This window comes from Duffyella sp. Ts4, assembly GCF_051851875.1.
Lineage (GTDB): Bacteria > Pseudomonadota > Gammaproteobacteria > Enterobacterales > Enterobacteriaceae > Duffyella > Duffyella gerundensis.
The window spans coordinates 57,672-279,265 of the sequence record NZ_JBLYPN010000005.1 but is presented as its reverse complement, the minus strand read 5'-3'; the positions used below and the strand labels follow the sequence as shown (position 1 = coordinate 279,265).

At 55.6% G+C, this 221,594-nt stretch carries 191 protein-coding genes, 4 tRNA genes, 1 pseudogene and 1 other annotated feature (1 of these 197 only partly in view); of the genes and pseudogenes, 101 read left to right on the top strand and 95 right to left on the bottom strand.

Annotated features, from left to right (window positions below; genetic code table 11):
• Window positions 1-494 precede the first annotated feature (494 nt).
• From ACJY2L_RS11085 to pepA, 4 genes are all read right to left on the bottom strand, one after another.
• Complete coding sequence (locus ACJY2L_RS11085) at window positions 495-998, bottom strand: GNAT family N-acetyltransferase (protein WP_439213698.1); 504 nt, start codon at window positions 996-998, stop codon at window positions 495-497.
• A gap of 79 nt (window positions 999-1,077) precedes the next feature.
• Window positions 1,078-3,933, bottom strand: a complete 2,856-nt coding sequence (locus ACJY2L_RS11080; protein WP_067427709.1) for a valine--tRNA ligase — start codon at window positions 3,931-3,933, stop codon at window positions 1,078-1,080.
• Window positions 3,934-3,938: 5 nt separating this feature from the next.
• The gene (locus ACJY2L_RS11075) at window positions 3,939-4,397 is read right to left on the bottom strand and encodes a DNA polymerase III subunit chi (protein ID WP_067427711.1); all 459 of its coding nucleotides are present in this window, start codon (window positions 4,395-4,397) and stop codon (window positions 3,939-3,941) included.
• A gap of 95 nt (window positions 4,398-4,492) precedes the next feature.
• Window positions 4,493-6,004 carry a leucyl aminopeptidase gene (gene pepA, locus ACJY2L_RS11070; protein ID WP_067427713.1) on the bottom strand — a complete coding sequence of 504 codons (1,512 nt, stop codon included), beginning with the start codon at window positions 6,002-6,004 and terminating at the stop codon, window positions 4,493-4,495.
• Between the two features lie 267 nt (window positions 6,005-6,271).
• Here pepA and lptF point away from each other — a divergent pair, with 267 nt between their 5' ends.
• Window positions 6,272-7,372, top strand: a complete 1,101-nt coding sequence (gene lptF / locus ACJY2L_RS11065) for an LPS export ABC transporter permease LptF (RefSeq protein WP_067435101.1) — start codon at window positions 6,272-6,274, stop codon at window positions 7,370-7,372.
• The gene (gene lptG, locus ACJY2L_RS11060; protein ID WP_439213696.1) at window positions 7,372-8,448 is read left to right on the top strand and encodes an LPS export ABC transporter permease LptG; all 1,077 of its coding nucleotides are present in this window, start codon (window positions 7,372-7,374) and stop codon (window positions 8,446-8,448) included. The genes lptF and lptG overlap by 1 nt, the downstream gene beginning before the upstream one ends.
• Window positions 8,449-9,091: 643 nt before the next feature.
• Here the strand turns inward: lptG and ACJY2L_RS11055 are convergent.
• Window positions 9,092-10,363: a DUF445 domain-containing protein gene (locus ACJY2L_RS11055; protein WP_439213695.1), complete on the bottom strand. Its 1,272-nt coding sequence runs from the start codon at window positions 10,361-10,363 to the stop codon at window positions 9,092-9,094.
• Window positions 10,364-11,008: 645 nt separating this feature from the next.
• Between ACJY2L_RS11055 and ACJY2L_RS11050 the strand changes: the two genes are divergently transcribed.
• From ACJY2L_RS11050 to ACJY2L_RS11040, 3 genes are read left to right on the top strand one after another with little or no spacing between them, the layout of a single operon-like run.
• On the top strand, window positions 11,009-11,737 hold the full coding sequence (locus tag ACJY2L_RS11050) for a gluconate 2-dehydrogenase subunit 3 family protein (protein ID WP_439213693.1): 729 nt from the start codon (window positions 11,009-11,011) through the stop codon (window positions 11,735-11,737).
• A gap of 46 nt (window positions 11,738-11,783) precedes the next feature.
• On the top strand, window positions 11,784-13,553 hold the full coding sequence (locus tag ACJY2L_RS11045; protein WP_439213692.1) for a GMC family oxidoreductase: 1,770 nt from the start codon (window positions 11,784-11,786) through the stop codon (window positions 13,551-13,553).
• Between the two features lie 4 nt (window positions 13,554-13,557).
• Window positions 13,558-14,823, top strand: coding sequence for a c-type cytochrome (locus tag ACJY2L_RS11040; RefSeq protein ID WP_439213691.1), 1,266 nt, complete (start codon window positions 13,558-13,560; stop codon window positions 14,821-14,823).
• Window positions 14,824-14,892: 69 nt separating this feature from the next.
• On the opposite strand, the gene ACJY2L_RS11035 is transcribed toward ACJY2L_RS11040, so the two are convergent.
• Complete coding sequence (locus ACJY2L_RS11035) at window positions 14,893-15,408, bottom strand: DUF2501 domain-containing protein (protein WP_439213690.1); 516 nt, start codon at window positions 15,406-15,408, stop codon at window positions 14,893-14,895.
• Between the two features lie 557 nt (window positions 15,409-15,965).
• On the opposite strand from ACJY2L_RS11035, the gene ACJY2L_RS11030 reads away from it, so the two are divergent.
• The 3 genes from ACJY2L_RS11030 (at window position 15,966) to ACJY2L_RS11020 (ending at window position 17,844) form a co-directional block, all read left to right on the top strand.
• Window positions 15,966-16,394 carry a DUF2382 domain-containing protein gene (locus tag ACJY2L_RS11030; protein ID WP_439213689.1) on the top strand — a complete coding sequence of 143 codons (429 nt, stop codon included), beginning with the start codon at window positions 15,966-15,968 and terminating at the stop codon, window positions 16,392-16,394.
• 28 nt (window positions 16,395-16,422) lie between these two features.
• Window positions 16,423-17,448, top strand: a complete 1,026-nt coding sequence (locus ACJY2L_RS11025) for a YsnF/AvaK domain-containing protein (protein WP_439213688.1) — start codon at window positions 16,423-16,425, stop codon at window positions 17,446-17,448.
• A gap of 311 nt (window positions 17,449-17,759) precedes the next feature.
• Window positions 17,760-17,844: transfer RNA gene (locus ACJY2L_RS11020), tRNA-Leu, on the top strand.
• Window positions 17,845-18,040: 196 nt separating this feature from the next.
• Here ACJY2L_RS11020 and ACJY2L_RS11015 read toward each other — a convergent pair.
• From ACJY2L_RS11015 to ACJY2L_RS10995, 5 genes are read right to left on the bottom strand one after another with little or no spacing between them, the layout of a single operon-like run.
• A complete protein-coding gene (locus ACJY2L_RS11015; protein ID WP_439213687.1) occupies window positions 18,041-19,000 on the bottom strand; it encodes a LacI family DNA-binding transcriptional regulator in 960 nt (319 codons plus the stop codon).
• A 58-nt stretch (window positions 19,001-19,058) separates the two neighbouring features.
• Complete coding sequence (locus ACJY2L_RS11010) at window positions 19,059-19,991, bottom strand: ROK family protein (protein ID WP_439213686.1); 933 nt, start codon at window positions 19,989-19,991, stop codon at window positions 19,059-19,061.
• Window positions 19,992-20,046: 55 nt separating this feature from the next.
• Entirely contained in the window at window positions 20,047-20,349 is a 303-nt protein-coding gene (locus ACJY2L_RS11005) for a PTS lactose/cellobiose transporter subunit IIA (protein ID WP_067427744.1), read from the bottom strand.
• Between the two features lie 15 nt (window positions 20,350-20,364).
• Window positions 20,365-21,690: a PTS sugar transporter subunit IIC gene (locus tag ACJY2L_RS11000; RefSeq protein WP_439213684.1), complete on the bottom strand. Its 1,326-nt coding sequence runs from the start codon at window positions 21,688-21,690 to the stop codon at window positions 20,365-20,367.
• 10 nt (window positions 21,691-21,700) lie between these two features.
• Window positions 21,701-22,015 (bottom strand): PTS sugar transporter subunit IIB, encoded by a 315-nt coding sequence (locus ACJY2L_RS10995; RefSeq protein ID WP_067427748.1) that lies wholly within the window; start codon window positions 22,013-22,015, stop codon window positions 21,701-21,703.
• 177 nt (window positions 22,016-22,192) lie between these two features.
• Here ACJY2L_RS10995 and ACJY2L_RS10990 point away from each other — a divergent pair, with 177 nt between their 5' ends.
• From ACJY2L_RS10990 to manA, 5 genes are all read left to right on the top strand, one after another.
• A complete protein-coding gene (locus tag ACJY2L_RS10990; RefSeq protein WP_439213682.1) occupies window positions 22,193-23,464 on the top strand; it encodes a PTS sugar transporter subunit IIC in 1,272 nt (423 codons plus the stop codon).
• Window positions 23,465-23,700: 236 nt separating this feature from the next.
• On the top strand, window positions 23,701-25,038 hold the full coding sequence (locus ACJY2L_RS10985) for a carbohydrate porin (RefSeq protein WP_439213680.1): 1,338 nt from the start codon (window positions 23,701-23,703) through the stop codon (window positions 25,036-25,038).
• 11 nt (window positions 25,039-25,049) lie between these two features.
• Window positions 25,050-27,233 carry a CBM35 domain-containing protein gene (locus ACJY2L_RS10980; RefSeq protein ID WP_439213750.1) on the top strand — a complete coding sequence of 728 codons (2,184 nt, stop codon included), beginning with the start codon at window positions 25,050-25,052 and terminating at the stop codon, window positions 27,231-27,233.
• Between the two features lie 40 nt (window positions 27,234-27,273).
• Window positions 27,274-28,683, top strand: coding sequence for a glycoside hydrolase family 1 protein (locus ACJY2L_RS10975; RefSeq protein WP_439213679.1), 1,410 nt, complete (start codon window positions 27,274-27,276; stop codon window positions 28,681-28,683).
• A complete protein-coding gene (manA, locus tag ACJY2L_RS10970; RefSeq protein WP_439213678.1) occupies window positions 28,680-29,849 on the top strand; it encodes a mannose-6-phosphate isomerase, class I in 1,170 nt (389 codons plus the stop codon). The genes ACJY2L_RS10975 and manA overlap by 4 nt, the downstream gene beginning before the upstream one ends.
• Window positions 29,850-29,902: 53 nt before the next feature.
• On the opposite strand, the gene ACJY2L_RS10965 is transcribed toward manA, so the two are convergent.
• The gene (locus ACJY2L_RS10965) at window positions 29,903-31,747 is read right to left on the bottom strand and encodes a 3'-5' exonuclease (RefSeq protein ID WP_439213677.1); all 1,845 of its coding nucleotides are present in this window, start codon (window positions 31,745-31,747) and stop codon (window positions 29,903-29,905) included.
• Between the two features lie 325 nt (window positions 31,748-32,072).
• Here ACJY2L_RS10965 and ACJY2L_RS10960 point away from each other — a divergent pair.
• A pseudogene (locus ACJY2L_RS10960) lies at window positions 32,073-32,795 on the top strand (GNAT family N-acetyltransferase).
• 42 nt (window positions 32,796-32,837) lie between these two features.
• Here the strand turns inward: ACJY2L_RS10960 and opgB are convergent.
• The 3 genes from opgB to ACJY2L_RS10945 form a co-directional block, all read right to left on the bottom strand.
• Entirely contained in the window at window positions 32,838-35,126 is a 2,289-nt protein-coding gene (gene opgB, locus ACJY2L_RS10955) for a phosphatidylglycerol--membrane-oligosaccharide glycerophosphotransferase (protein ID WP_439213676.1), read from the bottom strand.
• 207 nt (window positions 35,127-35,333) lie between these two features.
• On the bottom strand, window positions 35,334-35,756 hold the full coding sequence (locus tag ACJY2L_RS10950; RefSeq protein WP_439213675.1) for a cupin domain-containing protein: 423 nt from the start codon (window positions 35,754-35,756) through the stop codon (window positions 35,334-35,336).
• A gap of 107 nt (window positions 35,757-35,863) precedes the next feature.
• The gene (locus ACJY2L_RS10945; RefSeq protein ID WP_439213674.1) at window positions 35,864-36,253 is read right to left on the bottom strand and encodes a tautomerase family protein; all 390 of its coding nucleotides are present in this window, start codon (window positions 36,251-36,253) and stop codon (window positions 35,864-35,866) included.
• A 105-nt stretch (window positions 36,254-36,358) separates the two neighbouring features.
• Here ACJY2L_RS10945 and ACJY2L_RS10940 point away from each other — a divergent pair, with 105 nt between their 5' ends.
• Window positions 36,359-37,294, top strand: coding sequence for a LysR family transcriptional regulator (locus ACJY2L_RS10940; RefSeq protein WP_439213673.1), 936 nt, complete (start codon window positions 36,359-36,361; stop codon window positions 37,292-37,294).
• Here the strand turns inward: ACJY2L_RS10940 and ACJY2L_RS10935 are convergent.
• Window positions 37,291-37,845, bottom strand: coding sequence for a histidine phosphatase family protein (locus ACJY2L_RS10935; RefSeq protein ID WP_067427771.1), 555 nt, complete (start codon window positions 37,843-37,845; stop codon window positions 37,291-37,293). The two genes, ACJY2L_RS10940 and ACJY2L_RS10935, sit on opposite strands and share 4 nt — an antisense overlap.
• 607 nt (window positions 37,846-38,452) lie before the next feature.
• On the opposite strand from ACJY2L_RS10935, the gene ACJY2L_RS10930 reads away from it, so the two are divergent.
• On the top strand, window positions 38,453-39,514 hold the full coding sequence (locus ACJY2L_RS10930; RefSeq protein ID WP_439213672.1) for a LacI family DNA-binding transcriptional regulator: 1,062 nt from the start codon (window positions 38,453-38,455) through the stop codon (window positions 39,512-39,514).
• Window positions 39,515-39,547: 33 nt separating this feature from the next.
• On the opposite strand, the gene ACJY2L_RS10925 is transcribed toward ACJY2L_RS10930, so the two are convergent.
• The 4 genes from ACJY2L_RS10925 to ACJY2L_RS10910 all read right to left on the bottom strand — a co-directional run bounded on the left by ACJY2L_RS10925 (window position 39,548) and on the right by ACJY2L_RS10910 (window position 43,474).
• Window positions 39,548-40,498 (bottom strand): GT-D fold domain-containing glycosyltransferase, encoded by a 951-nt coding sequence (locus ACJY2L_RS10925; protein WP_439213671.1) that lies wholly within the window; start codon window positions 40,496-40,498, stop codon window positions 39,548-39,550.
• Between the two features lie 402 nt (window positions 40,499-40,900).
• Window positions 40,901-41,359, bottom strand: a complete 459-nt coding sequence (locus tag ACJY2L_RS10920; RefSeq protein ID WP_067427777.1) for a YbaK/EbsC family protein — start codon at window positions 41,357-41,359, stop codon at window positions 40,901-40,903.
• An 80-nt stretch (window positions 41,360-41,439) separates the two neighbouring features.
• On the bottom strand, window positions 41,440-42,234 hold the full coding sequence (gene fhuF, locus ACJY2L_RS10915) for a siderophore-iron reductase FhuF (RefSeq protein WP_439213670.1): 795 nt from the start codon (window positions 42,232-42,234) through the stop codon (window positions 41,440-41,442).
• Window positions 42,235-42,376: 142 nt separating this feature from the next.
• Window positions 42,377-43,474 carry a GGDEF domain-containing protein gene (locus ACJY2L_RS10910; protein ID WP_439213668.1) on the bottom strand — a complete coding sequence of 366 codons (1,098 nt, stop codon included), beginning with the start codon at window positions 43,472-43,474 and terminating at the stop codon, window positions 42,377-42,379.
• 229 nt (window positions 43,475-43,703) lie between these two features.
• Here ACJY2L_RS10910 and ACJY2L_RS10905 point away from each other — a divergent pair, with 229 nt between their 5' ends.
• Window positions 43,704-43,988 carry a DUF1435 domain-containing protein gene (locus ACJY2L_RS10905; protein ID WP_439213667.1) on the top strand — a complete coding sequence of 95 codons (285 nt, stop codon included), beginning with the start codon at window positions 43,704-43,706 and terminating at the stop codon, window positions 43,986-43,988.
• 116 nt (window positions 43,989-44,104) lie between these two features.
• Here ACJY2L_RS10905 and ACJY2L_RS10900 read toward each other — a convergent pair.
• The 4 genes from ACJY2L_RS10900 to rsmC all read right to left on the bottom strand — a co-directional run bounded on the left by ACJY2L_RS10900 (window position 44,105) and on the right by rsmC (window position 45,606).
• Window positions 44,105-44,191: transfer RNA gene (locus ACJY2L_RS10900), tRNA-Leu, on the bottom strand.
• A gap of 29 nt (window positions 44,192-44,220) precedes the next feature.
• Window positions 44,221-44,307, bottom strand: a tRNA-Leu gene (locus tag ACJY2L_RS10895).
• Window positions 44,308-44,336: 29 nt separating this feature from the next.
• Window positions 44,337-44,423: transfer RNA gene (locus ACJY2L_RS10890), tRNA-Leu, on the bottom strand.
• 139 nt (window positions 44,424-44,562) lie between these two features.
• Complete coding sequence (rsmC, locus tag ACJY2L_RS10885; protein ID WP_439213666.1) at window positions 44,563-45,606, bottom strand: 16S rRNA (guanine(1207)-N(2))-methyltransferase RsmC; 1,044 nt, start codon at window positions 45,604-45,606, stop codon at window positions 44,563-44,565.
• 108 nt (window positions 45,607-45,714) lie between these two features.
• Here rsmC and ACJY2L_RS10880 point away from each other — a divergent pair, with 108 nt between their 5' ends.
• From ACJY2L_RS10880 to deoD, 12 genes are all read left to right on the top strand, one after another.
• Window positions 45,715-46,128 (top strand): DNA polymerase III subunit psi, encoded by a 414-nt coding sequence (locus ACJY2L_RS10880; RefSeq protein WP_439213665.1) that lies wholly within the window; start codon window positions 45,715-45,717, stop codon window positions 46,126-46,128.
• Window positions 46,097-46,537: a ribosomal protein S18-alanine N-acetyltransferase gene (gene rimI / locus ACJY2L_RS10875; RefSeq protein ID WP_439213749.1), complete on the top strand. Its 441-nt coding sequence runs from the start codon at window positions 46,097-46,099 to the stop codon at window positions 46,535-46,537. Before ACJY2L_RS10880 ends, rimI begins: the two co-directional genes overlap by 32 nt.
• Window positions 46,538-46,562: 25 nt before the next feature.
• The gene (gene yjjG / locus ACJY2L_RS10870) at window positions 46,563-47,243 is read left to right on the top strand and encodes a pyrimidine 5'-nucleotidase (RefSeq protein ID WP_067427789.1); all 681 of its coding nucleotides are present in this window, start codon (window positions 46,563-46,565) and stop codon (window positions 47,241-47,243) included.
• A gap of 160 nt (window positions 47,244-47,403) precedes the next feature.
• Complete coding sequence (gene prfC / locus ACJY2L_RS10865) at window positions 47,404-48,993, top strand: peptide chain release factor 3 (RefSeq protein WP_067427791.1); 1,590 nt, start codon at window positions 47,404-47,406, stop codon at window positions 48,991-48,993.
• A 285-nt stretch (window positions 48,994-49,278) separates the two neighbouring features.
• On the top strand, window positions 49,279-49,893 hold the full coding sequence (osmY, locus tag ACJY2L_RS10860; protein WP_439213664.1) for a molecular chaperone OsmY: 615 nt from the start codon (window positions 49,279-49,281) through the stop codon (window positions 49,891-49,893).
• Window positions 49,894-50,009: 116 nt separating this feature from the next.
• Window positions 50,010-50,171, top strand: a complete 162-nt coding sequence (locus tag ACJY2L_RS10855; RefSeq protein ID WP_004389381.1) for a DUF1328 domain-containing protein — start codon at window positions 50,010-50,012, stop codon at window positions 50,169-50,171.
• A 34-nt stretch (window positions 50,172-50,205) separates the two neighbouring features.
• Window positions 50,206-50,394: a CsbD family protein gene (locus tag ACJY2L_RS10850; protein WP_067427795.1), complete on the top strand. Its 189-nt coding sequence runs from the start codon at window positions 50,206-50,208 to the stop codon at window positions 50,392-50,394.
• A 177-nt stretch (window positions 50,395-50,571) separates the two neighbouring features.
• The gene (locus ACJY2L_RS10845; RefSeq protein WP_439213663.1) at window positions 50,572-51,348 is read left to right on the top strand and encodes a TatD family hydrolase; all 777 of its coding nucleotides are present in this window, start codon (window positions 50,572-50,574) and stop codon (window positions 51,346-51,348) included.
• A 207-nt stretch (window positions 51,349-51,555) separates the two neighbouring features.
• Complete coding sequence (gene deoC / locus ACJY2L_RS10840; protein ID WP_439213662.1) at window positions 51,556-52,335, top strand: deoxyribose-phosphate aldolase; 780 nt, start codon at window positions 51,556-51,558, stop codon at window positions 52,333-52,335.
• A gap of 30 nt (window positions 52,336-52,365) precedes the next feature.
• Complete coding sequence (deoA, locus tag ACJY2L_RS10835) at window positions 52,366-53,688, top strand: thymidine phosphorylase (RefSeq protein ID WP_439213661.1); 1,323 nt, start codon at window positions 52,366-52,368, stop codon at window positions 53,686-53,688.
• Window positions 53,689-53,746: 58 nt separating this feature from the next.
• On the top strand, window positions 53,747-54,970 hold the full coding sequence (gene deoB / locus ACJY2L_RS10830; protein ID WP_439213660.1) for a phosphopentomutase: 1,224 nt from the start codon (window positions 53,747-53,749) through the stop codon (window positions 54,968-54,970).
• A 61-nt stretch (window positions 54,971-55,031) separates the two neighbouring features.
• Window positions 55,032-55,751, top strand: coding sequence for a purine-nucleoside phosphorylase (gene deoD / locus ACJY2L_RS10825; RefSeq protein ID WP_067427806.1), 720 nt, complete (start codon window positions 55,032-55,034; stop codon window positions 55,749-55,751).
• Between the two features lie 55 nt (window positions 55,752-55,806).
• On the opposite strand, the gene ACJY2L_RS10820 is transcribed toward deoD, so the two are convergent.
• Entirely contained in the window at window positions 55,807-56,466 is a 660-nt protein-coding gene (locus ACJY2L_RS10820; protein WP_067427808.1) for a YtjB family periplasmic protein, read from the bottom strand.
• 120 nt (window positions 56,467-56,586) lie between these two features.
• On the opposite strand from ACJY2L_RS10820, the gene serB reads away from it, so the two are divergent.
• The 3 genes from serB (at window position 56,587) to nadR (ending at window position 60,253) form a co-directional block, all read left to right on the top strand.
• Window positions 56,587-57,564, top strand: coding sequence for a phosphoserine phosphatase (serB, locus tag ACJY2L_RS10815; RefSeq protein ID WP_439213659.1), 978 nt, complete (start codon window positions 56,587-56,589; stop codon window positions 57,562-57,564).
• A 13-nt stretch (window positions 57,565-57,577) separates the two neighbouring features.
• On the top strand, window positions 57,578-58,960 hold the full coding sequence (gene radA / locus ACJY2L_RS10810; protein WP_067427812.1) for a DNA repair protein RadA: 1,383 nt from the start codon (window positions 57,578-57,580) through the stop codon (window positions 58,958-58,960).
• 66 nt (window positions 58,961-59,026) lie between these two features.
• On the top strand, window positions 59,027-60,253 hold the full coding sequence (gene nadR / locus ACJY2L_RS10805; RefSeq protein ID WP_439213658.1) for a multifunctional transcriptional regulator/nicotinamide-nucleotide adenylyltransferase/ribosylnicotinamide kinase NadR: 1,227 nt from the start codon (window positions 59,027-59,029) through the stop codon (window positions 60,251-60,253).
• A 69-nt stretch (window positions 60,254-60,322) separates the two neighbouring features.
• Here nadR and ACJY2L_RS10800 read toward each other — a convergent pair whose 3' ends face one another.
• Window positions 60,323-61,324, bottom strand: a complete 1,002-nt coding sequence (locus ACJY2L_RS10800; protein ID WP_067427814.1) for a zinc-binding alcohol dehydrogenase family protein — start codon at window positions 61,322-61,324, stop codon at window positions 60,323-60,325.
• Window positions 61,325-61,418: 94 nt separating this feature from the next.
• On the opposite strand from ACJY2L_RS10800, the gene ACJY2L_RS10795 reads away from it, so the two are divergent.
• Complete coding sequence (locus ACJY2L_RS10795; RefSeq protein WP_067427816.1) at window positions 61,419-62,312, top strand: LysR family transcriptional regulator; 894 nt, start codon at window positions 61,419-61,421, stop codon at window positions 62,310-62,312.
• Window positions 62,313-62,354: 42 nt separating this feature from the next.
• Here ACJY2L_RS10795 and ettA read toward each other — a convergent pair whose 3' ends face one another.
• Together ettA and deoR are read right to left on the bottom strand one after the other, a co-directional pair.
• Window positions 62,355-64,022, bottom strand: coding sequence for an energy-dependent translational throttle protein EttA (ettA, locus tag ACJY2L_RS10790; RefSeq protein ID WP_439213656.1), 1,668 nt, complete (start codon window positions 64,020-64,022; stop codon window positions 62,355-62,357).
• Window positions 64,023-64,158: 136 nt separating this feature from the next.
• Complete coding sequence (gene deoR / locus ACJY2L_RS10785) at window positions 64,159-64,929, bottom strand: DNA-binding transcriptional repressor DeoR (protein WP_439213654.1); 771 nt, start codon at window positions 64,927-64,929, stop codon at window positions 64,159-64,161.
• Window positions 64,930-65,283: 354 nt separating this feature from the next.
• Between deoR and rbsK the strand changes: the two genes are divergently transcribed.
• The 3 genes from rbsK to ACJY2L_RS10770 are packed head-to-tail and all read left to right on the top strand — an operon-like array spanning window position 65,284 to window position 68,545.
• Window positions 65,284-66,201, top strand: coding sequence for a ribokinase (gene rbsK / locus ACJY2L_RS10780; RefSeq protein WP_067427820.1), 918 nt, complete (start codon window positions 65,284-65,286; stop codon window positions 66,199-66,201).
• 8 nt (window positions 66,202-66,209) lie between these two features.
• Window positions 66,210-67,535, top strand: coding sequence for an L-fucose:H+ symporter permease (gene fucP, locus ACJY2L_RS10775; protein ID WP_439213653.1), 1,326 nt, complete (start codon window positions 66,210-66,212; stop codon window positions 67,533-67,535).
• A complete protein-coding gene (locus tag ACJY2L_RS10770) occupies window positions 67,532-68,545 on the top strand; it encodes an aldose 1-epimerase family protein (protein ID WP_439213651.1) in 1,014 nt (337 codons plus the stop codon). The genes fucP and ACJY2L_RS10770 overlap by 4 nt, the downstream gene beginning before the upstream one ends.
• A gap of 28 nt (window positions 68,546-68,573) precedes the next feature.
• Here ACJY2L_RS10770 and urtE read toward each other — a convergent pair whose 3' ends face one another.
• The 8 genes from urtE to atzF form a co-directional block, all read right to left on the bottom strand.
• The gene (gene urtE / locus ACJY2L_RS10765; RefSeq protein WP_439213650.1) at window positions 68,574-69,272 is read right to left on the bottom strand and encodes an urea ABC transporter ATP-binding subunit UrtE; all 699 of its coding nucleotides are present in this window, start codon (window positions 69,270-69,272) and stop codon (window positions 68,574-68,576) included.
• Between the two features lies 1 nt (window position 69,273).
• Window positions 69,274-70,065, bottom strand: a complete 792-nt coding sequence (gene urtD / locus ACJY2L_RS10760; RefSeq protein ID WP_439213649.1) for an urea ABC transporter ATP-binding protein UrtD — start codon at window positions 70,063-70,065, stop codon at window positions 69,274-69,276.
• Window positions 70,058-71,134 carry an urea ABC transporter permease subunit UrtC gene (gene urtC / locus ACJY2L_RS10755; protein ID WP_439213648.1) on the bottom strand — a complete coding sequence of 359 codons (1,077 nt, stop codon included), beginning with the start codon at window positions 71,132-71,134 and terminating at the stop codon, window positions 70,058-70,060. Before urtC ends, urtD begins: the two co-directional genes overlap by 8 nt.
• Window positions 71,134-72,696, bottom strand: coding sequence for an urea ABC transporter permease subunit UrtB (urtB, locus tag ACJY2L_RS10750; protein ID WP_439213647.1), 1,563 nt, complete (start codon window positions 72,694-72,696; stop codon window positions 71,134-71,136). The genes urtC and urtB overlap by 1 nt, the downstream gene beginning before the upstream one ends.
• Window positions 72,697-72,762: 66 nt before the next feature.
• On the bottom strand, window positions 72,763-74,031 hold the full coding sequence (gene urtA / locus ACJY2L_RS10745) for an urea ABC transporter substrate-binding protein (RefSeq protein WP_439213645.1): 1,269 nt from the start codon (window positions 74,029-74,031) through the stop codon (window positions 72,763-72,765).
• Between the two features lie 23 nt (window positions 74,032-74,054).
• Window positions 74,055-74,762, bottom strand: coding sequence for a GntR family transcriptional regulator (locus ACJY2L_RS10740; protein ID WP_187485830.1), 708 nt, complete (start codon window positions 74,760-74,762; stop codon window positions 74,055-74,057).
• Window positions 74,763-74,764: 2 nt separating this feature from the next.
• On the bottom strand, window positions 74,765-78,382 hold the full coding sequence (gene uca, locus ACJY2L_RS10735; protein WP_439213644.1) for an urea carboxylase: 3,618 nt from the start codon (window positions 78,380-78,382) through the stop codon (window positions 74,765-74,767).
• Entirely contained in the window at window positions 78,382-80,181 is a 1,800-nt protein-coding gene (atzF, locus tag ACJY2L_RS10730) for an allophanate hydrolase (RefSeq protein WP_439213643.1), read from the bottom strand. Before atzF ends, uca begins: the two co-directional genes overlap by 1 nt.
• A gap of 261 nt (window positions 80,182-80,442) precedes the next feature.
• Here atzF and sltY point away from each other — a divergent pair, with 261 nt between their 5' ends.
• On the top strand, window positions 80,443-82,368 hold the full coding sequence (gene sltY, locus ACJY2L_RS10725; protein WP_439213748.1) for a murein transglycosylase: 1,926 nt from the start codon (window positions 80,443-80,445) through the stop codon (window positions 82,366-82,368).
• 44 nt (window positions 82,369-82,412) lie between these two features.
• Window positions 82,413-82,739 (top strand): trp operon repressor, encoded by a 327-nt coding sequence (gene trpR, locus ACJY2L_RS10720; protein WP_067427846.1) that lies wholly within the window; start codon window positions 82,413-82,415, stop codon window positions 82,737-82,739.
• Here the strand turns inward: trpR and yjjX are convergent.
• Entirely contained in the window at window positions 82,725-83,267 is a 543-nt protein-coding gene (gene yjjX / locus ACJY2L_RS10715) for an inosine/xanthosine triphosphatase (protein ID WP_439213642.1), read from the bottom strand. The genes trpR and yjjX overlap by 15 nt on opposite strands.
• Window positions 83,268-83,377: 110 nt before the next feature.
• Between yjjX and gpmB the strand changes: the two genes are divergently transcribed.
• Window positions 83,378-84,025, top strand: a complete 648-nt coding sequence (gpmB, locus tag ACJY2L_RS10710; RefSeq protein ID WP_067427849.1) for a 2,3-diphosphoglycerate-dependent phosphoglycerate mutase GpmB — start codon at window positions 83,378-83,380, stop codon at window positions 84,023-84,025.
• 43 nt (window positions 84,026-84,068) lie between these two features.
• On the opposite strand, the gene robA is transcribed toward gpmB, so the two are convergent.
• Window positions 84,069-84,950 carry an MDR efflux pump AcrAB transcriptional activator RobA gene (robA, locus tag ACJY2L_RS10705; RefSeq protein ID WP_067427850.1) on the bottom strand — a complete coding sequence of 294 codons (882 nt, stop codon included), beginning with the start codon at window positions 84,948-84,950 and terminating at the stop codon, window positions 84,069-84,071.
• Between the two features lie 197 nt (window positions 84,951-85,147).
• Here robA and creA point away from each other — a divergent pair, with 197 nt between their 5' ends.
• On the top strand, window positions 85,148-85,621 hold the full coding sequence (creA, locus tag ACJY2L_RS10700) for a protein CreA (protein WP_067427852.1): 474 nt from the start codon (window positions 85,148-85,150) through the stop codon (window positions 85,619-85,621).
• A 33-nt stretch (window positions 85,622-85,654) separates the two neighbouring features.
• Here the strand turns inward: creA and arcA are convergent, their stop codons facing one another.
• Entirely contained in the window at window positions 85,655-86,371 is a 717-nt protein-coding gene (arcA, locus tag ACJY2L_RS10695) for a two-component system response regulator ArcA (RefSeq protein WP_067427854.1), read from the bottom strand.
• 599 nt (window positions 86,372-86,970) lie between these two features.
• Here arcA and ACJY2L_RS10690 point away from each other — a divergent pair.
• From ACJY2L_RS10690 to thrC, 5 genes are all read left to right on the top strand, one after another.
• On the top strand, window positions 86,971-87,669 hold the full coding sequence (locus ACJY2L_RS10690) for a tRNA/rRNA methyltransferase (RefSeq protein ID WP_439213641.1): 699 nt from the start codon (window positions 86,971-86,973) through the stop codon (window positions 87,667-87,669).
• Window positions 87,670-87,856: 187 nt separating this feature from the next.
• On the top strand, window positions 87,857-87,925 hold the full coding sequence (gene thrL, locus ACJY2L_RS10685) for a thr operon leader peptide (RefSeq protein WP_071852548.1): 69 nt from the start codon (window positions 87,857-87,859) through the stop codon (window positions 87,923-87,925).
• Window positions 87,864-87,983: a sequence feature (Thr leader region), on the top strand. (Overlaps the previous gene by 62 nt.)
• Before the next feature lie 25 nt (window positions 87,984-88,008).
• Window positions 88,009-90,471, top strand: coding sequence for a bifunctional aspartate kinase/homoserine dehydrogenase I (thrA, locus tag ACJY2L_RS10680; protein WP_067427858.1), 2,463 nt, complete (start codon window positions 88,009-88,011; stop codon window positions 90,469-90,471).
• A 2-nt stretch (window positions 90,472-90,473) separates the two neighbouring features.
• A complete protein-coding gene (thrB, locus tag ACJY2L_RS10675; RefSeq protein ID WP_067427861.1) occupies window positions 90,474-91,403 on the top strand; it encodes a homoserine kinase in 930 nt (309 codons plus the stop codon).
• Window positions 91,404-91,406: 3 nt separating this feature from the next.
• Window positions 91,407-92,690, top strand: coding sequence for a threonine synthase (gene thrC / locus ACJY2L_RS10670; RefSeq protein WP_067427863.1), 1,284 nt, complete (start codon window positions 91,407-91,409; stop codon window positions 92,688-92,690).
• 44 nt (window positions 92,691-92,734) lie between these two features.
• Here thrC and yaaA read toward each other — a convergent pair whose 3' ends face one another.
• On the bottom strand, window positions 92,735-93,511 hold the full coding sequence (gene yaaA / locus ACJY2L_RS10665; RefSeq protein ID WP_439213640.1) for a peroxide stress protein YaaA: 777 nt from the start codon (window positions 93,509-93,511) through the stop codon (window positions 92,735-92,737).
• Window positions 93,512-93,714: 203 nt separating this feature from the next.
• On the opposite strand from yaaA, the gene tal reads away from it, so the two are divergent.
• From tal to ACJY2L_RS10635, 6 genes are all read left to right on the top strand, one after another.
• On the top strand, window positions 93,715-94,668 hold the full coding sequence (gene tal, locus ACJY2L_RS10660) for a transaldolase (RefSeq protein WP_067427867.1): 954 nt from the start codon (window positions 93,715-93,717) through the stop codon (window positions 94,666-94,668).
• Window positions 94,669-94,785: 117 nt separating this feature from the next.
• Entirely contained in the window at window positions 94,786-95,373 is a 588-nt protein-coding gene (mog, locus tag ACJY2L_RS10655) for a molybdopterin adenylyltransferase (protein WP_067427869.1), read from the top strand.
• Window positions 95,374-95,495: 122 nt separating this feature from the next.
• Window positions 95,496-96,797, top strand: a complete 1,302-nt coding sequence (locus ACJY2L_RS10650; RefSeq protein WP_439213747.1) for an MFS transporter — start codon at window positions 95,496-95,498, stop codon at window positions 96,795-96,797.
• Window positions 96,798-97,025: 228 nt separating this feature from the next.
• Window positions 97,026-98,945, top strand: a complete 1,920-nt coding sequence (gene dnaK / locus ACJY2L_RS10645; RefSeq protein ID WP_067427872.1) for a molecular chaperone DnaK — start codon at window positions 97,026-97,028, stop codon at window positions 98,943-98,945.
• A 105-nt stretch (window positions 98,946-99,050) separates the two neighbouring features.
• On the top strand, window positions 99,051-100,193 hold the full coding sequence (gene dnaJ, locus ACJY2L_RS10640) for a molecular chaperone DnaJ (RefSeq protein WP_067435119.1): 1,143 nt from the start codon (window positions 99,051-99,053) through the stop codon (window positions 100,191-100,193).
• A 202-nt stretch (window positions 100,194-100,395) separates the two neighbouring features.
• Window positions 100,396-100,686 (top strand): Bor family protein, encoded by a 291-nt coding sequence (locus ACJY2L_RS10635; protein WP_439213638.1) that lies wholly within the window; start codon window positions 100,396-100,398, stop codon window positions 100,684-100,686.
• A 214-nt stretch (window positions 100,687-100,900) separates the two neighbouring features.
• On the opposite strand, the gene rpsT is transcribed toward ACJY2L_RS10635, so the two are convergent.
• Window positions 100,901-101,164, bottom strand: coding sequence for a 30S ribosomal protein S20 (gene rpsT / locus ACJY2L_RS10630; RefSeq protein ID WP_439213637.1), 264 nt, complete (start codon window positions 101,162-101,164; stop codon window positions 100,901-100,903).
• 319 nt (window positions 101,165-101,483) lie between these two features.
• On the opposite strand from rpsT, the gene ribF reads away from it, so the two are divergent.
• From ribF to ACJY2L_RS10580, 10 genes are all read left to right on the top strand, one after another.
• The gene (gene ribF / locus ACJY2L_RS10625; RefSeq protein WP_439213636.1) at window positions 101,484-102,422 is read left to right on the top strand and encodes a bifunctional riboflavin kinase/FAD synthetase; all 939 of its coding nucleotides are present in this window, start codon (window positions 101,484-101,486) and stop codon (window positions 102,420-102,422) included.
• 27 nt (window positions 102,423-102,449) lie between these two features.
• Entirely contained in the window at window positions 102,450-105,266 is a 2,817-nt protein-coding gene (ileS, locus tag ACJY2L_RS10620) for an isoleucine--tRNA ligase (protein WP_439213635.1), read from the top strand.
• On the top strand, window positions 105,266-105,778 hold the full coding sequence (lspA, locus tag ACJY2L_RS10615; RefSeq protein ID WP_067427877.1) for a signal peptidase II: 513 nt from the start codon (window positions 105,266-105,268) through the stop codon (window positions 105,776-105,778). The genes ileS and lspA overlap by 1 nt, the downstream gene beginning before the upstream one ends.
• Entirely contained in the window at window positions 105,775-106,245 is a 471-nt protein-coding gene (gene fkpB, locus ACJY2L_RS10610; protein WP_067427879.1) for an FKBP-type peptidyl-prolyl cis-trans isomerase, read from the top strand. The genes lspA and fkpB overlap by 4 nt, the downstream gene beginning before the upstream one ends.
• The gene (gene ispH / locus ACJY2L_RS10605) at window positions 106,226-107,176 is read left to right on the top strand and encodes a 4-hydroxy-3-methylbut-2-enyl diphosphate reductase (protein ID WP_067427884.1); all 951 of its coding nucleotides are present in this window, start codon (window positions 106,226-106,228) and stop codon (window positions 107,174-107,176) included. Before fkpB ends, ispH begins: the two co-directional genes overlap by 20 nt.
• 268 nt (window positions 107,177-107,444) lie before the next feature.
• A complete protein-coding gene (gene dapB / locus ACJY2L_RS10600) occupies window positions 107,445-108,260 on the top strand; it encodes a 4-hydroxy-tetrahydrodipicolinate reductase (protein ID WP_439213634.1) in 816 nt (271 codons plus the stop codon).
• A 467-nt stretch (window positions 108,261-108,727) separates the two neighbouring features.
• The gene (gene carA, locus ACJY2L_RS10595; RefSeq protein WP_187485845.1) at window positions 108,728-109,891 is read left to right on the top strand and encodes a glutamine-hydrolyzing carbamoyl-phosphate synthase small subunit; all 1,164 of its coding nucleotides are present in this window, start codon (window positions 108,728-108,730) and stop codon (window positions 109,889-109,891) included.
• Window positions 109,891-113,115 (top strand): carbamoyl-phosphate synthase large subunit, encoded by a 3,225-nt coding sequence (carB, locus tag ACJY2L_RS10590; protein ID WP_439213632.1) that lies wholly within the window; start codon window positions 109,891-109,893, stop codon window positions 113,113-113,115. The genes carA and carB overlap by 1 nt, the downstream gene beginning before the upstream one ends.
• Window positions 113,116-113,423: 308 nt before the next feature.
• Window positions 113,424-113,906 carry a type 3 dihydrofolate reductase gene (folA, locus tag ACJY2L_RS10585; protein WP_067435122.1) on the top strand — a complete coding sequence of 161 codons (483 nt, stop codon included), beginning with the start codon at window positions 113,424-113,426 and terminating at the stop codon, window positions 113,904-113,906.
• Between the two features lie 103 nt (window positions 113,907-114,009).
• Window positions 114,010-115,899: a PhoX family protein gene (locus ACJY2L_RS10580; RefSeq protein WP_439213631.1), complete on the top strand. Its 1,890-nt coding sequence runs from the start codon at window positions 114,010-114,012 to the stop codon at window positions 115,897-115,899.
• 34 nt (window positions 115,900-115,933) lie between these two features.
• Here ACJY2L_RS10580 and apaH read toward each other — a convergent pair whose 3' ends face one another.
• Genes apaH through lptD form a run of 6 tightly spaced genes read right to left on the bottom strand, consistent with a single transcriptional unit; the run spans window position 115,934 to window position 122,718 of the window.
• Window positions 115,934-116,764 (bottom strand): bis(5'-nucleosyl)-tetraphosphatase (symmetrical) ApaH, encoded by an 831-nt coding sequence (gene apaH / locus ACJY2L_RS10575; RefSeq protein WP_439213630.1) that lies wholly within the window; start codon window positions 116,762-116,764, stop codon window positions 115,934-115,936.
• A gap of 54 nt (window positions 116,765-116,818) precedes the next feature.
• Window positions 116,819-117,196 carry a Co2+/Mg2+ efflux protein ApaG gene (apaG, locus tag ACJY2L_RS10570; protein ID WP_439213629.1) on the bottom strand — a complete coding sequence of 126 codons (378 nt, stop codon included), beginning with the start codon at window positions 117,194-117,196 and terminating at the stop codon, window positions 116,819-116,821.
• Between the two features lie 3 nt (window positions 117,197-117,199).
• Window positions 117,200-118,027 carry a 16S rRNA (adenine(1518)-N(6)/adenine(1519)-N(6))-dimethyltransferase RsmA gene (rsmA, locus tag ACJY2L_RS10565; RefSeq protein WP_439213628.1) on the bottom strand — a complete coding sequence of 276 codons (828 nt, stop codon included), beginning with the start codon at window positions 118,025-118,027 and terminating at the stop codon, window positions 117,200-117,202.
• Window positions 118,020-119,012 (bottom strand): 4-hydroxythreonine-4-phosphate dehydrogenase PdxA, encoded by a 993-nt coding sequence (gene pdxA / locus ACJY2L_RS10560; protein WP_439213626.1) that lies wholly within the window; start codon window positions 119,010-119,012, stop codon window positions 118,020-118,022. Before pdxA ends, rsmA begins: the two co-directional genes overlap by 8 nt.
• Complete coding sequence (gene surA, locus ACJY2L_RS10555) at window positions 119,002-120,297, bottom strand: peptidylprolyl isomerase SurA (RefSeq protein WP_439213624.1); 1,296 nt, start codon at window positions 120,295-120,297, stop codon at window positions 119,002-119,004. Before surA ends, pdxA begins: the two co-directional genes overlap by 11 nt.
• Window positions 120,298-120,351: 54 nt before the next feature.
• Window positions 120,352-122,718 (bottom strand): LPS assembly protein LptD, encoded by a 2,367-nt coding sequence (gene lptD / locus ACJY2L_RS10550; protein WP_439213622.1) that lies wholly within the window; start codon window positions 122,716-122,718, stop codon window positions 120,352-120,354.
• 181 nt (window positions 122,719-122,899) lie between these two features.
• Here lptD and djlA point away from each other — a divergent pair, with 181 nt between their 5' ends.
• The gene (djlA, locus tag ACJY2L_RS10545) at window positions 122,900-123,721 is read left to right on the top strand and encodes a co-chaperone DjlA (protein WP_187485850.1); all 822 of its coding nucleotides are present in this window, start codon (window positions 122,900-122,902) and stop codon (window positions 123,719-123,721) included.
• A 243-nt stretch (window positions 123,722-123,964) separates the two neighbouring features.
• Here djlA and rluA read toward each other — a convergent pair whose 3' ends face one another.
• The 3 genes from rluA to polB all read right to left on the bottom strand — a co-directional run bounded on the left by rluA (window position 123,965) and on the right by polB (window position 130,170).
• A complete protein-coding gene (gene rluA / locus ACJY2L_RS10540) occupies window positions 123,965-124,618 on the bottom strand; it encodes a bifunctional tRNA pseudouridine(32) synthase/23S rRNA pseudouridine(746) synthase RluA (protein ID WP_439213746.1) in 654 nt (217 codons plus the stop codon).
• A gap of 36 nt (window positions 124,619-124,654) precedes the next feature.
• On the bottom strand, window positions 124,655-127,561 hold the full coding sequence (rapA, locus tag ACJY2L_RS10535; protein ID WP_187485851.1) for an RNA polymerase-associated protein RapA: 2,907 nt from the start codon (window positions 127,559-127,561) through the stop codon (window positions 124,655-124,657).
• Between the two features lie 248 nt (window positions 127,562-127,809).
• Complete coding sequence (polB, locus tag ACJY2L_RS10530) at window positions 127,810-130,170, bottom strand: DNA polymerase II (RefSeq protein WP_439213621.1); 2,361 nt, start codon at window positions 130,168-130,170, stop codon at window positions 127,810-127,812.
• A 188-nt stretch (window positions 130,171-130,358) separates the two neighbouring features.
• On the opposite strand from polB, the gene ACJY2L_RS10525 reads away from it, so the two are divergent.
• On the top strand, window positions 130,359-131,123 hold the full coding sequence (locus tag ACJY2L_RS10525) for a DedA family protein (RefSeq protein ID WP_067427910.1): 765 nt from the start codon (window positions 130,359-130,361) through the stop codon (window positions 131,121-131,123).
• Window positions 131,124-131,127: 4 nt separating this feature from the next.
• On the opposite strand, the gene thiQ is transcribed toward ACJY2L_RS10525, so the two are convergent.
• The 4 genes from thiQ to sgrR all read right to left on the bottom strand — a co-directional run bounded on the left by thiQ (window position 131,128) and on the right by sgrR (window position 136,320).
• Complete coding sequence (gene thiQ, locus ACJY2L_RS10520; protein ID WP_439213620.1) at window positions 131,128-131,829, bottom strand: thiamine ABC transporter ATP-binding protein ThiQ; 702 nt, start codon at window positions 131,827-131,829, stop codon at window positions 131,128-131,130.
• Window positions 131,813-133,417, bottom strand: coding sequence for a thiamine/thiamine pyrophosphate ABC transporter permease ThiP (thiP, locus tag ACJY2L_RS10515; protein WP_439213619.1), 1,605 nt, complete (start codon window positions 133,415-133,417; stop codon window positions 131,813-131,815). Before thiP ends, thiQ begins: the two co-directional genes overlap by 17 nt.
• Complete coding sequence (gene thiB, locus ACJY2L_RS10510; protein WP_439213618.1) at window positions 133,393-134,379, bottom strand: thiamine ABC transporter substrate binding subunit; 987 nt, start codon at window positions 134,377-134,379, stop codon at window positions 133,393-133,395. The genes thiP and thiB overlap by 25 nt, the downstream gene beginning before the upstream one ends.
• 279 nt (window positions 134,380-134,658) lie before the next feature.
• Window positions 134,659-136,320: an HTH-type transcriptional regulator SgrR gene (gene sgrR, locus ACJY2L_RS10505; protein ID WP_439213617.1), complete on the bottom strand. Its 1,662-nt coding sequence runs from the start codon at window positions 136,318-136,320 to the stop codon at window positions 134,659-134,661.
• Window positions 136,321-136,554: 234 nt separating this feature from the next.
• On the opposite strand from sgrR, the gene ACJY2L_RS10500 reads away from it, so the two are divergent.
• A complete protein-coding gene (locus ACJY2L_RS10500) occupies window positions 136,555-137,733 on the top strand; it encodes a sugar efflux transporter (protein ID WP_439213615.1) in 1,179 nt (392 codons plus the stop codon).
• A gap of 54 nt (window positions 137,734-137,787) precedes the next feature.
• Here the strand turns inward: ACJY2L_RS10500 and leuD are convergent, their stop codons facing one another.
• From leuD to leuL, 5 genes are all read right to left on the bottom strand, one after another.
• Entirely contained in the window at window positions 137,788-138,393 is a 606-nt protein-coding gene (gene leuD, locus ACJY2L_RS10495; protein WP_264289528.1) for a 3-isopropylmalate dehydratase small subunit, read from the bottom strand.
• Between the two features lie 10 nt (window positions 138,394-138,403).
• Window positions 138,404-139,801, bottom strand: coding sequence for a 3-isopropylmalate dehydratase large subunit (leuC, locus tag ACJY2L_RS10490; RefSeq protein WP_439213614.1), 1,398 nt, complete (start codon window positions 139,799-139,801; stop codon window positions 138,404-138,406).
• 4 nt (window positions 139,802-139,805) lie between these two features.
• Window positions 139,806-140,897 (bottom strand): 3-isopropylmalate dehydrogenase, encoded by a 1,092-nt coding sequence (gene leuB / locus ACJY2L_RS10485; protein WP_439213613.1) that lies wholly within the window; start codon window positions 140,895-140,897, stop codon window positions 139,806-139,808.
• Between the two features lie 2 nt (window positions 140,898-140,899).
• Window positions 140,900-142,465, bottom strand: a complete 1,566-nt coding sequence (leuA, locus tag ACJY2L_RS10480; RefSeq protein WP_264272532.1) for a 2-isopropylmalate synthase — start codon at window positions 142,463-142,465, stop codon at window positions 140,900-140,902.
• 90 nt (window positions 142,466-142,555) lie between these two features.
• Window positions 142,556-142,639, bottom strand: coding sequence for a leu operon leader peptide (gene leuL, locus ACJY2L_RS10475; protein WP_157883906.1), 84 nt, complete (start codon window positions 142,637-142,639; stop codon window positions 142,556-142,558).
• 716 nt (window positions 142,640-143,355) lie between these two features.
• On the opposite strand from leuL, the gene ilvI reads away from it, so the two are divergent.
• From ilvI to secA, 21 genes are all read left to right on the top strand, one after another.
• Window positions 143,356-145,080 (top strand): acetolactate synthase 3 large subunit, encoded by a 1,725-nt coding sequence (ilvI, locus tag ACJY2L_RS10470; RefSeq protein ID WP_187485859.1) that lies wholly within the window; start codon window positions 143,356-143,358, stop codon window positions 145,078-145,080.
• A gap of 2 nt (window positions 145,081-145,082) precedes the next feature.
• Complete coding sequence (ilvN, locus tag ACJY2L_RS10465; RefSeq protein ID WP_067427939.1) at window positions 145,083-145,574, top strand: acetolactate synthase small subunit; 492 nt, start codon at window positions 145,083-145,085, stop codon at window positions 145,572-145,574.
• A 197-nt stretch (window positions 145,575-145,771) separates the two neighbouring features.
• Entirely contained in the window at window positions 145,772-146,782 is a 1,011-nt protein-coding gene (cra, locus tag ACJY2L_RS10460; RefSeq protein ID WP_187487603.1) for a catabolite repressor/activator, read from the top strand.
• Between the two features lie 487 nt (window positions 146,783-147,269).
• Window positions 147,270-147,728: a division/cell wall cluster transcriptional repressor MraZ gene (gene mraZ, locus ACJY2L_RS10455; protein ID WP_187485861.1), complete on the top strand. Its 459-nt coding sequence runs from the start codon at window positions 147,270-147,272 to the stop codon at window positions 147,726-147,728.
• Window positions 147,729-147,730: 2 nt separating this feature from the next.
• Window positions 147,731-148,672 (top strand): 16S rRNA (cytosine(1402)-N(4))-methyltransferase RsmH, encoded by a 942-nt coding sequence (gene rsmH / locus ACJY2L_RS10450; protein WP_067427945.1) that lies wholly within the window; start codon window positions 147,731-147,733, stop codon window positions 148,670-148,672.
• Window positions 148,669-148,989, top strand: coding sequence for a cell division protein FtsL (gene ftsL, locus ACJY2L_RS10445; RefSeq protein WP_067427946.1), 321 nt, complete (start codon window positions 148,669-148,671; stop codon window positions 148,987-148,989). The genes rsmH and ftsL overlap by 4 nt, the downstream gene beginning before the upstream one ends.
• A gap of 15 nt (window positions 148,990-149,004) precedes the next feature.
• Entirely contained in the window at window positions 149,005-150,771 is a 1,767-nt protein-coding gene (locus ACJY2L_RS10440; RefSeq protein WP_067427948.1) for a peptidoglycan glycosyltransferase FtsI, read from the top strand.
• Window positions 150,758-152,245, top strand: coding sequence for a UDP-N-acetylmuramoyl-L-alanyl-D-glutamate--2,6-diaminopimelate ligase (gene murE / locus ACJY2L_RS10435; protein WP_225700997.1), 1,488 nt, complete (start codon window positions 150,758-150,760; stop codon window positions 152,243-152,245). The genes ACJY2L_RS10440 and murE overlap by 14 nt, the downstream gene beginning before the upstream one ends.
• Entirely contained in the window at window positions 152,242-153,603 is a 1,362-nt protein-coding gene (gene murF, locus ACJY2L_RS10430) for a UDP-N-acetylmuramoyl-tripeptide--D-alanyl-D-alanine ligase (protein ID WP_439213610.1), read from the top strand. Before murE ends, murF begins: the two co-directional genes overlap by 4 nt.
• The gene (gene mraY, locus ACJY2L_RS10425; protein ID WP_067427953.1) at window positions 153,597-154,679 is read left to right on the top strand and encodes a phospho-N-acetylmuramoyl-pentapeptide-transferase; all 1,083 of its coding nucleotides are present in this window, start codon (window positions 153,597-153,599) and stop codon (window positions 154,677-154,679) included. Before murF ends, mraY begins: the two co-directional genes overlap by 7 nt.
• 2 nt (window positions 154,680-154,681) lie before the next feature.
• Window positions 154,682-155,998, top strand: a complete 1,317-nt coding sequence (gene murD / locus ACJY2L_RS10420) for a UDP-N-acetylmuramoyl-L-alanine--D-glutamate ligase (protein ID WP_439213609.1) — start codon at window positions 154,682-154,684, stop codon at window positions 155,996-155,998.
• Window positions 155,998-157,212 (top strand): cell division protein FtsW, encoded by a 1,215-nt coding sequence (gene ftsW / locus ACJY2L_RS10415; protein ID WP_067427957.1) that lies wholly within the window; start codon window positions 155,998-156,000, stop codon window positions 157,210-157,212. The genes murD and ftsW overlap by 1 nt, the downstream gene beginning before the upstream one ends.
• The gene (gene murG / locus ACJY2L_RS10410) at window positions 157,209-158,267 is read left to right on the top strand and encodes an undecaprenyldiphospho-muramoylpentapeptide beta-N-acetylglucosaminyltransferase (RefSeq protein ID WP_439213607.1); all 1,059 of its coding nucleotides are present in this window, start codon (window positions 157,209-157,211) and stop codon (window positions 158,265-158,267) included. Before ftsW ends, murG begins: the two co-directional genes overlap by 4 nt.
• Window positions 158,268-158,329: 62 nt before the next feature.
• Window positions 158,330-159,802 carry a UDP-N-acetylmuramate--L-alanine ligase gene (gene murC, locus ACJY2L_RS10405; RefSeq protein WP_439213606.1) on the top strand — a complete coding sequence of 491 codons (1,473 nt, stop codon included), beginning with the start codon at window positions 158,330-158,332 and terminating at the stop codon, window positions 159,800-159,802.
• Window positions 159,795-160,715, top strand: a complete 921-nt coding sequence (locus ACJY2L_RS10400) for a D-alanine--D-alanine ligase (protein ID WP_439213605.1) — start codon at window positions 159,795-159,797, stop codon at window positions 160,713-160,715. The genes murC and ACJY2L_RS10400 overlap by 8 nt, the downstream gene beginning before the upstream one ends.
• Window position 160,716: 1 nt before the next feature.
• Window positions 160,717-161,559, top strand: a complete 843-nt coding sequence (gene ftsQ / locus ACJY2L_RS10395) for a cell division protein FtsQ (RefSeq protein ID WP_067427963.1) — start codon at window positions 160,717-160,719, stop codon at window positions 161,557-161,559.
• Window positions 161,556-162,812 (top strand): cell division protein FtsA, encoded by a 1,257-nt coding sequence (gene ftsA / locus ACJY2L_RS10390; RefSeq protein ID WP_067427965.1) that lies wholly within the window; start codon window positions 161,556-161,558, stop codon window positions 162,810-162,812. The genes ftsQ and ftsA overlap by 4 nt, the downstream gene beginning before the upstream one ends.
• Window positions 162,813-162,884: 72 nt before the next feature.
• Window positions 162,885-164,039, top strand: a complete 1,155-nt coding sequence (gene ftsZ, locus ACJY2L_RS10385; RefSeq protein WP_067427967.1) for a cell division protein FtsZ — start codon at window positions 162,885-162,887, stop codon at window positions 164,037-164,039.
• A gap of 101 nt (window positions 164,040-164,140) precedes the next feature.
• Entirely contained in the window at window positions 164,141-165,058 is a 918-nt protein-coding gene (lpxC, locus tag ACJY2L_RS10380; protein WP_067427969.1) for a UDP-3-O-acyl-N-acetylglucosamine deacetylase, read from the top strand.
• A gap of 291 nt (window positions 165,059-165,349) precedes the next feature.
• Complete coding sequence (secM, locus tag ACJY2L_RS10375; RefSeq protein WP_187485919.1) at window positions 165,350-165,859, top strand: secA translation cis-regulator SecM; 510 nt, start codon at window positions 165,350-165,352, stop codon at window positions 165,857-165,859.
• 84 nt (window positions 165,860-165,943) lie between these two features.
• The gene (secA, locus tag ACJY2L_RS10370; protein ID WP_439213603.1) at window positions 165,944-168,649 is read left to right on the top strand and encodes a preprotein translocase subunit SecA; all 2,706 of its coding nucleotides are present in this window, start codon (window positions 165,944-165,946) and stop codon (window positions 168,647-168,649) included.
• Window positions 168,650-169,149: 500 nt separating this feature from the next.
• On the opposite strand, the gene ACJY2L_RS10365 is transcribed toward secA, so the two are convergent.
• Window positions 169,150-169,560, bottom strand: a complete 411-nt coding sequence (locus ACJY2L_RS10365; protein WP_157883842.1) for a winged helix-turn-helix domain-containing protein — start codon at window positions 169,558-169,560, stop codon at window positions 169,150-169,152.
• A 196-nt stretch (window positions 169,561-169,756) separates the two neighbouring features.
• Here ACJY2L_RS10365 and mutT point away from each other — a divergent pair, with 196 nt between their 5' ends.
• Window positions 169,757-170,164 carry an 8-oxo-dGTP diphosphatase MutT gene (gene mutT / locus ACJY2L_RS10360; protein WP_439213601.1) on the top strand — a complete coding sequence of 136 codons (408 nt, stop codon included), beginning with the start codon at window positions 169,757-169,759 and terminating at the stop codon, window positions 170,162-170,164.
• Here mutT and yacG read toward each other — a convergent pair.
• The 3 genes from yacG to coaE are packed head-to-tail and all read right to left on the bottom strand — an operon-like array spanning window position 170,161 to window position 171,738.
• A complete protein-coding gene (yacG, locus tag ACJY2L_RS10355; RefSeq protein WP_067427977.1) occupies window positions 170,161-170,370 on the bottom strand; it encodes a DNA gyrase inhibitor YacG in 210 nt (69 codons plus the stop codon). The two genes, mutT and yacG, sit on opposite strands and share 4 nt — an antisense overlap.
• Before the next feature lie 11 nt (window positions 170,371-170,381).
• Window positions 170,382-171,125, bottom strand: a complete 744-nt coding sequence (gene zapD / locus ACJY2L_RS10350) for a cell division protein ZapD (protein WP_264272538.1) — start codon at window positions 171,123-171,125, stop codon at window positions 170,382-170,384.
• The gene (coaE, locus tag ACJY2L_RS10345; protein WP_439213599.1) at window positions 171,103-171,738 is read right to left on the bottom strand and encodes a dephospho-CoA kinase; all 636 of its coding nucleotides are present in this window, start codon (window positions 171,736-171,738) and stop codon (window positions 171,103-171,105) included. The genes zapD and coaE overlap by 23 nt, the downstream gene beginning before the upstream one ends.
• A 191-nt stretch (window positions 171,739-171,929) precedes the next feature.
• Between coaE and ACJY2L_RS10340 the strand changes: the two genes are divergently transcribed.
• On the top strand, window positions 171,930-172,970 hold the full coding sequence (locus ACJY2L_RS10340) for a GMP reductase (protein ID WP_439213597.1): 1,041 nt from the start codon (window positions 171,930-171,932) through the stop codon (window positions 172,968-172,970).
• A gap of 56 nt (window positions 172,971-173,026) precedes the next feature.
• On the opposite strand, the gene hofC is transcribed toward ACJY2L_RS10340, so the two are convergent.
• The 4 genes from hofC to nadC all read right to left on the bottom strand — a co-directional run bounded on the left by hofC (window position 173,027) and on the right by nadC (window position 177,147).
• The gene (gene hofC / locus ACJY2L_RS10335) at window positions 173,027-174,223 is read right to left on the bottom strand and encodes a protein transport protein HofC (RefSeq protein ID WP_439213596.1); all 1,197 of its coding nucleotides are present in this window, start codon (window positions 174,221-174,223) and stop codon (window positions 173,027-173,029) included.
• A complete protein-coding gene (gene gspE, locus ACJY2L_RS10330; protein WP_439213595.1) occupies window positions 174,216-175,610 on the bottom strand; it encodes a type II secretion system protein GspE in 1,395 nt (464 codons plus the stop codon). Before gspE ends, hofC begins: the two co-directional genes overlap by 8 nt.
• Window positions 175,611-175,612: 2 nt before the next feature.
• Window positions 175,613-176,053 (bottom strand): prepilin peptidase-dependent pilin, encoded by a 441-nt coding sequence (gene ppdD, locus ACJY2L_RS10325; RefSeq protein ID WP_439213593.1) that lies wholly within the window; start codon window positions 176,051-176,053, stop codon window positions 175,613-175,615.
• 203 nt (window positions 176,054-176,256) lie between these two features.
• Window positions 176,257-177,147 (bottom strand): carboxylating nicotinate-nucleotide diphosphorylase, encoded by an 891-nt coding sequence (nadC, locus tag ACJY2L_RS10320; RefSeq protein WP_439213592.1) that lies wholly within the window; start codon window positions 177,145-177,147, stop codon window positions 176,257-176,259.
• Window positions 177,148-177,346: 199 nt separating this feature from the next.
• On the opposite strand from nadC, the gene ampD reads away from it, so the two are divergent.
• Both ampD and ampE read left to right on the top strand, forming a co-directional pair.
• Window positions 177,347-177,928, top strand: a complete 582-nt coding sequence (gene ampD, locus ACJY2L_RS10315) for a 1,6-anhydro-N-acetylmuramyl-L-alanine amidase AmpD (protein ID WP_439213591.1) — start codon at window positions 177,347-177,349, stop codon at window positions 177,926-177,928.
• Window positions 177,915-178,769 (top strand): beta-lactamase regulator AmpE, encoded by an 855-nt coding sequence (ampE, locus tag ACJY2L_RS10310; RefSeq protein ID WP_439213590.1) that lies wholly within the window; start codon window positions 177,915-177,917, stop codon window positions 178,767-178,769. Before ampD ends, ampE begins: the two co-directional genes overlap by 14 nt.
• On the opposite strand, the gene ACJY2L_RS10305 is transcribed toward ampE, so the two are convergent.
• The 3 genes from ACJY2L_RS10305 to aroP form a co-directional block, all read right to left on the bottom strand.
• On the bottom strand, window positions 178,766-179,719 hold the full coding sequence (locus ACJY2L_RS10305; protein ID WP_439213589.1) for a glycoside hydrolase family 43 protein: 954 nt from the start codon (window positions 179,717-179,719) through the stop codon (window positions 178,766-178,768). The genes ampE and ACJY2L_RS10305 overlap by 4 nt on opposite strands.
• A complete protein-coding gene (locus ACJY2L_RS10300) occupies window positions 179,716-181,128 on the bottom strand; it encodes a glycoside-pentoside-hexuronide (GPH):cation symporter (protein ID WP_439213588.1) in 1,413 nt (470 codons plus the stop codon). Before ACJY2L_RS10300 ends, ACJY2L_RS10305 begins: the two co-directional genes overlap by 4 nt.
• A 152-nt stretch (window positions 181,129-181,280) precedes the next feature.
• Window positions 181,281-182,636, bottom strand: coding sequence for an aromatic amino acid transporter AroP (gene aroP, locus ACJY2L_RS10295; RefSeq protein ID WP_439213587.1), 1,356 nt, complete (start codon window positions 182,634-182,636; stop codon window positions 181,281-181,283).
• A gap of 518 nt (window positions 182,637-183,154) precedes the next feature.
• Here aroP and pdhR point away from each other — a divergent pair.
• From pdhR to lpdA, 4 genes are all read left to right on the top strand, one after another.
• Window positions 183,155-183,919, top strand: a complete 765-nt coding sequence (pdhR, locus tag ACJY2L_RS10290) for a pyruvate dehydrogenase complex transcriptional repressor PdhR (protein WP_067427998.1) — start codon at window positions 183,155-183,157, stop codon at window positions 183,917-183,919.
• A gap of 102 nt (window positions 183,920-184,021) precedes the next feature.
• The gene (aceE, locus tag ACJY2L_RS10285) at window positions 184,022-186,691 is read left to right on the top strand and encodes a pyruvate dehydrogenase (acetyl-transferring), homodimeric type (RefSeq protein ID WP_067427999.1); all 2,670 of its coding nucleotides are present in this window, start codon (window positions 184,022-184,024) and stop codon (window positions 186,689-186,691) included.
• Between the two features lie 14 nt (window positions 186,692-186,705).
• Window positions 186,706-188,613, top strand: a complete 1,908-nt coding sequence (gene aceF, locus ACJY2L_RS10280) for a pyruvate dehydrogenase complex dihydrolipoyllysine-residue acetyltransferase (RefSeq protein WP_439213585.1) — start codon at window positions 186,706-186,708, stop codon at window positions 188,611-188,613.
• 298 nt (window positions 188,614-188,911) lie between these two features.
• Complete coding sequence (lpdA, locus tag ACJY2L_RS10275) at window positions 188,912-190,336, top strand: dihydrolipoyl dehydrogenase (protein ID WP_067435126.1); 1,425 nt, start codon at window positions 188,912-188,914, stop codon at window positions 190,334-190,336.
• Between the two features lie 45 nt (window positions 190,337-190,381).
• On the opposite strand, the gene ACJY2L_RS10270 is transcribed toward lpdA, so the two are convergent.
• Window positions 190,382-190,909 carry an RNA polymerase sigma factor gene (locus ACJY2L_RS10270; RefSeq protein ID WP_071852480.1) on the bottom strand — a complete coding sequence of 176 codons (528 nt, stop codon included), beginning with the start codon at window positions 190,907-190,909 and terminating at the stop codon, window positions 190,382-190,384.
• A 67-nt stretch (window positions 190,910-190,976) separates the two neighbouring features.
• On the opposite strand from ACJY2L_RS10270, the gene ACJY2L_RS10265 reads away from it, so the two are divergent.
• On the top strand, window positions 190,977-191,135 hold the full coding sequence (locus ACJY2L_RS10265) for a hypothetical protein (RefSeq protein WP_439213584.1): 159 nt from the start codon (window positions 190,977-190,979) through the stop codon (window positions 191,133-191,135).
• A 32-nt stretch (window positions 191,136-191,167) separates the two neighbouring features.
• Here the strand turns inward: ACJY2L_RS10265 and ACJY2L_RS10260 are convergent, their stop codons facing one another.
• Window positions 191,168-192,160, bottom strand: a complete 993-nt coding sequence (locus ACJY2L_RS10260; protein ID WP_439213583.1) for a sigma 54-interacting transcriptional regulator — start codon at window positions 192,158-192,160, stop codon at window positions 191,168-191,170.
• A 552-nt stretch (window positions 192,161-192,712) separates the two neighbouring features.
• On the opposite strand from ACJY2L_RS10260, the gene acnB reads away from it, so the two are divergent.
• Entirely contained in the window at window positions 192,713-195,310 is a 2,598-nt protein-coding gene (gene acnB / locus ACJY2L_RS10255; protein ID WP_071852549.1) for a bifunctional aconitate hydratase 2/2-methylisocitrate dehydratase, read from the top strand.
• A 43-nt stretch (window positions 195,311-195,353) separates the two neighbouring features.
• On the opposite strand, the gene ACJY2L_RS10250 is transcribed toward acnB, so the two are convergent.
• The 8 genes from ACJY2L_RS10250 to ACJY2L_RS10215 all read right to left on the bottom strand — a co-directional run bounded on the left by ACJY2L_RS10250 (window position 195,354) and on the right by ACJY2L_RS10215 (window position 204,401).
• Complete coding sequence (locus ACJY2L_RS10250; RefSeq protein ID WP_439213582.1) at window positions 195,354-196,658, bottom strand: MmgE/PrpD family protein; 1,305 nt, start codon at window positions 196,656-196,658, stop codon at window positions 195,354-195,356.
• A 9-nt stretch (window positions 196,659-196,667) separates the two neighbouring features.
• Entirely contained in the window at window positions 196,668-197,426 is a 759-nt protein-coding gene (locus tag ACJY2L_RS10245) for an ABC transporter ATP-binding protein (RefSeq protein ID WP_157883907.1), read from the bottom strand.
• Window positions 197,426-198,292 (bottom strand): ABC transporter ATP-binding protein, encoded by an 867-nt coding sequence (locus ACJY2L_RS10240; protein ID WP_439213581.1) that lies wholly within the window; start codon window positions 198,290-198,292, stop codon window positions 197,426-197,428. Before ACJY2L_RS10240 ends, ACJY2L_RS10245 begins: the two co-directional genes overlap by 1 nt.
• Window positions 198,285-199,208, bottom strand: a complete 924-nt coding sequence (locus ACJY2L_RS10235; RefSeq protein ID WP_439213579.1) for an ABC transporter permease — start codon at window positions 199,206-199,208, stop codon at window positions 198,285-198,287. The genes ACJY2L_RS10240 and ACJY2L_RS10235 overlap by 8 nt, the downstream gene beginning before the upstream one ends.
• Entirely contained in the window at window positions 199,205-200,275 is a 1,071-nt protein-coding gene (locus ACJY2L_RS10230; protein WP_439213578.1) for an ABC transporter permease, read from the bottom strand. The genes ACJY2L_RS10235 and ACJY2L_RS10230 overlap by 4 nt, the downstream gene beginning before the upstream one ends.
• Window positions 200,276-200,286: 11 nt before the next feature.
• A complete protein-coding gene (locus ACJY2L_RS10225) occupies window positions 200,287-201,870 on the bottom strand; it encodes an ABC transporter substrate-binding protein (RefSeq protein WP_439213577.1) in 1,584 nt (527 codons plus the stop codon).
• A 13-nt stretch (window positions 201,871-201,883) separates the two neighbouring features.
• Window positions 201,884-203,311, bottom strand: a complete 1,428-nt coding sequence (locus tag ACJY2L_RS10220; protein WP_225700986.1) for a M20 family metallopeptidase — start codon at window positions 203,309-203,311, stop codon at window positions 201,884-201,886.
• A gap of 175 nt (window positions 203,312-203,486) precedes the next feature.
• The gene (locus ACJY2L_RS10215; RefSeq protein WP_209500529.1) at window positions 203,487-204,401 is read right to left on the bottom strand and encodes a LysR family transcriptional regulator; all 915 of its coding nucleotides are present in this window, start codon (window positions 204,399-204,401) and stop codon (window positions 203,487-203,489) included.
• Between the two features lie 207 nt (window positions 204,402-204,608).
• Between ACJY2L_RS10215 and yacL the strand changes: the two genes are divergently transcribed.
• A complete protein-coding gene (gene yacL / locus ACJY2L_RS10210) occupies window positions 204,609-204,971 on the top strand; it encodes a protein YacL (protein WP_187485878.1) in 363 nt (120 codons plus the stop codon).
• Window positions 204,972-205,011: 40 nt separating this feature from the next.
• Here yacL and speD read toward each other — a convergent pair whose 3' ends face one another.
• From speD to ACJY2L_RS10190, 4 genes are all read right to left on the bottom strand, one after another.
• Window positions 205,012-205,809: an adenosylmethionine decarboxylase gene (gene speD, locus ACJY2L_RS10205; RefSeq protein WP_067428024.1), complete on the bottom strand. Its 798-nt coding sequence runs from the start codon at window positions 205,807-205,809 to the stop codon at window positions 205,012-205,014.
• Between the two features lie 28 nt (window positions 205,810-205,837).
• On the bottom strand, window positions 205,838-206,701 hold the full coding sequence (gene speE, locus ACJY2L_RS10200) for a polyamine aminopropyltransferase (RefSeq protein ID WP_187485879.1): 864 nt from the start codon (window positions 206,699-206,701) through the stop codon (window positions 205,838-205,840).
• Window positions 206,702-206,813: 112 nt separating this feature from the next.
• Window positions 206,814-207,161: a YacC family pilotin-like protein gene (locus ACJY2L_RS10195; protein ID WP_067428028.1), complete on the bottom strand. Its 348-nt coding sequence runs from the start codon at window positions 207,159-207,161 to the stop codon at window positions 206,814-206,816.
• The gene (locus ACJY2L_RS10190; protein WP_187485880.1) at window positions 207,145-207,306 is read right to left on the bottom strand and encodes a hypothetical protein; all 162 of its coding nucleotides are present in this window, start codon (window positions 207,304-207,306) and stop codon (window positions 207,145-207,147) included. The genes ACJY2L_RS10195 and ACJY2L_RS10190 overlap by 17 nt, the downstream gene beginning before the upstream one ends.
• Window positions 207,307-207,332: 26 nt before the next feature.
• Between ACJY2L_RS10190 and cueO the strand changes: the two genes are divergently transcribed.
• Window positions 207,333-208,940, top strand: a complete 1,608-nt coding sequence (gene cueO / locus ACJY2L_RS10185; RefSeq protein WP_439213576.1) for a multicopper oxidase CueO — start codon at window positions 207,333-207,335, stop codon at window positions 208,938-208,940.
• On the opposite strand, the gene ACJY2L_RS10180 is transcribed toward cueO, so the two are convergent.
• The gene (locus ACJY2L_RS10180; protein WP_439213574.1) at window positions 208,937-210,217 is read right to left on the bottom strand and encodes a cystathionine gamma-synthase family protein; all 1,281 of its coding nucleotides are present in this window, start codon (window positions 210,215-210,217) and stop codon (window positions 208,937-208,939) included. The genes cueO and ACJY2L_RS10180 overlap by 4 nt on opposite strands.
• Window positions 210,218-210,443: 226 nt before the next feature.
• Between ACJY2L_RS10180 and hpt the strand changes: the two genes are divergently transcribed.
• Window positions 210,444-210,980 carry a hypoxanthine phosphoribosyltransferase gene (gene hpt, locus ACJY2L_RS10175; RefSeq protein WP_067428038.1) on the top strand — a complete coding sequence of 179 codons (537 nt, stop codon included), beginning with the start codon at window positions 210,444-210,446 and terminating at the stop codon, window positions 210,978-210,980.
• An 80-nt stretch (window positions 210,981-211,060) separates the two neighbouring features.
• Here the strand turns inward: hpt and can are convergent, their stop codons facing one another.
• Window positions 211,061-211,729, bottom strand: a complete 669-nt coding sequence (gene can, locus ACJY2L_RS10170) for a carbonate dehydratase (protein WP_067428040.1) — start codon at window positions 211,727-211,729, stop codon at window positions 211,061-211,063.
• 104 nt (window positions 211,730-211,833) lie between these two features.
• On the opposite strand from can, the gene ACJY2L_RS10165 reads away from it, so the two are divergent.
• The 3 genes from ACJY2L_RS10165 (at window position 211,834) to ACJY2L_RS10155 (ending at window position 214,838) form a co-directional block, all read left to right on the top strand.
• Window positions 211,834-212,760 carry an ABC transporter ATP-binding protein gene (locus ACJY2L_RS10165; RefSeq protein ID WP_067428042.1) on the top strand — a complete coding sequence of 309 codons (927 nt, stop codon included), beginning with the start codon at window positions 211,834-211,836 and terminating at the stop codon, window positions 212,758-212,760.
• Window positions 212,757-213,527 (top strand): ABC transporter permease, encoded by a 771-nt coding sequence (locus ACJY2L_RS10160; protein WP_067428044.1) that lies wholly within the window; start codon window positions 212,757-212,759, stop codon window positions 213,525-213,527. The genes ACJY2L_RS10165 and ACJY2L_RS10160 overlap by 4 nt, the downstream gene beginning before the upstream one ends.
• Before the next feature lie 279 nt (window positions 213,528-213,806).
• A complete protein-coding gene (locus tag ACJY2L_RS10155; RefSeq protein WP_439213573.1) occupies window positions 213,807-214,838 on the top strand; it encodes an acyltransferase family protein in 1,032 nt (343 codons plus the stop codon).
• Between the two features lie 35 nt (window positions 214,839-214,873).
• On the opposite strand, the gene panD is transcribed toward ACJY2L_RS10155, so the two are convergent.
• From panD to thpR, 9 genes are all read right to left on the bottom strand, one after another.
• Window positions 214,874-215,254: an aspartate 1-decarboxylase gene (gene panD / locus ACJY2L_RS10150; protein WP_067428048.1), complete on the bottom strand. Its 381-nt coding sequence runs from the start codon at window positions 215,252-215,254 to the stop codon at window positions 214,874-214,876.
• A gap of 60 nt (window positions 215,255-215,314) precedes the next feature.
• Window positions 215,315-216,169, bottom strand: a complete 855-nt coding sequence (gene panC / locus ACJY2L_RS10145; protein WP_439213571.1) for a pantoate--beta-alanine ligase — start codon at window positions 216,167-216,169, stop codon at window positions 215,315-215,317.
• 12 nt (window positions 216,170-216,181) lie between these two features.
• Entirely contained in the window at window positions 216,182-216,976 is a 795-nt protein-coding gene (panB, locus tag ACJY2L_RS10140; protein ID WP_067428052.1) for a 3-methyl-2-oxobutanoate hydroxymethyltransferase, read from the bottom strand.
• 85 nt (window positions 216,977-217,061) lie between these two features.
• Entirely contained in the window at window positions 217,062-217,541 is a 480-nt protein-coding gene (gene folK, locus ACJY2L_RS10135) for a 2-amino-4-hydroxy-6-hydroxymethyldihydropteridine diphosphokinase (RefSeq protein WP_067428053.1), read from the bottom strand.
• Window positions 217,538-218,968, bottom strand: a complete 1,431-nt coding sequence (gene pcnB / locus ACJY2L_RS10130) for a polynucleotide adenylyltransferase PcnB (protein WP_264272585.1) — start codon at window positions 218,966-218,968, stop codon at window positions 217,538-217,540. The genes folK and pcnB overlap by 4 nt, the downstream gene beginning before the upstream one ends.
• Before the next feature lie 72 nt (window positions 218,969-219,040).
• Window positions 219,041-219,916 carry a tRNA glutamyl-Q(34) synthetase GluQRS gene (gene gluQRS / locus ACJY2L_RS10125; RefSeq protein ID WP_439213570.1) on the bottom strand — a complete coding sequence of 292 codons (876 nt, stop codon included), beginning with the start codon at window positions 219,914-219,916 and terminating at the stop codon, window positions 219,041-219,043.
• Between the two features lie 51 nt (window positions 219,917-219,967).
• On the bottom strand, window positions 219,968-220,423 hold the full coding sequence (gene dksA / locus ACJY2L_RS10120; RefSeq protein ID WP_067428057.1) for an RNA polymerase-binding protein DksA: 456 nt from the start codon (window positions 220,421-220,423) through the stop codon (window positions 219,968-219,970).
• Window positions 220,424-220,600: 177 nt separating this feature from the next.
• Window positions 220,601-221,308, bottom strand: a complete 708-nt coding sequence (gene sfsA / locus ACJY2L_RS10115) for a DNA/RNA nuclease SfsA (RefSeq protein ID WP_187485886.1) — start codon at window positions 221,306-221,308, stop codon at window positions 220,601-220,603.
• 10 nt (window positions 221,309-221,318) lie between these two features.
• Window positions 221,319-221,594, bottom strand: partial view of an RNA 2',3'-cyclic phosphodiesterase gene (gene thpR / locus ACJY2L_RS10110; protein WP_439213569.1) — the 3' portion only. Its footprint extends 252 nt past the window's final position; the window shows 276 of its 528 coding nt (coding positions 253-528); its start codon lies beyond the right edge, outside the window — the gene reads right to left on this strand; it ends in the stop codon at window positions 221,319-221,321.

Sequence of the window (221,594 nt, the reverse complement as noted above, 5' to 3'; positions counted from 1 at the left end):
GACCTGGTTTTTGACCTGGTTTTTGACCTGGTTTTTGACCTGGTTTTTGACCTGGTTTTTGACCTGGGTTTTGACCTTGAGGAGGCATCACAAACGCCGAGGGAAAAGCGTTTTCCAGGGCGAGTCGCAGGGATGCGGCGAGAGGGCGCGTTGAGCAGGAGCGAATCGCGGCCGGTCCGTCAGGAAAATGCTTTTGCTGAGGGAACCCGCGCAGCGGGCGGTTGTGTTTGCCGGATAGCCGGGGTGCAGGGGCGGGGCGCATGCCGCCCCTGCTCGGGCGGCCCGAAGGGCAGAACGAAATGGCCGTTGACCTGGCCCTTTAAGCAGACTGTCTTCAGGCAGAACGAAATGGCCGTTGACCTTAAAGAGGTTGAACTTGACCTTAATAGCCGCCTGCAGGGCAGAACGAAACGGCCGTTGACCTGGCCTTTAAGAAGCCCGCCTGCGCCAGGGCAAGCCAGGGCAAGCCAGGGCAAGCCAGGGCAAGCCACGCCTCACAGTGCCTTCAGCATCCTCACTTCACAATCAACATGCCCGGTGCAGCCTAGCGGCTGCGTAATATGCTCAAAGCCCAGCTGCTCGTACAAGGCAATCGCGCGCGTCAGGCTGGCGGTGGTTTCGAGGTAACAGCGGCGGAAACCGCGGTCGCGGGCGAAATCCAGCGCCTGAAGGGCCAGACGGCGTGCGAGCCCAAGACCGCGCAGCTGCGGCAGGAAATACATCTTTTGCAGCTCGCAAATATCGGGTGCGCTGCACAGGAGGGGCGCTATGCCGCCGCCGCCGACAACCTCGCCATCCATCTCCACCACCCAATAGGCGCTGTTGGCTTCGCTGTAAAGCCCAAACAGCCGGTCAAGATTGGGATCGGCGACGGTATAGCCTTTATCGGCGGTCAGGCCAAATTCAGCGGAAACGGTGCGAATCACCCGGGCAACAGAAGGATTGTCGCTGGCGACCATCGGGCGCAAATGCAGATTGAGAAGGGGTTCAGCTGTCATCGTGCAGGCTCACTGGCAGAAATAAAAAAGGCCGGGTCACATTGCCCGGCCAGTAAAAATTAACGCGTCATGCCGCAAATTACAATGCGGCAATCACCGCCTGCTGCTCGATCATTTTCGCTTTAGCCTGTTCGAACTCAGCCATGCGCTCACGCTCTTTAGCAACCACCGCTTCCGGGGCGCGTGACACAAATCCTTCGTTCGCCAGCTTGGCTTCGATTTTACCAATCTCTACCTCAAGCTTGCTGACCTCTTTCGCCAGGCGATCCAGCTCGGCGGCTTTATCCACCAGGCCGGCCATCGGAATCAGCAGCTCAGCGCCGTCGATGATTTTGGTCACCGACACCGGGCCTTTGTCGTCCGCTGGCAGCAGCGTCAGGCTGTCGAGTCGCGCCAGTTTCTGCAGGAAACTGCGGTTCTCTTCCACGCGACGTTGCGCGTCAGCACTGGCACCGCGCAGCAGCACATCCAGCGGTTTACCCGGTGAAATGTTCATTTCTGCACGGATATTACGCACGGCAACGATCGCCTGCTTCAGCCATTCGGTATCGGCCAGCGCGGCGTTATCAACCTGATCGGCGTGATATTCCGGCATCGGCTGCAGCATGATGGTATCGGCAGTAATGCCTTTGAGCACCTTCACGCGCTGCCAGATGGTCTCGGTGATAAATGGAATGATGGGATGCGCGAGGCGCAGCAAAGCTTCCAGTACCGTTACCAGCGTATGACGCGTGCCGCGCAGTTCAGCGTCGCTGCCGCTGGTCATGACCGGTTTGGTCAGCTCCAGATACCAGTCGCAGAACTGGTTCCAGGTGAACTCATAAAGGATGTTCGCCGCGAGGTCGAAACGGTAGTTATCCAGTGATTCGCGATACGCTTTCACCGTATTGTTGAACTCAGCCAGAATCCAGCGATCGGCCAGCGACAGCACTTTTTCGCCGCCGTTCATGCCGCAATCCTGATCTTCTGTGTTCATCAGCACAAAACGGCTGGCGTTCCACAGCTTGTTACAGAAGTTGCGGTAGCCTTCAAGACGCTTCATATCCCAGTTGATATCGCGGCCGGTCGAGGCCAGCGCCGCCAGCGTGAAGCGCAGAGCGTCGGTGCCGGTTGGCTCAATGCCATTCGGGAACTGTTTTTCGGTGCGCTTGCGAATTTTATCTGCCAGCTGAGGCTGCATCATGTTGCCGGTGCGTTTTTCCAGCAGCGCCTCCAGCGAAATGCCATCCACCATATCCAGCGGGTCAATCACGTTGCCCTTGGATTTGGACATCTTCTGGCCTTCTTCATCGCGAATCAAACCGGTCATATAGACGGTTTTGAACGGCACCTGCGGTTTGCCGTCTTCATCTTTGATGAAATGCATGGTCAGCATGATCATGCGTGCAATCCAGAAGAAGATGATGTCGAAGCCGCTGACCAGCACGCTGGTCGGATGGAAGGTGCGCAGCGCCTCGGTGTTTTCTGGCCAGCCCAGCGTGGAGAAAGTCCACAGCCCGGAGGAGAACCAGGTATCCAACACGTCATCATCCTGACGCAGCGCGATGTCGGCGCCGAGGTTGTTTTCCGCGCGCACTTCCGCTTCGTTACGACCCACAAACACGTTGCCCTGATCGTCATACCAGGCCGGAATGCGGTGGCCCCACCACAGCTGGCGGGAAATACACCAATCCTGAATATCGCGCATCCAGGAGAAGTACATGTTTTCGTACTGCTTCGGCACGAACTGGATGTCGCCGTTTTCCACCGCTTCCACCGCGACTTTCGCCAGCGGTGCAGTGCGCACATACCACTGATCGGTCAGCATCGGTTCAATCACCACGCCGCCGCGATCGCCATAAGGCACGGTTAAATCGTGTGGTTTGACTTCCTGCAGCAGGCCCAGCGCATCCACCGCCGCGACAATCGCTTTACGCGCGGCGAAACGCTCCATCTTCTGGAATTCCGCGGGCAGCGCGTCGGCGTAAACCGTGCTCTCTTCGCCATTGGTATCGCACACCTGCGCGCTTTCGCGGATATCACCGTCCAGCGTCAGAATGTTGATCATCGGCAATTGATGGCGACGGCCTACTTCGTAGTCGTTGAAATCGTGCGCCGGGGTGATCTTCACGCAGCCGGTGCCTTTTTCCATGTCCGCATGCTCATCGCCCACGATCGGGATGCGGCGGTTGACCAGCGGCAGCATCACCGACTTACCGATCAGATCTTTATAACGCGGATCTTCCGGATTGACCGCCACGCCGGTATCGCCCAGCAGCGTTTCCGGACGAGTAGTTGCGACCACCAGATAATCTTTGCCGTCGGCGGTTTTCGCACCGTCAGCCAGCGGATAGCGGATATGCCACATCGAGCCTTTTGACTCGCGGTTTTCCACTTCGAGGTCAGAAATCGCCGTGCGCAGCTTGGGATCCCAGTTCACCAGGCGCTTGCCACGGTAAATCAGGTTCTCTTTATGCAAACGAACAAACACTTCGTTTACCGCGTGGGACAGCCCGTCGTCCATGGTAAAGCGCTCGCGCTCCCAGTCGACCGAGTTACCCAGACGGCGCATCTGACGGGTAATGGTGCCGCCCGATTCCGCCTTCCACTGCCAGATTTTTTCGATAAAGGCATCACGGCCGTAATCCTGGCGGGTTTTGCCCTCTTCGGCGGCGATTTTACGTTCCACCACCATTTGCGTGGCGATGCCCGCATGGTCGGTGCCCGCCTGCCACAGGGTATTTTTCCCCTGCATGCGCTGATAGCGGATCATTGTGTCCATGATGGTTTGCTGGAAGGCGTGACCCATGTGCAAGCTGCCGGTCACATTCGGCGGCGGGATCATGATGCAGAAGCTTTCCTGGCTGGTATCACCATTGGGTTTAAAGTAGCCCTGCTTTTCCCAGTGCTCGTAAAGCGGCTGTTCGATCTCTTGCGGGTTATATGTCTTTTCCATGTCTGCTATGTCGTTTGCGGCGGGGGTGGCGTCGCCGTATTCAAGTGGAAGCCCACGCTGCGATACGCTTTGTAGCGATCGCGCGCCAGCTGTTTTTGCGATTCTTCGTGAGGAACGAAGTCTATCACTTCATAGAAAGCTGTAGCAAAATCTGCGAAGGTCGGCAGCAGGCTGATCAGCAGGTCACGCGGCGCGTTGCCGCGGCGCTGCGGCCAGGCCAGCTCAACCGGTGCGCCATATTTTGGCCCTTCGCCTGCCAGGTTATGCGGCACAAAGGCGGTGGAAGGGCGCTGCCAGAGCGCTTCATCCAGACGAATCGCCTGCGCTTCATCTGCACAGGCGATCAGCACACGTTTGCCCGCGCGCCAGCGCGCTTCTGCCAGATCGCACACCAGCGTTTCGACGGCGTTCAGGCCATCGATTCCCGTTTCTGTGTCCAGAATGTAGAAGGTCGCGTTTTTCATTAACTACCCGGCTGGCTCATGTTTGACAGAACGGCAGTGCCCTCTGTCGGCAGGAGAAAAAAGTCAGGGCCACACGAGGTTGGCCCTGAGGGTCATTAATCGTCGCCGTTTAATCCGGCGCGGTTTAACAGGAATTGTGACAGCAAGGCGACCGGACGGCCAGTGGCGCCTTTCGCTTTGCCGGAACGCCAGGCGGTGCCAGCGATATCCAGGTGCGCCCAGTTATATTTGCGGGCAAAGCGCGCAAGGAAGCAGGCAGCGGTGATCGCGCCGCCGGGACGGCCGCCAATATTGGCCATGTCGGCAAAGTTTGATTCCAGCTGCTCCTGATACTCATCTGCCATCGGCAAACGCCAGGCGCGATCGCCCGCCTGCTCGGAGGCGCTGATCAGCTCGTGCGCCAGCGGATTGTGGTTGGAGAGCAGTCCGCTGACGTGATGACCCAGTGCAATCACGCAGGCGCCGGTCAACGTGGCGATATCAATCACCACTTCAGGATCGAAGCGCTCAACGTAGGTCAGCGCATCGCACAGCACCAGGCGGCCTTCGGCGTCGGTATTTAACACCTCAACCGTTTGACCGGACATGGTGGTCAGCACGTCGCCCGGGCGCATTGAACGGCCATCCGGCATGTTTTCACAGCCGACCAGCACGCCAACCACGTTCAGCGGCAGTGCCAGTTCGGCCACCATGCGCATCACGCCATACACCGATGCCGCGCCGCACATGTCGTACTTCATCTCATCCATGCTGTCGGCGGGCTTGATCGAGATGCCGCCAGAGTCAAAGGTCAGGCCTTTACCGACCAGCACGATCGGTCTGGCGTCAGCATCCGGGCTGCCTTTGTATTCCATCACCGACATCAGCGATTCATTCTGTGAGCCTGCGCCCACCGCCAGGTAAGCGTGCATCCCCAGCTCTTTCATCTGCTGCTCGCCAATTACGCGCGTGGTGATGTTTTTGCTGTAGGCGTCGGCCAGCTGGCGCGCCTGCGAAGCAAGATAAGCGGGATTACAGATATTTGGCGGCATATTACCAAGGTCTTTCGCCGCCTTCACGCCCGCAGCAACCGCTAAGCCGTGCTGGATAGCGCGTTCGCCGCTGGTCAGTTCACGGCGCGTTGGCACGTTGAACACCAGCTTGCGCAGCGGACGGCGAGGCTCGACTTTATTGCTCTTGAGCTGGTCAAAGTTGTAAAGCGCCTCTTTTGAGGTCTCAACCGCCTGACGCACTTTCCAGTAGGTGTTGCGTCCTTTGACATGCAGTTCGGTGAGGAAGCAGACCGCTTCCATCGAACCGGTGTCGTTCAGCGTATTGATGGTTTTCTGGATAACCTGCTTATACTGACGTTCATCCAGCTCGCGCTCTTTGCCACAGCCAATCAGCAAGATGCGCTCAGAGAGTATATTGGGCACATGATGCAGCAGCAGCGTCTGACCGACTTTCCCCTCAAGTTCGCCGCGGCGCAGCAGGGCGCTGATATAACCGTCGCTGATTTTATCCAGCTGCTCGGCGATAGGTGACAGACGGCGCGGTTCGAAGACTCCGACAACGATGCAAGCGCTCCGCTGTTTTTCCGGGCTACCGCTTTTTACACTGAACTCCATGCACTCTCCTGAATCTTAAAGACAACGGCGTTTGCTCTCGCTAGAATGTAGCGCTTTCGTAACGCGTTTTAATCGTTGCGTAACGACGTTTAGTAAACGGACGTCAGATTGAGTTTCGGTGACAATTTCTTGTTTTTTGGTCACCCAACACGCTTGTGTCATACAATGTTAGCTATGATGTTGGCCATTGATAAAGCAAAATGGCGCATAAGCGTTGAAACTATCGATTTTCCTGCAAAAAGACAAGTTTTCACAGGCGTACTAAGCGTGATTATCATTAGATATCTGGTTCGGGAAACGCTCAAAAGCCAGCTGGCAATACTCTTCATCCTGTTATTGATCTTCTTTTGTCAGAAGCTCGTCAGGATCTTAGGGGCAGCGGTGGATGGCGACATTCCAACAAATTTAGTTCTGACCTTACTCGGTCTTGGCGTGCCGGAAATGGCACAACTTATCCTGCCACTCAGCCTTTTCTTAGGGATTTTGATGACGCTGGGCCGTTTGTACACCGAAAGTGAAATTACGGTGATGCACGCCTGCGGCCTGGGTAAAGGCGTTCTGGTCAAAGCGGCGATGGTGCTGATGCTGTTCACTTCGGTGGTGGCGGCGATCAACGTTGTCTGGCTTGGACCCTGGTCATCGCGCTATCAAAGTCAGGTGACGCAAAACGCCAAGGCGAACCCCGGCGCTGCGGCGCTGGCGGCAGGGCAGTTCCAGCAGTCCAGCGACGGCAATTCGGTGCTGTTTATCGAAGACGTTAAAGGCAACCAGTTTGGCAACGTCTTCCTGGCGCAGCTGCGGCCGAAAGGCAACGCCCGTCCTTCGGTGGTGGTGGCGGACAGCGGCCATATGGAGCAGCGCCGTGACGGCTCACAGGTGGTGACGCTGGATAAAGGCACCCGCTTTGAGGGTACCGCACTGCTGCGCGATTTCCGTATTACCGATTTCCAAAACTATCAGGCCATTGTGGGCTATCAGCAGGCGACGCTGGATCCGGAAGATGCCGAGCAGGCGAGCTTCAGCGCCTTGATGGCCAGCGACACGCTGCCGTTCCGCAGCGAACTGCACTGGCGCTTAACCCTGGTGTTCTCGGTGCTGGTGATGGCGCTGATGGTGGTGCCACTCAGCGTGGTGAACCCGCGTCAGGGTCGCGTGTTGTCGATGTTGCCGGCCATGTTTCTGTACCTGATTTTCTTCCTGCTGCAGAGTTCGCTGAAGTCGAGCGGCGCGAAAGGTCGTATCGATCCGGCGCTGGGCATGTGGGCGGTAAACATCGCCTATCTGCTGCTGGCGATTCTGCTTAACCTGTGGGACACGGTACCGATGCGGCGTATTCGTAGCCGCTTTAAGCACGGAGGTGCCGTCTGATGTTTGGCGTTCTTGACCGCTATATCGGTAAAACGATTTTCAACACCATCATGATGACGCTGTTCATGCTGGTGTCGCTGTCGGGCATTATCAAATTCGTCGATCAGCTGCGTAAAACCGGGCAGGGCGCTTACACCGCGCTGGATGCCGGTTACTACACGCTGTTAAGCGTTCCAAAAGATATTGAGATTTTCTTTCCGATGGCGGCGCTGTTAGGTGCGCTGTTAGGCCTCGGTACGCTGGCACAGCGTAGCGAGCTGGTGGTGATGCAGGCATCGGGTTTTACCCGCATGCAGGTTGCGCTGTCGGTAATGAAAACCGCGATTCCGCTGGTGATCCTGACCATGGCCATTGGTGAATACGTTGCGCCACAGGGCGAGCAGATGGCGCGCAACTTCCGGGCGCAGCAGCTGTTGGGCGGTTCGCTGATGTCGACGCAAAACGGCCTGTGGGCCAAAGACGGCAACAGCTTTATCTACATTGAGCAGCTTAAAGGCAACAGCGAACTGGATGGCATCAGCATCTACAATTTCACTGACGATCGCCGCCTGAAAAGCGTGCGTTACGCCGCCACCGCAACATGGAACGCGGAACGCAAAGTGTGGGTACTGGCGCAGGTCGACGAATCGGACCTCAACGATCCTAAACAGATTAGCGGTAAGCAAACCCTGAGCGGTGAATGGAAAACCAGCCTGACCCCTGACAAGCTCGGCGTAGTGGCGCTGGACCCTGACGCGCTTTCGATTCGTGGTCTTTACAACTACAGTAAATACCTTAAGCAGAGCGGCCAGGAAGCGGGACGTTATCAGTTGAACATGTGGGGCAAAATCTTCCAGCCGCTTTCCGTGGCGGTGATGATGCTGATGGCACTCTCTTTCATCTTCGGCCCGCTGCGCAGCGTATCGATGGGAACCCGTGTCGTTACCGGCATCAGCTTCGGTTTTGTCTTCTACGTACTCGATCAGATATTTGGCCCACTCAGCCTGGTCTATGGCCTGCCACCGATTCTCGGTGCCATCCTGCCCAGCGCCGCGTTCTTCACCATCAGCGTTTTCATGCTCCTCAAACGCCGTTAAATCACAACGGGCGCCCTCCGGCGCCCGTTCATACTCCCTTCCCCAGGCTCAATCTCAACCCACATCGAATGCCATCCTCACAACCCAGCCCTCAAACGCCACCCGCACGCACCAGGCTCACAATTCGCAACTCCCACCCATTTCACACTGCTCCTGAATTACCCCTGAACTAACTCGGCAGGCGTTAAGCTTTTAATGTTTTCAGTCTTTTCAGTCTTTTCAGTCTTTTCAGTCTTTTCAGTCTTTTCAGTCTTTTCAGTCTTTTCAGTGTCTTGAGTGTCTTGAGTGTCTTGAGTGTTTTCAGTGTTTTTGGTTTTGACCTGGTTTTTGACCTTGGGGAGGCATCACAAACGCCGAGGCAAAAGCATTTTCCAGGGCGAGCCGCAGGGATGCGGCGAGAGGGCGCGTTGAGCCTGGAGCGAATCGCGTCCGGTCCGTCAGGAAAACGCTTTTGCTGAGGGAACCCGCTTCAGCGGGCGGTTGTGCTTGCCGGATAGCCGGGGTGCAGGGGCGGGGCGCATGCCGCCCCTGCTCGGTCGGCCCGAAGGGCAGAACGAAACAGCCGTTGACCTAAAGACCTTGACCTAAAGACCTTGACCTAAAGACCTTGACCCTAAAAGCCCGCCTGCAAGGCCAACCCACCTCATCCCGCAATCCATTGCGGCAACTGTGACAGCAAATACAAAATCAGCCCGATCGTGCCGCCGACCAGCGTGCCGTTAATGCGAATAAACTGCAGATCCTTACCGATATTCAGCTCAATCTGGCGTGACATATCGCGCGCATCCCAGCCTTTCACCGTGTCGCTGATATGGCGCGTCAGGAAGTTGGCAAACTCCGGCGCCACGCTGCTGGCGGCCTGCTCCATATGCTGATTCAGCGAGGCGCGCAGGGCGCTGTCATTAACCAGCGTTTCACCGAACCAGCGGGCACCGGCGGCAACCTGCTGGCGCAGCCGCGAATCCTCTTTATCCAGATCGGCCTTTAACCAGCCGCGCACATCCTGCCACAGCTCGCCGATATAGCGATTTAGCGCCTCATCCTCTTTAATCCAGCTCTTCAGCGTCTCTGCCCGTTCAACCATTTCCGGATCGTGCTTCAGCTTCTCAATCAGCCGTTCTACCGCGCGGTTGAAGCCCAGCCGCACTTCGTGACCGCTGTTCTGGCTGACATCATCAAGGATCGAGTTAACCGCATTGGCAACCAGATCGGCGCTGTGCTCGCCCAGCCATTCAGTGGGCAGCATCTTCGCCTTCATCGGATGTTCACGCTTCAGCCAGCGGACAATTTGCCGGGCAATCTGTTCACGCGTACCGGGCCGGTTAAGCAGCGCCAGCAGCTGTTCTACCGCGGCATCCAGCAGCGCCTGATGGCGATTGTTTTTGGTCAGACTTTCCAGAATCATCGCGCCCGACTGGGTTAAATCGACCTTATCGATAGCGGCATGCACCGCCTTGCGCATAAAGCGCTGAATGCGCGCATCGTCAGTGAGATCGAGGAAGCCGCGCATCAGCTGCAACAGGTGATAACCGACCCGTTCGGCATTAGCCGGCACGCTCAGCCAGTTCGCCACAATTTGCGCCGGATCGTGCCGCCGAATCAGCTGTAGCAGCGACGGTGTATCGAGGAATTTCTCCTGCACAAAGCGACCGAGGTTCTCACCAATGCGATCTTTATTACGCGGAATAATCGCCGTATGACGCGAGATAAACGGCACCGGCACGCGCCGAAACAGCGCCACCACCGCAAACCAGTCCGCCAGTGCGCCGACCATCGCCGCTTCGGCCACCGCTTTGATGCCGCTAACCCAGATACCCGGCGGTAAAAACAGGGTCACCACGAACGTTGCCACCGCCAGACAGAGCAGCAGCAGGGCAATGCGCTTAACGCGTTTCAGTTCAGTTTCTTTATCCATAGAGAGAGTTTAGCGCGTCCTGTGATCGGTAGAGGTGTCCGGCTCGTCGTGAAAAGGTGATTGCTGTTTTATCACCCCGCCGTCGGTAGCCATTATTTATTACCTGGCCTGAATAATAACCGCTGGGCAACGGAATATCATTATTTGAGCATAATCGAATATAAGTGATGAAATCGGCGTGAATATCAGCCAGCAAAAATGGGTAAAAACGTTGTAACCGGTTTAAACAATGACGTCTTGCACGCTTTTTATAGTGTTAATCGTATTACGCTAAATTTATATATTTGCGTTTATTTTGTTAATTTAATGTTGATTTTCGGCGTTTCAGCTGTTTAAGGCAATGTGATTTATTTTCATAGGTTTAATGTGGGTATTATTTCTTTCAGGAATCATTTAAGTGCGATTTACCGCTGCGCTGACGGATAAAACCTTCCTCACTTAATTTTCCCACATTTTGTTCTGCCTTTACCGCCGAATCGTTCAATGCGCTAAAAGGCGATCTGCATGCTTTCTTTATGAAAAACACTTTGAATTTTATTATTACAATTTGAAATGTCTGTGTCCCTAAGATTGCCGGGATGTTTACCGATTATAACCCCAATTAACAATTGAATTACTTTCCTGGCATGTGAGAGCCGTGTACTGATGCTTCTACAAAAAGAAACCTCCAGACGTAAATTTCTGATGGGGTCGTTAATGGCATTGCCATTAAGCGGCCTGATTTATAAAGGCCTGACCGCCGCCCAGGCAGCCGAAATGGCTGCACCCGAATTAACCGACTATAAACCTGTCTTTTTCAGCGCCGAAGAGTGGCAGTTTATCCTCGCCGCCTGCGATCGTCTGATTCCCGCCGGTGGGAAAGGCAAAGCACCTGGCGCACTGGAAACCAACGTACCGATCTTTATCGATCAGCAGCTGCATACCGATGACTTTGGTAAAGAGATCTACATGGCCGGGCCGTTTGACCTGAATGCGCCTGCCACCATGGGTTATCAGATCCCTTACTACCCACAGCAGATCTACAAAGCCGGCATCAAGCTGGTGGATCAGTGGAGCCAGAATACTCATCAGCAGCCATTCCATGCGCTGACCCAGCAACAAAAAGATGACGCCCTGACCCAAATACAGAAAAACGGCATCGATTTCGCCGCGCTCGGGGAAAGCAACATGAAGCCGTCACACCTCTTCAGCCAGCTGCTTTCTGATACCAAACACGGCTATCTCTCCGATCCGATGTACGGCGGCAACAAAGGCATGAAGGCCTGGATTGCCATCGGCTTCCCTGGCGCGCGCGCCAGCTACATCGAATGGGTGAAACAGCACAACGTGCCGTATCCGCTCGGTCCGATCAGCGTCAAGGGTGAGCGCGCCTGATTGGCGTGCCGTCTCTCTCCGTTTTTGCATTTTTACAGGGTTTACAATGGCACAGGTAACTAAACCAGAAGTCGACGTCGTAGTCTGCGGCCTCGGCTGGGCGGGCTCGCTGATGAGCATCGAGCTGGCAATGGCAGGACTCACCGTTCGCGCACTGGAGCGCGGCCCCGATCGGGGTTACGACGATTTCGCCTATCCAAAACCGGCTGACGAATACGCCTATAACGTCCGTAATAAAGTGTTCGCCACGCCCGCTGAAGCCGCGGTCACCGTGCGCTACAACGTCGGCGAAACCGCACTGCCGACCCGCAAGTGGGGCGCCTTTGCGCCAGGCACCGGCGTGGGTGGCGCTGGTCTGCACTGGACGGCGGTACTGATCCGTCCAACGCCAACCGACATCAAGCTGAAAACCTACGCCGATCAGGCGTACAAGCCGGGTATTCTGCAGGAAGATATGCGGGTGATGGATTTCCCGTTCAGCTGGGACGAGATCGAGCCGTACTACGACAAATTTGAAAATATTTGCGGTCAGTCGGGCAAAACCGGCAACCTGCGTGGCAAAATCCTGCCGGGCGGCGATCCCTTTGAAGGCCCGCGCTCTAACCCGTATCCGCTGCCTGCGCTGGACGACACGCTGAACAACACCCTGTTCGCCGACGCGGCCACCAAACTGGGCTATCATCCGTTCCCGAACCCGTCAGCCTGTGTATCGCGCGCCTGGACCAACCCTTACGGCAATCAGATCGCACCCTGCAACTACTGCGGCTACTGCAGTAAATATCCGTGCCTGAACTACTCGAAAGCCTCGCCGCAAACCGCGGTCATGGATTCTCTGAAGCGCATGTCCAACTTCTCTTACGAAGTGCACGCGGAAGTGATCAAAGTGGTGCTGCACGACGATAAGAAAACCGCGAAGGGCGTGATCTACATCGACGAAAACGGCGACGAGTGCTTCCAGCCGGCGAAGATTGTTGTGCTCAGCAGCTTCCAGCTCTACAACGTGCGCCTGATGCTGCTCTCCGGCATCGGCAAGCCTTACGATCCGGTTAGTGAAGAGGGTGTGGTGGGGCGCAACTATGCGTTCCTGAGCAACGGCGGCGCGACGCTGTTCTTCAAAGATAAAAACTTCAACCCGTTTGCCACCGCAGGCGCCACCGGCCAGATGTTTAACGACGTTTCGCCAGGCAACTTCGATGGCCCAGGCCTCGGCTTCCTTGGCGGCGCGAAAATTCACAGCTCGCAGGCCACCGGCACGCCAATTTCCACCTCGCTGCCAAAGGGCACACCAAGCTGGGGTACCGGCTGGAAAGAGGGCATGGAAGAGTGGTACGGCCATTCGATGAAGATCAGCATCACCACCACCTGCCAGTCTTATCGCGATATCTATCTGGATCTCGATCCGAACTACAACGATGAGCATGGTAATCCGCTGCTGCGTATGACCTTTAACTGGAAACAGAACGAGCTGAAACTGCAGCAGTATCTGAAAGGTGTGGTCGGCAACATCGCCAAAGAGCTTAACCCGGACAGCATGAGCATGAGCTTCCTGCCGATGGAAGCGAACTTTGACCTGACCAAATATGTCTCGACGCACAACGTCGGCGGCGCGGTGATGGGCGACAACCCGCGTACCTCGGCGCTGAACAAGTATCTGCAAAGCTGGGATGTGCATAACGTATTTGTGCCGGGCGGCAACGCCTTCCCGCAGAACTTCCAGGCGAACCCGACCGACACCATCGGCGCGATTACCCTGATGGCGGCGCAGGCGATCAAAGATCAGTATCTGAAAAACCCCGGTCCACTGGTACAGGCATAAGCGAATGAAATTGTTGAACCTTAAAACCTTTTTTCTCGCCAACGCCATGCTGCTGGGTGCGGTTTCCGTGCAGGCACAGGCGGAAGATGAGGCGCAGCTAATCAAGCAGGGCGAATACCTTTCCCGGCTCGGCGACTGCATGGCTTGCCACTCGGTCGCGGGCAAGCCAGCCTATTCCGGCGGTCTGGCGATCGATTCCAATCTGGGACGGATTTACTCCACCAACATCACGCCAGATAAAGAACACGGCATCGGTAACTACAGCGAACAACAGTTCAATGATGCGGTGCGTAAAGGCGTGCTGCCGGACGGCACCGGCCTCTATCCGGCAATGCCGTACCCTGATTACGCCAAAATCAGCGACGCGGACATGCACGCGCTCTACACCTACTTTATGAAAGGTGTGCAGCCCAGCGCCGAACAGCCGCCGGAAACCAGCCTGAGCTTTCCGTTCAGCCAGCGCTGGGGCATGCGCTTCTGGAACTGGGCATTTACCAGCGACAAGGCGTTCAAACCTATCGGCGGTGCTTCGGCTGAGATCAACCGCGGTGCCTACATCGTTGAAAGCCTGGGCCACTGCGGCAGCTGCCACACGCCGCGCGGGCTTGGCATGAATGAGAAGGCGCTGGACAGCGGCGACGGTGATTTCCTCGCCGGTGGCAACCTCAACGGTTGGGAAGTGCCATCGTTACGCGGTTTACCACGCTGGAACGAGAAAGAGATCGTCGATTACCTGCAAACTGGTCGCAACGATAAAGCGGCGGTGGGCGGTGAGATGACGTCAGTGGTTGAGCACAGCAGCTCGCACATGACCGACGCCGATCTGCAGGCGATTGCCGCTTACCTCAAGTTCCTTGGCGGTAACCCACCGCTACAGGATGGCGATGCTCACGCGGCGCAGGCCACCGAAGCGAAACTTACCGCAGCGAAAAACCTCAGCGAAGGCGAGCGTCTCTATCTGGATAACTGTGGCGCCTGCCATTTTGTTACCGGCAAAGGCGCACCGGGCATCTTCCCGGAGCTGGATCAGGCAACGCTGGTTAACGCAGGCGATCCTACCGGTTTGATTCACACCATCCTGGTCGGTGCGCAGCAGCCATCTACCGAGAAGGCGCCATCAACGCTGGCGATGCCGGGCTTTGGCAATCGTCTGAACGATGATGAAGTGGCGAAGCTGGCGACCTTTGTGCGTCAGGGCTGGAGCAACAAAGCACCGGCAGTGACCAAAGAGCAGGTAGCAGAAGTGCGCAAATCGTTGCATCACGAGTAATCGGGCATGCAATAAACAAAAGGGACGCCGAGGCGTCCCTTTTTTATTCACGATGATCGGGTAAAGCGATCAGGAGATGAAGTTCTTGCCCTGCTTCAATACCACGTTACAGGCTTTGGTTTTTAACTTCTCACCCATCTGCGTATTGCCGAGGCTTTGCAGGTTAAGCTGCTGACCGTTGCCGGTATTCAACAGGCCAGCGATGCCCTGTTGATAATCGGTTTTCTGCTCCTGCGCGGCAGGTGCGCTCAGGCCGAGCTTGCTCAGCACCTGATCTTTCACCGACTGCACGTTGTTCTTCACGACGTTGTGCTCAACGCAGTACTGCATGATGCCTGCGGCGTTGGTCATGCTGTTAGAGGCCACGGTTTTATCGCCGCCATTAAGCAGGCTGCTCAGTGATGACAGCGACAGGCCACCATTCTGTGCCGCTGTGGTGCTGCCGGTATTGCTGGTGTTGTTCTGCTGGCTCAATTGCGTGGCGGCGCTGCTGAGCTGATCCTGCCAGCTTGCTGCGGAAGCGCTGCCTGCAACCAATAGCGCGGCCGCTGCCAGACTTGTTAATGTGCGTTGTGCGTATTTCATATCAACCTCAATGGACGTATCAGCGCAGGAACGGCGCGCTCAGAAATGCTGAGACGACATCATACGTGAGAAGTTCATTCAAAAATGCCCGCGACGGCGGTTTTAAGACGCGTCCTGGAATGGAATAAAGGCGCATTGCAGAATTATTAACGTTAAGTGTTTTCCTTCACGCTTAAATAATGCACGGCTACCTGCTGTGATATTTAAGCGATAGTCTAATTCGGGCGCTTAATATCACCAGGAATGCTCCTGGTATGCGTGGTAAAAAACGTTGTTTCGGCCTGGAATAATCAATAATTCATCACTGTCACTTCAGTGCTTTATTTTATTTTAGTTATTGATAATCAATTGCTTAGGTTATGTCCATGCCGCTTCTCTTGCTATATTTATGACTAATTGTGTCTGTTTTTGGCAAAATGTTTTTGCATTTATTTACTTGGCAATAGCCAATCTTTGTCTAGCCTTAATATCAACGCAGCGAATGTTGCAGCGATATTAATATCATCGTGACGTAAGAAGCGATTTATTTAACTGAGTAATGACCAACGGGAGAATATATGACCAGGCAGCCTGAAGAACCACAGCGGCAGCCTGATATTCACGACGCCGAAGAAGTTGTGCTGAATCGCGTTGAAGAACAGGTTGAGCTGACTAAACAGCGAATAGTGGATAGTCATGTTTCAGTAACCCGTTCGACTATCGAGCAGCAGGAAGTCGTTAAGACATTACTGAACAAGGATCGTGTTGAAGTCAGGCATGTACCGAAAATGCAGTACGTCGATGAGATGCCCGCCATCAGGGAAGAAAACGGCGTAGTGATTGTGCCGGTAGTAGAAGAAGAGATTCAAATCATCAGGAAGCTGGTGCTGAAAGAGGAGTTACATATTCACAAGGTGCAGGAAGCGGTGCCTTTTGAAGAGGTGGTAACGCTTCGTAAACAGCAGGTTCAGGTAGAAAAAACCAAAGCGAAAGAAAACGATCGGTAATAACAGCCTAACAAGAGAGGAATTTATCATGGCACACGAAAAAATCGTCACTCTGTTTGATACAGCAACTCAGGCAGAAGCCGCGAAAAAAAATCTCATCAAAGCAGGTTTCCCCGATCGGGATATCAGTTTAATCAGCGGTGAGCGTTTGCAGTCTGAAGGTAAAGCGATTCGCCATCCAAGCATTTGGCAGCGTCTGTTTGGTGACACCGTTGACCGCGAATACGCTGACGTGTACAGCGAAGCGATGGATAAAGGCGGCGTGATTGTCTCATTGCGTGCAGCAGAAGAGGATGTCGCTAAAGCGATGACCATCCTGTATTCCCACGATTCTGTGGATGTCCCTTCTCGTGCACGTCGTGATGTTGTGGCTGACAGCACCAGCCAGAACCGTGAGTTTGCCGGTGAAACCAATGACCATGCGGCACGCACGTCATTGACCGGTGACGAGAGCGAAGAAGAGATTCTGCGTCTCGCCCAGGAAAAACTTGAAGTCGGCAAGCGCCTGATCAGTGAAGGTTCAACCCGCGTGCGACGCTATGTGGTCACCGATCAGGTATCAGAAGATATTTCGTTGCATGAGCAGCATGCCGATATCTTCCGCCGCAGCGTTGATGAACCTGCGCTCCACGGCGATATCGACTGGTCAGAAAAAACGGTAGAGATTGCTGAAAGTCATGAGCAGCCGGTAGTCAGCAAAACCGCCCGGGTTAAAGAAGAAGTTGTGGTGCGTAAAGATACCCGCGATCACGTGGAGACCATTAACGACACCGTGCGCCGTCAGGAAATCGATATCGATAAAACCGGCACGCCGGGCGCCGCTAACGTTACCGACCCAACCGGCACCGCAACGGCGAACACCCTGAACCACACCGGTACCGCCAATGCCAGAGCGACCACCGCCAACGCAGCGAACCTGACCGGCAATGCCGATGCTACTGGCGCAGGCCAGCATAGCCACAAGCCGGGCTTCGCGGAAAAAGTCAGCGAGAAGGTGAGTGAAGCGAAGGACAAAGTGGAAGATAAACTTGGTCATCACGATCATAAACACTAAGCCGGTGTGAAAAGTGCGTCATCTCTTTGACAACATGTAGTGCTTTTCACCGCATCAGCACCCTCGATAAAGCCAGCCGCAAGGCTGGCTTTATTGTATTTGATGGGCATCTGAAATGAGGTTGAGTTGGGTTTGAGCTGAGTTTGAGTCGCTTCTGCGCTAGTGCAGATGGGCAGCCACAGTTGTGCTGTCGCCGAAACAAAATCGCTTAAGGTGATTTTTTCAGCACTTGGCGCACTGGCCGATGGTTTACACTTGCGCAGTTGGCGGGTAACGGTATAATCCCCAACGTTTTCCGCATAACTCTTCGTGCCGAAGTGGCGAAATCGGTAGACGCAGTTGATTCAAAATCAACCATCGAAAGATGTGCCGGTTCGAGTCCGGCCTTCGGCACCACGGAAAGCAAATAAGTCACCCAAGGGTGGCTTTTTTTGTGCCTGAAAATCCTGTTTTACTTTTTCATTGGCTATGCGGCTGAAGCGGGCTGTCGCCGCTAATCTGATCTATCACTACTAACGTCCATCCTTCTTTGAACGTGTAACCTTTCAGGCCAATGCATGCTCAGCATGGCCTGTAACATAAGGGCGTTACGTTAGCTCATTTCAGATACGGAAGCGCGGGCAACCAGACGGCCGGTAAAAGTACGGCTTTCCGTTTCAAATAGCGTGCGACCGTCAATCAGCGCGCGGATTCGTTGCACACAGCGTTCAAGTAGCTGATCGGTGGGATAGGCGATGCAGGTCAGCGGCGGATAGAGCAGGGAAGCCAGCGGAGAATCTTCGAGGCTGACCAGTGACACTTCCTGTGGCACCGCGATATTAAATTCACGTAATAAGCGCATCGCCTCTGCGGCTTGGCAGTCGCGTCTGGCAATAATCGCCGTATATTGCGTAAAGCTGTTGATAAGCGTCAGCAGAGCTTGCTCAATATTGTTATTGGCTTTGACCATAAGCTGCCGGTTGAAAGGCAGAGAATAGTTTTGTAGCACACTGCGATAGCCTTCCACCATCTGCTGGCTGGCCAGATCGTCTTCGCCGTCAATCAGCAGCGCGATGCTGCGATGCCCTTTACCCAGCAAATAGCGGCAGGCACTTTCGGTGGCGAAGGCGTAGTTATAACCGCCCGCCTGTTCAGTCGCTGAAAACTCATCAAAAACGATAACGTTGCTGGCCATATCGGCGGAGTGCTGTCCCAGCGTGACGACTGCAACACATTGATGCTGCAGATCTTCAATAGCTGATTGATAATCAGCTTCCGCGTTAACATACCGAATAAGAAGAGATTTATTCAGCGACTGCATGGCCAGCGAAAACTGGGGCAACAAGGTTGCGCTCAGCGCGGTTTCATTAGCAGGCAACACCATGCCGACGTAGCTTGAGCTATTACTCGCCAGATTTTGTGCGGCAAAACTCGGGCGATAGTTCAATTCCTCTACCGCGCGTAATACCGCTTCCCGACTTTCGTCGCGTACGCCGCGTGTTCCGGTCAGCACACGCGAAACGGTGGCCCGGGAAACATTGGCTAATCTTGAAACATCATCAATGGTAGGCATGGTGTCGTCTGAATTGCGATTTTGTCCTTATAGTAACATAAACACGCACAGGAATTGCTCAGCCAGACTGCGCCTCGGCGCGCTTTTTGGAAAGCGTTGGCAGCCATGCTGCGCCGCGTACGCCACTGGAATCACCATATTTTGCTTTGACGATGGCAGTTCGGCATTCCGCTGAAAAAAGATATTTTTCAATGGCTGTTGGCAGGTCGCTATACAGACTTTCGACGTTAGACAAACCGCCGCCCAGAACAATGACATGCGGATCGAGAATGTTAATAACGCTCGCCAGGCTGCGGGCAAAAGCATCGATAAAATGTTGATAGTGCGCCAGCGCAGCGGCGTCATGATCGGCGGCCGCAGCGAGAATCGCCTGGGCATCCAGTTCGGCATGCTGTGTCAGGTTGAAACGCTGACTGAATCCGGTGCCGGAGATAAAACGCTCAATACAGTTTTCACGGCCGCAATAACAAGGTTGCGCGGGGCCGTCTGTAGCCGAATCCCACGCCGGTAACGGATTATGCCCCCATTCACCTGCGATGGCGTTCGGGCCACTGAGCAGTTGTCCATTGACGACCACGCCGCCACCGCAGCCGGTACCCACAATGACGCCGAACACCGTGGGATAGCCAGCACCTGCGCCGTCTATCGCTTCGGAGAGCGCAAAACAGTCAGCATCATTGGCAAGGAATATCGGCTGGCCTGTGCGCTGCGCCAGCGTGGCCTGCAGATTTTCGCCGTTTAATACCAGGCAATTGCAGTTTTTGATCAGCCCGCTACGGGGATCGATCGCCCCCGGCAAGCCGATGCCAAGCGTAAACCCGTCTGGCGCAGAGGGGCGGATGCCATCGATCATCGACACCAGGTTATCGATAAATTCCTGATAGCTCGCTTTGTTGGTGGGACGACGTTCGCGCAGGCGTACACGACCCGCATCGTCAAGCAGCACCGCTTCCATTTTTGTGCCGCCAATATCAAGGCCAAGGTGAAGCATAATTATCCTCATAAAAAAGAGAGGCGGGCATCGCCTCTCAAAACAGGCACAACGGTTAATGGCGGCGATACAGGTCGATCAGTTCTGTCACCAGTTCTTTCGCCAGTATCGACGTCATCAGGTGATCCTGCGCATGGACCATGATGAGCGTCATCTTCGTTTTGCCTTCGCCTTCGTCGGCTTCAATCAGCTGAGTTTGCACAAGATGCGCCTCACGAGCGTAATGCTGTGCTTCATGCATTTTTGCATCGGCCTCACTGAAATCACCTGCTTTAGCGCTGCGCAGCGCTTCATAACAAAGGCTGCGCGACTGACCAGCATTAATAATGATGCCCATCACTTGTTCTTCTAAATCCATAATTTCCTCTGACTGTCATGCGGTTTCAGACTGGCCAACCACGGCGGGTGCCGAAGCGTCGCTGCTCTCCTGAGCCAGCAACTGTTTTTCAAAAGCTTTGAAGAAGGGGTAATACATGATGATGGCGGTGCCCATACAGATCAGGCACATGATCACCGGGCTGAATGCCCAGTTTGCTGCCCAGGAGGCACCAATCGGTGCGGGTGTGGTCCAGGGTGTCAGCGACACCACGCGCGCAACCCAGCCTAAATCGAGTGCAAACCAGGCCAGCGTTGCATTGAGCATCGGTACCAGCACGAACGGAATAAAAAACAGCGGGTTCATGATCACCGGGGCGCCAAACAGAATCGGTTCATTGATATTGAACAAGCCCGGCACCACGCCCATTCGACCAATGGTGCGCAGGTGAACCGCTTTGCTTCGCATCAGCAGCAGCGCCAGCGGCAGCGTGGAACCCACACCGCCAATCAGCAGATAGTGATCCCAGAAACCCTGCACATAAATATGTGGAATGACGCTTCCCGCGGCCATGGCCGCCTGATTCACCGACAGGTTCGCCATCCAGAAAGGATTCATAATGCCGGTGACAATCAGTGCACCGTGAATGCCGGCAAACCATAAAATTTGGCATACCAATACAGACAGCAGAATGGCTGGCAGGGTATCGGAGGCGGCGACCAGTGGTTTGACCAGCGACATGATCGCCTCCGGAATAATCATGCCAAGCTGCGATTCAATGAACAGGTTCAACGGATGGAGCGTCAGAACCACCGCCAGCACCGGGATCAAAATTTCAAACGAGCGTGCCACGCCAGTCGGCACTTCCGGCGGCAGACGAATGGTGATGTTGTGGCGGCGGAAAAAGGCATAAAGCTCAGTGGTATAAATTGCCACCAGCAGCGCAGTAAAGATGCCCTGACCAGAAAAGTAGGCCACGGAGATGTGGTCATCTTTCAATGGCGCCGCGATGAGCAGAAAACCCATCAACGACAGCATGCCGGAGGTCAGCGGGTCGAGTGCGTGATGCCGCGCCAGGCTGGCCGCTACGCCGACAGAAATAAATATGGTCATGATGCCCATGCTGAAGTTATAGGGCAGCATCAGGCTTTCACGGTGATCAAGCGAAAACTGCAGCCATGCGCGTGCAAATCCCCAATGCGTATCGGGCGCAAAGGGAGGAAAGATAAACACCAGCATAAAAGAGCCGACGATCATAAATGGCAGGGCCAGAATAAAGCCGTCACGAATAGAAGTGACATATTTTTGCTGGCCAACGGCACCGGCGAGCGGCGTGATGTGGTTTTCAATCACGCTCATGAGTTTCAGGTACAGAGAGCTCATGGTTTATCCCTTATTGATTATTTTCAATGAGTGAGAGGGCAAAATCCAACACCGCCGCGCCTTTTTGCATGCCGTAATCCATCATATTGATCGGCTCAACCCGTATGCCGTAAGCGTCGGCTTTGCTCTGTAAATCCTTCTGCATGTACTTAACCTGCGGCCCAAGCAGCACTACCTGATACTGACCCACCTGCTGTTCAAATTCGGCAACGCCAAACGCTTTAATTTCAACCTCAAGACCGCGTTTCGCTGCCTCGTCGAGCATTTTTTTCACCAGCAGGCTGGTGGACATTCCTGCGGAACAGCACAACATGATTTTTTTCATCGGAAACTCCAGTCTGAGAAAGAATACTCCGCGGACTATAGTCAGATGGATTTAAAACGGAAAGCGCTTTCCATCGCTGGATATACTAATTGTGAGAGCGATCACCTGCAGCAGGCTTTTACTTTGCGTAAATGTGGGGGATGATCGCTGCACATCACTGTCCTTTATAGGTTTCACATGAACATTCAGTTTATGAATGTTGCCGTTACGCTGATTGAACAGCGGGTAACGCCTCTGGCAAATCTGCTTACCCGTAATCAGCACATTACCGCGATGCGCGACAGCTTTGGGCTGGCGATGCCTTTTGTGATCATTGGCAGCCTGATGGTGCCGCTGATTTTCCCGCCGTTCTCGCTTGAACCAACGGCCTGGTACAGCGCGCTCTATCTGGCAATCCGCCCGATGCTGTTGCCAACCTTTAACATTACGGTGGGTTTAGTGGCGTTGATTATCGCTTTTGGTGCCAGCGCCAGCCTTGCCAAACAGTATCGGCTACCGGAGCGCCTTTCCGGCCTGACCGGATGCCTGGCATTCCTGCTGTTTATCGGCTTTAAAGAGAGCAGCGGAACTAATCTTTTTCTTGGCGGAATGGGTATCTTCAGCGCGCTGATATCCAGCTTTTTTACCATTGAAGTGATCCGGCTGTTTTACCACAGAGGGTGGTGCATTCGCCTGCCGGATGAGGTGCCAGTGATGACCCGCAACGGCTTTCAGCTGCTGGTGCCGCTGCTGGCAATTATGCTGTCGATAACGTTGATCAATGCGGCGGTGAAAAGCAGCACCGGGCTGATTCTTCCTGATTTAATCAGCGAAGCGCTACGGCCATTGATCGTTGCTTCAGATACGCTGACCGCGCTGCTTATTTCATTGCTGCTTTGCCATCTGCTCTGGTTTATCGGTATTCATGGCGCGCTGATTATCACCGGCATCATGAACCCGTTCTGGATGACTTACCTGTTTGAAAATCAGCAGGCGCTGGCGCAAAACAGTGCGCCGCCGCATATTTATCTACAGGGATTCTGGGATTTTTATCTGCTTATCGGCGGTATTGGCTCGACCTTACCGCTGGTTTTTATGGCGTTACGCAGTCGTTCGCGTCAGCTGAAAAGTGTCGGTAAAATTGGCCTGGTACCGTCACTCTTCAACATCAATGAACCGCTGCTGTTTGGCTTCCCGATTATTCTTAACCCTTTGTTCCTGGTGCCGTTTATTGCTGTCCCTGCGATCAATGCTTGCATCGCCTGGTATTTGACACACCTCGGTATTCTCGATCGCGTGGTGGCGATGCTGCCCTGGTCAATGCCCGCGCCGCTGGGAGCAGCCTGGTCAGCTAACGGCAGCTGGAAAAATATGTTTATGTCTCTGTTCGCCTTTTTCAATGCCTGGATGATTTACCGTCCGTTCTTTCGGGTCTATGAACTTCAGCTCATCGAGCGGGAAAAAAATTAGCGTTTTATCATCTCTCCTGCACCGCCAGCGTCATTCCTCCGCTGGCGCATGACCTTTAGCCCTTTCAGAAAGCGATCCCGATCACGATTACGCATGCAGAATTTATTATTTTGTGATTCAATCCGGTAATTATGGAAAGCGCTTTCCATCAATGGATGTACATTTCCATTTTTCAACCGTAAATTTCCCTCGCGCCCTACAGACGCTCTTCGCTTATGACAATAAAAAGGGAAAACATGAAACGCGTTCATCCAGCTTTACCTCTGACTTTACTGCTCGCCTCTGCCACCAGTGGCGTTACCCATGCCGAAAAATATGATTTCACCCTGCACGGCTATATGCGTTCCGGCATCCTGGCAAACAGTGACGGCAATCGCGTCAATTCCGTGGGGTTGATGCCTGACGGAAAATTCCGTCTGGGCAATGAAGATGACACCAAGATCGAACTGATTCCTCAGGTGATGCTGACGTCTGATTCCGGCGTAGTGGCAAAAATTCAGGCCAATATCACTCATCAAAGCAAATGCACCTCTGACTGGAACTGCCTTGATGACGATGACAAGCCAGTACAGTTTCGCGAAGGCTATGTCGAACTGAGCAACCTTGATTTTGCACCGGATGTCACCTTCTGGGGCGGCAAGCGCTATAGCAGTTCAAACACCTCAAGCCATCAGTTTGACTGGGAATATATTCAATACAACGGTACAGGGGGTGGCTTTGACAAGCTCGATCTTGGCTTCGCACAGCTTGATGCCGGTGTTTATGCGTTCACTCCAACCGATGAAACCAAAGCCTATCCCGTAGATCGTGGCGATCAGGGCTATCCGGATGACTATTCGCTCAATGTCTGGCTGAAAAAGATTGCCGGTTCACCCGTCGACCTGCAGCTCATTGCCCATCACATGAATAACAGTGAACTCCACGCCGACGCCGCCGAGAAAGGCTATGGCCTCACCGGCGTTTATAACTTCGATGGCTTTTATGGCGTTTTGGGCGGCTCCTCCCGGTTTGTTGTGCAGTATGGGCGAGGCCTGGCTGCGGGCGATTCATTGGGTAAGAACGGTTGGGGATGGGCCAATCTGGATGATACGCAGTCCTGGAGACTCATTCTGGATGGGCTTGCCGCGCTGGATAACGGCTGGGAAGTCTCAACTTTCGCCTATTACCAGCAGGATAAAAATTACCGTTGGTGGAGCAGCGACAGCGAAGGATGGGGCCGCACCAGTTGGGTGGCGGGCGTACGCCCGTATCAGCAGATTACCAAAAACTTCGCCATGCAATATGAGGTGGGCTACGAGTACCTCGATGACAAAAACTACAAAGGTGTGGAGGGAAAAGGCAAGGGCGGACTGACTAAAGTTACCGTGGCACCGACGCTGACATTTGACTCCGGCTACTGGAGCCGCCCGCAGCTTCGTCTCTATGCCACCTGGGCAAAATGGGATAAAGGCGTCTCTGATGCGCTGGACGGCAACTATGACTGGAGCACCAACACTATCGGCTCGGGTGGTTATAGCCGCAGTGGCAAAAGCGACACCCTTAACGTTGGCATCCAGGGCGAAGTCTGGTTCTGAGGAGAGGCATGATGAATATATTCGCGAAAAACACGCTGCTTCTGGTACTGATGAATATGCTAAGCGGCAGCGTTGCTCAGGCAGCTGAACCCTCCCATTTTGCGCACTTCATTACGCGCCAGGGGGCACAACTCATGGATGGGTCACAGCTTTTCCGCTTTGCCGGTATCCATGCGCCGGAATTACATCGTATTGAAGATGATGCGCGTGGCGTCTGTAAAGCCGACCCACGCGGCTGGGGACAATATTTTGCCTGGCCAACGGCAGAGGAGCAGGCGAACTGGATCAGCGCTCAGGTACAAACCGGCGCCAAAGCGCAACGCGTCTACGTTTTCTCCGTGCAGCAGGAGAATGATGCGGCCTGCGGACGAGAGACGCATATTCTGACACCGGCAACCCCGGACGGCATGCCGCGCCTGAACGAAAAGGCGATGAAAATCTATGACAACATGATTGCCGAGGCGGATAAACAAGGCCTGCGCCTGATTGTGCCTTTTATCGATCACTGGGCATGGTGGGGAGGTCGCGAACAGCTGGCGGCGTTCTACCACGAGCAGCCAGACGACTTTTATCGCGTACAGAGCAAAACCTATCACGCTTATCAGCAGCTGATTCGCCAGATTATTACCCGTACGAATACGCTCACCGGGCGGCGTTATGCGGATGAAAAAGCCATTATGGCCTGGGAGACAGGCAATGAGCTGGAGGAGACCAATGCTGAGTTTCTTCAGCAGACCGCCGCGTTAATCAAGCAACTGGCACCGCATCAGCTGGTGATAGACGGCACCTATAAGAAAATTAACGCTTTTGCACTGGCGGATCCCAATGTTGATATCGTCAGCAACCATTACTACACCAACGCCGGAAATAATGATCCCGACCAGGTTAAAAAGGATTTGCAGGCGATTGGCGGCAAAAAGGTCTATCTGGTCGGCGAGTTTGGCCTGCTTGATAGCCGCGCGCTGAATAGCATCATGCAGGCCCTTGTGCATACCGATGTTAACGGGGCGAAAGCCGCGGGCGGTTTGGTTTGGGGATTCCGCGGTCATCGTCACAACGGCGGTTTTTACTGGCATAAGGAATATACCGGCCATTACAGCTACCACTTACCAGGATTTCCGGTAGAGGGCGACGCTAATCAGGAGATGGCGGTGGTGGAGTTGGTCCGCCACGCCGCGGCCCAAATGGATGGCAAAGATAAGGTGCCCGCGCTGCCAGTGCCGGAAGCGCCATTACTGCGACAAGCCTCATCACCCTTTGCTCTTAACTGGATGGGCGCTGCGGTGGGCCGACGCTACGACGTTGAACGTGCTGCCGCGCCAGAAGGCCCCTGGCAAACGGTGGGGCGTGATATTTCAGACGGCGTTCAGGCGTGGGATCCCGCCACGATGAACCTGTTCAGCGACGATTACACCTCACTGAAGTTAGGGCAAACCTATTACTACCGTGTGCTGGCAAAAAATGAATCCGGTATCTCGCCTCCTTCGAACGTTATTCACGTCACCCACACTCAGCGTAATCAGGCACCGCAGGTTACGTTAGCCGATCGCGCCGCCGTTGCGCAGAACCGCGGATTGAGCCTGGCGGCCAGCTGGCAGGATGACCATTTACCCACTCGTCAGGTGACAGGTACCTGGAGCAATGGCGGCAACCAACATGTGCATTTTTGTCAGGCGAACAACGCCGATACCCGCGTCTGGTTTACCCAACCCGGCTCCTATCAACTGACGTTCACCGCCGATGATGGCCTGCTGCAAAGCAGTAAAAATATTGCTGTTACCGTCACACCGGCTAACGCACCGCCACCCGCTGACTTCTGCCATTTCGACAGCGGCGTGCTGGGTGTGCAGCAGGGAACGGTGACGCCATCTGCAGGCGCAGAAACGCCGCTGGCGATAACAGAGGATGGTTTTCTCGGGCCTTTTGCTAACGCAGGCGATCGGGTTAGCTGGCAGATTGAGGCGCCGTGGGAAGGTGAGTTTTTGCTGCATCTGCACGTGAATGGTAAATGGGGCAGCAAGAAAAATTCATTGCAGATCAATGGGGATAAACCGTTGCAGATTGAGTTTCCCGGAAGCAACGAGCAGATGACGCTGCGTGTCTCTCTCAGGCAGGGGAAAAACAGCATCACCCTTGGCAACTATGCCGGTGACTGGGGATTCATTTTCATTAAATCGATGCGGGTTACCGCCTGATGGCGGTACGCATCACTTTTTTCACGCTTCAGGAGGTTCTATGACCACATATGCATTTCCGGACCACTTTTTTTGGGGAGCAGCGGCTTCCGGACCCCAGACCGAAGGCGCCGATGGCAAACCGCATGCATCAATCTGGGATAGCTGGTATGCCAGCCAACCCGATCGCTTTTTTGAGCAGATCGGCCCGGAGAAAGTGTGCGAAACGCTGCACAAATATAAAGAAGATGTCGCGCTGATGAAAAACATCGGCCTGAACTCGTTTCGTACGTCAATCCAGTGGTCACGGCTGATTGACGATCTGGAAACCGGCGAGCCCAATCAGGATGCGGTGCGTTTCTATCACGCCTATTTTGATGAGATGATCGCTAACGGCATTGAGCCGATGATCAATCTTTATCACTTTGATATGCCCGACGAGCTGCAACAGCGTTATGGCGGTTTTGAGTCAGTGCATGTTACCGATCTTTTTGCCCGTTTTGCCGCTACCGCGTTTCGCCTCTTCGGCCACAAAATCAAATACTGGACCACCTTCAATGAACCGATCGTGCCGGTTGAAGGCGGCTATCTTTATGACTTTCACTATCCCTGCAAGAAAGATGGCAAGCTGGCGGCTCAGGTGGCCTTCAATATTATGCTGGCGCATGCCAAAGCCATTGAATGTTATCGTGAAATGCAATGTGGCGGTGAGATCGGTATTGTACTCAACCTGACGCCAACCTATACGCGCAGTGCATCAGCAGAAGATAAAAAAGCGGCCTGGTATGCCGACTTATTCTTTAACCGTAGCTTCCTTGATCCGCTGGTAAAGCATCAGTTTCCCGCGGAGCTTTGTTCGCTGCTGGCAGAGCATCACTGCCTGCCTGAGGTCAACCCGGCCGATGTGAAACGGATAACCGATTCGCGCATTGATTTCCTTGGCGTGAATTATTACGTCCCGCGGCGAGTCAAAGCGCGTGAAACGCCTTATACGCTGGATTACTTCTCACCGGATGTTTATTTCGAAAACTATGTCGATCCTGACGGACGGTTTAATCCCTACCGCGATAACAACGAAATTCTGCCACAGGCCATTTACGACATTGCGGCTAATATTCGCGACAATTACGGCAATATAAAGTGGTATCTCGCTGAGATCGGCATTGCGATGGATCTGGCATCGGAAGGGCCGGTACAGGCAGACGGCATCATCGATGACGGTTTTCGCATCGGCTTGATGGAAGAACATCTGGTGCAGTTACATCGGGCGATTGCCGAGGGTGCCAACTGTTTTGGCGTACATCAGTGGACGTTTATCGACAACTGGTCGTGGATCAACTCCTTCAAGCGCCGCTACGGCTTTTACCGTCTCGATTTAACCACCGGAGAACGCCAGATCAAACGCAACGGCCTGTGGTTCAAGGCGCTTGCCGAAAACAATCAGTTTAGCTGTGAGGGGCGTTTCGCGTGAGCCATCACTTTTTTTATCCTTTGTCCAATGAGGTGAAGCCTTATCCCTGGGGAAGCCGCAGCGTGTTGCATCAGCGCTTTCATGTGCCTAATCCCGATGCACAACCGCAGGCGGAACTGTGGATGGGCGTACATCCTGCTGGCATGTCGCAGGTAATGGATAACGGCACGCCGCTGGCGCTTTCTGAACTGATTGCCCGCGACAGAAAGGGGATGCTCGGTGCTGAGACTGCCGCTCGCTTTGGCGATCTGCCCTATTTAATGAAAATTCTCGCTGCCGATCGGGCGTTGTCAATTCAGGTGCATCCGCAGAAAGCGCAGGCGGAAGCGGGCTATGCACGTGCCTTGCGGGCTAATGAGGATATACCGGATTACAACGACGCCAACCATAAGCCTGAACTGGTCTACGCCATCACACCGTTTATCGCCATGAATGGCTTTCGCGACATCGCAGATATTGTGAAGAATTTTCGCCTGCTGGCTGTGACTGCGTTAAGCCCTGCTGTGGATGCGCTGGCGCAGCAGCCTGATGCTGTCGGACTGAAGGTGTTTTTTAGTACGCTAATGCAACTCTCCGCGGACGCTAAAGCTGCGGCGCTTAAGCGGGTCGTCAGCGCCCCGTTTGATGACGCGCTCATGGCGGTGATCCAGCAGCTTTATCAACATTATCCACATGATGCAGGGGTTCTGGCACCGCTCTATCTTCACTGCATAACGTTACAGCCGGGCGAAGCGATGTTTCTTTATCCGGGGACGCTGCATGCTTATGTGCAGGGTACCGCCGTTGAGATCATGGCCAGCTCTGATAATGTGCTGCGCGCCGGGCTCACCGATAAGAAAATCAATGTTGAGGAGCTGATTGCCTGCACCACGTTTTCACCCATCAGCCACACGTCGCTGCTGATGGCACCAGAGTGGCAGGAAGGGCAGGCGCATTATCCCATCCCGGTAGACGATTTTCATTTCACCGTCTTAAACGCCAATGAGGCGCTGCCGATGCAGACCCGCAGCGCCGAAATCGTGTTGGTGATGACCGGGAGCGCGACGCTGACCCATCCCGCAGGTGAAACGCTGACGCTACAAACCGGTCAGTCCGCTTTTATTCCTGCTGCCACCCAAAACTGGACATTAACCAACACCGGCACGCTGTGTCGGGCTTACAGTTAACGACCATTCTCAACAATAAATAAGCCGCGCGTAGCGGCTTATTTATCATAGGGCTATTTTGCCGTAATCAGATCGGCTAGCGCATTGTCCTGATGCAATGTCACCAAAAGCTGATGCGTGGCGCGCGTGAAAGCGACATATAGTTTTTTTGCTGCTTCATTAATATCGCTTTTCACATAGTCCATTTCACTGCTGTTAACTACCGCGACGGAATGAAACTCCAGTCCTTTACTGCTCGGAATAACAAATAAGGGTAGCCGGTCATCCTGGGGATCATACAATCTCTTATCTTCGGGTTTTTCATAAAAGAAATAGGGGATATCCCGGCTTTTCAATACGCTGCAAAAGTATTTTCCCGTTTTAGCCAGGGGACAGAGAATAGCGATATCCTTCCAGCGCAATCCCTGATTACGTTGATGATCAAGCCACTCCAGTACCTGTCTGGCTTCTGCTGCCAGTTTATCAACCCGCTGGATTTCCGGTTCAGGACCATACGTACCCGCTGACTCAGGTTGCAAAACTTCAGTTTTATGCTGGCTGGTTGAATCGAATGCTCTCTGCAAAAAGTTTCGCGAGAAATGTAATATTTGCTGAGAGTTGCGGTAATTAAGTTTAAGAATTGTGGTGCGACCCTGCGCCTGAATACCGACGCTGGCTAATGAAAAGCCAAGGTTTTCTCTCTTATTATAAATAGATTGGGCATCATCATACATAAATAGCAAAGAGCCGCTGCGTTCATTGGTCATTTTAGTTAGTACGTTCAGCCATTCTGCGCGTAAATCGTGACCCTCATCAATCAATACCGCGCCATATTGCTCAGAGGCAATCTTCTCTTCGTTAATATAGTGTTCTACAGAGCGGAAGAGGTCATCATACGTATTTTCTGATGTGTTCAGTTTTGAAAGAGTATGTTTTCTGAGCTGGTATGAACACCATGAATGAAAGTTGTATACCTGTACCTTCTCCTCCAGCCCATGCTGCTTAATACGGCTTTTAAGGATTGCCGCAAGCGAGATGTTATAGCAGATAACCAACACAGGTTGCGTGAGGACTTCGGCCAGGTGAATGCAGCGGTAAATCAGAATCAGCGTTTTTCCCGAACCGGCTACGCCATGAATTACACGATGGCCTTCACCTAAACTCCTTGCCAGAATTTCCTGCTGAGGATCCATGATTTTTAAAATATCAGGCAGTGCCACCGGCAGATCTGATGGCGAGGGCTGGTCATTCTCGGTTGGGAAAAGCGACAACTGCTTGCTGTCTATCCGAATTTCAGGATAAAAATGCCAGCGTATACGGTCAATTTTTTCGCCACTCAGCGGTTCTGCTAACCGATAGCGCAGCATGGCCCACAGTTTATTTTGCAGTGTTTCCGCTGACACGGATTCTTTAATATCATCTTTGCAGATAACTAATTCGGGCGGCAGAATCGCTTTCTGCTCATCGGTAATAAGTACGGCATCAAGTTGTTTGCGGGTAATATTACTGAGAATGACACCATAGCCATAGGGGAAACTCAATTTACCCTGATGGGCGCCATGCTGTTGTTGTAACGCCGCATCCTGTTCCAGTAATTTTAGCGCGGCATAAGCCCCCTGGCGTGCCTGCTCAACGGGATTACAAAATGTCTTTATGCCGGACTCACAGCGATATTCGACTTCTTTATGAGTTAATGCGTGAATATTGTCTATTTTCCAGTCTTTGACCTCAAGAAATAGCAATCCGCGTTCAGGATTTAACACGATGAAGTCGGGATAACGACGCTTCGATCCAACCGCAATGTCATACCAGCACAAACACTGTTCTTCCAGATCCGATTCAAGCCGCCTGGCCACGCGTCGTTCGCCTGCTGTTACGTACGCAGGGAAACTATTTAGCTTAGGTATTAAGATTGCCATGATTGTCCTTTTCTCAGCAGAGCGCATCCATGCAAGGGCGGTAAAATAGAGATCGAAAGCGTTATTTGCTTCCCTGAATGAACTGCGCGAAATAGGGGATTTACGCTATCAGTGGACTACAGAAAATTCCGCAGGTCAATTACGGGAATCATCGCGGATGATGTTATCGCTAACGGTTTATAACCGAAGAAATAGCGGGCGTAGCGTGCTGGCATTGTGATAGCTGGCAGAATCGGTTTATAAAAGAGGCGGAACGTATGGAATATCGCGGCAGGGTAAGCCAGCCTCACTACGGCAATAACGTTAACCATCAACAGGACACCCCATGACGCAACATCTGAATCACTATCAGCAGCCGGTGGGTTTTCCACTGCCGGAATGGCAGCCGCGGGCGCTGCCACAGCGGGTTACGCTTTTGGGCCGCACCTGTCAGCTGGAGCCGTTCAGTGCGGAAGCTCACGGGCGGGCGCTGTATCAGGCGTGGCAGCTGGCGCCCAACGGTGAGGACTGGACGTGGATGTTGACTGGCCCCTTTGCCGACGAGGCGGACTACCTCGCGCATGCGCGCAACATGGAGGCGAGCCGCGATCCGCTGCATTTTACCGTTATCGATCTCAGTAGCGGCCAGCCCACCGGCACGCTGGCGCTGATGCGTATTGATGCGTAGAACGGTGTGGTTGAAGTCGGCCATGTCACGTTTTCCCGGCTGTTACGCCGCAGCACGGCGGCTACTGAAGCGCACTTTCTGCTGATGCAGTACGCCATTGAGCAGCTGGGCTATCGACGTTATGAATGGAAATGCGACAACTGCAACGCGCCATCAAAAGCGGCCGCGCTGCGTCTCGGTTTTCAGCCGGAAGGGGTGTTCCGTCAGGTGGTGGTCTATAAAGGCCGCAATCGTGATACCGCCTGGTTTTCCATTATTGATGGCGAATGGCCACGCGTAAAATCTGCGTTGCAGCGCTGGCTGGCCGCCGACAATTTCAGCGCCGACGGTCAGCAGCGCCAGCGTCTGGAAACCTTGCGTGAGGAAGTGAACAACGCCTGAATAAAAAAAGGCTGCGCGCGGCAGCCTTTTTGTGGGTGACGTTTACGGCGTCGGCGTGATTTTGATCTCCACCATGCCGATGCCGAGCCTGCGTGGATCGAAGCCGGCGATGTTGCCGACGTTCGACAGCTCCGGCTCCGGCGGCGCCAGAATGACGCTGTTGCTGCCGCCAGGATTGGTGAAGTGCAGCGTAGTGGTACTGTTCTCATGGCTAAGCATTAACGTCTGCTGTTGATCGCCCACTTTCACCGGAATCGGCCGGTGCGCGTTAGGGCCGAAAGCCCGCGCGGTAATGGTCAAATCAAAGCGCGCAGGCAGCGGCTCGACATACTCAATCTTCACCTGCGGCGCGAGATTGGCGTTCGACCAGCGCCCCCACGCTTCATGACGCGATACGCCCTCATAGCGACGCACAATATCGGGCGCGCCGGGCACCGCAAACAGGAAGCTGTCCGCGTGATAGCGAATGTCATTATCGGCGATTCGCAGCTGCTCAACGTTCTGCTGATACTGCTTATCGTTAAGCGGCGACGTCCCAAAGCGAATGTTGCCGTCATATTTATCCTGCGGCACGCGCAGCACCTGCGGCTGGCTGCCCATCTGGCCGTTGGCCACGCAGATATCGGTACTCAGCGCCAGCGCCGCATCCCACATCCGCGCCATTTTGTAGCAGCGATCGATCCAGACAAACTTTTGCTCAGGCGTAAATTTCGCCAGCTGATAACGCAGTGGTTCGGCATATTCGCCTTCCGGCAGCGGCTCCACTTTATTCGGCGAAACGCGCAGCAGAATCGGCAGCTTAAAGCGCGAGCCGGAAAAGCTGATGCTGTTATCCGCTTTATCGATGCGGTAAGCATCGATGCTTTTTGGGAAGTTCCACAGCTGAATAATGTCGTGCTTCCAGCTGTTGATTTTGGTTTTCAGGTCCGGGAACTGCGCAGAGAGCGACTGGCTCGACAGGCTGCTGCGGCCAAGGCCGATAAAGTTATCGCCGCCGAGAATATCGAGCAGGGTAGCGCCGTTATCCAGCGTGCTGCGCGGCACGTCGATAACGCGCTGCTCCGGCTTATCACCGCGAATCACAAAGAACAGATCGTGACGCGGCTGCTTCATCAGATAGCGATGCGCGGTGTTGTTCATCGCCAGGTGATCGGAGGTGACGACAATCACCGTGTTTTTAAAACTCGGCGACGCCATGATGCGCTCGATCAGGTGCGCCACGTGCTCCTGACTGCACGCCACGGCGCTGAACGACTGGTTGGGCTTGCCTTCGTAGCTGTAGCTTTTGCGCTGGCAGGTACGGGAGATAAAACCATCGGGATGATGCGTGTCCACCGTTAAGGCGAACAGGGCAAACGGCTTACCGGCGGCAGAGAGCGCCTGATATTTTTCAAACACCTCATTAAGCACGGTATCGTCGTAAAAGCCCCAGGTGTTGCGGTAAGTCGGATCGGCAACCAACGATTTCAGCTCCTGCGCGCCAAACATCTGGTCAAAACCGTGGGACTTCAGGAACACATCTTTGCCGCTGAAACGCAGGTCGGCGCCCTGCATAAAGACGTTTTCATAGCCGGAGGCTTTGAGAATATCGCCGAGGCAGATGTTCTGCGGATAGAAGGTCGACAGCGCGGCAGAAGCGTTGCCATCAAAAGGCGCAAACAGCGGAATGCCGCACTGCGAAGCGACCATGCCCGCAATGGTGTAATCGGTGCCGGGCAGCTGCTCGGTGGCGCTGAAATCAAGGCTCTGATCTTTCAAGCGGCTGAGTTCCGGCGCCAGGCCAGGAAAGGTCTGCGCATTAAAATAGGTGCGTTCGAGGCTCTCTCCGTAGATATAGACCACGTTGAGCTTCGGCCCGGCGAGGGTTTTTTTCGGCACCTGATACCAGGTGCTGAAGTCGGAGTTGCCCTGCCGAATCTGCGAGGCGATCAGCGCACTAACCTGCTGAAAAGCGGGCGTAGTTTTGATCGAGCATGCTGCCAGCAGCACCGCCAGCACGCTGTAACCCCAGCGATGCGGCGCGTGCTTTTTACGGCGCAGGATCCACGACAGCAGGCAGAAGATCAGAAACAGCACCAGAAACAGGCCGATGCCCGGCAGCACATATTTGCTGATGCCCGCGCCGGTCATGCTGTTGGTCAGCGTGTAAATGACCGCGTCGGTAATGCCTTCACCGGTAAAATAGTTGCTGGCGAGCAGGGTGGCGTTCAGCACCACAAACAGGCCCAGAATGATCAGGATGAGAATGAACCAAAAAATGTTTCGCCCGGCTTTGGTGCTGTAAATGACAATCGATGCCATAAAAAGGATGACAGAAATAAACTCAGACAACGTCGATACCTCGTTGAGCGCGCGCTGTAATCGCGCATTGATTCATCCTCAGAAAGGATAGCGGCTAAATCTAGCGCGGCTGTCATGGTGCTGCAACCTATCCCTGTGGCAATTATAACGTTGGTCACGTGGCATGAAGGCGGGCTGCAGAAGGGAATGGCACTACGGGGAAACAGAATGCGCGGACCAACGCCCGCGCAGGATGGGCTATTCGGCGGTGGATAACGGCGCGTCGGCCTGCCCGGCATAGAAAACGATCAGTTCAACCGGCTCAGCACCGCTGTGCCCGCGATGGATCTCACCGACCATTTCAGGCAACACTTCGCCTTTTCTCAGGGTCAGTTTTTTACCATCCGCTTTTTTCTCCACGGTTAATTCGCCGGAGAGCACGTACGCGGCATTGGGCGCTTCATGCTGATGCCAGGGCAACGACGCGTGCGGTGGCAGGGTGATTTTCACCACCGACAGTTCGGGCTGGCCGCTGGGATAGTGCGTATAGCGCGTGCCATCCCATGATTTATCCGCTTTTAACAGCGATTCCAGCCGCACGCTGGCCGGATGTTCATCGGCCAGCGCCCAGGGCGATACCAACAGTAACGACGCAAAAACATAACCGGTAAATCTCATCATTATCTCCTTATTATGACGGGGAGGCGATAATGTGTCCGGTGCGTCGGGCGCTGTCAAATAGCTAACATATTAATAACGTTGTCATTATTAGCTTTATCAGCATGAGCTTACAGGTCGCCGGTAACGTACTGCGCCACACCGTGGGCAAAGCTCCAGTCGCCTTTTTCATTGGTGATAAAGGAGATCATCAGATCTTCTCCGGTGATGTCACAGTTCTCCTGCAACTCGCGCGCCAGCTCTGCCATAAACCGCTGCTTCTGCTCGTCGCTGCGCGGGCTGGTGAACACGCGCACCATCACCAGCCGATCGCTGCGGGAAAATCCCAGCCCGGTATCCAGAAATACCATATTGCTGGCGCGGTTTTCATGAACAATCTGATAACGATCGCGCGGCGGCACCTTAAAGGCGGTCAGCACCGCGCGGTGGGCCGCATCCAGCAACGTTTTAATCTCCGCTTCGCTGCGGCCTTCAATAATATCGAACTGTAATAACGGCATAGTGTGCTCCTGATGGGATAGGCGATGGCGACCATTCTGGCAATGATGGGCGAGGAGAAAAAGCGCTATACTTGAAATCATTATTCACCACAGTGAACAATAACCATGAAAGAGCTTAAGGCGGATGCGCTGTGGTTTCATCTGCATGCGCTGGTGATGCTGGCGGAGCAGGGCAGTTTCACCCGGGCGGCGGAACGGCTGGATATTTCCAAAGCGGCGATGAGCCAGAAAATTCGCGAGCTGGAAGCGGCAGCGGGCGTACCGCTGGTGCAGCGCACCACCCGCAGCGTGCGGCTGACCTCGGCGGGAGAAAAGCTGGTGGACGATCTGCGCGAGCCGTTTGCCCATATCGCGCGCAGCTTTGTCAGCGTGCGCGATGAGGCTGGCCCGCTGCGCGGCGTGATCCGTATTACCGCGCCGGTGGCGTTTGCGCGTCAGCAGCTGGTGAGCCACATCACCGCGTTTCTGGTGCTGCATCCGCAAGTGCGTATTCAGCTTGAGGTGTCCGATCGGCTGGTGTCACTGAGCAGTGAAGGGTTTGATCTGGCGATCCGCCACAGCGAGCAGATCCCGGAGACACACGTCGCCCAGCGGCTGTGCGATACCCGCGCCGTGCTAGTGGCCGCGCCCGCCTATCTGCAACGACAGGGTACGCCACAAACACCAGCCGAGCTGGCGCAGCATCAGTGCCTCTGTTATCCGCGCGGCCATGAATCGCCTCGCTGGCGCTTTATCAGTGCTGACAATCCCGCGGAGAAACTGGCGGTTGACGTCAGCGGGCCGTTCGCCACCAACAACAGTGAGTCAATTCGCGATGCGGCTTTGCAGGGGCTGGGCATTGCGCTGCTGCCCGATTTCAGCGCACAGGCGGCGCTGGAGCAGCAGCAACTGACGCAGCTGTTGCCGACATGGCGGCCGGTGGAGGTGTTTGCCGAACGGCTGTGGATCGTGCGCCCGTGGGCAGCGCAGGTGCCGCGGGCGGTCAGCGAATTTATCTACTGGCTACGCGCCCGGTTCAGCGAGGCGCGGCACGACGCTTAGATAAAAGGCTGATTGTAGATGGCGGTGCTCCAGTGGCGACTGCTGGCGTGTTTCTCCGCCTGCCAGCCGCGGCGGCGCAGTTCACGGGCGATCATCTTATTCATGATGCCGTGGCCGACCAGCAGCACGGTGCCAGAGTGCGATCGTTCAATCAGCCGATCCGCCGCCTGATGCGCGCGCTGGCTGGCGTCACGATAGGATTCCACGCTGCCAGAGACGCCGCAAAACCACAGCGCACGCAGCACCGACAGCCAGAGAAACGGCGGCAGTCGCCAGCGCGGAAAGGCGATAATCGGCAGATCGACCTCAGCAAACAGCGGCGATATTTCCTGCGGCTGCATCTGTAGCTTTTCCAGCGACGATTGCGCTCTGGGCAGGCTGCTGACGATGACATAATCCGCCTGCCGGGCAATCATCTCACTGCGCGCCGGCGGCAGATCGCACACCAGCGACAAATCGTACTGCTCACACCACTCCGCCATGGCCAGCGCCGTCAGTCGGGATGAAGATTGTCGATCCGGCTTGCCGTGACGCATCAGAATAATAGCCATGTCAGTTGTCCTCATATTAACAGGCGGGCAGGGCGGCTAGCATAGCGGGCAAATACGCCGTTGTGACCCGGCAGGATAAAAAGTCTGCGTCGGATATGCGCAAATTTCACACAAAGGTTAAGTACGGTTGCCGATAAAATTCGCTTACACTTTGCCCGATAACAGCAGTGTAGCGCATCACGTTGATAAAACGCTCTATTGCCTCTTCTGTCTGCGGCTGACTGTAAAGAAATCCTTATTATTTATTTTCATCTCTTGAATAATCTACGCGCGTAGATACACTGAGCAAGTGAAGCCATCAGCGCTGGTCCGACCCACGCTGCATGCGTCAGTGATTGTCTGGCATGGCCTTTCGAGTCGCGATTGTGGCTCCGCCAACAGGCAATACACAGAGCCAATACCAGGGGATCCGTTACCGACGGTGCAGCGCTCAGACAAGCAATGCGATGGCTTTCGCATAGAAGGAATGCTTCCCAGGGAAGGGCAGTCGCACCTGCCTTCTTATCCCGCTATTCGCACTACCCGTTATTTTTCTGCCCGCATCGCCGATTATATTGCCTGTACCACATAGCCTGCTCTGCGCCGTTACGTTACGCTGGTGCGACTGATGATATGGACGACAATTTTAAGGATAAAATTTCTCGTGGCAAAACAGCAATCTTCTCAACGTGTCACCCGTGCCGACGTCGCCAGGCTGGCGGGAACGTCGGTCGCCGTGGTGAGCTACGTCATCAATAATGGTCCACGTCCGGTGGCGGAAAAAACGCGCCAACGTGTGCTGGATGCCATTCAGCGCATCGGCTATCGCCCCAACGGCGTGGCGCGTGCGCTGGCCCTCGGCAGCACCAAGACTTTTGGCCTGATAGTGCCCAGTATCGCGAATCCCTTTGTGGCCTCAATGGCGCATGTGCTGTTGCAGGAGTCGCTGAAGGCCGGGCACGTGATGCTGCTGGGTGACGCCGGTGAAGATCGGCAACGCGAAATTGAGGTGATTCACGCGCTGCTTAACCGGCAGGTGGACGGGCTGTTCTATGCCAGCGTCGACAGCGATCCGCAGATCGATCTGGTTAAAGCCAGCGGCACGCCGTTGATCATGCTGGATCGCGCCGATCCGCAGCCTGGCGTCAGCGTGTTGCGCGTCGATGAACGCCGTGCCGCACGCCGGTTAACCGAACATCTGCTTGGGCATGGCTATCGTGAGATTGGCATTCTCTGCGGACCCCCAGAGATGGTGAACGCCCGCGATCGCGTTAACGGCTGGCGCGACGCGATGCAGGCACAGGGATTAACCATCAATGAAAGTTGGATCTGGCCAGCGCGCTATCATCGCGACGATGGCTACGCCGTGATGCGTCAGATATTGCAGCAGGATAATGTGCCGCGCGCGCTGTTTATCAGTAATGAGGCACAGGCGATCGGTTGCCTGCGAGCGCTGGCGGAGCAAAACATTCGCGTGCCGGAACAGTTGGCGCTGGTCTGCTTTAACGGCACCGATCTGGCGGCGTTTCAGCAGCCGAAATTAACCACCGTGCGGCAGCATATTCATGAACTGGCGGAAACGGCGATTGAGATGCTGATTAACTGGAATCATGCGGGAGAAGTGCGGGAAATTTCGTACTACATGGAGATGGGCTCTTCATGTGGCTGTGCGCTGAAAGCCGGGGAGTAAACCTGCCCGTAAAGGGCAGGTTCGCGAGCAGAATCAGGCGGTAGCCGGTGCCACCGCAGGCTTGCTGTTTTCACCCACGTGAAACAGAATCTGCTGCTGGTAAGTCAAATCCTGCACGGCATTATCATCGGTGAGCAGTGAACCCACTTCATTGACGTTTTTGCCTTCCACTTTCACCTTGGTCGTGGCCATCGCGCGCATCCACTCATATTCGATATCAATGTGGCCGGTATCAATACTGCGAATGCCCTGTTTGCTCAAATCGTAGGTCAGCAGGGTGGCGGTTGGGCCCAGTGAAACCAGCACCAGATCGAAGTTCGGCGCGGTCTCAACAATGGCTGCATGCAGCTTGTCATAGACCGAAAACGCGTTGCGGTTCAGCGTGGTAATACGCTTAATCTCTTTGGCGCTGTCCATCAGATCGTTGCCCAGACCCAAACGCGTTCCGCTGCCCTCAACGATCAGCACGCGCTGATCCTTGAACAGCAGTTTGAATTTTTCGAAGATGGTGCGTGACAGCGTTTTATCTTTGTAATCGTGATACGGGCGCGTCACCGACGTATTGCCGTACTGGTAATTCTGATCCAGCAAACTCTGATAGCGTTTGAAATAGAAAGACTTATGGAAGAACCAGAACAGCGCGGCACCTGAACGCATGCTCGACATGTTGCGGAAGGCGTCCGGCATACAGATCAGGCAGTTCGGGTTGTTACGCGCATCGCGCAGCACCATTTTCAGGCGCTCTGAGAGGCGCGCATCAAAGGGCTGAAAGCCGATGTTTTTGTAGTAGGTCATCTCCAGCTCGCCATCGCCATAACGCGCTAACGACACCGTTTTATCATTCAGCAGACGATCGATAGTCTCTTCAATCGACATCACCGAGTATTTTTTCACGCTGGCGTTGGCAGCAGGATACTTAACCGCCGCATGCATGAATTTGAAAGGAAATCTGAATTTCCTGTAAATGGCAAACAAACTGGGCATAGTTGACCTGCAATTAAGCTGAGCTTTGCCGCAACGAGGCGGGTCAAAATCAGGAAGCTGAAAGAGTGTTCTGGTGGTGATTTATATCACATTATTTGCCATTTCAATGCTGCGATTGTTCTTAAAGTATCGCACTCATTCTGCTTTAAATCCTCTGAGAGCGGAATATTATCAGCGCCGGTATGCCGTTTATTAATGGCCTGCACGTAAGTTTATTAAGGGTTATTTTGCGGTGATGAAAGAAGCGTATTAACCGAGCGGTTAATACGGATATTTCTTATTTCAGGAATAAGGTAGAGATGCACGGCGACCGATTCTATTGCTGGAATGATGAATTAATGAATTGCGCTGCCTTGTTCATAAAGCGCGATCGCTTCTGAAAAGGCAGCGGAAAGCCGCGTTTTACTGGCAGACATCTACCCAGCGTGCATCGGTCAGCTCGGCCATGCGCGCCGGCGAAATACGCACCGCGCTGTGGATTGAGCCGGCGGCGGGCAAGACTTCGCTGAACTGTTGCAGCGAAATATCACAGAGAACCTGCAACGGCTGTTCAAGGCCAAACGGGCACACGCCACCCACCGGATGACCGGTATAATTCACCACCTCATCCACGCTGAGCATGCGTGCTTTGGCACCCAGCGCCTGCTTCAGCTTGCGGTTATCGAGCCGCGCGTCGCCACAGGTCACCACCAGGATCACCTCATTCTTCACTTTCAATGACAGGGTTTTGGCGATCTGCGCCGGGGCGACATGGTGCGCGCGTGCGGCCATCTCCACCGTGGCGGTGCTTTCGGCCAGCTCAATAATGTCGATGTCAGGCGCATGTTCGGCGAAAAAGCGCCGTACCGACTCCAGGCTCATGCTGTTCTCCAGGCAAAAAGAAGGCAACAAAGCTGCCATAAGCAGCCTGAAGTGTAAATGTCGTCAGGATGAAATTTTGGTTAGCTGGCGGCGAGTGTACAACTGTTGCACTGCTGCACGTCGGGCAGGCGATAGCGCTGGCAGCAGCTGCGGCGTTCCATGGTGCCGTTGCGTGGAATCACCGTGCGATAAAGCGGGTTGTCGCTGCCGTCGATCAGCTGCTTATTGAAGAACAGTGCGTGTTCCAGCGCCAGACGGGTCAGTTCCGGAATGCTCTCTTTCAGTTCGCCTAAAAACCAGTGCATCAAAAAGCCGGTGTTGTTCCAGATCAGTCGCGCGTTGATGTCGCCGTGGCGGGTGATCGCGTCGACCATCGGGATTAAGGTGTGCTGTACCAGGCGATCGATACGCTGCACCGCATTAAGATAGCGCGCGTCTTCATCTTCCTGCACATCAATCCAGAACGCGGCCGGACGACCAATAGCGTGCGGTTGCAGGCGGATATGCTGTGGCGAGCAGTCAAGCGCGCGCGACTCGAGGATCAGCGCCAGCATCAGCGGCGGTACCAGCAGGCCAAAATACCATTGTGCCCACAGCGACTGCAGCGGCTTGGCTTCGCGGGGCTGGTCGGGATGTTGCTTGTAAACGTCATCGCTATAACGCTGCTGCAGATCCTGCCAGCAGCCGCTGGTGGACCATTCGCCCAGCGTCAGGCTGTCGGCGGGCGCATTGCCGTTGAGGTGCAGCGTATCGATGAAGTAGGCGCGGTGCTCATGCAGCAGCGCGTCGATGGATGTCGCCAGTGGCCGATCGCTTTGCAGAAAGATCAGCGGTGCGCTGCTGAACTGCTGTACCTGACGAGAGAGAGTGGCCATGCGACATCCTGTATAGGGAATCGGGATACGAAAACAAATGATAATCGTTCTTGATTCTATCCATAAAAAACCAGGCTCACAATAGCGGCAAAAAAGATTATGCATAAAAATTGCCCGGCCCGCGGTAGCGAGCCGGAAGGGATTAACGCGCGCTGGCCGTTTGCACAACGCGCGCCGATGAGAGGTTTTCCCACGCGAGAAGGGTGTTGCGACCCTGATGTTTGGCGACGTAAAGCGCCCGATCGGCGTTGGCGAGTGCCGCTTCAAAGCCCGCTTCATTCAGTGGGGCAATCCCGGCGCTGAGCGTGACATGAGTGGCGACCCGATCGTTGAACAGATGCGGTATCTCAAGGTTAAGCACGTACTGACGAATGCGCTCGGCCAGCTTCATGGCGATGGCGGCATTCACGTTGGTTAGCAGCACCAGAAACTCCTCGCCGCCGTAACGCACGACAATATCTCGCGAGCGCACCGCATCGCGAATGGCGACCGAGACGCGCGCCAGTGCCTGATCGCCCATCGCATGACCGTAATTGTCGTTGTATGCCTTGAAATGATCGATATCGAGCAGCAGCACGAAGTGATTGCTGGTGCCATCGCCCGGCAGGTTTGTCAGCCGGTTTTTCAGGCCGCGGCGATTATAAAGGCCGGTCAGCGGATCGAGCATGCTGAGATCGCTGTAGCTCTCTTTCTCCGCATAGAGTTGCTGCACCAGCTGCCGGGTAAAGCGATCGCTGCGGCGGCGCATCATATGCTGCAATGTGAAACCGATCAGCGGCAGGGCGAGGGTAAAGAGGATCAGCAACCGGTGTTCGCCCTGATCCAGCACCAGCACCGCAGACGAGGACGGGGCAATATGCAAACAGAAGGCGAGCAGATGATCGCTCAGCGCGATGGCACTGATAAAAAAAATGGTGATCAGGCTGAACAATAAAAAAACGCCATCAATATACAGGCCGCGTAAATATTTATCGGTGATATGCCATGCCCATAATGCGCCCATAAAAAAGGCGACCAACGTTAATAAGGCTAATTTGCGTTTAGAGAGGAAAAATAACGTGAATAACAGCGAGGCACTGCTGATGGCAATAACTATCGCCGGTATGGTCGGCGTGGTCGGGGTCAGGCTGGTGCCGGGAATACAACAAAACAGCGATGCGGCTAAATTAAGCGCCAAAAATAATAACAACGATAATCGGTATTTGCTGTGAAGTAATTCATCATAACTTTGTAATTTCATTTAAGTACTCGTCATGGCTTTTACATAGTAAAGCGCGATGCGAAAGCAACAACGCCTGCCAGAGGCCGGGTTGTTTTTTTATAAGGATAAGCTGAGTGTGAAGCGGAGCGAATTTAGCATTTTCGTCCCAGGCTGTCATCCGGCGGCGGGAAAGTTTCACCGGCCTGCTGCAAAGTGATAAAAATTATCATATGCTAGTGGTAATCATTATCATCTAAGGGCTAAAAGCATGATCATTGCCATGTTTACCGCATGTGGATTGTGGGGTGTGAGTTGGTTCATGGGCAAACGGCTGGATAGCGCGTGGGGCGTGCTGTTGCCCTGCACGGCGTTGCCGCTGTTGGCAATGATGCAGCTCTCTTACACCGAATGGCGGCTGGTGATGATTATCGCTTTGCTGCTGACCGCGACCATGCTGTTTCATAAAACGCTGCGTCACTATTTGCTGTTGCCCTCCTGTCTGGCTCTGGCGGGCGCACTGGCGGCCATTTCACTGAATTTTACCACGGGATAAACGCCCGCAGGGCGGCGTGAAATAATAGCGTCTGGATGATGAAACAGGATTGATCAGGAAAACGTGCAGAAAACAGCAGGGGAATAATGCAGTCAAGCAGAAGAGAAAAAGACAACTGGTGCGAAGAGAGGGACTTGAACCCTCACGTCCGTTAAGACACTAACACCTGAAGCTAGCGCGTCTACCAATTCCGCCACCTTCGCAATAAGTTGTCCTGAATTATATCACCGCATGGTGCGAAGAGAGGGACTTGAACCCTCACGTCCGTTAAGACACTAACACCTGAAGCTAGCGCGTCTACCAATTCCGCCACCTTCGCAATAAGTTGTCCTGAATTATATCACCGCATGGTGCGAAGAGAGGGACTTGAACCCTCACGTCCGTTAAGACACTAACACCTGAAGCTAGCGCGTCTACCAATTCCGCCACCTTCGCATACCCGCAACACGAAACCGTATTGCCACCACGGAGGCGCATTCTAGAGGTTTTACTCAGGACGTCAACAGATATTTCGCCGCCGTCGGATGATTGCCGCAAAAAGCGTCAGCCGCCGACGGCAACGGACATTTCTCGCTTATTTCGCGCTGCGTAACGCTTTGGCGGCACGACCATAAACCGCACGGTAAACCTTGAAGCGACCGGTCTGCGCCAGCACTTCATGACTGCCAAAGGTTTCGTCCAGCACCTGGGCATACGGCAAAAAGGCGTTAGCCACGATACGCAGCTCGCCGCCGGTGTTCAGATGCTTCGCCGCGCCGCGGATCAGCGTCTGAGCAGCATCAAGGCTGGTTTGCGTGCCTTCATGAAACGGCGGGTTGGAGATGATCATATCGAAACGGCCGGTCACGTCAGAGAAGACGTTGCTCGGGAACACGTCGCCTTCCAGCTGATTGGCCGCCAGCGTCGCTTTACTGGCCGCGACGGCTGCTGCGTTGACGTCGGTCAGGGTCAGACGCACCTTCGGCGAATGGCTGGCCAGTGTGGCAGAAAGTACGCCCGCGCCACAGCCGACATCCAGTACTTTGCCTTTGGTATGCGCGCTCAGCGTAGACAGCAGCAGGCGGCTGCCGGCATCAAGGCCATCACGGCTGAAGACGCCAGGCAAGGTTTTGATGGTCAGGCCATCCACTTCGTAGCTGTGCCAGAAGCTCTCTGCATCAAAGTCAGGACGGGTTTCCAGCTTGCCATGATAGAGGCCACAACGGCGGGCGCTGTCGATTTTATCCAGCTTTGCCCACGCCTCAACCATGCCTTCCGCGCTGCGCACGCCGCTACGGTTTTCACCGATCACAAACAGATCGCAGCCTTCAGGCAGCAGGGAGAGCAGGTTTTGCAGCTGGTACTGCGCTTCTGGCTTGCTCTTTGGCCAGTAGTAAACCAGCGTATCGCAGTCGCTGACGTCATCGGCGGTTGCCACCAGGCTAAAACGCGCGTTCTCTTCCAGGCGCGGGCTAAGCAACTGCCAGTGATGGTATTGCTGAGTAAAGACTTTGCTGAGCTGCGTCTCAAGCTGGGCGGGCAGGTCATCCTGCAGATCGCCGGCAAACAGCACGCGGCGTTCGGTAAATTCATCACTGTGGCGCAGGATTACTTCGCTGGCCGGGGAAAAAGCGGGCATGGTTGGCTCCTTAAAAAACTGAGGGCAGAGTATAGTGGTTTGTTGGCGCATGTTCGATGGGTTTGCTAGCATAGCGCCGCATTCTTGTGGCTAAAACGGGTTAATATTATGGCTTCCAGGCGTGACTGGCTGTTACAGCAGATGGGCATTACGCAGTATCAGCTGCGGCGTCCGCGCGCATTGAAAGGTGAAATAGCCCTGACGGTGGCGCCCGATACGCGGCTGTTAATTGTGGCAATGGTACCGCCGGCGCTCGATGATGCGCTGGTGGCTGATGTGCTGCGCGCGCTGGCGCTCGAGCCGCATCAGGTGATGCCGCTGACGCCCGATCAGGTAGCAATGCTGCCGGAAGAGGGCGAGTACGCCAGCTGGTGCCTTGGCCTGAGCGATCCGCTGACGCGCGCAGGCATTCAACTCGATTCTCCGGCTTTAGATGAGCTTTATTACAACGGCGCGGCGAAACGCGCACTCTGGCGACAAATTTGTGAACATGACGGCCATCTCCTTTCTCACCCCGAATGATTTACCGCAGGCGTTTGCCATTGAGCAGCGCAGCCACGCTTTTCCGTGGACGGAAAAAACCTTTGCCAGCAATCAGGGCGAGCGCTACCTGAATTATCGGCTGACGGTCGATGACACGCTGGCCGCTTTTGCCATCACGCAGGTGGTGCTGGATGAAGCAACGCTGTTTAACATTGCGGTCGATCCGGCATTCCAGCGGCGGGGTTTTGGCCGTCAGCTGCTGCTGCATCTGATTGATGCACTGCTGCAGCGCGATGTGCTGACCCTGTGGCTGGAGGTGCGTGCGTCTAATCAGGCCGCGATTCAACTCTATGAATCCCTGGAATTTAATCAGGTATCGCTGCGCCGCAACTATTATCCCACGGCCACCGGCCGTGAAGATGCGATCATTATGGCGCTGACGCTGTAATCGTCGCCCGACTTGTGAGGAAACGATGTTAGCTAACTGGGACTGGATTCTTTTCGACGCCGACGACACCCTGTTTCACTTTGACGCTTTTGCCGGACTGCAACAGCTGTTCCGTCAGTATGACGTGGCGTTTTCCGCAGGTGATTACGCCGATTATCAGGCGATCAACAAGCCGCTGTGGGTGGAATATCAGAATGGCGCGATTAGCGCGCTGCAACTGCAGCATCAGCGCTTTACGCCGTGGGCGGAGCGGCTGAACGTCACGCCGGATACGCTTAACAGCGGCTTTTTAAACGCCATGGCGGAGATTTGCGTGCCGCTGAAAGGCGCCGTTAATTTGATCGAACGCCTGAAGGGCGAAGTGAAGATGGGCATCATTACCAACGGTTTTACCGCGCTGCAACAGGCGCGGCTACAGCGCACCGGCTTTCTGGGCTTCTTCGATCTGCTGGTGATCTCGGAGCAGGTAGGCGTGGCTAAACCGCATCCCGATATCTTCAATCACGCGCTGGAAAAAATGGGCCATCCGCCGCGCGATCGCGTGCTGATGGTCGGCGATAATCCCGACTCCGACATTTTAGGCGGCATCAACGCCGGGCTGAAAACCTGCTGGCTGAACGCCGACGGGCGCAGCAAGCCAGAGCAGATTACGCCAGACTGGGAAGTGGCCTCGCTGCATGAGCTCGAAACCCTGCTGTTTGCCTGAGGGGTTTCCTCGTCGCCGGCGTGACGCCTCAGCCGCTTTTCTGCATGATTACGCGGCATTGCATTGTTTAACCCTCACAGATCGGCGAAAATGCCGGCCATCGTGAATTCCCGGCCCGGTAGCCAGCGGGCTGCCGGGCGCTGAAACAGAAGACCTATCCATGTCAAATGCACCCTTTATGCAAGAGGTGGCGCGTCGCCGCACTTTTGCCATTATTTCGCACCCCGATGCCGGTAAGACCACCATCACTGAAAAAGTGTTGCTGTTCGGACAGGCGATCCAGACCGCCGGTACGGTAAAAGGCCGCGGCTCCAACCAGCACGCCAAATCGGACTGGATGGAGATGGAAAAGCAGCGTGGTATTTCGATCACGACCTCGGTGATGCAGTTTCCTTACCGTGAAAGCCTGGTCAACCTGCTGGACACGCCGGGACACGAAGACTTCTCGGAAGATACCTACCGTACGCTGACGGCGGTGGACTGCTGCCTGATGGTCATTGACGCGGCAAAAGGCGTTGAGGATCGTACCCGCAAGCTGATGGAAGTGACGCGACTGCGCGATACGCCAATCATCACCTTTATGAACAAGCTGGACCGCGATATTCGCGATCCCATGGAGCTGCTGGATGAGGTGGAGAGCGAACTGAAAATCGCCTGTGCGCCCATCACCTGGCCCATTGGCTGCGGCAAACTGTTTAAAGGCGTGTATCACCTTTATAAAGATGAAACCTACCTTTATCAGTCAGGTAAAGGCAGCACCATTCAGGAAGTGCGCATCGTCAAAGGCTTACACAACCCGGATCTCGATCAGGCGGTAGGTGAAGAGCTGGCCGCGCAGCTGCGTGAGGAGCTGGAGCTGGTGCAGGGCGCGTCGCATGAGTTTGAGCAGGACGCCTTTTTACAGGGCTCGCTGACGCCGGTGTTTTTCGGCACCGCATTAGGCAACTTTGGCGTTGATCACATGCTGGATGGCCTGGTGTCGTGGGCACCGCCACCGATGCCGCGTAAAACCGATGCGCGTGTGGTTGAAGCCCATGAAGACAAGTTCACCGGCTTTGTGTTTAAGATTCAGGCCAACATGGACCCGAAACACCGCGACCGCGTCGCCTTTATGCGCGTGGTGTCCGGTAAGTATGAAAAAGGCATGAAGCTGCGCCAGGTGCGCACCGGCAAAGACGTGGTAATTTCCGATGCGCTGACCTTTATGGCGGGCGATCGTACCCACGTGGAAGAAGCCTGGCCGGGCGATATCATCGGCCTGCATAACCACGGCACCATTCAGATTGGCGATACCTTTACTCAGGGCGAAAACCTGAAGTTCACCGGCATCCCTAACTTTGCGCCAGAGCTGTTCCGTCGTATTCGTCTGCGCGATCCGCTGAAGCAGAAGCAACTGTTGAAAGGGCTGGTTCAGCTGTCGGAAGAGGGCGCAGTGCAGGTCTTCCGTCCGGTGCACAACAACGATTTGATCGTCGGCGCGGTGGGTGTACTGCAGTTTGATGTGGTCGTGGCGCGTCTGAAAAGCGAATACAATGTTGAGGCGATCTACGAAGCGATTAACGTTTCTACCGCCCGCTGGGTGGATTGCCCGGACGTGAAGAAATTCGACGAATTTCAGCGCAAAAACGAAGTCAACCTGGCACTGGATGGCGGTGACAATCTCACCTACATTGCGCCAACCATGGTGAACCTGAATATCACTCAGGAACGCTATCCGGAAGTGGTGTTCCGCAAAACCCGCGAACACTAAGAGCGGAATTGACGTCGGGGCGCATTATAATGTGCGCCCCGGCCCATAAAAATCGCTCACCTCTGCTGTTTTCTCAGCATGCATCGCTACAGACTCCTCTTAAAAAATTCCTTTCCCCTGTTTTCTAACCAAAAAATCAAGCAGAACGGAAATTGCCGTCTATGATTACTTCATCGGGTGCGGTGTTATACGGGTTAATTCCGTACCACCCGTTTCAACAGCAAGCGTAAATTTTGCTGTAAGCCTGCAGATGCAGGTGAATCAACTGATAGAAGGAAGAAATCGATGAACAAGACTAAGATTGCTAAAACTCTGATGGCTGTACTGGTTGGTTCTGCGCTGATGAGTGGTTCTGCTCTGGCAGAAGAAACCATGACCCATAAAGCACAGAACACCGCCGACAGCGCAGGTTCTAAAATCGATAGTTCTATGAAAAAAGTCGATGGTTTTATGGATGACAGCGGTGTTACTGCCAAAGCAAAAGCTGCACTGGTAGATGACGACGCAATTAAAAGCACAGACATTTCCGTTAAAACGCACAACGGCGTGGTCACGCTGAGCGGTTTCGTTACCTCTCAGGATCAGGCAGAAAAAGCCGTCGCGTTGGTTAAAAAAGTTGAAGGCGTGAAATCCGTTAGCGATAAACTACACGTTAAAGACAGCAAAAGTCAGTCAGTTAAAAGTTATGCAGGCGATGCTGCAACAACCAGCGAAATTAAGGCTAAACTGTTAGCAGATGACATCATCCCTTCACGTAAAGTGAAAGTGGAAACCAATGATGGCGTTGTTCTGTTATCAGGAACCGTCGATAACAAAGCGCAGTCAGACCGCGCAGAAGGTATCGCAAAAGCCATTGAAGGCGTGAAAAGCGTTAAAAACGACCTGACCGTTAAATCGTAATGATTTATGCAGCCTGTTCGCAGGCTGCAGTCGGTATATAAAAAGACGATTCGCGGGATACTCCCCTGGATTGGATGCACAAGCAGTTCGATTTCACTATGGTTAAGGAGAGGCTTATGTTTCGTTGGGGTATTATTTTTCTGGTCATTGCACTGATTGCAGCCGCGTTAGGTTTTGGTGGCTTGGCGGGTACCGCAGCATGGGCCGCTAAAGTTGTCTTCGTGGTAGGTATCATCCTGTTCCTGATCAGCCTGTTCACCGGCCGTAAACGCCTCTAGAACAGTTGATCGCCTGTAAGATCGGAGTTCAGTCATGAATGGCGACATCGTCGTTGGCAAATGGAAACAATGGAAAGGCCAGATGTGGCTGGTTTGGGCAGAGTGGTTTGATAATGATGCTGTCTGGACCGCAGGGAATAATGACTGGTTTTCCGGTATCGTACAGGAAGATTACGGCAGAGAACGTCTGAACAACGCCTGCACAGAAAAACGCCCTCGCTGAGGGCGTTTTTTTATGGTGCGGCGGTGGCGCCTTCTGTAAAAAGGCGCCGCCACCGCACAACAGTGACCACTCGCTTTATCCGCGTTTCGACGCCCTCTGTTTTCTTCCTCGTACATCGCTGTTTTTCGTCGCGCCTGCCAAAGGTAAACTGCTTAATCCTGTTCTGAGGTTTATCGGATGAAAGAGATGTTTATCGACACCCACTGCCATTTTGATTTTCCCCCTTTTATCGATCGCGCTGAGGATAGCCTGCGTCTGGCTGCCGCGGCAGGCGTGGAAAACATCATTGTGCCCGCGGTGGACGCCAGCCGGTTTGCCGGCGTGCTGAAGTTGGCCAGCGATCACCCACCGCTGTGGGCCGCGCTGGGTTTGCATCCTGTTGTGATTAATCAGCATCAGGATGCCCATCTGGCACAGCTGGACACGCTGCTCGCCAGCAAGCCGCCTAAGCTGGTGGCAATCGGTGAAATCGGTCTCGATCTCTACATGGAGCAGCCGGACTTTAGCCGACAGCAATGGCTGCTCGATGCGCAGCTTCGGCTGGCGCGCGACCACGATTTGCCGGTGATTCTGCATTCCCGGCGCACGCACGACAAGCTGGCGCTGCACCTGCGCCGCATCGATCTGCCCCGGCGCGGTGTGGTACACGGCTTTGCCGGTAGCCTGCAGCAGGCAGAGGCGTTTATTAAGCTGGGCTATGCGATCGGCGTCGGCGGCACCATTACCTATCCACGCGCCAGCAAGACGCGCAACACCATCGCGCAGCTGCCGCTCTCATCGCTGCTGCTGGAAACCGATGCGCCCGACATGCCGCTGAATGGCTTTCAGGGCGAACCGAATCGGCCAGAGCAGGTGCGGCGTGTCTGGCAGGCGCTGTGCGAACTGCGCAGTGAACCGGCTGAGCAGATCGCCAGCACGATTTACGCTACCACCCGACGCCTGTTCGCATTCTGAGCCCATTGGCGATTTCCAACCCCGGCCGGTTTCATGTTAAAATTATCACATTGAAAGGCCACGGCGAGGCGCGTTATTGCCCATCTGCCCGCTGCTTCACCGTGGTGATGTGATTGTCCGCACGTTTCCGTCGGGTTCAGTCTGTTATTATTTTAACATTGCGCGCTGCACGGCGCGTTTACCTTGTCTGCAAGTTGGAGAATAAACATGAGTGATGTAACCGCCTCTGCGCTGCGCGCGCTGAAATTGATGGATCTGACCACCCTGAACGACGATGACACCGATGCCAAAGTGATCGCGCTATGCCGTCAGGCCAATTCGCCTGCGGGCACTACAGCCGCTATCTGCATCTATCCGCGCTTTATCCCGGTTGCCCGCAAGGCGCTGCGCGAGCAGGGCACGCCAGAGGTGCGCATCGCGACGGTCACCAACTTCCCGCACGGCAATGATGATATCGATATCGCGCTGGCCGAAACCCGCGCGGCAATTGCCTACGGTGCCGATGAAGTTGACGTGGTGTTTCCGTATCGCGCGCTGATGGCAGGCAACCAGGAAGTGGGTTTTGCGCTGGTGAAAGCCTGTAAAGAAGTCTGCGCCGCCGCTAACGTGCTGCTGAAAGTGATCATTGAAACCGGTGAGCTGAAATCAGAAGCGCTGATCCGTCAGGCCTCTGAAATCGCTATCGATGCCGGTGCCGACTTCATCAAAACCTCTACCGGTAAAGTGCCGGTGAACGCCACGCCGGAAGTGGCGCAAATCATGCTCAGCGTCATCCGTGACAAAGGCGTGCAGCAGCAGGTTGGCTTTAAGCCTGCCGGTGGCGTGCGTACCGCTGACGATGCGGCGATCTACCTGAAGCTGGCCGATGACATTCTGGGCAGCGACTGGGCCGATGCGCGTCATTTCCGCTTTGGCGCCTCGAGCTTGTTAACCAGCCTGCTGCAGGCCACGGGCCATCAGGTTGCCGCCAGCACCTCCAGCTACTAACTCTTTACGCTAAAAGATCGGGAGATCGACATGTTTTTGCCACAGGAAATTATTCGCAAAAAGCGTGACGGCAAGGTGCTGAGCGAAGAAGAGATCCGTTTTTTCATTCAGGGCGTCAGTGATAACAGCGTGACGGAAGGGCAGATTGCCGCGCTGGCCATGACCATCTGGTTTAACGATATGGTGCTCTCTGAGCGCGTGGCGCTGACCATGGCGATGCGCGATTCCGGCAGCGTGCTCAACTGGCAGGCGCTGGATCTTGGCGGCCCGGTGGTGGATAAACACTCCACCGGCGGTGTGGGTGACGTGACGTCGCTGATGCTTGGCCCGATGGTGGCGGCCTGTGGCGGCTTCGTGCCGATGATCTCCGGGCGTGGGCTGGGTCACACCGGCGGCACGCTCGATAAGCTTGAGGCGATCCCCGGCTTCGATATCTTCCCAAACGACGAACGCTTTCGGCAGATGATCAAGCAGGTCGGCGTGGCGATTATCGGCCAGACCAACTCGCTGGCACCGGCGGACAAACGCTTCTATGCCACCCGCGATATTACCGCCACCGTGGATTCTATTCCGCTGATCACCGCCTCGATTCTGGCGAAGAAGCTGGCGGAAGGGCTGGATGCGCTGGTCATGGATGTCAAAGTGGGATCCGGCGCCTTTATGCCGACCTTTGAAGCCTCAGAGCAGCTGGCGCAGGCGATCGTCGGCGTGGCGAACGGCGCCGGTTGCAAAACCAGTGCGCTGCTGACTGACATGAATCAGGTGCTCGCCTCCAGCGCCGGTAACGCGCTGGAAGTGCGTGAGGCGGTGGATTTCCTCACCGGCGCCTACCGTAATCCGCGTCTGCTGGAAGTGACGCTGGCGCTGTGCAGCGAAATGCTGCTGTCGGGCGGTCTGGCCAGCGACGACGCCGATGCGCGTCGTCAACTGCAGGCGGTGCTGGACAACGGCGCGGCGGCGGAATGCTTTGGCCGCATGGTGGCGGCACAGGGCGGCCCGGCTGATTTCATCAGTAACATGGATCGCTATCTGCCTGCGGCAACCTTAAGCAAGGCGGTCTACGCCGAACGCCCTGGCGTAATCACGGCGATGGATACGCGTGCCATCGGCATGGCCATCGTCACCATGGGGGGCGGCCGTCGTCGCGTCAGCGATACCATCGATTACAGCGTCGGCCTTAGCGAGATGGCCGCGCTGGGTCAGCGGGTGGATCAGCAGACGCCGCTGGCCGTTGTGCATGCCGCTGACGAGTCGAGCTGGCAGCTGGCCGCGCAGGAGATCCGCGCCGCGGTACAAACTTCGGAGCAGGCGGCAGCAACCACACCGATGGTCTATCGCAGAATCACCCAATAGCCGTATACTACTCTGATCGATTTTTTAAATTTGACGCGCTCACGCGCAGGAGTCGTACATGAAACGTGCGTTTATCATGGTGCTGGATTCTTTTGGAATCGGCTCCAGTAAAGATGCCGACAAGTTCGGCGACCATGGGTCAGATACCCTTGGCCACATTGCCGAGGCGTGCTTTAACGGTGAAGCAGACAAAGGCCGTAAAGGCCCGTTGCATCTGCCGAACCTGAGCGCCCTGGGTTTGGGTAAAGCCGCAGAAGCCTCAACCGGCCGCTTCCCGCCAGGACTGGATGCCAACGCTGAAATCATCGGTGCCTACGCCTACGCCAGCGAGCTCTCCTCCGGTAAAGATACGCCGTCGGGCCACTGGGAAATTGCTGGCGTGCCGGTGCTGTTTGACTGGGGCTACTTCAGCGACAAAGAGAACAGCTTCCCACAGGAACTGCTCGATTTGCTGGTGGAAAAAGCGGACCTGCCGGGCTATCTCGGCAACTGCCATTCATCCGGCACCGTAATTCTGGATCAGCTGGGCGAAGAGCACATGAAAACCGGCAAGCCGATTTTCTACACCTCTGCCGACTCGGTATTCCAGATCGCCTGCCATGAAGAGACCTTTGGTCTGCAACGGCTGTACGACCTGTGCGAAATCGCCCGTGAAGCGCTGACCGAAGGCGGCTATAACATCGGCCGCGTTATCGCTCGTCCTTTTGTTGGCGATAAAGCCGGGCACTTTGAGCGTACCGGCAATCGTCACGATCTGGCCGTTGAGCCGCCGTCGCCTACCATCCTGAAAAAGCTGGTGGATGAGAAGCAGGGCGAAGTGATTTCGGTGGGCAAAATCGCTGACATCTATGCCCACGTCGGCATCACTAAAAAGATCAAAGCCACCGGCCTGGACGCGCTGTTTGACGCCACGGTAGAAGAGATGAAAACCGCGCCGGACAACGCCATCGTGTTCACCAACTTCGTTGATTTTGACTCCACCTGGGGACATCGTCGTGACGTGGCGGGCTACGCTGGCGGACTGGAGCTGTTTGACCGCCGCCTGCCTGAGCTAATGGCGCAGGTGAAAGAGGGCGATATTCTGATCCTTACCGCTGACCACGGCTGCGATCCCACCTGGGAAGGCACCGAACATACGCGCGAGCACATTCCAGTCCTGATTTACGGCCCGGACGTGAAGCCTGGCTTCCTCGGCTATCGCGACACCTTTGCCGACATCGGTCAGACGGTGGCAAAATATTTCGGTCTTTCCGATATGGAATATGGCAAAAGCCTGCTCTAATCGCGGCGAATCATTACAGGCCATCGCTGGTGGCCTGACGTAACACTGAAAAGGAAAAATTATGGCAACGCCTCATATTAATGCAGAAATGGGTGACTTCGCGGACGTGGTATTGATGCCCGGTGACCCGCTGCGTGCGAAACATATCGCCGAGACGTTCCTTGAGGACGCGGTAGAGGTCAACAACGTGCGTGGCATGCTTGGCTATACCGGCACCTATAAAGGCCGTCGTATTTCAGTCATGGGCCACGGCATGGGCATTCCTTCCTGCTCAATCTATGCGAAAGAGCTGATCACCGAGTTTGGCGTGAAGAAAATCATTCGCGTCGGTTCCTGCGGCGCGGTGCGTGCCGATGTGAAACTGCGTGATGTGGTCATCGGCATGGGTGCCAGCACCGATTCCAAAGTTAACCGTATGCGTTTTAAAGATCATGACTTCGCGGCGATTGCTGACTTTGACATGGTGCGTAACGCGGTTGATGCGGCGAAAACGTTGGGCGTTGATGCTCGCGTAGGCAACATCTTCTCCGCCGATCTGTTCTATACGCCAGATCCGCAGATGTTCGACGTGATGGAAAAATATGGCATCCTCGGCGTGGAGATGGAAGCCGCGGGTATCTATGGCGTGGCCGCTGAGTTCGGTGCGAAAGCACTGGCGATCTGTACCGTGTCGGATCATATCCGTTCCGGCGAGCAGACCACCGCCGAAGAGCGTCAGACCACCTTCAGCGACATGATCAAAATCGCGCTGGAATCTGTGCTGTTAGGCGATAAAGCCTGATTGCCTGCCGGGCGAGCTCTCGCCCGGCTTTACTCTGTACTGCTCTGCACTCGCCTTACGACTTCTGCTCCGGCTCTGTCTGCTCGTCGTCACTGTCCTCTTTTACCGGCGTATTGGCGGTTAACAGGAACGGCGACTGCTGCCAGCGTGTGCGCCGATCGCGCAGCAGAGTGCGGGTTAAAATAATGCCAATCGCCAGCGCCAGCAGCATCATCAGCCGTAAGATGTTGGTGGTGTTATCAACCTGTTTGGCTTCGGTCACCAGCACGTGCGTATCCAGCGTAACGCGCAGAAAACCCTGCGGGCCATCGCTGTTTTCCAGCGGTTGCACCAGCTGATGATTGAAATAGCTGCCCGCACGCTGACCGTCGAGCGCCAGGCGATCGCGCACGCGAATGGTTTCACCACTGTGCGCCACCAGTGAGCCGTCATCGGCGTAAACCGAGGCGTCAAGAATGCGGCTCTGATCGGTGAGCTGGTTGAGGATCGCTTCAATTTGCGCCCGGTTGTTGTCGCTGTTGTCCATCAGCGGGTTCAGGCTGAAGGCGACCTGGCGAGTCAGCGCGCGCGCCAGCTCTTCTACCTGCTCAGAACGTGCCATTTGATGGCCGAGACTAAACCAGGACGCACCCTGCATCAGCACCACTAACAGCGTCAGGCAGATCAGCACAATCACCGTGCGATGCAGACGGAATTTCAACTTGGTTTTTGCCATCTCGAACCTTATCTCACTCTGGACAGAAGCCGGGTCGTTTTCGACACTTTATGTTGCCAGAAGCGTCGCTGACAGGGTAGCCTCTTGCGTGGTTTTGTTGTCCCGCCTGGAGAAGCTGTAATGCCAAATCGTTTGACCTGGAGCGACCTGCCCGCCGATCTTTCACTCTGGCCAGGTTTACCCCTTTCTCTCAGCGGTGACGAAGTCATGCCGCTGGATTATCGTGCCGGACGTACCGGCTGGCTGCTGTATGGACGCGGGCTGGATAAAGCACGTCTGACGGCGTTTCAGCATCAGCTTGGTGCCGCCATGGTTATCGTCAGCGCCTGGTGCGTTGATGAATATCAGGTGGTGCGTCTGGCGGGATCGCTCACGCCGCGAGCCACTAAGCTGGCTCATGACGCGGGCTTCGACGTCGCGCCGCTGGGGAAAATTCCCTACCTGAAAGCGCCGGGCCTGCTGGTGATGGACATGGATTCTACCGCCATTGAAATTGAGTGCATCGATGAAATTGCCAAACTGGCTGGCAGCGGCGAGCTGGTGGCGGAAGTCACCGAACGCGCCATGCGCGGAGAACTCGATTTCACCGCCAGCCTGCGCCAGCGCGTGGGCACCCTGAAAGATGCCGACGCCAATATCCTGCTGCAGGTGCGCGATCGGCTACCGCTGATGCCGGGCCTGATTACGCTGGTGCAAAAGCTGCAGGCGCTGGGCTGGCAGGTGGCGATCGCCTCCGGCGGCTTCACCTTCTTCGCCGACTATCTGCGCGACAAGCTGCATCTGGCGGCGGTAGTGGCCAATGAGCTGGAGATCCGCGACGGCAAACTCACCGGTGAGGTGATTGGGCCGATTGTCGATGCGCAATATAAAGCCGACACGCTGCACAAGCTGGCGCAGCGGTTTGGCATCGAAGCGGAACAGACCGTGGCGATTGGCGATGGCGCTAACGACCTGCTGATGATCAAGGCTTCGGCGCTGGGCATCGCCTATCACGCCAAGCCAAAAGTAAATGAACAAACCAACGTGACCATTCGGCATGCCGATCTGATGGGCGTCTTTTGCATCCTCAGCGGCAGCCTGATTCACGAAGAGCGTTAACTGAGGAGTTACTTTGGCCAAAGCGGCAAAACGTGCCTTTGTTTGTAATGAATGCGGCGCAGATTACCCTCGCTGGCAGGGGCAGTGCAGCGCCTGCCAGGCGTGGAATACGATTACCGAAGTGCGGCTTGCCGCCTCGCCGACGGTGGCGCGCAATGAGCGTCTGTCGGGCTACGCGGGCAGCAGCGGCGTCAGCCGCGTGCAAAAGCTTTCGGACATTAGCCTGGAAGAGCTGCCGCGCTTCTCCACCGGCTTTAAAGAGTTTGACCGCGTACTTGGCGGCGGCGTGGTGCCTGGCAGCGCCATTCTGATCGGCGGCAGTCCCGGCGCCGGTAAAAGTACGCTGCTGCTGCAAACGCTGTGCAAGCTGGCAGAGGGCATGAAAACCCTGTACGTCACCGGCGAAGAGTCGCTGCAGCAGGTCGCCATGCGCGCGCACCGTCTGGGTCTGCCGACTCAGGATCTGAACATGCTGTCGGAAACCAGCATCGAACAGATCTGCCTGATCGCCGAGCAGGAGCAGCCGAAGCTGATGGTGATCGACTCAATCCAGGTGATGCACATGGCGGACATTCAGTCGTCGCCAGGCAGCGTGGCGCAGGTGCGTGAAACCGCTGCCTATCTGACGCGCTTCGCCAAAACTCGCGGCGTGGCGATTGTGATGGTCGGCCACGTCACCAAAGATGGATCGCTGGCCGGGCCGAAAGTGCTTGAGCACTGCATTGACTGTTCGGTGATGCTCGACGGCGATGCCGATTCGCGTTTCCGCACGCTGCGCAGCCATAAAAACCGCTTTGGCGCGGTCAACGAGCTGGGCGTGTTTGCCATGACCGAGCAGGGCATGCGCGAAGTCAGCAACCCGTCGGCGATTTTTCTCTCGCGTGGCGATGAGGTGACGCCGGGCAGTTCGGTGATGGTGGTCTGGGAAGGCACGCGCCCGCTGCTGGTGGAGATTCAGGCGCTGGTCGATCAGTCGATGATGGGCAACCCGCGCCGCGTGGCGGTGGGGCTGGAACAGAACCGCCTCGCCATTCTGCTGGCGGTGCTGCACCGTCATGGCGGCCTGCAAATGGCCGATCAGGATGTGTTCGTCAACGTGGTTGGCGGGGTGAAAGTCACCGAAACCAGCGCCGACCTGGCGCTGCTGCTGGCGATGGTCTCCAGTCTGCGCGACCGTCCGCTGCCGCCTGACCTGGTGATTTTTGGCGAAGTCGGCCTGGCTGGCGAAATTCGTCCGGTGCCCAGCGGCCAGGAGCGCATCTCCGAAGCGGCCAAGCACGGCTTTAAGCGCGCCATCGTTCCGGCGGCCAACGTACCGAAACGAATGCCGGAAAACATGCAGGTGTTTGGCGTTAAAAAGCTGGCCGATGCGCTGGCGATTCTGGACGAACTCTGATGCACAGCGGCCCTGCGGGGCCGCTTTTCGCTCAGCCCGGCATACCCTTTACGCAGGAGGCAGATCATGTCGTCATTTGAGTATCTTAAAACGGCTATCCGCCAGCAGGGACATACGCTGCAACAGGTTGCAGACGCCAGCGGCATGACCAAAGGCTATCTCAGCCAGCTGTTAAACGCCAAAATCAAAAGCCCCAGCGCCCAGAAGCTGGAGGCGCTGCACCGTTTTTTAGGGCTGGAGTTTCCGCGTCGTGAGAAAACCATTGGCGTGGTATTCGGCAAGTTTTATCCGCTGCACACCGGGCACATTTATCTGATCCAGCGCGCCTGTAGCCAGGTCGATGAGCTGCATATCGTGATGGGCTATGACGACTCGCGCGATCGCCAGCTGTTTGAAAACAGCGCCATGTCGCAACAGCCGACGGTCAGCGATCGCCTGCGCTGGCTGCTGCAAACCTTCAAATATCAGAAAAATATTCATATTCACGCCTTTAACGAAGAGGGCATGGAGCCTTATCCGCACGGCTGGGATGTCTGGAGCGCCGGTATTCAGGCCTATATGTCCAACGAGGGTATTTTGCCGGACTGCGTCTATACCAGCGAAGAGCAGGATGGCGCGCAGTATCAGGCGCATCTGGGGATCGAGGCGCGGGTAATCGATCCAAAACGATCCTTTATGAACATCAGCGGCGCGCAGATCCGCCAGAATCCTTTTCACTACTGGGAATACATTCCTACCGAAGTGAAGCCGTTCTTTGTACGTACGGTGGCGATTTTAGGCGGCGAATCGAGCGGCAAATCGACGCTGGTTAACAAGCTGGCCAACATCTTCAACACCACCAGCGCCTGGGAATATGGTCGCGATTACGTTTTCTCGCACCTTGGCGGTGACGAAATGGCGCTGCAATATTCCGACTACGACAAGATCGCCCTGGGCCAGGCGCAATATATCGATTTTGCGGTGAAGTACGCTAACAAGGTGGCGTTTATCGACACCGATTTTGTTACTACGCAGGCGTTTTGCAAAAAGTATGAAGGGCGCGAACATCCGTTTGTGCAGGCGCTGATCGATGAATATCGTTTTGATCTGGTGATCCTGCTGGAGAATAATGTGCCCTGGGTGGCCGATGGGCTGCGCAGTCTTGGCAGCTCGGTAGATCGTCGTGAGTTTCAGACGCTGCTGGTATCGATGCTCGATGCGAACCAGGTCGATTATGTGCACGTGGAAGAAGATGATTATGACAGCCGGTTTTTACGCTGCGTCGAATTGGTGCGCGCGCTGGTAAAAGCCTGATCGAAAACGGGCCAGCGAGCATCACGCCCGCTGGCCCGTCACCTGCGCTGGCCGGTCGGCCAGAGGCTATCAGTAAGCGATAACCACTTTGCCACGCATGTGGCCTTCCAGCACTTTGCCGTGTGCCTGCGTCAGCGTATCAACGCTCAGGCCGTGCAGCGTCTCGCTCAGCGTGCCCTGCAGTTTACCTTCATCCAGCAGTGTCGCCACCGCATCCAGAATCTCACCCTGCTGCGCCATATCTGGCGTCTTGAACATGCTGCGCGTATACATCAGTTCAAAGTGCAGCGCGGCGCTTTTTAGCTTCAGCTGATCCATCGACAGCGGATGCTCATTTTCCACGATGGTGCAGATATGGCCTTGCGGCGCAATCAGCTGTGCCATGGTGTTCCAGTGGCCATCGGTATCATTCAGGCAGAAAATATAATCGACCTGCTTCAGGCCATGCTTCTCCAGCTCGCCCGGCATATCTTTGTAGTCAATCACCAGATCGGCGCCGCGTTCCTGACACCATTTCACCGAATCCGGGCGCGATGCGGTGGCAATCACTTTGACCTTGCTACGCAGCTTAGCCAGCGGAATCGCCAGTGAACCCACGCCGCCCGCACCGCCAACGATCAGCAGCGTTTTGTCGGCGCCCGCCTGATCGAGATGGAGACGCTCAAACAGGCCTTCCCACGCGGTCAGTGCGGTTAGCGGAATCGCCGCCGCCGCTGCCCACTCAAGCGAGGTCGGCTTGTGGCCGGTAATACGCGCATCCACCAGCTGATGCGTGCTGTTGCTGCCTGGACGGGTCAGATCGCCAGCGTAATAGACCTCGTCGCCCGCTTTGAAATTCGTAACGCTGCTGCCCACTTCCCGCACCACGCCGCTGGCATCCCAGCCGAGGATGCGCGGCTGCTGCAGGCCATTTTTTTGCGCGCCTTTGTGCACTTTGGTATCGACCGGATTGACCGATACCGCCTTCACTTCCACCAGCAGATCGTATTCGCCCGGCGTCGGCTTCTCTGGCTGAATCTCAATAAACTGCGCGGGGTTCTCAGGGTTGATAGCAATGGCTCGAATATTCACGATGTTCTCCTTGGTTGATGCCTTAAGTGTAGTGGCATCCGACGGCGATGATAATATGGACAATAACTCACACAGCGTTCGTCTCAGGTGAACAATCATGTTTAAGCAACTGCAGGATATGGCGCTGTTTGCGCTGGTGGCGGGCTGCGGCAGTTTCACCGCAGCGGCCCAGCGCGCCGGGCTGCCAAAATCAAGCGTCAGTCAGCGCATCAGCCAGCTGGAACAGCAGCTGGGTCTGCGATTGCTCAATCGCACCACGCGCAAGCTGAGCCTGACCTTTGCCGGTGAACGTTACCTGATCCATTGTCAGGAACTATTGCAGGCCAGTGAACGTGCTGAACAGGCGATCGCACGGCTGCGGGAGAACCCCAGCGGGCGGCTGCGCATTACCAGCCCGGCGGGCATTGGCGCTACGCTGTTGGCGAAATGCAATATTGAGTTTCAGCGGCGCTATCCCGAGGTGACGCTGGAGGTGCTGATCTCCGATGAGCGGCGCGATCTGGTGGAGGAGGGGGTAGATATCGCGCTGCGCACTGGAAAGCCGGAAGATTCGACGCTGATTGGCCGACGCATCGGCTACTGTCAGCGCGATCTGGTGGCGTCGCCCGCCTATCTGGCGCGCTTCCCGGCGATTCATCATCCGCATCAGCTGCCGGAGCACCAGTCGATTGCCCATCGTGCCTGGGCTGAATGGCTGCTGAGCAAGGGTGAAGAGAGCTATCGCTGGCTGCTGCCGCCAACGCACCTGACCGACAATCTGATTTATGCTCGCCAGTGTGCCATTGAAGGCGGCGGCATTACGCTGCTGCCGCGTTTCCTCAGCGATGAGATATCGCAGGCGCAGCTGGTGAAAGTGCTGCCGGAATGGGAAGTCACGGGCAATGAGCTTTGGCTGGTCTATCCGGACAGAAAACTGAATTCGCCGGCGGTGGCGCGCTACATCGATTTTGTCTTGCAGAGTGAGGTGTTGCGGGCGTTTTATCGTTGATCGGCAATAAAAAAGGGAGCCGCTGTGGCTCCCTTAAGATGATTACTTGGTCATCTTCTTGTACTTCATGCGCTTTGGCTCCAGTGCGGCAGCGCCCAGCGTACGTTTTTTGTAATCTTCGTATTCGGTAAAGTTACCTTCGAAGAATTCGATCTTGCCTTCATCCTGGTAGTCGAGGATGTGCGTGGCGATGCGGTCGAGGAACCAACGGTCATGCGAGATCACCATGGCACAGCCAGGGAATTCCAGCAGGGCATTTTCCAGCGCGCGCAGGGTTTCAATGTCGAGGTCGTTGGTTGGCTCATCGAGCAGCAGCATGTTGCCGCCAACCTGCAGCAGCTTCGCCAGATGCAGACGACCGCGCTCACCACCAGACAGCTCACCGACAAACTTGCCCTGATCGGTGCCTTTGAAGTTGAAGCGGCCAACATAGGCGCGGCTTGGCATTTCGGTGCTGCCAATGCGCATAATGTCCTGACCCCCTGAGACTTCTTCCCAAACGGTTTTGCTGCCATCCATCGAGTCACGGAACTGATCCACAGAGGCCAGCTTCACCGTTTCGCCGAGTTCGATGCTGCCCTGATCCGCCTGTTCCTGACCGGAAAGCATGCGGAACAGCGTCGATTTACCGGCGCCGTTCGGTCCGATAATGCCGACAATCGCGCCTTTCGGTACGGAGAAGGTCAGATCGTCGATCAGCACGCGATCGCCATAAGATTTACGCAGGTTGTTCACTTCCACCACTTTGTCGCCCAGACGCGGGCCCGGTGGAATAAACAGTTCGCTGGTTTCATTACGCTTCTGGTATTCCGCGTTGTTCAGCTCTTCAAAGCGTGCCAGACGGGCTTTGCCCTTGGACTGACGGCCTTTCGCGCCCTGACGAACCCACTCCAGCTCTTTCTCAATCGACTTACGACGCGCCGCTTCAGATGAAGCTTCCTGCGCCAGACGCTGATCTTTCTGCTCCAGCCAGGAAGAGTAGTTACCTTCCCACGGAATACCTTCGCCGCGGTCAAGCTCCAGAATCCAGCCTGCTACGTTATCAAGGAAGTAACGGTCGTGGGTAATCGCCACCACGGTGCCTTCGAAGTCGTGCAGGAAGCGCTCCAGCCAGGCAACGGATTCGGCATCAAGGTGGTTGGTTGGTTCGTCGAGCAGCAGCATGTCTGGCTTTTCCAGCAACAGACGGCAGATAGCCACACGACGACGCTCACCACCCGACAGGTTGGCGATTTTCGCATCCCAGTCCGGCAGGCGCAGCGCATCGGCAGCGCGTTCCAGCTGGCTGTTGATGTTATGACCATCGTGCGCCTGGATAATCTCTTCCAGACGGCCCTGTTCAGCGGCCAGCTTGTCGAAGTCAGCGTCCGGCTCAGCGTAGAGCGTATACACCTCGTCGAGGCGCTTCAGCGCGCCAACCACTTCGGATACCGCTTCTTCAATGGACTCACGCACGGTGTGTTCAAGGTTTAGCTGCGGCTCCTGCGGCAGATAGCCAATTTTGATGCCGGGCTGCGGACGCGCTTCACCTTCGATATCTTTATCGATACCGGCCATGATGCGTAACAGCGTTGATTTACCTGCGCCGTTCAGACCCAGTACGCCGATTTTGGCGCCAGGGAAGAAGCTGAGCGAGATGTTCTTCAGGATATGTCGCTTCGGCGGAACCACTTTGCCGACGCGATGCATGCTATAGACGAATTGAGCCACGTTGTATTGAGCCTCTTGGGATCGGTTTTCGGTAACGTTCGATCCCGAAGTTTAGCCTTTTTTAACCGCTATTCACAGCCGATGCGCGCGGATTCTTCCGCAACCGCAGAGGGCAGCGCGAAAACGCCGACGCTGCTCACGCTCCGGGCAGATGCAGTGCCAGCAGCTGCTGCGCCATGCTGGCGGCCAGCGCCTCATCCGGCGCGCTGTCGCTGACCAGCATATCAAAGCGGCGCAGCTCGCCGATGCGTGCCGGCAGCACCTTGCCATATTTACTGCTGTCGGCAATCAGGATCCGCTGACGGGCGCGGCGCATGGCGTGATGTTTCATTGCCAGCTCATTAATGTTGTAGCAGGTAGCGCCCTGATCTTTATCAATGCCCGCAGCCGAGATAAAAGCCAGCGTCGGACAGAGATCGTCAAGAATCGAGTGCGCGCCGATGGGTGTAAACAGCGCATTATCGGCGTGAAATTCACCGCCGCTGAGGATCACGTTACAGGCCGGTTTCTCCTTCAGCGCCAGAAAGGTATTCATCGCGCAGCAGACCGCGGTAAAGCTCAGCGAGTCGGGCAGGGCGTCAATGATGTAAGGCACGGTGGTGCCGCAATCAAAAAACACCGTATCGTTTTCCGCGATCAGTCCGGCGGCGACCTGCGCCAGCCGCTGCTTGCGCGCGGCATTCTGTCCGTGCTGATCGGAGATGAAATAGTGGCCGACGTGATGTTTGGGATCGCTAACGATATAGCCACCCAGCAACACCACCGTGGAGGCGCATTCGCTGAGGTCCCGGCGGATGGTCATTTCAGAGACGCCCAGCAACTGCGCCGCATCTTTCAGATGCAGTTTATCGGTGTGCTTAAGCGCCTGAGTAAGCTTATGAATACGTTCGTCGCGCCGGGTTTCCATAGTGTTTCTCTGAGTGATGACATCGCGGTGGCCGTAGCCGGTAATCAGCACAAATGTGCTTAATTTTAAGGGCTTGTGCGCCTTCAGGCAGCCGGGCTTTTAATCTTACCCGCAAAGCGATCGCCCGGCAAACCACACGCAATCGCTTACGTTGCGCTGACGGAATGAGCCGCCAGATTTTTCCGCCTGCAACAGATTTGTGAAAATAGTAACACGCTGCGTTGCGCTTTATCGCCGGTAATTTGATTTATGCCGCGTTTCAGGGATGTGGTTATTGTCACAAAATTAACGTTAATGAATTGTTATTGTGATTTTAATAACAATTAATGCGTTAATTTTAACCGGGAGAACAACATGGATATTGCGGTCATTGGTTCCAATATGGTGGACCTGATTACCTATACCAACCGCCTGCCAGAGGCGGGGGAAACGCTGGAAGCGCCTGATTTCGCCCTTGGCTGCGGCGGGAAAGGGGCTAATCAGGCGGTGGCGGCGGCAAAGCTCGGCGCCAGCGTGATGATGGTGGGCAAAGTCGGGGACGACCTGTTTGCCCCTGGCACCCTCGCCAATTTACAGCAGCAGGGCGTCGATACGCGCTATGTGACCTCCGCGCCCGGCACCTCCAGCGGCGTGGCGCCCATCTTTGTGGACGATCAGTCGCAAAACCGCATCCTGATTATCAAAGGTGCCAATCAACGGCTGAAGCCGGCTGATATCGACGCCGCGGCTGACGCGTTGCGGGCCTGTCAGTTGATCATCCTGCAGCTGGAAGTGCCGCTGGAAACCGTCTATTACGCCATCGATTTTGCACGCGAGGCGGGCATAAAAGTGATCCTTAATCCCGCGCCCGCCGTGAACGATCTGGATATGGCCTACGCCTGTAAATGCGACTTCTTTATGCCCAATGAAACCGAGCTGGCGATCCTCACCGGCATGCCGGTAGCCAGTGATGAGCAGGTGCGGCTGGCGGGACAATCGCTGCTGCAACAGGGGCTGAAAAACCTGGTGATCACCCTCGGCCAGCGCGGCGCACTGTGGTTACAAGGTGACGAGAGCCATCACGTCCCCTCGCTGACGGTCAACGCCGTTGATACCAGCGGCGCAGGTGACGCCTTTATCGGCTGTTTTGCCCAACGGCTGGTGGCAACCGGCGACGTAGCTGCCGCCATGCAGAGCGCCGTAGCCTATGCCGCCTGTAGCGTCACCGGCCGCGGTACCCAGTCGTCCTATCCCGATGCCGACACCTTCCAGCGTTTTCTCAACGTTCATTGAGGTCCACCATGCAACCGATCACTGCGCAGCAACCCGACGGCTATTTAAACAAAACGCCTTTGTTTCAGTTCATTCTGCTCTCCTGCCTGTTTCCGCTGTGGGGCTGCGCCGCCAGCCTCAATGACATTCTGATTACCCAGTTTAAAAGCGTGTTTGCGCTCAGCGATTTTGCCAGCGCGCTGGTGCAGAGCGCCTTTTACGGCGGCTACTTTTTGATTGCCATTCCCGCGTCGCTGGTGATCCGCAAAGCGAGCTACAAACTGGCGATTTTGATGGGGCTGGCGCTCTATATTGTTGGCTGCGTACTGTTTTACCCGGCGTCGCACATGGCGACTTACACCATGTTTCTGGCGGCGATCTTTGCCATTGCTATCGGCCTCAGCTTTCTGGAGACCGCGGCCAATACCTACAGCTCAATGATTGGCCGGCGTGAACACGCCACGTTGCGGCTCAATATCAGCCAGACGTTTTATCCGGTTGGCGCACTGATGGGCATCGTGCTGGGCAAATATCTGGTGTTTCAGGAGGGCGACAGCCTGCACAGCCAGATGGCCGCCATGAACCCGGAGCAGCTGCATGCCTTCCGTCTGAGCATGCTCGAACACACGCTGGAGCCCTATAAATATCTGGTGATGGTGCTGGTAGTGGTGATGGTGCTGTTTATGTTTACCCGCTATCCGCACTGCAAGCCGGAAAGCAACCGCACCTCGCTGCCGTCGCTGAGCGAGACCTTCCGCTATCTGGCAACAAACCGCCGCTTCAAACGCGGCATCGTGGCGCAGTTTCTCTACGTCGGCATGCAGGTGGCGGTCTGGTCATTCACCATTCGCCTGGCGCTGAATCTCGGTGCGGTTAACGAACGCCACGCCTCTAACTTTATGATTTACAGCTTTATCTGTTTCTTCCTCGGCAAGTTTATCGCTAACTTCCTGATGGCGCGCTTCCGGGCGGAAAAGGTGCTGATCGCCTATTCGGTGCTTGGCGTATTTACCCTGCTCTACGTGATGCTGGTGCCTGACTTCACGGCGGTGTATGCCGCGGTGTTTGTCAGCTGCCTGTTCGGGCCGTGCTGGGCGACCATTTACGCCAATACGCTGGCAACGGTTGAGAACAAATACACCGAGGTGGCGGGCGCCTTTATCGTTATGGCGATTGTGGGCGCAGCGTTTATTCCGGCGCTGCAGGGGCTGGTCTCTGACCATCTGGGATCGATGCAGCTGGCGTTCGGCGTGTCGCTGCTCTGCTTTGTCTGGGTCGGCTGTTATTTCTGGGGTGAGCTACGCCACAACAAACTGCGTCGCGCCAGCGGCCAGCTGGCACAGGAGGCGTTATGAGTACACGCATCCATCTGTGCCGGGAACAATTCCAGGCCACGCCGTTTACCCTGCTGGAGAATGCGGCGTTCAGGGTTGAGCTGTTTCGCTATCCGGCAGGCGTTGAAGCGGTCCGCATCAGCAACCGCCGTGGCTACGCGATCGTGCTGCCTTTTTATGGGCAGATGATCTGGGATGCGGCCTTTGATGATCGTTCGCTGACCATGGGCAACGCCTTTAGCCAACCGCTGCCCGGTAGCAGCATTATCGATACCTACGGCTGCTTTGCCTTTCACTCCGGCCTGCTGGCTAACGGCTGCCCGGCGGCGGAAGAGATCCATCCGCTGCATGGCGAAATGCCGTGTGCCCGCATGGATGCCGCCTGGCTGACGCTGGAGGAGGAGAGCGTATCGCTCTCTGGCGAGTGCGAGTACATCAAGGGATTTGGCCATCATTATCGCGCCACGCCGGCGGTGCGCCTGCAAGCCGACGCACCACGTCTGCAGATTGAGATGTCGGTGACGAACCTGGCGGGCGCACCGATGCCGCTGCAGTACATGTGCCATATCAACGCGGCGTGGGTGGATCAGGGGCGCTTTGTGCAGTCGATTCCGGATACGGCATTTTCCCTGCGCAGCAGCATTCCGGCGCATGTGCGGCCAACGCCCGCCTGGCGCGATTACACCGCGCAGCTGGCCGAGCAGCCGCAGCAGTTTGCCGTGCTGGATCGGCCAGAGCTGTACGATCCGGAAATCGTCTTCTTTGCTGACGATCTGGCGCAGTATGGCGATATGCTGCAGTTTGAGCTGCATTCGCCAGAAGGCTATGCGCTGATGACGCGCTTCTCCAGCCAGCAGTTCAGCCATGCCACACGCTGGATCCTGCATAATGCCGATCAGCAGGTAGCCGCCTTTGTACTGCCGGCCACCTGTCGGCCAGAGGGATTTCGCGCGGCGCAACAGGCGGGTACGCTGCTTAGCCTGGCGCCCGGTGAAACACGGCACTTCTCGGTAGAAACCGGCCTGTTATAAAGGCCCCCAGGGCAGCGATCCCGCTGCCCTAAATCGCTACCAGACCGCGCACGCCCTCTTTTTCCATCTCCGCACCGCGGCCACGCTGCACGATCTCACCACGTGACATCACCAGATAGCTGTCGGCCAGTTCAGCAGCAAAATCATAGAACTGCTCCACCAGTAAAATCGCCATATCACCGCGCTGCGCCAGCTGGCGGATTACCGCACCGATCTCTTTGATCACCGACGGCTGGATGCCTTCAGTAGGCTCATCAAGAATCAGCAGCTGCGGTTTGCAGGCCAGCGCCCGACCAATCGCCAGCTGCTGCTGTTGGCCGCCGGAAAGATCGCCGCCGCGTCGCTGTTTCATGTCGTGCAGCACTGGAAAGAGCTGATAAATTTCTTCGGGCACGGTTTTTCCCTGTGCGCCGGAGAAGCGCGACAGGCCGATCAGCAAATTCTCTTCCACGGTCAGACGCGGAAAGATCTCCCGGCCCTGCGGCACATAGGCGATGCCCGCCTGCACACGCTGATGCGGTTTACGTTGATTGATCACCGACTGCTGCCAGTGAATGGTGCCGGACTTCACTGGCACCACGCCCATCAGGCATTTCAGCAGCGTGGTTTTGCCCACGCCGTTACGCCCCAGCAGGCAGGTAATTTCGCCCGGCGGCGCGCTGAAAGAGAGGCCGCGCAGAATATGGCTGCCGCCATAATATTGATTGAGATCGGTTACGGTTAACATGTTAGCGCCCCAGATAAACGTCGATGACCTGCTCATTGGCCTGCACGTCGCGCAGCGAACCTTCCGCCAGCACCTGGCCCTGATGCAGCACCGTCACGTGATCGGCGATGGTTTCCACAAAACCCATGTCGTGCTCGACCACCATTAGCGAATGCGTGCCCGCCAGATCACGAAACAGTTCGGCGGTCCAGGCGGTTTCGGCATCGGTCATGCCCGCTGCCGGTTCGTCGAGCAGCAGCAGGTGCGGCTCCTGCACCAGCAGCATGCCAATTTCCAGAAACTGTTTTTGGCCGTGCGACAGCAGCCCCGCCAGCCGTGCACGCTCACCGCCGAGCCGCAGCATTTTCAGCACCGCATCGATGCGATCGCGCTGAGCGCTGTCGAGCCGGGCGCGCAGGCTGGTCCACACCGATTTATCGGTTTTCAGGGCGATCTCCAGGTTCTCAAACACCGTCAGCGCCTCAAACACCGTGGGTTTCTGAAACTTGCGGCCGATGCCCGCCCGAGCGATCTCCACCGGCGTCAGGCGAGTCAGATCGCTGTTCTGGTCGTAAAGCACCGTGCCGCTGTCGGGCCGCGTTTTGCCGGTGATCACATCCATCAGGGTGGTTTTACCGGCGCCGTTGGGACCGATAATGCAGCGCAGTTCGCCCACGCCGATCTGCAACGACAGATCGGTCAGCGCACGAAAACCGTCGAAAGAGACATTGATGCGATCCAGCTGCAGCACCGGATCGCTCTGCTGACGCCAGCGGTCCGCCGGATGCGGCTGGGTAAAAAGGGAATCAGTCATCTTTCCTCCGTCGCAGCAGGCCGATCACGCCGCGTGGTAAAAACAGCGTCACCAGGATAAACATCAGGCCGAGAAAGAACAGCCAGAACTCCGGGAAGGCAACGGTGAAATAGCTTTTGGCTCCGTTGACCACCGCCGCGCCCAGCAGTGGGCCGATCAGCGTGCCGCGGCCACCCAGCGCCACCCAGATAGCCGCTTCAATCGAGTTAGTCGGCGACATCTCGCCGGGATTGATAATGCCAACCTGCGGCACATACAGCGCGCCCGCCAGGCCACACAGCACCGCCGAGAGCGTCCAGACAAACAGCTTGAAGCCGCGCGGATCGTAGCCGCAGAACATCAGCCGGTTTTCCGCATCACGCACCGCGGTAAGCACGCGACCAAACTTGCTGCGCGCCAGTGCAAAGCCGATCGCCAGGCTGGCCAACAGCAGCAGCACGGTGGCGATAAACAGGCCGATGCGCGTGCTGATGGCGCTAACCGGGAAGCCGAGCAGGGTGGTAAAGCCGGTAAAGCCGTTGTTGCCGCCGAAGCCGGTTTCATTGCGGAAGAACAGCAGCATCCCGGCGTAGGTCAGCGCCTGGGTCATGATCGAGAAATAGACGCCTTTGATTTTTGAGCGAAAGGCGAAGAAGCCAAACAGCAGCGCCAGCAGGCCAGGCACCAGCATAATCAAGAGAAGCGCCCAGGCAAAATGCTGGGTGCCGACCCAGAACCAGGGTAGCTCGTGCCAGGAGAGAAACGACATAAACGCTGGCAGCCCGTCACCCGCTGTCTGGCGCATCAGGTACATACCCATGGCGTAGCCGCCAAGGGCGAAGAACAGCCCGTGTCCCAGCGACAGCAGTCCGGCGTAACCCCACACCAGATCCAGCGCCACGGCGACAATGGCATAACAGAGAATTTTGCCGGTCAGCGTTAGCGTGTAGGCCGACAGGGCCAGCGGATGATCCGCCGGTAGCAGCGCCAGAAACGGCATCGCCAGCAGCATCGCGGTGATCACTATGCCCAGTGTCAGGGTCAGACGCGGCGCTTTGCGCGCCGCGGTAAGCGTCATCGGTTGTGTCATCAGTCGATCACCCTTCCTTTCATGGCGAACAGCCCCTGCGGCCGTTTCTGGATAAACAGCACGATCAACACCAGAATCAGGATCTTGCCCAGCACCGCGCCGATCTGCGGTTCCAGCACCTTATTGAGAATGCCGAGGCCCAGCGCGGCGACCACCGTACCGGCCAGCTGACCGACGCCGCCGAGCACTACCACCAGAAAGGAGTCGATAATGTAACCCTGACCGAGTTCGGGGCCAACGTTACCCAGCTGCGACAGCGCCACGCCGCCCAGCCCGGCGATACCTGAGCCAAGGCCGAAGGCAAGCATGTCGATGCGTCCGGTGGGCACGCCGCAGCATTCGGCCATGGCGCGGTTTTGCGTCACGGCACGCACGTTCAGGCCAAGGCGAGTTTTGTTCAGCAGCAGCCAGGTGAGGATCAGCACCGCCGCCACAAACAGGATCACCGCGATACGGTTATAAGGCAGCACCAGATTAGGCAGCAGCTGCAGCCCGCCAGAGAGCCAGCCGGGGTTCGCCACCTCCAGGTTTTGCGCACCGAACAGCATGCGCACCAGCTGGATCAGCATCAGGCTGATGCCCCAGGTGGCGAGCAGCGTTTCCAGCGGCCGACCATAAAGGTGACGAATGATGGTGCGTTCCAGCAGCATGCCCATGGCGGCAGTGATAAAAAAAGCCACCGGCAGCGCCAGCAGCGGATAAAAGGCCAGCCATTCCGGGGCCAGACGCTGAAACAGATTCTGCACCAGCCAGGTGGCATAGGCGCCAAGCATCAGCATTTCGCCGTGCGCCATATTAATCACGCCCAGCAGGCCGTAGGTGATCGCCAGCCCCAGCGCCGCCAGCAGCAAAATGGATCCCAGCGATAGGCCGCTAAATGCCTGACCCAGCAGCTCGCCCCACATCAGACGCTTTTCTACCTGATGCAAGCTGGCAACCGCAGCGGCGCGCACCCCGGCATCGGGTTCATTTTCCTGCAGGGTGAGCCGCTGCAGGCTGGATTGCACCTGCGGATCGCCGGTGGTGCCGAGCCGCTGCACCGCCTGCAACCGTACCGCTGCCTGCGCATCGCTGAGCTGCAGGTTGGCAGCTGCCAGCAGCAGCGCGTCGCGCACCGCGGCAACCTGTTCCCGTTTCAGCTGCTGCTCAATCAGCGGCAGCTGCGCGGGCAGGGCATCGCGCTGCAGCGCCATGGCAGCACGCAGACGCGTCTGTTCATCGTCGCTGACCAGCTGATGCGACGCGAGCGCACCGGCAATCAACACGCGTAACCGGTTATTCATAAAAAGCTTTTTGGTGGGGCCGTCGGGCGTGGCGCTGCCTTCCAGCGCCACCAGCTTGCCCGCCTGCTCGCTGAACGGCTGTTTGTGCTGATCCACTACCAGCGTTTCCTGGCGCAGCGCCTGTAACAGCGGCAGGCGTGCTGGATCGGGCTGTGCGGCCCACTGTTGCAGCAGCATGGCCTGCTGCGTACGGCTGGCCGCCGCGAAATCGCCGGCTGGCCCGGCGCTGGCAAACAGTGGCAACAGCAGCAGGCTAAAAAGAAGAGGGCGTATATTCATCACTGACGTCCCGATGAGCGTGGCTGGGAGAAATGTCCCCTTCCGCTTGCGGAAGGGGAAGGCGAACTACTGGCTCGATTTCACCGGATGATTCGGCTTTTTGTCGTTGCCCGCGATGTAGGGGCTCCACGGCTGCGCCCGCACCGGCTGTTCGGTTTGCCAGACCACGCTGAACTGGCCGTTCTCTTCCACTTCGCCGATCATCACCGGCTTGTGCAGATGGTGGTTGGTCTGATCCATGGTCAGCGTAAAACCATCCGGTGCTTTAAACGTTTGTCCCGCCATAGCGGCTCGCACTTTATCCACGTCGGTGGTGCCCGCTTTTTCCACCGCCTGTGCCCACATATGGATGCCGACGTAGGTTGCTTCCATGGGATCGTTGGTCACTACGGTATCGGCATTCGGCAGCTTTTTCGCTTTGGCCCAGGCGCGGTAATCGGCCACAAATTTGGCGTTGGTCGGATTATCCACAGACTGGAAATAGTTCCAGGCGGCGAGCTGCCCTACCAGCGGTTTGGTGTCGATGCCGCGCAGTTCCTCCTCACCTACCGAGAAGGCCACCACCGGAATATCCGTGGCTTTGATACCCTGATTGGCCAGCTCTTTGTAGAACGGCACGTTGGAGTCGCCGTTGATGGTGGAGACCACCGCAGTTTTGCCACCGGCAGCGAATTTTTTAATGTTAGCCACGATGGTTTGGTAATCGCTGTAGCCAAACGGCGTGTAGACCTCTTCGATGTCGCTGTCCCTGACCCCTTTGCTGTGCAGGAAGGCGCGCAAAATTTTGTTAGTGGTGCGTGGATAGACGTAATCGGTACCCAGCAGGAAGAAGCGTTTGGCGTTGCCGCCATCTTCGCTCACCAGGTATTCCACCGCCGGAATGGCCTGCTGGTTTGGCGCGGCGCCGGTGTAAAAGACGTTGGGCGACATCTCTTCGCCCTCATACTGCACCGGATAAAACAGCAGGCCGTTCAGCTCTTCAAATACCGGCAGTACCGATTTGCGCGAAACCGAGGTCCAGCAGCCAAACACCGCCGCCACCTTGTCCTGGCTCAACAGTTGACGCGCTTTTTCTGCAAACAGCGGCCAGTTTGAGGCGGGATCAACCACCACCGGCTCCAGCTTTTTGCCGAGCACGCCGCCTTTGGCGTTGATCTCATCGATAGTCATCAGGGCGACATCTTTCAGCGGCGTTTCGGAGATCGCCATGGTGCCGGAAAGCGAGGACATAATGCCCACCTTGATGGTCTCCGCCGCCTGCGCGCTCCATGACAGACCCATGCCGACTACGGTCGCGGAGAGGGCAAATACCTTAAGCAATGCACGTCTTTTCATCTCTGAACCCTTAAAAGTAGAAGTTAACTGGTGAGTGGATGCCTGGCCTGTTGCAGCATGTGTAATGTGATTTTTCTGACTTCTGCCTTGCTGACCGCGATATGCTCGGTCAGCAAGCGCTGCGCCTCCGCGGTCTGTTGCTGTAAAACCGCCTGTAAAATGGCGGCGTGTTCGCGGTATGTCGCCGCTACGCGATCTTCGCGGGTAAAATCGAGGCGGCGAATAATACGAATCTTCTCGGTAAGTTCGGCGTGGATGCGTGCCATTTCGCCGTTGCCTGCCGCGGCCACCAGCGTCATGTGAAACTGCTCATCCAGCGCAGAGGTGATCGCGCCGGGCTCCGGTAGCGGCTGCGCGGTCCACAGCTGGCACAGTTCCGCCAGCCGTGCGGCACAGGTGGCGGTGGGCAGCAGGCAGAGTCGGCGGATCGCCTCGCACTCCAGCACGATGCGCAGCTCGTAAAGCTCCTCGAACCAGGCGAAATCAAACGGCTTGATCTGCCAGCCGCTGCGGTAAAACACCTCGACGTAGCCTTCGCGTTCCAGCCAGAACAGCGCCTGACGCACCGGCGTGCGGCTGACCGCCATCCGCTCGGCGATCTCACTTTCGGTGAAGCGATCGCCGGGCATCAGCCGGAAGTCGAAAATGTCATTTTTCAGCGTCTGGTAGATGCGCTCGGCCAGTACCGCGGGCTGACCTTTGGCCCGCTTCTGTTGGAAATCCAGCGACATCGTCAGACGTCCAGCCAGAGCAGCGCGTCACCGGGCGTCACTGGGCGGCCCGCCTGACAGGCGATACGTCTCACCTGGCCCGCCTGCGGCGCGGCGATCGCCAGCTCCATTTTCATCGCCTCCACCACGATCAACGTATCGCCTGCGGCTACCCGATCGCCTGGCTTGACCAGCACTTTCCAGATATTGCCGCTGATGTCGGCGCTGACCTGCAGGGCATCCGTCTCGTCGGGCCGTGCCTCGGCAGGTGCGGCGGCGAGCAGCGCTTCCGGCTCCTCTTCTGTCCACAGCTGCACCTCCTCGGCAAAGGCGATCGCCTGGCGCGCGCGGAAGTCGCTGATGTCTGCGGCATGCTCAGCCAGAAAGGCGTTGTGCGCGGCGAAATCAAAGGTGGTTTCTTCAATGCGAATGGCGGCGCGGCCCTCGCGAAAATCGTCGCGCAGCGTCGCCAGCTCCGTTTCGCTGACCGGATAGAAGCGCACCTGATCGAAGAAGCGCAGCAGCCAGGGCTGGTCGGCGCTGAACTGCCCGTTTTTCAGGAAGGTGTTCCAGATGGGCAGCGTGCGGCCCACCAGTTGATAGCCACCGGGGGAATCCATGCCGTAGATGCACATATACATGCCGCCAATGCCCACCGTGCCTTCGGCGGTAAAGGTGCGCGCCGGGCTGTATTTCGAACTGAGCAGACGATGGCGCGGATCGATCGGCACCGCACAAGGTGCGCCGAGGTAGACATCGCCCAGCCCGAGAATCAGATAACTGGCGTCAAACAGGATATCGCGCACCGCATCGCGGCTGGCGAGGCCATTAATACGCTGGATAAAATCGACGTTGTTGGGCAGCCATGGCGCGCTGGCGCGCACCGTTTCCCGGTAGCGTTCAACCGCACCCAGCGTGGCGCTGTCCTCAAATGCCATCGGCATCCAGACAATGCGCGAGGGCACTTTCATTGTGGAGACATCGCCCAGCGTCTGCTCAACGGTCAGCAGCAGCGCGATCAGCGACGGTTGCGCCAGCTGCTGGCTGTCATAGCGGATTTGCAGTGAGCGTACGCCTGGCGCCAGCTCCAGAATCGCCGGATGTGCCCGTTCGTTGAGCGCCTTCATCAGCAGCCAGATGCGCAGCCGCAGCGCCAGGTCGAGTACGTTTTCACCATATTCAATCAGTACATAGCTGTCGCCCGCCTGGCGATAAACCACCGCTGGCGAGGTGGCGGTTGCGGGCAGCGACGCCAACAGGGTAGCCGACCGGCCGTCCTGTGCGCTCAGCGTTGGGGTGGCGAAGGTCGGTACTGGAACTGGCTTAAGCTGTGCAACGATCTGGTTATGAGTCTGCTCCAGCGCCTGTGCCTGCTCAAAACCGATTGGATGAAAGCGTATGCGATCGCCGGGCTTCACTTGGCCGACTTTCCACAGTTCCGCTTTGGCGATGGTGACCGGACAGACAAAGCCGCCGAGGCTTGGGCCATCGCGGGTGAGGATCACCGGAAAATCGCCGGTGAAGTTCACCGCACCAATGGCGTATTCGCAGTCATGCACGTTGGAAGGGTGCAGGCCCGCTTCGCCGCCGTCGGCGCGCGTCCACTGCGGTTTCGGCCCGACCAGCCGCACACCAAGGCGATTGGAGTTGTAGTGCACCTGCCATTCGCTGGCAAAAAAAGTATCGACAGAGGCTTCGGTAAAGAAATCAGGCGCACCGTGCGGCCCATAAAGTACGCCGATTGACCATTCATCGCCGTAATGCGGGATCAGCGCGCTGTCCAGTGGCTGCGGTGCATCGGTGGGCGCGGGGGTGGTGCAGGCGGCCAGTGCAGGCTGTGAGATCGGCAGCATATCTGCCACGCGCAGCGTACGCCCGGCGTGCCCGCCAAATTCGCCCAGCGCAAAGGTGGCGCGGCTGCCGAGATAGAGCGGCACGTCGAAGCCGTTACGCACCGCCAGATAACCCCGGCAGCCGGTTTGCGCACGGCCCAGCTGCAGCGTCTGCCCGGCACGCACGGCGATCGGTTGCCAGAGCGCCACCGGCTCCTCATCCAGCCGGGCGCCGCAGTCAGCGCCGGTCAGGGCGATCAGCGCCTCGCTGTGAAAGCGCAGCGTGGGCCCTTGCAGGGTAAACTCCAGGCCCGCCGCCTCAACGGCGTTGCCGACGATGCGGTTAGCCAGCCGAAAGGCGAAATCATCCATCGGGCCGGAAGGCGGCACGCCGATATCCCAGTAGCCGGTGCGGCCAGGATAATCCTGGATGCTACTCCAGGTACCGGGTTGCAGCACTTCCACCACTGGCGAACGGGCCACAAAACTATCAAGCAGGCGCGTGGAGGCATTGCCCTGCTGAAAGGCGTCGTGGGTGATCACCTGACGCAGATAGTCGAGGTTGGTAGCAATGCCGTGTAACTGCGTGGCGGCCAGCGCCTGCGCCATTTTTGCCAGCGCCGCGGTGCGGTTTTCGCCATGCACTATCAGCTTGGCGATCAACGGGTCGTAAAAAGCCGAGACCGCTGAGCCGGTGTCGATGCCGCTGTCGACGCGCACGTCGGGTGGAAAGCTGACTGCGGTTAATATTCCCGGGCTCGGCTGGAAGTTCTTCAGCGGATCTTCCGCATAAAGCCGCACTTCGATGGCCGCGCCGTGCGGTGCCTGCTGCAGACGTGCCCAGTCGATGGGGTCACCGGCGGCGACGCGCAGCATCTGCTCGACCAAATCGAGGCCGGTTACCGCTTCGGTCACCGGGTGTTCAACCTGCAGTCGGGTGTTAACTTCCAGGAAGAAAAAGGCGTCGTGCAGCGGATCCCAGATATATTCCACCGTGCCCGCGCTGCGATAGCTCACCTGTTCACCGAGCCGCACGGCGGATGCCAGCAGCGCGGCGCGGGTCGCGGCGGATAAGCCAGGCGCAGGTGTCTCTTCTACTACTTTTTGATTACGGCGTTGCAGCGAGCAGTCACGTTCGCCCAGTGCGACCACCTTGCCCTGGCCATCGCCAAAAATCTGTACTTCCACATGGCGGGCATTGTCGATGCAGCGTTCCAGAAATACGCCTGCGTCGCTGAAAAACTGTTCGCCCAGGCGGCGCACGCTCTCCCAGGCAAGGGTCAGCGCCGCGGCATCTTCACAGCGGGTCAGGCCGATACCGCCACCGCCCGCGGTGCTTTTCAGCATCACCGGATAGCCAATCTGTCCGGCGGCAGCAAGCGCCTCCGGCAGCGAATCGAGCAGCGCGGTGCCCGGCGTCATCGGCACGCCCGCTGCCGCCGCCAGCTCACGGGCGCGGTGCTTCAGGCCAAACTCACCAATTTGCTGCGCGGTAGGACCAACAAAGGCGATACCCGCCTGCTCACAGGCATCGGCAAACGCCAGGCTTTCTGACAGAAAACCGTAGCCCGGCCAGATCGCCTCGGCACCGGTCTGGCGGGCGGCATCGAGGATTTTATCGATGCGCAAATAGCTGTCGCTGGCTTTGTCACCGCCGAGCGGCACGGCGATATCCGCCTCTTTAACGTGACGCGCATTGTGATCGACGCTGGAATAAACGGCCACGCTGGTGATTCCGAGGCGCTTCAGCGTACGAATGGCGCGGCAGGCGATCTCACCGCGGTTGGCGATCAATACGGTGCTAAACATCAGTGCGTCTCCCTCTGAGCCAGCCAGTTACGCCAGCCGCCAAAATGTGTGATTTCCGTGGCCTCACTCAGCGCCGCCGGTTCGCAAATAAAGCCTTTTACCTGACGACCATCGGCCAACTGCAGCGTGCCAATGCCGAGAGGTGCCGGGATCTCCTCAACAAATTCACCAAAGCGGGCCAGCGGCATATCCCACAACTCCACGGTAATCGCGCCGCCGGTCTCTGCCCGCATCAGGCCCGGCTTGAGAATCGGACCGCTGGTCAGTGCATACAGGCGATAGCGCGCGGCGGTGGTGGTCTCTTCCACCAGCACGGCGTCGCGGGTGGTGAGCTGGAAATTGAGCGGCATGCCGGTGAGATGCGCACCGACCACCGCCAGCCGCACGTGCTGTGGCGAGGACGGCAGGGCGGCAGGACGCTGTGCAGGCGGCGCCTGGCCGGTGGCGCCCAGCGGCAGCGCCATCTGCTGCTGCCAGCGCAGGCCAAAGTCCGCCAGCGCGCGATCGTGCCAGGCGGGCGCGATTAACGTGATGCCTGCGGGCAGGCCGTCGTCGCGGAAACCGGCCGGTAGCGCCAGCGCCGAGAGATCGGCGAGGTTAGTGAAATTGGTGTAGATGCCAAAATGTGAGTTATAGAGGATCGGCTCCTGCGCCATCTCCGCCAGCGTATGGATGGTCGGCGAGGTGGGCACGATCAGCGCAGCAAACTGCGCCAGCGTTTGCTGAATCTGGCGCGCCAGATCGGCACGCTGATATTCCGCCTGCCAGGCATCGACCGCGCTGTACTGCAGGCCGCTGGCGACAATCGATCGCACCACCGGATCCATCTCTTCCGGCTGCTGCAGCATATGACCCACCGCCGCGGTGCGCTCGGCGACCCACGGGCCAAAATAGAGCTGCTCCGCCAGCTGATGAAAGGCGTGCATATCAATCGGGTGCAGGGTGGCGCCAAGCGCGGTGAGGGCGGTGAGCGCGCGTTCCCAGGCCGCCTGCGCCTGGTTATCGCCAAAAAATTGCGGACTGGCGGGAATGGCAAAGGCTGGACTGGCGGGCAGCGCGGCGGGCGCGGTAGCCGGATCGTGACGTGAATAGCCGTCTGCGCTGTCATAGCCGCCAGCGAGCGTCGCCACCTGCCAGGCATCTTCCACGGTGAGCGCGAAGATGGAGAGCGTATCGTTCAGGCGGCAGGCGGGCACCACGCCACGTGCAGACAGCCAGCCTTTGGTGGGTTTCAGGCCAACGATGTTGTTAAAGCCTGCTGGCACGCGTCCTGAACCTGCCGTGTCAGTTCCCAGCGAAAAGGCGACCAGACCGCGCGCCAGCACCGACGCGGAACCGGAGCTGGATCCACCGCTGACGTACGCCGGGTTGAAGGTGTTTTTCACCGCGCCGAACGGCGAGCGGGTCCCCACCAGTCCGGTGGCAAACTGATCGAGGTTGGTTTTGCCGATCACCACCGCGCCCGCGGCTTTGAGCTGCGCCACGGCAAAGGCGTCGGTCTCGGCGATATAGCGAAAGGCCGGGCAGGCGGCGGTGGTCGGCCAGCCGGCCACATCAATATTGTCTTTCACCGCAAACGGCACGCCAAACAGCGGCAGCGCGTCGGGATCCTGCCGATAGCGCGCGATCAGCGGTGTGAGCTGCGCCTGCAACTGTTCAGGTGTGGCCAGCCAGAGCCAGGCATTATCAGAGGTGGAGAGCGCGGCAAGGTGCGCTTCCAGCGTCGGAATGATGCGTTCCGCATCCTGCTGATAGTGCTGCTGCCAGGCCTGCAGCGTGAAGCCGAATGTCGATGCCATAATCGGGGTTCCATCTGGTATACAAGATGGGATTCAACAGAGCAAAGGCCGTGCCATATTTATAAGCATTTGATTGTTATTGGATACGCATCAGCTATAAGTTTTTGTGATGCTTTTTTGCACAGCAATGGCGCGACGCATGAACGATCGCGGTGCGCTGGGCGTGACAGGTAAATTTTCTTCAGGACATGGCAAGAGGTCAGTCCCCTGGTTAGCATGAAGGGAGCCAGGCATGCAGTCGGGCAGTGCGACAAAGAGGAGATGCAAGTGGAGAAGTGGCATTATTGGATGGCCGGCGTGTGCCTGATGAGCGTAACAGGCAGTGCTTTTGCCGATTCCCTCAATCAACAACGCGAACGTTATCAGCAAATCAAACAGGCCTGGGATAACAAACAGATGGATACCGTGCAGCAGATGTTGCCGGGTCTGCAGGACTATCCGCTTTATCCTTATCTCGAATATCGCCTGCTGTCGCAGAATCTGGACAATGAAACCAGCCTGGCAGTCAGCAACTTTATCCGCCGTTATCCTACGCTGCCGCCGGTGCGCACGCTCTCTTCGCGCTTTGTGAATGAACTGGCGCGCCGCCAGGACTGGAGCGGTTTGTTGGCCTTCAGCCCGACCGAGCCGGAGCCGGTTGCCGCGCGCTGCAACTGGTATTACGCCAAATGGGCCACCGGCCAGCAGCAGGTCGCCTATGATGCGGCTAAGACCATCTGGCTGCGCGGCACCGCCTTGCCCGCCGAGTGTGACAAGCTGTTCAGCGTCTGGCAGGCCACCGGCGATCTCTCGCCTATTACCACGCTGGCGCGTATGCGGCTGGCGATGGAAAAAGGCAACGACAGCCTGGTGATTGCGCTGGCGAAAACCCTGCCTGCGGATTATCAAACCATGGCGGCGGCGTTAACGACGCTGCAAAACGATCCGCAAACCGTCGGCACCTTCGCCACCAGCGTTGGACCAACCGACTTCACGCGCCAGGCCACCAGCATCGCCTTTACCCGCCTGGCGCGCCAGGATGTGGTCAATGCGCAGGCGCTGATCCCGCTGCTGGTGAAGGCGCAGAAGATGAGCGACAGCGATGCGCAGGGGCTGAAAGATGCCGTCGCCTGGCGGCTGATGGACAACGATGTCACGCCTGAGCAGGCGCGCTGGCGTGATAACGTCATCATGAGCAGCGAATCGACTTCGCTGCTAGAACGCCGGGTACGTATGGCGCTGGGCAATAACGATCGGCGCGGCATGAACACCTGGATTGCCCGTCTGCCGGTTGAGGCAAAAGAGAAAGATGAGTGGCAATACTGGCAGGCCGATCTGCTGATCGAGCGCGGCCGCAAAGAGGAAGCGAACGAGATCCTGCGTAAGCTGATGCAGTCACGCGGCTTCTATCCGATGGTCGCCGCGCAACGGCTAGGGGTTGATTATCCGCTGCAGATCAACGAGGCGCCGCGTCCGGACGGTTCGGTCGGGCAGGGCGCAGAGATTGCCCGCGTACGCGAGCTGATGTACTGGGAGATGGACAACCTGGCGCGCAGTGAGTGGGTCCGGCTGATCGCCAGTAAAACGCCGTCCCAGCAGCAGATGCTGGCGCGTTATGCGCTGGAGCGCGGCTGGTGGGATCTCAGCGTGCAGGCGACTATCAGCGGCAAGCTGTGGAATAACCTGCGCGAGCGCTTCCCGCTGGCGTATCAGGATCAGTTTGCCCGTGCGACCGCAGGTAAGCGCGTGCCGCAGAGCTATGCGATGGCAATTGCGCGTCAGGAGAGCGCATGGAACCCGAAGGCGCGTTCACCGGTGGGCGCCAGTGGCCTGATGCAGGTGATGCCCGCCACGGCGACGCATACGGTGAAAATGTTCGATATTCCCGGCTATGTTAACAGCGGCCAGCTGCTGGAGCCGCAGACCGGCATCCAGATTGGCACGCAGTATCTCGATTACGTCTATCAGCAGTTTGATGAGAACCGTATTTTCTCCTCGGCCGCCTACAACGCCGGACCGTCGCGCGTGCGCAGCTGGCTGGGAAAAAGTGCCGGACGGCTGGATGCGGTGGCGTTTATCGAAACCATTCCCTTCTCAGAAACGCGTGGCTATGTAAAAAACGTGCTCGCTTACGATGTCTATTATCGTTATCTGATGGGTCAGCCCGACAAGCTGATTGCTGACCACGAGTGGAATCGCCGTTACTGAGTGTGCTATCCTTCCGTACTCGCTAACGAGTACGGAAGCCCTTCATGATCCCAGCATCTTTATCTGACGACCCACAAAGCAACGACGACTGGCTGCGTTTTATCACGCTGCTGCAGCGCGCGTTTGAGCAGGATTTGCAGCTGCCGCTGTTGCAACTGATGATGACGCCTGACGAGCGCGAGGCGCTGGGCACCCGACTGCGGATTATTGAGGAATTGATGCGCGGTGAGATGAGCCAGCGTGAGCTGAAAAGTGAACTGGGCGCCGGTATCGCAACCATTACCCGTGGCTCAAACAGTTTGAAAACCGCGCCACCCGCGTTGAAAAGCTGGCTGGAGGCGCAGTTGCTGAACGGATCAGATAAGATCTGAGTCGATCGTTTTCATCTGGTAAAGCGGATGATGAAACGGGCTGAGCGCGAGAATCAGCGCCTGATGATAGACGCTGCTGCGACTGAGCAGGTCTTTCGTAAACGCACCGATGGCGCCGCCCTGATGCTTGATGTTGGCGACGCCGGTCAGCCGCGCCATCTCATCGCCCAGTTCACGTCCCTGTGCGATGCCGCTGAGCACCACCGGCGGCAGCACAAAGCTGGCGGAACGCGATTCGCCGCGCTGTTTGTGATCTTCAATCACCATCCAGGCGAATGCAGTATCCTCTTCAATACCGGCCTCAATGGCTACCCAAAAATCGGCTTCCGGGCGCACCTGACGTGCATTCATCACGCGCTGGCGTGCGCCAGTTCTCGTTTCCAGGTTGGTAAGCGGCTGGGCGGCGACGCCGCTATCGACCTCGACGCCTTCAATATGGCAGGATGCCTCGCCGAAAACGTCGTTGAATGCCTGAGCTATTGCACTAATTTTCGCCGGGTTTTTGGTGGCAGCGACAACATGGTACATAATAAGGCAGTTCCTTTTAAGTGATCGTGGTGCTGAAAGTAGCCGGCCAGCAGACGCTGAAACCCGGGGCCGCCTTCAGAAAATTTGACGCAGTATAACGGAAAAAAAGCATGCTACAGGTCTATCTTGTTCGCCACGGAGAAACGGTATGGAATGCGGCTCGCCGTATTCAGGGGCAATCTGACAGCGCGCTCACCGCAAAAGGTGAACATCAGGCGAAGCAGGTTGGTGAACGGGTAAAAACCCTGGGCATTACCCATGTGATTTGCAGCGATCTGGGGCGCACGCAGCGCACCGCGGAGATCATTGCCGACGCCTGCGGCTGTAGCGTGACGCTCGATCCTCGCCTGCGCGAGCTCAATATGGGCGTGCTGGAACAGCGTCCGCTCGATGGCCTGAGCGAAGAGGAAGAGCGCTGGCGTAAAGCGCTGGTGGATGGCACCGAAGGCGGTCGCATTCCACAGGGCGAATCGATGACCGAGCTGGCCACGCGCATGCACGCGGCGCTGAACGCCTGCCTCGATCTGCCTGCGGGCAGCCGTCCGCTGCTGGTGAGCCACGGCATGGCGCTGGGCGCGCTGGTGAGCACTATTCTGGGCCTGCCTGCGCACGCGGAACGCCGGTTGCGACTGCGCAACTGTTCGATTTCACGCGTCGATCATCAGCAAAGTGCCTGGCTGGCAGAGGGATGGATTGTGGAAACGGCGGGCGATGTGTCGCATCTGGATGCACCCGCTCTCGACGAGCTGCAGCGCTAAAAGTGGCAAAGCGGGCCGGGAATCCCGGCCTGTAGTGCCCGCGTCAGGCCGTTTGCGGCTGACGGATTGGAATCAGGTATTCGCAGCGCACGTCGACCGGCGGCTCAGCAAGCTTCTTGCCGCCGTGCGTATAAAAGCGCTCGATATCCTGACCGTAACGACGGGTTAATCCCAGCGTCGGCATCGACGTGCCGTACAGCAGCAGAATGAACTCCTGCAATTCAGTGCGCGGACCTTCGTAGGTAAACTGCACATAATCGCCCGCTTCTAACAGCACCGACTGATTCGACTGCATGCTGTTCGCCAGCTGATCGGCAGGCACCGCAGTGGTGTACAGGATCTCCTGCTCATCATCTTTCTCCTGACTGGCGCGTACCTGATGCAGGCCATAAAGCACCGGTGGCACCCGATCGGTTTCAGTAAGAAATTGCTTCCAGAAGTGCAGGCGCATTTCGTCACGAAAGCGCGAGATCTGCTCCAGCGTGCAGCTGTAACTTTGCGTTTGACCTACCAGCAGGGTTTCCGGCAGGGTGACAAACGTCGGCTCGGGCAGCGTGGAATCATCCAGACGAATCGGCGGGCGAATGCCAAATGAATTCCATTCGGACGCGCGGCGATACCAGGCGGGCGTCTGCGCAAACTGTTTTTTGAAGGCACGTGTGAACGTTTGCTGTGAATCAAAGCGGTATTGCAGGGCAATGTCCAGAATAGGGCGGCTGGTCAGACGAAGCGCAACGGCGGCTTTAGACAGACGACGCGCGCGGATATAAGCGCCAATCGCATGCGTCGTGACATCCTTGAACATTCTTTGCAAATGCCACTTGGAGTAACCTGCTTTCGCTGCCACATTATCCAGTGATAGCGGTTGATCCAGATGGCTCTCCAGCCAGACAAGCAAATCGCGAATGATACCGGCTTGGTCCATATAACTTCCTCATAGTACTCAGTTTGGCGCAGGTAGGACGATCGGACGAATGATAGCACTAAATGCGCAGGGTGATGCGGCAGTTTTGTTTGTTTGATTGTGCTATATCATGGCGAGCTGATTACAGCGCAGGTAAGGCAATGTGAACAGAGCAGACACCTTATAACGGCATTAATTCTTTTGGCAATGGTAACAGTATGAAATTAAAAAATGCACTGGCCCTCTCGCTGCTCGCGCTCTCAGCGTGTGCTGCTCAGGCGGAAGAAGTGGGTTCGGTTGACACGGTATTTAAGATTTTTGGCCCGGACCACAAAATTGTGGTTGAGGCGTTTGACGATCCCGACGTGAAGAACGTGACCTGCTATATCAGCCGGGCAAAAACCGGTGGCATCAAAGGGGGTTTGGGTCTGGCAGAAGATACCGCTGACGCCGCCATTTCCTGTCAGCAGGTTGGACCGGTGACGCTGAGCGATAAGATTGCGCAGGGTAAAGCTGAAGGCGAAGTGGTGTTTAAAAAGCGCACCTCGCTGGTGTTTAAAAAGCTGCAGGTGGTACGCTTTTTTGACCAGAAGCGTCATGCGCTGATCTATCTCAGCTATTCCGACCGTGTGGTAGATGGATCGCCGAAAAATGCGCTCAGCGCAGTGCCGATCATGCCGTGGCGTGAATAACAGCTAAAAAAAAACGCCCCGCGGGGCGTTTTTTTAATCCTGCAGCTCACCGCAGAAGCGGTAACCTTCGCCGTGAATGGTGGCGATGATTTCTGGCGTATCCGGCGTCGATTCAAAATGCTTACGAATGCGGCGGATAGTCACATCAACCGTACGATCGTGCGGCTTCAGGTCGCGGCCGGTCATCTTTTTCAGCAGGTCAGCACGAGTCTGAATCTTGCCTGGATTTTCGCAGAAATGCAGCATGGCGCGGAATTCACTGCGCGGCAGCTTGTACTGTTCGCCCTGCGGGCTGATCAGTGAACGACTGTTAATATCCAGTTCCCAGCCGTTGAATTTATAGCTTTCTACCAGCTTACGCTCTTCGCTGAGCGCGGCGAGGTTCATGGTGCGCGACAGCAGGTTGCGTGCGCGAATGGTTAATTCGCGGGGATTAAACGGCTTGGTAATATAGTCGTCGGCGCCAATTTCCAGACCCAGGATCTTATCGACTTCGTTGTCGCGTCCAGTCAGGAACATCAGGGCGACATTCTGTTGTTCACGTAATTCACGCGCCAGCAACAGACCATTTTTACCTGGCAGGTTAATATCCATGATCACCAGGTTTACGTCATTTTCCGTCAGAACCTGATGCATTTCAGCACCGTCTGTAGCTTCGTAAACCATGTAACCTTCAGCCTCAAAAATACTTTTGAGAGTATTGCGAGTTACTAATTCGTCTTCAACGATAAGTATGTGCGGGGTCTGCATGTTTTCGCTACCTAAAATTGCCAACAAAGGGGGTTTGGACTGACCGGATGGCAGGGTGCTGGAAGATCAGCATACGCTTAGCCGTCATCGGCATACTCATTATGTTTTTGATCCATCGTCCATCAGCGCCAACGATATCTTTCGCGATGCGACCCGTCAGGATGGATTCCGCACCGCAATCGCAATGCCTGAATGGATTATATCCTAACGGTATTAACAGCAACATAACAGCGAAGACTACAACCGCTAAGCATTAAAACAACGCGTCGTTGACGTGTATCAAAGGCAAGTGTAGCACGTTAACACTTCGCTGAAAAACTCTTACCAGAATGCCGGTTTAGGTCACATTTGTCAGCAAATTGGCAACCTTTTTATTACGCCAGACCGACATCGCATTGATTGTAATTTAACAAATGGCAACATACTGAATGACAAGCGTTAATGTGCAGTTAACTCGTTTAATTGTGTGCTGCTGCACGATGAGGCTGACTGAGCCCGTTAGCGGGCACTCTGATTGATAATGTTATCAACCCTGTGCGCCTGGCATGAAGCGGCGCGTGTTAGCATAATGCATGACCTTTACCAGGATTCGGATCGCTATGCTATTTCCTCTTATTCTCGTTTCGCCAGCCAGACCAGAAAATATTGGTGCCGCCGCCCGTGCCATGAAAACCATGGGCTTTACGCAGCTACGCATTGTTGCCAGTGAGGCACAGCACGATCCGGCAACCCGTCGGGTGGCGCACGGTGCGGGCGATATCATTGATAATCTGCAGCACTACGCCACGCTGGCTGATGCGCTGGCCGACATCGATTTTTCGGTGGCAACCACCGCACGCAGCCGGGCAAAATTTCGCTATTACGCGACGCCGCAGCAGGTTGAAAATATTCTGCTGGAGAAGCAGCAGTGGGTGAGCAGCATGGCGCTGGTGTTTGGACGTGAAGATAGCGGGTTAACCAATGAGGAACTGGATCAGGTGGATCTGCTGACCGGCATTCCGATGGCGGCTGATTATCCCTCGCTTAATCTCGGTCAGGCGGTGATGGTTTACTGCTATCAGTTGGCCGCCCTGAATAAAGTGGTGTCGCCAGCAGCCGCACCGGGTGAAGCAGGCCAACTGGCGGCATTGCGTCAGCGCATTGAGCAGCTGCTGGTTCGGCTGAACGTCAGCGACGATGAAAAAATGGCTGACTGGTTACAGCAGCGACTGGGCGTGCTGGAACAGCGCGACAGCGCCATGCTACATCGGCTGTTACACGACATAGAAAAAAACCTTATAGATAAAAATGCTGGATGAACGCAGGAAAATGGGGCGACTTGCTGCGCTGAGGTCAGCCTGCAAAAGAAACGGATTGTCGCATGGCGAAACGAGGATGCAGTCTCTGATTGTGGCCGCAGCACAAAATCAGAATTCCGTTGACTTAAATAGCACTTTGCTTTAATTCTGGAACACAGACAGACATAAAAAGACAGAATAAATCTACATGCGAAACATCAGCCTGAACATCACAATTATTACCACCACCATTACCACAGGTAACGGTGCGGGCTGACGCATACCAGAAAAAGAAAAAACTAAGCCCGCACCTGAACAGTGCGGGCTTTTTTTTCGGCAAAAATCAGGAGAGTGTTAACTATGCGAGTGCTGAAATTCGGCGGAACCTCAGTTGCCAACGCAGAGCGGTTTTTACGCGTTGCCGATATTCTGGAAAGCAACGCCAAACAGGGACAGGTCGCCACCGTGCTCTCTGCGCCAGCAAAAATCACCAATCACCTGGTGGCGATGATCGAAAAAACCATCAGCGGGCAGGATGCTCAGCCGAATATCAGCGATGCGGAGCGCATTTTCTCCGAACTGCTTCAGGGGCTGGCAGAGAGGCAGCCAGGTTTTGAATATGACCGACTTCATACCATCATCGAACTGGAATTCGCCCAGTTAAAACAGATGCTGCATGGAGTCAGCCTGTTGGGGCAATGCCCGGACAGCATCAACGCTGCCATTATTTGCCGCGGTGAAAAACTCTCTATTGCCATTATGGAAGCGCTGCTGCAGGCGCGTGGTCACCAGGTGAGCGTGATCGATCCGGTAGAAAAGCTGCTGGCCGTGGGGCACTATCTGGAATCAACCGTAGATATTGCTGAATCCACCCGTCGCATCGCCGCCAGCCATATTCCCGTCACGAACATGATCCTGATGGCGGGCTTTACCGCCGGAAACGAGCGCGGCGAGCTGGTGGTGTTGGGCCGTAACGGTTCTGACTATTCCGCCGCCGTGCTGGCAGCCTGCCTGCGCGCCGACTGCTGCGAAATCTGGACCGACGTTGATGGCGTTTATACCTGCGATCCGCGCCAGGTGCCCGATGCGCGCCTGCTGAAATCGATGTCCTATCAGGAAGCGATGGAGCTCTCCTATTTTGGTGCCAAGGTGTTGCATCCGCGCACTATCGCGCCTATCGCCCAGTTTCAAATTCCGTGCCTGATCAAGAACACCGCTAATCCACAGGCGCCGGGCACGCTGATCGGCGGCCAGGGCGGCGACACCGAAAATCCGGTGAAGGGCATCACCAACCTGAATAATATGGCGATGTTCAACGTCTCTGGCCCCGGCATGAAAGGCATGGTCGGCATGGCTGCGCGCGTGTTTGCTGCCATGTCGCGCTCCGGCATTTCGGTGGTGCTGATTACCCAATCCTCTTCTGAATACAGCATCAGCTTCTGCGTGCCGCAAAGCGATCTGCTGCGTGCGCGCCGCGTGCTGGATGAGGAGTTTTATCTTGAGCTGAAAGATGGCCTGCTGGATCCGCTGGAAGTGATGGAGCAGCTGGCGATCATCTCGGTGGTCGGCGACGGCATGCGCACGCTACGTGGCATCTCAGCTAAATTCTTTGCGGCGCTGGCGCGCGCCAACATCAACATTGTTGCCATTGCGCAGGGTTCGTCTGAGCGCTCGATTTCGGTGGTGGTCAGCAACGACGACGTCACCACCGGCGTGCGCGTGGTGCACCAGATGCTGTTCAACACCGATCAGGTGATTGAGGTATTTGTGGTTGGCGTTGGCGGCGTTGGTAGTGCGCTGCTCGATCAGCTGCAGCGCCAGCAGGCTTGGCTCAAGCAGAAGCATATCGATCTGCGAGTGTGCGGCATCGCGAATTCAAAAGCGCTGCTGACCAACGTGCACGGCATCGATTTAAGCAACTGGAAAACCGCGCTGCAGAGTGCTAAAGAGCCGTTCAACACCGCGCATCTGACGCGTCTGGTGAAAGAGTATCACCTGCTGAACCCGGTGATTGTTGACTGTACGTCCAGCCAGACGGTGGCCGATCTCTACGCGGATTTTCTCGGCAACGGTTTCCACGTGGTAACGCCGAACAAAAAGGCCAACACCTCAAGCTGGGATTACTACCTGCAAATGCGCGCAGCGGCAGAAAAATCGCGCCGCAAGTTCCTCTATGACACCAACGTCGGTGCCGGCCTGCCGGTGATTGAAAACCTGCAAAACCTGCTTAACGCGGGCGATGAGCTGATCAAGTTCTCCGGCATTCTCTCCGGCTCGCTGTCGTTTATTTTTGGCAAGCTTGATGAGGGCGTTTCACTCTCGGCCGCTACCGCGCTGGCGCGTGAAATGGGCTTTACCGAGCCCGATCCGCGTGACGATCTTTCCGGCATGGATGTGGCGCGCAAGCTGCTGATTCTGGCGCGTGAAGCGGGACACCAGCTGGAGCTCACCGATATTGAAATTGAGCCGATCCTGCCTGCGGAATTGGCCGCGCTGCCGGACGCCGAGAGCTTTATGCAGCGCCTGCCGGAGCTGGATGACGCCTTTGCCAGCCGCGTGGCTCACGCCAGTGCCGAGGGTAAAGTGCTGCGCTTTGTGGGTGTGATTGAAGAGGGCGGCGTTTGCAAAGTGAAGATTGATGCCGTGGACGGTAACGATCCGCTCTATAAAGTCAAAAACGGCGAGAATGCGCTGGCGTTTTACAGCCGCTATTATCAGCCGATTCCACTGGTGCTGCGCGGTTATGGCGCGGGCAACGACGTGACGGCCGCAGGCGTATTTGCCGATCTGCTGCGCACGCTCTCCTGGAAGTTGGGGATTTAATCATGGTTAAGATTTATGCACCCGCTTCAATCGGTAACGTCAGCGTCGGTTTTGACGTACTCGGCGCCGCGGTATCGCCGATAGATGGCACGCTGCTGGGCGATTGCGTCACGGTAGAAGCCGCCGAGCGCTTCAGCCTGAAAAACAGCGGCCGTTTTGTCAGCAAGTTGCCGACCAACGAACAGGAGAATATTGTTTACCAGTGCTGGACGCGTTTTTGCGAGGCGATTGGTAAACAGGTGCCGGTGGCCATGACGCTGGAGAAGAACATGCCGATCGGCTCCGGGCTGGGCTCCAGCGCCTGTTCCGTGGTGGCCGGTTTGATGGCGATGAACGAACATTGCGGTAAGCCGCTGAACGATACCGAACTGCTGAGCCTGATGGGCGAGCTGGAAGGGCGCATCTCCGGCAGCGTGCATTATGATAACGTCGCGCCCTGTTTCCTTGGCGGCCTGCAACTGATGCTGGAAGAGAATGGTATCATTAGTCAGGCGGTACCCGCGTTTGATGACTGGCTCTGGGTCATGGCCTATCCGGGCATCAAAGTCTCCACTGCGGAAGCGCGGGCGATTTTGCCGGCGCAATATCGCAAGGAAGATTGCATCCGCCACGGCCGTTATCTGGCGGGCTTCATTCACGCCTGCCATACGCAGCAGCCGCTGCTGGCGGCGAAACTGATGCAGGATGTGATTGCCGAGCCGTATCGCACCAAATTATTACCGGGTTTTGCTGAAGCACGGCAGGCGGCACAGGATATTGGCGCGCTGGCGTGCGGCATTTCTGGATCCGGCCCAACGCTCTTTGCCGTCTGCAATAACGCCGCAACCGCACAGCGGATGGCTGACTGGCTCAGCCAGCACTATCTGCAGAATGATGAAGGCTTCGTCCATATCTGCCGTCTTGATACGGCAGGCGCACGTAAACTGGGATAACCGATGAAACTCTACAACCTTAAAGATCATAACGAGCAGGTCAGCTTTTCACAGGCGGTAAAACAGGGCCTGGGATCGCAGCAGGGGCTGTTTTTTCCGCTGGAGCTGCCTGAGTTTGAACTGACCGATATCGATGCAATGCTGGAGATGGATTTTGTCACCCGCAGCAGCAAAATTCTTTCTGCCTGGATTGGCGATGAGATCAGCGCGCACCAGCTGCAGGAACGCGTGAAAAATGCTTTTGCTTTTCCGGCGCCGGTCGTAAAAGTCAGCGACGATATTGCCTGTCTGGAGCTGTTTCACGGCCCAACGCTGGCGTTTAAAGATTTTGGCGGCCGTTTTATGGCGCAGATGCTGGCCTATATCAGCGGTGCCGATGAGCAGATCACCATTCTGACCGCCACCTCCGGCGATACCGGCGCGGCGGTAGCGCATGCGTTTTACGGCATGGATAACGTGCGCGTGGTGATCCTCTATCCGCAGGGCAAGATCAGCCCGCTGCAGGAAAAATTGTTCTGTACGCTTGGCGGCAATATCGAAACCATCGCCATTGACGGTGATTTTGATCGCTGCCAGACGCTGGTGAAGCAGGCGTTTGACGATCAGGAACTGCGCCAGACCATCGGCCTGAACTCTGCTAACTCCATTAACATCAGCCGTTTGCTGGCGCAGGTCTGCTACTACTTCGAAGCGGTGGCGCAGCTGCCGCAGGAGCAGCGTAACCAGCTGGTTATCTCCGTGCCGAGCGGTAACTTTGGTGACTTAACCGCGGGCCTGCTGGCGAAATCGCTGGGTCTGCCGGTGAAGCGTTTCATCGCTGCCACCAACGCCAACGACACCGTGCCGCGTTTCCTTAAGGGCGGTGAATGGCAGCCAAATCTGACGGTATCGACGCTTTCTAACGCGATGGATGTTAGCCAGCCGAATAACTGGCCGCGCGTGGAAGAGCTGTTCCGCCGTAAAACCTGGCGCATGACCGATCTCGCCTATGGCGCCGTGGATGATGAAACCACCAAATCCACCATGCGCGAGCTGGCTGAGTTGGGCTATATCTCTGAGCCACACGCGGCGATCGCCTATCGCATGCTGCGTGATCAGCTGCAGGAAGGGGAGTTTGGTCTGTTCCTCGGCACAGCGCATCCGGCAAAATTCATCGAGAGCGTTGAATCTATTCTCGAGCAAAAGCTGCCGCTGCCGAAAGAGCTGGCGGAGCGCGCCGATCTGCCGCTGCTGTCGCACAAAATGGCACCAGAATTCGCTGAACTGCGCGCGTTTCTGCTGAAGTAAGCGGGGAAAGGTTGATTGAACGGGGCGCCTGCTGGCGCCCTTTTTTATGCCTGTTCGGCGCGACGAAACACCAGTTCGCTGTCATTGCTGGCCGCGGCATCAAAGCGGTAACCGTCAACGGCAAACGCGGTCAGCCCTTCTGGCGTGGCGATCTGATTTTGAATCACAAAGCGGCTCATCAAACCACGCGCCTTCTTGGCGTAGAAACTGATCACTTTATAACGGCCATTTTTCTCATCAAGGAACACTGGCTTAATAATGCGGGCGTTGAGCGACTTCACCTTAACCGCTTTGAAATACTCATCAGAGGCGAGATTGATTAGCACGTCATCGCCCTGTGCCGCCAGCGCCGCGTTCAGGGTTTCGGTGATGGTCTCTCCCCAGAAGTGATAGAGATCGTTGCCTGCCGGGTTCGCCAGCTTGATGCCCATTTCCAGACGATAAGGCTGCATTAAATCGAGCGGGCGCAGCACACCATACAAACCGGAAAGCATGCGCAGATGAGACTGGGCGTAGCTGAAATCCTGCTCGCTAAAAGTCTCTGCCTGCAGGCCGGTATAGACGTCGCCTTTGAAAGCCAGAATGGCCTGACGGGCATTATCAGGCGAGAAGGGCGGTTGCCAGGCATTAAAGCGTTCGGCGTTGAGCATCGCCAGTTTATCGCTGATGCTCATCAAAGAGGCGATCTGCGCGGGAGAAAGCTGGCGCGCAATATCAATCAGCCGTTGTGATTTATCTAACAGTGCGGATTGTGTGAAGGTTTGCGTCGCCAGCGGGCTTTCGAAATCCAGCGTTTTGGCGGGAGAAATCACCATTAACATCGTTTGTTTCCTGCTTAACCCGCTGAATTGCGGAGACAATAAAAAAAATATCCTGCCCGGATGGTAACAAAAAACCGCCGCCGGGTGGCAAATCAATACTATCAGCGAGGGCTATCATGCTCGCCTTGCGCCGCGGTTTCCCCGTGATATTATCGCAACAGACTTTTTACACCCTCACAGTCTAACTTAAGAGAATCACAACCATGACGGACAAACTTACTTCCTTACGTCAGTTCACTACCGTAGTGGCTGACACCGGCGATATTGCCGCGATGAAGCTGTACCAGCCGCAGGACGCCACCACCAACCCTTCCCTGATTCTTAACGCCGCGCAGATCCCTGAATATCGCAAGCTGATTGATGAAGCGATCGTCTGGGCGCGCGCGCAGAGCAACGATAAAGAAGAGCAGATTCAGTACGCTTCGGACAAGCTGGCCGTCAATATTGGTCTGGAGATTCTTAAGCTGGTGCCGGGCCGCATCTCCACCGAAGTGGATGCACGCCTGTCTTATGACACCGAAGGCAGCGTCAACAAAGCGCGCAGCCTGATCAAGCTTTACAACGACGCAGGCATCAGCAACGAACGCATCCTGATCAAGCTGGCCTCAACCTGGCAGGGCATTCGTGCGGCTGAGCAGCTGGAAAAAGAGGGCATCAACTGTAACCTGACGCTGCTGTTCTCCTTTGCCCAGGCGCGTGCCTGCGCCGAAGCGGGCGTGTTTTTAATCTCGCCTTTCGTCGGTCGTATTCTGGATTGGTACAAAGCCAATACCGATAAAAAAGAGTATGCACCGCACGAAGATCCAGGCGTGGTTTCTGTCTCTGAAATCTATGAATACTACAAGCAGCACGGCTATGAAACCGTGGTCATGGGCGCTAGCTTCCGTAACGTAGGCGAAATCATCGAACTGGCGGGCTGCGATCGCCTGACCATTTCTCCGGCGCTGCTGAAAGAGCTGGCAGAGAGCGAAGGCAGCCTGGAGCGTAAACTCTCCTGGAACGGCGAAGTACAAGCGCGTCCGGCTAAAATGACCGAGTCAGAGTTCCTGTGGGAACATAACCAGGATCCGATGGCGGTGGATAAACTGGCACAGGGCATCCGCAACTTTGCCGTTGATCAGGGCAAACTTGAGAAAATGATTGCCGAACTGCTGTAAACCGATCGTTGTGGCTGCCGCTGGGCGGCCACATTTTTGCCATTTTCATCTACTATTCGCCTTCAGGCGCCTGCTTTTGTTCGCCACTCTGGCGTCGTCACTAAGTGAATACACCCTATGAACACGTTACGTATTGGATTGATCTCCGTCTCAGATCGCGCCAGCAACGGCATCTATCAGGATCAGGGCATCCCTGCGCTGGAAAGCTGGCTGCAAAGCGCGCTGGCCAGCAGCTGGGAAGTGGAAACGCGGCTGGTGCCCGATGAGCAGTCGCTGATTGAACAGGCGATCTGCGAGCTGGTGGATGAGCGCTTCTGTCATCTGGTTCTGACCACCGGCGGCACCGGGCCGGCGCGCCGCGATGTGACGCCCGATGCCACGCTGGCAGTGGCCGATCGCGAAATGCCGGGCTTCGGCGAACAGATGCGCCAGATTAGCCTCAACTTTGTGCCGACCGCCATTTTGTCGCGCCAGGTGGGCGTTATCCGTAAACAGTCGCTGATTATCAATCTGCCAGGCCAGCCGAAATCGATCAAAGAGACGCTGGAAGGCGTCAAAGATGAGGCGGGCAATACGCGAGTGCACGGAATTTTTGCCAGCGTGCCTTACTGTATTCAACTGCTGGATGGCCCATACGTGGAGACGCACAGCGCGGTAGTAGCAGCTTTTCGTCCGAAAAGCGCCAGACGTGAAACAAACCTCTAAAAATCCCGTTTTTCAGGCATAAGATGCAGGCTCACTGGTGTGGCGGAAAAGTGACGGTATAGTAAGCGCAGCTTTACAGTGCAAACTTATCTTTTTTTGCCTCCGGGAACCTACGCATCATGATGGCTCAGCAAACCCACCCCCGTCTTAATCGTCAGGATTACACCACGCTGTCGCTGGCAGCGCTGGGTGGCGCGCTTGAATTCTACGATTTCATTATCTTTGTCTTTTTCGCCGCGGTGATCGGGCAGCTGTTTTTCCCGCCCGACATTCCAGAATGGCTGCGACAGATGCAAACCTTTGGCATTTTTGCCGCGGGTTATCTGGCCCGTCCGTTGGGCGGCATTATCATGGCGCATTTTGGCGATAAAGTGGGCCGCAAGAAGATGTTCAGCCTGAGCATTTTACTGATGGCGCTGCCGACGCTGGCGATGGGCGCGCTGCCGGTTTACCACCAGATCGGCATTGCTGCGCCGCTGTTGCTGCTGTTGCTGCGTCTGTTGCAAGGGGCAGCCATCGGCGGTGAAGTGCCGGGTGCCTGGGTTTTCGTGGCCGAGCACGTGCCGGAAAAACGCATCGGTTTCGCCTGCGGCACGCTGACTGCCGGACTGACCGCCGGCATTTTGCTGGGGTCGCTGGTGGCCACGTTAATTAATACGGTGATGCCGCCAACGGCGGTGGCCGATTATGGCTGGCGCATACCGTTTTTTCTCGGCGGCATTTTTGGCCTGATCGCCATGTACCTGCGCCGCTGGCTGCATGAAACTCCGGTGTTCAAACAGATGCAGCAGCGCAAGGCGCTGGCGGATACTCTGCCCATCAAGGCGATTCTTGCCCGCCACAAACGCAGCATAGTGGTGTCGATGTTGCTCACCTGGCTGTTATCCGCCTGCATCGTGGTGGTGATTTTAATGGCGCCTGCGCTGATGCAGAAACAGCATCAAATTGCCGCTGCGTTAACACTTCAAGCCAACAGCCTGGCGACGCTGATGCTGATCGTCGGCTGTATCCTTTCCGGCCTGCTGGTCGATCGCTTTGGCGCCGGTAAAGTCCTTATGGTCGGCAGCGTGCTATTGGGGATCTGCAGCTGGCTCTTTTTCCAGCTGGCTGCAGGGTCAACCGCCGCTCTGTTCATTACCTACGCTCTCGCTGGGCTCAGCGTTGGCGTGGTTGGCGTGGTGCCTTTTGTGATGGTCTCTGCCTTTCCCGCCGCGGTGCGTTTTACCGGCATCTCGTTTTCCTACAACGTGGCTTACGCCATTTTTGGTGGGTTAACACCGATTTTTGTTACTCTGATGATGCCGTTAACCCCGATGGCACCGGCATTTTATGTGCTGGCCCTAGCGGCGATCGGTTTTCTGGTTGGGGTCTGGTTAAATGGCCGTCATTCCCGTGGTGATGTTCTAAACGAAGTGAACGCCTGATCCCCGCTTGTCACGGCGCTCACCGAGCGCCGTTTTTCTGCCTTTCTCATCCCGCCACGAAAATTTTTTCACGTTTAACCCTTGATGCTGTGTGAAGCGGCCCCATTTACTTGTTATCGCAATGTTGTGAGTCAAAAAAAAGCGGACGCTGAGAGTTGAAACAGCTGAAAGCGACCGCATAACAGGTTCACAACCGAATTAATACGAATTTAAGTGGGAGATGTTCAGATGGGTAAGATTATTGGTATTGACCTCGGTACAACTAACTCATGTGTTGCAATCATGGACGGTGGTAAAGCACGCGTTCTTGAGAATGCCGAAGGCGACCGCACCACACCTTCCATCATTGCTTATACGCAGGATGGCGAAATTCTGGTAGGCCAGCCGGCTAAGCGTCAGGCTGTGACCAACCCACAGAACACACTGTTCGCTATCAAGCGCCTGATTGGTCGTCGTTTCCAGGACGAAGAAGTGCAGCGTGATATCAAAATCATGCCGTACAAAATCATGAACGCTGACAACGGCGACGCGTGGATCAACGTAAAAGATCAGAAGCTGGCACCACCGCAGATCTCTGCTGAAGTGCTGAAGAAAATGAAGAAAACGGCTGAGGATTATCTGGGCGAACCAGTAACCGAAGCGGTTATCACTGTACCTGCTTACTTCAACGACGCACAGCGTCAGGCGACCAAAGATGCCGGTCGTATCGCAGGTCTGGAAGTAAAACGTATTATCAACGAACCTACCGCTGCTGCGCTGGCATACGGTCTGGACAAAGGTCAGGGCAACCGTACTATCGCGGTATATGACCTTGGTGGTGGTACTTTCGATATCTCTATTATCGAAATCGACGAAGTTGAAGGCGAAAAAACCTTTGAAGTTCTGGCGACCAACGGTGATACCCACTTGGGTGGTGAAGACTTCGATAGTCGTCTGATTAACTATCTGGTGGCAGAATTTAAGAAAGACCAGGGCATCGATCTGCACAACGATCCGCTGGCGATGCAGCGTCTGAAAGAAGCGGCTGAGAAAGCGAAAATTGAGCTTTCTTCTGCTCAGCAGACCGACGTTAACCTGCCGTACATCACGGCGGATGCAACCGGTCCTAAGCACCTGAACATCAAAGTGACCCGTTCTAAACTGGAGTCGCTGGTTGAAGATCTGGTTGCGCGTTCAATCGAGCCGCTGAAAGTTGCACTGCAGGATGCCGGTCTGTCCGTGACTGACATCAACGACGTGATTCTGGTCGGTGGTCAGACACGTATGCCAATGGTTCAGGCGAAAGTGGCTGAGTTCTTTGGTAAAGAGCCACGTAAAGACGTTAACCCGGACGAAGCAGTTGCCGTAGGCGCAGCGGTTCAGGGTGGCGTGCTGGCTGGTGAAGTGAAAGACGTTCTGCTGTTGGACGTGACTCCGCTGTCGCTGGGTATTGAAACCATGGGCGGCGTGATGACGGCGCTGATTTCCAAGAACACCACGATCCCGACCAAGCACAGTCAGGTGTTCTCAACGGCAGAAGATAACCAGTCTGCGGTGACCATTCACGTGGTGCAGGGTGAGCGTAAGCGCGCAGCGGATAACAAATCGCTGGGTCAGTTCAACCTTGATGGTATCCAGCCAGCACCGCGTGGCATGCCGCAGGTCGAAGTGACTTTCGACATCGATGCCGATGGTATCCTGCACGTTTCCGCTAAAGATAAAAACAGCGGTAAAGAGCAGAAGATCACCATTAAAGCGTCATCCGGTCTGGACGAAGCTGAAATCGAAAAAATGGTGCGTGATGCTGAAGCCAACGCCGAAGCTGACCGTAAATTTGAAGAGCTGGTGCAGACCCGCAACCAGGGCGACCAGATTGCCCACAGCACGCGTAAGCAGCTGGACGAAGCGGGTGACAAACTGTCAGCTGACGACAAGGCTCCGATCGAAGCGGCCCTGACCGAGCTGAACACCGCGCTGAAAGGCGAAGACAAAGCGGCCATCGAAGAGAAGATGCAGGCGCTGATGCAGGTTTCCAGCAAACTGATGGAAATGGCACAGCAGCAGGCTCAGGCGGGCGCAGCGGATGCCGGTGCGGCGGATGCTTCTGCGAAATCAGATGACGACGTTGTCGATGCCGAGTTCGAAGAAGTTAAAGATAACAAAAAATAATCGCCCTTGATCGGGCACGGCGGTTGCCCTGACAACCGCTGTTAACCAGCACGGGCGGCGGAGTTTTCTCCACGCCCGTTCATGTTTGTTAAGGGCATTAAAAACATGGCGAAGAAAGACTATTACGAGATTTTAGGCGTTCCGAAATCGGCGGAAGAGCGTGAAATCAAAAAGGCCTATAAACGCCTGGCGATGAAGTTCCATCCCGACCGTAACCAGGGCGACAAAGACGCCGAAGGTAAATTCAAAGAGGTCAAGGAAGCGTATGAAATCCTGACCGATGCGCAGAAGCGTGCCGCTTACGACCAGTATGGTCACGCAGCCTTTGAACAAGGCGGCGGTGGTGGATACGGCGGCGGCGGCTTTGGCGGCGGTGGCGGTGCAGACTTCAGTGATATCTTTGGCGACGTATTCGGTGACATCTTCGGCGGCGGACGTCGTCAGCGTGCCTCACGTGGTGCCGATTTACGCTACAACATGGAGTTAACGCTGGAAGAAGCGGTACGTGGCGTGACCAAAGAGATCCGCATTCCTACTCTGGAAGAGTGCGATATCTGTCACGGTAGCGGCGCGAAAGCGGGTACGCAGCCGCAGACCTGCCCAACCTGTCACGGTGCGGGCCAGGTGCAGATGCGTCAGGGCTTCTTCACGGTACAGCAGGCGTGTCCAACCTGTCACGGACGCGGTTCGGTGATTAAAGATCCGTGTAATGCTTGTCACGGTCATGGACGCGTTGAGAAGTCAAAAACGCTGTCGGTGAAAATTCCGGCCGGTGTGGACACAGGCGACCGCATTCGCTTAAACGGCGAAGGTGAAGCCGGTGAGCAGGGCGCGCCAGCAGGCGATCTCTACGTTCAGGTGGCGGTGAAGAAACACCCAATCTTTGAACGTGAAGAGAATAATCTCTATTGCGAAGTGCCGATCAACTTCGCGATGGCTGCACTGGGTGGCGAAATCGAAGTGCCTACGCTGGATGGCCGCGTGAAGCTCAAGGTGCCTGCAGAGACGCAGACCGGCAAGCTGTTCCGCATGCGTGGCAAAGGCGTTAAATCGGTGCGTGGTGGCAACCAGGGCGACCTGCTGTGCCGCGTAGTGGTTGAGACGCCGGTTAGCCTGAACGAGAAGCAGAAGTCGCTGCTGCGTGAGCTGGAAGAGAGCTTTGGTGGTGCGGCGGGTGAGAAGAACAGCCCGCGCTCAAAAAGCTTTCTCGATGGCGTCAAAAAGTTCTTCGACGATTTGACTCGCTAAGCGGAAACGCTGCGGTAAACATAAAAAGCCCCTGCACTGCAGGGGCTTTTTTTATTGCTGTACTATTCTGCTCAACGTATCCGTTAAGGCATACTCAAAAACCTTTCTAATGTTTCTGCTGTCGCTGTCGATAACCTGATTGCTGGCTGAGTGATGATTTCACTCAGCATTTATTATTTCATTTCAGGCGATAAGGATATTTATGAACAAGTTTTGTGTTGCGGCGTTGTTGGCTCTGAGTTTAACCGGCTGTGCGCAGCAGACTTTCGTAATGAAGCAGAATCAAGTTGGTGCGGCGACGAAAACCACCAGCCAGCCGTTCTTTGTTTCAGGTATCGGTCAGCGTAAGAGCATTGATGCGGCGCAGGTATGCGGCGGCCAGGAAAAAGTTAGCCGGGTTGAAGTGCAGCAGACGTTTGTTAATGGCTTACTGAGCCTGGTGACGTTTGGTATCTACACGCCACGTGAAGCGCGCGTTTATTGCGCCATCTAATCATGCCTCAGGCCGGTTCGCCGGCCTAATCCTGCCTGTTATTCTCCGCGTACCCATCCTGTCTTTCGTGACATCACATTCAGCATTTAACGGCCAGCAGGCAACGTTCACATCCACGCTATCACGCAGGTTTGTCAGCGCATTGGCAAATCGCAGGCATAAAAAAACCGGCTAGCAGCCGGTTCTTTATACAAAGCTTACAACAGGGTGGCAATTACGCCATTTTGTTGATTGCAGCAGTCAGGTTTGACTTATGACGCGCAGCTTTGTTTTTGTGGATCAGACCTTTAGCAGCCTGACGGTCCACGAGTGGTTGCATTTCGTTAAATGCGTTCTGTGCAGCTTCTTTATCGCCAGTAGCGATGGCCGCGAGTACTTTCTTGATGAAAGTACGCATCATTGAACGACGGCTTGCATTATGCTTACGACGCTTCTCAGATGTTACGGCGCGTTTCTTAGCTGATTTGATATTAGCCAAGGTCCAACTCCCAAATGTGTTCTATTAGGACAAATCAAAGGCCGAGGACTATGCCTTTTAAGCCTTCTGTTGTCAATGGATTTGTGCAAATAAGCGCCGTTTGTGGAACAACGCCTGATTACGTATTTGATGGCGCAGGATTCTACCAGCTTCGTCCCATTGAATACAGTATTTCGCCAGAAAAAAATCGGCCATGTTGGCAGATGTGGCCTTACTGACGCGAAATGCCGTGAAGAATCGACTAAAGCCGCGTAACACGGGTTAACCTTAACCGCTGTACAAGGTATAATCCGCCACTTTCCACACGTTTGAGTCAGCCATGAAGTTCATACGCGGTATACATAATCTCAGAGCACAGCATCGCGGCTGTGTGCTGACGATCGGTAATTTCGATGGTGTACATCGTGGACATCAGGCGCTGCTAACACGGCTGTGTGAAGAGGGGCGTAAACGCCAGCTGCCGGTAACGGTGATGCTGTTTGAGCCGCAGCCGCTGGAGCTGTTTGCCGGTGCCAACGCGCCGGCGCGTCTGACCCGCCTGCGGGAGAAGCTGCGCTATCTGGCTGAGCTGGGCGTTGACTCGGTGCTCTGCGTGCGTTTTGATCGCCAGTTTGCGGCGCGCACGGCACAAAGTTTTGTCAGCGATCTGCTGGTCGACAAGCTGAACGTGAAGTTTCTCGCTGTAGGCGATGATTTCCGCTTCGGCGCTGGTCGCCAGGGGGATTTCCTGTTATTACAGGACGCTGGCACCCAATATGGCTTCGATGTCGTCAGTACGCAGACTTTCTGCGAAGACGGCAAGCGCATCAGCAGCACCGCGGTACGCCAGGCACTGGCCAGTGACGATTTGCCGCTGGCAGAATCGTTGCTGGGCCATCCTTTCACGATTTCCGGCCGCGTAGTGCATGGTGATGCGCTGGGAAGAACCATCGGCTTTCCTACTGCCAATCTGCCGCTGCGGCGCTTTGTCTCGCCCGTGAAGGGCGTGTATGCGGTTGAAGTGCGCGGCCTGACCGATGCACCGCTGCCAGGTGTCGCCAATATCGGCACGCGGCCAACGGTGGCCGGAATACGACAACAGTTAGAAGTTCATCTGCTGGATATTGCAATGGACCTGTACGGACGCCATATAGAAGTGGTGTTATGTCAAAAAATACGCAATGAACAGCGCTTCGCATCGCTTGATGAACTGAAAGCGCAAATTGCCCAAGATGTGGTGACCGCCCGACAATATTTCGGGCTACAAACACCGGTCTAAACACCGAAATACGGAACCGAGAATCTGATGAGTGACTATAAATCTACCCTGAACTTGCCGGAAACGGGGTTCCCGATGCGTGGCGATCTGGCCAAACGCGAACCGGGAATGCTGCAGCGTTGGTATGATGACAATCTGTACGGCATCATCCGCGAAGCCAAAAAAGGGAAAAAAACCTTTATTTTGCATGATGGCCCTCCCTATGCGAACGGCAGCATTCATATTGGTCACTCGGTTAACAAGATTCTGAAAGACATTATCGTTAAGTCGAAAGGCCTGGCGGGATATGACTCACCTTATGTGCCGGGCTGGGACTGCCACGGTTTGCCGATTGAGCATAAAGTTGAGCAGATGATTGGCAAGCCGGGTGAAAAGGTCAGCGCTGCTGAATTCCGTGCAGCCTGCCGTGCCTATGCCGCCGAGCAGGTGGAAGGCCAGAAAAAAGATTTTATCCGTCTCGGCGTGCTTGGCGACTGGGATCGTCCTTACCTGACGATGAATTTCCAGACCGAAGCGAACATCATTCGCGCGCTGGGCAAAATCATCGGTAACGGTCATCTGCATAAGGGTGCCAAGCCGGTTCACTGGTGTCTCGACTGTCGTTCAGCGCTGGCTGAAGCGGAAGTGGAGTATTACGACAAAACTTCACCGTCCATTGATGTGATGTTCAATGCGGTCGATCCCGCTGCGGTTGCGGCCAAATTTGGTGTGACCGACGTTGCAGGCCCGGTTTCGCTGGTGATCTGGACCACCACGCCGTGGACCATGCCGGCTAACCGCGCTATCTCGCTACATCCGGAATTTGAATATCAGCTGCTGCAGATCGAAGGCCGCGCGCTGATTCTGGCGAAAGATCTGGTTGAGAGCGTGATGAAGCGCGCGGGCGTCAGCGAATGGACGGTACTGGGTACCGCCGCAGGCGCTGCACTGGAGCTGATGCCGTTCCAGCATCCTTTCCTGGATCACCACTCTCCGGTGGTGCTGGGCGAACACGTAACGCTGGATGCCGGTACCGGTGCGGTACATACCGCGCCAGGCCACGGCCCGGATGACTATGTGATCGGCCAGAAATATGGCATTGAAGCCGCTAACCCGGTTGGCCCGGATGGCGCCTTCCTGCCGGGCACCTGGCCTGGTCTGGATGGCGTTAATGTCTTTAAGGCCAACGACATGATCGTTGAGCTGCTGCGTGAGAAAGGCGCACTGCTGCACGTTGAAAAACTGCATCACAGCTATCCACACTGCTGGCGCCACAAAACGCCAATCATCTTCCGTGCCACGCCGCAGTGGTTTATCAGCATGGATCAGAAAGGCCTGCGCGCGCAGTCGCTGAAAGAGATCGGTGCGGTGCAGTGGATTCCAGACTGGGGTCAGGCGCGCATTGAGTCGATGGTCGCCAACCGTCCGGACTGGTGTATCTCGCGTCAGCGTACATGGGGCGTGCCGATGGCGCTGTTTGTGCACAAACAGACCGAGCAGCTGCACCCGGACACGCTTGAGCTGATGGAGAAAGTGGCTCAGCGCGTTGAGCAGGATGGCATTCAGGCCTGGTGGGATCTCGATGCCCGCGAGCTGATGGGCGATGATGCCGATCACTACGATAAAGTGCCGGATACGCTGGACGTCTGGTTTGATTCCGGCTCCACCAGCTATTCCGTGGTCGATGCCCGTCCTGAGTTTGGCGGTCACACGCCGGATATGTACCTGGAAGGCTCCGATCAGCATCGCGGCTGGTTTATGTCATCGCTGATGATCTCAACCGCCATGAAAGGCAAAGCGCCGTATCGCCAGGTATTGACGCACGGCTTCACCGTGGATGGACAGGGGCGCAAAATGTCCAAGTCTATCGGCAACACCGTGAGCCCGCAGGATGTGATGAACAAGCTGGGCGGCGATATTCTGCGTCTGTGGGTCGCCTCAACCGATTATTCGGGCGAAATGGCGGTCTCTGATGAAATCCTGAAGCGTGCGGCGGACTCTTATCGTCGTATTCGCAACACCGCGCGTTTCCTGCTGGCTAACCTCAACGGGTTCAATCCGGAAACCGATCTGGTGAAGCCAGAAGAGATGGTAGTGGTGGATCGCTGGGCGGTAGGACGTGCGCAGGCGGCGCAGGCAGATATCATCAATTCGTATGAAAACTACGATTTCCATGAGGTGATTCAGCGTCTGATGCAGTTCTGCTCCATTGAAATGGGCTCGTTCTATCTTGATGTGATCAAGGACCGTCAGTACACCGCCAAGAGCGATGGTCTGGCGCGTCGCAGCTGTCAAACCGCGCTATGGTATATCGCCGAGGCGCTGGTGCGCTGGATGGCACCGGTGATGTCTTTCACCGCCGATGAAATTTGGAATGCTCTGCCGGGCAAACGTGCGAAATACGTGTTCACTGAAGAGTGGTTCTATGGTTTGTTTGGCATGACCGCCGATGAATCAATGAACGATGCTTATTGGGCGGACCTGCTAAAGGTGCGCGGCGAAGTGAATAAAATCATTGAGCAGGCGCGCGCAGAAAAACGCATTGGTGGGGCACTGGAAGCCAGCGTAACGCTGTATGCCGATGCCGATCTGGCCGCTAAGCTGACGGCGCTCGGCGATGAGCTACGCTTTGTACTGTTGACCTCAGGTGCGCAGGTGGCGGATTACGCGCTGGCCACCGACGAGGCGCAACAAAGTGAACTGCTGAAAGGGCTGAAAATCGCGCTGCATAAAGCAGAAGGCGAGAAGTGCCCACGCTGCTGGCATTACGCCACCGACATTGGCCAGAACGCTGACCATCCTGATATCTGTGGCCGCTGTGTGACGAACGTCGCTGGCGCCGGTGAAGAGCGTAAGTTTGCCTGATGACCAGACCAATTTTATCGACAGGGCTACGCTGGTTGTGGCTGGTAGTGGTGCTGATTGCGGTGGATTTTGCCAGTAAGCAATGGGTGATGAGCAACATGTTGCTGCATCAAACGCTGTCCATCATGCCGTCCCTGAATCTGTTCTATGCGCACAACTATGGCGCGGCGTTCAGTTTCCTGGCCGATAAAGGTGGCTGGCAACGCTGGTTTTTTGCCGCCATTGCGATTGCTATTGCCGTGGCTTTGCTGGTGATGATGTATCGCACGCCAGCCAGCAAAAAACTCAATAACATCGCCTATGCGCTGATTATTGGCGGCGCACTGGGCAACCTGTTTGACCGAACCTGGCACGGTTTTGTGGTTGATATGATCGATTTTTATGTCGGCAACTGGCACTTTGCCACGTTTAACATTGCCGACTGCGGCATCTGCGTAGGCGCCGTGCTGATCGTGCTTGAGGGCTTTTTATCGCCCGCGGGCAAACAGGCGAAGCATAAAGGTAAAGCATGACAGAGCTTGTGCAGCACGACAGCGCCATTCTGGTGCATTTTGTTCTTAAACTGGAAGACGGTTCTACCGCTGAGTCGACGCGCGCCAACGGCAAACCGGCGCTGTTTCGCCTTGGCGACGGCAGCCTGTCGGCGGGCCTTGAAGCGGAACTTATTGGGCTGAAAGCGGGCGACAAGCACGCATTCACCCTGACACCAGAGAATGCATTTGGCATCGCCAGCCCGGATATGATTCAGTACTTCTCCCGCCGCGATTTTGTGCAGGCGGGCGAGCCAGAAATCGGTGCAATTATGTTGTTCACCGGCATGGACGGCAGCGAAATGCCAGGCGTGATACGAGAAATTTCCGGCGATTCGATCACCGTGGATTTTAACCATCCTTTAGCCGGGCAAAGTATCCATTTTGATATCGATGTGCTGGAGATAGATCCGGTACTGGAGACGAATCATGCAAATCCTGTTGGCTAACCCACGCGGATTTTGTGCTGGCGTAGATCGTGCCATCAGCATCGTTGAGCGGGCGCTGGAAATGTACGGCGCGCCAATCTATGTGCGTCACGAAGTGGTGCATAACCGTTATGTGGTGAATAGCCTGCGTGAGCGTGGCGCCATCTTTATTGAAGAGATCAGCGAAGTACCGGACGGCGCCATTCTGATTTTTTCTGCTCACGGCGTCTCTCAGGCGGTGCGGGCGGAAGCGAAAGCCCGTGCGCTGACCATGCTGTTTGATGCGACTTGTCCACTGGTGACCAAGGTGCATATGGAAGTGGCGCGAGCCAGCCGCAAAGGCACCGAAGCAATTCTGATCGGCCATGCAGGCCATCCGGAAGTGCAGGGCACCATGGGACAGTACAGCAATGACAATGGCGGGATGTATCTGGTGGAAGCGCCGGAAGATGTCTTTAAGCTGCAGGTAAAAGATGAGAACAACCTGTGCTTTATGACGCAAACCACGCTCTCTGTGGATGACACCTCCGATATCATCGATGCGTTGCGTGAGCGCTTTCCAAAAATTGTTGGCCCGCGTAAAGATGATATTTGTTATGCCACCACCAACCGTCAGGAAGCGGTGCGTTCGCTGGCCGAAGAGGCCGAGGTGGTGCTGGTGGTAGGATCGAAAAATTCCTCCAACTCGAATCGCCTTGCCGAACTGGCACAGCGTGCGGGCAAACTGGCACGCCTGATCGATTCTGCCGATGACATTCAGGAAGCCTGGCTGAAAGATGTCACCTGCGTTGGTGTGACGGCCGGTGCGTCAGCACCAGATATTCTGGTGCAGCAGGTGATTCAGCGCTTACGCGAACTGGGCGGCGTCGATGTTACCGAGCTGAGCGGTCGCGAAGAGAACATCGTGTTTGAAGTGCCTAAAGAGCTGCGGGTGGATGTCCGCCAGCTCTGACGTTAAAGATCTCATCTAAAAATGGCGCACAGGATGCGCCATTTTTTATGCTTGCTGCCCGCGCACGTTGTTCCCTTCGCTGAACCGCTTTCTGCACATTAGCGCCACCCCACTGGCCAGGCGTGCCGCAACATAATTTGTTTTACTGATAATGGTGTGCCGCTGGCATAAAATTCTTATTATCGATGTTTGTTGTGGCGCAGCTGTGAACAGCTGGTTAACCTGTTCAGGCTTTACATGCATAAAAATTTATCAGGAATGAATGGTTATGAATAATATCCGCATCGCTGTGGTCGGCGCACCGGGACGTATGGGGCGCATTTTAATTCAGGCAGCGATTGAGGCTGAAGGCGTCATGCTGGGCGCGGCAATTGCGCGCAAAGGATCGTCGCTGGTGGGTTGTGATGCCGGTGAACTGGCCGCCAGCGGCAAAACGGGCGTGGCGATAAGCGACAATCTTGACGCTGTGGTGGATGATTTCGATGTGCTGATCGACTTTACCCGTCCGGAAGGCACGCTGGAATATTTGGCTTTTTGTCGCCAGCATCGTAAAGCGATGGTGATAGGCACCACGGGCTTTGATGATGCGGGTAAAGCAGCAATTCAGGCCGCCGCGGCGGATATCGCTATTGTCTTTGCGGCTAACTTTAGCGTCGGCGTTAATCTGGTATTGATGCTGCTGGAGAAAACCGCAAAAGTGATGGGCGACTATGCCGACATTGAAATTATCGAAGCGCATCACCGTCACAAAGTGGATGCGCCTTCGGGCACCGCACTGGCGATGGGCGAAGCCATTGCCGATGCGATGCACTGGGATCTTAATGCACATGCGGTCTATGCGCGCGAAGGCCATACCGGTGAACGCGCGCCGCAGACCATCGGCTTCGCTACCGTGCGAGCAGGTGACATTGTGGGTGAGCACACTGCGATGTTTGCCGACGTTGGCGAGCGGGTTGAAATTACGCATAAGGCGACCAGCCGCATGACTTTTGCCAAAGGCGCGGTACGTGCTGCTTCATGGATTAAGAGCCATGAAAATGGGCTTTATGATATGCGCGACGTGCTGAATTTAGCGGATTTATGATGTGTGGTGAGCCATGTGATGTGGTTATTTCGATCGTAACGTTTTGATTGGAAGGGCAATATGTTATTGCCCTTTATTTTTATCTTTAAAACAGGCGTTACGATATTAATTTTTAAGTTAACTGTTATTAATTACAGTTTATCTCTGTTGTCGAGGGCGAAAAAGCCTGTTTTTGACCAATTGGTCCACTTTTAATGCTCTTGCAGCCCTGTTTATGAGCAAGTGTGCTCCGCAACCGTTTATCCCGCGCCGTTATCTCTCTCTTTTACAGTTAATTCCTGGTTATTCAGCTGAAGGCGTCAAAACAAGGTAAAAAAGTCGTTTCAGGCTGGACATCTGACAGCACGATCATTAGAATGCGCGCAATTTGCCAAAATTCGAACAGTTAGTCGGTTTTAGCATTGATTCGTGCCCATGTTATGAATTAATATGCATATATAATGACTGTTTATTCCCTGGAGGATGTTTTGATTAAGTCAGCACTTTTGGTTCTGGAAGACGGAACCCAATTCCACGGTCGGGCCATCGGGGCAACGGGGTCGGCAGTGGGGGAAGTTGTTTTCAACACTTCAATGACCGGTTATCAAGAAATCCTTACTGATCCTTCCTATTCCCGCCAAATCGTCACTCTCACTTATCCCCATATCGGTAATGTCGGCACCAACGCCGCCGACGAAGAATCCACTCAGGTACATGCGCAAGGTTTGGTGATTCGTGACCTGCCACTGATGGCCAGCAATTACCGTAGTGAAGAAGGGCTATCTGAGTATCTGTGCCGCCTTAACATTGTCGGCATTGCTGATATCGACACGCGCAAGCTGACACGTCTGCTGCGTGAAAAAGGCGCACAGAACGGCTGCATTATTGCGGGCGACAATCCGGATGCAGCGTTGGCGCTGCAAAAGGCGCAGGCGTTTCCTGGCCTGAAGGGGATGGATCTGGCGAAAGAAGTCACTATTAAAGAAGCGTACCGCTGGACCCAGGGCAGCTGGACGCTGGAAGGCGATCTGCCCGAGCAAAAGGCCGATGCCGACCTGCCTTATCACGTGGTGGCGTATGACTACGGTGTCAAGCGCAACATCCTGCGTATGCTGGTAGATCGCGGCTGCCGTTTAACGGTAGTGCCTGCACAGACCTCAGCAGCAGAGGTGCTGAAACTCAATCCGGACGGCATTTTCCTTTCCAACGGCCCTGGCGATCCAGAACCGTGTGATTACGCCATTGAGGCTATTAAAGCGTTCCTGGAAACGGACGTTCCGGTGTTTGGTATCTGCCTTGGACATCAGCTGCTGGCTCTGGCCAGCGGCGCCACCACCATCAAAATGAAGCTCGGCCATCATGGCGGCAACCATCCGGTAAAAGATCACGATAACAATACCGTGATGATCACCGCACAGAACCACGGCTTTGCGGTAAACGAGCAGACGCTGCCTGCGAACCTGCGCATCACGCACACGTCGCTGTTTGACCACACCGTGCAGGGCATTCATCGCACCGACAAACCTGCCTTCAGCTTCCAGGGGCACCCTGAAGCGAGCCCAGGCCCGGGCGATGCCGCGCCGCTGTTTGACCACTTTATTGAATTGATTGAAGCCTACCGTTCTAAAGCGACGTTATCAGGAGCTAAATAATGCCAAAACGCACAGACATAAAATCGATCCTGATCCTTGGCGCTGGCCCAATCGTTATTGGTCAGGCATGTGAATTTGACTACTCGGGCGCGCAGGCGTGTAAAGCGCTGCGGGAAGAGGGTTATCGCGTTATTTTGGTGAACTCAAATCCGGCCACCATCATGACCGATCCGGAAATGGCGGATGCCACCTATATTGAGCCGATTCACTGGGAAGTCGTTCGCAAGATTATTGAAAAAGAGCGTCCGGACGCGGTGCTGCCAACCATGGGCGGCCAGACGGCGCTGAACTGTGCGCTGGAGCTGGAACGTCGGGGCGTGCTGGAGGAGTTTGGCGTCACCATGATCGGCGCCACCGCCGATGCGATTGATAAAGCAGAAGATCGCCAGCGCTTTGATAAGGCGATGAAGAGCATTGGCCTCGACACCGCTCGCTCCGGTATCGCACACAACATGGATGAAGCGCTGAAAGTGGCTGAAGATGTCGGCTTTCCCTGCATCATCCGTCCTTCCTTTACCATGGGCGGCACCGGCGGCGGCATTGCTTACAATCGCGAAGAGTTTGAAGAGATCTGTGAACGCGGTCTGGATCTCTCGCCAACCAATGAGCTGCTGATTGATGAGTCGCTGATTGGCTGGAAAGAGTATGAAATGGAAGTGGTGCGCGACAAAAATGATAACTGCATCATTGTCTGCTCCATCGAAAACTTCGACGCCATGGGCATTCATACCGGTGACTCGATTACCGTGGCACCGGCGCAGACGCTGACCGACAAAGAATATCAAATCATGCGTAACGCCTCGATGGCGGTACTGCGTGAAATCGGCGTGGAGACGGGCGGCTCGAATGTGCAGTTCTCGGTCAATCCGGAAAATGGCCGTTTGATCATCATCGAGATGAACCCGCGCGTATCGCGCTCTTCCGCGCTGGCGTCCAAAGCCACCGGCTTCCCGATTGCCAAAGTTGCCGCCAAGCTGGCGGTAGGCTATACGCTGGATGAGCTGATGAACGATATCACCGGCGGCCGTACGCCAGCCTCGTTCGAGCCTTCTATCGACTACGTGGTCACGAAAATTCCACGTTTTAACTTTGAAAAATTTGCCGGTGCCAACGATCGCCTGACCACGCAGATGAAGTCGGTGGGTGAAGTGATGGCCATCGGTCGTACGTTTCAGGAGTCGATGCAGAAAGCGCTGCGCGGCCTGGAAGTGGGCGCGCATGGCTTCGATCCGGTGGTCAACCTTGCCGATCCGGAAGCGATGACGCGCATTCGCCGTGAGCTGAAAGATGCTGGCGCCGAGCGTATCTGGTACGTTGGCGACGCGTTCCGTGCCGGGATGTCATTAGATGCCATCTTTAACCTGACCAACATCGATCGCTGGTTCCTGGTGCAGATTGAAGAGCTGATTCAGCTGGAAGCCCAGGTGGCACAGCAGGGCGTAAACGGCCTGACCGCCGATTTCCTGCGTGCGCTGAAGCGCAAGGGCTTTGCAGACGTTCGTCTGGCAAAACTGGCAGGCGTTTCAGAATTCGAAATTCGCAAGCTGCGTGAGAAATATGCGCTGCATCCGGTCTACAAACGTGTTGATACCTGCGCCGCCGAGTTCTCCACCGATACCGCTTACATGTACTCAACCTATGAAGAAGAGTGCGAAGCCAATCCGAATCAGGATCGTGAAAAAATCATGGTGCTGGGCGGCGGTCCTAACCGTATCGGCCAGGGCATTGAGTTTGACTACTGCTGCGTACACGCCTCGCTGGCGCTGCGTGAAGATGGCTATGAAACCATCATGGTCAACTGTAATCCGGAGACCGTTTCTACCGATTACGACACCTCAGATCGTCTCTATTTCGAGCCGGTGACGCTGGAAGATGTGCTGGAAATTGCCCGCATCGAAAAGCCGAAAGGTGTGATTGTTCAGTATGGCGGTCAGACACCGTTAAAGCTGGCGCGCGCGCTGGAAGCCGCAGGCGTGCCGATTATCGGTACCAGCCCGGATGCTATCGACCGTGCGGAAGATCGCGAACGCTTCCAGCAGGCGGTGGATCGTCTGCAGCTGAAGCAGCCTGCAAACGCCACGGTTACCGCGCTGGAACATGCGGTAGAGAAGGCAGCAGAAATCGGTTATCCGCTGGTGGTACGTCCTTCCTATGTTCTGGGCGGCCGCGCGATGGAAATCGTTTATGACGAAGTCGACCTGAAGCGTTACTTCCAGACGGCGGTATCGGTGTCCAACGATGCGCCAGTGCTGCTTGACCGTTTCCTCGATGATGCGGTTGAAGTGGATGTTGATGCTATCTGCGACGGCGAGCGCGTGCTGATTGGCGGCATCATGGAACACATTGAGCAGGCGGGCGTGCACTCCGGTGACTCTGCCTGTTCGCTGCCGGCTTACACTCTGAATAAAGAGATTCAGGACGTAATGCGTCAGCAGGTGGAAAAACTGGCCTTCGAATTAGGCGTCCGTGGCCTGATGAACGTGCAGTTTGCCGTCAAAGATAATGAGGTTTACCTGATTGAGGTTAACCCGCGTGCTGCGCGTACCGTGCCTTTCGTATCGAAAGCGACCGGCGTGCCGCTGGCCAAAGTCGCTGCGCGCGTGATGGCAGGCAAAACGCTGGCCGAGCAGGGCGTAACCGAAGAGGTGATCCCACCTTATTACTCGGTAAAAGAAGTGGTGCTGCCGTTCAACAAATTCCCTGGCGTCGACCCGATTCTTGGCCCGGAAATGCGTTCAACCGGTGAAGTGATGGGCGTTGGCCGTACCTTTGCGGAAGCCTTTGCCAAAGCGATGCTCGGTGCACAGTCCACAATGAAAAAATCGGGCCGCGCGCTGCTGTCGGTGCGCGAAGGTGACAAGAAGCGCATTGTCGATCTGGCCATCAAGCTGCAGAAGTTTGGCTTTGAGCTGGATGCCACGCATGGCACCGCAGTGGTGCTGGGCGAAGCCGGAATTAATCCACGCCTGGTAAATAAAGTGCATGAAGGCCGACCGCATATTCAGGATCGCCTGAAGAATGGTGAATATGCCTATATTGTTAACACCACCGAAGGGCGTCAGGCGATTGAAGACTCGAAGGTCATTCGTCGCAGCGCGTTGCAGTACAAGGTGCATTATGACACCACGCTGAATGGCAGCTTCGCCACCACCATGGCGCTAAACGCTGACCCAACGGAAAAAGTGATCTCGGTGCAAGAGATGCACGCCATGATCAAAGGCTGATGGCTGAAACGCTATCAAGCGGCTCCTTTGGGAGCCGTTTTTGTTTCTGCTTTTTATTGCGGCGTGCTTTATCGGTTCAGCGCGCAGCGATAATACAGAATGACCAGATCAGGCTGCCGGGATCTGTTGTGCTTTGCTTTATCAGCAGGCCACGCGCGCATCGACTCACGGCTTTGCTGGTGAAAAACGCTGCGCAATAAGAAATCGCTGGTAGCAACAGGGCTTTATACGAATTGCGCTTTATGCCTATCGACGAAAGTTTCACCCTTACGTATGATGGCGCCAATTTTTCCACTGAGTCTTTTAACATGATTAGTTTAATCGCCGCATTGGCCGCCGACCGTGTGATTGGTATGGAAAACGCCATGCCGTGGAACCTGCCTGCTGATTTGGCCTGGTTCAAACGCAATACGCTGAACAAACCGGTGATCATGGGACGCCTGACCTGGGAATCCATTGGTCGCCCGCTGCCGGGCCGCCTGAATATCGTGGTGAGCAGCCAGCCCGGTCACGCTGAAGGCGTCACCTGGGTCAGCTCGCTGGACGAGGCGATCGCCGCCGCTGGCGAGGCTGAAGAGATCATGATCATTGGCGGCGGACGCATTTATGAGCAGATGCTGCCGAAAGCCGATCGTCTTTATCTGACCCATATTGATGCTGAAATTGTCGGTGATACGCAATTCCCGGATTACGAGCCGGATGAATGGCACTCCACTTTCAGTGAATTTCACGATGCGGATGCGCAGAATTCTCACAGCTACTGTTTTGAGATCCTCGAGCGCCGTCGTTAATTTTCACATTTTGTAGTGTCTCTACATGCTTTTAACATTTCTGTCATAATCCGCCGTTAGCATTGCTTCCATTCCGCACTCCCCAATCAGGAAGCAATGCACGATGACCGATAAAATCCCTCACCTTGATGCCGAACGCCTGCGCAATCCCAAACGCCGTCAGCTGTTAGCCGCCACCGGCGCCGTTGGCCTGACCGGTTTTCTTTCTGGCGCCACCTTGTCGGGTAGCGCGCAGGCTGCTGACGTTAGCGGTGCACCGCAAAACAGTAAGCTGCTGGGCTTTACCGGTATCCCTGCCTCAACCGCCGATGCAATGGTGGTGGCCAAAGGCTATCGCGCTGAGGTGCTGATTTCCTGGGGTGAACCGCTGGTGGACGGCGCACCGGCGTTTGATCCAGAAGGCAAAAACAGCGCAGCCGACCAGGAAAAACAGTTCGGCGATAATAACGATGGCATGAGCTTTTTTCCGATCGACGAACATCGCGGCCTGTTGGCGATCAACAATGAATATGTCAATGAACAGTACCTGTTCGCTCACGGCGGCAAAAAGGCCACCAGCCTTGAGGACGTGCGTAAATCACAGGCGGCCCACGGCGTTTCAGTTGTAGAGATTGCACGCCAGGCTGACAATCGCTGGCAGGTTGTGCGTCCATCCCGCTATAACCGCCGCATTACCGCCAATACCGAGATGCGTTTCTCCGGTCCGGCAGCGGGCGACAAGGCGTTGCAGACCGCTGCCGATCCCGCAGGCATGAAGGTATTTGGCACCTTTGGCAACTGCGCTAACGGCAAGACGCCGTGGGGCACTTATCTGACCTGCGAAGAGAACTACGACACCTACTTCGGTACCAAACAGGCAGACTTCAAGGTTACGCCGCAGCAAAAACGCTACACCCTTGAGCCCAACGAGCCGGAACGCAACTGGTCCGATTTTGATGAGCGCTTTGACGTTGCCAAAAATCCCAATGAGTTTAATCGCCACGGCTGGATCGTCGAGATCGATCCGATGGATCCGCATTCTGTGCCGGTGAAGCGCACCGCATTAGGCCGCTTCAAACATGAAAACGCAGCGGTCACCGTGGCTAAAAGCGGTGAGCTGGTGGTGTACATGGGCGATGACGAACGCGGCGAATATATCTATAAATTCGTGTCGCACGGTAAGGTCGATAACGCTAACCCCGCCGCCAATAAAACCTTGCTGGATGAAGGCACGCTCTATGTCGCGGAGTTTGTTGGTGACCACAGCGGCACGCCACTGAAAGGCACCGGCCGCTGGCTGCCGCTGGTGCACGGTCAGCAGGGTTTGACCGCAGAGAATGGCTTTGCCAGCCAGGCAGATGTATTAATCAACGCCCGTGCCGCCGCCGATCGGGTCAATGCGACCCGTATGGATCGTCCGGAGTGGATCGCAGTGAATCCACACGATGGTCGCGCTTATTGCACACTGACCAACAACAGCAAACGCGGTGATGACGGCATGCCGGTCAATGCCGCTAATCCACGGCCAAAAAACATCTACGGCCAGATTATTCGCTGGGATGAAAAAGGCGATGCCACGGCGAAAGCCTTTAGCTGGGATATTTTTGCGCTCTGTGGCAATCCGATTGCGCATCCGGACGGCATCTATCGCGGTACACCCAATATCACCGCTGAAAATACCTTCAACAGCCCAGATGGCCTCGGTTTTGACCGTGATGGCCGCCTGTGGATTCTGACCGACGGTAAATACAGCAATAAAGGGGATTTTGAGGGGCAGGGCAACAATCAGATGCTCACCGGCGATCCGCAGACCGGTGAGATACGACGCTTTATGGTGGGACCAAAATCCTGCGAACTGACCGGCATCGCCTTTACGCCAGACTACAAAACGCTGTTTGTTAACGTTCAGCATCCGGGCGAAGAGGGCGATTCACATTTCCCGAATAACAGCCCGCGCCCGCGCTCGTCGGTAATTATGGTGACGCGTGAAGATGGCGGCGTGATCGGCGCGTGAAGCAAAAAGAATGCGCCCAGGCGCATTCTTTTGTTTATTCGTCCAGCGGCCGTTGGCGGTTGGACGGCTGCGCAAACCAGCTCTGATCGTCCCAGCGTAACAGGGTCAGCACGCCGCCCCAGCAACAGCCGGTATCAAGGCCAATCACGCCCGGCGGCGTCCCTTTTCCTTCCAGCGACGCCCAGTGGCCAAAGACAATGGTGTAGTCGCGCGCCACCGGCCCTTCAATGGCGAACCACGGTTTCAGCGGCGGCGGAGCGGATTCTGGCGTCTCTTTGCTGATCATATCCAGCTGGCCATTTGGAAAGCAGTAACGCATGCGCGTCAGTGCGTTGGTGCTGAAACGTAACCGTGACAAGCCGGTAAGGTCCGGCGTCCAGTTATTCGGCATATCGCCATACATCGCATCAAGGAACAGCGGATAGCTGTCGCTCGACAGCACGGCTTCCACTTCACGTGCGCAGACTTTTGCCGTTTCCAGATCCCACTGCGGTGTAATGCCCGCGTGCGCCATCACCAGCTTTTTCTCTTCGTCTACCTGCAGCAACGGCTGGCGACGCAACCAGTTGATCAGCTCATCGGCATCTTCTGCTTCCAGCAGCGGCGTCAGGCGATCCTTGGGTTTATTGCGACTGATACCGGCATAGACCGCCAGCAGATGCAGATCGTGATTACCAAGCACCAACTTTACGGCGTCACCCAGGGAACGCACATAGCGCAGCACCTCCAACGAGCCAGGGCCGCGAGCAACCAGATCGCCAGTCAGCCACAATGTATCCTGAGTGGGATCAAACGCCACCTGGGCCAGCAGCGACTGCAGTTCATCGTAGCAACCATGAACGTCGCCAATAAGATAGGTACTCATTAATGTTTACCTGAGGAAAAAACCCTCGCGCGAAGCGGCTCCGCGCGAGGATGATCAATGGACATGCGAGGGCACGGCGAGGCGAAAAACAGGGATCTCCACCTGAAAGCTTTCGCCTTCATTGTCGACCATGACGTAATGGCCCTGCATAGTACCAAGCGGCGTTTCCAGCACGGCACCGCTGGTGTACTGGAACTCGTCGCCGGGTTCAATGTACGGCTGCTCGCCAACCACGCCTTCACCTTCAACTTCGGATGCTTCGCCGTTGCCGTTGGTGATCAGCCAGTAGCGGCCGAGCAGCTGAACCGTATTACGCCCCAGATTGCGCACGGTGATGGTATAGGCAAACACATAACGCTCATCTTCAGGCGAAGAGTGAGTGGCAATGTAAACGCTTTGTACCTGAACACAAACCCGGGGCGAATCGTTCATGATTTAGCTCTCTTGCGGCAGCTCTGGATGCGTACTTAACCAGTTAGCCAGCTGACAATATTGCGCAACGGAAATGTTCTCCGCACGCAGCGTGGCATCAATGCCCATCTCTGCCAGCGCTTCAGCGCTGAACAGGTGACCCAAACTGTTGCGTAAGGTTTTACGACGTTTACCGAACGCTTCTGTAGTGATGCGGCTCAATACGCGCACATCACTTACTGACGGACGTTGATCGCTGGTGTGAGGCACCAGGCGTACCACCGCCGAATCCACTTTCGGTGCCGGCGTAAAGGACTCTGGCGGCACTTCCAGTACCGGGATCACGTTGCAATAATATTGCGCCATAACCGTGAGTCGGCCATAGGCTTTGCTGCCCGGTCCGGCAACCAGTCGGTTAACCACCTCTTTCTGCAGCATAAAGTGCATATCTTTGATCGCATCAGTATAGCTGAAAAGATGGAACATCAACGGCGTCGAGATGTTGTAGGGCAGGTTACCAAACACGCGCAACGGCTGACCGCGCTCGGCGGCCAGCTCGGCAAAGTTGAACGTCATGGCATCCTGCTGATAAATGGTCAGCTTTGGACCGAGGAACGGATGAGTTTGTAGCCGTGCGGCTAAATCCCGATCCAGTTCAATCACCGTCAGGGCATCAAGGCGTTCGGCGACCGGCTCGGTTAAGGCACCCAGACCCGGGCCGATTTCAATCAGCGCCTCATGCTTCTGAGGATGAATGGCGGAGACGATGCTGTCGATGATGTAGGAATCGTTCAGGAAGTTCTGTCCAAAACGTTTGCGGGCGAAGTGGCCCTGGTGGACGCGATTATTCATTACTGCTCTTAATCATGGTGATGGCGAGGTTAAGCGCCGTAATAAAGCTGCCCGCATCTGCTGTGCCACGGCCCGCCAGTTCCAGCGCGGTGCCGTGATCGACAGAAGTACGGATAAATGGCAGGCCAAGCGTGATGTTCACGGCGCGGCCAAAGCCCTGATATTTCAGCACCGGCAAACCCTGGTCGTGATACATCGCCAGAACCGCATCGGCATGCTGTAAATATTTTTGCTGGAACAGCGTATCGGCCGGTAACGGGCCGGTCAGCTGTATGTCCTGCGCACGTAATTCATCGAGCGCAGGCGTAATAACGTCAATCTCTTCCCGACCCATATGTCCGCCTTCTCCGGCATGGGGATTCAAACCACAGACAAAAATATGGGGGCGGGCGATAGCAAATTTCTGCTGCAAATCCTGATGCAAAATCGAGATGACTTCATGCAGGCTGTCACGCGTAATGGCGGCGGAGACATCCTTGAGCGGCAGGTGCGTGGTTGCCAGAGCAACGCGCAGTTCTTCGGTTGCCAGCATCATCACGACCCGTTCGCAACCGGCACGCTCGGCAAAAAATTCAGTATGACCAGTAAAAGCGATGCCGCCGTCATTGATGACGCCTTTATGCACCGGACCGGTAATCAGCGCGGCAAATTCGCCGGCCAGACAGCCATCACAGGCGCGAGTCAGCGTCTCCAACACGTAAGCACCGTTGGCGACATCAAGATGGCCAGGCTGCACCTGTTGCGGCGCATTAATGGCCAGCAGCGTTAAGGTGCCAGCACGTTGCGGCGTCGCCGGACTGGCTGACTGATACGGCAGTAATTCCAGCGGCAGACCGAGCATGGCGGCGCGGTTGAGCAGGAGATCGGCATCGGCGCAGATGACCAGCTCAACCGGCCAGTCGCGCTGAGCCAGCGCGACACAGAGATCGGGACCAATCCCGGCAGGCTCGCCGGGAGTGATCACCACACGGTGGTTATTGAGCATTGTTGTCCAAAATTTTCACGTAGGCACTGGCGCGTTGTTCCTGCATCCAGGTTTGTGCTTCTTCGGCAAACTTGCGGTTAAACAACAGGCGGTAAGCGCGCTCTTTCTGTGCCGCATCGGTTTTATCAACCTGACGGGTGTCCATCAACTGAATCAAATGCCAGCCGAAAGAGGAGTGCACCGGCGCGCTGATCTGGCCTTTCTGCAAGCGCAGTAACGCGTCGCGGAAAGCAGGATCGAACACTTCAGGCGAGGTCCAGCCTAAATCGCCGCCCTGATTAGCTGAGCCAGGATCGTCAGAGAAATTTTTCGCGGCCTGAACAAAGCTGGTCTTGCCGCTTTTAATATCAGCAGCAATTTCTTCGATCTTCGCACGCGCCTGGGCATCGGTCATGATCGGTGACGGCTTCAGTAAAATATGACGCGCGTGCACTTCGGTCACGGAGATGTTTTTGCTCTCGCCACGCAGATCGTTGACCTTCAGGATATGGAAGCCAACGCCGGAACGAATCGGGCCGACGATGTCGCCTTTTTTCGCTGAGCTAACAGCCTGCGCAAAAATGGTTGGCAGCTCTTCAATTTTGCCCCAGCCCATATTGCCGCCTTTCAGCGCCTGTGGATCGGCTGAGTAAGTGACCGCCAGCTTGCCAAAATCGGCTCCGCCCTTGATCTCACCAACCAGCTGCTTCGCCAGCGCTTCCTGATCGTCAACCTGCTGTTGCGTCGGGTTTTCCGACAGCGGCAGCAGAATGTGGCTCAGGTTCAGCTCGGTACCCTGACTGTTCTGTGCGGCAACCTGCTTAGCCAGCGTGTCCACTTCCTGCGGCAGAATGGTGACACGACGACGCACTTCGTTGTTACGCACTTCGGCAATCTGCATTTCTTTACGGATCTGGGCACGATAGGTTTGGTAGTTCGCACCATCGTAAGCCAGGCGGCTACGCAGCTGATCCAGCGACATGCGGTTTTGTGCCGCAATGTTTTGAATCGCCTGATCGAGCTGTTCGTCGGTAACCTGCACGCCCATTTTTTGCCCCATCTGCAGGATAATATTATCCATGATCTGGCGCTCCAAAATCTGATGACGCAGCGTGCGATCATCAGGTAACTGTTGTCCTGCCTGCTGTGCCTGAGCTTTCACCGATTTCATCATGCCATCGACATCGCTTTCCAGCACCACACCGTTGTTTACTACAGCGGCAACTTTATCAACCATTTGCGGGGCTGCGAACGCGGTGTTAGCCGTCAGTGCCACACCAAGAATCAGCATTCTCCAGTTCTTCATACTTTTTCCATTCTTTTTTCCGCACAGCGGGATTGCATGTCAAATATCACAACATCAGAAAGCGCGCTGGTAAGGCAAGATTCCCTGACGCAGCATCTGGTTGGTGCCCAGTCCATAGTTGGAACTCAGACCACGTAACTCAATGTTGAACGAGATTTGGTTGTCATATTTACTGTTGTTGTTTTCCCAACCGTTAATTTTGCGCTCGTATCCCAGGCGGATCGCGTAACAGCATGAGCTGTACTGCAAGCCAACCAGCTGATCGGCCGGTTTGGATGCCTTGGTATCGTAGTAATAGGCACCGACAACGGACCAGGCATCAGCAATTGGCCAGCTGGCGGTTGCGCCTACCTGCGAAATGCCATCTTTATAAATCGGGTTAGACGAAATATCCTGATCTAACGCCGTGGCCACATAGTCCGGGCTGCTGTAGCGATAGCTCAGCTGCATCATACGATCGGCATCACGGCGATATTCCAGAATCGCATTACCCTGAGAGACATTATCGAGGCGCGTATCGTACTGAATCCCGCCACGCACGCCCCAACGATCGCTAATTTTCCAGTATGAATCACCTGCCCACACCAGGCTGCCGGTATCATCTTCCTTGCTAATCTGGTTTAAACCAGTGCGGGAAGGGGTAAACGAGTAGATTTGACCTACAGAAACGTTAAAACGTTCAACCAGATCGTTATCATAAATTCGCGAGGTGACGCCGGTCGCGACATCGTTCGCCGAAGCGATGCGATCCAGGCCGCTGTAAGTGCGATCGCGGAACAGGCCGGTGTAGTCAGTTTGCAGCAGCGTCGAGTCATACGACATGATGTTGCTTTGGTTGCGATAAGGGATATAGAGGTACTGCACACGCGGTTCCAGCGTCTGCGTATAACCTTCTGCCCAATCCATATCACGGTCAAACACCATGCGGCCGTCAACCTTGAACTGCGGCATGACGCGGTTTACCGACTCTTTCAGCTGATTATTACGATCGGTATCCACCGAGTTATTGTAAAACTCAACGCCATCCTGCTGATAATGAGTTGCCAGCAGCTTCGCTTCGGTATCCAGGCTTGCCCAGCCGTTTGACAGTGGCAGGTTGATCGTCGGCTCGACGTGTAAACGCGTGGCGTCCGGATAGCGTTCATTGACGTTGGTAAACTTCACCGCCTGTCCATAAATGCGCGTATCAAAAGGCCCAACATCGTTCTGATAATAGTTGAGGTCCAGCTGCGGCTGCGCACGATAGATATTGTTATTACGGTTGATCGAGAAGACCTGGAAATCCTTACTCGACAGCGTCGCATCCCAGTTGGTGTCGGCATAACCGATACTGAACTTCTGCGTGGCGTAACCATCTGTCGACGTATAGTAAGTCGAGCTCAGGTCGTTGAAATAGTAAGGATCGCTGACCTTGGTATAGTCGGCGTTAAAGCGCCAGTGCTGATCGTAAACCCCGGCGTGACGCCAGTAGAACAGCCAGCGGTCAGAGTCGTCGTTCTCGGAAATATTACGGATCGCTTTATCTTTATCGTACTGCTTGTCAGAACCCAGATAGTCAAACTCAATCAGGCCTGCGCCCGCGTCGGTCAGATAGCGGAATTCGTTTTGCAGCTGCGTACCGCGACGGCTCATGTAGTGCGGCGTAATGGTCGCATCCGCCTGTGGCACAATGTTCCAGTAATAGGGCAGCATGAACTCAAAGCCGTTATTGCTGCCATATTTTGCATTAGGGATCAGAAAGCCGGAGCGTCGGCGATCGCCGATCGGTAACTGCAAATAAGGGCTGTAAAACACCGGCACCGCGCCGATTTTGAAGCGGGCATTCCAGATTTCTGCAACCTGTTCTTCACGATCCTGAATGATCTCAGAACCTACCACGCTCCAGCTGTTATAGCCGGGCAGGCAAGAGGTAAAGCTACCGTTTTCAAGAATGGTGTAGCGGTTTTCACCACGCTGCTTCATCTGATCGGCGACGCCGCGACCCTGGCGATCAACCATCTGATAGCTGCCGTTCCAGACATTGGTGTCTTTGGTATTCAGATTTGACCAGGCTTTCGGACCTTTCAGGATGACCTGATTGTCGTCGTAGTGCACATTACCCAGCGCATCGATGGTGCGCGTTGGTGTGGTTTCGCCAGGCTGTTGGCGCTGGTGAAGCTGCATTTCGTCAGCCTGCAGTCGGCTGTTGCCCTGCTGTACATCAACGTTACCGGTGAATACCGCATCATCCGGATAGTTGCCTTTTACGGCATCTGAGTTGATGGTGACCGGCAGCTGATTGGTTTGCCCCTGAACCAGAGGACGGTTGTAACTGGGTACACCCAACATGCACTGCGACATCAAATCATCGGCGAGCGTCTGCTGGCTATACAAGGCTGCGCCAATCATAGTGGCCAGCAGGGTAGGTATACGTTTTTTCATACGCGGTATCGAGTATTCCGTGATAACTGGCATCATGCCGACAAACGGTCAGAGACTAACTTACTGCACTTCGTAGCGCCAGCGTTAATCCTGCTCTGCCCGCGTTGACGTTAGGCGGTGGAGTAAATGACAGGTATGATAATGCAATTTCGAGCCGTGAGCATGGCGAATTGAGGAGTTTATGCGCTACTGGGGAAAAGTAATCGGTTTGGTGTTGGGATTGATTTCTGGCGCGGGCTTTTGGGGTCTCGTTCTTGGCCTGATTTTCGGCCACGTAGTGGATAAAATTCGCAGCAAAAAGGGACAGGGCTATTTTGCCAATCAGCAGGCGCGACAAAATCTCTTTTTCCGCACCACCTTTCAGGTCATGGGCCATTTGACCAAGTCGAAAGGCCGGGTGACCGAAGCAGATATTCAGATCGCTTCTTTATTAATGGAACGTATGCAACTGCACGGCGCTGCACGCACCGCAGCGCAGCAGGCGTTTCGCGAAGGCAAGCAGGGCGATTATCCGCTACGCAACAAATTACGTGAATTGCGCAGCGCCTGTTTCGGCCGCTTCGATTTAATTCGTATGTTTCTGGAGATTCAGATTCAGGCTGCGTTCGCCGACGGCTCGCTGCATCCCAACGAACGGCAGGTGTTATACGTGATTGCTGAAGAGCTCGGCATCTCACGCACGCAGTTCGATCAGTTTCTGCGCATGATGCAGGGCGGCCAGCAATTTGGTGGTGGTCAGCATTCGCAGAGCCGTTCTTCACACGGCGGTCACTTTCAGCAGCGCGGCCCTACGCTTGAAGATGCGTGCAGCGTGCTTGGCGTGAAGCCTGGCGATGACGCCATTACCATCAAGCGCGCCTATCGCAAGCAGATGAGCGAGCATCATCCCGACAAGCTGGTGGCCAAAGGCCTGCCGCCGGAAATGATGGAGATGGCCAAGCAAAAAGCGCAGGAGATACAGGCGGCCTATGATCTTATCCGCCGCGAAAAAGGGTTGAAGTAATCGGGCTATCTTGCCTGCCATTTTCTCCACGGGCAGTGCGCGCAATCCTCACGTACTTCAGTACGCGCCGGTTGCTGTGCGCTGACCGCAAATAAACCGTCTGCGCCAATAACCTCTCCAGCCCCGCAACATTCAATACCCTTTACAATCGTTCTTCCAGGCGCTGCTTATTCACGTTGTTGATGTTGACCGTTTGATATTTAAAAGCATCAAAACCGCCTGCAAGTCACAATCCAAATCCCGTTAAAACTCCGCGGGCTGCCGAAACGTCATCGGCGTGCCATATTGAGGATGGGTAATCGTCAGCATCTCCGCATGCAGCAGCAGACGAGCCGCCATCGCTTTGGCTTCATCGTGGGCATAAAAGCCGTCGCCTAAAATAGGGTGGCCCAGCGCCAGCATATGCACGCGCAGCTGATGAGAGCGGCCGGTGATCGGCGTAAGCTGCACGCTGGCGCTGTTATCATCACGGTATTCCAGCACCTCATATTCCGTTTGCGCCGCTTTACCGGTTTCAAAACAGACTTTCTGTTTTGGCCGATTTGGCCAGTCGCAAATCAGCGGCAGATCGATCACGCCTTTCTCTGCGGCAGGATGTCCCCAGACGCGCGCCTGATAACGCTTGGCGGGTTCACGCTCACGAAACTGCCGCTTCAGCTCACGCTCGGCGGCTTTGGTCAGCGCCACAATAATCACGCCGCTGGTCGCCATATCGAGGCGATGCACCGATTCAGCCGCGGGATAATCGCGCTGAATGCGCGTCATAACGCTATCTTTGTGCTCCGGCTGGCGGCCCGGCACCGAGAGTAATCCGCTGGGCTTGTTGACCACCATGATGTGGTTATCCTGATACAGCACGTGTAGCCAGGGTTCCAGCGGCGGGTTATAGGGTTCCATCATCTTTTCCAGGGGGGCGCCAGGCGCCCCGAATGGTTATTGGTGCGTAACGACAATAAGACGCAGCGCATCGAGTCGCCAGTTGGCTTCGCTGAGCGCAGAGAGCACCTGCTCGCGGTTGCTTTCCAGCGCCTCAATTTCATCCTCACGGATGTTAGGGTTTACTTTTTTCAGCGCGTTAAGCCGCGACAGTTCAGCGCTTAGCTTCTCATCGGCTTCCTGACTCGCCCGGGCAATCAGCGCTCGTGCTTCATCAGCAATGGTTGGCTCCGACAGCTTGATGATTTCGTGCACATCCTGTTGCACGGCATTCACCAGTTTGCTGCCAGTATGACGATTCACCGCGTTGAGCTGGCGGTTAAAGCTCTCAAACTCCACCTTATCGGCGAGGTTAGTGCCTTTACGGTCGATCAGCATACGCACCGGCGTCGGCGGCAGGAAACGCGTCAGCTGCAGCCCTTTAGGCGCCTGCGCTTCAACCACATAAATCATCTCAACCAGCAGAGTACCCACCGGCAACGCTTTGTTTTTCAGCAGGGAGAGTGCACAGCTGCCGGTATCACCAGACAACACCAGATCCAGCCCGTTACGGATGATTGGATGTTCCCAGGTGATGAACTGCGTATCTTCCCGCGACAGCGCCTGCTCACGGTTGAAGGTGATGGTGCAGCCTTCTTCTGGCAGACCCGGGAAATCGGGTACCAGCATGTGATCGGACGGCGTCAGCACAATCAGGTTATCGCTGCGATCATCCTGATTGATACCCACGATATCAAACAGATTCAACGCGAAATTCACCAGATCGGTATCATTGTCCTGCGCGGCAATGCTGTCAGCCAGCGCCAGTGCCTGTTCGCCGCCGTTGGAGTTCAGTTCCAGCAGGCGATCGCGTCCCTGTTCCAGCTGTTGACGCATCGCGTCGTGCTGCTCACGACAGCTAACGATGAAGTCATCCAGACCCTGCGGGTTTTCCGGCGCCGCCAGCATCTCAATCAGCTGCGGATAAACGCTGTCATAAATGGCACGGCCAGTTGGGCAAGTGTGCTCAAAGGCATCCAGCCCTTCGTGATACCAGCGCAGCAGCACGGCCTGCGCGGTTTTCTCAAGATAAGGGACAAAAATCTGGATATCATTTGCCTGACCAATGCGATCCAGACGGCCAATGCGCTGCTCCAGCAGGTCGGGATTAAACGGCAGATCAAACATCACCAGGCTGCTGGCAAACTGGAAGTTACGGCCTTCTGAACCAATCTCAGAGCAGAGCAGCACCTGCGCGCCGTTCTCTTCCGAGGCGAAGTAAGCCGCCGCGCGGTCGCGTTCAATGATCGACAGGCCTTCATGGAATACCGCGGCACGGATACCCTCGCGCTCACGCAGTACCTGCTCCAGCTGCAGCGCAGTGGCCGCTTTGGCACAGATCACCAGCACTTTTTCATCACGGTGGCTGGTCAGATACCCCATCAACCATTCCACGCGCGGATCGAAGTTCCACCAGGTGCCAGTTTCGCCTTCAAACTCCTGATAAATCTGCTCCGGATAAAGCATGTCGCGTGCGCGCTCATCCACCGTTTTACGGGCGCTCATGATGCCGGAGACCTTGATCGCCGTCTGATACTGCGTCGGCAGCGGCAGCAGAATCGGATGCAGTTCGCGCTTTGGAAAGCCTTTAACGCCGTTGCGAGTATTACGGAACAGCACGCGGCTGGTGCCGTGGCGATCCATCAGCATGGCGATCAGCGATTTACGTGCTTCCAGCTTGCCTTCACGGTCGCTGTTCGCCACCTGCAGCAGGGCGGTAATATCTTCTTCGCCCATCAGCGCATTCAGACGATCGAGTTCTTCACTGCCGAGCACGTTATCGGCCAGCAGCAGGCTCACCGCATCAGCGATCGGACGGAAGTTTTTCTGCTCTGCTACAAACTGCTCAAAATCGTGGAAGCGGTTGGGATCGAGCAGACGCAGGCGCGCAAAGTGGCTTTCCATGCCGAGCTGTTCCGGCGTGGCGGTCAGCAGCAACACGGCCGGGATCTGCTCGGCCAGCTGTTCAATCACTTGATATTCACGGCTCGGTTCGCCTTCGCTCCACGCCAGATGATGCGCTTCATCGACCACCAGCAGATCCCATTCCGCATCGGCCAACTGCTCAAGACGCTGTTTGTTGCGACGTACAAAGTCGAGCGAACAGATGATCATCTGCTCGGTATCAAACGGGTTAGCGCTGTCGAGGCGCGCTTCGGCGTAACGGTCGTCGTCAAACAGCGCGAAACGCAGGTTGAAGCGACGCAGCATTTCCACTAGCCACTGATGCTGCAGCGTTTCCGGCACCACGATCAGCACGCGTTCGGCGCGGCCCGCCAGATACTGCTGCTGAATGATCATGCCGGCTTCAATGGTTTTGCCCAAACCCACTTCATCTGCCAGCAGCACGCGCGGTGCGTGGCGACGGCCAACATCGTGTGCGATATGCAGCTGATGCGGAATCAGATTGGTGCGCATGCCACGCAGGCCGCTGGTCGGCAGGCGATACTGCTCGCTGTGATATTTACGGGCGCGAAAACGCAGGGCAAAACGATCCATACGATCGAGCTGGCCGGCAAACAGGCGATCCTGCGGCTTGCTGAACACCAGCTTACTGTCGAGCATCACTTCACGCAGCACGACGCCGGTTTCTGCCGTGTCGAGACGCGTGCCGACATAGCTGACGACCTCATTCTCTTCGAGGACTTCTTCAACTTCCAGCTGCCAGCCTTCATGGCTGGTGACGGTATCACCCGGATTAAACACGACACGGGTCACGGGCGAATCATTTCGGGCATACAGGCGGTTTTCACCGGTTGCGGGGAAGAGCAGGGTCACCATTCGGGCATCCACAGCCACCACGGTTCCCAATCCAAGTTCGCTTTCCGTATCGCTGATCCAGCGTTGACCAAGTTTAAAAGGCATAAATTAGTGGCTCGATTCTCGTCATAAAATGTGTAGGCCGTGATCCGCATCGTTAGCAGCGGACCACGCTGGCGGTGATTTTTTGTCCATCATGGCGCGCAGGGCGCAGTACTGCGGATCTCAATCAGCGGCAGCCTGGCTGCTCACGGGCAATACATTGCCGTCAGGCGGGAAGCCTGGTGAGATGTCAGCGCAGTGAGTTTCAGGAAGGGCGCTATGGTACTGGAAGGCCGTGCTTTCGTCACCTGTCAAAACAGCCCTAACTGACCCGTTATCAATGTAGCAAAGTCATCGCCGACAAAAGGCAGGATGCCATCGGCAACTGGCTGCAGCTGGCGCGTAACGTAGTGATCGTAATCCAGCGGCGTCGTGCGCACCTCCAGCGGCTCCGGGCCCGATGTCGCCATGACATAGCGAATAGAGCCGCCTTTTTGATAACGCAGCGGGCGTCCCAGCTTCTGATTTTGCTCATCCGCAATGCGCGCCGCGCGTACGTGCGGCGGCACGTTTCGTTCATATTCATGCAGCGGGCGGCGCAAACGCTTTTTGTAGACCAGCTCCTCATCCAGCTGACCATCGAGCAGCTGTTGCACGGTTTCAAGAATAAATGCCTGCCAGGGCTGATGAGTAAAAATACGCAGATAGAGCGCTTGCTGAAAGCGTTGCGCCAGTGGCGTCCAGTCGGTGCGTACCGTCTCCAGCCCTTTGAATACCATGCGCTGTTGCGTGCCTTCGCCGGTTAATCCGGCATAGCGTTTTTTGCTGCCCTGTTCCGCACCTCGGATGGTGGGCATCAGGAAGCGGCTAAAATGGGTTTCATATTCCAGCTCCAGCGCGCTGGTCAGGCCATACTTCTCCTGCAGGTGCTGTTGCCACCAGGCATTCACCTTTTGCACCAGCTGCTGCCCAATGTCATTCGCCTGCTGCTCGCTATGCGCCGTCTTCAGCCAGACAAAAGTGGAGTCGGTATCGCCGTAAATCACATCGTAGCCCTGGGCTTCAATCAGCTGCTGCGTCTGGCGCATGATTTCATGGCCACGCAGGGTAATTGAACTGGCCAGTCGTGGATCGAAAAAGCGGCAGGAAGGCGTACCCAGCACGCCATACAGCGCGTTCATAATGATTTTCAGCGCCTGTGATAGCGGTTGATTGCCCTGTTTTTTTGCCGCTTCGCGTCCCTGACCAATCTGCTCAACAATGGCGGGCAGGCAGTGATGCTGGCGCGAGAAGCGTGCGCCGCGAAACCCCTCTATGGATGACGCATCATCAGGATGCGCGAGACCTTCCACCAACCCGATCGGATCGATAAGAAAGGTACGAATAATCGACGGATAAAGGCTTTTATAATCAAGCACCAACACGGAATCATACAGGCCGGGACGTGAATCCATTACGTAGCCGCCGGGGCTGGTTTCCGGTGCCACTTCGCCGATACCCGGTGCCACAAAACCGGCGCGGTGCATACGTGGCATATAAAGGTGGGTAAACGACGCTACCGAACCGCCATGCCGATCGGCAGGCAAGCCGTTTACGCTGGCACGCTCCAGCAAAAAAGGCATGATGGCGGTTTTATGAAAGATGCGCGTGACCAGCTCGCAATCTTTGAGGTTGTAGCGGGCCAGCGCCGGCTTATCTTCGGCAAAGCGCTGGTTGATTTCATTCATGCGCTGCCACGGATTGTCGATCGCTTTGCCGTCGCCCAGCAATTCGCGCGACACCGACTCGAGGCTAAACGAGGCGAAATTCCAGAAGGCGGACTTCAGGGCCTCAATGCCGTCGATAATCAGTCGGCCGATGGCCTGGGCAAAAAAAACGCCGGGCTTAAAGCCGTGTTCGCGCCACTCAAGGGCGGTTTGCTGACGGCCAAGACGCAGCGGAATGGCGTAGCGATCGGCATGCTTTTGCAGCACGCGCAGATCGAACTGGATCACATTCCAGCCGATGAGCACATCAGGATCGTGCTCGGCAAACCAGTGATTGAGCTTTTCCAGCAGCTGCGGCCGCGTAGCGACATACTCCAGTTTGAAATCGAGCATGCTGGCATCGCCATTCTCCGGGCCGAGCATATACACCGTGCGCTGGCCGCAGCCTTCCAGTCCGATGCAGTAGAGATCGCCGTGCTGATTGGTTTCGATATCCAACGACACCCACTTCAGCGGCGGACGATAGCTGGCGCAGGGCTTCACGCGCGCGTCAGTCAGCGTGTCGCGTCCCGGCGTGCCGTCAAACCAGACCGGCGCGGTGATAAAACGCTCCATCAGAAAGCGTTCCGGCGGTTTGATATCCGCTTCGTAAACCGTAATGCCCTGTTCACGCAGCAATTTTTCCAGCCGCTGCAGCTGGCGATATTGCGTGCAGTACAAACCCATAACTGGCTGCTGGCGGAAGTCTTTCAGCGTGAGCGGGGCCAGACGCCACTGCCGTTCGTTGTGCAGCAGTGCTTCTACCTGTGACTGAAAACGCTGCGGAATAAAGGCGACAGACTCCTGCAGCGGCAGCACCAGCCGTTGTGGGCCCGCGTCGGTCGCCAGCCAGAGCACGATCTCGGTGCCTGACGCGGTATCACGCCAGTGACGGGTAAGAACAAAACCTGCACGTGACTGATTCACATGTCGCCCTTTTCTGAAATTAACGCGCTATTTTAGCATGTTTATTTATACAGTTCCGCAGCGGGCGGCGGCTATTTTCTGCACCGCGCGGCCGCTGCGCCTCTGTCAACAATCGCATACAAAACATCCCTTGACGCTATGACGCGCGCTCTGGACAATCCCTGCTCTTGCAAGTAACTGGGAACATTATGGAAGCCTGGCTGGAACAACTGATGGCGCAGTCGATGGGCTGGGCGCTGGTCACGATCGGATTAGTGGCTTTTTTTGAGTCACTGGCGCTGGTTGGCCTTATTCTGCCGGGAACGGTGCTGATGGCGTCGCTGGGCGCACTGATTGGCGGCGGTCACATTAATCTCTATTCTGCCTGGGCTGCCGGTACCGCAGGCTGCTTTCTGGGCGACTGGATCTCCTACTACATCGGCTGGAAGTTCAAGGGGCCGCTGCACCGCTGGCGGTTCCTGAAAAAGCATCAGCGAATGCTGGATAAAACTGAGCATGCGCTGCATGAACACAGCATGTTTACCATTCTGGTAGGGCGTTTTGTCGGGCCGACGCGGCCGCTGATCCCGATGGTCGCAGGCATGCTGGAACTGCCGGTGAGAAAATTCGCGCCGCCAAACATTGTCGGCTGCCTGCTCTGGCCTCCGCTCTATTTTCTACCGGGTATTCTGGCCGGTGTGGCGGTGGATGTGCCGAAAGATGCGCAAAGCGGGCTGTTTAAATGGCTGCTGCTGGGTGTGGCACTGCTGATCTGGCTGGCCGTCTGGCTCTGCTGGCGTTGGTGGCGCGGCGATAAAAAGCGCGACTGGGCCAGCGCCTGGTTACCGGCCGCACGTTTACGCTGGCTGGCGCCGTTAATGATGCTGGCAGCCATCGCCAGTTTCGTGGCGATTCAGTTTCATCCGATGATGCCGATTTTCCGCGATCTGCTATGGAAAGTGTTTATCGGCTAGCAGGTTACCGCCGCGGAATGCCTAATACCGCGGCGGCATCCACTTCACCGCTCAGCAACTGGGCGGTGGCACCTTCCCAGTAAATCTCGCCTTCCACCACCAGCACGCTGCGCGGCGCAATGTGTGCGGCATCTTCAATGCTGTGCGACACCATCAGCAGCGTAATGTTGCGTTCAATAGAGACCGTTTCCACCAGCTGCAGCATCTCTTTACGCAGGGCGGGATCAAGCGCTGAAAAAGGCTCGTCCAGCAGCAGCACCGGCTGCTGACGCACCAGACAGCGGGCCAGCGCCACGCGCTGACGCTGGCCGCCGGAAAGCTGCTCTGGCAACCGATCCATCAACTCGCTCAGGCCGACACGCCGGGCAATATCGTTGCGTGCCTGCTGCTGCGCGGCATCGAGCTTCAGGCCGGGATGCAGGCCGAGCCCAATGTTTTGCGCCACGGTAAGATGTGGAAAAAGATTGTGCTCCTGAAACAGCATCGAAACCGGACGCTGCGCCGGCGCGCTGAACGTATGTTGCTGATGGGCAATCATTAACTCGCCGCTGGAAACCGGCAAAAAACCGGCAATTAAACTCAGCAGCGTGCTTTTTCCGGCACCGCTCGGCCCGAGCACTGCGACCCGCTCGCCCGCCTGCAGGTTGAGGGAAAAGCGCATCGGCAGATGGTTATACAGATAGGTCAGATCAGTCAGTGTCAGCATGGCGTCCAGGCAATCGTTCAATCAGGCTAAACAGGGCAAAACAGAGCAGCAGCAACAACAGGGCGGTGAAGGCACCATCCTGTCCGCGATAGGCGCCAATCTGCTGATAAAGGTAGAAGGGCAGCGTACGGAAATCGGCATTGCCAAACAGCGCGACTACGCCGAAATCGCCAATTGACAGCACGCAGGCAAAAGCCAGCGCCTGCGCCAGCGGACGTTTTAATGCGCGTAGCTCTACCCAGCGCAGCCGATTCCAGCCGCGTATGCCAAGGGAGAGGCAGAGTCGGTTATAGCGTTCGGCCGTATCGCGCATCGGATTTTCCAGCACCTTCATGGCATAAGGAATCGCCATCAATGCATTGGTAAAAATCACGATGCCATCCGCCTGCTGGGGCAAGCCAATGGTGGTGTTGAGCAGCAGGAAAAAACCGGTAGCCAACACGATGCCCGGCATGGCGAGAATCAGCATGCCGCTGAGCTCCAGCGCCTGTCCGGCCAGCAACTGCTGACGCAGGCGCAGCTCGCGGCTGCTCCACAGCAGCATCATGCTCAATACCACCGTCAGCACGCCCGCGGCAACCGCGATGCGCAGCGAGGTCAGGGTAGCCTGCCACAGCGCCGCTTCCGGCAACACGCCTTGCAGCGCGCGGTGTGTGCCATCCGCAATCACCGCCAGCAACGGCGGTAGCAGCAACACCAGTGCGAGCGTAATCAGCACCGTATCCGCCAGCCGGGCGGGCCAGCTGTCATGCGGATCGCGCCAGCCGTTTAGCTGCCGTGTGCCTGAGGGGATGACTTTGCTCAGTCGCTGACTGAGCATCACTAATCCCAGACAACAGAACATCTGAATCAGCGACAGCAGCGCCGCTTTACCTGGATCGTAGTCGAAGCTGAGCGCCTGAAAAATCGCCAGTTCAATGGTGGTCGCGCGTGGTCCGCCACCCAACGACAATACGGTGGCAAAACTGGCAAAGCAGAGCATGAAAATCAGCGCGGCGGCAGGAAACAGCGCGCGACGCAGCCAGGGCCACTCCAGCAGATAAAAATGATTCCAGCCGCGCATGCCGAGCTGTGCCGCCAACTGGCGCTGTTCACCGGGAATCTGCTCAAGCGCCTGCAACAGCAGCCGGGTCGCCAGCGGCAAATTAAAGAAAACGTGCGCCAGCAGGATGCCGGTCAGGCCGTAGGGCGAAAAGGTGTAATTTATGCCCAGCCAGTGGCAGATCGTCGCCAGCCAGCCTGCGCGGCCATACACGCTGAGAATGCCAAACACCGCCACCAGTACCGGTAGCACCAGCGTCATTGCGCATAATCGCAGCAGCAGCAGACGGCCAGGAAAGCGCCGTCGCCACAGCGCTCTTGCCAGAAAAATCGCGGGTAGGACGGAGAACAGCGCCGACAATGAAGCCTGCCAGAAAGAGAACAGCAGCACATGTTGCAGGTAGTCATCGTTGAGCAGCGCCCGCCAGTCGATAGCGGGCGCGCTATACCATAACGCACCAAAGGCGAGCAGGGCGACCGCCAGCAGAAGCGCCGCCGCACTGCCGCCCGGCAGCAGCCAGCTTAGCGACTGACGGCGCGTTGCCATTCGGCTATCCATTGCGCACGGTGATCGGCGACCTCTTTCGCCGAGTAGCTCAGCGCCGTTTTCGGCACGGTTAGCTGTTCAAAGCCCGCCGGCAGCGGGGTTTTATCCACTGGATACATCCAGTTACCGGTGGCGACAGTCTGCTGGAAAGGCGCGCTTACCATAAACTGCAGGAACTGTTTCGCCAGTTCAGGCTGTTTGCTGGCGTTAAGGCGCGCGGCCACTTCCACCTGTAAATAGTGGCCTTCGGCAAAGTTAGCCGCGGCGTACTGGGTTTTCTTCTCTTCAATCAGATGATAAGCGGGCGAAGTGGTATAGCTCAGCACCAGGTCGCCTTCTCCTTTCAGAAAGAGACCATAGGCTTCGCTCCAGCCTTTAGTGACCGTGACCGTTTTCTGCGCCAGCTGTTGCCACGCCTGCGGTGTCCGATCGCTGAACACTTTTTGCATCCACAGCAGTAAGCCTAATCCCGGCGTGCTGGTGCGCGGATCTTCATAAATGACCCGCCATTTTTGATCGCTCTCCACCAGCTCTTTCAGGCTGGCAGGCGGGTTTTTCAGGCGCGTTTTGTCATACACGAAAGCGAAGTAGCCGTAATCAAAAGGCACGAACGTACTGTCGTGCCAGCCACCCGGTACGGTGAGTGCCGAGCTGTCGACGTCGCTTTTGGCAAACAATCCGGTTTGCTGAGCCGCCTGTAGCAAATTGTTATCCAGCCCCAGCACCACATCGGCTTTGCTGTTTTTACCTTCCATACGCAGACGATTCAGCAACGAAACGCCATCTTCCAGCGCCACAAATTTAAGCTCGCAGCCGCATTGCGCTTCAAATGCCTTTTTTACCGCCGGGCCGGGGCCCCATTCAGAGGCGAAAGAGTCGTAGGTATAGACGGTGAGAACGGGTGTCGCGGCCAGCGCCGGCGTGGATAACAGCAGCAGGACAGGTAAGACTTTTTTTAACACTTTGCGCTCCTGGGAAGGATAATTTATGAGTCGCAAAGGATCTGAGGGACGCTCACTCTCAAATCCCTACGCCGGGGTTAACCGGATCAGGTTCGACGGGTCTTTCTCAGCGACTTTATACTTGCTGCGCAGGCGTTGATCCTGTGCCGGGCAGTGCTCAAAATCCTCACGTACTATTGTACGCTGCGGTTTCTGCGCGCTGTCCGGCGGTATCAGCAAAGTGGTCGCACCCCGTTGAGAACGGCTTATTCTAGACAGAATACCCGGGTTACGAAAGGGTTAGAGGTCCGGCGGTGCAAACCAGGCCGATTTGAAATCGAACCAGCCCAGCGTGTTCATCCGTACACCGCGCATGCTGCGTTCGCCTTCCAGTAGCAGCCAGTGATGAAACAGCGGATGTAACGAATAATCGGCTACGCGCTGTCGACACCACTCCGCCAGCGGCAGCTGCTGCGATCGCCAGCGCGCAGCGTCGGCGTCCCAGTCGATATCAATGCAGTGATGCAGTAACGGAATCTCATAAAGCAGGGCGAACAGCGAATATTCAAGCGGCAGGGTAAAATTGGCGCTGCCTAACCAGATGTCGCTCTCTGCTTCGCCGCGATACCAGCTTTCATAATCGACCTGCTGCGTGACCAGCTCCACACCCTCGGCAGCCAGCAAGGGTTGCAGCGTATTCGCGATCGCCTGATGCTCAACGTGATCTTTGTACCAGGTGAGCACCAGACGAGTGAGCCCGGCGGGTTTAATCACGTTGATGCGTTCCGGCCGATGATGCCAGCGTGGCAAAACGCCCCACGCCGGAAACCAGTAACGCTGATAGCCCGGCTCGGAATGATTGAGCAGCGCAACCGGGTTGCACAGATGACTGAGCCAGCGCCGTATCTCCGGATCACGGCCTGTATTACTGCGTTGATCGAACAGCAAAAAGTAGCATCCCTCTTCCAGACGGCTCTCCCGGGATTTTTCCGCCTGGGTTTCGCCCTCCAGTTTTACCCCGGCATAAACCAGATCGTCGGTAATCTCAGGCAGGACCCAGATCGCGACCTCGTCGATCAGCGCACGATAGCCAAAATAGTCGTCGAAAGCCTGAATTTTCAGCTGCGTGGCTTGATTATCCACCACCGCGTAAGGCCCGGTGCCGATCGGCTGGCGAGCAAAATTGGGCAGCGTTGGCCACTCTTCCGGCAGAATCATGGCACCGATACTGGCGGTCAGGCAGGGCAGCCAGCTGTCGGGCTGGCTAAGATGAATATCCAGCGTCCAGGGCGCCACAGATTCAATCTTTTGCAGGTGAGAATAGAGCGGCTGCGTGCTGACACGTTGCAGAGAAACAATCACATCCTGCATGGTCAGTTCACGACCGTGATGAAAGTGGATCGCCGGACGCAGATAGAACCGCCAGTGCAGCGGAGAAATTTGCTGCCAGTGATGGGCAATGTCCGCTTCGATTTCCCCGTTTTCCTCATTTATGCGCGTCAGCCCGCTAAAGATCTGTCTTGCAAGATGGGTTTCCGAGCGGCGGAGCGGGGCGCCAGGCAGCAGATTGAGCAGGGAACGGTAGTAGAGAATGCGCAGGATATGCTTCCCCTGACGAAAGCGTCGGCCCAGATGAGAAGCGATCATCTGTCGCACTCGATCCTTGTCGCCAACCAGTTGCACCAGCTGATCGATGCGATCCTGATCCAGCAGATCTTCCACCCGCTGCTGCTGCAGCGTTAGCCCGGTATAGAGGAAACGCAGCTGTGAACGTTTGCCGCGTCCTGCTTCCGCCTGCCATTCAAGCCAGCCGGCAGCCTGCATGGCATTTAACAGGTTACGCATATGACGACGCGAACAGTTCAGCTGCAGCGCCAGATCGTTCAGGGTGGTGGCCTGCGTTTCTCCCTGACAACATTGCCAGAGCCGGATGAACTGCTGCTGAAGCCGCGACGATGACATAAAAGAGGAACTCCTTGTCAAAACTGCTCTGTTTTTGTTGCCCCATATTACGGGCATACTGTTTATCAATGGAAGAGCGGGAGACCTTTGCCTGGCAAATGGCGCTCAACCATTATTATTCTGAGTAGGGTGCACTTACACCGCCAGCGCGCGTTATGCCTGCTGGCTTTTTTTATTTTGCTGTGCTTTCTTTTACGCTTACCTGCTTGTCTTCTTATCCGTGAAGGATCCCTGATGAAATCCTTGTTAACGCGCCAGCGCCGCATCAATCCGGTCTATGCGGCGTTTATGGCTGTCTCTTTTATGGTGGGAGTTGCCGGGGCGCTACAGGCGCCAACGCTCAGCCTGTTTCTGGCGCGTGAAGTTGATGTGCGTCCTTTCTGGATCGGTCTGTTCTATACCGTTAACGCCGTTGCGGGCATTGCTGTCAGCCTGCTGCTGGCCAAACGATCGGATAACCGCGGCGATCGTCGCATGCTGATTCTGTTCTGCTGCGTGATGGCGCTGATTAACGCCGTGCTGTTCGCTTTTAACCGCGACTACCTGACGCTGATTACCATCGGCGTATTTCTCTCGGCGCTGGCCAGCGTGGCGATGCCGCAAATTTTTGCCCTGGCGCGTGAATATGCTGACAGTTCGGCGCGCGAAGTGGTGATGTTCAGTTCCATCATGCGCGCCCAGCTTTCGCTCGCCTGGGTTATCGGTCCACCGTTGTCTTTTGCGCTGGCGCTGCATTACGGCTTTACCACCATGTTTCTGGTGGCTGCCGGGCTGTTTGTCATCTGCCTGCTGCTGATCTGGCTGGCGCTGCCGTCGGTGCCACGGGTGGTGCAATCGCCCGAAGTGGTGCTGACGCAAATCAGCGCCTGGCGCGATAAAGATGTTCGCCTGCTGTTCCTCGCGTCGGTGATTATGTGGAGCTGCAATACCATGTATATCATTGATATGCCGCTCTATATCAGCAGCACGCTTGGCCTGCCTGACAATCTTGCGGGCTTACTGATGGGCACCGCCGCCGGACTGGAAATTCCCGCCATGTTGTTGGCGGGCCATTATGTCAAACGCGTGGGCAAACGACGCATGATGCTGATCGCGGTGGCAGCAGGGGTGCTGTTTTATCTCGGCCTGGTGCTGTTTCAGTCGCGCACCATGCTGATGGTGATTCAGATATTTAATGCGATTTTCATCGGTATTATTGCCGGAATTGGCATGCTCTATTTTCAGGATTTGATGCCGGGCAGGCCGGGCGCCGCCACTACGCTGTTTACCAACAGCATCTCTACCGGCGTTATTCTGGCGGGGATTATTCAGGGCGGGCTGGCAGAAACCTTTGGCCATTACGCGGTGTATTGCGTGGCGCTGGCACTGTCGATAGTGTCATTCTGGTTGTCGACGCGCGTTCGCGATGTGTGATCGCAGGCGATAAAAAAGGCCGGCATATGCCGGCCTTTTTTATGCGGCTCACACTCAGCGCAGGAACGCGGGCTGATTGTGCTCGTAGCTGTCGATGGCAGCGTTATGCTGCAACGTCAGACCAATGCTGTCGAGGCCGTTGATCATGCAGTGGCGGCGGAAGGCATCAAGATCAAACGCATAGGTCTTATCACCCGCCGTCACCGTTTTCGCTTCCAGATCCACGGTAAAACGAATGCCAGGCTGCGCCTTCACCAGCTGAAACAACGTCTCAACGTCCTCTTCGCTCAGCACCACCGGCAGCAGTTGGTTGTTGAAGCTGTTGCCATAAAAGATGTCGGCAAAGCTCGGCGCAATCACCACGTGAAAACCGAAGTCGGTCAGCGCCCAGGGCGCATGCTCACGTGAGGAGCCACAGCCAAAGTTTTCCCGCGCCAGCAGGATACTGGCGCCTTTGAATTCAGGCTTATTCAGCACAAATTCCGGATTAGGCTGCTGTCCGGCATCATCAAGAAAGCGCCAGTCGTTGAACAGATGCTGACCGAAACCGGTGCGCGTTACCTTCTGCAAAAACTGCTTGGGAATAATGGCATCGGTATCGACGTTAGCGGCATCCAGCGGGGCGACAATACCGGTGTGTTGCGTAAATTTCTTCGCCATGAGACGTTCCTTAATTCAGTTCGCGAATGTCGGCAAAATGGCCGGTAACAGCTGCTGCTGCGGCCATCGCCGGGCTGACCAGATGCGTACGGCCGCCACGGCCCTGACGGCCTTCAAAGTTACGGTTGCTGGTGGAGGCACAGCGTTCGCCGGGATTCAGACGATCGTTGTTCATCGCCAGGCACATTGAGCAGCCAGGCAGACGCCATTCAAAACCGGCATCAAGGAAGATCTTATCCAGGCCTTCCTGTTCAGCCTGCGCTTTAACCGGGCCGGAACCGGGCACCACCATTGCGACCACGCCCGCTGCCACTTTACGGCCTTTGGCGATCGCCGCCGCGGCACGTAAATCTTCGATGCGTGAGTTGGTGCACGAACCGATAAACACTTTATCGATAGCAACGTCGGTCAACCGAATGCCTGGCTGCAGATCCATATAGGCCAGCGCTTTCTCAGCGGAGGCGCGCTCAACCGGATCGGCGAAAGAGGCGGGGTTAGGAATCGGCTGGTTTACGGCAATGACCTGACCCGGGTTCGTGCCCCAGGTCACCTGTGGCGCGATATCCGCAGCCTGCAGGGTGACAACGCTGTCAAATTGCGCATCGCTGTCCGATTTCAGCGTGCGCCAGTAGGCGACTGCCTGCTCCCATTTTTCGCCTTTTGGTGCGAACTGACGGCCCTGCAGATACGCAAACGTGGTTTCATCCGGCGCCACCAGGCCCGCTTTGGCGCCCATTTCAATCGCCATGTTGCACAGCGTCATACGGCCTTCCATGCTCAGCGCTTCAATCGCTTCGCCACAGAACTCCACCACGTGACCGGTACCGCCAGCGCTGCCGGTTTTGCCGATGATTGCCAGCACGATATCTTTGGCGGTAATGCCTTCAGCCGCCTGACCGGTGACTTCGATTTTCATCGTCTTCGCCCGGCCCTGCTTCAGCGTCTGCGTCGCCAGCACATGTTCCACTTCCGAGGTGCCGATACCAAACGCCAGCGAGCCAAACGCGCCGTGGGTGGCGGTGTGTGAATCGCCGCACACAATAGTCATGCCGGGCAGAGTCATGCCTTGCTCAGGACCGATCACATGCACGATGCCCTGAAACGGGTGATTCAGATCATACAACTGCACGCCAAAGTCAGCGCAGTTCTTGATCAGTTCCTGCATCTGAATACGCGCCATCTCGCCCGAAGCGTTGATGTCTTTGGTTTGCGTCGACACGTTGTGATCCATGGTGGCGAACGTTTTCGATGGCTGACGCACCTTGCGGCCATGGGCGCGCAGGCCGTCAAACGCCTGTGGCGAGGTGACTTCGTGCACCAGATGACGATCGATATAGAGCAACGGCGTTTCGTTTGGGGTTTCATGAACGACATGTGCATCAAATAACTTCTGGTATAAGGTTTTCATTATTTTATTTTTCCTCGGCGATAAAGCGAGCAATGATGCTGCCCATCTCATCGGTGCTCACGGCAGGGCCGTCACCGGCCAAATCGCGGGTACGGTACCCTTGTTCCAGCGCACGATTGATGGCGTGTTCAATCGCATTTGCGGCATCGGCAGCGTCCAGGCTGTAGCGTAACAGCAGCGCCAGCGACAAGATTTGCGCTACCGGGTTAGCAATATTCTGGCCGGCAATGTCTGGTGCCGAACCGCCCGCAGGCTCGTATAAACCAAAACCCTGCTCGTTCAGACTGGCTGATGGCAGCATGCCCATCGAGCCGGTGATCATGGCGCACTCATCAGACAGGATATCGCCAAACAGGTTAGAGCAGAGCAGGACGTCAAACTGCGACGGATCCTTGATTAACTGCATGGTGGCATTGTCGATATACATATGGCTTAACTGCACGTCGGCATACTCTTTCGCAATCTCGTTAACGATTTCGCGCCACATCACCGACGTTTGCAGCACGTTGGCTTTGTCAATTGAGGTCACTTTGCTGCGGCGTTTACGGGCGGACTCAAACGCGATACGCGCAATGCGCTCAATTTCAAAACGATGATACACCTCGGTATCAAAAGCGCGCTCGTGCGGACCGGTACCTTCACGGCCTTTGGGCTGGCCAAAGTAGATGCCGCCGGTTAATTCGCGTACGCACAGAATATCGAAGCCTTTGGCGGCGATATCGCTGCGCAGCGGGCAAAATGCTTCCAGACCTTTATACAGCGACGCCGGACGCAGATTACTAAACAGCTTAAAGTGTTTACGTAACGGCAGCAGGGCGCCACGCTCCGGTTGTTCTGCCGGTGGCAAATGTTCCCATTTCGGGCCACCCACGGAACCAAACAGAATGGCGTCGGCCTGTTCACAACCTGCGATGGTGGCCGGTGGCAGCGGCTGGCCGTGACGATCGATGGCGATGCCGCCCACATCATATTCGCTGGTGGTGATGCGCATGCCAAAACGCTGACGAAGGGCATCCAGCACTTTGCTGGCCTGCGCCATCACTTCTGGTCCAATGCCGTCTCCCGGTAATACCGCGATATGATAACTTTTTGACATGTTCACACCGTTTCCTTCTGTTCTGAATTAAATTTGCGCTGCAACTCTTGCTCAACCTGCTTCGCCCGCCAGATGTTGTTCAGGGCATTGACCATCGCTTTGGCTGAGGATTCGACAATATCGGTCGCCAGACCGATGCCGTGAAATTTGCGACCATTGTAATTAACGACGATATCCACCTGGCCCAGCGCGTTTTCGCCATGACCTTTGGCGGTCAGCTGATATTTCACCAGTTCGATATCAAACGCAGTAATGCGGTTGATCGCCTGGTAGACCGCATCAACCGGACCGTTGCCGGTTGCTGCTTCCGCTTTCACTTCGTCGCCGCAGCCCAGATTCACCGAGGCGGTGGCGTTAATGGTGGAACCTGACTGCACGTTAAAATCGCGCAGCTGGAAATATTCCGGCTCTTCGTTCTGCTTATTAATGAACGCCAGCGCTTCCAGGTCATAATCGAATACCTGGCCCTTTTTATCGGCCAGCTTCAGGAAGGCGTCATACAGAGAATCCAGGCTGTAATCGCTCTCTTTATAACCCATCTCTTCCATACGGTGCTTCACGGCCGCGCGTCCGGAACGCGAGGTCAGGTTCAGCTGTACCTGGTTCAGACCGATCGACTCAGGCGTCAGGATTTCGTAGTTTTCACGATTTTTCAGCACGCCATCCTGATGAATGCCGGATGAATGCGCAAAGGCGTTGGAACCGACCACCGCTTTATTCGCCGGAATCGGCATGTTGCAGATCTGGCTGACCAGCTGACTGGTGCGGTAGATTTCCTGATGATGAATACCGGTGTGCACGTTCATGATCTGCTGGCGGGTTTTAATCGCCATGATCACCTCTTCCAGCGCACAGTTACCGGCCCGTTCGCCTAAGCCATTCAGCGTGCCTTCTACCTGGCGGGCACCGGCGATAACCGCGGCCAGTGCATTACCGGTAGCCATACCCAAATCGTCGTGGGTATGCACAGACAAAATCGCTTTATCAATGTTCGGCACGCGATTGCGCAGCTGAGCAATGATATTGGCGTATTCGCCTGGCAGGGTGTAGCCCACGGTATCGGGAATATTGATGGTGGTGGCGCCGGCATTAATTGCGGCTTCGACCACCTGACACAGATCGTCAATCGGTGTACGGCCACCGTCTTCGCACGAGAATTCCACGTCGTCGGTATAATTGCGTGAACGCTTGATCATGTGCACCGCACGTTCAATGACTTCCGGCAGGGTGCTGCGTAATTTGGTGGCGATGTGCATTGGCGAGGTGGCGATAAAGGTGTGAATGCGGTAAGCCTCCGCCACGCGCAGAGATTCATAAGCCGCATCGATATCCTTTTCAACGCAGCGCGCCAGTGCACAGACGCGGCTGTTTTTGATGGTGCGGGCAATGGTTTGTACCGATTCAAAATCGCCTGGCGAAGAGACCGGGAAACCGACTTCCATCACGTCAACACCCATTCTTTCCAGCGCCAGCGCAATTTGCAGTTTCTCTTTTACACTCAGACTTGCCTGTAAGGCCTGCTCACCATCACGCAGTGTGGTGTCGAAAATGATCACTTGTTGGCTCATCGTATTCATCCTTTAACGTTAGCTTCACCGTGCAACGAGCATAAAAAAACCCGCGCATGGCGCGGGTTTCTTGATTTGTTCAGGCTCGAATCAGTGTTTGATTCCGCCCACAAGTCTACCGCGCAGCAGAGGTGCGTTTAGTAGTAGACCGAGTAGGCGGGTAAAACGAATCATGAATTCAAACCTTAAAAATAGGGTGTGCCTATATTGGTACGGGAATCAGCTTTCGATGTCAACCTTGAATGCAGGGTTAATTTTTTCGGTTAAAAAGTAAATTATGCTGGCTCGATCGCAAATAACAGACGATGTTAATTCGTGGAATTGTGGAGCAAGATATTTATCGGGGTTATTCTTGCTTCTCAATCGGCGAAAGGCTTTTAAAGTCATTGAAATTAAACGTTAATTTAATGATAGTTCAGTAATGAAAAAACCGATTTAAATGATTTATGGTCAGAGGTAAATTAGGTTTGAGCGCTGAAAAACAGTGGATCGCACCGCTTTTTTCATCTGCATCAACATGGCCCACTATGCTTAAGGCAGGCCAATTGTTAATAAGACTATTATCAACCTGCAAATAATCGGTGATTCAGCATAACTCTCTTTTTAGCAGCCCGGGAATTAGTCAATTCCACGCCTGAAAAGCGCGCCAGATAGTGAGCTCCTGGCGTATTTCACGCGCAAAGCCATGCTTGCCGTTTGCCTGGCCCAGGCTTCTACGGTTATGGTAATTCGACCCTTCACATCAGAAGAAAATAAAGGGTGACAGAACCCTGTACCCGATTCGGGAAATGATTTCCGGAATCTATGCGTAAACATGAGATGGCGCCTTTGCCTGGTAGCAGCTGTTTTACAGATGCAGTGCGGGCGCATCCTCAAGCCGGGAGGCAAGAATGGAGATGTTGTCAGGAGCCGAAATGGTTGTTCGATCGTTGATCGACCAGGGTGTTAAACATGTGTTCGGCTATCCGGGCGGAGCGGTACTGGATATCTACGATGCGCTACAAACCGTCGGCGGTATCGATCATATTTTAGTCCGCCATGAGCAGGGCGCCGTGCATATGGCCGATGGCTATGCGCGCGCGACCGGTGATGTCGGTGTGGTGCTGGTCACCTCAGGTCCGGGCGCGACGAATGCGATTACTGGTATCGCCACGGCCTATATGGATTCAATTCCGCTGGTGGTGCTCTCTGGCCAGGTACCTTCTTCTTTAATTGGCTATGACGCGTTTCAGGAATGCGACATGGTCGGCATTTCACGTCCTATCGTAAAACACAGTTTTCTGGTTAAGCGGGCGGAAGATATTCCTGGCGCGTTGAAGAAAGCGTTCTGGCTGGCGGCCAGCGGCCGTCCCGGCCCCGTGGTTATCGATCTGCCCAAAGACATTTTAAGCCCGGCGAATAAGCTGCCCTATATCTGGCCAGAGTCGGTGAGCATGCGCTCTTACAATCCGACTACTCAGGGACATAAAGGACAAATCAAGCGTGCGTTGCAGACGCTGCTTGCTGCGCATAAACCGGTGATCTACGCCGGTGGGGGTGTGATCAATGCGGAGTGCCATGATGCGTTGCGTGCATTGGCTGAAAAGCTGAACCTGCCGGTGGTCTCTTCTTTAATGGGGCTCGGCGGCTTTCCCGCTACGCATCGGCAAAGTTTAGGCATGCTGGGCATGCACGGCACCTATGAAGCCAACATGACCATGCACAATGCCGATGTCATTTTCGCAGTAGGCGTGCGTTTTGACGATCGCACCACCAACAACCTGGCAAAATATTGTCCTGATGCCACTGTGCTGCACATCGATATCGATCCGACCTCAATTTCAAAAACCGTGGCGGCCGATGTGCCTATCGTGGGCGATGCGAAGTGGGTGCTACAACTGATGCTGGAACTGCTGGCGCAAAACGAGTCGCAACAGCAATTCGACAGCCTGCGCGACTGGTGGCAGAGCATTGAAAGCTGGCGTTCCCGCCACTGCCTCGAGTTCGATCGTACCAGCGATCAAATCAAGCCGCAGGCGGTTATTGAAACCATCTGGAAACTGACCCACGGCGATGCGTACGTTACGTCAGACGTTGGCCAGCATCAGATGTTCGCTGCGCTCTATTATCCCTTTGATAAACCGCGTCGTTGGATCAACTCTGGCGGCCTGGGCACCATGGGCTTTGGTTTACCAGCCGCGCTGGGCGTGAAGCTCGCCCTGCCGGAAGAGACGGTGGTCTGCGTTACCGGCGACGGCAGCATTCAGATGAACATTCAGGAGCTCTCCACCGCACTGCAGTATGGTCTGCCGGTAATGGTGCTCAATCTGAACAACGGTTTCCTCGGCATGGTGAAACAGTGGCAGGACATGATTTATTCTGGCCGCCATTCGCAGTCTTATATGGAGTCTCTGCCCGATTTTGTTCGTTTGGCAGAAGCTTACGGTCATGTAGGGGTTTCCATCGCGCGTCCGGAAGAGCTGGAAGAGAAGCTCGCCTTTGCCCTGGCGGAACTGGCGAAAGGTCGACTGGTGTTTGTCGACGTCAATGTAGACGGCACCGAGCATGTTTACCCGATGCAGGTACGCGGCGGTGGTATGGATGAAATGTGGTTAAGCAAAACGGAGAGGACTTAATTATGCGTCGTGTGTTATCGGTATTGCTGGAAAACGAATCCGGCGCATTGTCCCGAGTGGTTGGCCTGTTTTCGCAGCGCGGCTATAACATTGAGAGCCTGACCGTGGCACCTACGGACGATCCAACGCTTTCCCGCATGACCATTCAGACGGTGGGTGATGAAAAGGTGCTGGAGCAGATCGAAAAGCAACTCCACAAGCTGGTGGACGTGCTGCGCGTGACCGAGTTAGGGCAGGGCGATTACGTTGAGCGTGAAGTGATGCTGGTGAAAATTCAGGCCAGCGGCTACGGGCGCGAAGAGGTGAAACGCAGCGCGGAGATCTTCCGTGGACAAATCGTTGACGTTACGCCGACGCTTTACACGGTTCAGCTTACTGGCACCAGCGACAAACTCGATGCCTTCCTGAAAACGGTTCGCGAAGTCGCTGAGATCGTTGAAGTGGCGCGCTCAGGAATCGTTGGCGTTTCGCGTGGCGATCGCATTATGCGCTAATCACGCTGCGTGATGATTCAAACCACAGGTAACCCGGCGATAAGTCGGGTTTTTTTATTTTGCGTCCGATCAAAAAGTGCCATCAAAAGCGGTTGCTGTAGAGAATGTTCTACTGTTAGATGTAACACATAAATTATCCATAACCCGCGTGAGGCTATTGTTTCTGCGTCAGCGAGTGGCAAAAGAATGAGGTTAAAGTGAAACTGGATGAAATCGCGCGCCTGGCCGGTGTCTCGCGCACCACTGCCAGCTACGTCATAAATGGCAAAGCGCGGCAGTATCGTGTCAGCGAAAAAACCGTTGAGAAGGTGATGGCGGTGGTGCGTGAGCATAATTATCATCCCAATGCGGTGGCCGCAGGATTACGCGCCGGACGAACCCGCTCCATTGGCTTAGTGATCCCCGATCTGGAAAACACCAGCTATACGCGCATTGCCAACTACCTTGAGCGCCAGGCACGGCAGCGCGGTTATCAATTGTTGATTGCCTGTTCTGAGGATCAGCCTGACAACGAAATGCGCTGCGTTGAGCATCTGCTGCAGCGTCAGGTTGATGCCATTATCGTTTCAACGTCGTTACCGCCTGAACATCCTTTCTACCAGCGCTGGATCAACGATCCGCTGCCGATTGTGGCGTTAGACCGCGCGCTGGATCGTGAGCACTTCACCAGCGTGGTAGGAGCCGATCAGGATGACTCCCAGGCACTGGCGGCTGAATTGCGTCAGCTTCCGCTGAACAATGTGCTTTATCTTGGCGCGCTGCCTGAACTGTCGGTTAGCTACCTGCGTGAGCAAGGGTTTCGCGAAGCCTGGAAAGACGATACGCGGCCGATCGATTACCTTTACGTTAACAGTTTTGAGCGTAGCGCTGCGGCGGCGGCTTTCGAAGGCTGGCTGGAAACGCATGCGATGCCGGACGCGCTCTTCACCACCTCCTTTGGCTTGCTACAGGGCGTGATGGATGTGACCCTGCGACGCGAAGGGCGGCTGCCAACGGATCTGGCGATTGCCACCTTCGGCGATCATGAACTGCTCGATTTCCTCGACTGTCCGGTACTGGCGGTGGCGCAGCGTCATCGCGACGTTGCTGAGCGCGTGCTGGAGCTGGTATTAGCCAGTCTGGATGAGCCGAAAAAACCCAAGCCCGGGCTGACACGCATTCGCCGGAATTTATTTCGACGCGGCAAATTAAATCGAAAAATGGCGTAATTAAATACAGGCGGCCATGCTGCCTGTATTTAATTCCAGGTATAGCGCGCAGGAAAAATGATCTTCCGCTCATTTCTCCGGTAAATAAAAGTAAACATTGCGCAGTGGCGTCAGCGATTAAATTTTTGCCAACAAGACAATTCAGACAGAATGCCTGCCTGGCGTGCTCTCAGACGGCGAAAGTGCGTTCAGAAATACCCTAAAATGCAGTGACTCTCACAACATCATCGATGTAATAAGATATTTCCTGCCAGAAATGTTTTCGGCTATTTAACGAGCAGCTGAAATTTTTACGTCATTATTCATCAGGTTAATTTTCCTCAAAAAGCCATTTTGCGAACCCTTTCTAAAATGGCCCGCTTTTAAATACAGGAAATAATTGTTTGCGGCCCGCGCTGCGGCTTGACAATGATTTCCCCGGCTCCGTAAACTCCTCTCGTGGGTATTTGTGGGATAAAGTGGTAAAAACAGTGAGGGCGTGGTTGGCATGTTCCGTGGGGCAACGTTAGTCAATCTCGACAGTAAAGGACGGTTTGCCGTTCCTGTTCGCTATCGCGACACGCTGAGCGCCGAATCGCAGGGACAAATGGTTTGCACCATTGACCTCCATCAGCCTTGCCTGCTGCTTTATACCCTGCCCGAATGGGAAATTATCGAACGAAAGCTGTCTCGCTTATCCAGCATGAATCCCGCAGAACGCCGTGTGCAGCGTCTGTTATTGGGGCATGCCAGCGAATGTCAGATGGATAATGCAGGCCGTTTATTGTTAGCGAATACGCTTCGCCAACATGCACGACTGACCAAAGAAGTGATGCTGGTTGGCCAGTTCAACAAGTTTGAACTGTGGGATGAACAGACCTGGTATCAACAAGTCAAGGATGATATTGACGCTGAGCAGTCGGCGCAGGACCCACTATCTGATCGATTGCAGGATTTGTCGCTATAGCTATGCAGGAAAATTACAAACACACCACGGTGCTCTTGGATGAGGCAGTTAACGGTCTTAACATCAAAGCAGACGGTATTTACATTGACGGCACTTTCGGGCGCGGTGGTCATTCACGCCTGATCCTTTCTCATTTAGGTGAACAGGGACGCTTGATTGCTATCGATCGCGACCCTGAAGCGATTGCCGCCGCCGCATTAATCAATGATCCCCGGTTTTCCATCGTACACGGGCCTTTCTCTCAGTTAAGCGATTATGTCGATGAACGCGGCTTACGCGGCAACATTGACGGCATTTTGCTGGATCTCGGCGTCTCCTCGCCGCAGCTCGACGATGCAGAACGCGGCTTCTCCTTTATGCGTGACGGCCCGCTGGACATGCGCATGGATCCTTCTCGCGGAGTATCCGCCGCAGAATGGCTGTTGAAGGCTGATGAAGCAGATATCGCCTTTGTGCTGAAAACCTTTGGCGAAGAACGCTTTGCTAAGCGAATTGCGCGCGCCATCGTTGAGCGTAATCGCGAACAGCCAATGACACGTACCAAAGAACTGGCCGAAGTTATCTACGTTGCCACGCCGGTGAAGGATAAGTTCAAACATCCGGCGACCCGCAGTTTCCAGGCGATACGTATCTGGGTAAACAGCGAGCTGGAAGAGATTGAAAGGGCGCTTAAAGGTGCGCTTGATGTGCTGGCGCCACAGGGCAGATTATCCGTTATCAGTTTCCATTCGCTGGAAGATCGCATCGTGAAGCGTTTTATGCGCGAACAGAGTCGCGGTCCACAGGTGCCGGCCGGCTTACCGCTGACCGAAGCGCAGCTGCAAAAGATGGGTGGTCGCGGCTTGAAAGCGTTAGGCAAAATGATGCCAGGCGAAAGTGAAGTGGCGGAGAATCCGCGTGCGCGCAGTTCGGTGCTGCGTATTGCGGAAAGGACCGACGCATGATTGGCAACGAGCGCCACAGCCTGCCAGGCGTGATTGGCGGCGATCTGCTGCGTCACGGCAAAATTCCGGTAATTACGCTGATCGCGGTGCTGGTATCGGCAGTGCTGGTAGTGACCACGGCGCATAAAACGCGCCTGTTAACTGCCCAGCGCGAGCAGCTGGTGCTAGAGCGTGACGCTCTGGATATTGAGTGGCGTAACCTGATCCTTGAAGAGAACGCGCTGGGCGACCACAGTCGGGTCGAGCGCACCGCGACGGATAAGCTTCATCTTCAACATGTTGATCCAGCACAGGAAAATATTATTGTTCAGCAATAAGGAATACCCGATTCAATGAGCGCCGGGAAACGCACGCTGAAATTGAAGAAACCGGAAGATAAAGCCAGCTTTGTAAGCTGGCGTTTTGCGTTGCTGTGCGGCTGTATTCTTCTGGCGCTGGTTGGCCTGTTGTTGCGCGTAGCCTATCTGCAGGTGATTAATCCCGATCGGCTGGTTCGCGAAGGCGATATGCGCTCCCTGCGCGTGCAGGCGGTGCCAACGGCTCGCGGCATGATCAGCGATCGCGCCGGACGGCCGCTGGCGGTGAGCGTGCCGGTAAACGCCATCTGGGCCGATCCAAAAGAGTTACACGATCGCGGCGGCATCACGCTGGACAGCCGCTGGAAGGCGCTTTCCGATGCGCTCTCTATTCCGCTCGATCAACTGGCAAGCCGCGTTAATGCGAATCCAAAAGGGCGCTTCGTTTATCTGGCGCGTCAAATCAATCCCGCCATCGGCGACTACATCAAGAAACTGAAGTTGCCGGGCATTCATCTGCGCGAAGAGTCACGCCGCTATTATCCGGCCGGGCAGGTCACCTCACACCTGATTGGCTTTACCAATATCGACGGGCAGGGCATTGAAGGCGTTGAAAAGAGCTTTGATAAGTGGCTGACCGGCCAGCCGGGCGAACGCACCGTGCGTAAAGATCGCTTTGGTCGGGTGATTGAAGATGTTTCATCGGTCGACAGCCAGGCAGCCCATAACCTGACGCTCAGTATCGATGAACGCCTGCAGGCTCTCGTCTATCGCGAACTCAATAATGCCGTCGCCTTTAACAAAGCAGAATCGGGCACCGCGGTACTGGTTGATGTGAACACCGGCGAAGTCCTGGCGATGGCCAACAGCCCTGCGTACAACCCTAATAATCTCAGCAACACGCCAAAAGATGTGATGCGTAACCGGGCCATCACCGACATCTTCGAGCCTGGCTCGACGGTCAAACCGATGGTGGTCATGGCGGCGCTGCAGCGTGGCGTAGTGAAAGAGAACAGCGTGCTGCACACCGTGCCTTATCGGGTAAATGGTCACGAGATCAAAGACGTGGCACGTTATAACGAATTGACCCTGACCGGCGTATTACAGAAGTCGAGTAACGTGGGCGTATCCAAACTCGCGTTAGCGATGCCCTCCTCAGCATTAGTAGATACTTACTCACGTTTTGGACTGGGGAAAGCGACCAATCTGGGATTAGTCGGGGAAAGCAGTGGCTTATATCCGCAAAAACAACGGTGGTCTGACATTGAGAGGGCCACCTTCTCCTTTGGCTACGGGCTAATGGTAACGCCGCTACAGTTAGCGCGTGTCTACGCCACCATCGGCAGTTATGGCATACATCGTCCGCTCTCCATTACTAAAGTTGATCCGCCCGTTGCCGGCGAACGTGTTTTTCCCGAGTCTCTGGTGAAAACCGTGGTGCATATGATGGAAAGCGTAGCCTTACCGGGCGGCGGTGGCGTGAAGGCTGCGATCAAGGGCTACCGAATTGCGATCAAAACCGGTACCGCGAAAAAAGTTGGCCCGGATGGTCGTTACGTTAACAAATACATTGCTTACACCGCGGGCGTTGCGCCTGCCAGTCAGCCCCGTTTTGCACTGGTGGTGGTGATTAACGATCCACAGGCAGGCAAATATTATGGCGGGGCGGTATCGGCACCGGTGTTTGGTGCCATCATGGGCGGCGTGTTACGCACCATGAACATTGAGCCTGATGCGTTACCGAGCGGTGATAAAAGCGAAATGGTGAACAACATTAAAGAGGGTTCCAGTGACAGATCGTAACTTGCGCGAGCTGGTGGCGCCGTGGGTAAGCGGCGCGCCATCGCGTCCGCTTCGCGACATGACACTTGATAGCCGCGCGGCGGCATCGGGCGATCTGTTTGTCGCAGTCGCAGGTCATCACGTTGATGGTCGGCATTTTATTCCGCAAGCCATTGCCCAGGGCGTGGCGGCGATCATCGCGGAAGCAGAAGGCGAAGCTGAAGACGGAGATATCCGCGACATGCATGGCGTGCCGGTTATCTATCTTGCTCAGCTGCAGCAGCGCCTTTCTGCGCTGGCGGGACGCTTCTACCAGCAGCCTGCCGATAAGCTGCGCCTGATTGGCGTGACCGGCACCAATGGCAAAACCACGACTACGCAGCTGCTGGCGCAGTGGGCGCAGCTGTTGGGTGAAACCAGTGCGGTGATGGGCACGGTGGGCAACGGCCTGTACGGCGAGTTGACGCCAGCTGAAAACACCACCGGTTCAGCGGTTGAAGTGCAGCAGCTGTTGCACAGCCTGCAACAGCGCGGCGCGACGCTGGCGGCAATGGAAGTCTCTTCACACGGGCTGGTACAGCATCGCGTTGCGGCGCTGCCTTTCTCCGCGGGCGTGTTCACCAATCTCAGTCGCGATCATCTCGATTATCACGGTGATATGGCGCAGTACGAAGCCGCTAAATGGTTGCTCTTCTCTGAGCACAGCGTCGGCGTCGCCGTGATCAACGCTGATGATGAAACGGGTTTTCGCTGGTTGCAAAATCTGCCTGATGCGGTTGCGGTCACCATGGCTGAAAACCTCGAGCCGGGCTGTCGCGGTCGCTGGTTAAAAGCCACCGCGGTGAGCTATCACGACAACGGCGCGACTGTTGCATTTGCCTCAAGCTGGGGCGAAGGCACAATCGAAAGCCGCCTGATGGGGGCGTTTAACGTCAGCAATCTTCTGCTGGCGTTGGCCACGCTGCTGGCGCTTGATTATCCCCTTGCGCAGTTGATCGCCACTGGCAACCAACTGCAACCGGTCTGCGGGCGTATGGAAGTGTTCAGCGCGCCAGGCAAGCCGGTGGTGGTGGTCGATTATGCCCATACGCCAGATGCGCTGGAAAAAGCGCTTGAAGCGGCGCGTTTGCACTGTAAAGGCCAGCTATGGTGCCTGTTTGGCTGCGGCGGCGATCGCGACAAAGGTAAACGTCCGCTGATGGGCGCGATTGCTGAGCAGTTTGCCGATGTTGTGGTGATCACCGACGACAATCCGCGCGGCGAAGATCCCAAAGCGATAGTGGACGATATCCTCACTGGCTTGCTTGACCCGGGCCGCGCGCGCGTCGTTGCTGGTCGGGCACAGGCGGTAACTAACAGCATCATGCAGGCCAAACCTGACGACATTGTGCTGGTCGCTGGCAAAGGCCATGAAGATTATCAAATTGTCGGCAATCGCCGACTCGACTATTCCGACCGCCTGACCGTGGCGCGCCTGCTGGGAGTGATTGCATGATTACCTTCAGTTTAGAGACGCTGGCCGCTATCACCGGCGGCGAGCTGATTGGCGAAAACGTGCGCATCAGCGAAGTCACCACCGATACGCGAAAAGTCACCGCGGGCTCTCTGTTTATTGCGCTATCAGGCGAACGCTTCGATGCGCACGACTTTATCGATCAGGCAGCAGGGCAGGGCGCTGCCGCGTTATTAGTGAGTCGACCCCTCTCTACGGATATCCCTCAGGTGCGTGTCAGCGATACGCGCATTGCGCTGGGCCAGATTGCGGCCTGGGTACGTCAGCACGCCAGCGCACGCGTGGTGGCGTTAACCGGCTCATCCGGCAAAACTTCGGTAAAAGAGATGACCGCGGCGATTCTGCGCCAGTGCGGCGAAACGCTCTATACCGCAGGCAACCTGAACAATGACATCGGCGTGCCGTTGACGCTGTTGCGCCTGACGCCGCAACATCAATACGCCGTAATCGAACTGGGTGCTAATCATCAGGGCGAGATCGCTTACACCACGGCACTGACTTCGCCGGAAGCGGCGCTGATCAACAATCTTGCCGCGGCGCATCTTGAAGGTTTCGGTTCCCTCGCGGGCGTGGCCAAAGCCAAAGGCGAAATTTTTGCCGGTCTGCCCGAAAAAGGCATCGCCATTGTTAACCTGCAAAGCCATGACTTATCAGGCTGGCAGCCGCAGCTGGCGGACAAAACGCTGTGGCGTTTCACTGCTGAAGGCAGTGAGAACAGCGAGTTTTACACCAGCGATCTGCAGATGACTGCGCAGGGCAGCCGCTTTACGCTGCATACCCCGCGTGGCGCGGTTGCTATCACGCTGCCGCTGCCTGGTCGCCACAACATCGCTAATGCGCTGGCTGCCGCGGCGCTGGCGCTGGCAGTTGATGCGCCGCTCGACGCGATCCAGGCCGGTCTGAGCCAGTTGCAGGCAGTGCCAGGCCGTTTGTTTCCAGTGGTGCTGACGCCGGGACAGCTGATTCTTGACGACAGCTATAACGCCAACGTGGGCTCAATGACCGCCGCGGTGAATGTGCTGGCTGATATGCCGGGCTATCGCGTTTTTGTGGTGGGCGATATGGCTGAGCTGGGTGAGCAGTCGGTGCAGTGTCACCGTGACGTCGGCCAGGCCGCGCGCGATGCCGGTATCGATAAGGTGCTTAGCGTAGGTACATTAAGTCGCGATATCAGCGAAACCAGCGGCGTTGGCGAACATTTCAGCGAAAAAGCTGCCCTAACTGAACGTTTACGAAATTTATTGTCCGAACATGCGGCGATGACCATTTTAATCAAAGGTTCACGTAGTGCCGCCATGGAGCAGGTAGTACAGAGCTTACAGGAGAAAGGAACATGTTAGTCTGGCTGGCCGAGCATCTGGTCGTTTTCTATTCTGGTTTTAACGTCTTTTCTTACCTGACGTTTCGCGCCATTGTCAGCCTGCTGACCGCGCTGTTCCTCTGCTTATGGATGGGCCCGCGTCTGATCGCCTGGCTGCAAAAGCTGCAGATTGGCCAGGTCGTGCGTAACGATGGTCCTGAATCGCATTTCAGTAAGCGCGGTACGCCGACCATGGGCGGCATCATGATCCTCGCCTCCATTACCATTTCGGTGCTGATGTGGGCCTATCCTTCCAATCCGTACGTCTGGTGCGTGCTGTTTGTGCTGGTGGGCTACGGCATCGTTGGCTTTGTAGATGATTATCGCAAGGTCGTACGCAAAGACACCAAAGGGCTGATCGCACGCTGGAAATATTTCTGGCAGTCGGTTATCGCGCTGGTGATGGCGTTTGGCATGTACAGCATTGGCAAGGATACGCCCGCAACCGAGCTGGTTGTGCCTTTTTTCAAGGATGTTATGCCGCAGTTGGGGCTGCTCTATGTGGCGCTGGCGTACTTCGTGATTGTCGGTACCAGCAACGCGGTCAACCTCACCGATGGGCTGGATGGCCTCGCCATTATGCCAACGGTGTTTGTGGCTGCCGGTTTTGCACTGGTAGCCTGGGCGACCGGTAACGTTAACTTTGCGGAATATTTGCACATTCCTTATCTGCGCCATGCGGGTGAGCTGGTGATCGTCTGCACGGCTATCGTCGGCGCAGGTCTCGGTTTTCTGTGGTTTAACACCTATCCGGCTCAGGTTTTCATGGGCGATGTAGGCTCGCTGGCGCTGGGCGGCGCGCTGGGCACGATTGCCGTACTGCTGCGTCAGGAGTTTTTACTGCTGATCATGGGTGGGGTTTTCGTGGTGGAAACGCTGTCGGTGATCCTGCAAGTAGGCTCATTTAAGCTGCGCGGCCAGCGTATTTTCCGCATGGCACCTATTCATCACCATTATGAGCTGAAAGGCTGGCCGGAGCCGCGCGTCATCGTGCGCTTCTGGATTATTTCGCTGATGCTGGTGCTGATCGGCCTGGCTACGCTGAAGGTGCGTTAATTATGGCTGACTATCAGGGCAGAAACGTTGTCATTATCGGGTTAGGCCTTACCGGGCTCTCCTGTGTGGATTTTTTCCTCGCGCAGGGCGTGACGCCGCGCGTGATGGATACCCGCATTGCGCCGCCTGGTATCGATAAGCTGCCCGAAACGGTCGAATGCCATACCGGTGATTTGAACCCCAGCTGGTTGCTCAATAGCGATCTGATCATCGCCAGCCCCGGTATGGCGCTGGCGCACCCGGCGCTGATGGAAGCCGCGGATGCCGGGATTGAAATCATTGGCGACATTGAGCTCTTTTGCCGTGAAGCGCAGGTGCCCATCGTGGCGATCACCGGCTCCAATGGTAAAAGTACCGTGACCACGCTGGTCGGTGAAATGGCCCGCGCTGCTGGCTGGTCTGTTGGCGTGGGCGGTAACATCGGCTTGCCCGCGCTGAGCCTGCTAAAAACCCCGGCTCAGCTGTATGTGCTTGAGCTGTCGAGCTTTCAGCTGGAAACCACATGGAGCCTGCATGCGGCGGCGGCCACCATTCTGAACGTGACAGAAGATCATATGGATCGCTATCCGCTTGGGATGCAGCAATACCGTGCGGCCAAACTGCGCATTTATGAGCAGGCCGACGTCTGCATCGTCAACGCTGACGATGCGCTAACTATGCCGGTGCGCGGGGCGGATAAGCGCTGCGTGAGCTTTGGTATTGATGTCGGCGATTATCACCTTAATCGCCAGCAGGGCAGTACCTGGCTGCGGGTTAAAGGCGAGAAGGTGCTGAACAGCGATGAGATGAAGCTGGTGGGCCAGCATAACTATACCAATGCCCTGGCGGCGCTGGCGCTGGCCGATGCGGTTAACCTGCCGCGCGCCTCCAGCCTGAAAGCATTAACGACCTTTACCGGCTTGCCGCACCGCTTTCAACTGGTGCATGAACAGCGCGGTGTGCGCTGGATCAACGATTCTAAAGCTACCAACGTCGGCAGTACCGAAGCGGCGTTGCAGGGCCTGCAGGTCAAAGGCACGCTGTGGCTGCTGCTTGGCGGTGACGGCAAATCGGCCGACTTTTCTGCACTCGTTCCCTATTTAGCCGCCGACAATATTCGTGTTTACGCCTTTGGCCGCGATGGCGATCAACTGGCTGCGCTGCGCCCGGACATTTCCGTACGCTGCGATACGCTACAGCAGGCCGTTACGGCCATCGCATCGCAGGTGCATAGCGGTGACATGGTATTGCTCTCTCCGGCCTGCGCCAGCCTTGACCAATTTCGCAATTTCGAACAGCGCGGCGATGCGTTCGCGCAGCTGGCAAGGGAGTTAGGCTGATGAAATTTCCCGGCATAAGCCTGGCGGGAGGCCTGCCCAACCGCCTGAAAGAGTGGGTGATGGGCACCCGCGAAAAAGATACCGCCAGCATGGTGTTGTACGATCGCACTTTGCTTTGGCTGACCTTTGGCCTGGCGATTATCGGCTTTGTAATGGTGACCTCTGCATCGATGCCGGTCGGTCAGCGACTCAACGACGACGCTTTTTACTTCGCCAAACGCGACGCTTTTTATCTGATTCTGGCGCTGGGTATGGCGCTGGTGACGTTGCGCGTGCCGATGGATTTCTGGCAGCGCTACAGCAACATGATGCTGCTGGTCACGGTGCTGATGTTGCTGGTGGTGCTGGTAGTGGGTAGCTCGGTAAACGGTGCATCGCGCTGGATTGCCCTTGGCCCCTTACGTATCCAGCCAGCTGAACTCTCCAAGCTGTCGCTGTTTTGCTATCTCGCCAGCTATCTGGTGCGCAAGGTTGAGGAAGTACGTAATAACTTCTGGGGTTTCTGCAAACCGATGGGCGTGATGGTGGTGCTGGCAGTGCTGCTGCTGGCTCAGCCTGACCTCGGTACGGTGGTTGTGCTGTTTGTGACCACGCTGGCCATGCTCTTCCTGGCGGGAGCCAAACTGTGGCAGTTTTTGGCGATTATCGGCTCCGGCATCTTTGCCGTGATCCTGCTGATTATTGCTGAACCTTATCGTATGCGCCGCGTGACCTCATTCTGGAATCCATGGGAAGATCCCTTCGGCAGCGGCTATCAGCTGACACAGTCGTTAATGGCTTTTGGTCGTGGTGAGTTCTGGGGACAAGGTCTGGGGAATTCAGTGCAGAAGCTGGAATATCTGCCGGAGGCCCATACCGATTTTATCTTCTCAATCATCGGTGAAGAGCTCGGTTATATCGGTGTGGTTTTAGCACTGTTGATGGTATTCTTCGTCGCTTTTCGTGCCATGTCGATTGGCCGTCGTGCGCTGGAGTTAGATCAGCGTTTTGCCGGTTTTCTCGCCTGTTCCATCGGCGTGTGGTTTAGCTTTCAGGCACTGGTTAACGTTGGCGCGGCCGCAGGCATGTTGCCAACCAAAGGCCTGACTTTGCCGCTGATCAGCTACGGTGGTTCGAGCCTGATTATTATGTCGACGGCAATTGTTTTTCTGTTACGTATTGATTATGAAACGCGGCTGGCCAAAGCACAGGCGTTTACCCGAGGTGCACGATGAGTGGAAAGCGGTTGATGGTCATGGCAGGGGGTACCGGCGGGCATGTTTTTCCCGGTCTGGCCGTGGCACATCATCTGATGGCGCAAGGCTGGCAGGTGCGCTGGCTGGGCACCGCCGACCGTATGGAGGCGGATTTGGTACCTAAACATGGTATTGAGATCGACTTCATCCGTATCAGCGGCCTGCGCGGCAAAGGTATTAAGGCGCTGCTGGCGGCACCGGTGCGTATTTTTAACGCCTGGCGTCAGGCGCGCGCCATCATGAAGGCGTACAAGCCTGATGTGGTGCTGGGCATGGGCGGTTATGTTTCTGGCCCCGGTGGCCTTGCCGCCTGGAGCTGTGGCGTGCCGGTGGTATTGCACGAGCAGAACGGCATTGCCGGTTTAACCAACAAATGGCTGGCGAAAATTGCCACCACGGTGTTGCAGGCATTTCCTGGCGCCTTTGCGAAAGCTGACGTAGTGGGTAATCCGGTACGTACTGATGTGCTGGCGTTGCCTTTACCGGCGGTACGCCTTGCCGGTCGCACCGGCCCTGTCCGCGTGCTGGTAATAGGCGGCAGTCAGGGCGCACGCGTGCTAAATCAAACCTTACCACAGGTCGCTGCGCAGTTAGGTGATGCGATAACGATATGGCATCAGGTTGGCAAGGGTGCGCTGCCTGTGGTGCTTGATGCTTATGCGCAGCTGGGGCAAACGCAGCACAATATTACCGAGTTTATCGATGATATGGCCGCGGCCTATGCCTGGGCTGATGTGGTGGTCTGTCGCTCCGGCGCACTCACCGTCAGCGAAGTGGCCGCTGCAGGATTACCGGCGATTTTTGTGCCTTTCCTGCATAAGGATCGGCAGCAGTACTGGAACGCGCTGCCGCTGGAAAAAGCGGGCGCTGCAAAAATTTATGAACAGCCGCAGTTCAATGCGACTGGAGTAGCAGAAACACTGAAGCAGTGGGATCGCCCCACGTTACTGACGATGGCGGAAAAAGCGCGTCAGGTAGCGATTCCCGATGCAACTGAACGCGTTGCCCGCGAAGTCGTGCAGGCAGCGCGTTAAACTGGTCGGTTATACCGGCCTGTGCCGTTCAGGCACATGCTGAAACAGGTAATCAGGTAAAGATGAATACACAACAACTGGCAAAACTGCGTACTTTCGTGCCCGAGATGCGACGCGTCCGGCACATCCATTTTGTTGGCATCGGTGGTGCTGGCATGGGCGGTATTGCTGAAGTGTTGGCTAACGAAGGCTACGAGATCAGTGGCTCCGATTTAGCCCCCAACGCGGTAACCCAGCATTTAATCAATCTGGGCGCGACCGTGTTCTTTAACCATCGTCCGGAGAATGTCTCGGGCGCGAGCGTGGTGGTGATCTCCAGTGCAGTTTCGCAGGATAACCCGGAAATTGTTGCCGCCCGTGAGGCGCGCATCCCGGTGATTCGCCGCGCTGAAATGCTGGCTGAACTGATGCGTTATCGCCATGGCATTGCCGTCGCCGGCACGCACGGTAAAACCACTACCACCGCGATGGTATCCAGCATTTATGCCGAAGGCGGACTGGATCCGACCTTTGTAAACGGTGGATTGGTTAAGGCCGCCGGCACCCATGCGCGCTTAGGCAGCAGCCGCTATTTGATCGCAGAAGCAGACGAAAGTGACGCTTCCTTTCTCCATCTGCAGCCGATGGTGGCCATCGTCACCAATATCGAAGCCGATCATATGGATACTTACCAGGGCGACTTCGAAAATTTAAAGCAGACCTTTATTAACTTCCTGCATAACCTGCCTTTTTACGGCCGTGCGGTAATGTGTGTGGATGATGCGGTCATCCGCGAATTGATTCCGCGCGTCGGACGTCACATTACCACTTACGGTTTCAGTGACGATGCCGATGTTCGTATCGAGAACTATGAGCAGCATGGCGCACAGGGCCATTTTTCGCTGGTGCGTCACGATAAGCCGCGTCTTGATGTCACGCTGAATGCGCCAGGCCGCCATAACGCCCTTAATGCGGCGGCATCGGTTGCTGTAGCGACCGAAGAGGGCATCGAAGACGAAGATATCCTCGCCGCGCTGGAGAGCTTCCAGGGTACCGGACGCCGCTTTGATGTGCTGGGCGAGTTTCCGACCGACGTCGTAAATGGCTGTGCCGGTTCTGCCATGCTGGTGGACGATTACGGCCATCACCCTACCGAAGTGGATGCCACCATCAAAGCAGCCCGCGCGGGCTGGCCTGAGAAAAAACTGGTGATGATTTTTCAGCCGCATCGCTATACGCGTACTCGCGATCTCTACGACGATTTTGCCAACGTGCTGTCGCAGGTGGATGTGCTGCTGATGCTGGATGTCTATTCCGCTGGCGAAACCCCGATTCCTGGCGCTGATAGCCGGGCGTTGTGCCGGACGATTCGCAGTCGTGGCAAAGTTGACCCGATTCTGGTCCCCGATCACGATGATGTCGCCGCGATGCTGGCGCCGGTGCTTTCCGGCAACGATCTGGTGATGGTTCAGGGCGCGGGAAACATTGGTAAAATTGCCCGTACACTGGCAGAACATAAACTGATTCCGCAGGTTAAGGAGGAGCATCATGGCTGAGAAAGTCGCAGTATTGTTGGGTGGAACGTCTGCGGAGCGCGAAGTTTCTCTCAACTCCGGTAATGCGGTGCTCGCTGGCTTAAAAGAAGCGGGTATTGATGCGCATGCGGTTGATATTCGCGATGTGCCGGTATGGCAACTGAAAGAGCAGGGCTATCACAAGGCGTTTATCGCTCTTCACGGACGCGGTGGCGAAGATGGCACGCTGCAGGCAGCGCTGGAATTTCTGAACATTGCTTACACCGGCAGCGGCGTAATGGCATCGGCGATCAGCATGGACAAGCTGCGCACTAAGTTGTTGTGGCAGGGTGCCGGGTTGCCGGTATCGCCTTACATTATGCTGTCGCGCAGTGAGTGGGACACAGGCCTCACCGAAGAGACCACGGCAAAAATTTCTGCGCTGGGCTTGCCGCTGTTTGTTAAGCCGAGCCGCGAAGGATCAAGTGTCGGTATCAGCCGGGTAAACGAGCAGGAGGCACTGCCAGCGGCTCTCGATAATGCATTTTTGCATGACGATGAAGTGCTGATTGAGCAATTTCTGAGCGGTGCGGAATATACCGTCAGCATTGTGGGTGAGACGCTGCTACCTTCTATTCGTATCCAGACTGCTAATACGTTTTATGACTATGAAGCCAAATATCATTCTGATGAAACGCAATATTTTTGCCCAAGCGGCTTATCGGCTGAACGCGAAGCGGAACTGGCAGCGATCGTGCTGAAAGCCTGGCGCGTGCTCGGCTGCAGCGGCTGGGGCCGGGTTGACGTCATGATGGACGGCGCTGGCAATTTCCACCTGCTGGAAGTGAACACGTCGCCCGGCATGACCAGCCATAGTCTGGTGCCAATGGCGGCAAAACAGGCAGGAATGAGTTTCTCCGCGCTGGTCGCCCGTATTCTGGAGTTGGCCGACTGATATGTCCCAGGCGGCTTTGAACGTAAGGAATAAGGAAGCGCAGGAGAAAAAAGCGCGAACCGGTCGCAGCAATGGCTCGCGACTGGCGGGTATTATTTTTTTGCTGTTGGTGCTTGGCACCATCGCCTTCGGCGGCTTTGTGGTGTTGAAGTGGATGAACGATGCTTCGCGACAGCCCCTGTCGAAGCTGGTGGTGACCGGTAAAATTCACTACACCAAAGATGATGACATCCGACAGGCGATTCTGGCGCTGGGCGCGCCGGGCACCTTTATGTCGCAGAACGTTGATGTTATTCAGCAACAGATTGAGCGTTTACCCTGGATTCAGCAGGTTAGCGTACGCAAGCAGTGGCCCGACGAATTAAAGATTCATCTGGTGGAATACGTGCCAGTCGCGCGCTGGAATGATTTACATATGGTTGATGCTGAAGGGAAATCGTTCAGCGTACCGGCCAGCCATGTCGGCAAAGAAACATTGCCGATGCTTTATGGTCCGGAAGGCAGCGAGTCAGAGGTGTTGGCCGGATATCATCAGATGGATCAGGTGATTAAAGCGGACAAGCTTACGTTAAAAGCGGCTTCTATGACGGCGCGCCGCTCATGGCAACTGGTCACCGGCGACGACATTCGTCTTGAGCTGGGGCGCAGCGATACCATGAAGCGTTTGAACCGATTTATTGAGCTCTATCCGGCTTTGCAACAGCAGGCAACCGCAGAGAGCAAACGCATCGACTACGTCGATTTGCGTTATGACTCTGGCGCTGCCGTAGGCTGGGCTCCGGCATTTATTGAGCAACAGGATAGTCATCAGCAACAGAATCAGGCACAGGCTAAACAACAATGATCAAGGCAACGGACAGAAAGCTGGTAGTAGGTCTCGAAATTGGCACCGCGAAGGTTGCCGCCCTGGTTGGGGAAGTTCTGCCCGATGGTATGGTCAATATTATTGGCGTGGGCAGTTGCCCTTCGCGCGGTATGGACAAAGGCGGCGTAAACGATCTTGAGTCGGTGGTGAAATGCGTTCAGCGCGCCATCGATCAGGCCGAACTGATGGCAGACTGCCAGATTTCTTCGGTTTACCTCGCATTATCGGGTAAACATATCAGTTGCCAGAATGAAATCGGGATGGTTCCGATTTCCGAAGAGGAAGTGACGCAGGAAGATGTGGAAAACGTAGTGCATACCGCTAAATCGGTACGCGTGCGTGATGAGCATCGTATCCTGCATGTTATTCCTCAGGAATATGCGATCGACTATCAGGAAGGCATCAAAAATCCGGTGGGACTCTCCGGCGTGCGTATGCAGGCCAAAGTTCACCTGATTACCTGCCACAACGATATGGCGAAAAATATCGTGAAGGCAGTAGAGCGTTGCGGCCTTAAAGTGGATCAGCTTATTTTTGCCGGCCTGGCCTCCAGCTTTGCCGTGCTGACAGAAGATGAACGTGAGTTAGGTGTCTGCGTAGTGGACGTTGGCGGTGGCACCATGGATATTGCGGTCTACACCGGCGGCGCGCTGCGTCATACCAAAGTCATTCCTTATGCAGGAAATGTGGTAACCAGCGATATCGCTTACGCTTTTGGTACGCCACCAACCGATGCTGAAGCGATTAAAGTGCGCCATGGTTGCGCGCTTGGCTCTATCGTCGGTAAAGATGAAAACGTTGAGGTGCCGAGCGTCGGTGGACGACCGCCACGCAGCCTTCAGCGGCAGACGCTGGCAGAAGTGATTGAGCCGCGTTACACCGAGTTGCTAAATTTAGTAAACGAAGAGATTTTGCAGCTGCAGGAACAGCTCCGTCAGCAGGGTGTTAAGCACCATCTGGCGGCCGGTATTGTCCTTACCGGCGGCGCAGCACAGATTGAAGGTTTGGCAGCATGCGCCCAGCGTGTGTTCCATACGCAGGTGCGTATTGGCCAGCCTTTGAACATCACCGGGCTAACAGATTATGCGCAGGAGCCGTACTACTCAACGGCGGTTGGCTTGCTGCACTATGGAAAAGAGTCGCACCTTAACGGTGAGGCTGAAGTGGAAAAAAGAGCGTCAGTTGGCAATTGGTTTAAGCGGATTAACAGCTGGCTAAAAAAAGAGTTTTAATTTTAGTAAAAGGAGATCATGCTAAGCACTGTTTATGATCTCCAGGCGACAGGCACATAACGGAGAGAAATTATGTTTGAACCTATGGAATTAACCAATGACGCGGTGATTAAAGTCATCGGCGTCGGCGGCGGCGGCGGCAATGCCGTTGAGCACATGGTACGCGAGCGTATCGAAGGTGTGGAATTCTTCGCGGTAAACACCGATGCGCAGGCATTGCGCAAAACCGCAGTTGGCCAGACCATTCAGATCGGTAACAACATTACAAAAGGTCTGGGCGCGGGTGCGAATCCGGAAGTAGGGCGCAATTCGGCAGAAGAAGATCGTGAAGCCCTGCGTGCGGCGCTTGAAGGCGCTGACATGGTGTTTATTGCAGCTGGTATGGGCGGCGGCACCGGTACGGGTGCAGCACCTGTTGTAGCTGAAGTCGCTAAAGATTTGGGTATTCTTACCGTTGCGGTGGTCACCAAGCCTTTTAACTTCGAAGGCAAAAAACGTATGGCGTTTGCTGAACAAGGCATCGCTGAGCTTTCCAAGCACGTTGATTCCCTGATCACCATTCCAAACGACAAGCTGCTTAAAGTGCTTGGCCGTGGCATCTCACTGCTTGATGCATTTGGCGCGGCGAATGACGTGCTGAAAGGCGCGGTACAGGGTATCGCTGAACTGATTACACGTCCTGGCCTGATGAACGTCGACTTTGCTGACGTGCGCACCGTAATGTCCGAAATGGGCTACGCGATGATGGGTTCTGGCGTTGCCTGTGGCGAAGATCGCGCTGAAGAAGCGGCTGAAATGGCAATCTCCAGCCCACTGCTGGAAGATATCGACCTGTCTGGTGCGCGCGGCGTGCTGGTTAACATCACCGCTGGTTTCGACCTGCGTCTGGATGAGTTCGAAACCGTAGGTAACACTATCCGCGCCTTTGCTTCCGACAACGCAACCGTGGTGATCGGTACCTCTCTGGATCCAGAGATGAACGATGAACTGCGTGTGACCGTGGTCGCAACCGGTATTGGCATGGACAAGCGCCCTGAAATCACGCTGGTGACCAACAAGCCAGCCAGCCAGCCGGTAATGGATCATCGCTACCAGCAACATGGTATGGCGCCGCTGCCGCAGGAGCAAAAACCTGCTGCTAAAGTCGTCAATGACCAGGCTGCTCAGAGCAATAAAGAACCCGATTATCTTGATATTCCTGCGTTTTTACGTAAGCAGGCTGATTAAGAATAACCTGAGAATTGGGCTTCTCCGCTCTTTGTGCTAAAGTGTTCGCCCGCTGGTAACGTATACTGGCGGTCGGATGAGTAATTTTGCGAGATAATGCGATGATCAAACAACGGACATTGAAACGTATCGTTAATGCGACTGGGGTTGGTTTACATACCGGCAAAAAAGTCATGTTAACGTTGCGCCCTGCGCCGGCTAACACCGGGGTCATCTATCGTCGCACTGACTTGAATCCACCGGTTGATTTTCCGGCTGATGCAAAATACGTGCGCGACACCATGCTGAGTACTTGCCTGGTGAACGATGAAGGCGTGCGTATTTCAACGGTTGAGCATCTTAATGCGGCTTTGGCCGGTTTAGGCATTGATAACATCATTGTGGAAGTTGATGCGCCTGAAATTCCTATTATGGATGGCAGTGCGGCACCTTTCGTTTATCTGTTATTAGATGCAGGCGTTGAAGAGCTTAACAGTGCGAAGAAATTCGTACGGGTTAAACAAGCGGTGCGCGTAGAAGATGGTGATAAATGGGCTGAAATTAAACCGTTTAACGGCTTTTCACTCGATTTCACTATCGACTTCCAGCACCCGGCAATTGATGCCAGCTCACAGCGCTATCAGATGAATTTCTCTGCTGAATCTTTTATGCGTCAGATCAGCCGGGCTCGCACTTTTGGCTTTATGCGTGAGATTGAATACCTGCAATCACGTGGTCTGTGCCTGGGCGGCAGTTTCGATTGCGCTATCGTGGTAGACGATTTCCGCGTATTAAACGAAGACGGTTTGCGCTTCGAAGATGAATTTGTTCGCCATAAAATGCTTGATGCCATTGGCGATCTGTTCATGTGTGGCCACAATATTATCGGCGCGTTTACCGCCTTTAAATCAGGTCATGCGCTGAACAACAAATTACTGCAGGCCGTTCTGGCCAGGCAGGAAGCCTGGGAATGGGCAACCTTCGAAGATGAAGCTGAACTGCCACTGGCATTTAAAGCACCTAATTTAGTTCTGGCATAAGCCTGAACATCTGAACGACGGGTTCACGGGCAACCTCTCTCCGGCCTCTGAACCCGTCGTTTTTTATTGTCTGTTAGTCAACGCCTGCGCCATTCTCTCCGCCCTAATCAACTGCTGCTTTGCTGAACAATAATCTGGCTAATTCCGCTTTATGATTAATATCTTGAGATGTCGACGCTGCGCATTGATGATACTATTTGCCCCTAATTTCAGGTTGGTAAGCCACCGTGCATGCCAACAGTAACAGGCTTTAACAGCGCGATGCAGTCTGCATCGACTTGGTGGAACAGAGTGATCGGCATCTTTCAACGTTGGCGACAATTGGGTAAGCGCTATTTCTGGCCTCATCTCCTGCTGGGGATGGTTGCGGCCAGTTTGGGCCTGCCTGCTGCCAGCGCACAGAATCCCGATCAAAACAGCCTACGCCAGTCGCCCGCTAAAAGCCTGGCCATCGGCAATGTCGTGCGATTTAACAGCCTTGCTCTGCTGGAAAGCGCACGCAAACCCAACTTCAGCGTCGATTACTGGCATCAGCACGCCATCCGCACGGTTATTCGTCACCTCTCTTTTGCGCTGACGCCACAGCGACTGGCTGATGTTGAACAGGCCTTACCGCTGGCAGTACAAAAACATGCCTTAATCGATTCGCTCAATGCGTTGTTAACGCATCAGCCGGTTTATACCGCTCATCGTAACGCCGTTGCAGCGCCTTTGCCTTTGGCCATCAATACCTTTGCCAGCGGACTGTGGCTGTCGCAGATTCGTGGTATTCGCGCCGGACCTCATCTCTTTCTTAGCTAACTGAACTCTGCAGAGCCTTCTGCTAACGATAAAAAAACCAGTATAAAACCGCAGCAATGTGGTCGGAAAGAGACTTAATTTACTATGTTAATCAAATTACTCACCAAAGTTTTTGGCAGTAGCAACGATCGTACGCTTCGCCGTATGCGTAAAGTGGTCGAAACCATCAACAAGATGGAACCCGAGTTTGTAAAACTGTCTGATGAACAGCTCAAAGCCAAGACCGACGAGTTTCGTGCGCGCCTGGCAAAAGGCACCACCCTGGAAGAGTTAATTCCTGAAGCCTTTGCCACCGTTCGCGAAGCCAGTAAGCGTGTATTTAACATGCGTCACTTTGACGTCCAGCTGCTCGGCGGTATGGTGCTGAATAACCGTTGCATCGCGGAAATGCGCACCGGTGAAGGTAAAACCCTGACCGCCACACTGCCCGCTTATCTGAACGCACTCACCGGCAAAGGCGTACACGTTATTACCGTGAACGACTATCTTGCCCAGCGCGATGCAGAAAATAACCGTCCGCTGTTTGAATTCCTCGGTCTGAGCATTGGTATCAACCTGCCAAATATGCCTGCGCCGGCCAAGCGTGAAGCATATGCGGCCGATATTACCTACGGCACCAACAACGAATATGGCTTTGACTATCTGCGTGACAATATGGCATTCAGTCCTGAAGAGCGCGTACAGCGTAAGCTGAACTATGCGCTGGTGGATGAAGTTGACTCCATTTTGATCGATGAAGCGCGCACGCCGTTAATCATCTCCGGTCCGGCTGAAGACAGCTCTGAACTCTATATCAAAGTAAACAAAATCATTCCGCATCTGATTCGTCAGGAAAAAGAAGATTCCGACACCTTCCAGGGTGAAGGCCACTTCTCCGTCGATGAGAAAGCGCGCCAGGTGCACCTGACCGAGCGTGGACTGGTCGCCATTGAAGAGCTGCTGGTGAGCGAAGGGATCATGGAAGAGGGTGAATCGCTCTACTCGCCGACCAACATTATGCTGATGCATCATGTCACCGCCGCATTGCGCTCACATGTGCTGTTTACTCGCGATGTGGACTACATCGTGAAAGATGGTGAAGTGATCATCGTTGATGAGCACACCGGCCGTACCATGCAGGGACGTCGTTGGTCAGATGGCCTGCATCAGGCTATCGAAGCAAAAGAAGGCGTTGAAATCCAAAACGAAAACCAGACGCTGGCTTCCATCACCTTTCAGAACTACTTCCGCTTGTACGACAAACTGGCAGGCATGACCGGTACCGCCGATACCGAAGCATTTGAATTCAGCTCTATCTACAAGCTGGATACCATTGTGGTGCCAACCAACCGGCCGATGGTGCGTAAAGATCTGCCTGATCTGGTCTACATGACCGAAAAAGAGAAAATCGACGCGATCATTGAAGATATCCGCGAGCGTACCGCGAACGGCCAGCCCGTGCTGGTGGGTACCATCTCGATTGAAAAATCAGAGGTGGTTTCTAATGAGCTGACGCGTGCAGGTATCAAACACAACGTTCTTAACGCCAAATTCCACGCCCGTGAAGCGGACATCGTTGCACAGGCAGGCCAGCCGGGCGCGGTGACCATCGCTACCAACATGGCAGGTCGTGGTACCGATATCGTGCTGGGCGGCAGCTGGCAGTCAGAAATCGCCGAGCTGGCCGATCCGACGCCAGAGCAAATCGCAAAAATTAAAGCTGACTGGCAGGTTCGCCACGATGCCGTTCTGGCTTCAGGCGGCCTGCACATTATCGGCACCGAGCGCCACGAATCTCGTCGTATTGATAACCAGCTGCGCGGTCGTGCCGGTCGTCAGGGCGATCAGGGTTCATCACGCTTCTATCTGTCGATGGAAGATGCGCTGATGCGTATTTTTGCCTCCGATCGCGTTTCTAACATGATGCGTAAACTGGGTATGAAGCCAGGTGAAGCGATTGAACACCCATGGGTGACCAAAGCGATTGCCAATGCGCAGCGCAAAGTGGAAAGCCGTAACTTTGATATTCGTAAGCAGCTACTGGAATACGATGACGTTGCTAACGATCAGCGCCGTGCTATCTACAGTCAGCGTAATGAGCTGCTTGATGTTTCTGACGTCAGCGAAACCATCAACAGTATCCGCGAAGATGTGCTGAAAACCACCATCGATACCTACATTCCACCGCAGTCGCTGGAAGAAATGTGGGATGTTGCCGGCCTGGAAGAGCGTCTGAGAAACGATTTCGATCTCGATCTGCCGATTGCACAATGGTTGGATAAAGAGCCGGATCTGCATGAAGAGACGCTACGCGAACGTATCATGAGCGAAGCCATAAAAGCCTACGCCGCGAAAGAAGAGATTGTCGGCACCGAAATGATGCGTAATTTTGAAAAAGGCATCATGTTGCAGACACTGGATTCATTGTGGAAAGAGCACCTGGCCGCGATGGATTATCTGCGACAGGGCATCCATCTGCGTGGCTATGCACAGAAAGATCCTAAGCAGGAATATAAGCGCGAATCTTTCGCCATGTTTGGCGCCATGCTGGAATCACTGAAATATGAAGTGATCAGCACGTTGAGCAAGGTTCAGGTACGCATGCCGGAAGAAGTGGAGCAGATGGAGCAGCAGCGTCGCGAAGAAGCCGAGCGCCTGCAGCAGCAGCAGCAGTTAAGTCATGTTGATGATGAAACCGTTGAGGCCGCTGAACTGGCGACGCAAAGCGGCGAGCGCAAAGTAGGACGTAATGATCTTTGCCCATGCGGTTCCGGTAAGAAATATAAGCAGTGCCATGGCCGTCTGGCATAATCCTGATCCGGCATAAGCACCTGAGAAAAAGCCAGCGCAAGCTGGCTTTTTTATTGACGTTTTAAAACCTGTTTTTTGCTTTATCGTTTTATCGCAATAATAACCTGGTGGCCGCTCGTTGATTTTACTTACAGGACACGGGCTTGTTAACAGCACTGGCTTTAACGCCGTTATCTGCTCATTTTTCCGTAATGGTTTATTTATGTTAATGCGATTAACGGCGTCATCAATGAGGTTGAATGAAGTTCTGAGCAGGAGAATACCTCGTCTCTGCCGCATTTTTTATATTTAACCGGTGCATTATTTATCGATATCAGGCTATCTGTCGCCTTTTGTTTAGCGCGCAAGGCATTGCCATATGGTCATGGTTTATCGGTCAAACAAGATGTGTGCTCACGCAGCTCAATGCTTTCAGGCTGATGCCATGCCAGCAAGTAACAGCATGAAATTCGGCTGGAAAGTTAGTTACTTCAAGGGCTTGGCTTGTCAGGTTGGCAAGATTATCTCGCGAGATCATGCCTGGCGATCTCTTCCATGAGCTTAGTATTAAAACGAATGCCATAGCAGGGAACGGTAATTAATAGCTTTTCTGATAATCCATACCGCTTTAGTAACGCGCGGCTTTGAAATATGAGCTGATGATAATTATTGTCGCCTATCCTCAGATGATTTTCATGCCACACGGTGGCGATGATACTTTTTTTACGGTTGATATTGAAAAACATGCAATAAAAAAGCCGCTTCTGTGCCTCATTCAAGGGGATAACCTGGTTGGCGGGATGATAGGTCAGCGTATTCATAACGCCATCAACCGAAAGAATATCTTTAAACGTCGCGCACTGCATTCCGATAATGTCTGCGCTATTAGTGGTGCCATCCGAAGATGCTTTTATCGGTGCTAAGGTCATCATATTCAGTGTTCGGTATATATCATGTTCATCCAGATTCAACAGGCAGATTAACGTTTTGCAGCGGCACCAGCAGTAAGACCTGTCTTGTTCAGTGGTGAATTCCGAATTCAAACGAATTGAAAGATAGAGACGCATTAACAATGACTTACTCATGCTTTAAGATGGGCTTTATGACGTATCTCAGGAGTCTGTATCCATGAAGCACTTACAGGTCGCGGTCGGCGTTATTCGCAACGCCAGCCATGAAATTTTTCTTGCGCAGCGTTCATCAAGCTCGCATATGGCAAATATGTGGGAGTTTCCCGGCGGAAAAATCGAGGCGGGAGAGAGCGCGCAGCAGGCGCTGGTGCGTGAGCTGGCTGAAGAGACCGGTATTGAGGTGACGCAGGCAGAAGCCATCGGCTCTGCCGATCACACCTATGAAGATGTGCGGGTTACACTGCATTTTTTCCTGGTGGAACAGTGGCAGGGTGAACCCTGGGGCCGGGAAGGGCAGCCACAACGTTGGGTTAAGCAGGCTGAGTTGGTAGCGGAAGAGTTTCCGCCGGCCAATCATGCGCTTATCGCCCGTTTACGTCAGGAAGCCGCCCGGTTAGCGAACTAGTCGTCGTTACGCGGCTCCAGCTCGCTCCAGTCATCGCTATCGGAGAGATCGTTATTGCTGGCAATACGTTTCTCTTCGTTAGCCCATTCGCCTAAATCGATTAGCTGACAACGTTTGCTGCAAAAGGGACGCCACGGGCTTAGCTCATCCCAAATCACCTCTTTTTTGCAGGTTGGACAGTTAACGATGGTCACGTCTTTTTGCATCTTATTAATCCTTAACAGCAGGCGAGCCCAAAATCGAGCCGCGCCGGTACTTCACCATGCTCGCTATCAAGCGGCAGAAAACGAATAGCATAACGACTTTTATGACCCGATACCTGTGGATAGAGCGAATCCTCCAGCGTCAGCTGCAAACGCAATAAATCTGCGCCTTCGGCATTATCCTGGAAAAAACCGTTCAGGCTGGTGTGGGTGCGAAAGGTCGCCGATTGACGAATCAGGTCGAGAATAATGGTTAGCGTATCACTGAGCGGACTCAACGAAGCGAGCCAGGTGTCCACTTGACGATCGCGCTGAGCCTGATCGATATGCAACCAGATGTGCAGCGTTGGCAGATCAAAACTGCAGCAGCCGCCGGGTATGCTCAGCCGCTGACGCACCAGCGCAATCAGGCGGTCTTCCCGCAGCAGTTGTCCAATGCGCGGCGCCGCCAGCAGTTGACTTGACTGCGCCTTCAACCGGTCGCGCAGCTGTTCCACCACTGCCATATCGACGCCAGGCACATCAGCCCAGGCGAGCAGCTTCTGCTGTTGACGCTCCAGTTCTTTGGTCATTTCCGTACGCAACTCTCCCCGATCGAACACATCCAGCAGATCGCCCATGTTGCGGAAAAAGGTCAGCGCGGTGAGGTGATCGGCGATGTAGCGGCTGCCCTGAAGTTGCGCCAGCAGAAATTCGATGCGCAGCCAGGTGCGCATTTTCTCATTTAATGGGTGCTCAAAAAGAATGTTGGTTGTCATGCTTCTGATCCTGTTTTGCTGCTGCCAGCGCCAGATAGCGCTGATGCAGTTCAGCAACGCGCGGCAATACCGATTCCGGCGTGCCGTTATTATCAATAATGTCGTCCGCCACAGCGAGTCGTGCTTCTCGCGTCGCCTGAGCGGCAAGAATATTTTGCGCCTGTTCCAGACTGACGTTATCGCGCGCCAGCGTGCGCTGAAGTTGGATTTCACGATCAACATCGACCACCAGCACGCGGTCAGCTTGATGATAAAGATGATTCTCCACCAGCAGCGGCACCACCCACAAACGCCAGGGTGAGTGGCAAAGCGCCAGCTGACGCTGCGTTTCCTGCTGAATCAGCGGATGCAGCAGCTGATTTAACCAGGTTTTCTCATCGGGCGAACCAAAAATAATTTCACGCAGGCGGCTGCGGATAAGCTGCCCCTGTTCATTCACTATCTGAGCACCAAAACGTGCCTCAATAGCAGTCAGTGCGGGCGTGCCGGGCTCAACAACCTGGCGGGCGATAATATCAGCGTCGACCATATCGACACCAAGATTGACAAAGGCATTTGCGATGGTGCTTTTGCCGCTGCCGATGCCGCCGGTAAGCGCAACCGTATATGACATAACCTGTGTGCTCGCTGGTTGATGACTGCAAAAGGTGAGGACGACCACACTGCAGAAGTAGGGATAAATATTAACGGATTGTAGCGTAAATCACGCAAATCTCGCACTCTTGTCATGCCGTTTTTGGCGCGTATGATAACGTCACTGGAGCGGGCGTATTTGCCAGTTTTGCCACTAACCAGGAAATCTCCATGCGTATTGAAGAAGATATCAAGCTCGGCTTTAAAGATGTGCTAATCCGGCCTAAACGCTCAACGTTGAAAAGCCGATCGCAGGTTGAGCTTGCCCGCGAGTTTACCTTTAAACACTCCGCAATAACCTGGTCAGGCGTGCCTGTGATTGCCGCGAATATGGATACGGTGGGCACCTTTACCATGGCTGAAGCGTTAGCGGCTTTTGATATTCTCACCGCGGTACACAAACACTACAGCGTTGAGCAGTGGCAGGCTTTTGTGCAGCGCGTACCGGAAAGTGTGCTCAGCCACGTTATGGTTTCCACGGGGACTTCTGAAGCTGACTTCCTCAAGCTGAAACAGATCCTTGCACTTTCGCCACGCCTGAACTTTATCTGCATCGACGTTGCCAACGGCTATTCAGAGCACTTCGTTGCGTTTTTACAGCGTGCGCGTGAAGCCTGTCCGGGAAAAACCATCTGTGCGGGTAACGTAGTCACCGGCGAGATGGTGGAGGAGCTCATTCTTTCCGGCGCGGATATTGTCAAAGTCGGTATTGGCCCCGGCTCGGTCTGCACCACGCGTGTCAAAACCGGCGTCGGTTATCCGCAGCTTTCCGCGGTGATTGAATGTGCTGATGCCGCTCATGGGCTCGGCGGGCAGATCGTCAGTGATGGCGGATGCGCCGTGCCAGGCGATATCGCGAAAGCCTTTGGCGGCGGGGCCGATTTCGTCATGCTGGGCGGCATGCTGGCAGCGCACGATGAGTGTGAAGGCACGGTGGTGGAAGAGCAGGGTGAACAGTTTATGCTGTTTTACGGCATGAGCTCTGAGTCAGCAATGAAACGCCATGTTGGCGGTGTGGCGCAGTATCGTGCAGCTGAGGGTAAAACGGTGCGTCTGCCGTTGCGCGGACCGGTTGAAGAGACGGCGCGCGATATTCTCGGCGGCCTGCGTTCTGCCTGTACTTATGTCGGCGCAGAAAGGCTTAAAGAGCTGACCAAACGCACAACCTTTATTCGCGTCAATGAACAGGAAAACCGCGTTTTTAATCGCTGATATTGCCTGTTGCGGGCTGGTGAGCATCTTGCTTTCACCAGCCCGGATTAACGTGCTTAATGCAACGCATCGCCCAGTCCAAAAATGGGCAGATACATGGCGATAACCAACACGCCAACAATCACCCCGATCACCACCATCATCAATGGCTCTAATGTGGCCGCCAGCTTATCCGCCTGCTCATGGGTTGAGGTTTCATGCCATTCAGCAAGGCGAGTTAACAGGGTATCCAGCGCACCTGCCTCTTCGCCAGACTTAATCAGCTGATAGCAGAGTGGCGTGAACAGCGAGCCCTGAATCGCCTGATGCAACGGCATACCACCGGAAATATGCTGCTGAATGGCAACGATCTCTTCGCGCCAGATCGCCTGATCCAGCGTTTTTTCCACCGCCTGCAGACTTTGTAATAACGTTAGCCCGGCACTTTGCGTCAGGCTCAGGGTAGTGAAAATGCGGCTTAGCTGGCTGCCACGATACAGTGAAGATATCAACGGCAGCCACAGCAGCAGTCGCTGCTCCCGGCGTCTTACTGAAACAAACCGTTGCCGCTGGCGACGCCAGACAAGGAGTAAGGCGCTCATGGAAGCGGCCAGCGGTAAAAATGCTGACTGTAGCCATTCTGAGAAGCCCATTACCGCAGCGGTAAAAGCGGGAAGAGGCGAGTCAAAAGAGTCATAAATTGCGACAAACTCCGGTAATACAAACAGCAGCATGCCGCCGCTCACCGCACCAGCAACCAACAAAATAAACAGCGGATAGCGCAACGCTTTGATGACTTTTTTCTGCAGCTGTTGCTGCCGCTCCTGTTGACCCGCCAGCTGCTGACAACAGCTGTCGAGTTGACCGGTGACTTCGCCTACCTGCATCAGCGCAGGAAACAGTGGGCTGAAGATGGTTGGCCATTGTTGCAGCGCAGTGGAGAAGGGATCGCCACGTGAAACCTGCTCCTGTAATGCGGCAATCAGAGCACGCCAGCCCGCATGCGGATGCCCTTCACCAATCAGACGCAAAGCATCGGCCAGCGTCATGCCTGCCTGCAACAGCGTGGCAAGCTGGCGAATGAAGTTGATTTTCTGATCGCCTTTCCACTGGGCGGCGCGATAGCGTTTCTGCTGGCGACAACCAATCGGCAGCAGATCTTTTTCTATCAGCCGCATGACGGCCTGTTGCCGATCGGCAGCCAGCATGTCGCCCTGATGCAACGCGCCGTTATCGTCCATAGCCTGCCAGCGAAACAGTACGCAGTCAGCCATGCTCACTGCCTACAATGCGATTCACCTCATCCAGTGAGGTTTCGCCGCGGCTGACCGCCAGCAACCCCTCGCTGAACAGATTGCGCATGCCCTGCTGCTGCGCCAGTACCAGCAGCTGATCCGCTGAGGCTTCTGCAGCAATGGCGTTCTGCATCTTGCCGTTAATCGGCAGCAGTTCAAACAGCGCCAGCCGACCGTAATAACCGGAAAAGCAGTGATCGCAGCCGGGGGCGCGCCAGGTTTGTAGCGTGCCGGGCCAGACCGCCGGAGGAAAATGTGCCAGCGCCTCCGCTGGCTGACGGCAGTGCGCACACAGCCTGCGCACCAGGCGCTGCGCAATAATTAACTTTAGCGCTGAACCCAACAGATAACCGGGGATCCCCATCTGTCCAAGGCGCGTCAGCGTTTCGCTGGTGGAGTTGGTGTGCAGCGTGGAAAGTACCAGGTGACCAGTCTGCGCGGCTTTAACCGCAATCTCCGCCGTCTCCGCATCGCGTATTTCGCCGACCATAATGATATCGGGATCCTGACGCAGCAGGGATCGCAGCACCAGGTTGAAATCAAGTCCGGCGCGAGTATGAATCTGCGTCTGATTGATACCTGCCAGCGGGATTTCAACCGGATCTTCGACGCTACAAACATTTTTCTCGGGCTGGTTGAGTGCGCTAAGGCCGCTATAGAGCGTGAAGGTTTTGCCGCTGCCGGTTGGGCCGGTCACCAGAATTAATCCCTGAGGTTTTGCCAGCGCCTCGCGATAGAGACGAAGCAGCGGGGCGGGCATGCCCAGTTTCTCCAGGGCAACAGAATGCGCTTCGCTTTGCAGCAGTCGCACCACGCACTTCTCGCCATAACGGGTCGGCAGCGTTGACAGCCGAAAGGAGGCTCTCTTCTCTGTCAGCGTAATGCTGAACTGGCCGTCCTGCGGCAAACGTCGCTCAGCTATATCCAGACTGGCAAGGATTTTCAGACGGGCGATTAATCCTGCGGGTGCCACATCCGGCAACTGGGTCAGAATTTGCAGCACGCCATCAATGCGTAGACGAACGCGCAGGCCATGCTGCTGCGGCTCAATATGTACATCGGAAGCCCGGCGTTGGATAGCCTGAGTGAGTATCGCCTCAACGGCATCAATCGCCGATTCTGCTGGAGGCTGTTCACGCACGGCGTCAGGATTGGCACAGGGGGCATATTGCTCAAGCCGGGCAGACGGCCACTGTTCAATTTCAACGCGACACTGCGTGGCAAAGCGCAGCGCTTCGGTCATCTCTGCAATGAATGAGGCGTCCTGCGCAATGGCCACGCGCAACATCTGCTCATCATGATGCAGAATCACTGCGCGATATTGCTGGCAGAGCATATCCAACGGACGACGGGTAGACGTTTTCATGCTCATCCCTGGTTATCGTCGAAGCGGAACACATTGAGGCAGTTATCCTGCAAGCTGCTGTTGTCACTGGTGCAGGCGCGTTGCCAGCTCATCTGCCCCTCATTGCTGTTCCAGAGCGGGCTCATCACCACATTCAATCCACTGAGGCTTTCCTGCCCGGTTAGCGTAATGGCTCCGGCATTTACCGCCACGCTGGCGACATAACGTGAACCTTTTGCTGCCGGAATACCGTTCTCGCCAGCATTACAGTTAGCGGTTGCGCCACGCTCAATGGTGCAGAGCTCTACTGCCGTTTTATAGGGCACCATGGTTTGCAGCATGTCAGTCAGGGCGGCGCGCTGCAGGTAATTCTGATAGGCCGGCAGGCCAATGGCGCTGAGTATGGCGACAATGCCAATGACGATCATGAGTTCAATCAGGGTAAATCCGCGTTGCATTTCCATAGCTATCTCCTCCGTTGTGGTAGAGCGCTATGCTGCAATAGCGCCCGGCAGGCAGCCACAGGGGAAGATCCATGCTGGAAGCGCTGGCGCAAAGAAGATTCACGTTTTACATGGGATGAGAAAAGTTGCCGAGCCAGCGCACAAATTTTTCAGAGAGGGAGACAGAAAAGCCATCCTGCAGGATGGCCTGTACCGATAAAGCGTTACTGAAAGCGCATGGAGAGGTCCAGCGCCCGCACATGTTTGGTCAGAGCGCCAACCGAGACGAAATCTACGCCAGTGGCGGCGATAATCGGTAACGTCGCTTCCGTAACGTTGCCTGATACCTCCAGCAGCGCGCGCTGCTGATTCTGCACCACCGCCTGACGCATCATGTCGGGTGTGAAGTTATCCAGCATCACAATATCGGCCCCGGCATTCAGCGCCTGTGCCAACTCATCAAGCGATTCAACCTCGACTTCCACCGGCACATCGGGATGCAGCCATAACGCTTTTTCCACGGCCTGCGCAATTGAGCCCGTGGCGATAATGTGATTTTCCTTAATCAAAAACGCATCGGCCAGTCCCAGGCGATGATTGCTTCCGCCGCCGCACAGCACGGCATATTTCAGCGCGGTGCGTAGTCCAGGCAGCGTTTTGCGCGTATCCAGCAGGCGCGTTTGGGTTCCGGCCAGCAGCGCCACATAACGAGCCACTTCCGTTGCCACACCGGAAAGCGTTTGCACAAAGTTTAGCGCGGTGCGCTCGGCGGTGAGAATGATGCGCGCGGGTCCATGCAGGGTAAAAAGCACCTGATTGGCCAGCAGTCTGTCGCCATCGTCAACCTGCCATTGAATGTTGACCTGGTGACCCAGCTGAGCAAACACCTCTTCGACCCAGCGTTTACCACAGAAAACGCCTTCTTCGCGGGTAATTACCGTTGCCTGAGCCACTTTATCCGCAGGCAGAAGCAGGGCAGTCAAATCGTTATCAGCATCGATTGTGCCGCCAAGGTCTTCACGCAGGGCCAGCTCTACGGCAGGGGGGATATCGTTGCCAATGCGGCTCAGCAACGCAGTTTTACGGCTGTCATGATCATAGCGGCGGGCGGGCATATCCCTCTCCAGACGGAAAAATAAGCGGATACTGTAGTGTTTTTACCCGCCGTCTGCCAGCAGAAAACGCCATTTTGTTTAGTATCCTTAACAATGCGTGGTGTCATGTGAGAAGGTGCTGCTGTTGGGCTATTCCTGCCAATAATTTGCCAGGCAACCATGCTACTCTTTCAGCGTGACGTTGATTAAGGAGTAACGCATGCAGTTGCAGCAGGGCTGGATTGATGAAGCCAGAAAGGTGGAATCTCCCCATTTTAACGAGCGTCCCGCTAACGAAGCCCCTTCGTTACTGGTTGTCCACAACATCAGTTTACCGCCCGGAGAATTTGGTGGCCCGTGGATTGACGCGCTTTTTACCGGCACCCTCGATCCCGCTGCGCATCCCTACTTTGCTGAAATACATCAGCTTCGCGTCGCCGCACACTGCCTCATCCGTCGCGATGGCGAAATCGTGCAGTATGTGCCTTTTAACGCCCGGGCGTGGCACGCCGGTGCCTCCTGTTTTCAGGGGCGTGAAAACTGCAATGATTTCTCGATGGGCATTGAGCTGGAGGGCACTGACGATGTGCCTTATACCGAAGCGCAATATCAGGCGCTGGTGCGCGTCACGTTACTCCTGATGCAACACTATCCGCTGTCGCTGGAACGTATCACCGGCCACAGCGATATCGCCCCGACGCGTAAAACCGATCCGGGGCCTGCTTTTGACTGGCCATACTTCCGCCAGTTGCTGACACATTCACTTCATGACTCACGGAGCATTCGGCATGACGCTGTTTAGCCTGTTACTGGTTTTAGGTTGGGAACGCTTGTTCAAAGTCGGCGAGCACTGGCAGCTTGAGCATCGGCTGGAGCCACTGTTTCGCCATCGCCGCCGTTTTTCACTGCTGAACACGCTGCTGATGACCCTGCTCGCCATGGCGGTGGTCTGGATCTGCATTCTTGGGTTGAAAGGTATACTGTTTGGCATACCGCAGCTGCTGTTTTGGATGGCGATTGGCCTGCTCTGCATTGGCGCGGGCAAGGTACGTTTGCACTATCACGCTTACCTGAAGGCAGCGACGCAGGGCGATCATCACGCGCGCGATACCATGGCCGAAGAGTTAACGCTGATTCACGGCGTACCGTCTGAGTGTTCAGAAGGGGATTTTTTGCGTGAGCTACAGAATGCGCTGCTGTGGATTAACTATCGCTTCTATCTGGCTCCGCTGTTCTGGTTTGTTATCGGCGGTGCCTGGGGACCGGTACTGCTGATGGGCTATGCATTTTTGCGTGCCTGGCAAGGCTGGCTGGCTCGTCGACATTCTCCGCTGGAGCGTGCGCAGTCAGGTGTGGATGCCATTTTACACTGGCTGGACTGGATTCCGGTGCGCCTGGCGGGTGTCGCTTATGCGCTGTTAGGGCACGGCGAAAAAGCGCTACCCGCCTGGTTTGCTTCACTTGGCGATCGGCACCGTTCGCAATATCAGGTGCTGACCAGCCTGGCGCAGTTTTCACTGGCGCGCGATCCGCACCTTAGTGCGGTACAAACTCCGCGCGTGGCGGTCAGCCTGGCAAAAAAAGTCTCATTGGTGCTGGTGGTGGTGGTTGCCCTACTGACCATCTACGGTGCGCTGGTTTAAGGTGAATCCGCTGGCGGCACGCCGAAGTCTGGCATGCCGTCGGCGCGCCAGGCGAAGGGCTTAATGCGGGTGTGCCGGTTGGGATCCCACAGCGGATCGCCTTCGATTTCCGTATAGTTGCGCGCGTGGTAAACCAGCAGCGGTTGACCCTGTTCATCGGTAGTAAAACTGTTGTGCCCCGGGCCAAACTGTTGGTTCTCCCAACTGGTGGTGAATACCGGATCGGCGGATTTATGCCAGTTGTCCGGGTTCAACAGATCGGCATCTTCATCAATCCACAGCAGACCCAGCGCATAATTTTCATCGGTGGCGCTGGCGGAGTAGGTGACAAAAAGCCTGCCGCCGTGAACAATCACCGCTGGCCCCTCATTCACCAAAAATCCGCGACATTCCCACTCAAATTCAGGTTTGCTGAGCATCACCGGCGGTCCTTTCAGCGTCCATGGGTTTTCCAGTTCAGCCAGATAGAGGTTTGAATTGCCTGCGATGGCCGGATCCTTTTGCGCCCACAAATACCAGTTTTTACCCTGATGATGAAAGCTGGTGGCATCCAGCGAAAAGGAGTCTATCGGCGTGTGTACCCGACGCGGCGGCTGCCACTGGCTGGCTACCAGCGGATCGTCGTGGTCGTTAACCAGCGCATACATGCGATGTTGAAACAGGCCCTCTTTGATTTCGCGCTCAGGAGCAGCGGCAAAGTAGATAACCCACTGCTGGCCGATGCGGTGCAGTTCAGGCGCCCAAATTAACTCGCTCAGCGGCCCGCTGTGATCTTTCTCCCACAGCGTAACCGGTTCCGCTTCACGCAGGCCCATCAGGCTGTTGGCGGCGCGCAGCTCCAGCCGATCGTATTCCGGCACCGAAGCGATAAAATAGTAGTGGTCTTTATGGCGCATAATCTGTGGATCGGCGCGCTGAGGTATAAAGGGATTGGGTAGATGAAGACTCATTTTACCTCTCCAGGTTTAATGGTGGCAGCGTGACTGGGGCGAATCTCATGCAACTCGCGAAAATTCTCCCGACGCAGCGCCAGATCCTGTTGAATGGTATGCATCAGGCGATTATCCACTTTCAACAGGCGAACAACACCCGCAGTAATCAGATAGCCAACGGCGGGGATAATGGTAAACATCAATACAATACCGTGCAGCGTATCGCCAGACTGCTGTTTTGCACCGGCATCGTAACCGTACCAGGAGAGCAGGAAGCCCACCAGCGCGCCTGCGACCGCCAGTCCGACCTTAAGGAAAAACAGGTTGCCGGAGAAACTGATGCCGGTGCTGCGCTTGCCGGTTTTCCACTCGCCGTAATCGTCAACGTCGGCCATTAATGACCAGTGCAGCGGTGATGGGATCTGATGCAGGATATTCAGTACAAAATAGGCGGCGACCACCAGCGTGGTGGCATGAGGATTGAGCCAGTAGAATCCGCAGGAGAACATGGCGAGCAGAATATTGGTCCAGAAAAAGACCTTGAGTTTGCACCAGCGGTCGGTCAGCACCTTGGCCAGCGTACTGCCAATCATCATGCCAACCACGCCGAGGCTGATAAACAGCGTAGCGAAGTGGGTCGACTGACCCATTACCCAGGTTACGTAATACATAGTGGCTGCCATGCGAATGAAGCCGGGGCAGACGTTACAGAAAGTCAGTAGCAGCATGCGCACCCACTGGTCATTTTTCCAGACGTCGCGCAGATCGTTTTTCAAATCGTCGTTGTTCGGCACCGCCGGGCGAATACGTTCACGCACGGTGGCAAAACAGAACAGGAACATAAAGAAGCCGATCAGGGCCAGCACGCTCATCGCCATCTGATAACCGCGCGCCTTGTCGCCCTGACCGAACCAGTCGACCAGCGGCAACAGTGACAGAGATAAAATCAGCGTGGCCACGCCGACCATCACAAAACGGTAAGACTGACAGGAGACGCGCTCATGCGGATCGTTAGTAATCACGCCGCCCAGAGAACAGTAAGGAATACTGATGGCGGTGTAGGTCAGCGACATTAAAAAGTAGGTCACAAAGGCATAGATGACTTTGCTGTTGTAAGTCCATTCCGGCGTGGTAAACATCAGTACGCTGAACAGCACATAGGGCAGCGACATCCACAGCAGCCAGGGGCGAAAACGTCCCCAGCGACTCTGCGTACGATCGGCAATGGCGCCCATAATCGGGTCAGTGACCGCATCCAGCACGCGAACTGACAGCAGTAGGCCGCCGACCAGCGCCGGTGCCAGGCCAAAAATGTCGGTGTAAAAATAGGTGAGGAATAACATGATAGCGCCATTGATCATGTTGCAGCCGGCATCGCCCATGCCGTATCCGAGCTTCTCCCGGAATGTTAAAGCCGATCCTTTCATGGATAAATCCTCTTCCGCAAATGGTAAGCGGAGATTATCTATGTTAATCAGCGAGATGACCGGCAATAAACTGCCGCGATGATGGACAAAACGGTTATTAGAGGAAAAGTGTGAGGGGAGTAGCAAAGCGGGCCAGGGCGGCCCGCTTGTTATCAGGCTTTCTGCAGACGGTTTTTCAACGCATAACCGACAGCCAAAATCACCAGCCAGACCGGGATCAACCAGACTGAAATGCTCATGCCTGGCGTCATGGCCATGATTACCAGAATGCCCACCATAAAGGCCAGACAGATCCAGTTGCCGAGCGGATAGAGCAACGCTTTGAAGCGCGTCTGCACGCCCTGACGATCTTTGGCTTTGCGGAACTGCAGGTGCGCCAGGCTGATCATCGCCCAGTTGATCACCAGCGCAGAGACGACCAACGACATCAGCAGGCCAAAGGCTTCGCCTGGCATCATGTAGTTGATCAGCACGCAGATGGCGGTTGCCAGCGCAGATACTGCCAGTGCGACGTAAGGCACGCCACGGCGATCCACTTTCAACAGCGCTTTTGGTCCGTTGCCCTGCTGAGCCAGACCAAACAGCATGCGGCTGTTACAGTAAACACAGCTGTTATAGACCGACAGCGCAGCGGTCAGGATCACCACGTTCAGCGCGTTTGCCACCAGCGCATCGCCTAAATCGTGGAAAATCATCACGAACGGGCTGCCGCCTTCGACTACTTTAGTCCACGGATAGAGCGAAAGCAGCACGGTCAGCGAGCCGATATAAAAAATCAGGATGCGATAAATGACCTGATTAGTCGCTTTAGGAATGCTTCTCTCCGGATCATCCGCTTCAGCTGCGGTGATGCCGACCAGCTCAAGGCCACCGAAGGAGAACATGATCACCGCCATCGCCATGACCAGCCCGCTCACGCCGTTCGGGAAGAAACCGCCTTTGTCCCAGATGTTGCTTACCGCAGCTTCCGGCCCGGCATGACCACCAAACAGTAGCCAGCCGCCAAACAGAATCATGCCCACCACCGCCACAACTTTGATAATGGCAAACCAGAACTCCAGCTCGCCATAGACTTTAACGTTGGTCATATTGATGGCGTTGATCAGCACAAAGAAGATGGCCGCGGAAACCCAGGTCGGTACGTCCGGCCACCAGTACTGTATATAGATGCCCACCGCGGTCAGTTCCGCCATCGCCACTAACACATACAGCACCCAGTAGTTCCAGCCAGAGGCGAAACCGGCGAAATTACCCCAGTACTTATAGGCAAAATGGCTGAATGAACCGGCAACGGGCTCTTCAACCACCATTTCGGCCAGCTGGCGCATAATCAAAAAAGCGATAAAGCCGCCGATGGCGTAACCCAGTAAGACCGAAGGCCCGGCCATCTTAATCGTTTGGGCGATCCCGAGGAATAAACCGGTGCCCACGGCGCCACCCAACGCGATGAGCTGAATATGGCGATTTTTAAGTCCGCGCTTCAGCGTTTCGCCCTGCTGTTGATCCATACAAACCTCGTACTGATGTGATGTTTTCCCTGGCGACTGCCTGCCGGAGCCGTAAGGTGCTTTTTACAATAACGTATTGAATATTTTACGGTTGCAGGCGTGCTGTTTTCAGCCGGATGCTACCCTGGCGACAAGAATAGTGATAAGCGAAACGCTTTGCACCTGCTTTCGTTTTTCGTGCTAAGGATTCGCGACAAAACCGTTGCGGCTTCACATTTCTGTAACGCTTTTTTGCCATGAATTTAGCGTGGCGACGAATCCCGTTTACTTATGACGCGAAAAGCGCAGGGGTGCTAAATGCGTGTAAGTTTTGGTAAAAGTTGCCACGATTTTTTGAAGTATGCCGGAAAACGCGCTCCAATTGCTTGCTGGCAGAGTGATAATAAGGCCTGATGCTGCCCGCTGTTTCAGACGGCGGCGATATAGACACCAGGTAAATACTTTGTTACTTTACCGGCTCAATTTTTAAATTGGTATGACCAATTTACTTCTGGCGTTCGGCTAAACAAGAAGGGCAGATGGCTTATAGTAAAATTCGCCAACCCAAACTCTCTGACGCAATTGAGCAACAGCTTGAGTCTCTGATCATGGAAGGGACGTTGCGACCGGGAGAGAAGCTCCTGCCTGAACGCGAACTTGCCAAACAGTTTGACGTTTCCCGTCCCTCTTTACGAGAAGCCATACAGCGTCTGGAAGCCAAAGGATTGCTGCTGCGCCGACAGGGCGGTGGCACTTTCGTACAGAAGAGTCTGTGGCAAAGCCTCAGCGATCCGCTGGTGGGCTTACTGGCCGGTCATCCTGAATCTCAGTTCGATCTCTTAGAAACCCGCCACGCGCTGGAAGGCATCGCTGCCTACTACGCCGCGCTAAGAGGCACCGATGAAGATCTGGAGCGTATTCGCCACTGCCACCTGAAGATTCAACAGGCGCAGGAAAGTGGCGATCTCGACGCGGAGGCGGATGCGGTGATGCAGTATCAGATCGCCGTCACAGAAGCTGCGCATAATGTCGTACTCTTACATTTATTGCGCAGCATGGGTCCTATGCTGGAACAAAACGTTCGACAGAACTTCGAATTGCTTTACTCGCGCCGGGAAATGCTGGCGAAAGTGAGTGGTCATCGCGCCAGTATTTTTGAGGCGATTGTGGCTCGTGAGCCGGAAAAAGCGCGCGAAGCTTCACACCGCCACCTGGCGTTTATCGAGGAGATATTGCTGGACAGAAGCCGGGAGGAGACGCGCCGTGAGCGTTCTCTGCGCCGTCTCCAGCAACGTAAGGAATAACGTGCGGCAACGACCGTGCGACATTAACGACGGGCCTGGCCTTCTGGTGTTTACAGGCTCCTGATTATTCAACGTAATAGACACAGATAAGGAATTAACCCCATGTCAGAACGTTTACACAATGACGTGGACCCGATCGAAACCCGCGACTGGCTGCAGGCGATCGAATCGGTCATCCGTGAAGAAGGTGTTGAACGCGCACAGTTCCTGATTGATCAGGTGCTGAGTGAAGCTCGTAAAGGCGGCGTGAAGGTTGCGGCTGGTACTGGTACCGCGATCAGCAACTACGTTAACTCCATTGCTGTTGAAGATGAGCCGGACTACCCGGGTAACACCACTTTAGAACGTCGTATCCGTTCCGCTATCCGCTGGAACGCCATCATGACCGTTCTGCGTGCATCGAAGAAAGATCTGGAACTGGGCGGCCACATGTCATCCTTCCAGTCTTCCGCCACGATTTATGAAGTGTGCTTTAACCACTTCTTCCGTGCGCGTAGCGAAAAAGATGGCGGCGATCTGGTCTATTTCCAGGGCCACATTTCTCCGGGCATCTATGCGCGCGCCTTCCTGGAAGGCCGTCTGACCGAAGAGCAGATGAACAACTTCCGTCAGGAAGTGCACGGCAAAGGCCTCTCTTCTTATCCGCATCCAAAACTGATGCCGGATTTCTGGCAGTTCCCAACCGTGTCAATGGGCCTCGGTCCGTTGAGCGCGATTTATCAGGCTAAGTTCCTCAAATACCTTGAGCATCGCGGCCTGAAAGATACTTCTCAGCAAACCGTGTACGCCTTCCTCGGCGACGGCGAAATGGATGAGCCAGAATCAAAAGGCGCCATCACCATCGCTACACGTGAGAAGCTGGATAACCTGGTATTTATCATTAACTGTAACCTGCAGCGCCTTGATGGCCCGGTTACCGGCAATGGCAAAATCATCAACGAACTGGAAGGCATTTTTGCCGGTGCCGGTTGGGAAGTGATCAAGGTTATCTGGGGCGGTCGTTGGGATGAACTGCTGCGTAAAGATACCAGCGGCAAGCTGATTCAGCTGATGAATGAAACCGTTGACGGCGATTATCAGACCTTCAAATCCCGCGATGGCGCTTACGTGCGCGAAAAATTCTTTGGCAAATATCCTGAAACCGCCGCGCTGGTGAAGGATATGAGCGACGATGAGATTTGGGCGCTGAACCGTGGCGGCCACGATCCGAAGAAAATCTACGCGGCGCTGAAAAAAGCACAGGATACCAAAGGCAAACCGGTTCTGATTCTGGCGCATACCATCAAGGGTTACGGTATGGGCGACACTGCGGAAGGCAAAAACATTGCCCACCAGGTGAAGAAAATGAACATGGATGGCGTGCGTTATATCCGCGATCGTTTCAACGTGCCGGTAGAAGATGCCAACATCGAAAGCCTGCCGTATGTGACCTTCGAGAAAGGTTCTGAAGAGCACACTTATCTGCATGGTCAGCGTGAAAAGCTCAACGGCTATCTGCCAACACGTCAGGCGACCTTCAGCGAGAAGCTGGAAATGCCTGCGCTGGAAGAGTTCCGTGCGCTGCTCGAAGAGCAGAACAAAGAGATCTCCACCACCATCGCCTTCGTGCGTGCGCTTAACGTCATGCTGAAAAACAAGTCGATCAAAGATCGTCTGGTGCCAATTCTGGCTGACGAAGCGCGTACTTTCGGTATGGAAGGTCTGTTCCGTCAGATCGGTATTTACAGCCCGAACGGTCAGCAATATACGCCGCAGGATCGCGAGCAGGTTGCTTACTATAAAGAAGATGAGAAAGGCCAGATTCTGCAGGAAGGCATCAACGAACTGGGTGCAGGCGCATCCTGGCTGGCGGCGGCAACGTCTTACAGCACCAACAACCTGCCGATGATTCCTTTCTACATCTATTACTCGATGTTTGGCTTCCAGCGTATCGGCGATCTCTGCTGGGCTGCGGGCGACCAACAGGCGCGCGGCTTCCTGGTCGGCGGTACCTCAGGTCGTACTACCCTGAACGGCGAAGGTCTGCAACACGAAGATGGCCACAGCCATATTCAGTCGCTGACCATCCCGAACTGCATCTCTTACGACCCGGCTTACGCCTATGAAGTGGCCGTGATCATGCATGACGGTCTGGTGCGTATGTACGGTGACGCGCAGGAAAACATCTACTACTACATCACCACGCTGAACGAAAACTACCACATGCCTGCGATGCCGCAGGGTGCGGAAGAAGGTATCCGTAAAGGTATCTACAAGCTGGAAACCCTTGAAGGCAGCAAAGGCAAAGTCCAGCTGCTGGGCTCCGGTTCAATCCTGCGCCACGTGCGCGAAGCCGCTGAGATTCTGGCGAAGGATTACGGTATCGGCTCTGACGTTTACAGCGTGACCTCGTTCACCGAACTGGCGCGTGATGGCCAGGATTGTGAGCGCTGGAACATGCTGCATCCAACGGAAGAAGCGCGCGTGCCTTACATCGCTCAGGTGATGAACGATGCGCCAGCTGTGGCATCAACCGACTACATGAAGCTGTTCGCTGAGCAGGTGCGTAGCTACATTCCAGCAAGCGATTATCGCGTTCTGGGCACTGACGGCTATGGCCGTTCAGACAGCCGCGAAAATCTGCGTCATCACTTCGAAGTGGATGCCACTTATGTTGTGGTTGCCGCACTGGGTGAACTGGCTAAACGCGGTGAAATCGATAAGAAAGTGGTTGCGGAAGCGATCCAGAAATTCGAAATCGATGCAGATAAAGTTAACCCGCGTCTGGCATAAGAGGTAAGAAAGTAATGGCTATCGAAATCAACGTACCGGATATCGGTGCAGATGAAGTGGAAGTCACCGAAATTCTGGTGAAAGTTGGCGACAAAGTTGACGTTGAGCAGTCGCTGATCACCGTTGAAGGTGATAAAGCGTCGATGGAAGTGCCTTCGCCGCAGGCGGGTGTGGTTAAAGAGATCAAAGTAGCCGCTGGCGACAAAGTCGAAACCGGTAAGCTGATCATGATCTTTGAAGCAGAGGGTGCAGCTGAAGCTGCGCCTGCTGAAAAAGCACCGGCAGAAGACGCACCGAAATCAGAAGCGAAAGCGGCTCCAGCTGCTGCGGCAGAAAGCAAAGACGTCAACGTGCCGGACATCGGTTCTGATGAAGTTGAAGTGACCGAAATCCTGGTGAAAGTGGGCGACAGCGTTGAAGCTGAGCAGTCACTGATCACCGTGGAAGGTGACAAAGCGTCAATGGAAGTTCCGGCACCGTTCGCGGGCACGGTGAAAGAGATTAAAATCTCTACCGGCGATAAAGTCAGCACCGGTTCACTGATCATGGTATTCGAAGCGGCAGGCAGCGCGCCTGCCGACGCACCGAAACCTGAGCTGAAAGAAGAAGCGGCGGCTTCACCGGCTGCTGCCAGCGGCGCGAAAGATGTTGAAGTACCAGACATTGGCGGTGATGAAGTCGAAGTGACGGAAATCATGGTTAAAGTCGGCGACAAAGTGGCTGCTGAACAGTCACTGATTACCGTTGAGGGCGATAAAGCCTCAATGGAAGTGCCTGCGCCGTTTGCTGGCACCGTCAAAGAGATCAAAATCTCTACCGGCAATAAAGTCAGCACCGGCTCGCTGATCATGGTGTTCGAAGTGGAAGGCGCCGCGCCAGCCGCATCGGCTCCGGCAGCGAAGAAAGAAGACGCTGCACCGACCAAAACCGAGCAGAAAGCAGCGCCAGCACCTGCTGCGCCGAAAGCCGATGCTAAAAACGACTTTGCTGAAAATGATGCCTACGTGCATGCGACGCCGGTTATCCGCCGCATCGCCCGTGAATTTGGCGTAAACCTGGCAAAAGTCAAAGGCACCGGCCGCAAAGGCCGTATCCTGAAAGAAGACGTGCAGTCTTATGTCAAAGATGCGGTTAAACGCGCAGAAACCGCACCAGCCGCGGCAACCGGCGGTGGATTGCCGGGCATGCTGCCATGGCCGAAGGTGGACTTCAGCAAGTTTGGTGAAATCGAAGAAGTCGAGCTGGGGCGTATCCAGAAAATTTCTGGTGCTAACCTGAGCCGTAACTGGGTGGTGATCCCACACGTTACGCAGCACGACGAAGCGGACATTACCGAAGTTGAAGACTTCCGTAAGCAGCAGAACGTTGAAGCCGAGAAGCGCAAGCTGGATGTGAAAATCACGCCGCTGGTGTTCATTATGAAGGCGGTGGCTAAAGCGCTGGAAGAGTTCCCACGCTTTAACAGTTCACTGTCTGAAGATGCGCAGAAGCTGACGCTGAAGAAATATATCAATATCGGCGTTGCAGTTGATACGCCAAATGGTCTGGTTGTGCCGGTGTTCAAGGATGTGAACAAGAAAGGCATCATCGAGCTTTCACGCGAACTGTCAGTGATCTCCAAAAAAGCGCGTGACGGCAAGCTGACCGCATCGGATATGCAGGGCGGCTGTTTCACCATCTCCAGCCTCGGCGGCATTGGCGGTACGGCGTTTACGCCAATCGTCAACGCACCTGAAGTGGCTATCCTGGGTGTCTCTAAGTCATCCATGAAGCCAGTGTGGAACGGTAAAGAGTTTGTACCGCGTCTGATGCTGCCACTGTCACTGTCGTTTGACCATCGCGTCATCGACGGTGCGGCGGGTGCCCGCTTCGCGGCATACATCGCCACCATCATGGCGGATATCCGTCGTCTGGTGATGTAACAGTAAAAAGGCCGGCAATTTGCCGGCCTTCTCATAGCCGACTGCAATATTCATAGTCGACAAGGTTGTTGAACGCGTTTCGTATCAAGCGGTTTGCAGTTCATTAACAATTCTGTAAACTCTTGCGGTGAAAACGTGCCGGACAAATTTTAATATTCTCATGTGCGCTGGCGTAGCCGCCGGACAGTATCACTTCAGGCAGCGACAGATTATCTGCTCGCCAAACGAAGGGGATGCACCGCTGACCATGCTGGCAGGCGCAGTTGAGGATAGCCGGAAAGTTAACTAAGAGGTCATGATGAGTACAGAGATTAAAACTCAGGTCGTGGTACTTGGGGCTGGTCCTGCAGGTTACTCTGCAGCCTTCCGTTGCGCTGATTTAGGTCTGGAGACCGTATTAGTCGAACGTTACAGCACGCTGGGCGGCGTCTGTCTCAACGTAGGCTGTATCCCTTCGAAAGCGCTGCTTCACGTAGCAAAAGTTATCGAAGAAGCGAAAGCACTCGAAGCACACGGCGTGGTGTTTGGTCAGCCGCAGACTGATATCGACAAAATCCGCAGCTGGAAAGAGAAAGTCATCAACCAGCTGACCGGTGGCCTGGCTGGCATGGCGAAAGGCCGTAAAGTCAAAGTGGTTAACGGTCTGGGCAAATTCACCGGTGCCAATACGCTGGTAGTAGAAGGAGAAAACGGCGCAACCACGATTAACTTCGATAACGCGATCATCGCTGCCGGTTCTCGTCCGATTCAGCTGCCGTTTATTCCTCATGATGACCCGCGCGTATGGGATTCCACCGCCGCGCTGGAACTCAAGGAAGTGCCTAAGCGTATGCTGGTCATGGGCGGTGGTATCATCGGCCTGGAAATGGCGACCGTTTACTATGCGCTGGGTTCAGAGATTGATGTGGTTGAGATGTTCGACCAGGTGATCCCGGCCGCAGATAAAGATGTGGTTAAGGTGTTCACCAAACGCATCGAAAAACAGTTTAACCTGATGCTGGAAACCAAAGTTACCGCTGTCGAAGCCAAAGAAGATGGTATTTACGTATCGATGGAAGGTAAAAAGGCACCGGCGGAAGCGCAGCGTTATGATGCCGTGCTGGTTGCTATCGGTCGTGTGCCAAATGGCAAAGGTCTGGATGCAGGCAAAGCGGGCGTTGAGGTTGACGATCGCGGCTTTATTCGCGTCGACAAACAGATGCGCACCAACGTGCCGCACATCTATGCTATCGGTGACATCGTTGGACAGCCAATGCTGGCCCACAAAGGTGTCCATGAAGGCCACGTCGCTGCTGAAGTGATTTCCGGTAAGAAACATTACTTCGATCCGAAAGTCATTCCATCGATCGCCTATACCGAGCCAGAAGTTGCCTGGGTGGGTCTGACCGAAAAAGAAGCCAAAGAGAAAGGCATCAGCTACGAAACCGCTACCTTCCCGTGGGCTGCATCGGGCCGTGCTATTGCATCAGACTGTGCTGATGGCATGACCAAGCTGATCTTTGACAAAGAGACCCATCGCGTTATCGGTGGTGCCGTTGTCGGTACTAACGGCGGTGAGCTACTGGGCGAAATTGGCCTGGCGATTGAAATGGGCTGTGACGCTGAAGATATCGCGTTGACCATTCATGCTCACCCAACGCTGCATGAGTCTGTTGGCCTGTCTGCTGAAATCTTTGAAGGCAGCATTACCGATCTGCCAAACGCTAAAGCGAAAAAGAAATAACGCTTCGCTCAGGCTGATCAAGCGGCTCCCATCGGGAGCCGTTTTTTATTTAATTGCCTGCCGCAGCGCCTCTCGCGTGCGTGACAAGCGGGAACGAACCGTCCCCACCGGAATGGACTGTGCCAGCGCAATATCCTGGTAGCAGCCCTCATCAATAATCATTTCCATCATGGCGCTGATGTTCGCCGGTTGCTTCTCCAGATAACGTATTGCGGTTTGCATCTGCTGATGGCAAAGGGTGTTAACAAAAGGATCGTCACCGCTGCTTAGGGTGAGCTCAATCGTCTCACTGAGTGGCTCAACGCGCAGATGACGATAGTGTTGCCGATAGTACGAACGAATAATGTTCAGGGCAATGCCAAAAAACCAGGTTTCCGGTCGTGACTGCCCGGCATAGCTTGGCCAGGAGCGCAGCGCCTCGAGGCAGGTGGTCTGGGCAATATCATCAATATCGTTCCGGTTGGAAATATATTTTTTAATGAAGCCGATAAGCCTTTTATAATGCAAAGGCAGAAACTGATTCCAGTCGATATCATTACGCGCGACGTTCAATGCTATTCCTTGAGTATTCATGGTATCTCCTTGAGTAAGTGCCTTTTCATTGCAAAAGCAATGCCACGTTGTACAGAAAGATAGCGCAATGATTTATATCGATTTTATTAAAACCGGTATGTCTGTTAATGAAATAAATGGCACGGGAGCTAAAGTTAATGTGCCATTTTTTTCACGAAAAAATAAGCGTGGGCGTTCCCATGAAAATGATTCCATATTATTTGCGGTGACGGAAAAGAAGCGGTAGGTTCAGACTCAAACGATAACCTGTATAAATATTCAATCTTTTAATGATATATCCAGCTTCTTTATTCGGTTATAAAAAGTACGGCGAGGAATACCCAGCTCATCAATAACGGGTTCAATCTTATAACGATGGCGTCTGAGAGATTCAGCAATCATGTTTTTCTCAATTACCTCTAGCCGACTTTTTAGCTGACATCGTGAGGCGGGCAAGGGCGAGACTTCAGGTAGCAACGGATCGATGCCCAACACATAACGCTCAGCTGCCGCTTTGAGCTCGCGAATATTGCCGGACCAGGGATGTGTTAACAGGCGTAAATCGAGCTCTGGCACACGCGGCGGAAAGCGCAGGTTGAGGCGCTCTGCTGCCTCGCGGCAAAATTGTTCAAACATCGGCAAAATATGGACCGGCAGATCCCGTAGCGCTGGCACCAGGATTTTCAGCGTTGAGAGCCGAAAAAAGAGATCGCGGCGAAAGCGGCCCTGTTCCACCAGGGTTTGCAGGTTGCACTGCGCAGAGGCGATGATGCGCAGATCAAGCATCACCGAGCGTGTGTTGCCCAAACGGTGAACCGAACGCGTCTCCAGCACGCGCAATAACTTTGCCTGAACGTTTAACGGCATGCTGTCGATTTCATCGAGAAACAGCACGCCGTGATTAGCCGCTTCAATATAACCAGCCCGCGCGGTACGAGCATCGGTGAAGGCACCGGAAACAACGCCAAACAGTTCGCTTTCGGCCAGCGTGTCAGGAATGGCTGCGCAGTTCACCGGAACAAAATCACCGGTTCGACCGGAAAGTTGATAAAGCTGGCACGCAATCCGATCTTTTCCCGTGCCGGTTTCTCCCTCAATTAAAACATCCATATTTAAGGGCGCAATGATTTCAATCGTCTTTTGCAGCGAGGCATGAATATCGCTTTTTTTTGCGACGGCTAATTCCCCTTGCTCAGGATTATTACAGCGATCTTTTTTATCACTTATTCCATCGTAGCTTTCAATAATGCTTCTCTCTTTTTTGCTTTTCATATTTTCTCCGGGACAGGGCAGCGCGACAGGGTTTATATTGCTAAAAATAACCCATCTCTATTTTCTTGCAATAGGAAGAGATAAAGGGAATTAAATTAAAGTGTGCTTTTTTTGCTTTGTTTTTTATTTCTTATTAAATAGCGTTATTCAATTAAGAACGGTCTTAAATAAAGAGAACTGATATAGCAGGCAACGTTATTTTGTTATGTTTGAGTTAAAAAAATAAAAATAACGTTATTGATACACGCATCTTTCTCATCACCGAATGTGTGGAGCACCCGGTGCACGCCTAACCATCAGCAAATTTTAATAAAGTGTGCTGTTAGATAATTTTTTTTCATGTGAGCGCACTTTTCAACGCGCTGTTGCTATGAAATCAGCAGGTTAGGTTTGAGGTGGAAATGTTGCTTTTTTGTAAACGGATTAACAAACAGGCGAAATGCTGCTATGCTGGCCGACGCGAAACCGGGCACCTTACCCTACAAGGATCAATCACAGCGTGGTGAATCAGGTGACCGGGAAGCCTTTTACAATGAGAGCGAGGAGAACGTCGTGCTAGAAGAATACCGTAAGCACGTTGCCGAGCGTGCAGCCCAGGGAATTGTTCCTAAACCGTTAGATGCATCCCAAATGGCCGCGCTGGTTGAACTGCTGAAAAACCCGCCAGCGGGTGAAGAAGAATTCTTATCTGATTTATTGATCAATCGTGTTCCGCCAGGCGTTGATGAAGCGGCCTATGTAAAAGCGGGTTTCCTGGCGGCGATCGCCAAAGGCGAAGCAACCTCTCCTCTGGTATCACCTGAAAAAGCCGTAGAGCTGCTGGGCACCATGCAGGGCGGTTATAACATTCATCCGCTGATCGACGCGCTGGATGATGCTGCATTAGCACCTGGCGCGGCGAAGGCCCTTTCCCACACGCTGCTGATGTTTGACAACTTCTTCGATGTCGAAGAGAAAGCGAAAGCGGGTAACAGCTACGCGCAGCAGGTCATGAAATCCTGGGCCGAGGCAGAGTGGTTCCTTTCGCGTCCTAAATTGGCCGAAAAACTCACCGTTACCGTTTTCAAAGTCACCGGCGAAACCAACACCGACGATCTCTCTCCTGCACCGGATGCCTGGTCACGCCCTGATATTCCACTGCATGCCCTGGCGATGCTGAAAAACGCACGCGAAGGCATTGAGCCGGATGAGCCAGGCAATGTTGGCCCGATCAAACAGATCGCGGCGCTGCAGGCGAAAGGGTTCCCGCTGGCTTATGTTGGCGACGTTGTCGGTACCGGTTCCTCACGTAAATCAGCCACTAACTCGGTGCTCTGGTTTATGGGTGACGACATCCCTAACGTGCCGAACAAGAAAGGCGGCGGCGTGGTACTCGGCGGTAAAATTGCACCGATCTTCTTCAATACGATGGAAGACGCAGGCGCACTGCCGATCGAAGTGGACGTGGATAACCTGAACACCGGCGACGTGATCGATATTTACCCTTACAAAGGGGAAGTGTTGCACCATGAAACGGGTGAACTGCTGGCCAGCTTTACGCTGAAAACCGATGTGTTGCTTGATGAAGTCCGTGCCGGCGGCCGTATTCCACTGATCATTGGTCGTGGTCTGACAACCCGTGCGCGTGAAGCGCTGAACCTGCCGCACAGTGATGTGTTTGTGCAGGCAAAAGACGTGGTGGCCAGCAGCCGTGGCTTCTCGCTGGCGCAGAAAATGGTTGGCCGCGCCTGTGGCGTTGATGGCATCCGTCCAGGTCAGTATTGCGAGCCTAAAATGACCTCGGTCGGCTCGCAGGATACCACCGGGCCGATGACCCGCGATGAGCTGAAAGATCTCGCCTGCCTTGGCTTCTCAGCCGATCTGGTGATGCAGTCTTTCTGCCATACCGCGGCCTATCCAAAGCCGGTGGATGTCACCACGCACCACACGCTGCCAGACTTCATCATGAACCGCGGCGGTGTCTCGCTGCGTCCAGGCGACGGCATTATCCACAGCTGGCTGAACCGCATGCTGCTGCCGGATACCGTTGGTACCGGTGGTGATTCACACACCCGTTTCCCGATCGGCATCTCTTTCCCGGCCGGTTCTGGACTGGTGGCGTTTGCCGCGGCAACCGGCGTTATGCCGCTGGATATGCCGGAATCGGTGCTGGTTCGCTTCAAAGGTAAAATGGAGCCGGGTATCACGCTGCGTGATTTGGTGCATGCGATCCCACTCTATGCCATTAAGCAGGGTCTGCTGACCGTTGAGAAGAAAGGTAAGAAAAACATCTTCTCTGGCCGCATTCTTGAGATTGAAGGCTTGCCAGATCTGAAAGTAGAGCAGGCGTTTGAGCTTTCCGATGCATCGGCAGAGCGTTCGGCGGCAGGCTGTACCATCAAGCTGGGCAAAGATCCGATTATCGAATACCTCAACTCCAACATTGTGCTGCTGAAGTGGATGATCTCCGAAGGTTACGGCGATCGCCGTACGCTGGAGCGCCGTATTCAGGGCATGGAGAAATGGCTGGCCGATCCGCAGCTGCTGGAAGGCGATGCAGATGCTGATTATGCCGCGGTGATCGATATCGATCTGTCGGAGATCAAAGAGCCTATTCTGTGCGCACCAAACGATCCGGACGACGCGCGTCTGCTGTCGGATGTGCAGGGTGAGAAAATCGATGAAGTCTTTATCGGCTCCTGCATGACCAACATCGGCCACTTCCGCGCCGCCGGCAAACTGCTCGACAGCCACAAAGGCCAGCTGCCAACCCGTCTGTGGGTTGCGCCGCCGACTAAAATGGATGCCGCGCAGCTGACTGAAGAGGGCTACTACAGCGTCTTTGGTAAAAGCGGTGCGCGTATTGAGATTCCAGGCTGTTCACTCTGCATGGGGAACCAGGCGCGCGTCGCGGATGGCGCTACGGTAGTTTCTACCTCTACGCGTAACTTCCCGAACCGTCTCGGTAATGGTGCCAACGTCTTCCTCGCCTCGGCGGAGCTGGCGGCGGTCGCTTCACTGCTGGGTAAATTGCCTACGCCGGACGAATATCAACAGTTCATGGCGCAGGTGGATAAAACTGCGGTTGATACCTATCGCTATCTGAACTTTGATCAGCTGTCGCAGTACACTGATAAAGCAGACAACGTGATCTTCCAGACCGCAGTCTGATCGCTATTTCGTTGTAACAAGGGCCGCTAATGCGGCCCTTTTTTTATACCAGCATTTTGCGTAAAAACCGCAGCTGGGGCTGCTGCTCCAGCGCTGCCAGCCGTTGCCATATCACCTGCGCATCGCGCAGCTCGCTGCAGCAATCGATAAACTTTTTCAGCCGTTCGGCCTCGGTAAAGGGATCACCCAGCGCACCTGCCGCGCTAAGCCGCTCAGCATACAGGTGACGGCCATCGCTTAAGGTTACCGTTACGCAATGCGGTAAATTGACGCCTTCCGCTTCATCCACCGCGCTCCAGCTCTCCATAGTAATTCGCTTCAGTTTATCCGCGCTGACCATGGCGACGCGTGCGGCAGTAAAATCGTTGACGCTCAGCGCGCCGTTAGCCAACTGCGTCGCCACGCAATAGGGCATGGAGAAACGCGCCTGCATCTCATCGCCGGGCAGGGGATAGGCGAGGTTACGCAGATTAGCGATGCCTACCTTACAATGCACTGCTGCGACCTGCTCATCATGAAACCCGTGCTCGGCTTGCAGATCGGCAATCGCATCCAGCACGCGATGGGTAGAGCCGCAGCAGGGATGCTTTTTCGGCAGGACGCCAACCTGCTCAATTACATGCGGCTGCGGCTGCAACCAGTGATGCAGCATGGCTGGGGAGAATGCCTGACCGGCATAAAGCGCAGCAAACCCCTGTTCTCCTTCGATAATATCGAACCGTCCGTGCATGCCAGTAGCCGCCAGCTGTGCGGCTTCCACCGCATTGCGCGCCGCCATCCCGGCATGAAACGGCTTTAGCGGCGTACCAAACTGGCCTTTCACGCCGCTGGCGAGGCTGACCGCGATACTCAGCGTTCGCGCAATGCCCGCCCGATCGTGCTGTTTTAACCAGGCGACGCCGGCCGCTGTGCCGATGCAGCCCACGGTTGAGGTGCCGTGCCAGCCTGCGGTGTAATGAGTGGCTGAGACCACATCGCCAATCCACGCCTGCGCCTGCAAGCCGATCAGATACGCCTGCACCAGCGCCTCGCCGTCGCGGTCATCCTCCAGTGCCACCGCCAGTAGCGCGGGCACCAGCACGGCAGACGCATGGCTCATGCCCGGCGTAAAATTATCATCATAATCGATGGCGTGCGCGGCGGTGCCGTTGAGCAGCGCGACAATGGCGGCAGGCTGTGTGGCCTGACTGGCCCACGCCTGTTGCACCGCGCGGCTGGAAAAATCGTGACGCCCGGCATACAGGCAGGCAAGGGTATCGGCAATCGCTTCACGCGCTAACTGGCGTGCACGATCGCTGAAGTGATGTGGCCGCGCGCACCACGCGGCCAGCGTGTCGATCACTGTCATGGCTGCTCCTCAGGCTTCACTGGCGGCAAGAAACTGCCGCGTATAAGGTTGCTGCGCATCGCCGCGCCGCAGCGCATCGGCGCTCAGCTCTTCCAGCAGCGCGCCCTGATGCATAATCGCCACCCGTTCACACAGGTGCGTTACCACCGCCAGATCGTGAGTCACCATCAAATAGGTCAGCTGGCGGCGACGGCGCAGCGTGCTGAACAGGTTGAGAATTTCCGCCTGTACCGACACATCCAGCGCCGAGGTGGGCTCATCCAGCAGCAGTACCGAAGGCTCAACGATCAGCGCACGGGCAATCGCTACCCGCTGACGCTGGCCGCCAGAAAGCTGATGTGGATACCGGTAGCGATAGCTGTCGTTCAACCCCACCGCCAGCAACACCTCGCTAATGCGCTCCTCATGACGATCCAGCTGGTGCAACTGCAGCGGTTCACGTAGCGTGGCGTAAACCATTTTGCGCGGATGCAGTGAGGCATAAGGATCCTGAAATACCATCTGCACCCGGCGATAAAACGCCTTGTTGCGCACCGGCTGCTCTTCGCGGTTATCAAACAAAATAGCGCCGTGATAGTCCGTATTCAGCCCGGCAAGCGCGCGCAGAATGGTCGATTTGCCGCAGCCCGATTCGCCGATCAGCCCATAGCTGTCGCCATCGGCCAGGGTAAAACTGACGTTGCTGACCACCTGACGACGCTGCGCGCCTTCGCCAAAGGCGATGCTAAGATCGACCGTTTCCAGTCGGCGTTGTTGAGAGGGAATCATCATACCAGCACTCCATTTCGCCAGGCGGGCCCCTGCAGCCAGGCGGCATCGCGCGTTGGCACGCTGAGCATCTCCACCGGCTGATGCAAACGTGGCTGGCTGGCCAGCAGCGCCTGGGTGTAAGGATGCCGCGCATTGTGTAGATCGGCAGCGGCAATCTCTTCCACGATGCGGCCGGCATACATCACCAGCACGCGATCGCAGAAACGCGATACCAGATTCAAGTCGTGGCTGATAAAGAGCAGGCCGGTATTGCGGCGCGCCAGCAACTCATCAAGAATCGCCAGCACCTGCTGGCGCACGGTGACGTCAAGCGCCGAGGTCGGCTCATCGGCGATAATCAGGTCGGGTTCCGGGATCAGCATCATGGCAATCATCACCCGCTGGCCCATGCCGCCTGAAATTTCATGCGGATAAAGCCGGTACACTTTTTCCACGTCGCGAATGTGCACCGCTTCCAGCATCTGCAACGCCCGCTTCTGCGCCTCGCGCTGGCTCACCTTGCTATGCAGGCGATAGGCTTCCGCGACCTGATCGCCAATACGCATCAGCGGGTTAAGTGAAAACTTCGGGTCCTGCAAAATCATTGATATACGGTTGCCGCGCAGGCTACGCATCTGCTTTTCACTGGCGGCCAGCAGGTCGATGCCGTCAAACTGCATGCGGGTGGCCTCAATACGGCCCGCTTTCGGCGTCAGCTTCAGCAGCGCGCGGCAGGTTTGCGATTTGCCCGATCCCGACTCGCCAACGATTGCCAGCTTTTCACGGCCAACGCGAAACGAGACGTTGCGCACCGCATGCTGCTCCTGATGCGCACCCTTGAAAATAATGTTGAGATCTTCCACTTCCAGCAGGCTGTTATTCATGGCGCAGATCCATCACATCGCGCAGGCCATCACCCAACAGGTTGAAGGCCAGGCTGGTAAAAAGAATCGCTAAACCGGGGATGGCGGCAATCAAACCGTGGTTCAGCATAAATTCGCGACCGGAGGCGAGCATCGCGCCCCATTCCGGGCTGGGCGCCTGCGCGCCCAATCCGAGAAACCCCAGCCCGGCGGCGGTGAGAATAATAGCGGCCATATTCATGGTGACGCGCACCACCACCGACGGCAGGCACATCGGCATGATATGACGCAAAATAATGTGCCACGACGAAGCGCCCTGCAGCCTGACCGCCGCGATGTAATCCATCTTGCGCACCGAGAGCGTCTCCGCCCGTGCCAGACGCGCAATCGGCGGCCAGGATGAGATTGCGATGGCGATAATGGCGTTTTCAATGCCCGGACCCAGCGCGGCGACAAAGGCCAGCGCCAGAATCAGGCTGGGAAAGGCGAGAAAAATATCGACGATGCGCATCAGCAAGGTATCGACCCAGCCGCCGATATAGCCTGCGCTGGTGCCGACGATCAGCCCCAGCGGCGTGATAATCATGGCGGTCAGGCCAGCAATATAGAGCGTGATGCGCGCGCCAAAGAGCAGGCGGCTGTAAATATCGCGCCCCAGTTCATCGGTGCCGAGCCAGTTATCGGCGGAAGGGGGTTGCAACCGGTGCGCCAGATCCTGAGCATAAATATCGTGAGTGGCCAGCAGCGGGGCAAACAGTGCCGCAAGGGCAATCACCAGCAGCACCAGCAGGCCGAATAGCGCCGAGTGGTTCGCGCAGAAGCGATGCCACTGTAGCCACATCTGCTGCATACGTGCCTGAAACGGCGTCGCCGGTGCGGGCGCTCGTATCCAGCTGCGCAGGGTTGTGGGTGTGGCGCGATTAACGGAATCGGTCATTTTTCCTCCTGACGCGTGCGGGGATCGAACAGGCGATAGAGCAGATCGCAAACCAGGTTGAGCAGCACAAAGATGGCGCCGGTCAGCAGCGTACAGCCGACCACCGCATTCATGTCGCCCGCCAGCAGCGCATTGGTGAGATAGCGGCCAAAACCGGGCCAGGCAAACACCGTTTCGGTGAGCACTGCGCCTTCCAGCAGCCACGCCCACGACAGCGCCACCACGGTCAGCGTCGGCACGGCGATATTGCGCAGCGCATGTCCCCAGACGCAGCGCGACCACGACAGCCCTTTAACCCGCGCGGTGATAATGTATTCCTGCGACAGCTGTTCCAGCATAAAACTGCGCGTCATACGGCTGATATAGGCGAGCGAGCTCAGGCCAAGAATCGACGCTGGCAGAATGATATGGCCGAAGACGTTTTTGAACATCGCCCAGTTACCGCTCAACGCGCTGTCGATCAGCCAGAAGCCGGTGACCGGTTGCAGATCGAACTCATAGATAAAATCGATGCGTCCCGGGCCGCCGATCCAGCCAAGCGTGGCGTAAAACAGCAGCAATCCCATCAAACCCAGCCAGAAATGGGGCGTGGAATAGCTGAGCAGGCCGAGGAAACGCACCAGATGGTCAAACGGCGAGTTGCGATACATCGCGGATAACACGCCCGCCGGAATGCCGAAGCCGACGCCAATCAGCGCCGCCAGGGTCGCCAGCTCCAGCGTGGCTGGAAACACGCGCAGAATATCGCTGCTAACCGGCTGGCTGGTGGTCAGCGCGATGCCAAAATCGAGCCGCGCCAGCTGAGTGATATAGTCGATAAACTGCTGCCACAGCGGCTGATCCAGCCCGAGCTGGTGAAACATCCGATCGTACGCTTCCTGACTGGCGTTATCGCCGATGATCGCCACCACTGGATCGATGGGCAGCAGCCGACCGATAAAAAAGGTCAGCGCTGCCAGTCCGAGCAGGGTGCAGAAAATCGATAGCCCGCCGCGCAGTAGCGTGCGTGAACGCCGCCAGAACAGGGAAGGTGCGGCCGGATGGGAAACCGGGAGAGTCTGCGCCATTGCTGCCTCCGTTATTTCGTTGCCGCACCGTACCAGACGCGGAAGCCGTTCCACGTCCAGCTCTTCAGCACCGGATTAATTCCAGCGCTGTTGTACATCTGGAACATGATCGCCATCGGGCCTTTCTGCATCACCTCGCGTTGCAGATCGGCATACCGCGCACTGCGTTTGCTGTCATCCGGTTCCAGCAGCGCCTGCTCCACCGCCTGATTCATTCCGGCATTATAGTAGGCGGCCCGCCAGCTGGGATATTGCGTGGCGCGCGCCTCTTTACGATTGTCGGGATTAAACACCAGGCGCGAGGCGTTGCCGTAGGCGTCCGGCACCGACGTTTGCCAGGCCATCATTACGCTCTGAAACTCACGCCCGCGCGCCCGGCTGAACAGCTGCGCGTTGGCCATGCGTTCGAGCGTCAGCTTCACGCCCACTTTGGCGGCGTTCTGCTGAATGCTCTGGGCAATTGGCGCGGAGTGGGGCAGGGTGCCAAACAGCACCGAGGCGCTGAAACCATTGGGATAGCCCGCTTCGCTCAGCAGCTGTTTTGCCTTCGCCAGATCCAGGCTGAACGGCTGCCCCTGTTGCTCATCCAGCGCGCCAAACGCACCGAGCTGCACAAAGCTGGCGCGCGGTACACCGAGATAAGGCATCACGCTTTTCGCCAGGCCCTGATAATCGATCAGATAGCGCATCGCCAGCCGCACTTTCTCATTTTTGAAAATGGGATCCTGATTGTTGAAGCTCCAGAAAAAGAGCTGCGGCTTAAGGACTTTTGCCACCTGTACCTTGCCGCCCTGATCGAGGGTTTTCAGATCGTCTGCGGAGAGATCGCGGGCGATATCCACGTCGCCCTGCATCACCAGCAGACGCTGGGTGCCGGTCTCCGCCACGTGGCGAATCAGCACCCGCTTCAGCTTCGGCGGTGTGCCCCAATAATTAGGCGTGGCCTGAAGCACCACGCCTTCACCGGCGTTCCAGCGCGCCAGCTGGTAAGGACCCACACAGGCGGTATGCGTGGCAAGATACTTATGACCAAAATCACCGTTAACCGCCTCTTTCTCCACCTGTTTACGGTTAATCAGCGAAGAGACGTTGTTGGCGGCGATCGCCTGCAGCACCAGATTAGTGGGGTAAGCCTTATCAAAACGGATGATCAGCGTCTGGTCATCGCTGGCGGTAATCATGCTGTCAACGTTCTCTTTGGTGAAGCCATACTCTTTGATATTGGCCGCGTTGCCGTAGCCAAGTTTCACGATGCGTTGCAGTGACCAGGCGAGATCGCCGGCGCTGGCGGGAGAACCGTCGTTAAATTTCAGGTTGTCCTGCAGATGAAAGGTAATGGTTTTGCGATCGGCAGAAACATCCCAGCTTTTTGCCAGGCCGGGCGTCAGCTGCGTTTCATCTTTTACCGCAAAATCAACCAGCGAGTCGCAGGTATTGGCGTAAATTTCACTGGTGACCACTTCGCCAATCTGTGCCGGATCCCATGTGCTGATGGCGTCAATGTTCCACGCCATCACCAGTGAATCGGGCGGCGTGGCGGCGTTGGCGGTGCCGGTAACGGCGGCCAGCGCCAGGGCTAGAGAAGATAATTTCATCGCGGCTCCAGGTTTACAGGTCAGCAGGACGTGGCTGAACCGGCGGTTTAACGTCGGCAGGAATCGGGCACTTATAGGGTTTCTCACTGATCTGTGCGGCGTGCGCCTGTTTGATCTGCGCCAGCAGCGCGGGATCGGTCAACACGTCAACCGCGGTGGCGGCCATGACTTTAGCAACGTGCGCTAACCCTTTATGCGCCGCGGGCATTTTGCCCTGCGCGGTAAGCTGCCAGGAGTGGCCCGGCGTGCCGATCGCCATGGTCGGAATATGCGCCTGCACGGTGGGGATAACCCAGCTGACATCGCCGACGTCGGTTGAACCGATCATCACTTCACCGTGGCTGTCGAGCGGCACAATGTAGTCGCTAAGCGCCTTTGGCTGCGCCGGTTTAACGCCCGATTTGCGGTAGCAGCTCTCCAGCTCCTCGGCAGTCAGCGTCGCCTGAATCTCGGCGGCGAAGGCGTAATCCGCCTGATCGAACGGCACGGTGCCGAGCGCCTCGAGATTGCGCTGCATCGTTTCCTCCAGCGGGCGATTGCCGAGCAGGTTAGAGACCGCGCTCATGATGCTGATCTCCAGCTGGGTTTCGGTCATCATCGCCGCGCCCTGTGCCACTTTTTTTACCCGCTCGTTGAGATCAAACATGGCGTGCACATCGCGCGAGCGGATGGCGTAACGCACCGCCGCTTTGGCCTGCACCACGTTGGGCGCGATGCCGCCGGAATCGAGCATGGCGTAGTGAATACGTGAATCCTGCGGCACATGTTCGCGCAGGTACTGCACGCCGACGTTCATCAGCTCCACGGCATCCAGTGCGCTGCGGCCGAGATGCGGCGAGGCGGCGGCGTGCGAAGAGCGGCCGGTAAAGAAGAAATCCATGCGGGTATTGGCCAGCGACAGCGGTTTGGCAACTTCATGCTGGGTGCTGGGGTGCCAGGTGATCGCCACGTCGACGCCGTCAAAGGCACCGGCGCGTGCCATAAATGATTTAGCCGCGCCACCTTCTTCAGCCGGGCAGCCGTAATAGCGCACCCGCCCCGGCAGACCGCGTTCGGCCAGCCACTCTTTCAGCGCGGTGGCGGCGAGCAGGGCGGCTGAGCCAAGCAGATTATGGCCGCAGCCGTGACCTTGCCCGTTGCCCGGCAGCGGCGAATAGTGTGCGACGCCGGAAGCCTGGCTCAATCCGGGCAGGGCGTCATATTCACCGAGAATGGCGATAATCGGCCCGCCTTCACCCGCTTCGCCCATAACGGCGGTGGGAATATCCGCCACGTTTTCCGTGACGCGAAACCCCTGCTGGCGCAGCATAGTGCTGTGTTCCGCCACCGAGCGGTATTCGGTATAGCAAATTTCCGGCATACCCCAGACGCGATCGCTCAGCGCGCAGAATTCAGCCTGATGCTCTTCAACCCGTTTCCAGACCAACGCTTTGTCTTGCATGATATTCCCCACGGTAAGTGCTGCGGATAGTGCTGACGCCGGAGCGTCGCTGAATCTTCAGCATGCGGGAGGGCGATAACAAAAGGCCAATGCGTTCTTTTCCTGCCCTATTCCAAAATTGCATAGTTTGGCGGGCGGCATGCACGGGGCGGCATTCCCGGCACGCAGCGAGCGATCAGGCGGCGTGCATCGCCTGATTGGCGCGTTCAGCGCTGTGCCAGAGATGTTCTGCCTGGCGGTTGCGCAGCACTGGCTGACGATAGAGATGAATATCGAGCACCATGTCCCAGAATGGCGATCCGGCTCGTACCAGGCTGCCGTTGGCCAGTTCCGCTTTCACCAGGCTCAACGGCAGCCAGGCAACCCCGACCCCGCTCATCGCCATCGCTTTGAGGTTAATCGACATGCCATTTTCATAGATGACCTGCAGCGGCAGCGGCTTCTCTTTCAACAGCTGCGCCAGCGCATGGGCAAAAAAGGAGTGCTGGCCGTAGCTCAGCCAGGGAATCGGCTGGGTACTGTGCAGCGGATAAAGTGGCTCTCCGCCCGCGGCGGGGCGGCAAACGGCGATGGCACGTTCGCGGCCAACCGGCAGGTGCGGATAAGGGGACAGTTGCTGCATCAGCGTCACCGACGGATGCGCGTAGGTCAGCAGAAAGTCCGTTTCACCGCCGTGCAGTAGCGAAATATGCTCCACAAAGGTCGGCTTCTGATCGCACAGCCTGACATGACCGAGCTGCTGTTGCGGATTGACCTGCTGGAACCAGTCGGGAAAAAAAGTCAGCGATAGCGTATTCAACATGGCAAAGCGAATCACCTCGGTGCGGTTGTTATAGCGCTGATGCAGATTCTGACGCAGATGCAACATGGCGTGCACGGTTTCCGAAGCGGTGATGAGAAACGCCTGGCCTTCTGGCGTCAGGGTCACCGGATAGGTTTTGCGGTCAAACAGCGGTACGCCAAGCCACTCTTCCAGCTGGCGAATGCGGCGGCTTAACGCCGATTGCGTCACGTGGCGCTCATCAGCGGCACGGGTAAAACTGTAGCAGCGGGCAACGCTGAGGAAATCTTCAAACCATTTCAGTTCCATGGCCAGAGCCTCGTTGGGACGAAAAGGGGAAAAATTGTTCAGCTGACATACTTTGTTACGCAAGAAACGCGCCAGTCTGGCTGACGTCGCGCAGAGCGCTGTTTTTCGTCGGCAACGCTGCGATAATGATGCTTTCGCAGCCCGCGGCTGCGTTTGTTGCACCAGCGGCGCGCACCAGCATGAGGCCGACACGAGAAGGTAAAGCAGATGGAATATGAATTTTTACGCGACATCACCGGCAAGGTGAAAGTGCGCATGACCATGGACCATGAAGCGGTGGGTCACTGGTTTAATGAAGAGGTCGATGAAAATCTGACGCTGCTGGATGAGGTGGAAGCGGCGGCGCAGGAGGTCAAAGGCAGCGTGCGGCAATGGCAGCGTATCGGCAAAGAGTACACGCTGTGGATGGATGAAGAAGAGGTGATGATTCGGGCCAATCAGCTGGCGCTGGAAGATGACGGGATGGAAGAGGGCATGAATTATTATGACGAAGAGAGCCTGTCATTCTGCGGCGTGGAAGATTTTCTGGCGGTGATTGCGGCCTATCGTGCATTTTTGCAGGGGCGTTAAGCCATGGCGTTCGCCCGAGGCAGGCGAACGCATGAGGATATCAGCTCAGCGCCGGAATATTGCGCGCGTAGTAAATCTCGCGCATCTCTTTCCACAGCAGATCGGTAATCCGCTTGTGCTCCTGCGGCGTCAGCGTTTCTGGCCGGGTATTGAACAGATAATGTTTCAGGTCGAACTCTTTCAATAACATCTTGGTATGAAAGATATTTTCCTGGTACACGTTCACGTCCATCATGTCATACATCGCCTTCATGTCCTGCGACATAAAGTTCTGTATTGAGTTGATCTCATGATCGATGAAGTGTTTTACGCCGTTGATATCGCGGGTAAAACCGCGCACGCGATAGTCAATGGTCACGATGTCCGATTCCAGCTGATGAATCAGGTAGTTCAGCGCCTTCAGTGGCGAAATCACGCCACAGGTTGAAACCTCAATATCGGCGCGAAAGGTACAAAGCCCGCCTTCCGGATGGCTTTCCGGATAGGTATGCACGCAGATGTGGCTTTTATCGAGGTGCGCCACCACCGAGTTCGGTAGCGGGCCAGGATGCTCTGATGTATCGATATCTTTTGGATCCACCGGCTCCTCACTGACCAGAATAGTCACGCTGGCACCTTGCGGTTCATAATCCTGGCGCGCGATGTTCAGCACATTAGCGCCAATAATCGAGCAGGTTTCCGTAAGAATTTCGGTCAGGCGCGTGGCGTTGTACTGCTCATCAATATAGGCGATATAGCCATCGCGCTCGGCTTCGCTGTGCGCGTAGCAGATATCGTAAATACAAAAGCTCAGGCTCTTGGTCAGGTTGTTAAAGCCGTGAAGTTTCAGCTTCTGCAATGGTCATTACCCCCCAGAGTCGTGCCCATCATGCCTGGTCAGCAAGGGCGTTTAGCAAGTATTGCGGCAGAGCAAAGCTGCCGGTGTGGATCGCCGCATTATAGTAGCGGCAGTTCAGGCCTGCGGCCGTAAAACGGTGTTGCAAGGTGGCGGCGTCCAGCTGGCGCAATGCCGGATTATCGCTCGCCCAGGCGAAGGTCATGATGCCGCCGTAATAGGTCGGAATCGCCGCCTGATAAAAGCTAACATCGCTGAAATAGTGGCTCAACTTGCGATGGCTGTTGAGCGCTTCATCCTGCTGCAGGAAACAGACGCCATTCTGCGCCACAAAGATGCCATTTTCATTAAGGGCACGTTTGCAACCGGCATAAAATTCAGAGGTGAACAGGCTCTCGCCCGGACCGACAGGATCGGTACAGTCAGAGATGATCACATCAAATTTTTCGGCGGTTTGCGTCACGAAGTTAACACCGTCGTCGATCACCAAATTGAAACGAGGATCGTCATAGGCACCCGCGCTGTGATTAGGCAGATACTGTTTGCAGAAGGTGACCACGCCAGCGTCAATTTCCACCATGGTGATCTGTTCGATTGCGGTGTGACGCGATACTTCGCGCAGCATGGCGCCGTCGCCACCGCCGATAATCAGCACCTTTTTGGCCGCGCCGTGCGCCAGCAGCGGCACATGCGTCATCATTTCGTGATAGATAAACTCATCACGCTCGGTGGTTTGCACCACGCCATCCAGCGCCATCACGCGCCCGAACGCAGCGTTCTGAAAAATGATCAGATCCTGATGCGCGGTTTTCTCACGGTAGAGCACGTCATCAACCGTGAAATATTGACCGAAACCGGGGTGCAGCGTTTCAAACCACATCTCATTCTGTGTCATGGTGGGGCTCTCCTTTCTATGACATCGCCATGAAAACGGGCGGCACATCATAGCTAACTCCGCCCCGGGTTGCACGGGCAAATCAGTGGCCAGAGAGCGGACGCAGCGGGGGTTATTTGACGTAGGCGAGCAGGCTGAGGGAGTCGCGAGCCAGTGACTTACACTTCTTGTCGTTAGCGATGGCGATGCCGCTCAAATCGCGGTAGCTGTCTTCGCCAAGCGACTTCATGTTGTAGTTGCTGTAGTTGCTTAAATCCCAACGATTCTGCTGGGCGAAAAACACCAGCGCTTTGCGGATCTGCGCATCAGGCAAATCCTGATAGCCGCAGTCGTTTTTGAGATAGACAAAAACGGCGGTGAGATCGGCTAAATCTTCTGCTTCCGATTCGCTCAGGGCAAAACTGGTGGAGGAGAAGCCAAGCAGCCCGGCTAACAGCAGGACCTTAATGCTTTTCTTCATAATTATTCTCATCGTGTCGTAATTGGCCTGACGTTAGCACAGTTGCGCATACTCTACAGCCAAATTTCATTGCCGGTGACGCTTTTTTCAGCTCAGCCGCTGCACCAGGCTTGACCTTGCCGCTGGGGAAAGGTTTATGCTGCATGCTGACCTCCGTTATAAGGATGCCCGATGCTACGCCGTGATTTCCTCAAACTCACCGCTGCCCTCAGCGCCGCCGGTGCGCTGCCGCTGTGGAGCCAGCGCGCACTGGCACAAACGCGCCCGATGTTGCCGATTCCCGATCTGCTGACGCCTGACGCGCGCGGCACGATCACACTGCGTATGCAGACTGGCACCAGTCAGTGGCGCGGCAATGCTGTACCCAGCTGGGGCTACAACGGCAATTTACTCGGACCTGCACTGCAACTGGAGCGCGGTAAACGTACCACCATCACGTTGCATAATCAGCTGCCGGAAGCGACCACGCTGCACTGGCACGGTTTATTGATTCCCGGCGAGGTCGATGGTGGGCCGCATGCGCTGCTGGCGCCGGGCGAACAGCGCAGCGTCAGCATCACGCCGGATCAGCCCGCCGCCACCTGTTGGTTTCATCCGCATACGCACGGCCGCAGCGGCTATCAGGTGGCGCAGGGACTGGCCGGACTGGTGCTGGTGCAGGACATTGAGGCAGAGCAACTGCTGCTGCCAAAACAGTGGGGCATCGACGATTTGCCGCTGGTGTTTCAGGACAAGCAGCTGACTGCCGATGGCAAACGCATCGATTATCAGCTCAACGTGATGCGCGCGGCGGTGGGCTGGTTTGGCGACATGATGCTAACCAACGGCGTTGAGTATCCACAGCAGGCGGTGCCGCGCGGCTGGCTGCGTTTGCGCCTGCTCAACGGCTGTAATGCACGCTCTCTACAGTTAACCACCAGCGATCGCCGGCCGCTGTATGTCATTGCCAGCGACGGCGGCCTGCTGGCCGAGCCGGTTCGCCTTGAGACGCTGTCGCTGCTGCCGGGCGAACGTTTTGAAGTGCTGGTGGATACGCACGACGGCAAATCGTTTGATCTGACTACGCTGCCGGTTAAGCAGATGGGCATGACGCTGGCGCCGTTCGACCAGCCGTTGCCGCTGCTGCGCATTCAGCCGCTCCAGGTGCAGGCCAGCGGCACGCTGCCCGATGCGCTGGTGGCGCTACCGCCGGTTCCGTCCAGCGAGGGCATCACTAACCGCTGGCTGCAGCTCAGCATGGACCCGCAGCTCGATCGGCTGGGCATGCAGCAGCTGATGGATCGCTATGGCATGAAGGCGATGGCGGGCATGGATAGGGATCAGCATGCGGGCATGAAAATGCCGGAAGATGCGCATCAGAAGACGTCCGGCCATCAGGGAATGGATCACCATCAACATGGCGGCGCGCCTCAACCGACTTCCACCGCCTGGGATTTCCATCAGGGCAATAAAATCAACGGCCAGCCCTTCAATATGAACAAGCCGATGTTTGACGTAAAACGCGGCGCGCTGGAGAAATGGACGATTTCAGGCGAAGGTGATGCGATGCTGCATCCGTTCCATATTCACGGCACGCAGTTTCGGATTCTCAGCGAAAATGGCAAACCCCCGGCGGCGCACCGCCAGGGATGGAAAGACACCGTTAACGTCGAGGGTTGGCGCAGCGAAGTGCTGGTACGGTTTGATCACCTCGCGGCGGCCGACCACGCCTATATGGCGCACTGTCATCTGCTGGAGCATGAAGACACCGGCATGATGCTGGGCTTCACGGTCAGTTAATGTGTCGCCAGCGCCAGGCGGATATTGGCAATCAAATCACTGGGGTGCTCAATGCCGATAGAGAGACGGATCGTGGCTTCGCTGATGCCAATGCGCTCGCGCTCCGCCTGCGGCACGCCGGAGTGGGTGGTGCTCGCCGGGTGGCTGGCCAGCGATTCGGTGCCACCGAGGCTGACCGCCAGCTTGAACAGCTGTAACGCATTGAGAAAGGCAAAAGCGGCGGGCTGTCCACCGCGAATATCAAACGAAAAGGTCGATCCGCCGCCGCTGCACTGGCTGGCGTAAACTTTGCCCGCCGGAGAGTTAACGTCGAGCGCGGGCAGCCAGTGCAGTTTTTCCACCTGCGGCTGCTCGGCAAGAAACGCGGCAATCAGCTGCGCATTCTGCCACGCCTTCTCCATGCGCAGCGACAGCGTTTCCAGCGAACGGCCAATCAGCCAGCTGGAATAGGCGTCCAACTGGGTGCCAATGGCGCTACGCAGCTGACGAATTTTGCCAATGATATGCTTGCTGCCCAATGCGGCACCGGCAATCAGATCGGAATGGCCGGCAACATATTTAGTCAGTGAGTAGAGCGAAATATCTGCCCCCCACTGCAGCGGACGCTGAAAAATAGGGCCGAGCAGGGTGTTGTCGCAGGCTACCAGCGGGCGCAAGGCTTGCTGCTGTCCAATCTCTTCGCTGATGCGGCGCATCAGGGCAATATCCACCAGGCTGTTGGTGGGATTCGCCGGCGTCTCTACCAGCAGCATCGCGACCCGGCCCAGGCGCATCGCTTCGGTTGCCGCCGCTCTTACGCTCGCTTCATCGGTGCCATCGCTGAAGCCCACCGTCTGAATATTCATCTCCGCCAGGGTTTTACTGAGCAGCGTGGCCGTGCCGCCATACAGCGGCTGCGAGTGCAGGATTACGTCGCCTGGCCGGGTAAATGCCAGCAGCGTGGTGGTAATGGCCGACATGCCGGAAGAGAACAGCGCCGCACTTTCCGTCTGCTCATAAACCGCCAGGCGGTCCTCAACAATTTCGCTGTTAGGGTGATTAAAGCGTGAATAGACCAGCCCAATGCTGTCGCCCTGTGGCGGCTGGCGGCGGCCGGAAACATAGTCAAAAAAGTCACGTCCCTCTTCGGCGCTGTTGAACACAAAGGTGGAGGTTAAAAACACCGGCGGCTTGACGGCGCCTTCTGACAGTCGCGGGTCAAAACCGTAGTTCAGCATCTGGGTTTCCGGATGCAGAGCGTGATCGCCAATATGCGTTTTCTTGCTGGATAAGGACATAAAATACCTGCTGAAAAGAAGAGGGGGAACGCGTGGCGTTGAGTGTAACCAGACGGCACACGGAAAACTGAGTTATGCGCAAATATTCTAAGCTTAGACGGCGGCATCACATGGCGAGGCACCGCGCTTTTTGCCACGATAACGTTTGCATCCCGTTCCGCTAACCGTACGGCAAATTAACTGTGATAAACTGCGGCGTTTTCCAGGGTTAATCAGGTTGAATGTGATGAAACACAGCGTTGATGTAATGATCTCCGAAGCAGATATCCGCACGCGCGTGGCGGAACTGGGCAGCCAAATCTCTGCTGATTACCGCGACAGCGGCAGCGAAATGGTTTTGGTGGGATTACTGCGGGGCTCTTTTATGTTTATGGCCGATCTCTGTCGCGCCATTGACGTCTCACACGAAGTCGATTTTATGACGGCTTCCAGCTACGGCAGCGGCATGTCGAGCTCGCGTGACGTTAAAATCCTCAAAGATCTGGATGAAGATATCCGCGGTAAAGATGTGCTGATCGTTGAAGATATTATCGATTCAGGGAATACGCTGAGCAAAGTGCGTGAAATCCTGCAGCTGCGTGGGCCAAAATCACTGGCGATCTGTACGCTGCTGGACAAGCCGGAGCGACGTGAAGTGACGGTGCAGGTGGAATATGTTGGTTTTACCATTCCCGATGAGTTTGTGGTCGGCTATGGTATTGATTATGCGCAGCGTTATCGTCATCTGCCGTATGTTGGTAAGGTCACACTGTTCGACGAGTAACAGCACAATCCACCAAGGCTGCGCTCTGCGGCCTGCGATAGAATGCGCCGCCAGCGGAATCCCGCTGGCGGCGTGTTGCGTTACTCCTGACGCGGGCTGTCAGGGGTATGCAGCAGATTAGCGATGCCGTGACGGTAACGCTGTTCGAGGATCTCCCGGCTGGTGGCAGTGACTTCCAGATCGCGCAGATAGCCATCCTGAATGCCATAAACCCAACCGTGAATGGTCACATTCTGCCCACGCTTCCATGCAGATTGCATCACGGTGGAGTGGCCAAGGTTGTAAACCTGTTCGATCACGTTGATTTCACAAAGTTTATCAAAGCGCTTTTCTGGCGGTAATTCGCCGAGGAAGGAACTATGCTTGTACCACAAATCGCGGATATGCAGCAGCCAGTTGTTGATTAAGCCCAGCTCCGGGTTTTCAACCGCCGCCTGCACGCCACCGCAGCCGTAGTGACCGCAAATGATAATGTGTTCAACTTCCAGCACCTCAACGGCGTACTGCACCACTGACAGGCAGTTGAGGTCGGTGTGAATCACCAGGTTTGCCACATTGCGATGAACAAAAAGTTCGCCAGGCTCCAGCCCGGTGAGGCGTTCAGCGGGCACGCGGCTGTCGGAGCAGCCGATCCACAGGAAGCGCGGTTTCTGCGCCAGCGCCAGACGCTCAAAGAAACCAGGATCCTCTTCAACCAGCAATTTGGACCACTCGCGGTTATTACTGATAAGGGTATCAATGTCTTTCATTAAGGTTACCAACCGTACAAGCTAAACGTTGACGTACTATAGGACAATGCCTGCCTATTTTAAACGGCAAAAGCGAACCCAATAAAACAGGAAAGCATTCTGTTATGACTTATGCACTGGAACTTGAAAATCTGGTTAAAACTTACCCTGGCGGCGTGCAGGCGCTCAAAGGCGTCGATCTAAAAGTCGAAGCCGGGGATTTTTATGCGCTGCTGGGCCCTAACGGCGCCGGGAAATCGACCACCATCGGTATCATCAGCTCGCTGGTCAATAAAACCTCTGGCAAGGTCAAAGTCTTTGGTTATGACCTTGAGCTCGATACGGTAAATGCCAAGCGTCAGCTCGGCCTGGTGCCGCAGGAATTTAACTTCAACCCGTTTGAAACCGTGCTGCAAATTGTCGCCAACCAGGCGGGCTATTACGGCGTGGAAAAACGTGATGCGCTGGCGCGCGCGGAAAAATATCTGATTCAGCTCGATCTGTGGGGCAAGCGCAACGAGCGTGCCCGCATGCTGTCCGGCGGCATGAAGCGTCGTCTGATGATCGCCCGTGCGCTGATGCATGAGCCGAAATTGCTGATTCTTGATGAGCCGACCGCAGGCGTTGATATCGAACTGCGTCGTTCAATGTGGGCCTTCCTCAAAGATCTCAACGTCAAAGGCACCACCATCATTCTCACCACCCACTACCTGGAAGAAGCGGAAATGCTGTGCCGTAACATCGGCATTATTCAGGGCGGTGAGCTGGTGGAAAACACCTCGATGAAAGGGCTGTTGTCCAAGCTGAAGTCTGAGACCTTTATCTTCGATCTGGCGCCACGCAGCGCATTGCCAAAGCTGGAAGGCTTCCAGTATCGCCTGGTCGATACCTCGACCTTAGAGGTGGAAGTGATGCGTGAGCAGGGGCTGAACAGCGTCTTTAATCAGCTCAACGCGCAAGGCGTGCAGGTATTGAGTATGCGTAACAAAGCTAACCGCCTGGAAGAGTTGTTCGTGGGCCTGGTGCAGGGTAAGAAAGGAGAGCAAGCATGACACACCTTTATTGGGTGGCGCTGAAAAGCATCTGGGGTAAAGAGGTCAACCGTTTCGCCCGCATTTGGATCCAGACGCTGGTGCCGCCGGTGATCACCATGACGCTCTACTTCATCATCTTCGGCAACCTGATCGGCGCACGCATCGGCGAAATGCATGGCTTCAGCTATATGCAGTTTATCGTGCCGGGCTTGATCATGATGGCGGTGATCACCAACGCTTATGCCAACGTGGCATCCTCTTTTTTCAGTGCGAAATTTCAGCGCAATATTGAAGAGCTGCTGGTGGCGCCGGTACCGACGCACATCATCATCGCCGGTTACGTTGGCGGCGGCGTGGCGCGTGGGCTGTGCGTAGGTGTGCTGGTCACGGCGATTTCACTGTTCTTTGTGCCGTTTCAGGTGCATTCGTGGCTGATGGTAGCGGTGACGCTGCTGCTCACCGCGATTCTGTTCTCGCTGGCCGGGCTGCTGAACGCGGTATTCGCCCGTACGTTTGACGATATCAGCCTGATTCCGACCTTTGTGTTGACGCCGCTGACTTATCTGGGGGGCGTATTTTATTCACTGACGCTGCTGCCGCCGTTCTGGCAGATGGTTTCAAAGCTCAACCCGATCGTCTATATGATCAGCGGTTTCCGCTACGGCTTTCTGGGCATCAATGATGTGCCGCTGGCGCTGACCATCTCGGTGCTGGTCGCCTTTATCGTGGTGTTTTACCTTCTGGTCTGGTCGCTGATTCAGCGTGGCCGCGGTTTACGCACCTGATTTTACTCAGCCGGGAGCCCCACTGGCACCTCCCGGCTTGTTCATCCTGCTCTCCTGCCTCTGCTCTGCTCCTTACTGCTTATTATTTCCTTCCGGTATTATTAACGTTAACTTCTATTTTAAGCGGATTCTGATAACGCTTTTTTGAGGCAAACTTAAGTTAAATTGATGAAGGTGATACGCTAAGATACATCCACTTACGCTTTCTCAACATCGTTAACGTTTCAAAAATCGTTCTCGCTTCGCCATTTCGGTGGTGATTCATAAGGATATCAGCCAATGCAACGCATGAACTGGGTAGATAATCTACGCGGTATGAGTATTCTCGCCGTTATATTTCTGCACTGTACGTTTGCCGTGAATGGTAACGTCGGCCACTTTTATGTGGCGAGTGAAGCAATCAACGACATTCTGATGCCGGTTAGGCTCGGTCTGATGTTTTTTGTTTCTGGACTGTTTGTCGAAGCGGGATTAAAAAGAGGGGTGGCCGTCTTTACCCAAAACAAGGTGAAATCTATCCTTTATCCCTTTGTTGTCTGGGTCGGCGTGTATGCCGGGACGAAAATCGTGCTGAGCCACCACGACCAGGATGTGTTAAGCGTGCTGATGCCGCATCTCACCGGCGGCGGAGATATCACCTGGTTTCTGCATTCGCTGTTTATGTTCTTTATTATGATTATTGTCGCGCGCAAAATGCCATTCTGGCTTATTTTGTCGCTGTGTCTGATGGGCAGCTGGTTATTACCGGCCATTCCGGCAGACAGTGTATTTGCCAGCTTTGATAACTCGCATTTCAATAAGTCATCTTATCTGTTTATCTTTTTCTGGCTGGGTGATGCCGTGGTGCGGCATAAGCTGGATATGCCACAGCTGGTAAAAAAAGCGTGGGTATTATACGGTTCAGCCGCTGCGTTTATTCTGCTGGCAAGCTTGATGCTGTTTGTTCCGGCATTGGGTCAACATGCAGAAGAGCATTTTTCATGGACTCGGATGACGCCGCTGGCTCCACTGGCTCTGGCTTCTGTCCCGCTATTTGCCTTCCTTGCAATGCACACGCATTCACGCGTTATTGGCTATATCGGCACACATTCTATCGTGTTTTATCTGTCCCATTTCATGGTCATCAAACTGTGCGCGCGCTATTTCCAGGAGCCATCATCATCGTTATGGATTGATGACGGGAAATATCTGTTCTCGTTTGCCTGTGCGTTATTGTTACCCTGGGGTATTTGCCAGCTGCGTAATCATGGCTGGCTGAACTTTCTGTTTACGCTCAAAAAGCCCGCTAAGCGCTCGCTGGCGACCAGCTAAAGAGAAGGGCGGTGAGAGATCACCGCCCCTGTCACTCAGGCAACCTGAACCGGCACCGCTTTTGCCAGCCGCTTCATCTCGTTATCACCTTCGAAATAAGCCACCTTCGGCTGCCATTCGCGCGCTTCGGCGTCGCTCATCTGCACATAAGAACAGATAATCAAAATATCGCCAGCGCAGGCGCAGCGCGCAGCGGCACCGTTTACCGAGATGATTTTCGAGCCACGTTCGGCGGCGATCGCGTAGGTAGAAAAACGCTGGCCGTTGGTCACGTTATAAATGTCGATCGCTTCGTACTGCAGGATGCCGGAGGCATCAAGGAAATCCTGGTCGATGGCGCAGGAGCCTTCATAATGCAAATCTGCCTGAGTGACTTTTACCCGGTGCAGCTTGCCTTGCAACATACTACGTACCATATCTGAGTAACCTTGTTAGCCGTGAACGCCGCACAGTATTCACCCTGCGGCGCGGGTTGTCTACTGGGTTAAATCAACCTGTTGATTATCGATCAGGCGCGCGCTGCCCAGCCATGCCGCCATTAAAATTACCGCACGTTTGCTGTCAACCGTCAGCGGCTGTAGCGTCTCGGCGTCGCAGATTGCCAGGCCATCGGCGCGCAAGCCGCGCTGCTGCAATGTCTCTTCTGCCGCCGCGATCATCTCATCAATATGGCGCTCGCCGTTAGCGAGCTGTTCGGCAAGGCTTTGCATCACCTGATGCAGCGCGGGCGCGATTTTTCGTTCTTCGGCAGTCAGATAGCCGTTGCGTGAACTCAGTGCCAGGCCATCTTTTGCCCGCACCGTCGGCACGCCAACGATATCGATGTCGTAACCCATATCCGCCACCATCTTGCGTACGATCGCCAGCTGCTGAAAATCTTTTTCGCCGAAGCAGGCAAGATCGGGCTGCACCAGATTAAACAGCTTGCTGACCACCGTTGCCATGCCGCGAAAATGGCCGGGGCGGCTGGCGCCCTCCAGCAGCTCAGACAGCACCGGCACGTCGACAAAGGTGTGCGTTGCCACGCCGTGCGGATAGATATCTGCCGGCGAAGGGGAGAACACCAGATCCACGCTACGCCGATTGAGCTTTTCACAATCTTCCTGCAGCGTGCGCGGATAGCGCGCTAAATCATCGGCGCGGTCGAACTGCATCGGATTGACAAAAATGCTGGCGATGACGATATCGGCGCGCGCACGCGCTTCGTCGACCAGCGTCATGTGCCCGTCATGCAAATTACCCATGGTGGGCACAAAGGCGATACGTTTACCTTCCTGACGCCAGCGACGGATCTCGCGGCGCAGCATTGGCACGGTCTCAATAATCAGCACGCTCTTGCTCCTTTACTGGAAACTCTGTTCAGCGGCAGGATAACTGCCATCTTCCACTTCTGCGATGTACTGACGCACGGCGGCGCGGATATCGCCGGTGGTGGCCAGAAAGTTTTTGGCAAATTTGGGGATGTGGCCGCCGGTGATGCCGAACGCGTCATGCATCACCAGAATCTGCCCATCGGTGACGTTCCCGGCACCAATACCGATCACCGGAATGTGCAGCGCCTCGGTCACGCGTTTCGCCAGGCTGACCGGCACGCACTCCAGCACCATCAGCTGCGCGCCCGCCGCTTCCAGCGCCAGCGCATCTGCCAACAGACGCTCGGCCGCTTCCTCATCGCGACCCTGAACTTTATAACCACCAAACACGTTCACCGACTGCGGCGTCAGCCCGAGGTGCCCGCAGACCGGCACGGCGCGCTCGGTCAATTGCTGCACGGTTTCGGCCAGCCAGGCGCCGCCTTCCAGCTTGACCAGATTGGCGCCCGCGCGCATAAGAACGGCGGCGCTGTCGAAGGTCTGTGCCGGCGTGGCGTAACTCATAAAGGGCAGATCGGCGAGCACCAGGGCAGCCGGTGCGCCACGGCGAACCGCTGCGGTGTGATAGGCGATATCTGCCACCGTGACCGGCAACGTCGATTCGTGGCCCTGCACGGTCATACCAAGTGAATCACCTACCAGCAGCACGTTCAGCCCTTCGTCGGCGAAAAGCTTAGCGAAGCTAAAATCATAGGCGGTGATAGAAGCGAACTTGCGTCCGGCCTGTTTCCACTGGCGCAGATGGGAAAGGGTGGTTGTTTTCATAACGATCCAGAACAATGTGACGATGGCCGAAGTGTAATGGATTGCTGCAATAAGCGGAATGGGAGGAAAAGAGAATTGGCAACGCTTACCAGGGGCGGATTTGCGTGCGATCGAGCGGTGCCAGCAGGCTGGCAACCGGGGTGCCATTCGGCAGCGTAATCGCGGGCGCAATTTCCAGCAACGGCACCAGCATAAAGGCACGATTGTGCATATCGTAATGCGGCACCGTCAGCCGATCGCTGGCGAGAGTCTGCCGATCAAATAGCAGAATATCGAGATCCAGCGTGCGCGGTCCCCAGCGATGATCCTTGCGCACGCGCCCCTGCTCCTGCTCAACGCGCTGAGTATGATCCAGCAGCGCGTCGGGCTGCAACGCGGTGGCCAGTTCCACTACCGCGTTCAGATAGTCGGGCTGATCCTGCGGGCCATACGGCGGCGTGCGATAAAAAGAGGAAACGGCCACCACGCGGGTTTGCGGTATCGCCGCCAGCGCATCCAGGGCGTTTTGCACCTGTTGCAGCGGGTCGGCGAGATTGCTCCCTAAGGCGAGCCAGACCGGTTTCATGCGCTGGTGCTGTTGTTATCGCGGCGCGGACCGGCAGGACGTTTGCGCGGACGGCGGGTGCGACGACGTGCAGTCGGCTCATCATCCAGCGTATTCATCATGTTTTTCTGCTGTGGCGGTGCCGCGGCCTGGAATTCACCCCACCAGTGCGTCAGACGCAGCAGTTCCGGGCTGTTTTCCACTTCGGCGCGCAAGGCCAGCAGATCGTAAGCGGCACGGAATTTCGGATGCTCCATCAGCTTCCATGCGCGCTTGCCCTGACGACGTGAGATGCGCAGCTGAAGCTGCCAGATATCGCGAATCAGGGTCGTGATGCGTTTAGGGATCGCCAGTGCACGGCACGCTTCATCAAGCGTATCGTTCATCGCCAGCGCAAATGCGTCGTAATAGGTCAGTCCGCTTTCCTGCGCTATGCGCTGTGCTGTTTCCAGCTGCGGATACCAGAACATCGCCGCGAACAAAAAGGCCGGATTGACGCGCATCTGATTATGAATGCGGTTATCGGTATTTTTCAGCACCTGCAGCAGCATGCGTTCCATCGGGCTATCTTCCAGCTCGGTGAAATTGCGCGTGATAGTAGGGAACAGCGGCTGAAACAGCTGATATTCACGCAGCAGCAGGTAAGTGTCGTAGCCGTAGCCAGCCTGCAACAGCTTCAGCGACTCTTCGAACAGGCGCGCGGAAGGAATATCACGCAGCAACGACGCCAGGCGAGGAATCGGCTCGGCGGTTTCAGGCGCAATGCTCATTTTCAGCTTGGCCGCAAAACGCACCACGCGCAGCATTCGCACCGGATCTTCGCGGTAGCGCAGTTCCGGATCGCCAATCATGCGCACGATACCCTGCTGCAGATCGCTCAGGCCGCCCACATAATCGCGCACGGTGAAATCCGCCACGCTGTAATAAAGGCTGTTGATGGTGAGATCGCGGCGCTGGGCATCATCTTCAATATTGCCGAAGATGTTATCGCGCAGCAGCATGCCGCTTTGTGCACGCTGTGACGTGTTACGATCTTCCACTTCGGTCACCACGGCATCTTCTGCCTGATGATGACCACGGAAGGTGGCAACCTCGATCACTTCCGGACCGAACATCACGTGCGCCAGACGGAAACGACGTCCAACCAGCCGACAGTTGCGAAACAGCTTGCGCATCTCTTCAGGCGTGGCGTTGGTGGTCACATCGAAGTCTTTCGGCTTTTGACCCAGCAGCAAATCACGGACGCCACCGCCGACCAGATAGGCTTCAAAGCCCGCTTTGTTCAGGCGATAAAGCACCTTGAGGGCATTTTCACTGATGTCTTTACGCGAAATAGTGTGGCTCTCACGAGGGATGACGGTCATCAGACGCTTTTCTTCAACCTCTGCGGGCGCCTCTTCATCACGGCTCAAGACTTTCCGGCAAAAATTAGCAACTCGGGAAAAAATGGGACACCTCGATAGTGACTAAATAAAAATAGCGGCTAATCATAGCCTGCTACGAAACATTTGAAAATGCCGTTATCTTATCGCGCCATCCTGACGCGGTATGCTGCAGCGATCCCAGACAGCAATTGCCTGCTCAAGCAACTGCGATAATGAGAGATCCTGCCAGCCCGTGCTGACCGTCTGACCGAGAAAACGCAGCGCGTTCACCAGCGTGGGACGCGGATCGCCCGTGGGCAACGGCGGCGCATGATTCTGCTTGGAGAGCTTGTTGCCATCGGGGTTTAACGCTAACGGCAGATGCAGCCAGGCCGGTGCAGGCCAGCTGAATTGTTCATACAGCGCAATCTGGCGCACCGTCGGCTCGATCAAATCGGCGCCGCGCACCACCTCGGTGACACCCTGAAAATGGTCATCCACGACTACCGCCAGGTTATAGGCAAACAGCCCGTCGCGGCGATGGATAATGAAATCTTCCTGCGCCAGCGCGGCATCCGCCACAACATCGCCACGCAGCAGATCGTGAAACTGGTACACCGGATGATGCTGACGCAAGCGCAGCGCGGCATTTTCCGACCCGTAACCGGCATCGCGACAGTGGCCATCGTAATAGCCTCCTGTCTGCTGAATACGGCTACGTGAGCAGCGACAAAAATAACTTTGCCGATGCTGCTGCAACCAGCGTAACGCTTCACGGTAGGCCTCATGCCGCTGCGATTGCCACAGCACCTCGCCATCCCAGTGCAGCCCATAATGATCGAGCTGCTGCAGGATCGCACTGGCTGCACCCGGTACTTCACGTGGCGGATCGATATCTTCTATACGCACCAGCCAGCGCCCGTGCTGCGCGCGCGCATCAAGGTAACTGCCTAAGGCAGCAATCAGAGAGCCAAAATGGAGTTCACCGGAAGGAGAGGGCGCAAAACGGCCAGTGCAGATTGATGAGGTCATAATAATGACGCGCAGCGGGAAACTCCTGTTTCCAACTGCGCGCGAGCGGCCTTAGCCGGCCATCTGTTTTTCGCGGATTTCAGCCAGCGTTTTGCAGTCAATGCACAGATCGGCGGTAGGACGCGCTTCTAGTCGGCGAATACCGATTTCAACACCGCAGGAATCGCAGTAGCCAAAATCATCATCTTCGACTTTCTTCAGCGTTTTCTCGATCTTCTTGATCAGCTTACGCTCGCGATCGCGGTTACGCAGTTCAAGACTGAACTCCTCTTCCTGAGCGGCACGGTCGACCGGATCGGGAAAATTAGCGGCTTCGTCCTGCATGTGTGAAACTGTGCGATCGACTTCGTCCCGCAGTTGATTACGCCAGGCTTCAAGAATCTTCCTGAAGTGAGTCAGCTGGGCTTCGTTCATATACTCTTCGCCCGCTTTCTCCTGGTATGGCTCCACCCCAGCAATGGCTAGGATACTCAGGGACGATGTTTTACGGTTTTGCCCTTCTTGCATGTTGTTTCTCCTGGATAACACGCACAATCGATCCCCAACGGGGAAAAAACAGGCCGCTATAAATAACAGAAGCCGTCAAGGTTAGCAATTAATCCTGAACATGACTTGACAAGCCTGTGAGGAACCACGTAATGAGCGTCACGTAAGGTGCGTTTTTAACACGTCTTTTCGCACTAATTATGACAATTCCACCCGCACAGATTTATTCAGTCTCATGCCCGTCGACGACAATTGCGCCTGATAAGCCAGCAGCTCAACGCCGCTCTGTTGCGCCTGTACCAGCAGCTCTGCGTAGCGCGCGTCAATGTGGCGCGCGGGGGAAACGTCCTCAATCCCCGAATGCAAAACTGCAAACAATAACACCGCGCGGTTGCCGCCCTCGGCAATCTTGCTTAACTCACGAAGATGCTTCTGGCCTCGCTCGGTTACCGCATCCGGAAACCAGCCTCTACCTTCTTGTAAAAGCGTTACGGATTTGACTTCAATATAGCACTCAGGTCTCGCTTCCGCCTGTAACAGGAAATCAATACGGCTGCGCTCATCGCCGTATTTCACCTCCGACCGTAGCCCGCTGTAGCCGCTCAGCTCCGGCAAGCACTGCGCCAGTAAGGCTTCGCGAACTAACTGATTGGCGCGCAGGGTGTTTACACAAATAAAATGGCCCTGTTTTGTTTCAGTTATTTCCCAGCTGTGCGGGTACTTTCGCGTGGTGCTGGCGGAGGTGGAATACCAGACGGTGTCGCCCGGGGTGGCGCAGCCGGTCATCGCGCCGGTGTTTGCGCAGTGTAAGGTAAGCGTGTCGCCCTGTGGCGTTACCACATCGGCCAGAAAGCGTTTATAACGCGCAATCAGCCGGGCAGATTGTAACGGCGGTGAAAATTCCAACGTGGCTCCTTTATTCACTCAACGGCCAGCTGTCGAGCAGATGATAGCGGGTGCGTCCCTGCGTCTGCATCGACTGGAACAACGAAAATTGCGTGATATCGCAGTTGAACGCAAAATCGCGCGGTGGCAGCGAAAGCGGCTGCGTCACCCCACGTAATAGTGTGATATGGGGATGAAACGGCTGCGGGCTTTGATGGCTACCGTTACGCGCCGCCTGTGAACGCAGCAGCGCAGCCAGCTGCAACAATCCGCGCGGTGCCTGGCGCGTACCCAGCCAGACTACGCC

Coding starts and splice junctions, on each gene's coding strand:
- ACJY2L_RS11085 (WP_439213698.1), bottom strand. CDS start 998: ATGACAGCTGAACCCCTTCTCAATCTGCATTTGCGCCCGATGGTCGCC.
- ACJY2L_RS11080 (WP_067427709.1), bottom strand. CDS start 3,933: ATGGAAAAGACATATAACCCGCAAGAGATCGAACAGCCGCTTTACGAG.
- ACJY2L_RS11075 (WP_067427711.1), bottom strand. CDS start 4,397: ATGAAAAACGCGACCTTCTACATTCTGGACACAGAAACGGGAATCGAT.
- pepA (WP_067427713.1), bottom strand. CDS start 6,004: ATGGAGTTCAGTGTAAAAAGCGGTAGCCCGGAAAAACAGCGGAGCGCT.
- lptG (WP_439213696.1), top strand. CDS start 7,372: ATGTTTGGCGTTCTTGACCGCTATATCGGTAAAACGATTTTCAACACC.
- ACJY2L_RS11055 (WP_439213695.1), bottom strand. CDS start 10,363: ATGGATAAAGAAACTGAACTGAAACGCGTTAAGCGCATTGCCCTGCTG.
- ACJY2L_RS11050 (WP_439213693.1), top strand. CDS start 11,009: ATGCTTCTACAAAAAGAAACCTCCAGACGTAAATTTCTGATGGGGTCG.
- ACJY2L_RS11045 (WP_439213692.1), top strand. CDS start 11,784: ATGGCACAGGTAACTAAACCAGAAGTCGACGTCGTAGTCTGCGGCCTC.
- ACJY2L_RS11040 (WP_439213691.1), top strand. CDS start 13,558: ATGAAATTGTTGAACCTTAAAACCTTTTTTCTCGCCAACGCCATGCTG.
- ACJY2L_RS11035 (WP_439213690.1), bottom strand. CDS start 15,408: ATGAAATACGCACAACGCACATTAACAAGTCTGGCAGCGGCCGCGCTA.
- ACJY2L_RS11030 (WP_439213689.1), top strand. CDS start 15,966: ATGACCAGGCAGCCTGAAGAACCACAGCGGCAGCCTGATATTCACGAC.
- ACJY2L_RS11025 (WP_439213688.1), top strand. CDS start 16,423: ATGGCACACGAAAAAATCGTCACTCTGTTTGATACAGCAACTCAGGCA.
- ACJY2L_RS11015 (WP_439213687.1), bottom strand. CDS start 19,000: ATGCCTACCATTGATGATGTTTCAAGATTAGCCAATGTTTCCCGGGCC.
- ACJY2L_RS11010 (WP_439213686.1), bottom strand. CDS start 19,991: ATGCTTCACCTTGGCCTTGATATTGGCGGCACAAAAATGGAAGCGGTG.
- ACJY2L_RS11005 (WP_067427744.1), bottom strand. CDS start 20,349: ATGGATTTAGAAGAACAAGTGATGGGCATCATTATTAATGCTGGTCAG.
- ACJY2L_RS11000 (WP_439213684.1), bottom strand. CDS start 21,690: ATGAGCTCTCTGTACCTGAAACTCATGAGCGTGATTGAAAACCACATC.
- ACJY2L_RS10995 (WP_067427748.1), bottom strand. CDS start 22,015: ATGAAAAAAATCATGTTGTGCTGTTCCGCAGGAATGTCCACCAGCCTG.
- ACJY2L_RS10990 (WP_439213682.1), top strand. CDS start 22,193: ATGAACATTCAGTTTATGAATGTTGCCGTTACGCTGATTGAACAGCGG.
- ACJY2L_RS10985 (WP_439213680.1), top strand. CDS start 23,701: ATGAAACGCGTTCATCCAGCTTTACCTCTGACTTTACTGCTCGCCTCT.
- ACJY2L_RS10980 (WP_439213750.1), top strand. CDS start 25,050: ATGAATATATTCGCGAAAAACACGCTGCTTCTGGTACTGATGAATATG.
- ACJY2L_RS10975 (WP_439213679.1), top strand. CDS start 27,274: ATGACCACATATGCATTTCCGGACCACTTTTTTTGGGGAGCAGCGGCT.
- ACJY2L_RS10965 (WP_439213677.1), bottom strand. CDS start 31,747: ATGGCAATCTTAATACCTAAGCTAAATAGTTTCCCTGCGTACGTAACA.
- ACJY2L_RS10950 (WP_439213675.1), bottom strand. CDS start 35,756: ATGATGAGATTTACCGGTTATGTTTTTGCGTCGTTACTGTTGGTATCG.
- ACJY2L_RS10945 (WP_439213674.1), bottom strand. CDS start 36,253: ATGCCGTTATTACAGTTCGATATTATTGAAGGCCGCAGCGAAGCGGAG.
- ACJY2L_RS10940 (WP_439213673.1), top strand. CDS start 36,359: ATGAAAGAGCTTAAGGCGGATGCGCTGTGGTTTCATCTGCATGCGCTG.
- ACJY2L_RS10935 (WP_067427771.1), bottom strand. CDS start 37,845: ATGGCTATTATTCTGATGCGTCACGGCAAGCCGGATCGACAATCTTCA.
- ACJY2L_RS10930 (WP_439213672.1), top strand. CDS start 38,453: ATGATATGGACGACAATTTTAAGGATAAAATTTCTCGTGGCAAAACAG.
- ACJY2L_RS10925 (WP_439213671.1), bottom strand. CDS start 40,498: ATGCCCAGTTTGTTTGCCATTTACAGGAAATTCAGATTTCCTTTCAAA.
- ACJY2L_RS10920 (WP_067427777.1), bottom strand. CDS start 41,359: ATGAGCCTGGAGTCGGTACGGCGCTTTTTCGCCGAACATGCGCCTGAC.
- fhuF (WP_439213670.1), bottom strand. CDS start 42,234: ATGGCCACTCTCTCTCGTCAGGTACAGCAGTTCAGCAGCGCACCGCTG.
- ACJY2L_RS10910 (WP_439213668.1), bottom strand. CDS start 43,474: ATGAAATTACAAAGTTATGATGAATTACTTCACAGCAAATACCGATTA.
- ACJY2L_RS10905 (WP_439213667.1), top strand. CDS start 43,704: ATGATCATTGCCATGTTTACCGCATGTGGATTGTGGGGTGTGAGTTGG.
- rsmC (WP_439213666.1), bottom strand. CDS start 45,606: ATGCCCGCTTTTTCCCCGGCCAGCGAAGTAATCCTGCGCCACAGTGAT.
- ACJY2L_RS10880 (WP_439213665.1), top strand. CDS start 45,715: ATGGCTTCCAGGCGTGACTGGCTGTTACAGCAGATGGGCATTACGCAG.
- rimI (WP_439213749.1), top strand. CDS start 46,097: ATGACGGCCATCTCCTTTCTCACCCCGAATGATTTACCGCAGGCGTTT.
- yjjG (WP_067427789.1), top strand. CDS start 46,563: ATGTTAGCTAACTGGGACTGGATTCTTTTCGACGCCGACGACACCCTG.
- prfC (WP_067427791.1), top strand. CDS start 47,404: ATGTCAAATGCACCCTTTATGCAAGAGGTGGCGCGTCGCCGCACTTTT.
- osmY (WP_439213664.1), top strand. CDS start 49,279: ATGAACAAGACTAAGATTGCTAAAACTCTGATGGCTGTACTGGTTGGT.
- ACJY2L_RS10855 (WP_004389381.1), top strand. CDS start 50,010: ATGTTTCGTTGGGGTATTATTTTTCTGGTCATTGCACTGATTGCAGCC.
- ACJY2L_RS10850 (WP_067427795.1), top strand. CDS start 50,206: ATGAATGGCGACATCGTCGTTGGCAAATGGAAACAATGGAAAGGCCAG.
- ACJY2L_RS10845 (WP_439213663.1), top strand. CDS start 50,572: ATGAAAGAGATGTTTATCGACACCCACTGCCATTTTGATTTTCCCCCT.
- deoC (WP_439213662.1), top strand. CDS start 51,556: ATGAGTGATGTAACCGCCTCTGCGCTGCGCGCGCTGAAATTGATGGAT.
- deoA (WP_439213661.1), top strand. CDS start 52,366: ATGTTTTTGCCACAGGAAATTATTCGCAAAAAGCGTGACGGCAAGGTG.
- deoB (WP_439213660.1), top strand. CDS start 53,747: ATGAAACGTGCGTTTATCATGGTGCTGGATTCTTTTGGAATCGGCTCC.
- deoD (WP_067427806.1), top strand. CDS start 55,032: ATGGCAACGCCTCATATTAATGCAGAAATGGGTGACTTCGCGGACGTG.
- ACJY2L_RS10820 (WP_067427808.1), bottom strand. CDS start 56,466: ATGGCAAAAACCAAGTTGAAATTCCGTCTGCATCGCACGGTGATTGTG.
- serB (WP_439213659.1), top strand. CDS start 56,587: ATGCCAAATCGTTTGACCTGGAGCGACCTGCCCGCCGATCTTTCACTC.
- nadR (WP_439213658.1), top strand. CDS start 59,027: ATGTCGTCATTTGAGTATCTTAAAACGGCTATCCGCCAGCAGGGACAT.
- deoR (WP_439213654.1), bottom strand. CDS start 64,929: ATGGAAACCCGGCGCGACGAACGTATTCATAAGCTTACTCAGGCGCTT.
- rbsK (WP_067427820.1), top strand. CDS start 65,284: ATGGATATTGCGGTCATTGGTTCCAATATGGTGGACCTGATTACCTAT.
- fucP (WP_439213653.1), top strand. CDS start 66,210: ATGCAACCGATCACTGCGCAGCAACCCGACGGCTATTTAAACAAAACG.
- ACJY2L_RS10770 (WP_439213651.1), top strand. CDS start 67,532: ATGAGTACACGCATCCATCTGTGCCGGGAACAATTCCAGGCCACGCCG.
- urtE (WP_439213650.1), bottom strand. CDS start 69,272: ATGTTAACCGTAACCGATCTCAATCAATATTATGGCGGCAGCCATATT.
- urtD (WP_439213649.1), bottom strand. CDS start 70,065: ATGACTGATTCCCTTTTTACCCAGCCGCATCCGGCGGACCGCTGGCGT.
- urtC (WP_439213648.1), bottom strand. CDS start 71,134: ATGACACAACCGATGACGCTTACCGCGGCGCGCAAAGCGCCGCGTCTG.
- urtB (WP_439213647.1), bottom strand. CDS start 72,696: ATGAATATACGCCCTCTTCTTTTTAGCCTGCTGCTGTTGCCACTGTTT.
- urtA (WP_439213645.1), bottom strand. CDS start 74,031: ATGAAAAGACGTGCATTGCTTAAGGTATTTGCCCTCTCCGCGACCGTA.
- ACJY2L_RS10740 (WP_187485830.1), bottom strand. CDS start 74,762: ATGTCGCTGGATTTCCAACAGAAGCGGGCCAAAGGTCAGCCCGCGGTA.
- uca (WP_439213644.1), bottom strand. CDS start 78,382: ATGTTTAGCACCGTATTGATCGCCAACCGCGGTGAGATCGCCTGCCGC.
- atzF (WP_439213643.1), bottom strand. CDS start 80,181: ATGGCATCGACATTCGGCTTCACGCTGCAGGCCTGGCAGCAGCACTAT.
- sltY (WP_439213748.1), top strand. CDS start 80,443: ATGCAAGTGGAGAAGTGGCATTATTGGATGGCCGGCGTGTGCCTGATG.
- trpR (WP_067427846.1), top strand. CDS start 82,413: ATGATCCCAGCATCTTTATCTGACGACCCACAAAGCAACGACGACTGG.
- yjjX (WP_439213642.1), bottom strand. CDS start 83,267: ATGTACCATGTTGTCGCTGCCACCAAAAACCCGGCGAAAATTAGTGCA.
- gpmB (WP_067427849.1), top strand. CDS start 83,378: ATGCTACAGGTCTATCTTGTTCGCCACGGAGAAACGGTATGGAATGCG.
- robA (WP_067427850.1), bottom strand. CDS start 84,950: ATGGACCAAGCCGGTATCATTCGCGATTTGCTTGTCTGGCTGGAGAGC.
- creA (WP_067427852.1), top strand. CDS start 85,148: ATGAAATTAAAAAATGCACTGGCCCTCTCGCTGCTCGCGCTCTCAGCG.
- arcA (WP_067427854.1), bottom strand. CDS start 86,371: ATGCAGACCCCGCACATACTTATCGTTGAAGACGAATTAGTAACTCGC.
- ACJY2L_RS10690 (WP_439213641.1), top strand. CDS start 86,971: ATGCTATTTCCTCTTATTCTCGTTTCGCCAGCCAGACCAGAAAATATT.
- thrA (WP_067427858.1), top strand. CDS start 88,009: ATGCGAGTGCTGAAATTCGGCGGAACCTCAGTTGCCAACGCAGAGCGG.
- thrB (WP_067427861.1), top strand. CDS start 90,474: ATGGTTAAGATTTATGCACCCGCTTCAATCGGTAACGTCAGCGTCGGT.
- thrC (WP_067427863.1), top strand. CDS start 91,407: ATGAAACTCTACAACCTTAAAGATCATAACGAGCAGGTCAGCTTTTCA.
- yaaA (WP_439213640.1), bottom strand. CDS start 93,511: ATGTTAATGGTGATTTCTCCCGCCAAAACGCTGGATTTCGAAAGCCCG.
- tal (WP_067427867.1), top strand. CDS start 93,715: ATGACGGACAAACTTACTTCCTTACGTCAGTTCACTACCGTAGTGGCT.
- mog (WP_067427869.1), top strand. CDS start 94,786: ATGAACACGTTACGTATTGGATTGATCTCCGTCTCAGATCGCGCCAGC.
- ACJY2L_RS10650 (WP_439213747.1), top strand. CDS start 95,496: ATGGCTCAGCAAACCCACCCCCGTCTTAATCGTCAGGATTACACCACG.
- dnaK (WP_067427872.1), top strand. CDS start 97,026: ATGGGTAAGATTATTGGTATTGACCTCGGTACAACTAACTCATGTGTT.
- dnaJ (WP_067435119.1), top strand. CDS start 99,051: ATGGCGAAGAAAGACTATTACGAGATTTTAGGCGTTCCGAAATCGGCG.
- ACJY2L_RS10635 (WP_439213638.1), top strand. CDS start 100,396: ATGAACAAGTTTTGTGTTGCGGCGTTGTTGGCTCTGAGTTTAACCGGC.
- ribF (WP_439213636.1), top strand. CDS start 101,484: ATGAAGTTCATACGCGGTATACATAATCTCAGAGCACAGCATCGCGGC.
- ileS (WP_439213635.1), top strand. CDS start 102,450: ATGAGTGACTATAAATCTACCCTGAACTTGCCGGAAACGGGGTTCCCG.
- lspA (WP_067427877.1), top strand. CDS start 105,266: ATGACCAGACCAATTTTATCGACAGGGCTACGCTGGTTGTGGCTGGTA.
- fkpB (WP_067427879.1), top strand. CDS start 105,775: ATGACAGAGCTTGTGCAGCACGACAGCGCCATTCTGGTGCATTTTGTT.
- ispH (WP_067427884.1), top strand. CDS start 106,226: ATGCAAATCCTGTTGGCTAACCCACGCGGATTTTGTGCTGGCGTAGAT.
- dapB (WP_439213634.1), top strand. CDS start 107,445: ATGAATAATATCCGCATCGCTGTGGTCGGCGCACCGGGACGTATGGGG.
- carB (WP_439213632.1), top strand. CDS start 109,891: ATGCCAAAACGCACAGACATAAAATCGATCCTGATCCTTGGCGCTGGC.
- folA (WP_067435122.1), top strand. CDS start 113,424: ATGATTAGTTTAATCGCCGCATTGGCCGCCGACCGTGTGATTGGTATG.
- ACJY2L_RS10580 (WP_439213631.1), top strand. CDS start 114,010: ATGACCGATAAAATCCCTCACCTTGATGCCGAACGCCTGCGCAATCCC.
- apaH (WP_439213630.1), bottom strand. CDS start 116,764: ATGAGTACCTATCTTATTGGCGACGTTCATGGTTGCTACGATGAACTG.
- apaG (WP_439213629.1), bottom strand. CDS start 117,196: ATGAACGATTCGCCCCGGGTTTGTGTTCAGGTACAAAGCGTTTACATT.
- rsmA (WP_439213628.1), bottom strand. CDS start 118,027: ATGAATAATCGCGTCCACCAGGGCCACTTCGCCCGCAAACGTTTTGGA.
- pdxA (WP_439213626.1), bottom strand. CDS start 119,012: ATGCTCAATAACCACCGTGTGGTGATCACTCCCGGCGAGCCTGCCGGG.
- surA (WP_439213624.1), bottom strand. CDS start 120,297: ATGAAGAACTGGAGAATGCTGATTCTTGGTGTGGCACTGACGGCTAAC.
- lptD (WP_439213622.1), bottom strand. CDS start 122,718: ATGAAAAAACGTATACCTACCCTGCTGGCCACTATGATTGGCGCAGCC.
- djlA (WP_187485850.1), top strand. CDS start 122,900: ATGCGCTACTGGGGAAAAGTAATCGGTTTGGTGTTGGGATTGATTTCT.
- rluA (WP_439213746.1), bottom strand. CDS start 124,618: ATGGAACCCTATAACCCGCCGCTGGAACCCTGGCTACACGTGCTGTAT.
- rapA (WP_187485851.1), bottom strand. CDS start 127,561: ATGCCTTTTAAACTTGGTCAACGCTGGATCAGCGATACGGAAAGCGAA.
- ACJY2L_RS10525 (WP_067427910.1), top strand. CDS start 130,359: ATGGAAGCCTGGCTGGAACAACTGATGGCGCAGTCGATGGGCTGGGCG.
- thiQ (WP_439213620.1), bottom strand. CDS start 131,829: ATGCTGACACTGACTGATCTGACCTATCTGTATAACCATCTGCCGATG.
- thiP (WP_439213619.1), bottom strand. CDS start 133,417: ATGGCAACGCGCCGTCAGTCGCTAAGCTGGCTGCTGCCGGGCGGCAGT.
- sgrR (WP_439213617.1), bottom strand. CDS start 136,320: ATGTCATCGTCGCGGCTTCAGCAGCAGTTCATCCGGCTCTGGCAATGT.
- ACJY2L_RS10500 (WP_439213615.1), top strand. CDS start 136,555: ATGAAATCCTTGTTAACGCGCCAGCGCCGCATCAATCCGGTCTATGCG.
- leuD (WP_264289528.1), bottom strand. CDS start 138,393: ATGGCGAAGAAATTTACGCAACACACCGGTATTGTCGCCCCGCTGGAT.
- leuC (WP_439213614.1), bottom strand. CDS start 139,801: ATGAAAACCTTATACCAGAAGTTATTTGATGCACATGTCGTTCATGAA.
- leuB (WP_439213613.1), bottom strand. CDS start 140,897: ATGTCAAAAAGTTATCATATCGCGGTATTACCGGGAGACGGCATTGGA.
- leuA (WP_264272532.1), bottom strand. CDS start 142,465: ATGAGCCAACAAGTGATCATTTTCGACACCACACTGCGTGATGGTGAG.
- leuL (WP_157883906.1), bottom strand. CDS start 142,639: ATGATTCGTTTTACCCGCCTACTCGGTCTACTACTAAACGCACCTCTG.
- ilvI (WP_187485859.1), top strand. CDS start 143,356: ATGGAGATGTTGTCAGGAGCCGAAATGGTTGTTCGATCGTTGATCGAC.
- ilvN (WP_067427939.1), top strand. CDS start 145,083: ATGCGTCGTGTGTTATCGGTATTGCTGGAAAACGAATCCGGCGCATTG.
- mraZ (WP_187485861.1), top strand. CDS start 147,270: ATGTTCCGTGGGGCAACGTTAGTCAATCTCGACAGTAAAGGACGGTTT.
- rsmH (WP_067427945.1), top strand. CDS start 147,731: ATGCAGGAAAATTACAAACACACCACGGTGCTCTTGGATGAGGCAGTT.
- ftsL (WP_067427946.1), top strand. CDS start 148,669: ATGATTGGCAACGAGCGCCACAGCCTGCCAGGCGTGATTGGCGGCGAT.
- ACJY2L_RS10440 (WP_067427948.1), top strand. CDS start 149,005: ATGAGCGCCGGGAAACGCACGCTGAAATTGAAGAAACCGGAAGATAAA.
- murF (WP_439213610.1), top strand. CDS start 152,242: ATGATTACCTTCAGTTTAGAGACGCTGGCCGCTATCACCGGCGGCGAG.
- mraY (WP_067427953.1), top strand. CDS start 153,597: ATGTTAGTCTGGCTGGCCGAGCATCTGGTCGTTTTCTATTCTGGTTTT.
- murD (WP_439213609.1), top strand. CDS start 154,682: ATGGCTGACTATCAGGGCAGAAACGTTGTCATTATCGGGTTAGGCCTT.
- ftsW (WP_067427957.1), top strand. CDS start 155,998: ATGAAATTTCCCGGCATAAGCCTGGCGGGAGGCCTGCCCAACCGCCTG.
- murG (WP_439213607.1), top strand. CDS start 157,209: ATGAGTGGAAAGCGGTTGATGGTCATGGCAGGGGGTACCGGCGGGCAT.
- murC (WP_439213606.1), top strand. CDS start 158,330: ATGAATACACAACAACTGGCAAAACTGCGTACTTTCGTGCCCGAGATG.
- ACJY2L_RS10400 (WP_439213605.1), top strand. CDS start 159,795: ATGGCTGAGAAAGTCGCAGTATTGTTGGGTGGAACGTCTGCGGAGCGC.
- ftsQ (WP_067427963.1), top strand. CDS start 160,717: ATGTCCCAGGCGGCTTTGAACGTAAGGAATAAGGAAGCGCAGGAGAAA.
- ftsA (WP_067427965.1), top strand. CDS start 161,556: ATGATCAAGGCAACGGACAGAAAGCTGGTAGTAGGTCTCGAAATTGGC.
- ftsZ (WP_067427967.1), top strand. CDS start 162,885: ATGTTTGAACCTATGGAATTAACCAATGACGCGGTGATTAAAGTCATC.
- lpxC (WP_067427969.1), top strand. CDS start 164,141: ATGATCAAACAACGGACATTGAAACGTATCGTTAATGCGACTGGGGTT.
- secA (WP_439213603.1), top strand. CDS start 165,944: ATGTTAATCAAATTACTCACCAAAGTTTTTGGCAGTAGCAACGATCGT.
- ACJY2L_RS10365 (WP_157883842.1), bottom strand. CDS start 169,560: ATGATGACCTTAGCACCGATAAAAGCATCTTCGGATGGCACCACTAAT.
- mutT (WP_439213601.1), top strand. CDS start 169,757: ATGAAGCACTTACAGGTCGCGGTCGGCGTTATTCGCAACGCCAGCCAT.
- yacG (WP_067427977.1), bottom strand. CDS start 170,370: ATGCAAAAAGACGTGACCATCGTTAACTGTCCAACCTGCAAAAAAGAG.
- zapD (WP_264272538.1), bottom strand. CDS start 171,125: ATGACAACCAACATTCTTTTTGAGCACCCATTAAATGAGAAAATGCGC.
- coaE (WP_439213599.1), bottom strand. CDS start 171,738: ATGTCATATACGGTTGCGCTTACCGGCGGCATCGGCAGCGGCAAAAGC.
- ACJY2L_RS10340 (WP_439213597.1), top strand. CDS start 171,930: ATGCGTATTGAAGAAGATATCAAGCTCGGCTTTAAAGATGTGCTAATC.
- hofC (WP_439213596.1), bottom strand. CDS start 174,223: ATGGCTGACTGCGTACTGTTTCGCTGGCAGGCTATGGACGATAACGGC.
- gspE (WP_439213595.1), bottom strand. CDS start 175,610: ATGAAAACGTCTACCCGTCGTCCGTTGGATATGCTCTGCCAGCAATAT.
- ppdD (WP_439213593.1), bottom strand. CDS start 176,053: ATGGAAATGCAACGCGGATTTACCCTGATTGAACTCATGATCGTCATT.
- nadC (WP_439213592.1), bottom strand. CDS start 177,147: ATGCCCGCCCGCCGCTATGATCATGACAGCCGTAAAACTGCGTTGCTG.
- ampD (WP_439213591.1), top strand. CDS start 177,347: ATGCAGTTGCAGCAGGGCTGGATTGATGAAGCCAGAAAGGTGGAATCT.
- ampE (WP_439213590.1), top strand. CDS start 177,915: ATGACGCTGTTTAGCCTGTTACTGGTTTTAGGTTGGGAACGCTTGTTC.
- ACJY2L_RS10305 (WP_439213589.1), bottom strand. CDS start 179,719: ATGAGTCTTCATCTACCCAATCCCTTTATACCTCAGCGCGCCGATCCA.
- ACJY2L_RS10300 (WP_439213588.1), bottom strand. CDS start 181,128: ATGAAAGGATCGGCTTTAACATTCCGGGAGAAGCTCGGATACGGCATG.
- aroP (WP_439213587.1), bottom strand. CDS start 182,636: ATGGATCAACAGCAGGGCGAAACGCTGAAGCGCGGACTTAAAAATCGC.
- pdhR (WP_067427998.1), top strand. CDS start 183,155: ATGGCTTATAGTAAAATTCGCCAACCCAAACTCTCTGACGCAATTGAG.
- aceE (WP_067427999.1), top strand. CDS start 184,022: ATGTCAGAACGTTTACACAATGACGTGGACCCGATCGAAACCCGCGAC.
- aceF (WP_439213585.1), top strand. CDS start 186,706: ATGGCTATCGAAATCAACGTACCGGATATCGGTGCAGATGAAGTGGAA.
- lpdA (WP_067435126.1), top strand. CDS start 188,912: ATGAGTACAGAGATTAAAACTCAGGTCGTGGTACTTGGGGCTGGTCCT.
- ACJY2L_RS10270 (WP_071852480.1), bottom strand. CDS start 190,909: ATGAATACTCAAGGAATAGCATTGAACGTCGCGCGTAATGATATCGAC.
- ACJY2L_RS10265 (WP_439213584.1), top strand. CDS start 190,977: ATGATTTATATCGATTTTATTAAAACCGGTATGTCTGTTAATGAAATA.
- ACJY2L_RS10260 (WP_439213583.1), bottom strand. CDS start 192,160: ATGAAAAGCAAAAAAGAGAGAAGCATTATTGAAAGCTACGATGGAATA.
- ACJY2L_RS10250 (WP_439213582.1), bottom strand. CDS start 196,658: ATGACAGTGATCGACACGCTGGCCGCGTGGTGCGCGCGGCCACATCAC.
- ACJY2L_RS10245 (WP_157883907.1), bottom strand. CDS start 197,426: ATGATTCCCTCTCAACAACGCCGACTGGAAACGGTCGATCTTAGCATC.
- ACJY2L_RS10240 (WP_439213581.1), bottom strand. CDS start 198,292: ATGAATAACAGCCTGCTGGAAGTGGAAGATCTCAACATTATTTTCAAG.
- ACJY2L_RS10235 (WP_439213579.1), bottom strand. CDS start 199,208: ATGACCGATTCCGTTAATCGCGCCACACCCACAACCCTGCGCAGCTGG.
- ACJY2L_RS10230 (WP_439213578.1), bottom strand. CDS start 200,275: ATGGCGCAGACTCTCCCGGTTTCCCATCCGGCCGCACCTTCCCTGTTC.
- ACJY2L_RS10225 (WP_439213577.1), bottom strand. CDS start 201,870: ATGAAATTATCTTCTCTAGCCCTGGCGCTGGCCGCCGTTACCGGCACC.
- ACJY2L_RS10220 (WP_225700986.1), bottom strand. CDS start 203,311: ATGCAAGACAAAGCGTTGGTCTGGAAACGGGTTGAAGAGCATCAGGCT.
- ACJY2L_RS10215 (WP_209500529.1), bottom strand. CDS start 204,401: ATGGAACTGAAATGGTTTGAAGATTTCCTCAGCGTTGCCCGCTGCTAC.
- yacL (WP_187485878.1), top strand. CDS start 204,609: ATGGAATATGAATTTTTACGCGACATCACCGGCAAGGTGAAAGTGCGC.
- speE (WP_187485879.1), bottom strand. CDS start 206,701: ATGACACAGAATGAGATGTGGTTTGAAACGCTGCACCCCGGTTTCGGT.
- ACJY2L_RS10195 (WP_067428028.1), bottom strand. CDS start 207,161: ATGAAGAAAAGCATTAAGGTCCTGCTGTTAGCCGGGCTGCTTGGCTTC.
- ACJY2L_RS10190 (WP_187485880.1), bottom strand. CDS start 207,306: ATGCAGCATAAACCTTTCCCCAGCGGCAAGGTCAAGCCTGGTGCAGCG.
- cueO (WP_439213576.1), top strand. CDS start 207,333: ATGCTACGCCGTGATTTCCTCAAACTCACCGCTGCCCTCAGCGCCGCC.
- ACJY2L_RS10180 (WP_439213574.1), bottom strand. CDS start 210,217: ATGTCCTTATCCAGCAAGAAAACGCATATTGGCGATCACGCTCTGCAT.
- hpt (WP_067428038.1), top strand. CDS start 210,444: ATGAAACACAGCGTTGATGTAATGATCTCCGAAGCAGATATCCGCACG.
- can (WP_067428040.1), bottom strand. CDS start 211,729: ATGAAAGACATTGATACCCTTATCAGTAATAACCGCGAGTGGTCCAAA.
- ACJY2L_RS10165 (WP_067428042.1), top strand. CDS start 211,834: ATGACTTATGCACTGGAACTTGAAAATCTGGTTAAAACTTACCCTGGC.
- ACJY2L_RS10160 (WP_067428044.1), top strand. CDS start 212,757: ATGACACACCTTTATTGGGTGGCGCTGAAAAGCATCTGGGGTAAAGAG.
- ACJY2L_RS10155 (WP_439213573.1), top strand. CDS start 213,807: ATGCAACGCATGAACTGGGTAGATAATCTACGCGGTATGAGTATTCTC.
- panD (WP_067428048.1), bottom strand. CDS start 215,254: ATGGTACGTAGTATGTTGCAAGGCAAGCTGCACCGGGTAAAAGTCACT.
- panB (WP_067428052.1), bottom strand. CDS start 216,976: ATGAAAACAACCACCCTTTCCCATCTGCGCCAGTGGAAACAGGCCGGA.
- folK (WP_067428053.1), bottom strand. CDS start 217,541: ATGAAACCGGTCTGGCTCGCCTTAGGGAGCAATCTCGCCGACCCGCTG.
- gluQRS (WP_439213570.1), bottom strand. CDS start 219,916: ATGACCTCATCAATCTGCACTGGCCGTTTTGCGCCCTCTCCTTCCGGT.
- dksA (WP_067428057.1), bottom strand. CDS start 220,423: ATGCAAGAAGGGCAAAACCGTAAAACATCGTCCCTGAGTATCCTAGCC.